Source organism: Neorhizobium sp. NCHU2750 (genome assembly GCF_003597675.1).
Classification (GTDB): domain Bacteria; phylum Pseudomonadota; class Alphaproteobacteria; order Rhizobiales; family Rhizobiaceae; genus Neorhizobium.
This window is the reverse complement of the sequence record NZ_CP030828.1, coordinates 375,344-606,029: the sequence shown is the minus strand read 5'-3', so window position 1 is coordinate 606,029 and position 230,686 is coordinate 375,344. Positions and strand designations below refer to the sequence as shown.

199 protein-coding genes and 1 pseudogene (2 of these 200 cut by a window edge) are annotated in these 230,686 nt (G+C 60.0%); 90 read left to right on the top strand and 110 right to left on the bottom strand.

Annotated features, from left to right (window positions below; all coding sequences use genetic code 11):
- The 3 genes from NCHU2750_RS23455 to NCHU2750_RS23445 all read right to left on the bottom strand — a co-directional run.
- Positions 1-869, bottom strand: the 5' portion of a protein-coding gene (locus NCHU2750_RS23455) for a branched-chain amino acid ABC transporter permease (RefSeq protein ID WP_119944159.1). Its footprint begins 94 nt before the window's first position; only the first 869 of its 963 coding nucleotides appear in the window; it begins with the start codon at positions 867-869; its stop codon lies off the left edge, out of view.
- Complete coding sequence (locus NCHU2750_RS23450; protein WP_119944158.1) at positions 866-1,747, bottom strand: branched-chain amino acid ABC transporter permease; 882 nt, start codon at positions 1,745-1,747, stop codon at positions 866-868. Before NCHU2750_RS23450 ends, NCHU2750_RS23455 begins: the two co-directional genes overlap by 4 nt.
- 113 nt (positions 1,748-1,860) lie before the next feature.
- Positions 1,861-3,168: an ABC transporter substrate-binding protein gene (locus NCHU2750_RS23445; protein WP_119944157.1), complete on the bottom strand. Its 1,308-nt coding sequence runs from the start codon at positions 3,166-3,168 to the stop codon at positions 1,861-1,863.
- A 423-nt stretch (positions 3,169-3,591) separates the two neighbouring features.
- On the opposite strand from NCHU2750_RS23445, the gene NCHU2750_RS23440 reads away from it, so the two are divergent.
- Both NCHU2750_RS23440 and NCHU2750_RS23435 read left to right on the top strand, forming a co-directional pair.
- Entirely contained in the window at positions 3,592-4,941 is a 1,350-nt protein-coding gene (locus NCHU2750_RS23440; protein WP_162939763.1) for a hypothetical protein, read from the top strand.
- Between the two features lie 69 nt (positions 4,942-5,010).
- Positions 5,011-5,847, top strand: a complete 837-nt coding sequence (locus NCHU2750_RS23435) for a ferredoxin--NADP reductase (RefSeq protein WP_119944353.1) — start codon at positions 5,011-5,013, stop codon at positions 5,845-5,847.
- Between the two features lie 60 nt (positions 5,848-5,907).
- On the opposite strand, the gene NCHU2750_RS23430 is transcribed toward NCHU2750_RS23435, so the two are convergent.
- The 5 genes from NCHU2750_RS23430 to NCHU2750_RS23410 all read right to left on the bottom strand — a co-directional run bounded on the left by NCHU2750_RS23430 (position 5,908) and on the right by NCHU2750_RS23410 (position 13,120).
- On the bottom strand, positions 5,908-9,465 hold the full coding sequence (locus tag NCHU2750_RS23430) for a molybdopterin cofactor-binding domain-containing protein (RefSeq protein ID WP_119944155.1): 3,558 nt from the start codon (positions 9,463-9,465) through the stop codon (positions 5,908-5,910).
- Positions 9,462-9,959, bottom strand: a complete 498-nt coding sequence (locus tag NCHU2750_RS23425) for a (2Fe-2S)-binding protein (protein WP_119944154.1) — start codon at positions 9,957-9,959, stop codon at positions 9,462-9,464. The genes NCHU2750_RS23430 and NCHU2750_RS23425 overlap by 4 nt, the downstream gene beginning before the upstream one ends.
- Before the next feature lie 612 nt (positions 9,960-10,571).
- A complete protein-coding gene (locus tag NCHU2750_RS23420) occupies positions 10,572-11,102 on the bottom strand; it encodes a flavin reductase (protein WP_162939762.1) in 531 nt (176 codons plus the stop codon).
- 55 nt (positions 11,103-11,157) lie between these two features.
- Positions 11,158-12,456 (bottom strand): NAD(P)/FAD-dependent oxidoreductase, encoded by a 1,299-nt coding sequence (locus tag NCHU2750_RS23415; RefSeq protein ID WP_162939761.1) that lies wholly within the window; start codon positions 12,454-12,456, stop codon positions 11,158-11,160.
- 1 nt (position 12,457) lies between these two features.
- Positions 12,458-13,120 carry a GntR family transcriptional regulator gene (locus tag NCHU2750_RS23410; protein WP_162939760.1) on the bottom strand — a complete coding sequence of 221 codons (663 nt, stop codon included), beginning with the start codon at positions 13,118-13,120 and terminating at the stop codon, positions 12,458-12,460.
- Between the two features lie 319 nt (positions 13,121-13,439).
- Between NCHU2750_RS23410 and NCHU2750_RS23405 the strand changes: the two genes are divergently transcribed.
- The 6 genes from NCHU2750_RS23405 to NCHU2750_RS23380 are packed head-to-tail and all read left to right on the top strand — an operon-like array spanning position 13,440 to position 20,767.
- Complete coding sequence (locus NCHU2750_RS23405) at positions 13,440-14,735, top strand: LLM class flavin-dependent oxidoreductase (protein WP_119944150.1); 1,296 nt, start codon at positions 13,440-13,442, stop codon at positions 14,733-14,735.
- Between the two features lie 60 nt (positions 14,736-14,795).
- Positions 14,796-16,358: an ABC transporter substrate-binding protein gene (locus NCHU2750_RS23400; RefSeq protein ID WP_119944149.1), complete on the top strand. Its 1,563-nt coding sequence runs from the start codon at positions 14,796-14,798 to the stop codon at positions 16,356-16,358.
- 4 nt (positions 16,359-16,362) lie between these two features.
- Complete coding sequence (locus NCHU2750_RS23395) at positions 16,363-17,379, top strand: ABC transporter permease (RefSeq protein WP_119944148.1); 1,017 nt, start codon at positions 16,363-16,365, stop codon at positions 17,377-17,379.
- The gene (locus NCHU2750_RS23390) at positions 17,379-18,224 is read left to right on the top strand and encodes an ABC transporter permease (protein ID WP_119944147.1); all 846 of its coding nucleotides are present in this window, start codon (positions 17,379-17,381) and stop codon (positions 18,222-18,224) included. Before NCHU2750_RS23395 ends, NCHU2750_RS23390 begins: the two co-directional genes overlap by 1 nt.
- A 3-nt stretch (positions 18,225-18,227) precedes the next feature.
- Positions 18,228-19,868, top strand: a complete 1,641-nt coding sequence (locus NCHU2750_RS23385) for a dipeptide ABC transporter ATP-binding protein (RefSeq protein ID WP_119944146.1) — start codon at positions 18,228-18,230, stop codon at positions 19,866-19,868.
- Positions 19,865-20,767 (top strand): NAD(P)-dependent oxidoreductase, encoded by a 903-nt coding sequence (locus NCHU2750_RS23380; protein WP_119944145.1) that lies wholly within the window; start codon positions 19,865-19,867, stop codon positions 20,765-20,767. The genes NCHU2750_RS23385 and NCHU2750_RS23380 overlap by 4 nt, the downstream gene beginning before the upstream one ends.
- Here the strand turns inward: NCHU2750_RS23380 and NCHU2750_RS23375 are convergent.
- Complete coding sequence (locus NCHU2750_RS23375; RefSeq protein WP_119944144.1) at positions 20,764-21,480, bottom strand: GntR family transcriptional regulator; 717 nt, start codon at positions 21,478-21,480, stop codon at positions 20,764-20,766. The genes NCHU2750_RS23380 and NCHU2750_RS23375 overlap by 4 nt on opposite strands.
- A 342-nt stretch (positions 21,481-21,822) precedes the next feature.
- Here NCHU2750_RS23375 and NCHU2750_RS23370 point away from each other — a divergent pair, with 342 nt between their 5' ends.
- The 8 genes and pseudogenes from NCHU2750_RS23370 to atzF all read left to right on the top strand — a co-directional run bounded on the left by NCHU2750_RS23370 (position 21,823) and on the right by atzF (position 30,173).
- A complete protein-coding gene (locus NCHU2750_RS23370) occupies positions 21,823-22,950 on the top strand; it encodes a BMP family ABC transporter substrate-binding protein (protein WP_119944143.1) in 1,128 nt (375 codons plus the stop codon).
- Positions 22,951-22,973: 23 nt separating this feature from the next.
- Positions 22,974-24,104, top strand: a complete 1,131-nt coding sequence (locus NCHU2750_RS23365) for an ABC transporter permease (protein WP_119944142.1) — start codon at positions 22,974-22,976, stop codon at positions 24,102-24,104.
- The gene (locus NCHU2750_RS23360; protein ID WP_119944141.1) at positions 24,104-25,030 is read left to right on the top strand and encodes an ABC transporter permease; all 927 of its coding nucleotides are present in this window, start codon (positions 24,104-24,106) and stop codon (positions 25,028-25,030) included. Before NCHU2750_RS23365 ends, NCHU2750_RS23360 begins: the two co-directional genes overlap by 1 nt.
- A 13-nt stretch (positions 25,031-25,043) precedes the next feature.
- Positions 25,044-25,771, top strand: a pseudogene (gene biuH, locus NCHU2750_RS23355) (biuret amidohydrolase).
- Positions 25,768-27,333 carry an ABC transporter ATP-binding protein gene (locus NCHU2750_RS23350; protein ID WP_119944140.1) on the top strand — a complete coding sequence of 522 codons (1,566 nt, stop codon included), beginning with the start codon at positions 25,768-25,770 and terminating at the stop codon, positions 27,331-27,333. The pseudogene biuH and the gene NCHU2750_RS23350 overlap by 4 nt, the downstream one beginning before the upstream one ends.
- Positions 27,333-28,001 carry a cysteine hydrolase family protein gene (locus tag NCHU2750_RS23345; protein WP_119944139.1) on the top strand — a complete coding sequence of 223 codons (669 nt, stop codon included), beginning with the start codon at positions 27,333-27,335 and terminating at the stop codon, positions 27,999-28,001. Before NCHU2750_RS23350 ends, NCHU2750_RS23345 begins: the two co-directional genes overlap by 1 nt.
- The gene (locus NCHU2750_RS23340) at positions 27,994-28,347 is read left to right on the top strand and encodes a cupin domain-containing protein (RefSeq protein ID WP_119944138.1); all 354 of its coding nucleotides are present in this window, start codon (positions 27,994-27,996) and stop codon (positions 28,345-28,347) included. Before NCHU2750_RS23345 ends, NCHU2750_RS23340 begins: the two co-directional genes overlap by 8 nt.
- Positions 28,344-30,173 carry an allophanate hydrolase gene (gene atzF, locus NCHU2750_RS23335; RefSeq protein WP_119944137.1) on the top strand — a complete coding sequence of 610 codons (1,830 nt, stop codon included), beginning with the start codon at positions 28,344-28,346 and terminating at the stop codon, positions 30,171-30,173. Before NCHU2750_RS23340 ends, atzF begins: the two co-directional genes overlap by 4 nt.
- Positions 30,174-30,331: 158 nt before the next feature.
- Here atzF and NCHU2750_RS23330 read toward each other — a convergent pair whose 3' ends face one another.
- The 4 genes from NCHU2750_RS23330 to NCHU2750_RS23315 form a co-directional block, all read right to left on the bottom strand.
- Positions 30,332-30,532 (bottom strand): hypothetical protein, encoded by a 201-nt coding sequence (locus tag NCHU2750_RS23330; protein ID WP_119944136.1) that lies wholly within the window; start codon positions 30,530-30,532, stop codon positions 30,332-30,334.
- A gap of 142 nt (positions 30,533-30,674) precedes the next feature.
- Positions 30,675-31,547, bottom strand: coding sequence for an efflux RND transporter periplasmic adaptor subunit (locus NCHU2750_RS23325; protein WP_119944135.1), 873 nt, complete (start codon positions 31,545-31,547; stop codon positions 30,675-30,677).
- The gene (locus tag NCHU2750_RS23320; protein WP_119944134.1) at positions 31,544-31,753 is read right to left on the bottom strand and encodes a DUF1656 domain-containing protein; all 210 of its coding nucleotides are present in this window, start codon (positions 31,751-31,753) and stop codon (positions 31,544-31,546) included. The genes NCHU2750_RS23325 and NCHU2750_RS23320 overlap by 4 nt, the downstream gene beginning before the upstream one ends.
- Positions 31,750-33,825 (bottom strand): FUSC family protein, encoded by a 2,076-nt coding sequence (locus NCHU2750_RS23315; RefSeq protein ID WP_162939759.1) that lies wholly within the window; start codon positions 33,823-33,825, stop codon positions 31,750-31,752. The genes NCHU2750_RS23320 and NCHU2750_RS23315 overlap by 4 nt, the downstream gene beginning before the upstream one ends.
- 285 nt (positions 33,826-34,110) lie before the next feature.
- Here NCHU2750_RS23315 and NCHU2750_RS23310 point away from each other — a divergent pair, with 285 nt between their 5' ends.
- A complete protein-coding gene (locus tag NCHU2750_RS23310; RefSeq protein ID WP_119944132.1) occupies positions 34,111-34,560 on the top strand; it encodes a MarR family winged helix-turn-helix transcriptional regulator in 450 nt (149 codons plus the stop codon).
- A gap of 288 nt (positions 34,561-34,848) precedes the next feature.
- The gene (locus NCHU2750_RS23305) at positions 34,849-36,084 is read left to right on the top strand and encodes a PAS domain-containing protein (protein ID WP_119944131.1); all 1,236 of its coding nucleotides are present in this window, start codon (positions 34,849-34,851) and stop codon (positions 36,082-36,084) included.
- Positions 36,085-36,201: 117 nt separating this feature from the next.
- On the opposite strand, the gene NCHU2750_RS23300 is transcribed toward NCHU2750_RS23305, so the two are convergent.
- The gene (locus NCHU2750_RS23300; RefSeq protein ID WP_119944130.1) at positions 36,202-37,575 is read right to left on the bottom strand and encodes an aspartate aminotransferase family protein; all 1,374 of its coding nucleotides are present in this window, start codon (positions 37,573-37,575) and stop codon (positions 36,202-36,204) included.
- A gap of 387 nt (positions 37,576-37,962) precedes the next feature.
- On the opposite strand from NCHU2750_RS23300, the gene NCHU2750_RS23295 reads away from it, so the two are divergent.
- Together NCHU2750_RS23295 and NCHU2750_RS23290 are read left to right on the top strand one after the other, a co-directional pair.
- Positions 37,963-39,207 (top strand): amidohydrolase family protein, encoded by a 1,245-nt coding sequence (locus NCHU2750_RS23295; protein WP_119944129.1) that lies wholly within the window; start codon positions 37,963-37,965, stop codon positions 39,205-39,207.
- A 1-nt stretch (position 39,208) separates the two neighbouring features.
- Positions 39,209-40,705 carry a gamma-glutamyltransferase family protein gene (locus NCHU2750_RS23290; RefSeq protein ID WP_119944128.1) on the top strand — a complete coding sequence of 499 codons (1,497 nt, stop codon included), beginning with the start codon at positions 39,209-39,211 and terminating at the stop codon, positions 40,703-40,705.
- 29 nt (positions 40,706-40,734) lie between these two features.
- On the opposite strand, the gene NCHU2750_RS23285 is transcribed toward NCHU2750_RS23290, so the two are convergent.
- The 18 genes from NCHU2750_RS23285 to NCHU2750_RS23200 all read right to left on the bottom strand — a co-directional run bounded on the left by NCHU2750_RS23285 (position 40,735) and on the right by NCHU2750_RS23200 (position 58,534).
- Positions 40,735-41,058, bottom strand: a complete 324-nt coding sequence (locus tag NCHU2750_RS23285; RefSeq protein WP_119944127.1) for a hypothetical protein — start codon at positions 41,056-41,058, stop codon at positions 40,735-40,737.
- A gap of 11 nt (positions 41,059-41,069) precedes the next feature.
- The gene (locus NCHU2750_RS23280; protein ID WP_119944126.1) at positions 41,070-42,005 is read right to left on the bottom strand and encodes a 2-hydroxyacid dehydrogenase; all 936 of its coding nucleotides are present in this window, start codon (positions 42,003-42,005) and stop codon (positions 41,070-41,072) included.
- A 24-nt stretch (positions 42,006-42,029) separates the two neighbouring features.
- A complete protein-coding gene (locus NCHU2750_RS23275) occupies positions 42,030-42,773 on the bottom strand; it encodes an amino acid ABC transporter ATP-binding protein (RefSeq protein WP_162939775.1) in 744 nt (247 codons plus the stop codon).
- Positions 42,774-42,838: 65 nt separating this feature from the next.
- The gene (locus NCHU2750_RS23270) at positions 42,839-43,642 is read right to left on the bottom strand and encodes a transporter substrate-binding domain-containing protein (protein ID WP_162939758.1); all 804 of its coding nucleotides are present in this window, start codon (positions 43,640-43,642) and stop codon (positions 42,839-42,841) included.
- 49 nt (positions 43,643-43,691) lie between these two features.
- On the bottom strand, positions 43,692-44,348 hold the full coding sequence (locus NCHU2750_RS23265; RefSeq protein WP_119944352.1) for an amino acid ABC transporter permease: 657 nt from the start codon (positions 44,346-44,348) through the stop codon (positions 43,692-43,694).
- Between the two features lie 13 nt (positions 44,349-44,361).
- Positions 44,362-45,030, bottom strand: coding sequence for an amino acid ABC transporter permease (locus tag NCHU2750_RS23260; RefSeq protein WP_119944123.1), 669 nt, complete (start codon positions 45,028-45,030; stop codon positions 44,362-44,364).
- A gap of 104 nt (positions 45,031-45,134) precedes the next feature.
- A complete protein-coding gene (locus NCHU2750_RS23255; protein WP_119944122.1) occupies positions 45,135-46,157 on the bottom strand; it encodes a LacI family DNA-binding transcriptional regulator in 1,023 nt (340 codons plus the stop codon).
- A gap of 99 nt (positions 46,158-46,256) precedes the next feature.
- Complete coding sequence (gene modC, locus NCHU2750_RS23250; RefSeq protein ID WP_119944121.1) at positions 46,257-47,318, bottom strand: molybdenum ABC transporter ATP-binding protein; 1,062 nt, start codon at positions 47,316-47,318, stop codon at positions 46,257-46,259.
- A complete protein-coding gene (gene modB, locus NCHU2750_RS23245; RefSeq protein WP_119944120.1) occupies positions 47,315-48,016 on the bottom strand; it encodes a molybdate ABC transporter permease subunit in 702 nt (233 codons plus the stop codon). Before modB ends, modC begins: the two co-directional genes overlap by 4 nt.
- Positions 48,017-48,156: 140 nt before the next feature.
- Positions 48,157-48,948: a molybdate ABC transporter substrate-binding protein gene (modA, locus tag NCHU2750_RS23240; protein WP_119944119.1), complete on the bottom strand. Its 792-nt coding sequence runs from the start codon at positions 48,946-48,948 to the stop codon at positions 48,157-48,159.
- A gap of 293 nt (positions 48,949-49,241) precedes the next feature.
- On the bottom strand, positions 49,242-49,829 hold the full coding sequence (locus NCHU2750_RS23235) for a peroxidase-related enzyme (protein ID WP_119944118.1): 588 nt from the start codon (positions 49,827-49,829) through the stop codon (positions 49,242-49,244).
- On the bottom strand, positions 49,826-50,314 hold the full coding sequence (locus NCHU2750_RS23230) for a CMD domain-containing protein (protein WP_119944117.1): 489 nt from the start codon (positions 50,312-50,314) through the stop codon (positions 49,826-49,828). The genes NCHU2750_RS23235 and NCHU2750_RS23230 overlap by 4 nt, the downstream gene beginning before the upstream one ends.
- Positions 50,315-50,368: 54 nt before the next feature.
- Entirely contained in the window at positions 50,369-51,166 is a 798-nt protein-coding gene (locus tag NCHU2750_RS23225; RefSeq protein WP_119944116.1) for an ABC transporter permease, read from the bottom strand.
- Between the two features lie 3 nt (positions 51,167-51,169).
- On the bottom strand, positions 51,170-52,033 hold the full coding sequence (locus NCHU2750_RS23220; protein ID WP_119944115.1) for an ABC transporter permease: 864 nt from the start codon (positions 52,031-52,033) through the stop codon (positions 51,170-51,172).
- Between the two features lie 247 nt (positions 52,034-52,280).
- Complete coding sequence (locus NCHU2750_RS23215) at positions 52,281-53,330, bottom strand: substrate-binding domain-containing protein (RefSeq protein WP_119944114.1); 1,050 nt, start codon at positions 53,328-53,330, stop codon at positions 52,281-52,283.
- Positions 53,331-53,385: 55 nt separating this feature from the next.
- Positions 53,386-55,365: a hydantoinase B/oxoprolinase family protein gene (locus NCHU2750_RS23210; RefSeq protein ID WP_119944113.1), complete on the bottom strand. Its 1,980-nt coding sequence runs from the start codon at positions 55,363-55,365 to the stop codon at positions 53,386-53,388.
- Positions 55,362-57,419, bottom strand: a complete 2,058-nt coding sequence (locus NCHU2750_RS23205) for a hydantoinase/oxoprolinase family protein (protein WP_119944351.1) — start codon at positions 57,417-57,419, stop codon at positions 55,362-55,364. Before NCHU2750_RS23205 ends, NCHU2750_RS23210 begins: the two co-directional genes overlap by 4 nt.
- 17 nt (positions 57,420-57,436) lie before the next feature.
- On the bottom strand, positions 57,437-58,534 hold the full coding sequence (locus NCHU2750_RS23200) for an ABC transporter ATP-binding protein (protein ID WP_119944112.1): 1,098 nt from the start codon (positions 58,532-58,534) through the stop codon (positions 57,437-57,439).
- A 219-nt stretch (positions 58,535-58,753) separates the two neighbouring features.
- Here NCHU2750_RS23200 and NCHU2750_RS23195 point away from each other — a divergent pair, with 219 nt between their 5' ends.
- Positions 58,754-59,731 (top strand): LacI family DNA-binding transcriptional regulator, encoded by a 978-nt coding sequence (locus NCHU2750_RS23195; RefSeq protein ID WP_119944350.1) that lies wholly within the window; start codon positions 58,754-58,756, stop codon positions 59,729-59,731.
- Here the strand turns inward: NCHU2750_RS23195 and NCHU2750_RS23190 are convergent.
- Positions 59,728-59,988 (bottom strand): hypothetical protein, encoded by a 261-nt coding sequence (locus NCHU2750_RS23190; protein WP_162939757.1) that lies wholly within the window; start codon positions 59,986-59,988, stop codon positions 59,728-59,730. The genes NCHU2750_RS23195 and NCHU2750_RS23190 overlap by 4 nt on opposite strands.
- Positions 59,989-60,164: 176 nt before the next feature.
- Here NCHU2750_RS23190 and NCHU2750_RS23185 point away from each other — a divergent pair, with 176 nt between their 5' ends.
- Positions 60,165-60,668: an SRPBCC family protein gene (locus tag NCHU2750_RS23185; RefSeq protein ID WP_119944349.1), complete on the top strand. Its 504-nt coding sequence runs from the start codon at positions 60,165-60,167 to the stop codon at positions 60,666-60,668.
- On the opposite strand, the gene NCHU2750_RS23180 is transcribed toward NCHU2750_RS23185, so the two are convergent.
- Positions 60,669-61,565, bottom strand: a complete 897-nt coding sequence (locus tag NCHU2750_RS23180) for a LysR family transcriptional regulator (RefSeq protein ID WP_119944110.1) — start codon at positions 61,563-61,565, stop codon at positions 60,669-60,671. It lies immediately after the preceding gene.
- 101 nt (positions 61,566-61,666) lie between these two features.
- Here NCHU2750_RS23180 and NCHU2750_RS23175 point away from each other — a divergent pair, with 101 nt between their 5' ends.
- The 5 genes from NCHU2750_RS23175 to NCHU2750_RS23155 all read left to right on the top strand — a co-directional run bounded on the left by NCHU2750_RS23175 (position 61,667) and on the right by NCHU2750_RS23155 (position 66,343).
- Entirely contained in the window at positions 61,667-62,167 is a 501-nt protein-coding gene (locus NCHU2750_RS23175; RefSeq protein ID WP_119944109.1) for a lactoylglutathione lyase family protein, read from the top strand.
- 27 nt (positions 62,168-62,194) lie between these two features.
- Positions 62,195-62,890, top strand: a complete 696-nt coding sequence (locus tag NCHU2750_RS23170) for a type 1 glutamine amidotransferase domain-containing protein (RefSeq protein WP_119944108.1) — start codon at positions 62,195-62,197, stop codon at positions 62,888-62,890.
- Positions 62,891-63,027: 137 nt separating this feature from the next.
- Positions 63,028-63,903: an alcohol dehydrogenase catalytic domain-containing protein gene (locus tag NCHU2750_RS23165; RefSeq protein WP_349509034.1), complete on the top strand. Its 876-nt coding sequence runs from the start codon at positions 63,028-63,030 to the stop codon at positions 63,901-63,903.
- 22 nt (positions 63,904-63,925) lie between these two features.
- Entirely contained in the window at positions 63,926-65,041 is a 1,116-nt protein-coding gene (locus NCHU2750_RS23160; protein WP_119944106.1) for an NADH:flavin oxidoreductase/NADH oxidase, read from the top strand.
- A 252-nt stretch (positions 65,042-65,293) separates the two neighbouring features.
- Positions 65,294-66,343, top strand: a complete 1,050-nt coding sequence (locus NCHU2750_RS23155) for an L-dopachrome tautomerase-related protein (protein WP_245480454.1) — start codon at positions 65,294-65,296, stop codon at positions 66,341-66,343.
- A gap of 59 nt (positions 66,344-66,402) precedes the next feature.
- On the opposite strand, the gene NCHU2750_RS23150 is transcribed toward NCHU2750_RS23155, so the two are convergent.
- Positions 66,403-67,284 (bottom strand): LysR family transcriptional regulator, encoded by an 882-nt coding sequence (locus NCHU2750_RS23150; protein WP_119944104.1) that lies wholly within the window; start codon positions 67,282-67,284, stop codon positions 66,403-66,405.
- 110 nt (positions 67,285-67,394) lie between these two features.
- Here NCHU2750_RS23150 and NCHU2750_RS23145 point away from each other — a divergent pair, with 110 nt between their 5' ends.
- From NCHU2750_RS23145 to NCHU2750_RS23130, 4 genes are all read left to right on the top strand, one after another.
- Positions 67,395-68,039, top strand: a complete 645-nt coding sequence (locus NCHU2750_RS23145) for a glutathione S-transferase family protein (protein ID WP_119944103.1) — start codon at positions 67,395-67,397, stop codon at positions 68,037-68,039.
- Positions 68,040-68,122: 83 nt separating this feature from the next.
- The gene (locus NCHU2750_RS23140; protein ID WP_119944102.1) at positions 68,123-68,893 is read left to right on the top strand and encodes an enoyl-CoA hydratase/isomerase family protein; all 771 of its coding nucleotides are present in this window, start codon (positions 68,123-68,125) and stop codon (positions 68,891-68,893) included.
- A 105-nt stretch (positions 68,894-68,998) separates the two neighbouring features.
- Positions 68,999-69,673, top strand: a complete 675-nt coding sequence (locus NCHU2750_RS23135) for a peroxiredoxin-like family protein (RefSeq protein ID WP_119944101.1) — start codon at positions 68,999-69,001, stop codon at positions 69,671-69,673.
- Between the two features lie 58 nt (positions 69,674-69,731).
- Positions 69,732-70,445 (top strand): SDR family oxidoreductase, encoded by a 714-nt coding sequence (locus NCHU2750_RS23130; RefSeq protein WP_119944100.1) that lies wholly within the window; start codon positions 69,732-69,734, stop codon positions 70,443-70,445.
- A 62-nt stretch (positions 70,446-70,507) separates the two neighbouring features.
- On the opposite strand, the gene NCHU2750_RS23125 is transcribed toward NCHU2750_RS23130, so the two are convergent.
- A complete protein-coding gene (locus NCHU2750_RS23125) occupies positions 70,508-71,191 on the bottom strand; it encodes a FadR/GntR family transcriptional regulator (protein ID WP_162939756.1) in 684 nt (227 codons plus the stop codon).
- A gap of 238 nt (positions 71,192-71,429) precedes the next feature.
- On the opposite strand from NCHU2750_RS23125, the gene NCHU2750_RS23120 reads away from it, so the two are divergent.
- The 8 genes from NCHU2750_RS23120 to NCHU2750_RS23080 all read left to right on the top strand — a co-directional run bounded on the left by NCHU2750_RS23120 (position 71,430) and on the right by NCHU2750_RS23080 (position 81,787).
- Positions 71,430-72,491 (top strand): ABC transporter substrate-binding protein, encoded by a 1,062-nt coding sequence (locus NCHU2750_RS23120; protein WP_119944098.1) that lies wholly within the window; start codon positions 71,430-71,432, stop codon positions 72,489-72,491.
- Between the two features lie 52 nt (positions 72,492-72,543).
- A complete protein-coding gene (locus NCHU2750_RS23115) occupies positions 72,544-73,962 on the top strand; it encodes a BPL-N domain-containing protein (protein ID WP_119944097.1) in 1,419 nt (472 codons plus the stop codon).
- Positions 73,959-75,059 (top strand): ABC transporter ATP-binding protein, encoded by a 1,101-nt coding sequence (locus NCHU2750_RS23110; protein WP_119944096.1) that lies wholly within the window; start codon positions 73,959-73,961, stop codon positions 75,057-75,059. The genes NCHU2750_RS23115 and NCHU2750_RS23110 overlap by 4 nt, the downstream gene beginning before the upstream one ends.
- Positions 75,056-75,919, top strand: a complete 864-nt coding sequence (locus NCHU2750_RS23105) for an ABC transporter permease (protein WP_119944095.1) — start codon at positions 75,056-75,058, stop codon at positions 75,917-75,919. The genes NCHU2750_RS23110 and NCHU2750_RS23105 overlap by 4 nt, the downstream gene beginning before the upstream one ends.
- 3 nt (positions 75,920-75,922) lie before the next feature.
- The gene (locus NCHU2750_RS23100; RefSeq protein ID WP_119944094.1) at positions 75,923-76,705 is read left to right on the top strand and encodes an ABC transporter permease; all 783 of its coding nucleotides are present in this window, start codon (positions 75,923-75,925) and stop codon (positions 76,703-76,705) included.
- 10 nt (positions 76,706-76,715) lie between these two features.
- A complete protein-coding gene (locus NCHU2750_RS23095; RefSeq protein WP_119944093.1) occupies positions 76,716-78,503 on the top strand; it encodes a gamma-glutamyltransferase family protein in 1,788 nt (595 codons plus the stop codon).
- Between the two features lie 440 nt (positions 78,504-78,943).
- Entirely contained in the window at positions 78,944-80,077 is a 1,134-nt protein-coding gene (locus NCHU2750_RS23085) for a helix-turn-helix transcriptional regulator (RefSeq protein ID WP_119944091.1), read from the top strand.
- 252 nt (positions 80,078-80,329) lie between these two features.
- Positions 80,330-81,787 (top strand): MFS transporter, encoded by a 1,458-nt coding sequence (locus tag NCHU2750_RS23080; protein WP_119944090.1) that lies wholly within the window; start codon positions 80,330-80,332, stop codon positions 81,785-81,787.
- Positions 81,788-81,928: 141 nt separating this feature from the next.
- Here the strand turns inward: NCHU2750_RS23080 and NCHU2750_RS23075 are convergent, their stop codons facing one another.
- Positions 81,929-82,849, bottom strand: coding sequence for a LysR family transcriptional regulator (locus NCHU2750_RS23075; RefSeq protein WP_119944089.1), 921 nt, complete (start codon positions 82,847-82,849; stop codon positions 81,929-81,931).
- 405 nt (positions 82,850-83,254) lie between these two features.
- Between NCHU2750_RS23075 and NCHU2750_RS23070 the strand changes: the two genes are divergently transcribed.
- Positions 83,255-83,929: a 4-carboxy-4-hydroxy-2-oxoadipate aldolase/oxaloacetate decarboxylase gene (locus tag NCHU2750_RS23070; RefSeq protein ID WP_119944088.1), complete on the top strand. Its 675-nt coding sequence runs from the start codon at positions 83,255-83,257 to the stop codon at positions 83,927-83,929.
- A 251-nt stretch (positions 83,930-84,180) separates the two neighbouring features.
- Positions 84,181-85,173, top strand: coding sequence for a LysR substrate-binding domain-containing protein (locus NCHU2750_RS23065; RefSeq protein ID WP_119944087.1), 993 nt, complete (start codon positions 84,181-84,183; stop codon positions 85,171-85,173).
- Positions 85,174-85,228: 55 nt separating this feature from the next.
- On the opposite strand, the gene NCHU2750_RS23060 is transcribed toward NCHU2750_RS23065, so the two are convergent.
- The 11 genes from NCHU2750_RS23060 to NCHU2750_RS23010 all read right to left on the bottom strand — a co-directional run bounded on the left by NCHU2750_RS23060 (position 85,229) and on the right by NCHU2750_RS23010 (position 98,331).
- Positions 85,229-85,930: an SDR family NAD(P)-dependent oxidoreductase gene (locus NCHU2750_RS23060; protein ID WP_119944086.1), complete on the bottom strand. Its 702-nt coding sequence runs from the start codon at positions 85,928-85,930 to the stop codon at positions 85,229-85,231.
- On the bottom strand, positions 85,927-86,895 hold the full coding sequence (locus NCHU2750_RS23055) for an NAD-dependent epimerase/dehydratase family protein (protein ID WP_119944085.1): 969 nt from the start codon (positions 86,893-86,895) through the stop codon (positions 85,927-85,929). Before NCHU2750_RS23055 ends, NCHU2750_RS23060 begins: the two co-directional genes overlap by 4 nt.
- A gap of 10 nt (positions 86,896-86,905) precedes the next feature.
- Positions 86,906-87,337, bottom strand: coding sequence for a cupin domain-containing protein (locus tag NCHU2750_RS23050; protein WP_119944084.1), 432 nt, complete (start codon positions 87,335-87,337; stop codon positions 86,906-86,908).
- A 32-nt stretch (positions 87,338-87,369) separates the two neighbouring features.
- Positions 87,370-88,287, bottom strand: coding sequence for an NAD-dependent epimerase/dehydratase family protein (locus NCHU2750_RS23045; protein ID WP_119944083.1), 918 nt, complete (start codon positions 88,285-88,287; stop codon positions 87,370-87,372).
- Between the two features lie 22 nt (positions 88,288-88,309).
- Positions 88,310-89,152 carry a sugar phosphate isomerase/epimerase family protein gene (locus NCHU2750_RS23040; RefSeq protein ID WP_119944082.1) on the bottom strand — a complete coding sequence of 281 codons (843 nt, stop codon included), beginning with the start codon at positions 89,150-89,152 and terminating at the stop codon, positions 88,310-88,312.
- Between the two features lie 5 nt (positions 89,153-89,157).
- Entirely contained in the window at positions 89,158-91,683 is a 2,526-nt protein-coding gene (locus NCHU2750_RS23035; protein WP_119944081.1) for a branched-chain amino acid ABC transporter ATP-binding protein/permease, read from the bottom strand.
- Positions 91,680-92,546, bottom strand: a complete 867-nt coding sequence (locus NCHU2750_RS23030) for a branched-chain amino acid ABC transporter permease (protein WP_119944348.1) — start codon at positions 92,544-92,546, stop codon at positions 91,680-91,682. The genes NCHU2750_RS23035 and NCHU2750_RS23030 overlap by 4 nt, the downstream gene beginning before the upstream one ends.
- Positions 92,547-92,637: 91 nt before the next feature.
- Positions 92,638-93,873 carry an ABC transporter substrate-binding protein gene (locus NCHU2750_RS23025; RefSeq protein WP_245480453.1) on the bottom strand — a complete coding sequence of 412 codons (1,236 nt, stop codon included), beginning with the start codon at positions 93,871-93,873 and terminating at the stop codon, positions 92,638-92,640.
- 68 nt (positions 93,874-93,941) lie between these two features.
- Positions 93,942-95,720, bottom strand: a complete 1,779-nt coding sequence (locus NCHU2750_RS23020; protein WP_119944080.1) for a thiamine pyrophosphate-binding protein — start codon at positions 95,718-95,720, stop codon at positions 93,942-93,944.
- A gap of 39 nt (positions 95,721-95,759) precedes the next feature.
- Positions 95,760-97,217 (bottom strand): aldehyde dehydrogenase family protein, encoded by a 1,458-nt coding sequence (locus tag NCHU2750_RS23015; protein ID WP_245480452.1) that lies wholly within the window; start codon positions 97,215-97,217, stop codon positions 95,760-95,762.
- A gap of 241 nt (positions 97,218-97,458) precedes the next feature.
- Positions 97,459-98,331 (bottom strand): LysR family transcriptional regulator, encoded by an 873-nt coding sequence (locus NCHU2750_RS23010; protein ID WP_205583915.1) that lies wholly within the window; start codon positions 98,329-98,331, stop codon positions 97,459-97,461.
- A 184-nt stretch (positions 98,332-98,515) separates the two neighbouring features.
- Between NCHU2750_RS23010 and argH the strand changes: the two genes are divergently transcribed.
- From argH to speB, 7 genes are all read left to right on the top strand, one after another.
- Positions 98,516-99,976, top strand: a complete 1,461-nt coding sequence (gene argH / locus NCHU2750_RS23005; RefSeq protein WP_119944078.1) for an argininosuccinate lyase — start codon at positions 98,516-98,518, stop codon at positions 99,974-99,976.
- Entirely contained in the window at positions 99,973-100,845 is an 873-nt protein-coding gene (locus tag NCHU2750_RS23000; protein ID WP_119944077.1) for an amino acid ABC transporter permease, read from the top strand. The genes argH and NCHU2750_RS23000 overlap by 4 nt, the downstream gene beginning before the upstream one ends.
- Before the next feature lie 8 nt (positions 100,846-100,853).
- Entirely contained in the window at positions 100,854-101,624 is a 771-nt protein-coding gene (locus NCHU2750_RS22995; protein ID WP_119944076.1) for an amino acid ABC transporter ATP-binding protein, read from the top strand.
- A gap of 80 nt (positions 101,625-101,704) precedes the next feature.
- On the top strand, positions 101,705-102,532 hold the full coding sequence (locus NCHU2750_RS22990) for an ABC transporter substrate-binding protein (protein ID WP_119944075.1): 828 nt from the start codon (positions 101,705-101,707) through the stop codon (positions 102,530-102,532).
- A 108-nt stretch (positions 102,533-102,640) separates the two neighbouring features.
- Positions 102,641-104,032: an MmgE/PrpD family protein gene (locus NCHU2750_RS22985; protein ID WP_119944074.1), complete on the top strand. Its 1,392-nt coding sequence runs from the start codon at positions 102,641-102,643 to the stop codon at positions 104,030-104,032.
- Between the two features lie 11 nt (positions 104,033-104,043).
- A complete protein-coding gene (locus tag NCHU2750_RS22980; protein ID WP_119944073.1) occupies positions 104,044-104,916 on the top strand; it encodes a polysaccharide deacetylase family protein in 873 nt (290 codons plus the stop codon).
- A 32-nt stretch (positions 104,917-104,948) separates the two neighbouring features.
- Positions 104,949-106,007 (top strand): agmatinase, encoded by a 1,059-nt coding sequence (gene speB, locus NCHU2750_RS22975; protein WP_119944072.1) that lies wholly within the window; start codon positions 104,949-104,951, stop codon positions 106,005-106,007.
- 132 nt (positions 106,008-106,139) lie between these two features.
- Here the strand turns inward: speB and fhuB are convergent, their stop codons facing one another.
- The 5 genes from fhuB to NCHU2750_RS22950 all read right to left on the bottom strand — a co-directional run bounded on the left by fhuB (position 106,140) and on the right by NCHU2750_RS22950 (position 113,188).
- Positions 106,140-108,107: a Fe(3+)-hydroxamate ABC transporter permease FhuB gene (gene fhuB / locus NCHU2750_RS22970; RefSeq protein WP_119944071.1), complete on the bottom strand. Its 1,968-nt coding sequence runs from the start codon at positions 108,105-108,107 to the stop codon at positions 106,140-106,142.
- Positions 108,104-108,994, bottom strand: a complete 891-nt coding sequence (locus tag NCHU2750_RS22965; protein ID WP_119944070.1) for an iron-siderophore ABC transporter substrate-binding protein — start codon at positions 108,992-108,994, stop codon at positions 108,104-108,106. Before NCHU2750_RS22965 ends, fhuB begins: the two co-directional genes overlap by 4 nt.
- 4 nt (positions 108,995-108,998) lie before the next feature.
- Positions 108,999-109,742, bottom strand: coding sequence for an ABC transporter ATP-binding protein (locus NCHU2750_RS22960; RefSeq protein ID WP_502703872.1), 744 nt, complete (start codon positions 109,740-109,742; stop codon positions 108,999-109,001).
- Between the two features lie 236 nt (positions 109,743-109,978).
- A complete protein-coding gene (locus NCHU2750_RS22955) occupies positions 109,979-112,120 on the bottom strand; it encodes a TonB-dependent siderophore receptor (RefSeq protein WP_119944069.1) in 2,142 nt (713 codons plus the stop codon).
- Positions 112,121-112,321: 201 nt separating this feature from the next.
- Complete coding sequence (locus NCHU2750_RS22950) at positions 112,322-113,188, bottom strand: alpha/beta hydrolase (RefSeq protein ID WP_119944068.1); 867 nt, start codon at positions 113,186-113,188, stop codon at positions 112,322-112,324.
- A gap of 261 nt (positions 113,189-113,449) precedes the next feature.
- On the opposite strand from NCHU2750_RS22950, the gene NCHU2750_RS22945 reads away from it, so the two are divergent.
- Complete coding sequence (locus NCHU2750_RS22945; protein WP_119944067.1) at positions 113,450-113,842, top strand: RidA family protein; 393 nt, start codon at positions 113,450-113,452, stop codon at positions 113,840-113,842.
- Positions 113,843-113,928: 86 nt separating this feature from the next.
- On the opposite strand, the gene NCHU2750_RS22940 is transcribed toward NCHU2750_RS22945, so the two are convergent.
- The 4 genes from NCHU2750_RS22940 to NCHU2750_RS22925 form a co-directional block, all read right to left on the bottom strand.
- Positions 113,929-114,576, bottom strand: coding sequence for an amino acid ABC transporter permease (locus tag NCHU2750_RS22940; RefSeq protein WP_119944066.1), 648 nt, complete (start codon positions 114,574-114,576; stop codon positions 113,929-113,931).
- A complete protein-coding gene (locus NCHU2750_RS22935; protein WP_119944065.1) occupies positions 114,573-115,241 on the bottom strand; it encodes an amino acid ABC transporter permease in 669 nt (222 codons plus the stop codon). The genes NCHU2750_RS22940 and NCHU2750_RS22935 overlap by 4 nt, the downstream gene beginning before the upstream one ends.
- Before the next feature lie 29 nt (positions 115,242-115,270).
- On the bottom strand, positions 115,271-116,074 hold the full coding sequence (locus tag NCHU2750_RS22930) for a transporter substrate-binding domain-containing protein (protein WP_119944064.1): 804 nt from the start codon (positions 116,072-116,074) through the stop codon (positions 115,271-115,273).
- 122 nt (positions 116,075-116,196) lie between these two features.
- The gene (locus NCHU2750_RS22925; protein ID WP_245480451.1) at positions 116,197-116,856 is read right to left on the bottom strand and encodes an RraA family protein; all 660 of its coding nucleotides are present in this window, start codon (positions 116,854-116,856) and stop codon (positions 116,197-116,199) included.
- A gap of 175 nt (positions 116,857-117,031) precedes the next feature.
- Here NCHU2750_RS22925 and NCHU2750_RS22920 point away from each other — a divergent pair, with 175 nt between their 5' ends.
- The gene (locus NCHU2750_RS22920) at positions 117,032-117,967 is read left to right on the top strand and encodes a LysR family transcriptional regulator (protein ID WP_119944063.1); all 936 of its coding nucleotides are present in this window, start codon (positions 117,032-117,034) and stop codon (positions 117,965-117,967) included.
- A 53-nt stretch (positions 117,968-118,020) separates the two neighbouring features.
- Here the strand turns inward: NCHU2750_RS22920 and NCHU2750_RS22915 are convergent, their stop codons facing one another.
- From NCHU2750_RS22915 to NCHU2750_RS22895, 5 genes are all read right to left on the bottom strand, one after another.
- Entirely contained in the window at positions 118,021-119,262 is a 1,242-nt protein-coding gene (locus NCHU2750_RS22915; RefSeq protein WP_119944062.1) for a Zn-dependent hydrolase, read from the bottom strand.
- Between the two features lie 200 nt (positions 119,263-119,462).
- Positions 119,463-121,184 carry an FAD-dependent oxidoreductase gene (locus NCHU2750_RS22910; protein ID WP_119944061.1) on the bottom strand — a complete coding sequence of 574 codons (1,722 nt, stop codon included), beginning with the start codon at positions 121,182-121,184 and terminating at the stop codon, positions 119,463-119,465.
- 1 nt (position 121,185) lies between these two features.
- On the bottom strand, positions 121,186-122,346 hold the full coding sequence (gene tcuB, locus NCHU2750_RS22905) for a tricarballylate utilization 4Fe-4S protein TcuB (protein WP_119944060.1): 1,161 nt from the start codon (positions 122,344-122,346) through the stop codon (positions 121,186-121,188).
- A 22-nt stretch (positions 122,347-122,368) separates the two neighbouring features.
- Positions 122,369-123,757 (bottom strand): FAD-dependent tricarballylate dehydrogenase TcuA, encoded by a 1,389-nt coding sequence (gene tcuA, locus NCHU2750_RS22900; protein ID WP_119944343.1) that lies wholly within the window; start codon positions 123,755-123,757, stop codon positions 122,369-122,371.
- A gap of 81 nt (positions 123,758-123,838) precedes the next feature.
- Positions 123,839-124,780 (bottom strand): LysR family transcriptional regulator, encoded by a 942-nt coding sequence (locus NCHU2750_RS22895; protein WP_119944059.1) that lies wholly within the window; start codon positions 124,778-124,780, stop codon positions 123,839-123,841.
- Positions 124,781-124,990: 210 nt separating this feature from the next.
- Between NCHU2750_RS22895 and pepT the strand changes: the two genes are divergently transcribed.
- Positions 124,991-126,217, top strand: coding sequence for a peptidase T (pepT, locus tag NCHU2750_RS22890; protein WP_119944058.1), 1,227 nt, complete (start codon positions 124,991-124,993; stop codon positions 126,215-126,217).
- A 28-nt stretch (positions 126,218-126,245) separates the two neighbouring features.
- Here the strand turns inward: pepT and NCHU2750_RS22885 are convergent, their stop codons facing one another.
- The 4 genes from NCHU2750_RS22885 to NCHU2750_RS22870 are packed head-to-tail and all read right to left on the bottom strand — an operon-like array spanning position 126,246 to position 134,121.
- On the bottom strand, positions 126,246-128,699 hold the full coding sequence (locus tag NCHU2750_RS22885; protein WP_119944057.1) for a hypothetical protein: 2,454 nt from the start codon (positions 128,697-128,699) through the stop codon (positions 126,246-126,248).
- A gap of 25 nt (positions 128,700-128,724) precedes the next feature.
- Positions 128,725-131,703 (bottom strand): hypothetical protein, encoded by a 2,979-nt coding sequence (locus NCHU2750_RS22880; RefSeq protein ID WP_162939755.1) that lies wholly within the window; start codon positions 131,701-131,703, stop codon positions 128,725-128,727.
- Entirely contained in the window at positions 131,700-132,959 is a 1,260-nt protein-coding gene (locus tag NCHU2750_RS22875; protein ID WP_162939754.1) for a S1 family peptidase, read from the bottom strand. Before NCHU2750_RS22875 ends, NCHU2750_RS22880 begins: the two co-directional genes overlap by 4 nt.
- A 25-nt stretch (positions 132,960-132,984) precedes the next feature.
- Positions 132,985-134,121 carry a hypothetical protein gene (locus tag NCHU2750_RS22870; RefSeq protein ID WP_119944054.1) on the bottom strand — a complete coding sequence of 379 codons (1,137 nt, stop codon included), beginning with the start codon at positions 134,119-134,121 and terminating at the stop codon, positions 132,985-132,987.
- Between the two features lie 121 nt (positions 134,122-134,242).
- Here NCHU2750_RS22870 and NCHU2750_RS22865 point away from each other — a divergent pair, with 121 nt between their 5' ends.
- Genes NCHU2750_RS22865 through NCHU2750_RS22845 form a run of 5 tightly spaced genes read left to right on the top strand, consistent with a single transcriptional unit; the run spans position 134,243 to position 140,192 of the window.
- Positions 134,243-135,796 carry a hypothetical protein gene (locus NCHU2750_RS22865; RefSeq protein ID WP_119944053.1) on the top strand — a complete coding sequence of 518 codons (1,554 nt, stop codon included), beginning with the start codon at positions 134,243-134,245 and terminating at the stop codon, positions 135,794-135,796.
- The gene (locus NCHU2750_RS22860) at positions 135,783-136,703 is read left to right on the top strand and encodes a hypothetical protein (protein WP_119944052.1); all 921 of its coding nucleotides are present in this window, start codon (positions 135,783-135,785) and stop codon (positions 136,701-136,703) included. The genes NCHU2750_RS22865 and NCHU2750_RS22860 overlap by 14 nt, the downstream gene beginning before the upstream one ends.
- A gap of 16 nt (positions 136,704-136,719) precedes the next feature.
- A complete protein-coding gene (locus NCHU2750_RS22855; protein WP_119944051.1) occupies positions 136,720-137,424 on the top strand; it encodes a hypothetical protein in 705 nt (234 codons plus the stop codon).
- Complete coding sequence (locus NCHU2750_RS22850; RefSeq protein ID WP_119944050.1) at positions 137,421-137,951, top strand: hypothetical protein; 531 nt, start codon at positions 137,421-137,423, stop codon at positions 137,949-137,951. Before NCHU2750_RS22855 ends, NCHU2750_RS22850 begins: the two co-directional genes overlap by 4 nt.
- Positions 137,952-137,969: 18 nt before the next feature.
- Positions 137,970-140,192: a phosphotransferase gene (locus tag NCHU2750_RS22845; protein ID WP_119944049.1), complete on the top strand. Its 2,223-nt coding sequence runs from the start codon at positions 137,970-137,972 to the stop codon at positions 140,190-140,192.
- A 114-nt stretch (positions 140,193-140,306) separates the two neighbouring features.
- Here NCHU2750_RS22845 and NCHU2750_RS22840 read toward each other — a convergent pair whose 3' ends face one another.
- From NCHU2750_RS22840 to NCHU2750_RS22825, 4 genes are all read right to left on the bottom strand, one after another.
- Positions 140,307-142,391 carry a carboxy terminal-processing peptidase gene (locus NCHU2750_RS22840; protein ID WP_119944048.1) on the bottom strand — a complete coding sequence of 695 codons (2,085 nt, stop codon included), beginning with the start codon at positions 142,389-142,391 and terminating at the stop codon, positions 140,307-140,309.
- A 393-nt stretch (positions 142,392-142,784) separates the two neighbouring features.
- Positions 142,785-143,597 carry an ATP-binding cassette domain-containing protein gene (locus NCHU2750_RS22835; protein WP_205583914.1) on the bottom strand — a complete coding sequence of 271 codons (813 nt, stop codon included), beginning with the start codon at positions 143,595-143,597 and terminating at the stop codon, positions 142,785-142,787.
- Positions 143,573-144,652: an ABC transporter permease gene (locus tag NCHU2750_RS22830; RefSeq protein ID WP_119944047.1), complete on the bottom strand. Its 1,080-nt coding sequence runs from the start codon at positions 144,650-144,652 to the stop codon at positions 143,573-143,575. Before NCHU2750_RS22830 ends, NCHU2750_RS22835 begins: the two co-directional genes overlap by 25 nt.
- 105 nt (positions 144,653-144,757) lie before the next feature.
- A complete protein-coding gene (locus tag NCHU2750_RS22825) occupies positions 144,758-145,783 on the bottom strand; it encodes a sugar ABC transporter substrate-binding protein (protein ID WP_119944046.1) in 1,026 nt (341 codons plus the stop codon).
- A gap of 215 nt (positions 145,784-145,998) precedes the next feature.
- Here NCHU2750_RS22825 and NCHU2750_RS22820 point away from each other — a divergent pair, with 215 nt between their 5' ends.
- The 5 genes from NCHU2750_RS22820 (at position 145,999) to NCHU2750_RS22800 (ending at position 153,916) form a co-directional block, all read left to right on the top strand.
- The gene (locus NCHU2750_RS22820) at positions 145,999-147,225 is read left to right on the top strand and encodes an ROK family transcriptional regulator (protein ID WP_119944045.1); all 1,227 of its coding nucleotides are present in this window, start codon (positions 145,999-146,001) and stop codon (positions 147,223-147,225) included.
- A gap of 302 nt (positions 147,226-147,527) precedes the next feature.
- On the top strand, positions 147,528-149,189 hold the full coding sequence (locus tag NCHU2750_RS22815) for a c-type cytochrome (RefSeq protein ID WP_119944044.1): 1,662 nt from the start codon (positions 147,528-147,530) through the stop codon (positions 149,187-149,189).
- A 74-nt stretch (positions 149,190-149,263) separates the two neighbouring features.
- A complete protein-coding gene (locus NCHU2750_RS22810) occupies positions 149,264-149,851 on the top strand; it encodes a TorD/DmsD family molecular chaperone (protein ID WP_205583913.1) in 588 nt (195 codons plus the stop codon).
- Between the two features lie 11 nt (positions 149,852-149,862).
- Positions 149,863-152,331 carry a trimethylamine-N-oxide reductase TorA gene (gene torA, locus NCHU2750_RS22805; RefSeq protein ID WP_119944042.1) on the top strand — a complete coding sequence of 823 codons (2,469 nt, stop codon included), beginning with the start codon at positions 149,863-149,865 and terminating at the stop codon, positions 152,329-152,331.
- Positions 152,332-152,656: 325 nt separating this feature from the next.
- Positions 152,657-153,916 (top strand): glycerate kinase type-2 family protein, encoded by a 1,260-nt coding sequence (locus NCHU2750_RS22800; protein WP_119944041.1) that lies wholly within the window; start codon positions 152,657-152,659, stop codon positions 153,914-153,916.
- Positions 153,917-153,919: 3 nt separating this feature from the next.
- On the opposite strand, the gene NCHU2750_RS22795 is transcribed toward NCHU2750_RS22800, so the two are convergent.
- From NCHU2750_RS22795 to NCHU2750_RS22775, 5 genes are all read right to left on the bottom strand, one after another.
- Positions 153,920-154,825, bottom strand: coding sequence for a S1C family serine protease (locus tag NCHU2750_RS22795; protein WP_119944040.1), 906 nt, complete (start codon positions 154,823-154,825; stop codon positions 153,920-153,922).
- A gap of 152 nt (positions 154,826-154,977) precedes the next feature.
- Positions 154,978-155,514: a DUF992 domain-containing protein gene (locus NCHU2750_RS22790; RefSeq protein WP_119944039.1), complete on the bottom strand. Its 537-nt coding sequence runs from the start codon at positions 155,512-155,514 to the stop codon at positions 154,978-154,980.
- A gap of 371 nt (positions 155,515-155,885) precedes the next feature.
- Positions 155,886-156,662 (bottom strand): DUF1194 domain-containing protein, encoded by a 777-nt coding sequence (locus NCHU2750_RS22785; protein WP_119944038.1) that lies wholly within the window; start codon positions 156,660-156,662, stop codon positions 155,886-155,888.
- Positions 156,663-156,773: 111 nt separating this feature from the next.
- Positions 156,774-157,016: a hypothetical protein gene (locus tag NCHU2750_RS22780; RefSeq protein WP_119944037.1), complete on the bottom strand. Its 243-nt coding sequence runs from the start codon at positions 157,014-157,016 to the stop codon at positions 156,774-156,776.
- Between the two features lie 180 nt (positions 157,017-157,196).
- Entirely contained in the window at positions 157,197-158,048 is an 852-nt protein-coding gene (locus tag NCHU2750_RS22775) for a LysR family transcriptional regulator (protein WP_119944036.1), read from the bottom strand.
- A 127-nt stretch (positions 158,049-158,175) separates the two neighbouring features.
- Between NCHU2750_RS22775 and NCHU2750_RS22770 the strand changes: the two genes are divergently transcribed.
- The 3 genes from NCHU2750_RS22770 (at position 158,176) to NCHU2750_RS22760 (ending at position 164,367) form a co-directional block, all read left to right on the top strand.
- Positions 158,176-160,626, top strand: a complete 2,451-nt coding sequence (locus NCHU2750_RS22770; RefSeq protein WP_119944035.1) for a GcvT family protein — start codon at positions 158,176-158,178, stop codon at positions 160,624-160,626.
- Positions 160,623-163,076, top strand: a complete 2,454-nt coding sequence (locus tag NCHU2750_RS22765; RefSeq protein ID WP_119944034.1) for a GcvT family protein — start codon at positions 160,623-160,625, stop codon at positions 163,074-163,076. Before NCHU2750_RS22770 ends, NCHU2750_RS22765 begins: the two co-directional genes overlap by 4 nt.
- Positions 163,077-163,137: 61 nt before the next feature.
- Positions 163,138-164,367, top strand: a complete 1,230-nt coding sequence (locus tag NCHU2750_RS22760) for an aromatic ring-hydroxylating oxygenase subunit alpha (protein ID WP_119944033.1) — start codon at positions 163,138-163,140, stop codon at positions 164,365-164,367.
- Here the strand turns inward: NCHU2750_RS22760 and NCHU2750_RS22755 are convergent.
- From NCHU2750_RS22755 to bcoG, 6 genes are all read right to left on the bottom strand, one after another.
- Positions 164,354-164,836: a GNAT family N-acetyltransferase gene (locus NCHU2750_RS22755; protein ID WP_245480450.1), complete on the bottom strand. Its 483-nt coding sequence runs from the start codon at positions 164,834-164,836 to the stop codon at positions 164,354-164,356. The genes NCHU2750_RS22760 and NCHU2750_RS22755 overlap by 14 nt on opposite strands.
- Before the next feature lie 418 nt (positions 164,837-165,254).
- On the bottom strand, positions 165,255-166,040 hold the full coding sequence (locus NCHU2750_RS22745) for a carnitinyl-CoA dehydratase (RefSeq protein WP_119944031.1): 786 nt from the start codon (positions 166,038-166,040) through the stop codon (positions 165,255-165,257).
- A complete protein-coding gene (locus NCHU2750_RS22740) occupies positions 166,037-168,094 on the bottom strand; it encodes an acetate--CoA ligase family protein (RefSeq protein WP_119944030.1) in 2,058 nt (685 codons plus the stop codon). Before NCHU2750_RS22740 ends, NCHU2750_RS22745 begins: the two co-directional genes overlap by 4 nt.
- 4 nt (positions 168,095-168,098) lie before the next feature.
- Positions 168,099-169,259, bottom strand: a complete 1,161-nt coding sequence (locus NCHU2750_RS22735; RefSeq protein WP_119944340.1) for an acyl-CoA dehydrogenase family protein — start codon at positions 169,257-169,259, stop codon at positions 168,099-168,101.
- 165 nt (positions 169,260-169,424) lie between these two features.
- On the bottom strand, positions 169,425-170,915 hold the full coding sequence (locus NCHU2750_RS22730) for a carnitine 3-dehydrogenase (RefSeq protein ID WP_119944339.1): 1,491 nt from the start codon (positions 170,913-170,915) through the stop codon (positions 169,425-169,427).
- 5 nt (positions 170,916-170,920) lie between these two features.
- Positions 170,921-171,823: a 3-dehydrocarnitine:acetyl-CoA trimethylamine transferase BcoG gene (gene bcoG, locus NCHU2750_RS22725; RefSeq protein ID WP_119944029.1), complete on the bottom strand. Its 903-nt coding sequence runs from the start codon at positions 171,821-171,823 to the stop codon at positions 170,921-170,923.
- 106 nt (positions 171,824-171,929) lie between these two features.
- Between bcoG and NCHU2750_RS22720 the strand changes: the two genes are divergently transcribed.
- The 3 genes from NCHU2750_RS22720 (at position 171,930) to NCHU2750_RS22710 (ending at position 175,358) form a co-directional block, all read left to right on the top strand.
- Entirely contained in the window at positions 171,930-172,898 is a 969-nt protein-coding gene (locus NCHU2750_RS22720) for a GlxA family transcriptional regulator (protein WP_119944338.1), read from the top strand.
- 379 nt (positions 172,899-173,277) lie between these two features.
- A complete protein-coding gene (locus NCHU2750_RS22715; protein WP_119944028.1) occupies positions 173,278-173,835 on the top strand; it encodes a DsbA family protein in 558 nt (185 codons plus the stop codon).
- Positions 173,836-173,891: 56 nt separating this feature from the next.
- Entirely contained in the window at positions 173,892-175,358 is a 1,467-nt protein-coding gene (locus tag NCHU2750_RS22710) for an MFS transporter (protein ID WP_502703865.1), read from the top strand.
- Positions 175,359-175,428: 70 nt separating this feature from the next.
- Here NCHU2750_RS22710 and NCHU2750_RS22705 read toward each other — a convergent pair whose 3' ends face one another.
- On the bottom strand, positions 175,429-176,352 hold the full coding sequence (locus tag NCHU2750_RS22705; RefSeq protein WP_119944027.1) for a LysR family transcriptional regulator: 924 nt from the start codon (positions 176,350-176,352) through the stop codon (positions 175,429-175,431).
- Between the two features lie 174 nt (positions 176,353-176,526).
- On the opposite strand from NCHU2750_RS22705, the gene NCHU2750_RS22700 reads away from it, so the two are divergent.
- Genes NCHU2750_RS22700 through mmsB form a run of 7 tightly spaced genes read left to right on the top strand, consistent with a single transcriptional unit; the run spans position 176,527 to position 183,664 of the window.
- On the top strand, positions 176,527-177,741 hold the full coding sequence (locus tag NCHU2750_RS22700) for an ABC transporter substrate-binding protein (protein ID WP_119944026.1): 1,215 nt from the start codon (positions 176,527-176,529) through the stop codon (positions 177,739-177,741).
- On the top strand, positions 177,738-178,526 hold the full coding sequence (locus tag NCHU2750_RS22695; protein WP_502703864.1) for an ABC transporter ATP-binding protein: 789 nt from the start codon (positions 177,738-177,740) through the stop codon (positions 178,524-178,526). The genes NCHU2750_RS22700 and NCHU2750_RS22695 overlap by 4 nt, the downstream gene beginning before the upstream one ends.
- Before the next feature lies 1 nt (position 178,527).
- The gene (locus NCHU2750_RS22690) at positions 178,528-179,229 is read left to right on the top strand and encodes an ABC transporter ATP-binding protein (RefSeq protein WP_119944024.1); all 702 of its coding nucleotides are present in this window, start codon (positions 178,528-178,530) and stop codon (positions 179,227-179,229) included.
- A gap of 4 nt (positions 179,230-179,233) precedes the next feature.
- On the top strand, positions 179,234-180,121 hold the full coding sequence (locus tag NCHU2750_RS22685) for a branched-chain amino acid ABC transporter permease (RefSeq protein ID WP_119944023.1): 888 nt from the start codon (positions 179,234-179,236) through the stop codon (positions 180,119-180,121).
- A gap of 13 nt (positions 180,122-180,134) precedes the next feature.
- Positions 180,135-181,139, top strand: a complete 1,005-nt coding sequence (locus tag NCHU2750_RS22680; protein ID WP_119944022.1) for a branched-chain amino acid ABC transporter permease — start codon at positions 180,135-180,137, stop codon at positions 181,137-181,139.
- A gap of 12 nt (positions 181,140-181,151) precedes the next feature.
- Positions 181,152-182,747 (top strand): GMC family oxidoreductase, encoded by a 1,596-nt coding sequence (locus NCHU2750_RS22675; RefSeq protein WP_119944021.1) that lies wholly within the window; start codon positions 181,152-181,154, stop codon positions 182,745-182,747.
- Between the two features lie 38 nt (positions 182,748-182,785).
- The gene (gene mmsB / locus NCHU2750_RS22670; RefSeq protein WP_119944020.1) at positions 182,786-183,664 is read left to right on the top strand and encodes a 3-hydroxyisobutyrate dehydrogenase; all 879 of its coding nucleotides are present in this window, start codon (positions 182,786-182,788) and stop codon (positions 183,662-183,664) included.
- A gap of 170 nt (positions 183,665-183,834) precedes the next feature.
- Here the strand turns inward: mmsB and NCHU2750_RS22665 are convergent, their stop codons facing one another.
- The 12 genes from NCHU2750_RS22665 to NCHU2750_RS22610 form a co-directional block, all read right to left on the bottom strand.
- Entirely contained in the window at positions 183,835-184,665 is an 831-nt protein-coding gene (locus NCHU2750_RS22665) for an aldo/keto reductase (protein ID WP_119944019.1), read from the bottom strand.
- Positions 184,666-184,848: 183 nt separating this feature from the next.
- Positions 184,849-186,456: a GMC family oxidoreductase gene (locus tag NCHU2750_RS22660; RefSeq protein ID WP_119944018.1), complete on the bottom strand. Its 1,608-nt coding sequence runs from the start codon at positions 186,454-186,456 to the stop codon at positions 184,849-184,851.
- Positions 186,453-187,862 carry an FAD-binding oxidoreductase gene (locus tag NCHU2750_RS22655; RefSeq protein WP_119944017.1) on the bottom strand — a complete coding sequence of 470 codons (1,410 nt, stop codon included), beginning with the start codon at positions 187,860-187,862 and terminating at the stop codon, positions 186,453-186,455. The genes NCHU2750_RS22660 and NCHU2750_RS22655 overlap by 4 nt, the downstream gene beginning before the upstream one ends.
- On the bottom strand, positions 187,859-188,704 hold the full coding sequence (locus NCHU2750_RS22650) for a shikimate dehydrogenase family protein (protein WP_119944016.1): 846 nt from the start codon (positions 188,702-188,704) through the stop codon (positions 187,859-187,861). The genes NCHU2750_RS22655 and NCHU2750_RS22650 overlap by 4 nt, the downstream gene beginning before the upstream one ends.
- A 46-nt stretch (positions 188,705-188,750) precedes the next feature.
- Positions 188,751-189,560: a 3-oxoacyl-ACP reductase FabG gene (gene fabG / locus NCHU2750_RS22645; RefSeq protein ID WP_119944015.1), complete on the bottom strand. Its 810-nt coding sequence runs from the start codon at positions 189,558-189,560 to the stop codon at positions 188,751-188,753.
- Between the two features lie 2 nt (positions 189,561-189,562).
- Positions 189,563-190,267, bottom strand: a complete 705-nt coding sequence (locus tag NCHU2750_RS22640) for an ABC transporter ATP-binding protein (RefSeq protein ID WP_119944014.1) — start codon at positions 190,265-190,267, stop codon at positions 189,563-189,565.
- Positions 190,254-192,062 carry a branched-chain amino acid ABC transporter ATP-binding protein/permease gene (locus NCHU2750_RS22635; RefSeq protein ID WP_119944013.1) on the bottom strand — a complete coding sequence of 603 codons (1,809 nt, stop codon included), beginning with the start codon at positions 192,060-192,062 and terminating at the stop codon, positions 190,254-190,256. The genes NCHU2750_RS22640 and NCHU2750_RS22635 overlap by 14 nt, the downstream gene beginning before the upstream one ends.
- Positions 192,063-192,070: 8 nt before the next feature.
- Positions 192,071-192,958: a branched-chain amino acid ABC transporter permease gene (locus NCHU2750_RS22630; protein WP_119944012.1), complete on the bottom strand. Its 888-nt coding sequence runs from the start codon at positions 192,956-192,958 to the stop codon at positions 192,071-192,073.
- Between the two features lie 106 nt (positions 192,959-193,064).
- Complete coding sequence (locus tag NCHU2750_RS22625) at positions 193,065-194,267, bottom strand: ABC transporter substrate-binding protein (protein ID WP_119944011.1); 1,203 nt, start codon at positions 194,265-194,267, stop codon at positions 193,065-193,067.
- 46 nt (positions 194,268-194,313) lie between these two features.
- Positions 194,314-196,059: an acetolactate synthase catalytic subunit gene (locus NCHU2750_RS22620; protein WP_205583922.1), complete on the bottom strand. Its 1,746-nt coding sequence runs from the start codon at positions 196,057-196,059 to the stop codon at positions 194,314-194,316.
- A 32-nt stretch (positions 196,060-196,091) separates the two neighbouring features.
- Entirely contained in the window at positions 196,092-197,093 is a 1,002-nt protein-coding gene (locus NCHU2750_RS22615; protein ID WP_119944010.1) for an NAD(P)H-quinone oxidoreductase, read from the bottom strand.
- Positions 197,090-198,154 carry a zinc-dependent alcohol dehydrogenase gene (locus tag NCHU2750_RS22610; protein WP_119944009.1) on the bottom strand — a complete coding sequence of 355 codons (1,065 nt, stop codon included), beginning with the start codon at positions 198,152-198,154 and terminating at the stop codon, positions 197,090-197,092. Before NCHU2750_RS22610 ends, NCHU2750_RS22615 begins: the two co-directional genes overlap by 4 nt.
- 131 nt (positions 198,155-198,285) lie before the next feature.
- Here NCHU2750_RS22610 and NCHU2750_RS22605 point away from each other — a divergent pair, with 131 nt between their 5' ends.
- The gene (locus tag NCHU2750_RS22605; RefSeq protein WP_119944008.1) at positions 198,286-199,002 is read left to right on the top strand and encodes a GntR family transcriptional regulator; all 717 of its coding nucleotides are present in this window, start codon (positions 198,286-198,288) and stop codon (positions 199,000-199,002) included.
- A 108-nt stretch (positions 199,003-199,110) separates the two neighbouring features.
- On the opposite strand, the gene NCHU2750_RS22600 is transcribed toward NCHU2750_RS22605, so the two are convergent.
- The 4 genes from NCHU2750_RS22600 to NCHU2750_RS22585 are packed head-to-tail and all read right to left on the bottom strand — an operon-like array spanning position 199,111 to position 202,401.
- A complete protein-coding gene (locus tag NCHU2750_RS22600) occupies positions 199,111-199,539 on the bottom strand; it encodes a pyridoxamine 5'-phosphate oxidase family protein (RefSeq protein ID WP_119944007.1) in 429 nt (142 codons plus the stop codon).
- Positions 199,540-199,574: 35 nt separating this feature from the next.
- A complete protein-coding gene (locus NCHU2750_RS22595; protein WP_119944006.1) occupies positions 199,575-200,294 on the bottom strand; it encodes a DUF554 domain-containing protein in 720 nt (239 codons plus the stop codon).
- A gap of 5 nt (positions 200,295-200,299) precedes the next feature.
- Entirely contained in the window at positions 200,300-200,890 is a 591-nt protein-coding gene (locus tag NCHU2750_RS22590) for a UbiX family flavin prenyltransferase (RefSeq protein WP_119944005.1), read from the bottom strand.
- Positions 200,891-200,904: 14 nt separating this feature from the next.
- A complete protein-coding gene (locus NCHU2750_RS22585) occupies positions 200,905-202,401 on the bottom strand; it encodes a UbiD family decarboxylase (RefSeq protein WP_119944004.1) in 1,497 nt (498 codons plus the stop codon).
- A 198-nt stretch (positions 202,402-202,599) separates the two neighbouring features.
- Between NCHU2750_RS22585 and NCHU2750_RS22580 the strand changes: the two genes are divergently transcribed.
- Both NCHU2750_RS22580 and idi read left to right on the top strand, forming a co-directional pair.
- The gene (locus NCHU2750_RS22580; RefSeq protein WP_245480448.1) at positions 202,600-203,445 is read left to right on the top strand and encodes a LysR substrate-binding domain-containing protein; all 846 of its coding nucleotides are present in this window, start codon (positions 202,600-202,602) and stop codon (positions 203,443-203,445) included.
- Positions 203,446-203,625: 180 nt separating this feature from the next.
- Positions 203,626-204,180, top strand: coding sequence for an isopentenyl-diphosphate Delta-isomerase (gene idi / locus NCHU2750_RS22570; RefSeq protein ID WP_119944002.1), 555 nt, complete (start codon positions 203,626-203,628; stop codon positions 204,178-204,180).
- A 115-nt stretch (positions 204,181-204,295) separates the two neighbouring features.
- Here idi and NCHU2750_RS22565 read toward each other — a convergent pair whose 3' ends face one another.
- Together NCHU2750_RS22565 and NCHU2750_RS22560 are read right to left on the bottom strand one after the other, a co-directional pair.
- The gene (locus NCHU2750_RS22565) at positions 204,296-205,858 is read right to left on the bottom strand and encodes a hydantoinase/oxoprolinase N-terminal domain-containing protein (protein WP_119944001.1); all 1,563 of its coding nucleotides are present in this window, start codon (positions 205,856-205,858) and stop codon (positions 204,296-204,298) included.
- Positions 205,855-206,934: an S-methyl thiohydantoin desulfurase family protein gene (locus NCHU2750_RS22560; RefSeq protein WP_119944000.1), complete on the bottom strand. Its 1,080-nt coding sequence runs from the start codon at positions 206,932-206,934 to the stop codon at positions 205,855-205,857. Before NCHU2750_RS22560 ends, NCHU2750_RS22565 begins: the two co-directional genes overlap by 4 nt.
- Before the next feature lie 131 nt (positions 206,935-207,065).
- On the opposite strand from NCHU2750_RS22560, the gene NCHU2750_RS22555 reads away from it, so the two are divergent.
- The 6 genes from NCHU2750_RS22555 to NCHU2750_RS22530 all read left to right on the top strand — a co-directional run bounded on the left by NCHU2750_RS22555 (position 207,066) and on the right by NCHU2750_RS22530 (position 214,216).
- Positions 207,066-208,037: an AroM family protein gene (locus NCHU2750_RS22555; protein WP_245480447.1), complete on the top strand. Its 972-nt coding sequence runs from the start codon at positions 207,066-207,068 to the stop codon at positions 208,035-208,037.
- Between the two features lie 173 nt (positions 208,038-208,210).
- Positions 208,211-208,891 carry an AroM family protein gene (locus NCHU2750_RS22550; RefSeq protein ID WP_119943998.1) on the top strand — a complete coding sequence of 227 codons (681 nt, stop codon included), beginning with the start codon at positions 208,211-208,213 and terminating at the stop codon, positions 208,889-208,891.
- Between the two features lie 49 nt (positions 208,892-208,940).
- Positions 208,941-210,533, top strand: coding sequence for an ABC transporter substrate-binding protein (locus NCHU2750_RS22545; protein ID WP_119943997.1), 1,593 nt, complete (start codon positions 208,941-208,943; stop codon positions 210,531-210,533).
- Positions 210,534-210,630: 97 nt separating this feature from the next.
- Positions 210,631-211,638, top strand: coding sequence for an ABC transporter permease (locus NCHU2750_RS22540; protein ID WP_119943996.1), 1,008 nt, complete (start codon positions 210,631-210,633; stop codon positions 211,636-211,638).
- Positions 211,638-212,576, top strand: a complete 939-nt coding sequence (locus NCHU2750_RS22535) for an ABC transporter permease (protein ID WP_245480446.1) — start codon at positions 211,638-211,640, stop codon at positions 212,574-212,576. The genes NCHU2750_RS22540 and NCHU2750_RS22535 overlap by 1 nt, the downstream gene beginning before the upstream one ends.
- A complete protein-coding gene (locus NCHU2750_RS22530; protein ID WP_119943995.1) occupies positions 212,573-214,216 on the top strand; it encodes an ABC transporter ATP-binding protein in 1,644 nt (547 codons plus the stop codon). Before NCHU2750_RS22535 ends, NCHU2750_RS22530 begins: the two co-directional genes overlap by 4 nt.
- A 400-nt stretch (positions 214,217-214,616) precedes the next feature.
- On the opposite strand, the gene NCHU2750_RS22525 is transcribed toward NCHU2750_RS22530, so the two are convergent.
- Positions 214,617-215,516 carry a LysR family transcriptional regulator gene (locus tag NCHU2750_RS22525; RefSeq protein ID WP_119943994.1) on the bottom strand — a complete coding sequence of 300 codons (900 nt, stop codon included), beginning with the start codon at positions 215,514-215,516 and terminating at the stop codon, positions 214,617-214,619.
- A gap of 129 nt (positions 215,517-215,645) precedes the next feature.
- Here NCHU2750_RS22525 and NCHU2750_RS22520 point away from each other — a divergent pair, with 129 nt between their 5' ends.
- Positions 215,646-216,128, top strand: a complete 483-nt coding sequence (locus NCHU2750_RS22520; protein ID WP_119943993.1) for a carboxymuconolactone decarboxylase family protein — start codon at positions 215,646-215,648, stop codon at positions 216,126-216,128.
- Between the two features lie 56 nt (positions 216,129-216,184).
- On the opposite strand, the gene NCHU2750_RS22515 is transcribed toward NCHU2750_RS22520, so the two are convergent.
- The 7 genes from NCHU2750_RS22515 to NCHU2750_RS22485 form a co-directional block, all read right to left on the bottom strand.
- Positions 216,185-217,195, bottom strand: coding sequence for a LacI family DNA-binding transcriptional regulator (locus NCHU2750_RS22515; protein ID WP_245480445.1), 1,011 nt, complete (start codon positions 217,193-217,195; stop codon positions 216,185-216,187).
- A gap of 17 nt (positions 217,196-217,212) precedes the next feature.
- Entirely contained in the window at positions 217,213-218,115 is a 903-nt protein-coding gene (locus NCHU2750_RS22510) for an SMP-30/gluconolactonase/LRE family protein (RefSeq protein ID WP_119943991.1), read from the bottom strand.
- Between the two features lie 89 nt (positions 218,116-218,204).
- Positions 218,205-219,305 (bottom strand): ABC transporter substrate-binding protein, encoded by a 1,101-nt coding sequence (locus NCHU2750_RS22505; protein WP_119943990.1) that lies wholly within the window; start codon positions 219,303-219,305, stop codon positions 218,205-218,207.
- A gap of 43 nt (positions 219,306-219,348) precedes the next feature.
- Positions 219,349-220,416, bottom strand: a complete 1,068-nt coding sequence (locus NCHU2750_RS22500) for an ABC transporter permease (protein ID WP_119943989.1) — start codon at positions 220,414-220,416, stop codon at positions 219,349-219,351.
- Between the two features lie 18 nt (positions 220,417-220,434).
- The gene (locus NCHU2750_RS22495; protein WP_502703863.1) at positions 220,435-221,976 is read right to left on the bottom strand and encodes a sugar ABC transporter ATP-binding protein; all 1,542 of its coding nucleotides are present in this window, start codon (positions 221,974-221,976) and stop codon (positions 220,435-220,437) included.
- 105 nt (positions 221,977-222,081) lie between these two features.
- Positions 222,082-222,405 (bottom strand): hypothetical protein, encoded by a 324-nt coding sequence (locus NCHU2750_RS22490; protein WP_349509033.1) that lies wholly within the window; start codon positions 222,403-222,405, stop codon positions 222,082-222,084.
- Positions 222,406-222,568: 163 nt separating this feature from the next.
- Positions 222,569-223,870 carry an MFS transporter gene (locus NCHU2750_RS22485; protein WP_119943987.1) on the bottom strand — a complete coding sequence of 434 codons (1,302 nt, stop codon included), beginning with the start codon at positions 223,868-223,870 and terminating at the stop codon, positions 222,569-222,571.
- Between the two features lie 945 nt (positions 223,871-224,815).
- Between NCHU2750_RS22485 and NCHU2750_RS22480 the strand changes: the two genes are divergently transcribed.
- From NCHU2750_RS22480 to NCHU2750_RS22455, 6 genes are read left to right on the top strand one after another with little or no spacing between them, the layout of a single operon-like run.
- Positions 224,816-225,763, top strand: a complete 948-nt coding sequence (locus tag NCHU2750_RS22480; RefSeq protein WP_119943986.1) for a 2-hydroxyacid dehydrogenase — start codon at positions 224,816-224,818, stop codon at positions 225,761-225,763.
- Positions 225,764-225,773: 10 nt separating this feature from the next.
- Complete coding sequence (locus NCHU2750_RS22475) at positions 225,774-226,805, top strand: L-idonate 5-dehydrogenase (RefSeq protein ID WP_119943985.1); 1,032 nt, start codon at positions 225,774-225,776, stop codon at positions 226,803-226,805.
- A gap of 32 nt (positions 226,806-226,837) precedes the next feature.
- Positions 226,838-227,593 carry an SDR family oxidoreductase gene (locus NCHU2750_RS22470; RefSeq protein ID WP_119943984.1) on the top strand — a complete coding sequence of 252 codons (756 nt, stop codon included), beginning with the start codon at positions 226,838-226,840 and terminating at the stop codon, positions 227,591-227,593.
- Between the two features lies 1 nt (position 227,594).
- Positions 227,595-228,131 (top strand): gluconokinase, encoded by a 537-nt coding sequence (locus NCHU2750_RS22465; protein ID WP_119943983.1) that lies wholly within the window; start codon positions 227,595-227,597, stop codon positions 228,129-228,131.
- On the top strand, positions 228,110-228,997 hold the full coding sequence (locus NCHU2750_RS22460; protein ID WP_119943982.1) for an NAD(P)-dependent oxidoreductase: 888 nt from the start codon (positions 228,110-228,112) through the stop codon (positions 228,995-228,997). Before NCHU2750_RS22465 ends, NCHU2750_RS22460 begins: the two co-directional genes overlap by 22 nt.
- Entirely contained in the window at positions 228,994-229,326 is a 333-nt protein-coding gene (locus NCHU2750_RS22455; RefSeq protein WP_119943981.1) for a hypothetical protein, read from the top strand. Before NCHU2750_RS22460 ends, NCHU2750_RS22455 begins: the two co-directional genes overlap by 4 nt.
- 109 nt (positions 229,327-229,435) lie before the next feature.
- Here NCHU2750_RS22455 and NCHU2750_RS22450 read toward each other — a convergent pair whose 3' ends face one another.
- On the bottom strand, positions 229,436-230,212 hold the full coding sequence (locus NCHU2750_RS22450) for an SDR family oxidoreductase (protein ID WP_119943980.1): 777 nt from the start codon (positions 230,210-230,212) through the stop codon (positions 229,436-229,438).
- Positions 230,213-230,360: 148 nt separating this feature from the next.
- Positions 230,361-230,686 carry the end of an amino acid ABC transporter ATP-binding protein gene (locus tag NCHU2750_RS22445; protein WP_119943979.1) on the bottom strand. It continues 406 nt past the right edge of the window, so the window shows 326 of its 732 coding nt (coding positions 407-732); the start codon falls outside the window, past its right edge — the gene reads right to left on this strand; its stop codon occupies positions 230,361-230,363.

Sequence of the window (230,686 nt, the reverse complement as noted above, 5' to 3'; positions counted from 1 at the left end):
AGCAGATAGGCTTCCGTATACTCGCTGGCGATATCGATCATGTAGAACATCACGATCGTGCCGAGAAGCGGGCCGAGCACTGTCCCCGCACCGCCGAGAAGGGTGAAAAGCAGCGCTTCGATCGAATATTGAATGGAGGCAAAGCCCGCGCCGATATAGGCAAACAGCAGGCCATAGGCGGCCCCTGCCATCGCCGAGATTGTGCCGGAGACGACGAGTGCACCGAGCTTGGCGCGGAACGTATCGAAGCCCAGCATCAGAGTACGCGGTTCGTTTTCACGGATGGCGATCAGCACTCGGCCCATCGGACCTCTTGCGATGAAAAGGATCACCACGAGCGCGATGGCAAGCATTCCGAGCGCGAGATTATAGCGCAGCGTGGCATTGGTAAGATCGGCATGCAGCCCCAGAAGATCGAAACTGCGGGCTGTCGTCGGCATCGTCAGCCCCTCTTCACCGCGGGTGTAATCGGTAAAATAGGTCGTCGTCAGGAAAGCCACCTGAGCAAACATCATGGTGACGATCATGAAGGCCACGCCGGTAGTGCGCAGTGCGATGAGCCCGATCACCAGCGACAGGAGCGCACCGCAGCCGATACCGATCAGGAAGGCGAGCGGTACGCCGAGATCCGTATAATAGGCTATCATGCCCGCGCCATAGAGACCGGCGGCGAAGAACATGGCGTGGCCGAGGCTGAGCAACCCGGTATAGCCGAACAGCATGTTATAGCCCATGGCATAGACAGCCAGAACCATGACCCGGGTCATCGCCAGATAATGATAATCCGGCAGGATGAACTGGACGAAAAACAGTGCCGCCAGCACCGCAGCATGCAGCGCGATGACGCGTATCGTATTGGCTGCGGTCATCGTGCCTTGGCTCCGAACAGGCCTTCCGGCTTGAAGACGAGCACAAGCGCGACAAGCAGGGTCGAAATCATCTTCGCCAGCGTCGGCGAAAAGAAGACAGAGATGATGCCGTCGCTGAGGCCGATGAGCAGAGCTGCGACGACCGTGCCCCTCAGGCTCCCGAGCCCGCCGAGGATGACGACGATAAAGGACAGGAGCAGCGGATCGAGCCCCATCAGGTAATAGGCCTGGCGGATCGGCACGATCAGCACGGCGGCAATAGCGGCAAGCATCGCGCCCGCTGCAAAGACGAAGGCATAAACGCGCTCGATCGGTATGCCGAAGGCCTGCGCCGTCTCCCGATCGAACTGGGTAGCCCGCATGATCAGGCCAAGCCGGGTACGGGCCAGCACGAACCAGACGGCAACAAGCAGCACGATCGCCGCGGCAACGACAAAGAGATTGTAACCAGAATAGCCGAACCAGGGCAGCTGGATGCGATAATAGAAGGGCGCCGGCACCGGTCTTGCATCCGGCCCGTAGGTCAGGAGCACCGTCTGCTGGATGATGTAGAGCATGCCGATCGTCGCAACAATGGTCGATTCCGGATCATAGTTCAGCCGCTTGAGGATCAACCTCTCGCTGGCGAAGGCGATGACGCCGACGATGAGCGGACTGACAAACAGCGCGACGAAAAAGCCGATCGCCGGATGCATGCCGAACATCGACGCCACCCACCAAGCGATGACGGCACCGAGCATGTAGAATTCGCCATGCGCGACGTTGACGACGCGCATGACGCCGAAGACGAGCGACAATCCCAGAGCGGTCAGCGTGAGAACGGCGGCCTGGAGCAGTCCTTCGAATGTCGCAAGCAGCAGGAACGGGCCGAAAGCCAAGACTCTCTCCTTGGTTCAAGGGCACACGCGTCCCCTGCCGGATAATTCGGACGGCAAAGGATCACGGAAGACACCGAGGGCGCCGCACGAGGCCCCCTCGGCTCAAGGCTCTGTCAGAGAGACATTTTCGTATAGTCGGTCTTTGACTCGTACATCCCGTCCTCGATCGAGGTGCGATGGACGACGTCCAGGCGCGTACCATTGACCTTTGAGATGTTCTGGTGGCCATAGGCCTGGTGGTTCTTGCCGTTGAAGATCTTGTCGCCCTGCGGGTGATCGCGACCTTCATCGAACTTTTGTATCGCCTCAAGCGCTTCTATGAACTTCGCCTTGTCCTGCGGACCGGAATAACCGGCGGCCTGCATGGCCTGTTTGATGACGAAAAGCGTCTCCCAGACACCGAACATATGGGAATAGGTGGAGATGTCCTTCGGATCCTTGACGCTGGCACCGTTCTCATTGACGCCAACGGCCGCGCGATAAAGCTTGTCCCACTGGCTCTGGTCCTTCTGGGCGTAACGCGGCATGCCTTCCCAGAAATAGGTGCCATCGAGAAAGCCGAGCTGCGGTGTGGCAAGGTCGACGGCTTCGATACTGTCCATGAAACCGAAGATCGCCGGTCGCTGCGAGCCGTAGAACTGCCCGAGTTCGGTGACGAATGTCAGCACCGAGGGGCCTACCATGATGTGGTAAAGCACATCCGTGTCGCTCGGAATACGCGGCAGATAACGGGTAAAGGACGTTTCCGTCGGCGGAACGGCAATCAGTTCCAGCACTTCGCCGCCCTGCGCCTTGATCGCCGGCGGAAGGTTGTCGCGGTGATCGTAGCCGAAAGCATAGTCCGGATAGATCATCGTGACCTTCTTGCCGAGATTCTTGGTGATCCACGGCGCCATTGAAATGACCTGGCTGCGGACGTCGGTAATGCCGGGCTGGAAGCAATAGCGATTAAGGCTCCCCGACGACACATGGGTGCCTTCGGACACGACGAGATACGGCATCTTGAGTTCGCCGGCGCGCGGCGCAGCGCCCACGACGACATTCGAGAAAAGCGTGCCGAAAACGGCATCGACCTTGTGCTGGGTGGCGAATTTCTCGACGACTTCGGCACCGCGCTTGGGATCGGTGCCGTCATCCTCGACGATCAGCTGGATCGGTCGCCCATTGATGCCGCCTTCGTCGTTGATGATCTTCACTGCGGCATTGGCGACGCGCTCGTACCAGCGTCCATAGGAGGCACCGATGCCGGTGCGGTGACATTCGAAACCGAGCTTGATCGGTTCGGACGATTGTGCCTGAGCATAGCGAACGAAGCCGGGCGACACGGAAGAGATAACGCCGGCGCCGGCGGCGGCTCCCATTCCCAGAAGCGTCGAGCGGCGCGTCAATGAGGATTTCGGGTCTGCGGTCTTGTCGGTCATTTTAGATTTCCCCTCTTAGTGGAAAGAACGTCCGTCATTCTTGTGCGATAGATCATTCGCCTACCAACAAATCACGATGTTTGATGATTGACAAGCGCCGCATCGGGAGCGTTGAAAATTAGGTGATCGACCATGGACAACGGGGCCACCTCCTGTTTGTATGCCAACGAATAATTTCTTCATGCTCCCGAGCACCACGGACGGCAGGATTCGCCGCAGTCTGGCGGAAGTTCAAAGGCCATGGAAGGCCTTAATTTTCAGATGAACGTGATGTAGAAATCCGGCTTGGCCGCTGAATTCGAGGGTCGCATGAAACTTCAGGTCAACGGCCTAAATCCCGGTATTTTTTTAACATTTTTCGTCGCAGCCACAGCCGGCCTTTTTGCGCCTGATTGTGCGTATGCACACGGCACCGAGCGCGGCATGGTGATGCTGCTGCCGACCGACTATTACATGACCGGCGGGGCAATCGTCGTCGCGGTTACTTTCGTCGCCCTTCTTCTTGTTCCCGCCGCATGGTTCTCCCGAGCCAGCAAAGCGGTTTTCATCTTGACCAACAGGCCGGTTGTGCCAACCGTTATCGTCAGCAGCGCCAGCTTCCTGGTGCTTGCCGCTTTGGTGGCAACGGGCTTGTATTCCACGGCCGATCCACTGGAAAACCCTCTGCCGCTGGTCGTCTGGACCCTGTTCTGGGTAGGGTTCACGCTGGTGCAGGCCATTTTCGGAAACCTCTGGCCGTGGTTCAATCCCTGGACCGGACCGCTCGCCATGCTGCGAAAGGTGACGGGGCGACCGCTGGGACGGGAGCCGATGGCGCAGCTTCCCGCGGCTCTGGGCTATCTGCCGGCCATCCTGCTTTTCTTTGGCTTTGCATGGTTCGAATTGATCTCGCTTGCCCCGGAAGACCCGCCCGGTCTGGCCATGGTCGTTACGCTCTACTGGCTCGGCAATCTCGCGGCGGTGGTGATCTTCGGCGAAGAAGAATGGACACGGCGCGGCGAGCCCTTCTCCGTCTATTTCCGCATGATCGGCATGATCGCTCCAATTCAGATCGAACCGCCCAGATCGGGAGGTATATGGGCGACCGTCCACTTCGCCTGGCCGGGCCAGAGATGCGTGACGGAAGAACCGCCCTCCCCGAGTGCCGCCATATTCCTGCTACTGACGCTCGGGACGGCCTCTTTTGATGGCTTCGCAGAAACTTTCACATGGCTCGCGACCATTGAGGTCAATCCGCTCGAGTTTCTCGGTCGCAGCGGCGTGATGCTGCCGAATACGCTTGGCCTCATCGCGGCACCCATCATCCTCGCCTCGATCTATTTCTTCGCAGTCCTGATCGGCGCATGGCTCGTCGGCGAGCGCGGCTGGCGGGTTATGGTGCAACTTGCAACACATCTGGTCTATTCGATCGTGCCGATCTCGGTCGCCTTTCACGCAGCGCACTATCTCGGCCTACTTTTGATGAACGGTCAGTATCTCTATGCGGTCATATCCGACCCATTCCACCGGGGATGGGATCTGTTCGGTACGGCGCATTGGCATGTCACAGGATCGGTGCTGACCGATATCCATAATGTTCAGACGGTCTGGACCACCCAGACGGCAGTCATCGCCATCGGTCATTGCATCGGCATCCTGCTTGCCCACATGATTGCGTTGCAACGCCTGAAAAGCCCTGCACGCGCGACCGTCAGCCAGATTTCTCTGGCGCTGGTCATGGTCGGATATACGGTGTTCGGCCTTTGGCTTCTCTCGACGCCCACGGTTGGCTGAACAATTCTTGACTGAATGGCCTTTTGACGGCAATATCATTTGCATGCAAACGATTTTGACGAGGTCATCATGACGGAAGGCGGCTTGGCCACGAATATGCACGCGGTCGCGGAAGTTGCAGCCACCTTTGCCGTTCCGGACAATGTGTTCGCGGAAAAGGTCGTGGCTGTCGAACATTTCACCGATCGTCTGTTCCGCTTTCGCATCACGCGTCCGGCGAGCTTTCGCTTCCGCTCCGGTGAATTCGTGATGATCGGGCTGCCAAACGCCCAGAAGCCGGTTTTCCGTGCCTATTCGATCGCCAGCCCCTCCTGGGACGACGAGATCGAATTCTTCTCGATCAAGGTTGCCAATGGGCCGCTGACGGAACATCTGCAGAAGATAAAGCCGGGCGATACGGTGCTGATGCGCAAGAAGCCGACCGGTACATTGGTGCTTGATGCGCTTCTGCCGGGCAAGCGGCTCTATCTGCTTTCGACCGGCACTGGCGTTGCCCCCTTTGCCAGCCTCGTGCGTGATCCCGAGACCTATGAGAAATTCGAGGAAGTCGTGCTGGTCCAGACCTGCCGCCAGGTGGATGAGCTGACCTATATCACCCGCCTTGTCGAAGACCTGCGGGACGACCCTCTGGTTGGCGATCTGGTGGAGGGTCGCCTCAAATTGTTCACCAGCACGACACGCCAGACGTTTCCGCGCATGGGCAGGATTACGGACCTGATGACCGACGGCCGATTTTTCGAGATGACCGGCCTGCCGCGAATTGATCCGGAGATCGACCGGGGGATGATCTGCGGCTCGATGGCGATGATCAAGGATACGTCCGCCATGCTGGAAGGTTTCGGGCTTGTCGAAGGCGCCAACAACAAGCCTGCCACCTTCGTCGTCGAACGGGCGTTTGTGGGGTGAGAGGCGACGGCCTTCGGCCGGGCAGACCCGTGTGTTTCGACCTGTTAGGTTTGCGTCAAATCACCCTCCGGCACGCCCCCTCGCCCTCGCCACCGCCTCTTTCACGCCCTCCCACGCAGGCTTGCCGGGTGCAAACCGTGCCCTCAGATAGGCTGCAAGATCGCTGATCTGGCGATCACTGAGGCTCTGGGAGAAGCCGGGCATCTGCATGATCTCCAGATCTTCGGCACTCGCCTTTTCGGTCAGCACGGCCGGCGCATGCATCCCCTTTAGAATGGCATTGACGACATTATCCGGCCTCGAAGCCGAAAGCCCGGAACGCAGTGCAAGGCTGGCCAGTGGCGTGCCATTTTCGTGGCAGGAAGCGCAGGCACCTTCGAATATGCGCGCGCCGGCAGGTGCGATCTCCAGCGCAGAGGGCTTTGCCGCCTCGGAGGCCGCCAGTCTCAAGCCCTTCTGGCGACTGGCCTCATCACTCGAAACGGCCTCGCCGCGGCCGGCAAGGTATTCGGATATTGCGGCGATATCCTCATCCGGGAGGGCTGCAAGCGAACCGACCACCTCGGCCATCGGACCGCCTGCACTGCCGTGCTCGGCGGAATGGCCGGTACGAAGATAATCGTAGAGTGCTGCGCGGGTCCAACCGATGGGACCACCCCCTGCTCCATTGATGGAGGGTGCCGACCAGCCATCGGCATAACCACCGGCAAGATGCGCCTCGCCCTGCCTTTCGGCACCAAGCATATTGCGTTCTGTATGACAGGCGGAACAATGGCCAAGCGTCTCCACCAGATAGGCGCCACGGTTCCAGCTCGCGCTTCGGGTCTGATCGGGCTTGAAGGGCTGAGGGTCGAGATAAAGCGCATTCCAGCCCGCCAGCAGACCGCGGATATTGAAAGGCGGCTTCAGCTCGTTCGTCGGCGACTTGGCGTCCGACGGTGCCGCCGTCATCAGGTAAGCGTAGAGCGCCTGCAGATCGGCCTCATCCACACCGGCAAAAGACGTGTAGGGATGAACGGGGTAGAGATGCCGGCCATCACGGGCCACCCCTTCACGCATAGCCCGTGCGAAAGCGGGGTAAGACCAGTTTCCGATCCCATGAACAGGATCGGGCGAGATATTGGTGGAGTAGACCGTTCCGAAGGGCGTTTCGAATGCGTGGCCACCGGCGAAGGGCGTGCCGTCCGTACCCTCGTGACAGACGTTGCAGCCCGCAGCCGCGGCGACCAGCCTGCCTTTTTCGATTGTCGCCGAACTGAAGACGCCGGGATCCGGTCGCGGAATGGGCGCAAAACTCCCCCGAATAGGAGATGCGAGCGTAATGCCTCCGGCAATTGCACCGGCAATGCCGGCCAGCGCCAGTGGCAGTGTCCACCAGCCGCGCCTCTTCGCCTGCGCGACTGCCGGTGCAGGAAGGTGCTCGCCACGCTGTTCGCGCAACGCGGCCAGAACTCGGTCAGGCGTCAAAGGCAGTTCGCGGAACCTCAGACCGGTCGCATCATAGACCGCGTTGACGATCGCCGCAGCACTCGGAACCGAGGCGGACTCGCCGACGCCAAGCGGCTCGTCATCCGGGCGCCGCACCATCAGCACATCGATATCCGGCACTTCCGGGAAAGTCATGATCGGATAACCGCCCCATTCGAGGCTTTCGACCCTGGCACCGTCGAAACTGACCTTTTCCTTCAACACCCGGCTCAGCGACTGGATGACATTACCATGGATCTGATGCTTCACCCCGTCTGGGTTGATCATCATCCCGGAATCCTGGCCGACGGTAATCTTGGTGACCGCGATCTCGCCGGTCTTCCTGTTGACCGCAACATCTGCGACCCAGGCCGACCAGGCTGCGGCGATGCCCGGAAATTTGCCATGGACATAAACGGCATAGGCGAAACCGCGGCCATAGAGCAGATCACCCTCGCCGCCCTCGGTTCCCGGCCGCGTGCGTGGTTTCCAGCCGGCTCTCTCGGTCACGGCACGCACGAGATCGATGGAGCGTGGCTCGGTCAGATATCGAAGCCGGTATTCGACGGGATCGACGCCCGCAGCAGCTGCCAATTCGTCGATAAAGCTTTCATGCGCAAACGAATTCGGCATGGCTGAGACGCCGCGAAACCAAGAGGCACGGGCGATCGGCGGCATGTCGTGGACGGTGACCCGCATATTGCCGAAGGCATAAGGCGGGATCGCCGTACGGTCGCCCATATCGGAGACATCCGCGATGTTCGACACACGCCCGGTCAGGACCAGCGCAAGCGTTGGCGATAGATTGGACGGATAGCGGGTATCGAATTCATAGCCGGCCGGCCCACCTTCGAGGTCGAGACCGCCGCGAACATCGATCACCTGCGCTGCCCCTTTCGGCTCCCAGGCATGTTCCTGTTCCCTCGTCAGCTGTACGCGGACCGGCTTGCCCACCGCCCGCGAAAGGAGTGCGGCATCCGCCGTCACGTCGTCTGCGCAATTGCGGCCATAACAGCCTGCCGCCTCCAGCCGTTCGACAACAATCTCGCCCTCCGGCATACCAAGCAGAAGTGCCAGGTCACGCCGCATCGGAAAGGGGTTCTGCGTGCCCGACCAGACCACCAGGCTGCCGGGCCTCCAGTCCGCCACGGCACAGGATGGGCCGATCGAGGCATGCATCTGGTAAGGCCACACATAGGTGCGCTCCATCAGCGGCGCCGCTCCCGCCAGCGCCCGCTCGACGTCGCCCTGGTCGCGCAACAGGCGTGGCTTGCCGCTGTTCCTTCGGATCGGCTCTTCCGGATCGTTAAGGTCCTGGAACTCCGGCAATTCCCTCCATGTCACCTTGAGTTCACGGGCGGCCTGGGCGGCGAATTCCTCACGTGTCGCAACGATACCGATGAAATCGCCGTCCACGACGATGGAGACGATACCCGGGAGATGCGCAATCGAGGCTTCGTCGACCGCAAGCAGACTGCGGCCAACGAAATCGCCGCTGTCGAAGCCGGTATAGGGCGGGCGCACGACGCGCCCATGCAGCATGCCGGGTACGCGAACGTCATGAACATAGGACCAGGTTCCCGCGGCCTTCGCGGCGATGTCGCTGCGCGGCTGTCCTCGGCCGACAAGCCGATAATCTCCTGCGGCCTTGACGGGCGCCATAGGGTCGATTTCGATCTGCTCGTTGCGATCCGAAATGAGATCGTCGAAACTCAGCTCCCAGTTGGATTCCGCCCTTGGCCGGATCACGCCATTCTCGATCATCAGGGCGGCGGGCGCCAGTGCGTGCAATGCCGCGGCGCGCTCCAGCAGGTGCCTGCGCGCCGTTGCTGCGGCCTGGCGCAGCGGCTTTGCGGCAAACTGGATCGTTTCGCTGGCGATCGTCGGCCCCTGGTTCGGAACGGCGGTGGTGGTGCCGAGCACCATGGTCACGCGGTCGAAGCCTATATCCAGTTCCTCGGCGACGATCTGCGCGAGGGCGGTACGAATACCGGTACCAAGGTCGACATGCCCATTGAATGCGGTAACCCGACAGCCCGGCTCGATGGCAAGAAACAGTTCCGGCTCACCGGTCGCATTCTGCCGCACGACAAGAAGAGCCCCGGCAGCATCGAAATAGGCGGAGACAATCGTTTCGCGCTGTTGGGTCATGACCGTATCTCCACCAACTGCGCCTCCCGCATCAACTGGCTGGCCCGCCTTGCTGCCGCGAGGATTTCCATATGGGTGCCGCAGCGACAGAGATGCCCCTTGAGGGCCGCGCGGATATCGTCTTCTGCCGGGTCCGGATTGCGGTTGAGGAGGCCGGCAACCGCCATGATCATGCCATTGAGGCAGTAACCGCATTGGGCGGCCTGTTGCTCGACAAAGGCCCGTTGCACGGGATGCGGCGCATCGACGGTGCCAAGTCCCTCCAGTGTGACGATCTCCCTGCCCTCCGCAGCAGCCACCGAGATCGAGCACGAGCGCACCGTCCTGCCATTCACAAGCACGGAACAGGCGCCGCATTCGCCCAGCCCGCAGCCGAATTTCGGGCCGTTCAGACAGAGATCGTTGCGAAGCACGTAGAGCAAAGGCGTGTCGGGAGAGAGATCGAATTCATGGTCCCGGCCATTGACCTTGAGATGAATGCGCCCGGTCTTCATCGGCAGCAATTCCCGCCAAGGCAGCGGAGCTGACTGCGCCTGCCGTCCGCCCTCCGACGACAGCATTTTCGATGAAGAAAAATACGACCAGGCGCCGGCCGCCGGGCCGGTAGCCGGCCACGACCAGCTGCAATCATCATGTCGTTCCCCGGGTCTTGGCGCCCATTGTTCGTACACAAATGATTGCCGCAGGCCATGCGCCTGTCAATCCACTTTCGGCACAACCGAAACATTGGCGTAATCGAGTGGGTGTCGATACCGCCGCTTCTCGCCGGCACGAGCCGGACAATAACAGCTTGATCGCAGACGAAGCGCAGAATGAAGCAAAGTGATCAATAGCATTTGGCGGCTCAAATCGCAGGAATAATGAACATTAGATATTTCTAACTATTCCTGTGGATGAGGCCTTTCACGCCTTCAATCGAACATGAGGGTGAATTACAAAATATTCATTTGACGCTAGGCGGCCAACGCTACACCGATTGTTCCCAGCCGCCATGATGGCGGTTAGAGGCCCGCACGACAGCTTGACCGTTGTGCGGGCTTCGCCTTGATAGGCAGCTCTCAAACTACTTCCGGCAATAATGTGGACCCGCAACTCAAGGCAAGTGGTCAGGCTTGGCTCGCAAGCGTCGTAAACCGCCGGTCGAAATACAGGAGTGGCTCCGGCTGCTCCGCGACGCGCAGGCCCACGACATCGCAGAGCAGGATATCGTGCGTCTCCTGCCGCGACACTTCGGTGATCCTGCAATCGAAGACTGAGATGGCACTGGCCAAGACCGGCGCGCCGGTCTCGAGCACATCCCAGCGGCCATGGCTGAAACGTACGTCCATGTCCTTTATACCCCCCGCCCCGGCAAAGACCGCGGCAACCTCCTGGTCGACGGCGTGGACTGTGTTGACAGCCAGAACTTTTGAGGTGAGGAAATGCTCGTAGGACTGCGCGGTACGGTTGATGCAGACCAGCAGACGCGGCGGCGTGTCGGTGACACTGCAGACCGCCGTGGCCGTCATCCCATAATTCTGCTCACCGCATCGCGTGGTGATGATGTGGACGGGCGCCGCCACCTGGGCCATGGCGGCCCGATAGGCAGATAGGGAGACCGGCTCGTTCGGCACCAAAGTCGGAGCATTCTTGGTCATATCATATCCCTTGGCAGATCCTGCGCAATGGCCAGCGCAGCGAATATCGGAAATGTCAGAAACGGACGTCCAATGCGCGATAGAGCTGCGTTGCTGCAACCACACTGACATTGCGCATCAAAAGCGGCGGCATGCGAGGCGCGGGCGTGTTCGGAATGGGCAATTCACCTAACGACCCATTGCCCAGCACCGTCTGGCCAAGCAGCGTTCCATAGGCGCTCGCCATAGCGACGCCACGCCCGCAATAGCCATGAGCGGTCCACAGGCCCGGCTGGGGTTGGTCGATATGGGGCATGAAATCACGCGTCAGCCCGACCTTGCCCGCCCAACGATACTCGATCGGCTGGCCGGCGAGCTGTGGGTAAACGTTCAGCATGGCCTTCTCGACATGGGAAAAATCCTGCGCCCGGCGCGGGCCATTCAATGTCCCCCTGGTGCCGAAGAGAACCCTGCGATCGGGCGTCTTATGCCAATAGTTGAGAATACGGCGGCTATCCGAGGCTGCATGTTCACCGGGCAGGACCGTATCGGCGACAGCATCGGGCAATTGCGCGGTCGCAACGATGAAGGTGTGAATGGAAACGTAACTGTCATCCACTGCCGCACTCAGGCCACGCGAATAGGCGTCGGTCGCCAGAATGACGGCCTTGGCTGTGACGGTGCCGCGCGGCGTGGATACCGACCAGCCCCCGGCCGTCTCCTTGATGGCCGTTGCCGGCGTCTGGCAATGGATATGTGCGCCCAGACCGATTGCAGCACGGGCCAGACCGCGCGCATAGCTGAGTGGATTGATGGAGGCGCCTTCGCGATCGATCATCCCGCCGATATAGGCCTGCGAGCCGAGCATGGCGGCCAGTTCATCGCGCCCGACGACATCGAGGCCGTCAAATCCGTCCGCGGTCCATGTGCGAACGCGCTCCTCGACACGGCGAATGCCTGCCGCATTGTGAGCCGGAAGCAGCCATCCGGTACGCTTTAGATCGCATTCGATCCCGTATTCAGAAATGAAGTCCATCACCACATCTGTCGTACGGGCGCCGAAATCGGCCATCGCCCGGCCACGGTCCTCGCCATAGGTACGGATGAGATCGCTGCGGCTGTTCTTGAAGCCACGGATGACCGAACCGCTATTGCGGCCCGAGCCACCCCAACCGGGAAAGCTGCCTTCGAGAAGGCGAACACTCACGCCGCGGCGTGCCAAGGTGATAGCCGCGGCAAGGCCGGTATATCCGCCGCCGATGATGGCGACGTCGCATCGTGCGTCCCCATCCAGAGGCGTCGAAAGGTCGGCCTCCTGCGCGGTATCCATCCACAATGTCGGAAACTGATTGAGGCAATCGGTGGCGTAAGTCATATCAAGGACTGTCCTGCTGCGCTGATGCGATAGCCGCGCCGGTATGCCAGCGTAGCGTCGTGGAATAGTGGTATTCGAGCTCCGCCTTGGCGGTTCGCGCGTCGTTGCGCTCCATCGCTGCGAAGATGCGGCAGTGATCGTCATAGGCGGCACGAGGGCCGGAATCGCGGCCGATCTCGTTGCTGCGGATCAGACGCGCCCGATTGAGAACAAGTTCCAGCTCCTGCGACAGCATGGGCAGGCCGCTGACTTCCGCGATGGCAAGATGAAACTCGGTATCGAGCGCACTGAATTCGCCGCGGCTGGCGCGTTGCACCGCCTCTCTCTGACGATCGAGCACGGAGGCGATCTTGTCGAAACCGCGAGCACGGTTGGCAACGGCTTGCTCCACCGCCAGATGCTCCAGCGCGGCGCGAAGCCGGTAGACGATGACGATTTCATCGTAGCTGTAGCTGCGAATGGTGTAGCGGCGTCCTACCCGCTCCACCAGACCTTCCTGCGCCAGCCTGCGCAACGCATCGCGGGCAGGAACCCGGCTCGTGCCGAACCAGCCGGCAACATCCTCCTCACGCAGCGGCGCCCCCATCAGGAACTCATGACTGAGAATACGCTCCTTCAGTCCGACATATACAGCACCGCCATCCGGCGTAGAGGGTGCTTCCATTTGACCGCTCCGGGAATTTCGGGAGACACGTTCCCCGCAATTTTCCATTTCAGTATACCCAAACGCAGATCCGTTTCAATCGACGAAATCCCCGACAACGCAATATTCAACTTTCCTGACGATTCAATCCTTCATAATCATTGTTTATATTACGTTTTTTATGCTAATATGCACATTTTTCAGGCCAGATCAAAAATTGATCGAAGTCAATGACAAAATCCAGTTGCGCAAAAACTCAACTCATGCATTGATTGGGTATACCGAAATAAGAAGCGGCCGATGCACGTTCGCCAACATCTGCCACAAGGGAACGACGAGAATGACCGACATCAAGCTTGGACTGTCCATGCGTTACCTGGGCTACCACATAGCTGCGTGGCGGCATCCGGATTTCGATCCATCCTGGCTGACGTCGTTTGCCGCTTATCGCGATGTCGCGTTGCAGGCGGAGGCCGAGAAGCTTGACATGATCTTCTTCGCAGATGGCTTGGCCGTGCGCGGCGAAGACAAACCTGCAGGCGCCCTGTCTCACGACGTGCGCAACGCGGAACTGGAGCCGCTGACACTGCTTTCCGCAATTGCCGCAGTGACAAAGAACATCGGCCTCGTCGCCACCGCATCGACGACCTACAACGAGCCCTATCACGTCGCCCGTAAATACGCCTCGCTCGATCATATCAGCGGCGGACGCGCAGGCTGGAACGTCGTCACCTCCTGGTCTGACCAGGAAGCGCTGAACTTCAACCGCGTCGCGCCGCTGCCGAAGGACGAGCGCTACGATCGCGCCGCCGAATTCGTCGAAGTCGTCAAGGGTCTATGGAACAGCTTCGAGGGCGATGCCTTCACGCACGACAAGGCGAGCGGCCAGTTCTACGATCCTGAAAAGCTCCATGTTCTCAATCACTCCGGACGCTTCTTTCAGGTTCGCGGGCCGCTGACAGCCGCGCGCACTCCGCAGGGGCGTCCGTTGATCGTTCAGGCCGGCGCGTCCGACAAGGGACGCGATATTGCAGCTCAGCATGCGGATGTGGTCTACACCGTGGCCCTCGATATCGAGGAAGCCCGCACCTTCTATGCCGATCTGAAACGCCGCGCTGCCGAATATGGCCGCACCGCCAACGCACCGCTCATCATGCCGGGCCTCACGCTCTATGTCGGAGAAACGAAGGCCGAGGCGGAGGCCAAGTTCCATGAGATGCAGTCGTTGATCGACCCCACGGCCGGGCTCGCCATGCTGTATAATTACTGCGGCGATCTGTCCGCCTACGATCTCGATAAGCCGATCCCGGAGGATTTCACCAGCGACAGGATCAGCATTTCCGCGTCGATGATCCAGAAAGCAAGGCGGGAAAACCTGACGATCCGGCAGATGTACGAGAATGCGGCAGCCGGCTTTACCGGCCGTTACATGGTCGGCACCGCCAAGGAAATCGTCGATGACATGCAGCATTGGGTCGAGGCTGGGGCCGCCGATGGCTTCAACATCTGCCCACCGATGCTGCCGCAGGGCATGGAAGACCTCTCGCGCTTCATTCTGCCGGAAATGCGCCATCGCGGCCTTTTCCGCACCGAATATTCAGGCCGAACACTGCGCGAGAATCTCGGCCTCGACTGATCCAGAGGGACAAGACCAACAAACGTTGCGGAAAAAGCCGCACAAGGCAGGAGTGAAGGAATGATTTCGGATATGAAGATCGGTCGACGCACCCTGTTGAAGGGCGCTACAGCCATGGCAACGGTTACCGGGTTCGGCATCCCGATGACGCCCGCCTTTGCCGCGGCCACAAATTTGCGCGCCGCCATCACCGGCTACAATACGATCAACACACTTGATCCCGGAAAGGCGACGCTCATTCCGGAATTCTATGTGATTTGGTCGCTTTACAACGGTCTTCTGAAGTTCGACGAGAACATGAAGATCGTCCCGGACCTCGCAGAATCCTATACGACGCTGCCGGACGGCGCACTCGAATTCAAGTTGCGCTCGGGCGTCAAGTTCCATGACGGATCGCCGATGACGGCCGATGACGTGAAGTTCTCGATCGAACGCGTTCTCGACAAGTCCTTCGCTTCCCCCAACCAGGGCAAGGTGGCGGCCGTCGAAAAGGTGGAGGTCGTCGACGACCTGACTGTTCGCATCCACACAAGCAAGCCCTTCGCACCGCTTTTGACCTTCCTCACCAATGCGCGCACGGGAACGCAGATCGTCTCGCGCAAGGCCGTTGAAAAGGCTGGCGCAGACGGGTTCGGCAAGGCGCCGGTCGGCACCGGGCCCTACAAGCTTGCGGAATGGAATGCCGGCTCCGGCCTGAAGCTCGCAGCGCATGAAGATTATTTCGGCGGCGCGCCGGCGATCAAGACCGTCGATATCCCGCTGATCACCGAAGAAGCCTCCGGCGTCACCGCCCTGCTCGGCAACCAGATCGACCTGACCTCGACGGCCCCAGCCGCCGATGTTCCGCAGCTGATGAAGAACCCGGCCATCACGGTTCTGCGCCAGCCGGGCCTCAATACCCGCTTCATCTCCGTCAACCTCGCGAAGCCGCCGTTCGACGACGTGCATTTCCGTCGCGCCGTCTCGATGGCGTTCCAGCGCGAGGCCATGGTTGCCGCCGTTATCTTCGGCGAGGGCGTACCCTTGAACGGTGCCTTCCCGCCGCTGCTTGGTGACTACTTCACCCCCGGCCCGCGCGACTTCACCAAATTCGACGCCGCCGGAGCCAAGGCGGAGCTCGCCAAGTCGAAATACAAGGCCGATGAACACGCGGTTGCGGTCGTCACCTGGGGCGGCAGCTGGTGGAAGCGTTTCGCCGAAATCTTCGTCGCCCAGGTGAACCAGGTACTCGGCACCAAATTCACGGTCGAGGTCACCGATGCCAACGCGGCCTATGCACGCCAGAAGTCGGGTGATTTCCAGGCTGGTGTCTGGGGCTGGCTCGGCATGGTCGACCCGGACGAATATGTCGGCGACATGTTCCATTCCACCGGCTGGCGCAACTTCGGCAAATATTCCAACCCGGATGTCGATGCCAAACTCGAAGCCGGTCGTGCGGCTCTCGATCCGGCCGCCCGCGTGAAGATCTACAAGGATGTCGAGGCCATGATCATGGAGGATGTTCCCGTCATCCCGTGCTTCTGCTCGAACATCCAGAATCTGATGCGCAAGGGTGTCGAAGGCTTTTCGCAGAGGCCCTATTCGAACTTCGGTGATCAGTTCGCCAACATGAAGGTCAGCTGATCAGATGGCGCCGGTAAGCGAAACGGTCGGCCAGACCACCGCGCGTCGAGCGGCACGAAAGGGTCTTGGAAGCATTGCGGCCGGTTTCGCTGCAAAGCTCCTCGGCGCTCTCGCCGTCTTGCTTGTCGGCACAATCGTCATCTTCTTCACCATGAAGGCAGCGCCGGGCGATCCGGCGCTTGCCGCACTCGGCGAACAGGCAACGCCTGACGCCGTTGCCGCTTTCCGGGCCCATTACGGCCTCGACCAACCGGTCTGGATGCAATATCTGAACTGGCTGTTCGGCATGCTGCATGGTGACTTCGGCACGTCGCTCGCCGTTGCCTCCGGCCGTTCGGTTGCGTTGCTTCTTGCGGTAAAACTACCGGCAACGCTGTTCATCGGGCTTTATGCGCTCACCCTGGCGGTGGTGATCTCGCTGATCCTCGGAAGCCTTGCCGCCTTGAATCGGGGACGCCTCATCGATACGGCGGCGACCTCGCTCGCGGTTTTCGGCATTTCAATGCCGGATTTCTGGCTGAGCTATGTTCTGATCTTCGGGTTAGGCCTCAGCCTCGGCCTTTTCCCCACCTATGGCTATGTTTCGCCTGCCGACAGCGTCGCCGGCGCGCTCTATTCCGGCTTCTTGCCGGCTCTGGCCATCGCCGCTCCCATGGCGGCAGTCTTCTCACGCACCCTGCGCGCCGTGCTGATCGAGACGATGAACCGTTCCTATGTGACGGCAGCCCGTTCCTTCGGCCTCAATGAATGGTTCATCTTCATCCATTTCGTGCTGCGCAACGCGATGGTGCCCTATTTGACCGTCGTCGGACTACAGATCCGCTACATTCTGGGTGGTGTTGTCGTCGTCGAACGCATTTTCGGCATTCCGGGCGTCGGGTCCTTCATGGTCGACGGCGCATTTTCCCGCGATTTCCCGGTCCTGCAGACCTGCACGGTGGTGTTCCTGTCGATCGTTCTTGCCGTCAACATGCTGACCGACTTCATCTGCATGCTTCTCGATCCGAAAAGGACACGCTGATGCGCGCCCTGACCTCCCCCCTCTTCAGCCTGTTGCGCCACCGAACCGGAGCAGTCGGTCTGTTCATCACCCTGTTCGTGCTGCTTGCGGTTTTCATCGGCCCTCACATCCAGAGCTTTGGCCCGGAAGACATGGACTTCATGGCCATTCTTGCGCCTCCCTCCTTCGCCCATCCCTTCGGCACGGACAGTTTCGGGCGCGACGTACTGGCCCGGGTTCTGGCCGGTGGTCAGGTATCGATCGCCATCAGCGTCGGCTCCATCCTGATCGCGACCGTGTTCGGCTGCGCCATGGGCATGGCGTCCGGCTATTTCGGTGGCTGGATCGATGAGGTCGTGATGCGTGTCTCGGACCTGCTCTTCGCATTCCCGAGCTTCATCCTGGCGATGCTGCTGATGGTCGTGTTCGGCTTTTCAACGGCCAATATCATCGGTGCAATCGCACTCGTCTACCTGCCGATCTTCGCCCGCATTTCGCGCAACACCACGATGCTGATCCGCGAAGAACCTTTCGTCCAGGCTTCACGCCTCATGGGCCGGCGGCCGAGCGCAATCATGCTGACCCAGATCCTGCCGAATATTGCAGCCCCGATCATGGTCCAGGCAAGCGTCGCTCTTGCATTTGCGATCATCCTCGAGGCGGGGCTGAGCTTCATCGGACTTGGCGTGCAGCCACCGACCCCCTCTCTGGGCGGCATCATGGCCGATGGCCGGGAATATTTCAGCCGCGCGCCTTGGGTTCTGACGATGAGCGGCATGGCAATCTCGATTGCGCTTCTCGGCATCAACCTGCTCGGCGACGGCATTCGCGACATGACCGATCCCCGTCTCAAGGAAAGGGCGTGACCGATGACGACGCATCCGATCGTTCAAATCCGCAATCTTCGCGTCGCCTTCCGCACCGGCCGTGGGGAGAACGAAGTCCTTCACGGCATCGACATGGTGGTCAACAAGGGCGAGATCCTCGGCGTCATCGGCGAATCCGGTTCCGGCAAGACGATGACGGGCATGTCGTTGCTACGGCTCCTGCCCGATAATGCCAAGGTCACAGCCGACGAGATGCGCTTCGATGGCGTCGACCTGCCTCCCATGTCCGAGGGGCAGTTTGCCGGCTTGCGCGGCGTGCAACTGGCGATGATCTTCCAGGACCCGGTCGGCTCCTTCAATCCAGCCAAGACGATCGGCTGGCATTTCGACCAGATCCTGAAACAGGCCGGCGTTGCCAATGACGGACGACAGCGCGGTATCACGCTGCTGGAAGAAGTCGGCGTCAAGCGTGCGACCGAGGTGATCGATCTCTATCCGCATCAACTGAGCGGCGGCATGCTGCAGCGCGCGTTGATTGCGCTGGTGATTGCACTCAGGCCTGCATTGATCGTCGCCGACGAACCGACCACCAATCTCGACAAGGTGGTCGAGGCGCAGATTCTCGAACTCTTCCTCGACATGCGCAACCGGCTGAAGGCAGCGATGATCTTCGTCACCCATGACATGGCCGTCGCGGCATCGCTTTGTGACCGGATTGCCGTGATGAATGCCGGCGAAATCGTCGAGACCGGTGAAGCCAAGGCGGTATTCACCGATCCTCAGCATCCCTACACCAAGAAGCTGATCGATACGGCCCTGGAGCTTTCCAACAGCCGCGCCAAGACCGTCGTCTCCGGGACAGAAAGTGCGGCGGCATCCAAGGGTGAAGCGGAACCATTGTTCAAGGTCCGGGACCTGTCGGTCACCTTCCCGGGCTCCCGCACCAGAGCCGCATTCAAGGCGCTGGATGACATCAGTTTCGATATCCAGCCCGGCGAAATCCTCGGCCTTGTCGGTGAATCCGGCTCTGGGAAAACCACCCTCGGCCGCACGTTGCTTAGGCTCTACACGCCGTCCGGCGGCGAGATCGTCTATCGCGGGCGCGATATCACCCATCTGCCCGAACGGGCATTGCGCGGCATGCGCCGGCAGTTGCAGATGGTCTTCCAGGATCCGGGTGGCTCCTTCAACCCTCGCACGACCATGGGCGCCTCTTTGGCGGAGGCGCTCGTGATGGTCGGTTGCCCTCGCGTCGACATACCGAAGCGATCGATCGCACTGCTGGAACGCGTCGGACTGACTGCGGCCCATGCGGACCGCTACGTCCACCAACTCTCCGGCGGGCAGTTGCAGCGTGTCGCGGTTGCAAGAGCCATCGCGCTAGAACCCAGCATGATCGTGGCCGACGAAGCAGTCTCCAAACTCGACGTTTCGGTTCGCGCCGGGGTCCTTGACCTGTTCAAGGACATTCAGGCCGAGACGGGAATGGCCATGGTATTCATCACTCATGATCTCGATGCGGCGCGCTTCATGTGCGACCGGATGGCCGTCCTGCTGCATGGCAAGCTGCTGGAGATCGGGCCCACCGAGCAGATCTTCGCCGCACCATCGCATGAGTACACACGCACGCTGCTCGCCTCACAAGGTGCGTTGTCGCGTGCGGTGGGGGCACGCCTGCAATGACAAAGACAGTCTATATCGATTGCTCGCCCTTCATGCTCGGCCTGCTCCAAGAGGTCATGCCCGACTGTGCGCAGAAGATGGTGGTGAATGTCGGCGACCCGGACGCCGAAGGCATCGTATCGCTCGCTGCAGAGGCGACCACAGTTCTCAATGGTCATACGATGATGGACGAGCCTCTGCTTGCCCGCCTGCCTCATCTGCGCGAGATCATCTTTCTCGGCAGTGGCGCCACAAGCTATATCGACGTTGCCGCCGCCGAACGACAGGGCATCCGTGTCCGCACCATCTCCGGCTATGGTGATCGCTCGGTGGCAGAGCACGCGACGGCCCTGATGTTTGCCGCCACGCGAAAGATCGCCACGATGGACCGGGAGTTGCGCGCTGGACATTGGGAGCCGCTGGAAGGCATGGAACTGGCCGGTCGCCGGCTCGGGATTATCGGCTTCGGCGGCATCGGCCAGACATTTGCCGAGATCGGCGAGGCACTCGGCATGGCGGTATCGATCTGGAACCGCAGCCCCTTGCCGCCCCGGTGGAGCGATCACGCGCTGCCGCTCGATGAGCTTCTGTCGCAGAGCGATGTCATCTCGCTGCATCTTGCACTCAACGACACCACACGCGGGATGATCGGCGCAGCAAGGCTTGCGCTGATGAAGCCGACGTCGATCCTCATCAACACCGCCCGCGCCGGCCTTATCGACAGCGCCGCACTTCGCAACGCTCTCGAGAAGGGGCGCATTGCCCATGCGGCGCTGGACGTGTTCGACGAGGAGCCGCTTCCGGCAACATCGCCGTGGTTCAGCCTGTCCAATGTGACATTGACCGCCCATGCCGGGTTCAAGACGGCCGACGCATCGAGGCGTCTGCTCAGGACTGCGGTGGAAATGCTGGTCGGCTAGGAGCGCCGCTTCAGCCCGGTGGCGTCGCCGTCTGTCGCCGAACTCGATGGCGCGGCGAAAACCGCACTCGCATCGCTGACGATCGACACATGCATATAGGCGGCCTGCCCCGCAGCCGCAGGGTCTGCCCGCAGGATGGCGGTGACGATCCGGTCATGCTCCTCGTAGGACTTCGAAAGACGGCCTGACAGCCGGAACTGCGCACGGCGAAACGGTGCCAGACGCGCCCGCGTCTGCACTACCAGTTCGAGAAGGTGATTGTTATGCGCCCCGCGATAGAGCCGGTTATGGAATTCCGTATTGTAGGCTGAATAGTCTTCGGGCGATCCGGAATGGACGAGCTTCATCGAGGCGCGGTGTTCCATGTCGAGAGCGCGCCGCTCCTCGACTGTCATCCGTTCTGCAGAAAGCCGTGCACATATGCCCTCCAGCTCTGCCATTGCCTCGAACATGGAATGCAGGTGGGCCTCCGTCACGTTCATGACGACGGCACTTCGGTTCGGTTCGCGATCGACCAGCCCCATGGCGCCAAGCTCTCGAAGTGCCTCGCGAACCGGCGTGCGCGACACCTCGAAACGGCTTGCGAGCGCAATCTCTTCAAGCTTCTCGCCCGGAAGCATCGCCCCGGTCACAATCATGTCGGCTATGGCCCGAACCATTTGCTCGACCGTCGTTCCCGTTCTTACAACCTTCTTTCGTCTCGCCTGCGTCACGATGATCCTAACTTCCAGCTCGCGCCCTGCATACACATGGGCAGGTCACAGCAATAAGTCAACTGCGTGATCAAATTATTGAAATATATAATATTTTTCTGACAATTGGCCACACTATCGGCTGCGATGCTGCCCTATTCGATGATAAAATAATCAATGATATTTTAATAATCACACACCTTCCAAATCTGCATACACTTTGATCACGGCGCCATAAAGCGCCTACAAAATATCATTATTATTCATATACTTAATATTCTGGCACGCACATTGCATGCACTTTACTATGTAATCACTATCGGCCCAATCACAACCGGCCAAGCGCCGCGAGGGAGCATTACGATGACCAAACTCCTTTCCATGAATCGCCGAAATTTTCTTCATGCCTCCGCCACCGGACTTCTCGCCAGCGCCGCACCGGGCCTTGTGGCCAGCCGGGCGCAGGCGCAGACGGCACTGACCGTCGGCTTCATTTACGTCGGCCCGAAGGACGACTACGGGTATAATCAGGCACATGCCGAAGGCGCGGCCGTGATCAAGGCCATGCCCGGCATCACCATCGTCGAAGAGGAAAACGTACCCGAGACGGTCGATGTCCAGAAGACGATGGAATCGATGATCAATCTCGATGGCGCGTCGCTGATCTTCCCGACATCCTTCGGCTATTTCGATCCCCACATGCTGGCGATGGCGGCAAAATATCCGAACGTCCAGTTCCGCCATTGCGGCGGCCTGTGGCAGGAAGGCAAGCACCCTGCCAATACGGGCTCCTATTTCGGCTATATCCACCAAGGCCAATATCTGAACGGCATCACCGCCGGTTACGCGACCAAGAGCAAGAAGATCGGCTTCATCGCCGCCAAACCCATTCCGCAGGTCTTGCAAAACGTCAACGCCTTCCTGCTCGGTGCCCGGTCTGTCGATCCGGCCATCACCTGCCAGGTGATTTTCACCGGCGAATGGTCGCTGGCGGTCAAGGAGGCCGAAGCCACCAACGCACTGGTCGACCAGGGCGCAGATGTCATCACCTGCCATGTCGATAGCCCGAAGGTCGTGGTCGAGACTGCCGCCGGTCGTGGCGCTTTCGTCTGTGGTTACCACGCCAATCAGAGCCCGCTTGCGCCCGAAAAGTACCTCACAGGCGCCGAATGGGCCTGGGGCAATGTCTATACCGATTTCGCCAAGAGGGCACAGGCCGGCGAAAAGCTCCCCAATTTCGTCCGCGGCGGCCTGAAAGACGGTTTCGTCAAGATGAGCCCACTCGGTCCCGGCGTATCGGCAGACGCCCGCAAGAAGTTCGAGGCGACGCTGGCCGAGGCAATGGCCGGCAAGCTTTCGGTCTTCAAGGGGCCGCTCAAGGACAACAAGGGCAATGTCGTGATCACCGCTGACAAGGCTTATGCCGAGGATGCGATCGATCTCGAAAGCATGGCCTATCTCGTCGAGGGTGTCGTCGGTTCCACCTCCTGATTTGACCTGAAGGGAGAAGCGTGATGACGGTCGAAATAAACGATCCCGCATTATCCATGGCAGCCGGCGGCAGGACCTCTCTCCGCCCGATCCTCGAATGGCTGGCACGACGGGCAGAACCCGTCGTGATTGGGCTCGCCGCGATCCTGGCCGGCCTGGCGCTATTCTCCATCTTCATCCTGGTGATCGGCAAATCGCCGATCACCCTCTTTCAGATCATGTATGCCGGCGGCTTCGGCAGCTGGTTCTCGATCCAGAACAGCCTGTCGCGAGCAGCCCCCCTACTCCTGACGGCGCTCTGTGTTGCCTTGCCGGCGAGGCTCGGCCTCGTCATTATCGGAGGCGAGGGCGCGCTGGTACTCGGTGGCGTCGCGGCCGCAGCAACCGCCGTGCCGCTGGCCGGCATCCTTCCGCCTCTTCCACTCCTCGTTCTAATGGCCGTGGCCGCCATGATCGTCGGAGGTTTGTGGATCGGCCTCGCCGGGTTCCTGAGGCACTATAGGGGCGTCAACGAGACGATCTCTTCGCTTCTTCTTGCCTATATCGCCATCGCCCTGATGAACCAGCTCGTCGAGGGCGTGCTCCGTGATCCAGCGAGCTTGAACAAGCCTTCCACCAAGCCGTTGCCGACGGCCTACATGATCGGCGACATGCCCGGCATGGATGTACATTGGGGTCTTGCAATCGGCATCGTCGCTTGCATCGTCTCATGGACCCTGATCGAGGCGACGAGTTTCGGCTTTGCCGCGCGCATGGCCGGCGGCAATGTCCGGGCAGCACAGATTCAAGGCTTGCCCGTCGGCCGGTTGATCGTCGGCTTCACGGCCATCGCGGGCTCGTTTGCCGGGCTTGCCGGAATGCTCGAAGTCGCTGCCGTCCAGGGAAGCGCCAATGCCTCGCTTGCCGCCGGCTACGGCTATACCGGCATTCTCGTCGCGTTCCTGGCGCGGCAGAATCCGCTGGCCATCATCCCTATCGCCTTCCTGCTTGGCGGGCTCGAAGCATCCGGCGGCCTCATCCAGCGGCGCATGGGCCTGCCTGATGCCACGGTGCTGGCACTGCAAGGCACGCTCTTCATCGTCATTCTCTTCTGCGAGACCTTTTACGGTCGCTTCAAGATCTTCAATCCCGACCTATGGAAAAGGAGCCTGTGATGGACGAGACGGGTATCGGTCTATGGGGCGTGCCTTTGGCGATTCTTGCCGGCGCCATCCGGGTTTCGACCCCTTTCATCTTCGTATCGCTGGGCGAGGCGATCACCGAGCGCTCCGGCCGCATCAATCTCGGCCTTGAAGGCACGCTCGTCTTCGGTGCCATGACCGCCTATGCGATCGCGGTCATCACGGGCTCTCCATGGCTCGGCGTACTTGCGGCGATGGCTGCGGGCTGCGTCTTCGGGCTGATCCACGGCTTCATCTGCAAGTTCCCGCGGGTCAACGACATCGCGATCGGCATTGCCATGATGCAGTTCGGCCTCGGCTTCGCCTTTTTCCTCGGAAAGCCGTTCATCCAGCCGGCGGCTCCCAAGCTGCCGTCGATCCCTCTCGGCAGTTGGTCCTCTCTGCCGCAGGTCCAGGCCGCGCTGAATATCAATGTCCTGTTCTTCATCGGCCTGGCGCTGGCGCTCTTCCTGTTCTGGGCTTTCAAGAATACTCGCCTCGGCCTCGTCCTGCGTGTCGTTGGCGACAGCACCGACGCGGCGCGAGCGATGGGGATCAGTCCAGATCGTGTCCGGCTGCTTGCAACGGCAATCGGAGGATCGCTGACCGCGATCGGCGGTGCCTATCTGTCGCTGTTCTATCCCGGCTCATGGAACGAGGGGATTTCTTCAGGCCAGGGGCTGATGGCAGTCGCGCTGGTGATCTTTGCGCGCTGGAACCCGATCAACTGCTTTCTGGCAGCACTGCTTTTCGGCGGTGCCGGTGCTCTCGGCCCTGCCCTGCAATCGGTCGGCGTCACCCAGGGTTACTACCTGTTCTACGCCGCCCCCTATGTGCTGACGCTCGCCATCCTGATTGCCACATCATCGCCCAACCGTGCGCTGGCCGGCGCACCGGGCGAGCTGTCCCTGACGAAGTGAGAGGAGAGACCCGATGAACAGCCTTTCAAGCCCCCTTTCCGCCGTTCCACTGACCGACAACACCTTGAGCTATATCGAGGCCGATCCCTATCCGTGGCCTTATAACGGCAAGCTTCGGCCCGACAACACCGCCCTCATCATCATCGACATGCAGACGGATTTCTGTGGGCCAGGCGGCTATGTCGACCATATGGGCTACGATCTGTCGCTGGTTCAGGCGCCGATAGAGCCGATCAAGTCCGTACTCTCGGCCATGCGTGCCATGGTTACCACATCATCCACACGCGCGAGGGCCACCGCCCCGACCTCGCCGACCTTCCGGCCAACAAGCGCTGGCGTTCCCAGCGCATCGGCGCCGGCATCGGCGATCCGGGGCCTTGCGGCCGCATTCTTACCCGTGGCGAACCCGGCTGGGACATTATCCCCGATCTCTATCCGGTCGACGGCGAGACGATCATCGACAAGCCCGGCAAAGGCTCTTTCTGCGCAACTGACCTGGAGCTGATACTCAACCAGAAGCGCATCGAGAATATCATCCTCACCGGCATCACCACCGATGTCTGCGTCTCCACCACGATGCGGGAAGCCAATGACCGCGGCTATGAATGCCTGCTTCTGGAGGATTGCTGCGGCGCCACCGACTACGGCAATCATCTGGCAGCCATCAAGATGGTCAAGATGCAGGGCGGCGTGTTCGGCGCAGTCTCCAATTCCAATACATTCGTGAGCCAATTGCCATGAGCCCATCATCCGTCAACATCATCCGCGATACACCCCTCCCCCAGGCCGGCAAGGCGGTGGGCATCGAGACACTCGGTATGACGATGCGCTTCGGCTCCTTCACGGCGCTGGACGACGTGTCGATCAGCGTGCCGGCGGGCTCCTTCCATGCGCTTCTCGGCGAAAATGGCGCCGGCAAGTCGACGCTTGTCAAATGCATCATGGGTTTCTACCACGCCACGTCGGGTTCACTGTCGGTGGATGGGCGCGAGGTTGCCGTCGCCTCGCCAAAGGATGCGGCCACCTACGGCCTCGGCATGGTCTACCAGCATTTTACGCTCGTACCGTCCTTGACGGGCGCAGAGAACCTAGTGATCAGCCGGGCCAAGGTCCCCTCCGTGATCAACTGGGTGAAGGAGCGCCGCGAACTCGCCGCCTTCATGCAGGGCATGCCCTTCAAGATCCCGCTCGACCGGCCCGTCCGTGAACTGGCGGCAGGCGAAAAGCAGAAGCTCGAAATCGTAAAGCAGCTCTATCTCGGCCGCTCTTTTCTGGTCCTCGACGAACCAACATCGGTACTGACGCCGGCGGAAGCCGACGAGATGCTGGGCCTCGTGCGGGCCATGACCGATTGCGGCGAACTGACCGTACTGATGATATCCCACAAGTTCCACGAGATCACAAAGTTCGCCGATGCAGTCTCCGTGCTGCGCCGAGGCAAACTGGTTGGAACCGGTAAGGTCAGCGACCTTTCGACCGCAGACATGGCGGCAATGATGATCGGCGACGTCAAGCTGGCCGAGCTCGACAGCCGCGCTCCGGTGCGGGACCTCGCAGAAACCGTGCTGAAAGTCAGCAAGGTCAAGGCGCCGGATCGCTCCGGCCTGAAGACCATCGAGATCGAAGACCTTTCAGTCCGATCGGGCGAGATCGTCGGCATTGCCGGCATTTCCGGGAATGGCCAGAAGGAGCTTACGGAGATCCTCGCCGGCCAGCGGCAGACCGATGCCGGCAGCGTTCTGGTCAATGGCGCGGCCTATGGAGCGACACGGGCGGAAACCCGCAGAAACAATGTCCGCTTCATTCCCGAAGAGCCCCTGCAGAATGCCTGCGCGCCGAAGATGACGGTAATCGAAAATCTCTCTTTCCGCACTTTCGACCTGAAGGGCGATGGCCGCGACGCAATCTGGCTGAACAAGGGCGGCATGAAGAAACGGGCAACGGCACTGATTTCCGACTTCAAGGTCAAGACGGCCTCCTCGTCCTCTCCGATTGCGGCTCTTTCCGGCGGAAACGTGCAGCGAGCGGTGCTTGCCCGAGAACTCACCGGTGCAGTCGATCTGCTAATCGTGTCGAACCCATGCTTCGGGCTGGACTTTTCCGCTGTCGCCGAAATTCGTGCCCGCATCATGAGGGCCCGTAATGCCGGCACGGCTGTCCTGCTGCTGTCGGAGGATCTGGACGAGCTTCTGGAGATGTCCGACCGCATCATGGTCATATCGGAGGGTCGGCTGGTCTATGAAACGCCGGCACGCGGCGCCGATATCGGGGTCATCGGCGCCCACATGGCAGGGCATCACTGATGGTGGAGATTTCAGCAGAGCCATTCGCCTTTCAGGCAAGGCTGAACGAACTTGCACTCGTCGTCATCGACATGCAACGTGACTTCGCCGAACCGGGCGGCTTCGGTGCGAGCCTCGGCAACGACGTGTCCCGCGTGACGAAGATCGTGCCGGATGTGAAGCGGCTGATCGAAGGGTTTCGCGCTGCCGGCCTCCCCGTCATCCACACGATGGAATGCCACCGCCCGGACCTTTCCGATCTGCCGCCGGCCAAACGCGACCGTGGCAATCCCGAGCTTCGGATCGGCGATCCGGGGCCGATGGGGCGCATCCTCATCGCAGGCGAGGCCGGAACCGCAATCCTCCCCGAGCTCGCCCCGCTCGATGGCGAGGTGGTTATCGAAAAGCCTGGCAAGGGGGCTTTCTATGCCACCGAGCTCGGCGAGGTACTGAAAGAAAAAGGCATAACCCAGCTCGTCTTTGCCGGGGTTACCACCGAGGTCTGCGTCCAGACGACAATGCGCGAGGCAAACGACCGCGGTTACGAATGCCTGCTCTGCGAAGAGGCAACCGAAAGCTATTTCCCCGAATTCAAGGCTGCGGCAATCGCCATGATCCGGGCGCAAGGCGCGATCGTCGGGTGGACGGCGCATATCGACGACATTCTGAAAGGACTGGGCAATGCCTGAAACGACGCGTGAAATGCTGACATCCGGAGGATGGAAGGCTCTCGAATTCGGTCCCTTTCGCAAGGACGTGACTATTCACTGGATCAAGCCTTTCGAGGCTGACCAGCCGGGCGTAGCGCTGCTGAAGTATCAGGCAGGCGCGTCCGTCCCACGCCATCGTCACGAGGGGCTTGAGACGATCCTCGTGCTGGAGGGCACGCAATCCGACGAGGCCGGCGATTACGGCCTCGGGAGCTATGTGGTCAATGCGGCCGGCACCGAACATTCGGTGTGGAGCGATACGGGCTGCGTCGTGCTGATCCAATGGGACCGGCCGGTGAAGATACTGGAAGAGGACAAGGTATGACTGGCATTGGGTCGGCTTCACTACCGGCTTTCGACATAGGTTCGCTGCTGGATTTCTATCGCAATGGCGGCAGCGTCGCCGATATCGTGGAGAGGGTCTTCGACCGGATCGCCGAGGTCGATGATCCCGGTATATTCATCCACATCGCAGACAAGCAAAGCGTGCTTGCCGAGGCCGGCAAGCTCGGCTCTTTCGATCCGCAAAAGCCATTGTTCGGCATCCCCTTCGCGGTGAAGGACAATATCGATGTCGCCGGCATGCCGACCACCGCGGCCTGCCCCGACTATGCCTATCCGGCCACGGTCGACGCCACTGTTGTCCGGTTGTTGAAGCGGGCCGGCGCCCTCGTAATCGGCAAGACCAACCTCGACCAGTTCGCCACCGGCCTGGTGGGCGTCCGTTCTCCTTACCCTATCCCCAGGAATGCCATCGACCCCGCACTTGTACCGGGAGGCTCGTCGTCCGGCTCGGCTATCGCCACGGCGCAGGGCATCGTTTGCTTCGCTCTCGGTACCGATACCGCAGGCTCCGGCCGCATTCCGGCCGGACTCAACAATATCGTCGGACTGAAGCCGAGCGTCGGGGCTCTCTCCGCCGCAGGTGTCATTCCGGCCTGCCGCACGCTCGATTGCGTGTCGATTTTTGCGCTGACGGTGGAGGACGCCTGGGCGGTGTTTTCCGTCGCCGCACGGCCTGATGCAAGTGATGCCTATTCGAAGACAGTGCCGGCGATCGGCTTCGGATCTGCGCCGGCAACACTGACGATCGGCGTACCTGCGAAGGAGGACCTGAAATTCTTCGGCGACACCGCCATGGAGGCGGCCTATGCGGAGGCCCTGTCCACACTCACCGAACTGGGCCACCGGCTGGTGGAAATCTCCTTTTCCGATTTCTACAAGCTCGCCGATCTTCTCTACGAAGGCGCCTGGGTCGCCGAGCGTTACGCTGCTGTGAAGGAGTTTTTCGACGTTCACGAAGAAAGCTTCCATCCGGTAACGCGCAAGATCTATGGCGCAGCCAAGGCGCTTTCCGCAGCAGATGCCTTCGACGGCTTTTATGCGCTTCAGGCGCTGAAGAAAAAACTGGAACCCGTCATCGACGCGCTGGATCTGTTTTGCGTTCCAACTGCACCGCGGCACTATACGGTCGCCGAACTCGAGGCAGAACCGATCCGTGAGAACTCACGTCTCGGCACCTACACCAATTTCGTCAACCTGCTCGACATGTGCGGCATCGCAGTTCCCACCGGCACGCGCAAGGATGGCCTTCCGGCGAGCGTCACCTTGCTTGCCGCTTCGGGCAAGGACGGGCTGACGGCGACAATCGCCCGCGATCTGCACGTCGCAAGTGGACTTCCCCTTGGCGCGACCGGCTGGGCGCAGCCGGTTCCGGCCATCATCGAGCCGGAAAATTCGGCGGATGACATGATCGATATCGTCGTCGTCGGCGCGCATCTTTCCGGAATGCAGCTCAATCATCAGCTCATCGAACTGGGCGGTGAATTCTCCCGTGTCGCCAGCACGTCCTCGGACTACCGACTATACGCGCTTGCCGGCACGGTTCCGCCCAAGCCCGGCATGGTCCGGGCGAAAGTCGGGCAAGGCAAAGAGATTGATGTAGAAGTCTGGCGATTGCCGCCGGCTGCCTTTGGCCGGTTCGTTGCCGCAATTCCCGCGCCATTGGGGATAGGGACGATATCGCTGGCGGATGGAACCTCTGCCAAAGGTTTTCTGTGCGAACAGGTCGCCGTGGAAAGCGGAGCAATCGATATCAGTCATCACGGTGGCTGGCGGGCCTTTTGTGCCGTGGCGGCAAAGGCTGGCTGAATGGGGACCCGGTGCACGAAAACTGGATTGCCTCATGGCGCGAGCACCCGCCAAGCGGGCCGACCTTATGATCAATCACTCGATTGCCGGGAGGCACAAGGCGTGATCCGATCAGGTCAAACATAGAGCGCACTGATTGTTGGCCCGGCCTGAGAGCGTCACTCCGCAAGGCTTGAGGCAAACCAGTCGTCCAGCTTCCACTTGAGTACGTCAACCCCGCTTTCGCCACGAAGGACCATCTTGATGAGTTGATCCGCGGCCTCAAGCGCAAGCTCATCCACCAACGAAATGTTGTGGAGTTCGCAGAACGCATTCAGCGTCTGGCGCACAATCATAAGGGACGCGCCGTCCAATGCCATTTCTTCTCATATTCCATTGGTTGAAAGGTGTAGCGACAGGCGCTGCACATTCTCCGCCCCGTTGGGCCGAATATCTCTCCAACAGGATCCAGTGGTTCGCTGCCAGCCATCAGCCGACAGCGAAGTCCCGGATTTGTCGTCGTCAGGGTGTTTCAGCAATGCTGACGCTCGCAGTTCGGCCAGCGACCAGAACTGTTCCTTGAGGCACATCGTCCAGCGCTATACGCACCGGCACGCGTTGTGCCAATCGAACCCAGGTGAATGTCGGGGTCACGTTGGCCAGCGCATCCGTCGTATCGGTACGTTCACGGTCCTCGATACCAGCGGCGATGCCAACAACATGGCCTTTGAGCACTCCGGTTGTTCCCATCAAGCCAATATGTGCCTTGTCGCCGAGCTTGATCCGGTCGAGCTTGTTCTCTTCGAAATAGCCATCGACATAATATGAATCGCTATCAACCAGGGCCGAAACCGTTGCTCCCGCTGTCACGTAGTCACCCGGCCGTAGCGAGAAGTTGGTGATCACTCCATTGACCGGTGCTTTGACAGTGGACCGTTCAAGATTGAGCTCTGCCGTATCGAGCGTAACCAGTGCAGTCTGATAGGTTGCTTCGGCCTGATCGGCGGTCGTCTGGGCCTGGTCAATCTTCTGTCGCGTAACCGAGCCATCACCCAGACGCTGATAGAGGGCAAGATCGGCCTTCGCCTGACGCAAAGCCGCCTGTGAACTGGTCACCTGGGCTTCCGCATCCCGCTTGGCCAGCACGAAGCGGGCGCTGTCGATCTTGAAGATGACATCTCCCATCTTGATCTTCTGGTTGTCATGCACGTCAACCTCGCTGACGATGCCAGACACGTCCGTGGTCAAGCGAACGACGTCTGCCTGAAGTTTGCCGTCACGAGTCCACGGCAGGTTCATATAATAGTCCCAGATATGGTATCCCAGCACACCTGCGATACACACGAACACGCATGTCAGGAGTACACGGCCCGACGCCGCGAGAAGAGTTTTCATAATGTCACCTTGTCGGCAGCCTCGACGAGGCCGGCCAGAATGCAAACGAGCATGGCAAGGTCGAACAACGGCCTGTGCCAAACGAGATTGTAGAAACCAACCCTATCAAGCAGCCTGCGCAAAACGGTGCTGAGAAGGTAGGCAATTAGCCCCCAAAGCGCGAGGGTTGGAATGAATACGCCGTAGAGATCGATTTCCGGCTTCATGCGGCCTGCTCCTGGAGTTGACGCGCCGGCACCGGCTTGAAGTCGTCGGCAGATGGAAAGAGGGTGTAACGCAGCGCAGCACAGGCACGCGAAGCGTCGACGGCAACATCCGATCGCGCGGTGATGAGCGCATCGAGGCAGCGATCCAGGCACTGCAGAAGATGCTCGTCCGGAGCGACGTGGCCTGTGCTACGGATCTTGCGGTCGTAATAGCCGGCCATGGCCTGAACCACGTCCCGAACAAAAGCGCCATCGCCCCCCGGCAAACCCTGAATGGCGCGCTGCAGCTCGATAAGGTTGAAGCCCGCGCGCATGTCCTTCAGGATATCTTCGCCATGGATGTGAGACGTCTTTGGCAAAGCGTTGATGCGCGGTGCCAAAAGTGCAAGCCGGTCGAGCATTTTATGAAGCAGCCGGGTAAAATCGCGTCCCGATTCCGCCGCGGCAATGGAGCGAATATCGATCCATCCCGCGCGAAGCAAACGTTTGGCACTCCACTCCGTCCCAACGGTCTTGACGAGGACCGTCACCACCAACGCCAGCATCATGCCCGCAATCATTGCAGTGTTGGAATTCAGAAAAGTTGCCGCATCGAAAGTCGGGCGCGCCGGAAGACCAAGCATGTTGGGGAGGCTGGTGCCGACAGACATCCCGATGAGGAACGTCTGAGGCCTGGCTGCCAGCAGGCCCACCGGGATACAAACGACTGCCAGCACTGCCATCATGGCCGAAAAGCTGGTAATCATCGGCGTGAACGCGAATTGAATGATGAACGCGGCAACACCGGTAAAAATGCTCGCCATCATAAAGTTTCGGATAACTGGCTGGGCGTTGTCCATCGCCGCGAAAAAGCACATCATGATGGCGCCCATCAGAACCATTGCGGAGCCGGACGACCAGCCGGTCGATATCCAGATGAGGCAGCCGACGCTCGTCGTAAGCGCGGCCGTGAGACCGGAAAACGCTGCCATGGTGTAGTCGCGATGCATCGGGCGCTGTGAACCAGTCAGGCCAAGACGTACGAGTAGGCGTGACCGGGTACGGTTGGGTTCGACGCCATTCTTCAGATCCAGGCAGTCGCTCCAGGTCTGAACCAGATCCTGGAGGCGGAACGCCAGGTTTCGCGACAGGATCCCTGACCAGCTGCCATCATCCGCTCCACGCTCGGCAAGCGCCTTCAAGCGGTTCCAAAGCGTATTTCTATCCTCGCCGGAAAGAGGCGTTTCTTCCTTCATCCAGAGAGACACGTCGTCGACGAGTTGCTTGATTTCCGGCGGAATTCCGGCCTTGCTGCTCTTGAAGGCGGCCAGAACGTCTTCGATCCCAGAGATCACCGGCAGCATGGCCACCATCATGCGCTGCAGCTCGCGTGACAGTTGCGCTTTTCTACGAAGGCTCGGACTGTCGAAGAACGCATGCGTGGTGAACAGGCGGATGTCGATCGCTTCGGCTGCAAGCTTTCGCGAGAGCGGCGTCACCACTCTTTGCTCTCCGGCGCCCTGTAGCACCTGGCCGGCCAGCCCGCGCATATCGGCAAGCCAGCCATCGACGCGTCTTGCGAGGACGCTGCTGGCCGATTTGGGGAAAAACACGACATTAAAGAAGAGAGTGCAGATGATGGCGACGCCGATCTCCATCGTCCGCGCCGTCGTATAGGTGAAAGCCGTGTCCGGCGCATCAACGACGGGAAAACTCGTCAGCGCCGCGGTATAGCCTGCCAGCATGAAGGCATAACCGCGCGGCGAACGATCCATCAGGCTTATATAGAGGCAGGTTGCTACCCATAACGAAATGGCAATCGTCAGGATCTCGGGCGAATTGACGAGGTTGGGAACGAAGACGACGGTGGCAGCGCCACCGACGGCAGTCCCGATCAGCCGGTAAAGCGCTTTGGATCCGCTGGCGCCCGCCAAAGGATTTGCAATAATATAGACGCTTGTGAAGGCCCATTGCGGCCCCTGCAAGTCGAAAGTGTAGCAGATCAAGAGGGCAAGAACGGCAGCGGCGAAGGTCTTCACCGAGAAGACGACATCGTCAGAAGTCGGATTCAGTAATTGTGATAGCACTGCCATTCTTTTGCTCATTACCAACGATTCCCGGCGGGCTCCATCGGACGTTCACGAAACCGCAGACCTGCAGCCGAGCGCGCATAACCAACGCGCGAATGCTGCATCAGGCCGAGGCGAGAACGGTAGGATTGCCGGCTGACCGGCCTCCGCGATTTCCTGTCGGGATTTGCTTTACGTCATGTAAATAGTTCACATGCGTACTATTCTCAAGTCATCAAATTGTGTAGAGCCCATTTTGTGATCCGAAAGGTTCAGACAGATTGCCTCGAAACACTGAAGAGCAGCCCGATGGACAGCCGGCAGATACTCAAGCGCAAAGCTACCGCAGCCATATTGCGCGGCGCCAACCTTTGGCGGCGGTTGGCGGAGCGCGCCTTGGCGGACGAAGGCATATCGGCCGCCCGTGCGGATGTGCTGATCTGGCTTTACAGGTTGGGCGGCGGCCTTCGACAGGTTCAGCTTGCTGACGCTATAGGACAATCAAGCAATGCGCTTGTCCGCCTGCTCGATGAATTAAGCGCGGCAAATCTTATCGAACGCAAGCCGGACGAAAAGGATCGCCGTGCCAATGCCATATGGCTCACGGTTGAAGGCGAGATCATGGCAGCTCGCGCAGAAGAGATTCTCGTCGGCCTGCGTGACAAGGTTCTGGTCGACGCCGCCGATTCCGATCTTGAAGCGATCGTTCGGCTTCATGAGACAATTTCCGCCTCAATAACCGATCGCGTCGACGAATAGCGACGGATCCTGTCATCCGCGCGTATCGGCCTGGCTGTTCCGCCCGTCCGAGCCGAGTCTACGGCGCTGCTGTAGGCAATTGAACATTCAAAGAGCGCTTGCCCTGATGGTCTGCGCCGCGCTCCATCATTCTTTCCAGGAACAATTTCGCTAAAATTTGAAATTCTCGTCGCATGCTTGACGATCGTCAAAAGCAGCTGAAATCAGTAATGACAACGTGAAAATCCGATGCAACAAATCCATGTCACGAATACGGGAGGGTATTCTCGCGATTTGACGGATTAATACATGAAACTCAAAAAGCATATCAGCGAGACAGATGTTTCAATCGAAATAGAGTCTCCATTCTATTTTAACGAGTTGTTCTTCTCCCGGACGGACGGGCGGGGAAAGATCCAATCCGGCAATGAAGTATTTCAGCGGATCAGCCAATATTCATGGAGCGAACTGGCTGGGAGGCCACATAATATCATTCGCCATCCAGCGATGCCACGTGCCGTTTTCTGGTTGCTCTGGGACAGGTTGAAAAAGGGGCTACCGACTGGCGCCTATGTTAAAAATCGCGCCAAGGACGGGCGATTCTACTGGGTATATGCCATTATTACACCCTGCGAAGGCGGCTTTCTCTCGGTGCGATTGAAACCTGGCAGCGCCCTGTTCGATGTCGTTCAGGCGGAATATGCAAAGCTGCTGCGCGCAGAAGGCGAGGAGGAACTGTCCCCCGCTGAAAGTGCAAGGCTATTGTTGGCGCGCCTTTCTGAGCTCGGGTTTGACAGTTACGACGCCTTCATGGCGGAAAGCCTCGTGGCGGAGTTCGCATCCAGAGAGGAGCAACTCGAACGGCGCGGCAAGCAGACCCTACCGCTCTATGCTCGTCTGATACCATCGACCGGCCGACTTCTGCGCGCCGCACGCGTAATCACCGAGGGGTACCAGGCTTATCGTTTCGTACCGCTCAACCTGCTCGTGCACGCGGGCCAGATGGGCGATGCCGGCGCTGCCATCGCGACAATCTCCAACAACTACAATCTTCTCTCCGACCAGATTCAGCAGGGCCTGCGGGATTTTCTGGATGCGGCCGTCAGGGTGGCGCACACGATCCATATCGGTGCGTTTCTGCTGGCAACCTCCTACCTCCAGCAGGAAGTCGTTAACGGTTTTCAGAACGAAGAGCCGATCGTCGGCGTCGATCACCCGCGGGAGCAAGCTCTTCTACGAGACCAGTTATCGACCTTCCAAGCTCACGCCTTGAAGAGCCTTGGCGATATGGAACGAGAGCTGAAGAGCTTTTTCGACCGCGCATCAGAGATGAAGAGGCTGGCGCTTGGACTTGCCGCAATCCGGGTAATGGGCAAGGTGGAGACGGGCCGCCTCAATGCCACCGGGTTGAAGGATCTCATAACGGACCTCGAGGCGTTTCAGGAAATCCTACAAAGCGGGCTTTCAGACATATTGCACGTCAACAATGGCCTGAGGTCCGACGCCGCCCAACTGATGGAAGCCTATTCGCTGGAACAAGCCTGAGCCTGCCGCAGCAGCATTGCTCGCGATACCCGCCGGTGCGTCATCGGCGCCGGGAGGGAAGCAGTCGGTTGCGTTGCCTGGCCCTGGGAAACACTCTGGGCCAGGCAATAGCTTTGTTCAGGCCATGGCCCCGCGGACGTCCGGATCCTGCAGGGTCTGATCGAGGGTCAATCTGGTCCGTTCAACGATGGCATCGATTTCCGCATCCGTGCAGCAGAGCGGCGGAGCATAGCCGAGTACACCATTGCCGAAGGCCCGCAGCACGACGCCGTTTTCCCATGCGCGATCGAAGACCCTGCGCGCAGGAGCCGCCGCCGCCGGGAGCGGTGTCTTCTTCGCCTTGTCGGTGACCAGTTCAACGGCCGCAAGCATGCCCCGGCCGCGAACATCGCCGACCAGCGGGTGATCCTTGAGGCTCTCAAGGCCGGCCATCAGCCGCGCACCGGCGCGCACCCCGTTTTCCAGCAAGCCGCCCTCATAGAGCTTCAGCACTTCAAGGCCGACGGCGGCACTGACCGGATGAGCGGAATAGGTCTGGCCGTGACCGATCGCGGCCTCACCGGCAGCGTCGGCAAGAACCTCATAGACGTGGTCGGACATGAATACGGCGCCCATCGGCACATATCCGGATGTCAGGCCCTTGGCGGTCGTCATGAAGTCCGGCACGATATCTTCGTCGGAGCAGGCGAAGAGCGGGCCTGTGCGGCCAAAGCCGGTAATGACCTCGTCGGCGACGAACAGGATGCCGTAGGAACGGCAAAGTTCGTGCATGGCCTTCATCCAGCCCGGCGGCGGGACAAGGACACCGCCCGAACCCTGGATCGGCTCGACATAGAACGCGGCCACGCGCTCCGGCCCAATCGCTTCGATCTTGCTTTTCAGCGCATCCAGCGAGGAGGCTATGATGGCCGCCGGATCGCTACCGGCCGGATTGCGATAGGCATAGTGCGAGGGGATCTTGTGCTGCCATTCGTAGGGAACGCCGAAGCCGGCATGGAAGGCGGGCAGCGCGGTCAAACCGGCGCCCGCGGTCGAAGATCCGTGATAGCCCTGTTCGACCGATATGAACTGGTCGCGCTGCGGCGTACCCTTGGCATGCCAGTAATAGCGAATGAAGCGGATCGTGCTGTCGACGGCATCCGAGCCACCAAGGGTGAAATAGACATGGTTCAGGTCGCCGGGAGCCCTGTCCGCCAGTTCCGAGGCAAGCCGGATGGCCGGTTCGCTGCCGAGATCGAAATAGGCAGTGGCATAAGCCAGTTCACGCATCTGCTTGGCCGCAGCTTCGACAATGCTTTCGTGGCCATAGCCCGCATTGACACACCAAAGGCCGGCGAAACCATCGATGAGCTGGTGACCGCTTGCATCGGTCACCGTTGCCCCCTTGGCGGAGCGCAGAACGCGTACGCCGAGTTTCTCGTGACCACGAAACGACGATACGGGATGGACAAGATGGGCGCGATCCAACTCGATCAGCGAGTTGCTGAGCATGACTTTTCTCCTGCTTGCCCTGATCCGGAAGGTCCGCCTCAGGCCGGATGTCCGAGGACGAAACGACGAGGATCGACTGGCCGGTGAACGGTGTGTCGGGCAGTTGCTGACTGGCACGACAGAGATTAAGGCGCAGTCGAAAGAACATTCTCCCGTCGATTACGATGGTTCGGAATGTTCAACCGTTGCATTGCGGCATCGCCACATCTTGTGCCGTCGAGCGCAGTGTGAGCAGGCCGATTGTGTGGTTCGTTTGGCGGATGATGCGCCTCAAAGGATCGGCCTTCGGTCTCATCGGCGACGTAACCCACAGGTCACTCGCGCATCGTCGCGAATGCTGATCTATTCTCACGGTGATTCCGGACGGGAACGGGCAAGTGGCGACAGATGCAACATAATGACGACGGCAATTTCATTATCGATAACATCCGCCTGGCCGCCGGGCACGGACCAAAGTCCATCCATGTGAGCAATGGACGGATCGCGGCAATCGGAACGGTCACAGCGACCGATACGGTTAAGCGCCTGGACGGTGCCGGCGCGCTCCTGATGTCCGGTTTCACCGATGCGCACGTTCATCTCGACAAGGCGATGATTCTCGGGCGTTGCCCGCTCTGCGAGGGCACTCTTGCCGAAGCCGTTCGACTGACGGCTGATGCGAAGCGCGGTTTCACCGCAGAAGATGTGGAAACGCGCGGACGCAAGGTGCTGGAGATGGCCGTGAGGGCCGGCACGCAGCGCATGCGGAGTTTCGTCGAGGTCGATCCCCGCGCGGGCCTGCGCAGTCTCGAAGGCCTCCTCCGCCTTAGGCAGGAATGGGCGGCGCTGATCGATCTGCAGCTTTGTGCCTTCGCCCAGGAGGGACTGACGAACGAGCCGGAAACACTCACGCTGCTCGACGAAGCCCTGCGCATGGGCGCCGATCTCGTCGGCGGCTGCCCCTATACCGACCCCGATCCGGCGGCGCATGTCGGCTTGATATTCGACATGGCCGGCAAGCATGATGTCGACGTCGATTTCCATGCGGATTTCAACCTGGATCCGGAGAATTCGATCTTACCCGAGATCATCCGACAGACCGTCGAGCGTGGCTGGCAGGGCCGCGTGACCGTCGGCCATGCGACGAAATTTGCTGCCTTTGATCCGGAACGCCGGACAACCATCGCCAAGGCCATGGCGGATGCAGGTGTTGCCCTTGTTGTACTGCCCGCCACCGATGCATTCCTGAACGGCTCTCGGGACAATCCTCTGCGCCCGCGCGGCATCGCGCCCGCCAAAGAAATCAGGGATCTCGGCGTCACCGTTGCCCTGGCCACCAACAATATCCAGAACCCCTTCACACCCTTTGGCGATGCATCCTTGCTGCGCATGGCCGGCCTCTATGCCAATCTCGACCAGTTGGCGACCGATGCCGATATGCGGACCATCCACACCATGATCACCAGCGACGCAGAAAAGATCACCGGGATGACGGCGCCGGCGCTATCTGTCGGAGAGATCGCCAATTTCATCCTTCTTGCGGCAGAGACGGCCGAGGAGGCGGTGCGCAGCAATGCCGCCGTGGTCGGCGTGGTCAAGAGCGGCGTTGTAAGACTGTGGGCTCCCGTGCAACCGCTTAGAATGACGAACTGACATGACGGATCACCTGGCCATATCCCCCCACCCTATGGCAACTGCCGTCGGCAACGAACTGCTCGCGGCCGGCGCTGCCGCAGCGGAGGCAGCCGTCGCGATCGGCGCGTTGCTGAGCGTGGTCATGCCGCATTTCTGCGGCATCGGCGGCGATGCGGTCTGGCTCGCGGCGGATGCGGAAGGCACGGTGACCGCCATCAATGGCATCGGCCAGGCTTTCTCCTTTACCGAAAACGTCGCGCAGATCGAAATGCGCGGACCGCGGTCCATCCTCACCACTGCGGCGGCGATACGGACATGGGAAACGGCCATCGCGCTCCAGGCACCAGGCTGCGATATTGCACCGCTGCTCGAGCCGGCCATCAAGGCTGCCCGCGACGGTTTTCCGGTTGGCGCGTCGCAGGAGTTCTGGACGCAGTTCCGCGCCGACGAAATCGGCAACTGGCTCGGCTTCGAGACCTATGCCGAAGCACGGCAGGGACAGAAGATGATCCAGCCGGCTCTGGCCGGCACCCTATCTGCGTTGTCCGAGAATGGCCTCGACAGTTTCTACCAGGGGGACCTTGCCGCCCGCATTCTGGCCGACCTTCGAAATATCGGCATTAATGCCAGACCGGAAGATCTTGCGGCGACGAGGGCAGAGCATGGCGCGCCTATGCAGGTTGCCTATCGCGACGTCCTGCTTCATGCACCACCGCCGCCGACACAGGGCGTGACGACGCTGGAAATCATGGGCATTCTCGACCGGCTCGGCCCTGCGCCGGAAATGGGCAGCGCAGACGATTACCACCTGATGGTCGAAGCGGTGAAAGCCGCATTTCTCGACCGTGGCAGAATCGATGATGCCGACGATGCACGTGCCTATGCCGAGAAATTGCTGTCGCCCGCGCATCTGGACGAACGGGCCGCTTCAGTTGACCGGCAAAGCGCCAGGGCTTGGCCGCATGTCTTCGAGACCGCGGACACTGTCTATTTTGCAGCGCGCGACCGTAAAGGCCGATGCATTTCAGCGCTGCAGAGCACTTATTACGACTGGGGCAGCGGCTGCTGCCTGCCGCAAACCGGGATCATCTGGCATAATCGCGGAGCAAGCTTTCGCCTGACCGACGGACCGAACCGCCTGAGGCCGGGGCGCCGACCTTTCCATACCCTGACACCCGGCATCGCCACCAGGGGCGGAAAGCCCTACCTGCTCTATGGAACGCAGGGGGCCGATGGCCAGCCGCAGACCAGTTGCGTGATCCTGCGCCACATGATCGACCATGGCCTTGCACCTAATGAGGCGCTGCACGCACCACGGTTTCTGCTCGGGCGGACATTTTCAGACAGCAGGGATAGCCTGAAGCTCGAACCGATGCGTGGCAGCAACGCCCTGCAGGCGATGGGACATGAGGTCAGCCCGATCCCGGCACTCAGCCCGCTCGCCGGTCTGGCGGGCGCCATCAGGATCGAGGGGAACGAGGTGATCGGCGCAAGCGACCCGCGCGGGGCGGGTTGAAGTCCAACAATCGAGATTGCGGCTCGTTGTTATCCGTGTGCGAGGTCGAACACGTGGTGATGGATACGCCCGTCGAACATCTCCATCAGGCCCTTGGTCATCTCGCGGCTCTCGTAGCGCACCGGCGATTCCAGTGCGGCGGCAAGCGCCTCACGGCTGTCATAGGCCGTCCAGAGGGCCATCGGATAGGAGGGCGCTCCCTCGTCGCGCTCGACATTATAGAGAACCTTGACCTCGCGGATACCGGGAAAGGCGAGCCACATTGGCATCAGCTTCTCCGCGACATAGGCCTTGAAGGCTTCGTCCTTGCCGGCATGAATTACGCCTTCGAAGAAGGCCTGTCGAATAATCATGGCTTTGCGCCTCAGTTGACTGTGGTCGGGGGCTTTTCGCCGGCAAAATAAGCGGCGAGGTTCTTCAGCACCATCTCACCCATGCCGAGGCGCGTCTCGATCGTGGCGCTGCCCTGATGCGGCATGAGCACCGTGTTGGGCGCTGTGAAGAAGTCCGGCCTGATACTCGGCTCGTTGACGAAGACGTCAAGACCGGCGCCCGCGATCGTGCCATCATTCAAGGCGGCAAGAAGGGCATCCTCGTCGACGACGGTGCCGCGAGCGATATTGATGAGATATCCCTTCGGGCCGAGCGCCTTCAGTATGTCTGCGTTGATGATGTTGCGGGTTTCGGCATTGGCCGAGATCACCACGCAGAGCACATCGCTGTCCTCGGCAAGTTCGATCGGCGTTGCACAGGCCTTCCAGTCGGTGTCGCTCACCGGCGAGCGGTTCCAGTAGCGGACGGACATGCCGAAGGCTTCGGCTTTGCGGCCGAAAGCCTTGCCAATCTGGCCGAGGCCGAGAATGCCGACCCGCTTGCCCTTGGGGCTGACGCCGAGCGGAAACTCGCCCTTCGTCCACTTTCCGTTGCGCAGATAGGCGTCGCCATAGGCGATATGTCTCAAAACGGCGAGCATCAGGGCTATGCCGATATCGGCCACATCGTCCGTCAATACGCCAAGCGTCGTTGCCACGTCGATATTGCGCTCGCGGGCAAATTTCAGGTCGATCCTGTCGGTGCCGACCCCGTTGACGGCAATGACGCCAAGGCTCGGCAGCTTCTCGATCCATTCGTTCGAAATGCCGCCGCCGCCGCCGGTTGCCACCCCGCGAATACGCGGCAGCGCCTCTTCCACGCCGGCCTTCTGGCTCCCATCATAGGCACGATGGACGGTGTAGAGCGCATCGAGTTGTTCCTCGATCGGTTTCATCATCGGCTCGAGGAGCAGGATATCTGGCTTCATGTCTGTCTTCCTATGCGACGGCAATCAGGAAATCTGGCCGAGGAAATTCTTCAGGCGCTCGTTTTGCGGATTGTCGAAGAACGTGTCCGGCGGCCCCATTTCGAGGATCTCGCCGCGATCCATGAAAATCACCCTGTCGGCCACCTGGCGCGCAAAGCCCATTTCATGGGTCACGCAAAGCATGGTCATGCCTTCCTTGGCCAGATCGATCATCGTATCGAGAACTTCCTTGACCATTTCCGGGTCGAGCGCCGAGGTCGGTTCGTCGAACAGCATGATCTTCGGGTTCATGCAGAGCGCGCGGGCGATCGCCACGCGCTGCTGCTGGCCGCCGGAAAGCTGGGCGGGATATTTGGCCGCTTGTTCGGGAATGCGCACACGCTCGAGGAAACGGCTAGCAGTGGCCTCAGCCTCAGATTTGGAAATGCCTCTGACCTTCATCGGCGCAAGCGTGCAATTCTCCAGAACCGTCATATGCGGGAAGAGATTGAAGCTCTGGAACACCATGCCGGTTTCCTGGCGCACCAGATCGACATTCCTGCCGCCGGCCGTCAGGTCATGTCCGTCGACGACGATGCGCCCCTTCTGGATGACTTCCAGCTGGTTGATGCAGCGGATGAGCGTCGACTTGCCGGAGCCCGATGGCCCGCAGATGACGATCCGCTCGCCGCGATTGACGGAGAGATTTATCTCCTTCAGCGCATGGTAGGCGCCATACCACTTGTTGACGCCTGCCATGCTGACGGCCGCATCGGAGTTTCCGTGCATGGCCGCCGCAGCCGCGTTTGCTTTTGCCTCGGTCATGCGAGGAACTCCTTCAGGCCTGATTTCGGTTACTTCTTCGCAGCGGAGACAAAGTCCGGCAGCGGAGCACCAAGCCACTTTTCGTGGATCTTGTTGAGTTCGCCGTCGGCCTTGACCTTCTGTACGAAGGCGTTCACGGCTGCCAGCAGTTCGGTCGATCCCTTGCGGACAGCGATGCCCTGGACCTGGCTGGTAAGCTGGATCTTCTGGTTGAATCGGCCGGGAGCAGCCTGGTCGATCTGTGCTGCGACGACGTTCGATACGCCGATCAGATCCACCTGACCGGACAGCAGTGCCTGCACCGCGCTGGCATCGTCATCGAAACGCTGGATCTTGGCATCCTTCGGTGCGATCTTGGTGACGGCCGTGTCCTGCGTCGAAGCGCGAGCGACGCCAATCGTCTTGCCGGACAGATCCTCGGGCTTGGAAACCTGCGTGGATGTCGGGCCGAAGACGCCGACCGAGATGCCGGCATAGGGATCGGAGAAATCGACGCTCTTGGCGCGTTCCTCGGTGATGCCGAGCGAGGCGACCAGCAGATCGACCTGATTGCTCTGCAGATAGGGAATGCGGTTCGGGCCGGTCACCGGAACGATCTGGACCTTCACACCCCATTCCTTGCCGAGCAGTTTTGCGACATCGGCGTCATAGCCGTCCGGTTCGTTCGACGTATTCATGATGCCGAACGGAGGGAAGTCCACCAGCATGCCGACCTTGAGAGTGCCGGCCTGCTTGATGGTGTCTACCGTCTGCGCGGATGCGAACGACGCGGTCGCACCGATCAGCAATGCGGCACCGATGCCGGCCATCGCCATGCGTCTGGAAATATTCATGCTCCTACCCTTTCTTCTCATCCGGCATCCTCCCGCCGGCTGGGACCGGTCAACGTGTTGTCGACCGGGAAAACCTGACTTCCATCCGGCGTGCCAGAAGCGACAAAGGCCAGCAGAGGACGAAGTAGATGGCTGCCACCGAACCGAACACCATGAACGGGCTGAACGTCGCGTTGTTGATGATCTGGCCCTGGCGGGTCAGTTCGGTAAAGCCGATGATGGCTGCGAGCGACGTGCCCTTGATCAACTGCACGAGAAAACCGACCGTCGGCGCCACCGCGATGCGCGACGCCTGAGGCAGGATCACATAGCGCATCCGGTTGAAATACCGCAGCCCGAGCGCGGTTGCAGCCTCACGCTGGCCCGGCGGGATGGCTTCGATGCAGCCGCGCCAGATCTCACCCAGAAAGGCGCTGGCATGCAGCGTCAGCGCCACGGCCGCCGCGATCCATGGGTTGATGGCAAAGCCGATGATGTTCATGCCGAAGAACACCAGGAAAAGCTGCATCAGCAGCGGCGTACCCTGGAAGACACGGATGAAGCCGGTCGCGATCAGCCGCGGCCATCTTGCATCCGAAACACGCACCAATGCGATGAACAGGCCACCGATACCGCCACCGGCAAAGGCGATCGCCGACAGCGCGATCGTCCATTGCGCCGCCATGACGATGATCCAGAATTCGTTCCAGCCAAAAGGTCTGATCAACATGGCCAGTCTCCTATCGGCTCAGCGGATAACGGAATGTGGCTTTCTCGATCAGCGAGAAGGCTGCAGAGAAGATGATCGACATGACCAGATACATGACGGTGATGACGATATAGACTTCGAAGCTGGCAAATGTTGCCGACTGTAGGTCGTTTCCGGCAGCGGCGAGATCGTCGGCGGAAATGGCCGAAACCACGCTCGACGTCAGCATCAGGTAGATGAACTGGCTGGTGAGCGCAGGATAGACGGTCCTCAGTGCCGGCTTCATGATGATGTAGCGGAAGATCTGCAGCTTCGACAGGCCAAGCGCCGTACCAGCCTCCACCTGCCCCTTCTGGATCGATTCGATGCCGGCGCGAATGATTTCAGTGCCATAGGCGCCGAAATTGACGACAAGGGCGAGCAGTGCTGCGCTATTTGGCGTCAGCCGCAGGCCGAGCGTCGGCAGACCGAAGAAGATGAAGAAGATCTGCACCAGGAAGGGCGTATTGCGGATGATCTCGACATAGGCATCGATGACCCAGCGCAATGGCGCGATACGCGATGTCTTGCCGGCGGCACAGAGGACCGAGACAATGAGGCCAAGCACCATCGCACCGCATGACAACTGGACGGTGACCCACGCGCCATAGAGCAGGTTGTTAAAGCCAGCCAGAACCGGTTCAAAATTGAACTTGTACATGAGCCCCTCCACGCTCTGCCTCGCGCTCCACCGCGATGCAATTAGATCGATCTAAATCGGTTGTCAGACAAGGTCAAGCTGTCCGATTGTTAAAATATGCCGGTTTACACATATGCCGTACAGGACTGACGGATATGAAGCTGCGCTGCCTTCACAAGTCTGCGAGGTTCCAGGTCGGGATTGGTCAGGCGATCAAGCAGAAGACCTGCCGCCCCCTCGCCGATCGCCTCCGGAAACGTCGCAACAGATGTCAGGCGCGGCCGCATGGCCTCGGCGTCGGCCACATCATCGAACCCGACCAACGAGAAGTCCTGACCGATGCGAAGGCCGAGGTCGTAAAGCCCGGCCGACAGGCCAAGCGCCACCACATCGTTGAAGCACACGACGGCGCTGGGCTTGGCAAGACCAGACGAAAAAAGCTCGGCGGAACGGGCGATCGCGGATATCTGATGCGGTACGCGCGTGATCCTGTCCGAGGCGAATCCGTGCGCCTCCATCGCCTGCCGAAAACCATCCACCCGTTCCTGATAGGCGGAATGGACAGGCCCGTGCACGGCAAATGCAATATCCCGGTGGCCAAGTTCGGCGAGATGGTCAACCGCCTGACGCATGCCGAGAGCATAATCGACACCGGCGTAATCGCATTCGTCCGAAACATGCCTCAGCACCTGGACGACCGGCATGTTCCATTCTGCCATTCGGGTGACGAGATCCGGATCCGTGCCCGCGGCTGGGCAAAGGATGATACCGTCGACCCCCTGTTCACGCATTCGGGTCAGTAATGCTTCCTGCCGCGGCAGGACGTCATTGCTATTGACGAGAAGGACCACCATGCCGGCAGAATCGATCACCGTCTCGATGCCGGCCAGTAACTGGATGAAAAAAGGATTGGTCAGATTGGGAATGACGACGCCGATGGTGAGGCTTCGATCTGCCCTGAGACGCGCGGCGCCCAGGTTATAGACATAGCCGAGTTCGTGCATCGATGCTTCGACCCGTGCGCGCGTCTCGGCACCCACAAGCGGGCTTTTGCGGATCACCAGCGACGCGGTCGCGCGGGAAATGCCCGCGTGCCGGGCCACATCCAGCAACGTGACACGGCTTCTTCTCTTGCCTTCCATTCCCATGAATACGCGCCGACCTCCCCAACCGAAGCGATATTTCAGCTATAGATTGACCGCCATCCTTTGTCGGTCAATCCTTTAGGCCGAAGATCTCCAGCTTTTCTACCGCTCGAGCGCAACCGTCTTGATGACAGCGAAGGCCGGCTTGCCGATTTCGAGCCCAAGGCGTTCCTGTGACAACACCGTGATGCGCGCAAGCACAACGTCCGCGCCGGACCTGATGCGAACCCGCACCATGCCATCGACATCCGGTTCGATGGCTGAAACTACACCTTCGAGGATATTGAGGGCACTCAGCCCTTCCGGCCGGATAATCGCCACCATGACGTCCCGCTCTGGGATATGGATACGAACAGCAGCCCCTTCCCTCACCCTGGCATTGGGAAGGATAATCTCTGCCGCAGACAGGCCGATGGTCACAAGATTATGAACAGGGTCGACGTCGCGCACCACGCCGGAAAGAACAGCACCAGCCTCACGCCGATCAGCGGAAGGCAGGGTCAGTATTTCGGAAGTCGTGCCGGTCGCCTCCACCCGACCGTCTTTCATCATCACCACCCTGTCGGCAAGCTGGGCAACTTCCGCCACCGAGTGGCTGACATAGACGATCGGGGTGGCGGTTTCGTCCCTCAACCGCTGCAGATAGGGCAATATCTCCGCCTTGCGGGCTTCATCGAGCGCCGCAAGCGGCTCATCCATCAACAGCAGGCGCGGCGCAGACAGAAGTGCGCGGCCGATGGCGACCCTCTGCTTCTCACCGCCGGACAGACCGGCCGGGCGTCTGTCCAGCAAGGCGCCGATGCCAAGCATGTCGATGACCCGATCGAAGTCCGCCGAGGCTTCACTCCTCGGTGCAAACCAGCGTCCATAGCCTAGGTTCTGGCGCACCGAGAGATGCGGAAAAAGACGCCCCTCCTGGAAAACATAGCCAAAGCGACGGCGGTGCCGCGGCACGAAGATGCGCTTTTCGGTATCGACCAATACAGTGTCATCGATGACGAGGCGCCCGTGATCGGGTCTTGCTAGGCCCGCGATGATGCGGATCATCGAGGTCTTGCCGGAGCCGGACCTGCCGAAAATCGCTGTCACCCCTCCTTGTGAACTGAAAGCTGCATCGAGAGAAAACGCGCCAAGCTTCTGTTTTACTTCGACAAAAATCGTCATTCAGCACTCACTCTCTTGCCGACCAGATGTGCCAGCAATTCAGAGGCGAGTAGGGCTGCGAAGGAGATCACGATCGCCACCAGCGTCAGGCGCATGGCACCGAGATCACCGCCCGGCACCTGCGTGAAGGTGTAGATGGCGGCGGAAAGCGTCTGCGTCTCGCCGGGAATGTTGGAAACGAAGGTGATGGTTGCGCCGAACTCACCCATTGCCTTGGCGAAGCAGAGGATCATTCCGGCGATTATCCCCGGCAGGATCAATGGCAAGGTAACGGTCAGAAATACCCAGGCGGCGCTGGCCCCCAGTGTCCCGGCGGCCTCTTCCAACTTTCGGTCAACTGATTCGATCGAGAGCCGAATGGATCTGACCATCAGAGGAAAGCCCATCACGCCACAGGCGAGCGCCGCCCCGGTCCAGCGGAAGGAAAACACGATGCCGAGATATTCGTTGAGAAAGGAGCCGACGACGCCACGTCGACCGAAAACGATGAGCAGAATGAAGCCAGTGACCACTGGCGGCAGGATCAGCGGCAGGTGAACGATACCGTTGAGGATGGACTTGCCCCAAAACCGGCCGCGCGCAAGCAGATAGGCCGTCAGGATGCCAAAGGGCAGGCTGACGATCATGGCGACGCCCGAAACCCAGAGGCTGAGCCGGATCGCAGTCCACTCCTCGTCACTTAACACCAGCCAGTCCAAAACTCACCCCACCCTAATGCTGCCTAATAATGCTTTTCTCGCGCGTTGCAATCACGATACGCCGCTGAAACAAAACAGCACGCAGACCGAACATGGCATGCGTGCTGCCGGATAAGAGCAGAAGCGTAGTCCGAAAAACCTTACTTCAGGACCGTAAAGCCTTCCTTCTCGAAGAAGGGAGCAGCCTTGGCGGACTTCAGGTAGTCGAGATAGGCGTTGGCATCAGCCGACTTGGAGTCCGACAGGATGGCGATCGGATAGATGATCGGCGGATGGCTGCTTTCGGGGAAGGTCCCGACAACGACGACACCCGGATCGGCAACGGCATCAGTGGCATAGACGATGCCGTAAGGTGCTTCTCCGCGAGACACGAGCGCGAGTGCTGCACGAACGCTTTCGGCGAATGCAACATTCTTCTCGACGCCTGCCCAGCTCCCGAGCTTCTCGAGCGCTGCCTGACCATATTTACCGGCCGGCACCGACTTGGGCTCGCCCATGGCAAGCTTGCCGCCCTTGAGCAGGGCCGCCAGATCGAAACCGTCCTTGATCTCGACAGGCTTTGCATTGTCCTTCGGAGCGACGAGAACGATGCTGTTGCCCAGCCAGTTGGACTTGTTGTCTTCCTTGACCAGCTTCTTGTCGGAAAGATATTTCATCCAGTCGAGATCGGCAGAGATGAACACATCGGCCGGTGCACCGCTTTCGATCTGCTTGGCGAGAGCCCCGCTCGCGGCATAGGACACGGTCACGTCCTTCGATGCCTCCGTCGTCCAGGCCTTGTTGGCTGCATCGAGTGCATTCTTCATGCTCGCAGCGGCAAAGACGGTGACCTTGTCCTGTGCGACAGCGGGCGCCATAGACGCTGCAACCGCGAGAAGCGCGCCGGCGGCAATGGCAGCGGCTCTATTCCGCCAACGACGATCAACCTGCATTTTGTATACCCCCTGATGTTCAAGATATCGCACGGGATATATCGATATTGCACGCTTGGCTAGCAATATATTCACCGGAACATATTGATCGAGCGCGACTAAACAGCTGTCATCCACCTGAAATTGCGGGATGCCAAGAAAGGCATGCCTCCCCGCACCGAACGAGCGGACTGCACGACAACGAGCCGCCATTCCCGGCTCGCCGGACCATTTCAATAATTGGCCATCTCGATAGGCGGGCGCTTGGGCTCTTTATCAAAATCCCGATCGCCGCGTTTAGATTGTGCCGGATATCAAGCCTGTGCGTCTGGCCGGAAAGGCTCGCCAAGCGTGTGCATCAGCCGGTTCGCCCAGCCGAAGATCGCCGTCGACAGGATGAGATCGAGGATCTCCGTATCATCGAGGCCAACAGCTTTCAGGCGCTGCATGTCCTCATCCGTTGCGGCCGGTGGAAACGCAGACAGCTTGACCGAGAAATCGAAGATTGCCTGTTCGCGTGGCGGCAATGTCGCAGCCGTTTCATGGGCAAAAATTTCTTTAACGATCTCGGTCGTCCTGGTCGCCTGATTGAAATGTCGCGCGTGGACGGCGATGCAATAAATGCAGCGATTGACGATCGATGAGCCGATCGCACCGAGTTCCCGCCCGCCACGATCCAAGCCATCCTTGCCATACATGATGCCGTTGAACAGCGGCGATCGATGCAACAGGGATTCCGGATCGTGCGCCAATGTCAGGACGTAGTCGGAGACCTTCTTGTTGGCCGGCGTGATCTTCAGCGCCTCCAGTTGCTCAGGCGTTGCCGTATCGAGATCGATCGGCTTGACGAAGGGACGCCAGTCCAGCACCTCGGTCGTATAGTCGTGAACGGCTTCGCTCATCGGGCAATCTCCATCAGCCGCAGGCCGGCAACGAGGCGAGCCTGATATCCAAGAAAGGCGGCAAGCTCCGCCAGGCGGACGATGTCGGCATCGCTGACGCCGGCCGCGTAAAGCCTCTCGATATCGCCACGAGTCGCTGTCCGGGGGCGGCATGTCAGCATGTCGGCGTGGTCAAGAATGGCCTGCAGCCATGGGTCATCGGAGCGCGTGTCCGGTTCGACGAGACCAACCAGATCGTAGAAATCCTCAGCCTGGGTGAAGTGCTCGTAGTAATGATCCTTCATCCGCATATCGCCGAGGCGCTCGGATGCGCGAACGGCAATCAAAGCGCGCAGCGCATGGGACAGTCCTCCCGGCTCGGCCGGCGTCAATACCGCCTTGCGGCTCGCCTCGGTCAGCGCCATCAGATCGGCACGCCGTGCCAGCAGCTTTGCAAGACGGTCATCCGCGCCGTCGCCAACGAGGGTCTCAATCAAATCTGTCATGTTCAACTTTCACAGGGCAAGAAGGGGCGTGGCGCTGACAGGCAACGGCATCTGTCATCCGGCTACCGTCATCTTTTCGATCCCGTAGACGCGATCGACGATAATCAGGGCGACAACGGCCAGCAGCAACTGAAGCGTGCTGAGTGCCGCGATCGTCGGATCGAACTGGTTTTCCATATAGCTCAGCATGACGACCGGCAGCGTGTTGGTATCGGCACTGCCGAAGAAATAGCTGATCGGCAGGTTGTCGAAGGAGGTGAGGAAGGAGAACAGCGACCCCGCCATAATGCCCGGCCGGATCAGCGGCAGCGTCACATGCCAGAAGGTCAAGAGCGGATTGGCGCCGAGAATAGCGGCCGCCTCCTCATAGGCACGCGGCAGGCCGGCATAAACACCTGCAACGGTGCGCACGATGTAGGGCAGGCATACGACCGTGTGAGTGATCAGCAGCGCCGAAAACGAAATGCCGACACCGAGCCAGGACAGGAAGAACAGCGAAGCGAAACCGATAACGATCATCGGCATGGACAGCGATGAGAGAAGGAAGGTCATCACCGCGCCTGCCCAGGCGCTGCGCGAGCGCGCCAGATAGATCGCCGCGGGAACGCCGATCACGCAGGAAAGAAGCGTTGCGCCGATGGCGATTTCGAAACTGACGATCAGCGCATCGATGAACGGCTGATATTCGAAGATATGGGCGAACCACTTCATCGACCAGCCGGGAATGGGGAAAGATACATAGCCGGCCGAGGTGAACGACACGACGACGACGATCAGGATCGGCGCCAGCATGAAGACGAAGAAGAGGACGACGAAGGCGGCGAGGCCGATATTGATCCAGTCGCGCTTCATCGCTCAGGCCCCCTTGCGGCGCACGAGGCGCAGTTGCAGGAACAGGCAGGCGACGGCGATGACCAGAAGGATGGTGCTCATCGCGCTGGCCATGCCGAAATCGCGCGTCGTGTTGAATTGCTGATAGATCATCAGGGGCAGCGTCTGCAGCCCGCCGCCGAGCAGGACCAACGTGACGAAGCTGCCATTGGCGATCATGAAGACGAGAATGGCACCGGTACCAATACCATCCAGTGACAGCGGCAGGGTCACCTCGAAGAAGGTCCGCAGCCGGTTGGCGCCGAGGATCTTAGCCGATTCCTCCAGCCGCGTGTCGATGCCTTGAAGCACTGTTGCAATCGACAGCACCATGAACGGCACCAACACGTGGACGAGCGCTGCAATCGAAATTTCCGGTGAATTGGTGAGCCTCAGCGGCGACGAGATGATACCGAGCTGATCGACCAGCAGGTTGTTGACGAGGCCGCGGCGGGCGAAAAGCACCTGCCAGCCGAATGTGCGCATAATGATCGATGTCAGAAGCGGTGCGATCAGCAGGAAGATGATCAGGCCAGCCCATCGTCCGGCCTTGCGGACGAGAAAATAGGCGACCGGATAGCCGATCAGGATCGAGATCAGCGTGACGCCGGCGGACAGCAACACGGTCTGGGCGATGATGCCGAGATAGAAGCCGTCGGTGAGCAGCGAGACGTAGCGCGACAGGGTGAAACCGCCGTCATCGGCGATCACGCTGCGCATGCCGTTGTCGAAAAGCGGCAGGACAAAGAAGACGACGAGAAACAGCACGGCAGGCAGCGCCATGAGATGCGGCGTCAGCCGCCGCATCCGTCGGGTTGGCAATGTCTGTTGCAGGTTCGTATCGCTCATCGAATGCTTCCGTCGCGGGAAAGGTCCATCGCCCCACGGAGCAGGGCGATCATGTGTGTCTTAAAAGTCCCCCTCTGGCCTGCCGGCCATCTCCCCCACAAGGGGGGAGAAAACCTGGGGCAACCGCCTGCCCAAATTGAGCCTCGGCGAACCGACCGGGTTAAGCCCTCCCCCTTGTGGGGAGGGTTGGGAGGGGTCTTGTCTCCACTACGATCGAGCTGCCCGAAAGAGGCAGCCCATCTTCATCTTAGCGACCGATATCCCGGTTCCAGCGATCGACCCATTCATTGCGCACCTGAGCGATCTGCTCATAGGGCGGGAATGCGGTCTTTTGCCAGGGCGTGATGCGCGGCTTTAGCTTTTCGCTGTAGACGACGTCGGTATTGGTGACGCCGTAGTTCATGATGTCGGCGAACTTGGTCTGGTTCTGCGCGTCGAGGATTTCGTTGATGTAATCCCAGGCGAGCGGATCGGCATTCTTCGGCTTCTGCACGGCAACGCCGTTGAGCGAGCCGCCTTCTTCGGGGTTGATGAAGTCGATCCAGGTGGCGCCGCTGTCATAGTGGTTCCAGGTGCGGCCATCGAAATAGATACCGCAATCGGCTTCGCCGGAAGACAGGTGGTTGAAGAAGTCGTTCGGGCCGGCCCAGAACACGAGGTTCTTCTTCATCTTGTCCATTGCCTTGAAGAAGGGATCGATATTCTCCACACCGCCGCCAAGTGCCTTGGCCATGGCCCAGATCAGCATGATCGGGGTAACGGCATAGGAGATGGACGGCACGGAAGCGATAAGATCGCCGGACGAGACGCGGTCGACGAATTCGGCAAACGATTTCGGCGGGTTCTTGACGCGTTCCTTGTGGAAAGTGATACCGCCGACGCCATAATCGAACAGCGTGCCCTTGCCCATGACGCTGTCGGTCAACTGCTGCGGGATCTTGGCAAGGTTCGGGACCTTGTCGACGGAAATGGTATCGACGAGGTCGGCCTTGGCAGCGGTCAGGGCAAGGTCAGGCGTCATGATCAGCACGTCGACGGGAGGCTTGGCCTGATTGGCTTCGACCTGCGCCAGCCATTGCGGCGGGCCGCCAAGCGAGACATTGGCCTTGGCCTTGGTCTTGGCCTCGAAGGGCGCGACGAAGCAGCTGCGGATCGCCTCTTCCCAGACGCCGCCAAAGGCGGTCACGGTGATTTCCTTCGACTGGGCATTGGCGAGGCGCGGCAGGCCTCCCGCCATCAGGCCGGCGCCGACTGCGGCGCTGCCACCGAGGAAGTGTCTTCTCTTGATTGTCGTCATCGCAGTTCTCCAAAGCTGGAACGAGGTGGCATCAGGAATTCAGGTTCATGCGGGATCAGAAGCTGCCGGCGGCAGCCTCAAGTTTTTGACGGGCAGCGTCCACGGCCGTTTTATCGGCTGCGACCCGCGGGAAGCCCTCCGGCAATTCAGAAAGCACGGCATCGAATATCTCGCGGCGACGGCGCTGACGAACGGCACCCGGAAGCGCCACCAGCCCGCGGTTCAGCCTGTCCATGACGCTTGCCGGGAAGGCCTCGTCCCAACGCTCGCGTTCGGCACCCTGCGCGTTGGCTGACGTGCTGGAGGTAACGCTCTTGCGCAAATTTTCGGTCGCGGCGGCATCCACGGCACCTTCGACGATCGCCACGCCGTATTCGGTGGCTGCAGCATCGGCGGTCACGAAGCCATTGACGACATCGCTCAGTACCGCTTGAGGATCACGTTTGGCGGGATCGCCCCAGCCGCCGGCGCCGGGCGTCAGGAAGGTCACGGTATCGCCGGCGTTCACGGTCAGCACATCGATCTTACCGAGATGCCGCTCGCCCGTTGTTCCACGATTGACGATAAGCTGGCCCGGCATGCCGGGCTTGCCGCCATTGGAGCCCCAGGGGCGGAACAGAAGGCGTTCGAGACCTCGGCCAAGCACGTTCGAGTCATCCGTCAGCACGCGGAACGTCAACTCCATGCCACAGCCGCCACGCCATTGACCGGCGCCGCCGGAATTCGGGCGAAGCGCGTAGGAGGTGATTTCGATGCCGAGTTCGGCCTCGACCGTCTCGACCGGATTGTTGGCAAGATTGGAGATGCCGCTGTCGCGACCATCGATGCCATCACGGCGCTTGCGGGCACCGGTGCCGCCGATCATCGGCTCGATGACCTGCACGCGCCGGCCGCCGTGGCCATCCGGTTCCGCCATGACGACGGGAATGACGGTGCCGGAGGAAGCTGCCGGCATGACATCCGGCAAAGCCTTGCCGAAGGCGCCGTTCAAGACGTCGTTGACGCGGATCGCGGCCGCATGACGCACGCCGACGGCTGCCGGTTCCTGCGGGTTGACGAGGCTGCCTTCGGGCGCCGTGATCTTCACCGGCGCCAGCATGCCGACATTGAGCGGAGTCGTCGGGTCAAGCGTGTTGACAAGCGCCAGAACGCGCAGCGTCAGCCAGGCATGCGGACGGCCGCGCGAGGGAATGTTCATCGCGGTCGCGACCTGCGGGTCGGTGCCGGTGAAATCGAGATGCACCTCACCATTCTCGAAGGTGGCCGAAAGCGCGATGCGCACCGGCAGACGGGTCGCCGCATCGTCGTCGAGATAATCGGAGAAGCTATAGGTGCCCGACGGCACCCTCTTCAGGACCGTACGGGCCTTTTCGGCCGAATAGGCCACGAGATCGACGGCCGCGGTAGCGACAGTTTCGGCACCGTGCTGGCCGATCGTCTGCTCCAGTCGGCGGCGGCCAGCGGCAAGTGCCGCCAGCATGGCGCGGATATCACCCATATTCGCATCTGGCGTGCGGCTGTTGGCATTGAGAAACAGCGCCACATCGGGGTTCATCTCCCCCTTCTTCATCAGCTTGACCGGCGGGATGCGCAGGCCTTCCTGGAAGATCTCAGTATTGACAGGCGAGATGCTGGACGGCACGCGTCCGCCGACATCCGAGCAATGCACGAAGCACCAGCCATAGGCGATGATCTTGCCCTCATGGAAATAGGGCTCGATCATGTGCAGGTCGGGCAAGTGGGTGGCGAGACCTTCCGAGCGATAAGGATCGTTGGTGAGGATCACGTCGCCGGGCTCCAGCGGACCGACGGCTGCGATCGAGGGCGCACATTCCAGACCGACGAAGCCTGAAACGCCAATCGAGCGCGGATAGGCGAAGAACCGGCCATCGAGGCCTGCCAGCGCGCAAGCGAAATCGGCCGTTTCCTTGACATAGAGTGTGCGGCCGGTGCGCTGCAGCGTCAGGCACATTTCCTCGCTGACGGCGGCGAGCTTGTTGCCGAGAATGGCGAGCGTGACGGGATCAAGCTTCATTGCGCATGTCTTTCGAGATGGAGGTTTCCAAGGGCGTCAGCGCGCGCCGACCAGCCGGGAAGAAGAACCGTCGTCGTATCGTCCTGTTCGATGATCGCCGGGCCGGTGATCCGGTCGCCGGCACCGAGCGCGCTGCGATCGTAGACGCCGGCGGAGAGCCATTTGCCTTTACGGAAAAGCGGCCGTTCACCTTTGGGCGACGGCTTGCCGCTGCCGGGGGCGATTTCGGGCTGGGTGATATTTTCGGTGACACCGACGACGGCGAGACGCACGGTGCCGAGTTCGACCTCGGTCTGCGTATCGCGAAAACCGTAGATGCGCTCGTGTTCGAGGTGAAATGCTTCGCAGATCGAGGCTGAGTCTCGTGCGTTCTCATCGAGCTTGACGCGCAACTCGTAGGCCTGACCAGCGTAGCGCATGTCTGCCCCACGCTCGAAGCGACGGGTCTGGCCGGCATTGCCTTCGCGGTCGAGCCAGGCGGATCCCTCGTCTTCCAACTCCTTCATCACGTCGAGCATCAGGGCAGCACTCTCGTCATCGACGGCCCGGCGCAAGCTGCGAACGAAATCGCGGCGCAGGTCGGCGGCAGCAGCCCCGAGCGCACAGAAGGTGCCGGCAGCCGGCGGGATGACGACGCGGCCGATGCCGGCTTCCTCAGCCAGCAGATTGGCGTGGGTCGGGCCTGCGCCGCCAAAGGGCACGAGCGCGAAGGAGGCCGGGTCGAGGCCACGCGAGGCGAGCGTCTTGTAGAGTTCGGTCGCCATGCCCGCCGTGGTGACGGCCAGCGCGCCTTCGGCAGCAAGGGCAGCACCGTCCTCGCCAGCGAGGCCGATCCGCTCGCCGACGTCGGCAAGAGCCTTTTTCGCCGCGTCGATATCGAGTTTCATCCGACCACCGAGGAAACCGGTCGGATCGATATAGCCGAGCGCCAGATAGCAGTCGGTAACGGCCGGCTGGGTTCCACCGCGACCATAGGATACTGGACCCGGCATGGCGCCAGCGCTTTGCGGGCCGACCTTCAACAGACCGTGAGCATCGACCCAGACGATCGAGCCGCCACCGGCACCGATGGCCGAAACATCGACGACCGGGAGCACAAGCGGCAGGCCGCCGATATCGGTGCGAGTCGCGAGCTCGGCGGAACCGGCCTGGGCAACAGCGATATCTGACGAGGTGCCGCCCATGTCGAAGGTGATGATCGATTTGACATCGGCTGCTTCCGCCAGACGGGCGGCAGCCATGACACCGGAAGCCGGGCCGGAGAGAATGGTTTCGACCGGACGTTCATCAGCCGAGACAAGGCTGAGCGAACCGCCATTGGAGGCCGTGACGAGGATCGGGGCAACGACGCCATCGCGCTCCAGACCCTTTTTCAGGCCGGCGAAATAGCGCTGCATCAGCGGCTGGATATATGCGTTGAGGCAGGCAACCAGGGTGCGCTCATATTCGCGGATTTCCGGCCAGATAGCGGCGGCAGAGGTGATCGACAGGCCGTCAGCTTTTTCCGAGAGCTTTTTCGCCATGCCGATTTCAACCGAAGGCGTCGTGTAGCCATTGATGAGGACGAGGGCTGCGGCATCGACGCCGAGTGCCTTCAATTCCGCGGCAACGCGATCGAGTTCGGCATCATCGGCAACCTTCGTCACTTCGCCATGTGCCGAAAGGCGGGCATCGATCTCGACGATGCGCAGGCGCGGCACCAGCGGCTCTTCCTTGCTGGCATGGAAATCGAAGGAGGACGGCATGCGGCTGCGGGCGATTTCGAGAATATCGCGATAGCCCTTGCTGACGACGAGCGCGATCGTGGCACCCTTGCGCTGGATGATCGCGTTGAGGCCGATCGTGGTGCCATGCATCAGCGTTCCGACATCGGCAGACGTCATGCCAGCCTTCTTCAGCAGGCTCTGCAGGCCTTCGATCAGTGCCCGCGACGGCTCGTCCGGGGTCGACGGCTCCTTGTAATAGGTCAGGCTGCCGTCATTCGGGTTGGACAGCACGAAGTCGGTAAAAGTACCGCCGACGTCGATCCCGATGCGCGCACCACTTTTTGGCATGTTGGTCACTTTCAAAATTACTCCGCGCTGACGACGACGCCGTCCTGCGGCGCCCAGTCGACTGTCACGGCCTGGCCGAGATGGTAGGTGGTCGCACCGAGCGGGCCATCGGCCTGCCGGTAGACGAAAATCTCACGGCCGAGAGATGGGACCTCGACCTGATAGGCGGCATAATTGCCGCGGAAAACGGCGCCGACGATGCGGCCGCCGAAGCCGGCAGCCGCGTCGCTAGCAATGAGCGAGATGCGTTCGGGGCGAACCGAGAGGAGCTTTGTTTCGCCGCCGACCGACTTTTCCGGCAGAGGAAGCGTCACTCCGCCTTGAGGTCCCGCAATCGTCAGGCTCGAACAGTCCACATCGACGGTTCCCTCGAAGATATTCGACGTACCGAGAAACTCGGCCACGAACCGGCTTTTCGGCCGGTCGTAAATGTCGGCCGGGGCGCCGATCTGCAGAATGCGGCCGCCATTCATGACCGCCACCCTATCGGCCATGGACATCGCCTCTTCCTGATCGTGGGTCACGAGCAGGGCGGTGATGCCGAGGCGCTGCTGCATTCCGCGGATTTCGAACTGCATGCTTTCACGCAGCGACTTGTCGAGCGCGCCGAGCGGCTCGTCCAGCAACAGGACCTTGGGGTTGACGACCAGCGAACGTGCCAGTGCCACCCGTTGCTGCTGACCGCCGGACAGCTTGGAAGGATAGACTTCACCCCTGCCCTGCAACTGGACGAGATCCAGCATCTCGCTGATCTTTGCATCGCGCGCAGCTTTCGCCATGCCGGCCATCCGAAGGCCGAAGCCGATATTTTCGGCTACCGTGCGATGGGGAAAGAGACTGTAATTCTGAAACACCATGCCGAGGTGGCGCTTGTGAGGTGGAAGTTGCGAGACTTCCTCGCCGCCGATCCTGACCGAGCCGCTGTCCGGCGTCTCGAAACCCGCCACCATTCTAAGCGTCGTCGTCTTTCCGCAGCCGGAAGGCCCCAGCAGTGCCACCAGTTCACCGGCATCAACGTTGAGATCCAGATTGCGCACAGCAGCAACCTTGCCGTAGGATTTATGGATCCCCGTCAGCAACAGCCCATTACCAACCTGACCTTCTACAACCGCCATGAATAGTTCCCAAACTCTCGCCCACAAATGAAGATTAGCACAAGCTGGTTCCCATTCGCGTTTTGTAGCGCTACAATATTCTGCGCTTGCGCTCTGTCAAGGATGGCTTTTCTCAATTTGCCGCCGCTTGAGGCAGTGCATATTTCCTGAGCACCAGATCTTAGAATGGAGCCGCATCCCACCAAGATGACAAAAATCCGGCCTGACGAAACGGTAACGATGCAGTCGGTCGCAGTCGCGGCAGGCGTATCGCCGATGACAGTGTCGAATGCGTTTCGCTATCCGGAGCGCGTTCAGGATGAGACGCGACTGCGCGTACTCAAGGTTGCGGCGGAACTCGGCTATGTGCCCAACCATGCCGCGGGCAATCTTGCTTCAGGCCAAAGCCGTGTCATCGGCGCCGTCATTCCTTCGATCAAGAATTCGAGCTTCTATAATTATGTCCGCGGCATGCAGGATCAGGTGGCTGCAGACGGATACCAGCTCATCCTAAAACTGGCCGACAGCCTCAGCCAGGAGGCATCTGCAATCCGCACCTTTGTCGGGCTGCGTGTCGCCGGCATCGTCCTTGTGGGCGACGAACACGAAACCGATGCACGCACCCTATTGCGCAAGACTGGGGTGCCGGTCGTCGAATCCTGGGTTCATGAAAATCCGTTCGACATGGCAGTTGGCTATTCGACCACCGATGCGACCCGTGCGATGGTCGCGTTGCTTATCGAACAGGGCTATCGGCGCATCGGCTTCGTTGGCTATGAGGGCGACGTCTCGCATCGCTTCACCGAACGCGTTCCGGTTTTCCGGGAAATGCTCGAAAAGGCTGGCCTGGACAGTCACAGGATCTTCCTGGTCGACCAGGCAGACGGTTTTGGTGCCGGCCCCAAGGCGCTCGACGGCCTGTGTCGGATCGATGCCGGTCTCGATGCAATCGTCTGCCCCACGGATATCGTTGCTGCCGGCGTGTTGTTCGAATGTGGACGCCGGGGCTGGAAGGTGCCGGAGCGGCTGGCCGTGGCCGGCTGGGGCGACTATGAAATCGCCTCCGAGATCACCCCGGGCCTCACCACCATCCAGCCTCACACCTATGAGATGGGCCAACGCGCAATGTCGCTCATCATCGAGCGCGCGGCGGGCCGTGGCGAGCAGGGCACCACAATCGATACCGGATTTCACATCGTCAAACGAGCGAGTACCTAAGACCACGGCGCGATAGCATAAGCGGCAGCTGTGATCGAGACATGAAATCCGGCCGTGGCGGCATCAAAGACTGCCGGCAGCAGAATGCCTTCCGCATCCGACAGGATCTGGCGGATGGGCGCGGCAAGTCCTGCAACCCCTGTCGTCGAAACCTCCCTGAGCTTGGTGCAAACGAACAAAAGAGCATCAAACCCATCGCGAAGCCGGCTCAGCATGCCGCTCACAACCGGCTGGGCAAGACCAGGTCTGTCGGGCACGCGTCACGCTACCTTCGTCCGGCAGGGCGTCAAACGCCTTCAGCAGGCTTAGATCGACGCGCCAAATATCACGCAGACTTATGACCATAATCAGAAATGCCGATTTTTCTTATCTTTGTACATCTGGCATCGGTGGCAAGCAGAACCAAGCAACGAGGAAAATCAAGATGATCACGATGAATGCAATTGAATGGCCGGAAGACTACACGCCCGGCTTCACCGAGAACTTCTGCTCCAACGAAGTTATCGTGGCCGGTCTGACAACCGCCAAGGTATGGCCACTTCTCAGCAATGCGCCCGCATGGCCAAGCTACTACGCCAACTCCGCCAATATAAAATTTTACGACGACAAGGGCCCTGAATTGGAAAATGGCCGACGCTTCTATTTCGAGACCTTTGGCTTCCCGGTCGAGGCTCAGGTCGTCGAGTATGTGGCTCCGGTAGACGGCAAGCCGGGACGCGTCGCATGGCATGGCTGGGCAGGCGAAGGCGATACCCGCCTCGACGTCCATCATGCCTGGCTCGTGGAGGATCTGCCGGGTGGCCGGGTCAGAATTCTCACGCAGGAAACCCAAAAGGGCAAGCCTGCCGCAGACCTCGCCAAGGCAAAGCCAAATCCGATGATCAATGGTCACCAGGATTGGCTGGACGGACTGGTCGAGGCCGCCCGGAAGGCATGATCAGGAAAGCCCGGTTAGGTTCCTGACCGTATCGATCACCTCCGTCACGACCCTCTTCGTGCGCGCGGCAAAGACTTTGCCGCGCCGCCGCACCATCCAGAGATCGTGGCGGACCGGATTGGCAAGTGCCATACAGGCAAGATCTGCCCGGCGAGGATAGGCGTCCACACCGCTACGTGGCAGGATCGTATACCCGACCCCCTTGGCCACCGGTTCGGGGATCTGGCCAATCTGATTAATGAAGCTGCGAATTCGGAGACTGTCGACGCCTTGGTATTCGCTCGGAAAATTCGCCGATAACAACTCGTCGGCATAGGCGATGCCGTCAGGATGAGCAATGAAGCCAAGTCGCTCGAGATCCGCGAAACTGGGTTCCGTCGATTGTCCGCGCGGCAAAAGCAAGCAGAGCTCGTCAGAACCGAGGAGATCACCATCAAGCCGCGGATTGGTGGGCTTGTGATCCGCCACACCGATATCATAGACGCCAGAGAGCACGCCCTCAACCACCCGCGCCTGTGGTGCCGCTTCGAGCCGCACCATCAACCCGGGAGAGTTCTGCATCAGAGTGATGATCCGAGGATAGATGAGCAAGGCAAGACTACCTGAACAGGCGAGCGAGACTTGCCCCTTCCCGGCATCATCGCCGTCGAGCGCATCCCGCAACTGACGTTCCTCACTTCGCCTTTGCCTGCCGAGATCACGAACCGCCTCGCCTGCCGGCGTCAGCGTAAACCCTTTTCCATCGCGCGTGACGAGCGCCTGGCCAACCTGGTCTTCGAGCTTCTTCAAGTGCTGGGAGACGCCCGGCTGGGTCATATTGAGCCGCGCAGCCGCCCTGGTGAAATGGCCGGCCTCGCAGAGCACGACGAAAGTTTCGAGCCATTGGGCGTTCAGCATGAGTCAATTCCAAAATGTAATCATTTTCCGTTCATATCATAATTTTACATACAGGATCTGGGCCATTACCTAAAGCGCAATAAAATAGCCGGAGATTTCCCATGACACCGACCACACCCCGCACATTTTCCCATATCGGCCTGTCTGTGCCCGATCTGGACAAGGCGGTTGAATTTTACCGCGATGTGCTGGGCTTCTACGTCATCATGCCGCCAACGACGATTACGCAGGACGAGACCGATATTGGCATCATGTGCAATGACGTCTTCGGCCCTGGCTGGGGCAAGTTCCGCATCGCCCATCTTGCGACGGCCGACCGGATTGGATTTGAGCTTTTCGAATTCCCTGCCAATCACGCGCCGGACAATAACCTGCCCTTCAGGCAGACCGGCATGTTCCACTTCGCAATCCAGGACCCCGATGTCGAAGGCCTGTTGGCCAAGATCGTCGCCGCAGGCGGCAAGCAACGCATGCCGGTTCGCGAATACTTCCCGGGAGAGAAGCCCTACCGCATGGTCTATGTCGAAGACCCGTTCGGTATCGTCTTCGAACTCTACTCCCATTCCTATGAACTCACCTATTCCGCCGGCGCTTACAACTGAGCCAGCAATCCGACAAGGAACAAACCTATGGCTGAAACACGACGCATTCTCCTTGCCCTGACATCCCAGGCCACCAAGGGCAAGACCGGCAAACCGACCGGTGTCTGGCTCGAGGAGCTGGCAGCCCCCTACTACCTTTTCCTCTCTGAGGGCTTTCAGGCAGACATTGCTTCGGTTTCCGGCGGCAAGGCACCTCTGGACCCTGCATCCGTCGAAGGTGAACAGCCGGAATGCGTCGCGCGCTTTCTCGCCGACACAAAGGCCATGGACGCCGTCAACAACTCGAAAGCTCTCGCCACGCTTTCGTCCACCGACTACGACGCGATCTTTCTGCCTGGTGGCCACGGAACCATGTGGGACCTTCCCGAAAGCCAGGCACTGGCATCTCTGCTGGGCGATGCCTGGACTGCAGGCAAGGTCGTGGCAGCCGTCTGCCATGGCCCGTCCGGCCTCGTGTCGGCCAAGGACGCCGATGGGCGCCCGATTGTTGCCGGCCGTATGGTCACCGGCTTCTCCAACTCCGAAGAAGAGGCCGTTGGCCTGACCGATGTCGTACCCTTCCTTTTGGAAAGCCGGCTGATCTCGCTTGGTGGTCATTATCGTAGCGGACCTGACTTCCAGCCCTTCGCGTTGCGTGACGGCAAGCTGGTGACGGGCCAAAACCCGGCCTCTTCGGAGAGGACCGCCGAATTGACCATCGAAGCGCTCCGCAGCGAACGCTAATCGGAGAAGATATGCCTGAAGCACCGACATCCCTGCCAAGCATGCAGCGTGCCTGGACATGGCATGGCAGTGACAGCCCCAGCGCCCTGAGGCTGTCCCGTATTGCCGTGGCAACCCCGGGAAGAGATGAAGTGCTTGTGCGCAACGAAATCATCGGGCTCAATCCAGTGGATTGGAAGGTGCTGCATGGCCTCCCATCCTGGACCGATGGACACGTGACCGGCGTTGATGGCGCCGGTATCGTGGCCGCCGTGGGCAGCGCAAGCCTGAAACACCTCATCGGCAAACGCGTCTGTTACCACCAGAACCTCCATAAGCAGGGCAGTTTTGCCGAATATACGCCGGTTGATGCACGGGCGCTGATGCGGCTGCCGGATGGGTTCGGCTTGCCTATGGCGGCGAGCCTGCCGTGCCCCGCGCTGACTGCCTGGCTGTCGATCGAAAAGATCCCGGTTCGACCGGGCGCCTATCTGCTGGTCAGCGGCGCCGGTGGCGCCGTTGGCAATTATCTGGTTCAGTTCGCGCTGCAACGCGGGTTTTCGGTCATGGCCATGTGCAACGAGCGCCATTGGAACCGCCTGCGTGGTTATGGGGTACGGCACCTGATTGCCGGCCCAATCGAACCGAACGCCGACCTGCCTGGTGACATGCTTGGTCGATTTTTTGCGGTTATAGACACGGTCAGCGGCGCCCATGCCGCACAGCTTGCTCCGGCGCTGGAAGCGAACGGGCATATCGTTTGCGTCCAGGACCGGCTGGCCACATGGCCCTGCAATCCGTTCAGCCAATGCCTGTCCGTCCACGAAGTGGCGCTCGGCGCGCTGCACACCTTCGGAAACAATGAGGCCTGGACCCGCTTGATGGCCGCCGGCGAGACCATCATGAAGCAGATCGCAGATCGACGCATTCAGCCGGAGCCGTTGATCATGCGCGACTTCTCCGACCTGCCGGAACTTCTGGCGGGCCTGCAAAACCGATCGTTCAGTGGCAAGCCGCTGATCAAAGTGAACTGACGATAGAAATCGAGGATAAGCAATGTCTGCAGCTTTTCAGACTTTCAAGCTCAAGGACGTAACACTCCGCAACCGCATCGCCGTTCCGCCGATGTGTCAATACAGCGCCAAGGACGGCTTCACCAACGAATGGCATTGGGCTCACTATGCGGGCCTTGCCCGCGGTGGCGCCGGTTTGGTCGTGGTCGAGGCCACGGGTGTTTCGGCCGATGGCCGCATCACGCCTGGCTGCACCGGCCTATGGAAAGACGAACAGATCGAAGGCATGGCCCGCATCACCGCCGCTATCAAGGCAGCCGGGTCGGTTCCCGGCATCCAGATCGGCCATGCCGGTCGCAAGGCCAGCGCCAACCTTCCGTGGGAAGGTGACGACCACATTGCCGATGGCGATCCGCGCGGCTGGGAAACCATCTCTCCATCCGCCATCCCCTTCGGCGGTGGCCTGTCCAAGACGCCGCGGGAAATGACGATCGCCGACATCGAACGCGTGAAGACAGATTTCGTCGCAGCAGCCAAGCGTGCACTGCAGGCCGGCTTCGAATGGCTCGAACTGCATTTCGCCCACGGCTATCTGGCACAAAGCTTCTTCTCGGTGCATGCCAACAAGCGCACGGATGCCTATGGCGGTGACGCCGCAGGTCGCAGCCGCTTCATCATCGAAACCTTCGAAGCAGTGCGCAAGGTTTGGCCGGAAAACCTTCCGTTGACGGCACGTTTCGGCGTCATCGAATTCGATGGTCGCGATGAGGAGACTTTGTCAGAAGCCATCACACTGACCAAGACACTGCGCGATGGTGGCCTTGACCTCATGAATGTCAGCATGGGCTTCTCCACCATGGACGCCAAGGTTCCGTGGGGGCCGTCCTTCCTTGTGCCGACTACCGGTCGCGTGCGCAAGGAAGCCGGTATGCCGGTCGCGTCCGCCTGGTGCGTTGACGCGCCCCAGGACATCGAGAAGGCTGTGGCGACTGGGCAGATGGATATCGTCATGGTCGGCCGCGCAATGCTTGCAGATCCGCACTATCCCTATCAGGTAGCGATCGCTCTGGGCGAAGAGCGACCTGCCTGGACGCTGCCTGCACCTTATGCACATTGGCTCTCGCGCTATCGTGGAGCTGGCAAGGGCGCCGCACAATAACAGGCAACCCGAACGAAATCGGCGTTTGGAAAACGACCGCCATTCGAGCCGATTTCGTTCCTGTGATTTTACAGGGCATGCTCTTTATGGGCAGATGACGCCCCGAACGAGAGCCGGGACTTATCATCCCGGCTTTCCCTTTGACTGACAAGGAGTTTGCTCGTGGATCTAACTCGGCGGACATTGATCGCAGGTGCCGGTGCTCTCGGTGTTTCGGGAGCGTTCCCCGCCATTTCAAGGGCGGAGGCACCGTTGAAACTCTCAGTAGCTGTCAGGTCGCCCTGGATGGCAAATCAGGTGGCACTTACCAGCAAGAACATGCTGTTTCTTGGCTGCCCTCGATATACCCCGAAAGAGGACACGCCTGCCCTCGCCCGACGTGATCAGAACGGCAAGATGCTCCCTTTCCCCGGGAATGGCTGGAACGCATGGAAGCCAGGCGCCGATGGTCGCAACGCTTTCGTTTACCTGAATTCGGTCCATGTCTTTGCGGATGATACCGTGTGGGTCGTGGATCAGGGGTCGCTCAGCGCCGATGCATTTCCCGAGCAGTTTTCCACCCCGCAGCCGGGCGCGCAAAAGATCGTCCAGCTTTCGTCGGATACCGGCGAAATCCTGAAGGTGCTGCGTTTTGACGATAGCATCCTGCCCGCCGGCGCCAAGATGAACGACCTGCGTTTTCACGGATCGAAAATGTACGTTACCGATTCCGGGCTTGGCGCGATCATCGTACATGACTTTGATATAGGGAAGACGACGCGTCGCCTATCGGGCCGCAAGCCGATGCTGGCCAAGGAGGTCAAGATGACCCTTGCGCTCCAGCCGGACGCCAAGGAAAAGCCGTTTACGCCCCCGAACAGCGACATGATCGAAATCAGCCAGGATGGCGAATGGCTTTTCTGGGCGGCGCCGACGGGCCCACTCTTCAAGGTGGAGACACGGTATCTGAACGATGCCGAAATGGCCGACGACGAGCTTGAGAAAAAAGTCCAGCACGTGGCCGATATCGAATTTTCGAGCGGTTGCGCCATGGATACGCTTGGGAATTTCTATTTCTGCGAGACCAAGACCGGCAAGATCACGCTGCTTTCTCCATCCGGAAAGACAGCCACCTTCACCTCCGACCCTGATTTCGTCCGGCCCGACGGCGCCTTCATCTCGGCCGACCGTCACCTTTATGTGCCGCGCAAACCGCGGGAACCGGGCGGTCTGGCCGAAACACCTTTTGCAATTTATTCGGTATCTTTGCCGCAAAGCTTCGATGGCATCGATATTGGCAGCGCGGTTACCGGCGCTGTTTGAAACTGCAGATTTATCGTTCGTCGAATCCCGAAGACAGCGCGGTCAGGTTAGTTGCAGCGCTATGAACCGGCCATTACCTCTCCCACGAAATCGGCGAAGGCGCGGGCTTTCGCCGTCGCCAATCTTCCCGTCGGGAATACCACCCAGAGATCGAGAGCAGGAAGCGACCAATCCGGCAGTAACCTCTGGACCGCACCACTGGCGAGTTCCGGCGCAAACATCCAGTCGGAGGCGACAGCAAGTCCCATATCGGCGAGAACTGCCGTTCGGATGCCTTCCGCAGCGCTGAAGCGAACCCGGCCGGACACCGCAACCGATGCCTCCGTACCCTGACGGGTAAAGGTCCAGCTATTGCCGAGCTGGGTATAGACAACCGCCTGATGGGTCGCGAGATCGGCGGGCACCTGGGGACTACCATGCCGCTCGATATAGGCGGGTGTCGCAATCACCGAACGACGACCGACAGCAATCCGCCTAGCCACCGCCGACGAGTCTGACAATTCCCCCATGCGAAGTGCGAGGTCGATCCCCTCGGCAACGAGGTCAATGACCCGGTCGTCCAGGATGATATCCACGTCCAGATCGGGATGCGCATCCATGAATTTCGGTAGATGCGGCAGTATCATTATCCGGGCAAAAGTCGTCGCAGCGCAGACCCGCAGGCGGCCCGAAAGTCCGGCACCTGCGCCCTTCGCCACCATATCCGCCTCGTCCGCTTCATGGATGGCAGCCTTGGCCCTCTCGAAATAGCGCAATCCGGCATCCGTAGGGGTCAATCCATGGGTAGAGCGGACCAGCAGGCGAACCTGCAGCCTATCTTCCAACTGCGCGATCGTCTTCGAGATCGCCGGCTGACCAATCCCGATGTGCCGCGCTGCAGCCGAAAACGATCCGGTTTCCACCACCCGCACGAAGGCCGTCATCGCCTGAAATCTGTCCATGCCTATTCTCCAATGGAATAAGCATTATCGCCTCAGGCTCGCTGCCGCAATATTTCAGGAATGGTCATAACTCTCTCCAACGACAACGCAGACAGTCGATGGAGACAGAAATGATCGAAGTTCATGCATTCGCCACGCCCAACAGCGTCAAGGTTCCGATCGCGCTGGAAGAGATGGGCCTCGCCTACGAACTGAAGCCGATCAACGTGCGCAAGGGCGAGCAGAAGGCCGAAGCTTTCCTGACGCTTAACCCGAACGGCAAGGTGCCGGTCCTGGTGAATGACCTTGCCGGCGAGCCGCTCGTCCTGACGGAAAGCGCTGCCATCCTCGTCCACCTTGCGGAAGAGACCGGCAAGCTCCTGCCGTCCGATGCCATCGGCAGGGCACGGGTGTTCGAGCAACTCTTCTTCCACGCTTCCGCGCTCAGCCCAGCCTTCGGAAATGCCGGCTTCTTCCGTCGCTCTTCCCCGGAACCGCAGCCGATCGCAGAAGCCCGTTTCGTCACCGAAGCTGAACGGATCCTCGGGCTGCTCGATAACAAGCTCGCCGGCCAGGCGTTCGTCGCTGGCAATGAATTCACCATCGCCGACATCGCCCATTTCGGCTGGCTATGGCGCCGCCAGTTCCCCGGCCTGTCGCTCGACGACCGCCCCAACCTGTCCCGCTGGTACGAGGTAATCGCCTCTCGCCCCGCCGTACAGCGGGCGATCGCCCGGGTCGAGGCGCTGGTCGAAATGCCAGCCTCTGCAGCCTGACAACCCGCCTCTGACAAATGCGCTTCCTTTCCCGCTTTTCCTTCAACCCCTACCGCAAAACCCGGGCACCAAGGAGTACCACCATGTCCAAATTCGATACCTACAAGAATTCCTTCGCCAACGCTCGCCTGACCCGTTCGCCGAGCGGCGTCCTCGAAGTCGCCCTGCATACCGATGGCGGCAAACTGCTCTTCAACGGCCACACCCATGAGCAGTTCGTCGATCTCTTCCATCAGATCGGCGCCGATACCGAAAACCGCGTCGTCATCCTCACCGGCTCGGGCGATGCCTTCATGGATGCAATCAGCCCGGAAGGCTTCGATTTCTTCTCGCCGCGCGGCTATGACAAGATCTTCCGCGAGGGCCGCAAGGTTCTGATGAACATCCTCGACATCGAGGTGCCGATGATTACCGCGCTGAACGGCCCGGTCCTGCTTCACTCGGAATATGCCCTCCTGACCGACATCATCCTCGCCACGCCGGAGACCGTCTTCCAAGACAAGCCACATTTCGATTTCGGCATCGTCCCCGGTGATGGCGTCAACCTGCTCTGGCCGGAAGTGATCGGCAGCATTCGCGGCCGCTATTTCATCCTCTCCCGCCAGGTGCTCGATGCGGCAACCGCCAAGGACTGGGGCGTCGTCAACGAGATCGTACCGGCTGACAGGCTACTTGCCCGCGCTCACGAGATTGCCGAAGGCATCGCCGCGCTGCCGCCGCTCACCTCGAGCTACACCCGCATCGCTCTGACCCAGAAGCTGCGCCGGATCATCGACCAGGAAGGTGGTTACGGCCTCGCACTCGAAGGGATCAGTGCCGCAGAAGTCGCCCGCTCGATGGCCGCCAACGGCTGACCACGTCCTCATCCATGGCCGGACGTCGGGGCAGATCCCGAGGTTCGGCATGCCCGCAGCTCCCAATCCAATTCCAGTTCCCAGTCCAGTTCAAGGAGAATGACCATGACACTTCAATCCAAGCTCGATGCCTTCAAGGCCGATTTCGAAGCCGGCAAGCCGCCGTATAACGTCCCTTACTCGGTGATCGAGACGATGCACCGCGCGACCGCGGAACTGATCGCCTCGGGTGCCGCCCAGAAGGCGCTCAAGGCCGGCGACAAGCTGCCGGACTTCACGCTATCGGATCCTGACGGCAATCCGGTCTCCTCCGCCGATCTTCTGGCGTATGGTCCGCTGGTGATCAGCTTCTATCGCGGTGTCTGGTGCCCCTATTGCAACATGGAGCTTCAGGCCCTGCAGGAAGTGCTGCCGCAGTTCGAGGCGCTCGGCGCAAAGCTCGTCGCCATCTCGCCGCAGAACCCGGTCAATAGCCGCAAGTCGGTACGTCAGAACAACCTGACCTTCCCGATCTTGTCGGACCCGCATAACGATGTCGCAGCAGCCTTCGGCCTGCGCTTCGAGATGCAGGATTATCTGATCGAGCTCTACAAGTCGCTGAAGAATGACCTTCCGGCCTTCAATGGCGATCCGAGCTGGACCCTGCCGATGCCGGCCCGCTACGTCGTCGGCCAGGATGGCGTGATCCTCTATGCCGAGGTGAACCCGGATTATACCCGCCGCCCCGAGCCGGAAGACATGCTGCCAGCGCTGCGCCGCACAGCCAGCCTCGCCGCCTGATCCACCCCCAAGATTTAAGGCCCTGTTCCGAACCGGCGCAGAGCCGAAAGGATTTGCGATGAAGAAAACATTCCTGATCACTGGCGCCAGCAAAGGCATCGGTCTCGCTCTTGCGAACCGGCTATCCAGGCAGGGCGACAACGTCATCGGTATTGCACGCAACGCGGTCGACGCCTTTCCGGGTCACCTGCATCGGCTTGATCTCGGTACTCACGATGCATCCGGCCGATTGACGGACATTGTCCGTGACGGCGCGATCGACGGCATCGTGAACAATGTCGGCCTCGTCGGAGCGGCACCGCTGGGCGACATCGCGCTCGATACGCTCGATGAAGTGCTAAGGGTCAACCTGCATCCGGCGCTGATTGCGGCACAGGCTGCGCTGCCGGGCATGAAGGCACGCGGCTGGGGCAGGATCGTCAACATTTCCAGCCTGACGGTTCTGGGCAGCATCGAGCGCACCAGCTATGCCGCGGCCAAGGCCGCGCTCGAAAGCTTCACCCGAAGCTGGGCGCTGGAACTTGCAACAGATGGCATTACGGTCAACGCCGTTGCCCCGGGGCCGACCGAAACAGAGCTGTTCCGGGCCAACAATGCGCCCGGCAGCACCGGAGAAGCGCGCTATCTCGCAGGTGTACCAATGCGCCGCTTCGGCACGCCGGAGGAAATTGCCGCCGCGATTGCCTTCCTTCTGTCGGACGATGCGGCCTTCATGACTGGCCAGACACTGCATGTCGACGGCGGCGCCTCGATCGGCAAGGCGCAATTCTAAATCCCCGAAAGACTGGCCGCCATCAGAACCATCCCGGTCGACAGATCGGGATGCTCCCTCGACTAATTTCGTTCGGCTTCGTGAATACGCACGCCTGCAGTCATGATGTGGTGACGCATTGCTTCCTCGGCCGCGCGCACATTGCGCGCCTGGATCGCATCGACGATCGCCTCGTGCTGCTGCACCATTTCCTTGCTGACGCCGGCGATGAAGACACGCGAGCGGGAACTGACCCAATGATGTTCCTTGCGAACCGAATTGATCAGCCGGAATATGCTCCAATACATGCTGTTGCGCACGCTTTCGGCGATTTTCGAATGGAAGGCGCTATCCCATTGTTCGTATTCGTCCGGGCTGTCGGCCAGCGCCGCCCGGCGAACGAAATGCTTCATCTGCTCTATCTCGATCTGTGTCGCGCGCATGGCCGAAAGGCCGGCCAGGATCGGCTCGATATCCTGCCGGACCTCTATGATATCATGCGGACTGGTGCGGTTGGTCAGCGACCTCAGGCTCGTCGTCTTGGCATTGACTTCACGGATGAACGTGCCCTGCCCCTGCTTGCGAAACAGCAACCCTTCACCCTCCAATGTGTTCAGGGCCTCACGCAGAAGCCGCCTCCCGACACCGAGAGCCGCACTGAGTTCCCTTTCCGGCAGCAGACGGTCGTCATTGACGAACCGCGTATCCGCTTCGCCGATAGCCGCCCGCAGTATGTCTAGAATCTTTTCCTTCGCCACCGGTGACATAGCCGTCCTTCCAATTGCCCTGCAAACCATTTGAACCAATAAGAACCAATTTGCAACTTAGGCATTCCGCCCAATAATTAAGCACGCATCTCGAAAACAAGAGAATCTGATGAAAAATTGGCATATATTGCTTGACTAAAGCAAGTTCTGTCGCGAGGAATGCCACGAGAGGCTGACAAGCAGCCCGCTTAGACCGAACCAATGTGCATTGGTTTGCAACAAGGACCGGGGAACCGATATGAAAAGACGTGATTTTCTGACGCTGGCCGCATCGGCCGCAACACTGCCCGCACTCGGACCGGTCCGGTCCGCCTTTGCGCAGTCCAAACCTGAGTCCATGGCGATGATGACCTGGGGCGGTCTGTGGGGCGATGGAATGGCGCAGTATGTGGATACGCCATTCACCCAGAAGACCGGAGTGAAGATTGTCCAGGACCGCGGATCGAGCCCTGTCGAGCGCGTCACAAAGCTGAAGATCAGCCTCGACAACCAGGTCTTCGACCTTGTCCAGCTTCATGACGGTATTGTGCCGCTGGCGGAAGCGCAGGGCGTATTGGAAGATCTCGACCCGACCTCCCCCAACCTGTCCTTCCTTTCCGCCATCCCGGATCGCTTCAAGCGCAAGGGCTGGGTCGCAATGATCTATTCGGCGCTTGGCATCGTCTATAACCCGTCCCTGGTGAAGACACCGCCGAAGAGCTACGCCGACCTGTGGAGCGAGGATTATCGCGGCCAGATCGTCCTGCCGGAAATCACCCACTCGATCGGCCCATACATGATCCCGATCGGCGCAATGGCGGCCGGCAAGGACCCCAAGGACGCCGAGGCCGGTTTCGACATGCTCGCCAAGATGAATGCCCTGGAGCCGATCTGGGCGAAGGATACCGACACGATCATGAGCTCGCTGGTCAGCGGCGAGGCCGCGGTCGGCCTTCTCTACAAGTCGCAGACCTATACCGTGCTGCAGCAGGGCGGCAAGGTGGAGTGGGTATTCCCCAAGGAAGGCGCCATCTCCTATCTGTCCGGCACCGGCATCGCCAAGGGCACCAAGAACAAGGCGTTTGCGGAACAATATGTCAACGCCACGATCGATCCCGCCACTCAGGGCTGGGTCGCCAAGGTGTTCAACTACGGCGGCACCCATCCCGACACACTGAAGACCTTGCCGGTCGACCTGCAGCAGCGGGTGCAGTTCTCCGACGAGGAAGTTGCCCGCATCGTCGATCTCGACCAGGAGTTCATGTCCGCTCATCGCGGTGAGTGGACGGACCGCTGGAACCGCGTGATCGCTGGCGGCTGATGGATACAGGGCGGCACCGACTGCCGCCCTCCCCTTACAGGACATCAATACCATGACGACTTTCGGCCTTGCCGACAGCGGAGCGTATGCCGGCGGCACGCTCGCATTCATCAACCGTTGCAGGGTCAACGGTATCGGCGTGGACGAGAGCGACGATGGTTTTTCGATCGCTGCCGCAGCGGTGGACGCGGCAGTCCGGTTCGGCCTTTCCCCTCTGACCGAACCATCAACGGAGGCCCGCTCGATCCCCAACCTGCGGGCCTCCGCTCCCAGAATAGCAATCTATGCCGGCGAGGCGATCGGCTATCCCTATTGGGGATATTATGCCCATGCTCTCCTGAGCATCGGCTTCGGCTTCGTCACGGTTACCGGGGCGGATGTGGCTGGCGGCTGTCTGAAAGACTGTGACCTGCTGGTCATGCCCGGTGGCTTTGCCACCTGGGGCCTTGATCGCGCCGAAGGCATAGGCGGCATAGACACCGCCATTTCGGCCTTCATTCGCGGCGGCGGCTCCTACATGGGCTCATGCGGAGGCGCCTTTTACATGTCGGAAGGCCGGCCGGGCTGGCATGGCGCGATCGACGCCATGCCGAAATTCACCCAGGAATATCTGCTAACCGGCGCAGCCATGCTCAGCATCTCGGTCGATGGACCGGTCATCGGGCGCGGCCTGCCGGAAACGATCGAGCTTCCCTACTATCACGGCCCGATCTACAGCGATGCCGAGCGTTCGGCAGCGATGCTCGGCCATTTCAAGAATTACATTTCGGACAGTCGCCTGTTCATCGAAAACCCTCTTTCTCCGGTCTTGTTCGAAAGGGAAATGAAGGGAACGCCCGCGATCTTCACCGCGCCATTCGGCGCCGGCAAGGTTCTCACCTTCTCTCCACACCCTGAGATGGGAGAATTCGTGCGCAAGGGTATCACGTTCGAAGGCTATGTCCGTCACTACCTGCCGATCCGCGGCTTCAAGGTGATGGACCAGACGCTACGCTTCTTCATGAAGGAAGACTGTGCCGGCTTCAGACTGATCCACAACGCCCTGGCATGTCTTGGCCTTTTTGATGCTGAGCACACAGAGAAGAGCGAGAGCGCGGTGCCAAGGGGTGACCTGCCCGGCGCTCTAAGCCGGATCGAGGTCACCATGGCCCGGCAGTTTGCGGCGCTTTCTCAGATGGCAGGCAAGGAACCGGAAAACCTGCAGGAGATCGTTGCGGCGGAGACCGCGCGATTGAAGGCTGAGTGGCTGGAGGTTTCAACCGGCCTCCGTCAGGCCGCAAACCTCGGACCGATCGACGCCCGCGTCTTGAGCGGCCTCTGCTCTGCGCTCGATACCGCGGCCAAGGCCACGCAGCAGACACGTCTTGCCGAACTCATCGTCATGACCGAACTACCTATCCGCCTCGTGGCAGCAGCCCTTCGCATCATCGAATGCGATCGCGCCCTCGGCGCCCTGGAGATACAGAAATGAACAGCTCAAACCCGCCCGTGACCAATGCCGACGTTCGCTTTGTACAGGTTCAGAAGAAATTCGATACTGCGACCGCACTTCATTCGCTCGACCTGGAAATAGAGCGCGGCAGTCTCTTCGCGCTGCTCGGCCCCAGCGGATGCGGCAAGACGACGACGCTGCGCCTGATCGCCGGCTTCGAACAGCCGACCGACGGCCATGTCTATATTCGCGGCAAAGATGTTACTGGCGTCCCTGCCTACAAGCGCAGCTTCGGCATGGTGTTTCAGAGCTTTGCGCTCTTCCCGCATCTGACGGTCGCCGAAAACGTCGCCTTCGGCCTGAAGATGCGCAACGTCGCCAAGCCGGAGATTGCCAGCAAGGTGGCCACCGCCCTTGATCTAGTCGAACTCGGCAAATTCGGCGATCGCTATCCGCGCCAGCTTTCCGGCGGCCAACAGCAGCGCGTCGCACTTGCTCGTGCTGTCGTCTTCGAACCGGACGTGCTGCTGCTCGATGAACCATTGAGCGCACTCGATAAGATGCTGCGCGAGCAGATGCAGGTCGAAATCCGTCATCTGCAGCAGCGGCTGAAAATGACCACCGTCTTCGTCACCCATGACCAGGAAGAGGCGCTCACCATGTCCGACCGGGTGGCGGTGATGAAGGACGGGCGCATCCAGCAGGCGGGTTCGCCAAGAGAGATCTACGATCGGCCTCGCACGGAATTCGTGGCAACCTTCCTCGGTGCGAGCAATATTCTCGAAGCGACCGTGAAGGGTAAGGACGCCAGCGGCACCGTCATCGATATCGCCGGCAATACATTGAAGATCGGCAGCGTCTCTGCCGATGCGGGCGCCAAGCTGCGCTTCGCACTTCGCCCCGAGAAGATCTCGGTCAGCGCCAAGGCCGATGGCATCACCAATGGCGTAGCGGCGACCGTCAGGGAGGCAATCTATCGCGGTGCCCAGACCTTCCTTTATCTCGACATCAACGGCATGCCGGTGAACGCACTGGTGCAGAATGCCGGCGTGGAACCGATGAGCCTCGAACCCGGTGCTGCCATTGCCCTCCACTGGGACAATGCGAACCTGGTGGAACTGGAGCGGGCTCCATGAGAACGACGCTCTCGCCGAAATCGCTCGCCTGGGCGGTGGCGCTGCCGCCGCTCGTCATCCTGTGCCTGTTCTTCGTCGTGCCGCTCGGCTATCTGCTGTTCATCAGCTTCATGTCGAATTCGGCGACATCGCTCTATGACCTCCAGCCGACGCTCGCCAATTACACCGACATTTTTTCCGACAGCTTCTACTGGCTGATCATCCAGCGCACGCTCCTGTCCACGGCAACCGTGCTGGTCCTATGCCTGCTGCTCGGTTATCCGGTCGCGTTCTACGCGGCCCATCTGTCGCCGCGGGGCCGGCTGATCATGCTGATGATCATGATGGTGCCTCTGATGGTGAGCAATGTCGTGCGCGCCTATGGCTGGGTCGCCATTCTCGGCCGCAGCGGCGTCTTGTCGAGCACGTTGAAGGGGGCAGGCCTCATCGCCCGGCCAGTGCAATATCTCTATTCTTTCGAAGCCGTGACGCTCGGCCTCCTCACCATCCTGCTGCCCTTTATGGTGATCTCGCTGACCAATTCACTGGCAACGATCGACAAGCGTTACACGGAGGCAGCCCATTCCCTCGGTGCCGGTCCCTGGCGGACCTTCCTGCGCGTGACGCTGCCGCTTTCAAGCCCCGGCGTCGCTTCCGGCCTGATGCTGGTGACCTTTCTCGCGCTCAGCGCCTATGTCTCGATCGCACTCCTCGGCGGCCCCCGCTACAAGCTTCTGGTCAGCATGGTATTCGACAGCGTGTCGACCTTCCGCTGGCCGCGCGCGGCAGCACTCTCCTTCGTGCTGCTTCTCATCGCACTCATCATCGCCGTGGTGATCCAGGTCGTCATCCGACCGCAACGCGTCCAGGGAAAGGGCTGAACCATGGGTGGCTTTATTCTGCGTCTCATCGTCGGCATCGTGCTGGCACTCGTCATCGGGCCGATCCTGGTCGTGATCATCGCGTCTTTCAGCTCCGCGGAAGCCTTGAGCTTCCCGCCACCTGGCCTTTCGTTCCGCTGGTTCATCGAGTTTTTCCGCATCGAGGAGATGCGCAACGCCTTCGTGCTATCGATCGTCCTTGCCGTCGCAGCGGCCTGCGGCTCAGCGATCATCGGCCTGCTCGGCGCAGTCTACGTGTCGCGCCATCGAAACGCCTTTTCGACGCTGCTACAGGTGCTGATCATGGCGCCGCTGGTCTTTCCGGCGCTGATCCTCGGACTGGCTCTGCTGCTCCTCTACAAGACGGTCAACATGGGCGTCCTTCCCGGACTGTTCATTGCCCATATCGTCGTCTGCCTGCCCTATTCCTTCCGCTCCATCCTGACGTCGCTGCAAAGCTTCGACACGACGCTTGAGGAGGCAGGCCAAAGTCTTGGCGCCGGCCCTGTTCGTTCATTCCGGCTGATCACCCTGCCGATCATCTGGCCGGGCGTCCTGTCCGGCTGGCTGTTCGCCTTCGTGGTCTCCTTCGGCGAGCTCAATACGGCTCTGTTCCTGACCGGCCCCGGCGTCGTGACGCTGCCGATCGAGATCTTCAGCTACCTGCAATTCCAGGGCAACCAGCTCGTCGTGGCGGCGGCTTCTTCGTTGCAGGTTCTCGTCATCCTTTTCGTGCTGGTCGCGGCAGAACGTCTCGTCGGCGCAAAGCAGCTCGTGCAGAGGTAGGCATAATTTCATGGTTTCCTTCACCACCAGACCCGAAGTCAGCGGCACGTTCGGCGCCGTCAGCTCGACCCACTGGCTCGGCACCGCCGTCGGCATGGCCGTACTCGAACGTGGTGGCAACGCCTTCGATGCGGCTGTTGCCTGCGGCTTCACTCTGCAGATCGTCGAGCCGCATCTGAATGGGCCTGGCGGCGAAGTGCCGATCATCCTGAAAAGCGTGGCCGAGGACGAACCGGTGGTCATCTGCGGCCAGGGCGTCGCACCGCAACTGGCGACGATCGAGAGGTTTCGGGCACTTGGCCTCGACATGGTGCCGGGCACCGGCCTGTTGCCGGCCGTGGTGCCCGGCGCCTTCGACGCCTGGATGCTGATGCTACGCGACTATGGTACGATGTCGCTCGCCGATGTGCTGTCCTATGCGATCGGATACGCAGAGCACGGCTATCCGATCCTGCCGCGCGCCGTTGCCTCCATCATTCCCGTGGCGGATTTCTTCAAGCGAGAATGGCCGACATCCGCGGACGTCTGGCTGCCCGGCGGTGAGGCGCCGAAGCCCGGTCAACCGATGCGCAATCCGGCAATCGCCGAAACCTACAAGCGTATCATCGCCGAAGCCGAAGCTGTCGGCAGCGATCGTGTCGCCCAGATAGAAGCCGCTCGCAACACCTTCTATCGCGGCTTCGTCGCCGAGGCGATCGACCGTTTCTACAGCACGGCAGAACTGTTCGACACCTCCGGTCGCTGCAATGGCGGGCTGCTGCGCGGCGATGACATGGCGCGCTGGCAAGCCACCAAGGAGAAGACGCTGTCGGTCGAATTTCGCGGCATGCGCGTCCACAAGACGGGGCCGTGGGGCCAGGGGCCTGTCTTCCTGCAGCAACTGCAGCTCCTCTCGCAATTCGACCTCGACCGGCTCGACACGCTCGGGGCCGACTATGTCCACACCGTGGTAGAGAGCGCAAAGCTCTGCTTCGCCGACCGCGAGGCCTTTTACGGCGACCCGGATGCCAGCGACATCCCGATGGATATACTCCTGTCTTCCGACTACGCCCGCGAGCGGGCGAAACTGATCGGCGACCGCGCCTCCATGGAACTGGTCGCCAGTCACCTGGAAGGTGCTGCCGAGCGGCTTGCGAAGATCGCCGCCCGCGGCGGCAGCGAGATCCCTCAGGGGCCGGGCGGTGGCGAAGTCACCTTTGCGGCGGTCCCGGAGATTGAAGGCGATACCGTGCATCTGGACGTCGTCGACCGGTTCGGCAACATGGTATCGGCAACGCCAAGCGGCGGCTGGCTACAGAGTTCACCGGTCGTGCCCGGCCTGGGTTTTCCGATTTCCACCCGCGCGCAGATGTTCTGGCTTGATGAAGGCCTGCCTTCGACACTGCGTCCAGGCACCCGACCACGCACGACGCTGACACCAACGCTGGTCACCCGTGACGGAGCAGGCATCATGGCGATCGGTACCCCTGGTGGGGACCAGCAGGACCAGTGGCCATTGACCGTGTTTCTTCGCCACGTTCTGCACCGACAGGGACTGCAGCAGGCAATCGACGCCCCGATGTTCCATAGCCGCCATTGGCCAGGCTCCTTCTATCCGCGCGAATACGAACTTGGCCGCCTGCAGATCGAAGACCGCTTCGGTAGCGTGGTCATCGATGACCTCAAGGCCCGCGGGCACAAGGTCTCCGTCATGGATAGCTGGTCGCTCGGCCGCGTATGCGCCGTCGAGCGCCGAGGAGGTTTGCTTTACGCAGGGGCAACACCGCGCCATATGCAAAGCTACGCCGTAGCACGGTAAAACAGGCAACCGATCACCGGCGCCCCAAAAGGCCGAGCCCGATATTCATCGCGCTCGGCCACAATTAGCTGCACAAGCGCAATTGACATGACCCGCGCTATGCTGCCGCTTATAGACTGCATATCCACCTGTACACCGGACGGGACGTCGACCGCCGAAGACATTATCCACATACGCAAACCGCCTAGGTTTAAACGCCAAGTTTAAACAGTGGTTTACTATATCTACGGCACAAAATCGGTCCATTTCCCGCATCCAGAGACTTCCAGCAAAACAGTAACGTTCACAAGCGATTGATGGGCAGCAAAACGCCTTTACCTCACTTTTATAATCATCTTTAATTTTTCCACCCTAGGGCGCATGATGCGCCGATTATTTATATGAATGAGTCCAGTTGAATTTATGGTGGAGCCCGTGCGGGAAGCGCGAGGTTTGGTACGTTGGCGGATATCGACAAGATAATCGACGATATCTACGATGGCGGCACCAGCGATTGGCGATCGGTGAGCAGGTCTCTGTTTCACCATCTCGGTGCAACCAGTGGCTCCTTACGATTCCGCCAGCTGGATGGCAGCACGTCGAACGTCTTCGAGACCGCGGGGTCAGCTGAATCTCGCTATACAGACTATTACGGCAGTATAGACCCGGTGCGTTCGGCACTCGTCAAGCTCTCGTCTGCTCAAGATCAACGCACCAATGCCCTGCTCGTCGATGATCTTCTGGACGGCGAGCAATATCGCCAGTCCGAATTCTATCAGCACTTCGCGCGCCCGAACGGCCAGGAACACATGCTGCTCGGCGTGATCGGCGACGATGAAAAGACTGTCATCGGGTTGTTTCGTGATGGGCGAGGCTTTGGCGAGCGGGAGGTTTCTGACTTATCGAGACTGATCCCGCATATCAGGCGCGCCATACAATTGCGGAGACGCCTGCAACAGGCAGAGCGAACAGCCTCACTTACGCACGCTGCCTTCGAAGCCCTTCCAGGGTGCGCCATCGTGGTGGATAGCAATGGCTACGTCCTCTATGCAAACTCGTTTGCCTCACGATGCCTGTCACGCCGAGATCTGCCTTTCTATCTCGCGCCCGAGATAAACAGCGGGAAAACACGGCTGATCGTCGACAATCGCGGCAAGTCAGCCCAATTAAGTAGCTTGATTTCCGAAGCTGCCTACAGTGGAAATGGTGGTGCGGTGCGCTTCGAATTTGAGGCGGCATCCAGCGCACGGCTACGCCAGCTTGCGGTATTGGTGTTGCCGCAACCCACGGCGTTTTCAGCCAGTACGGTTCTTTCAGGAGCCGGCGTCCCCGTGCTCATCATGGTGCATGAGTTGTCACGTCCCACACTGATCAATCCGTCACTGATGCAGGATCTGTTTGGCCTCAGCGCGGCCGAAAGTGCCGTGGCCATGGCGCTGCTGGGAGGCCAGACATCCGAAGCCGTTGCCCGCGAACGTAAAGTGTCGCTGGAGACCGTACGCACCCAGATACGCATGGTACTGCGCAAGACGAATGCCGCCAATCTTCGTGAGTTCGAACGTATCGGTGCGATGCTTGATATGCTCTCGCGATGAGAGCAGGCCGGGAACGCTTCCACTGGCCCATATATGGGAATGCGCAGCAGACAAATGAGAGATTTCGGCCACGGCATATCCATGCCGCCCGTCGGACAACATCTCCTCCATCTGAGGCCACCAAATCGACACGGCCGATTAGAAACATCACCTGACGTCGCCACGCTGGACGGCTACCGTACAAAAGCCGGCACCAAGGCCCGGTAAGCTTGGCTTGATGAGGGTGGATCAAGCCTTACAGCGCAAGCATGGATGGCGCTTTCCTCATACATTATTTTTATAGAAGCTGTCGACAAACGGTATTTGCCGACATCGCTCGCTTGCGTGATGCTGGCTATCGCACGCCTCTCGTGGGGCGTCGCGATGAATGCGCTTGGAGGAGCGATTATGAAAAAGTTGGAGGTCTCCAAACCGCTGCGCGCTGCGCAATGGGGGATAATTTCTCAGCTCGCCGTTATCGGCATGATCAACTACATGGATCGCGCCACAATCGCGATTGCCAATCCCTTGATGCGGCAGGATATGGGGATAACGCTACCGCAAATGGGCCTTTTGCTGTCGGTCTTCCCCATGACCTACGCACTTTCGCAGTTACCACTTGGCATTTTGATCGACAGGCTCGGCCCCCGCAAGCTGCTGGGCATGGGTGTCGCCCTGTGGTCCCTTGCGCAGGCGCTTTCGGGGCTGGCGACGGGCGTGAACCAACTCTGGGTGTTCCGTTTCTTGCTCGGGATCGGAGAAGGCCCAAGCATGCCGGCAGGTACCAAGGTTATCAAACGCTGGTTCGCTGCCGACCAGCGCGGGGGCGCGATGGGTATATTCACTGGCGCCAACCATTTCGGCCAGGCTATCGCAGCACCGGTCCTGACGGGCCTGATGGTGCTTTTTGGTTGGCGCTGGATGTTCATCCTTATGGGGCTGATAGGCTTTGTCAGCGCAGCGATATGGCTGCTGACATACAAGGAGCCCAAGGATGCGCAGCTGAGCGCGGCGGATCGCGCTGCACTGGTCCGCGGCGACTCCGCTCCTCCGACCGGAGAGCCGATGACTTTCTCCGCTTGGAAAAGATTGTTTCGCTTCAGAACCAGTTGGGGCCTTTTCATCGGCGTTTTCGGTGCCTCCTACATGGCCGGCATCTATGCAACCTGGTTGCCTGCCTATCTTGAAATGACCTACCACCTGAGTGTCGGAAAAACCGGGCTGGCGGTTGCCATCCCGTTCACATGCGCGACAATCGGAAGCGTTTTTGCGGGCTGGCTGGCGGATGCCATTACAAGACGCAATCATTCGGCTTTCGACGCAGGACGGATCGTCTTCATTATCGGCTTGATCGGTCTTGCGGGCTTCACGGTCCTGACTGCTCGCAGCGGTGATGTCGTGATGGCAACAACCTGGATCAGTTGCGCGATGTTCTTCAGTCAGCTTTCAGGCACATGCTCCTGGCTGGTCGCAGCGAACGCCGTGCCGGAATCAAGCGTCGCATCCTTCGGCGGAATCCAGAATTGCTTTGGTTACATTGGCGGGGCACTGGCTCCTGCAATTACCGGATTTGCCGTGGCAGAGTCCGGCTCCTTCACCGTTCCCTTGTTTATCGGTGCAGGAATTTCGGTTGTCTCTGCCGTGATCTACTGGTTCGTAGCGAACGGTCCCATCGAGTCACGAAAACTTACGAACCTGAATACGCTGTCAGCCAGCGTATCCAATGGCTGAAGATCAGCCTCACCCTATGCACCGGCCCGAAAACCGGAATGGATTTTCGGGCCGGTGCATAGCGTCAAACAGATAGAACCTCCGTAACGTGAGCGTTCCTGGTCGGTACCGCGCCGGCAGTGCCGGTCCGCCAAGACCATGCTACACCATTGCGGTCCAATGCCCTCTCCTACCCAGAGCGACCACGGTTTCCACCACGATCTTGCGAACTTCCATCACGGCTCGGGTCGGGGGATGGTTTGTCGGCATATCGAGTACCAGGAAACGAGATGCATCCGCGGCAGCTATTTTGACCGATGACAACTGCCCGGCAACCGTGTCCGCATGAATTGCGCCACGCCCCAGAATGGACAGCCCAAATCCACTACGTATAGCAGCCTTGCTGCTCTCTACGCCTTCGATCACCCATGCAATATTCAAGGAGAGCCCCAACATCGCCGCGCTGCGCTCCAGAATGATACGGATTCCGTGCCGTTGAGACGGTAGGATCAGCGGAAGGGCCAGCGCTTCGGAAAGTGACATCGTCTCGAGGCTCTTGTCAAAATATCCCGGCGGCCCCACCACATAAAGTGCCTCTTCGAACAATGGCGTGGCAGACGGCTTGGCGACGTCGCCCAAGGTGACGGCCAAGTCGAACGATCGGTTCTCCAGTGCCGATTTCAGCGTCTGACTATCGCCCTCGCTGACCATCAATTGAATGCGTGGAAATCGCCTTCGGCATTCTTCGAGGATGGGAATTCCCAATGCCGGCGAGAGGGACCCGAGAATACCGAGCACCACTTCGCCCGTCGGGAACTCTGCCTGCTCGCGTGTTGCATGCTCGGCCTGCGCAATTGCCCGCAAGATCGGCTCTGTGTGAGACAGCAAGGTCTCTCCGGCCTCCGTAAGTGTCACTCCACGTGACGTACGGTTGAGTAATTGCGTTCCCAATTGCTCCTCGAGGGTACGCATGTGAAGGCTCAGCGCGGGCTGTGCAACTCCAAGCTCGCCGGATGCCCGCGTCAGCGATCCCAGCTGGGCAATCCTCGTAAAGTAGCGCATTCGCATCGTGTCGAGGATCATCACAGCTTCTCCCAAACCTCTCACTCCGGCATATCTTTATTTTATATAGACTCCTCCGGAAATAGTTTTTTATGATCGCCGTCCATTAGTCTTTTTTTTTGACTGGCGCCTGCCGATATTCACGTTAAGGCCAACATGGGCAGTCTCCTTCGCAATGAAGACATCGAGAAATCTCGACCTGGTTCGGTCCGGCGAGTTAAAGCGCGTAGGGCGCTTAGGATCTGCACCGCCAAGTGATGAGGTCGAAGCGCCCGGCAACCAAATAACTTTGGCCGCCGCTACGGCGGCATACAGAGCGGTTATGTCTGGCATCAATAACATATATTTGTGAGATGCCGGTGCTGAGAATACGACATACATGCTGCGACTGATAACGCGGCGTTCTCGGTGCCTATGGAGGAAAAAATGATCCGACTGAATCAGAAGATTGACCGTCCGACCAAGGACGAAGTCGCCGCGCTTTCCCAATTTTCGCCAGCGACTATCCATGAAGCGCAGGGGAGGAAAGGCGCTCTTTCGTCAAGGATCAAGCCTGTCGATCATCGAATGACACTCTGTGGCCCGGCATTCACGGTCAAGTGCGCACCGCGCGACAATATCATGCTGCAGGTCGCAATCAACTACGCGCAGCCGGGAGACATCATCGTGGTGTCGGCGGGTGAATACGAAGAGGCCGGCTCATTTGGCGACGTGCTAGCTAATGCCTGCCTCGCGAAGGGCATCGGCGGCCTGGTCACCGACACCGGCGTGCGCGATACGGTACAATTGCGTGAACTCGGCTTCCCTGTCTTTTCTCTGAGCGTCTGCATCAAGGGCACCGTGAAAGAGACGCTCGGCGCCACCAACGAGCCGATTACCTTTGGCGATGAAATTATCTACCCGGGCGACATCGTCGTCGGTGATGCAGACGGGCTCGTCGTCGTGAGGAAGGCCGAGGCCGCAAACGTTGCCCGGCTGTCGAAGGCACGCGATGACGCTGAGGCTGGCTACATAGCAGCTTACAAGGCCGGAAAGTCCGTCGTGGAAGTCTCCAACCTCGAAACGGTACTGAAGGCGAAAGGTCTGGTCGTCGAAGCGTGAGTGAAGGCGAATGCCTGAACGGGGCGCCGCTGCGTCATCCGTCTCTCCCATCGTTATGATATGGCCGCGTGAAAGCGCGGCCATGCTTTTTTGTGGTTTCTCTCAAGACGGCACGGCCGGGCATCGTCGCTGACGTCAACTGCCATGAGATGCCGAGGTGAAACACACATAAATGATTGTTAAAACTCGCAATCATGCATAAGAGTCGAAGCTGCTCGAGGCGGGGAGGTCACGGGTGGGAGGAGACAGACGTGGATACAAGACAACTCAAATATTTCGTTGCAATCGTGGAGTGCGGCAGCTTTGCCGAGGCTTCGCGACAGCTGTATATCGCCCAGCCGGCGCTCAGCCAGCAGATCGCCCGACTGGAGGACGAGATCGGTGCCCCGCTGCTCATCCGCTCGGCAAAAGGCGTTTCTCCGACCAGCAACGGTTTTGCCCTTTTTCGTCATGCGAAATTCGTTCTCCGGCAGCTCGATCATGCATTGACGCTGGCCCGACAGCCCACGGCAGAGATCACCGGCCGCGTCTGTCTCGGGATAGCACCGACCACCGCCTGTCAAATAGGCATGCCGTTCCTTGAGCGAATGCAGGAACGTTATCCCGGCATTCTGGTCAACATCGTCGAAGGGCTTTCGGGCCATCTCCAGCATATGGCGAGCAATGGTGAGCTCGACATGGCCATCCTCTTCACCAACAACGCGGTGGTCGACTGGCAGTGTACGCCGCTTCTGGATGAGGAACTGTTCGTCATCCTGCCCGCCGGCAGTTCGCTGTTCCAGCGTAACAGGGACACGATCACGCTCGCCGAGATACAGGAACTGCCGCTGTTTCTGCCAAGTAAAGGCCACGGACTGCGGCGGCGGATAGACATCGAGTTCGAACGGCTCGATATCTCGCTGATGCCTGTGTCGGAAATCGACTCGCTGCCCATGCTGATGGGTTGTCTGGCACAGGGGCTCGGCGCAACGATCAAGCCCATGTCGGCGATCAATGTCCACGGCACGGCGCTTGCGAAGAACTGGCGCTGTCTGAAAATTTCAGACGCGGCAATCTCCAGGACGAATTACGTCTTCGCGCTTCCACCGCAAAGAGCCTCGGATGCGCTGATGCTGGCCCACCGGGAGTTGTTGAGCCTCGCACATGAACATGTTTCGAACGGCAACTGGCATGGCGTGGAACTGATCTCGCAATCCCGGGCTCGTGGTTTGAGCGCCGTGGCCGAAGTCAGAAAGCACGCATGAAAAGGCCGGCCCTGGAGGCCGGCCCATAATATGGTATCGTTTCGATATGGCGTCCTCAGACCAGCCCGCCGTTCGGCTGTATGATCTGGCCATTGATCCAGGACGATTTCTCCGAGATCAGGAAGGAAACCACTGCCGCAATCTCCTCCGGTCGGCCGACGCGATTGAGGGGAGCCATGGCTGCGGATTTCGCTACAGCCTCCTCACTCTTTCCTGCCCGGAAAAGGTCCGTATCGACAGGGCCTGGAGCCACCCCATTGACGCGGATCTTGCGCGAAGCAAGCTCCATCGTCATCGACCGCAAGAGTGACTCGACGGCTGCTTTCGTTGCCGCATACGGCCCGACGCCAGGTACAGCCTTGCGCACCAGAGACGTCGTCAAGCCGACAATGGCGCCGCCATCCTCGACCACACGGGCAGCGGCCGAAAGCACATTGAAGGCTCCGATCAAGTTGACCGAAACGAGGCTTTCGAAATCTGCAGGCGGAAACGACGCAAGCGGTGCCGGAGGCACGTTGATCCCGGCATTGGCAACGACCGCATGAACCGGCCTGCCGAAATCCTGCTTTACCTTGTCCAGAACGGCTGCGACCGAGCCCGCATCGCGGATGTCGCAGGCGTAGGCGCGACCTGCCTCTCCCTCCTGCACACCGGATGTGGAGGTAAAGGCAACGTCATAACCATCCTTAGAAAGCGTTTCCACGCAGGCGCGGCCAATACCCCGCGACCCGCCGAACAGAACGACAAGCGGTTTCATTTATCAATACTCCTATTTGAAAGCTCGGCACGGCTGAGTTCGATCATCTTCTCCATCCCCTTGAGGATGCTGAATTGTGGTGCATAGCCGAGTTCTACCCGTGCCCGCGAAATGTCGAGCGCACCCTTTTTGGCACTGACGATGCCTTCACTCGGATAATAGGGGCCGGGATCGACACGAATGTCGGCGCCGGGAATGGCAGCATTGACGATCTGAGCTACCTCGCTCACCGTCGGCGCTTCGCCGGTTGCGACATTATAGGCGTCGAACCGATGATGTTCCTTTTCCAGGGCCAGAACGACACCCTGGACAGTATCGTCGATATAGACCTGATCGACAGCCAGATCGCCGCCGGTGGAAATGTGCAAGGGCTCTCCCTTGAGCGCCGCATCGATATAGGTCTTCGGCATGCGCGGCCTTGGCAGATCCGGCCCATAGACCCAGCAGGTCCTGACATTGATGCATTCCATCCCGTATTGCCGGGCATAGACGCGGCCGATCTGCTCGCTCGCCAGCTTTGTGGCACCGTAGATGCTGGTCGGGTTCTGCGGATGATCCTCGCCGATCACGGCAGATTGGAAGTCCCCATATGTCTCCTCGGTGCTGACATTCACCACCCTCTTGATCCCGGCAAGGCATGCAGCCTCGAACAGGTTCACGGTGCCTTCGACATTGACGCGGTATGCCTTGGCCGGGTTGACGGCACAATTGGCAACGCCGACGATGGCCGCGCAGTGAACGATTGCATCCGGCTTGACACTCATGAGCAATGCCGAGATGCCCGCAGCATCCGCCAGATCGACGGAAACGGCCGTCAGTGCCGGCTCGGCATTGGCGAGAGCGGCGAAGGCCGGGTTGACGGCAACATCGGCTGCAACGACGGTGTGCCCACGGGCAAGCAGTGCTTTCACGACGGCACCGCCGAGCCAACCGGTCCCGCCGGTTACGACGACTTTCTGAGCCATGTCTGCCACCTCACGACCGCGTCCGGGGAGCAGGCTCCTCGTCGGTCGGCGGGCTGGTGATGACCAGGAAGACGAGGTTGTCATTGCCGGTACAATGGAATTCGTGCACCACGCCCGGCGGGATGTAGGTCACGTCATTTGCGCTAACCAGCCGCTGTTCGCCATCGACAACGAGCAATCCCTCGCCACTCAGCACATGATAGATCTGTTCCTGAACCACATGCGAATGGCTTTCCACCCAGGCTCCTGGTTCATAGGAGGAAATGCGATGATCGAAAAAACGGCTGCCGACCAGCGCCGGCGTGACGATTGCCTTGGATAGCGCCTGTTCGTAATGGCCGGGATACTGGTTCCACTTGAGTTCGGCCAGGTTGCGGGTCACCGCCTGCTTGTCCGCCGTGGCGTTCTTGGTCGCTTCGACCGGGGGAACGATGGTGGTCATGATATACTCCTTGGCTTTTGAATGAATGTCGATCAGATCTGATCGAGGAGATGCCGCTTGCTGTGCTCGGCGCGGAAGCCGAGGACGTCACGGGCATGCTGCAGATCGTAGAGCGGGGCGAAGGGTTGCTTTTCGTAGTGCCCTCGGTCGCGCACCTCGACGGCACCGCCATGCAGACGTTGAAGCCTGTCGAGCGTCGGTTCGGGCGACAGCGTTTCCTCGGATGCCAGATAGAAGGCGTCGTAGTCGCCATTCTTCATCTTGAGGTTCAGCGCCAGATAGAAAGCACTCGCAACGTCGCGGGGATCGATGTGGTGGTAAAGCGGGCCGCCGCCGGCTGAAGACGGTCCGCCGACCGCTGGTCCCTTATAATTTTCAGGATCCCGGGCGCGCGCAAGGATTTCCTTCTCCATCTCCGGATAGGCGACGAAAACCGTCCGCAGCGCGATGGCCTGCATGCCCGCATAGGCAAAAGACCGTGCGATATCCTCTCCGATGACCTTGCTGAGCGCATAGGGGTCGGTCGCCAGCCGAGGATGCTCGTTGTCGAGCGGTGCATAACGGGGATGAAGCATCTTGCCTTCGCGGACGGTGTAGCCCGCAACAGAATCCGATGAACAGAAAACGACTCTGGCGACACGATGGCGCTGCGCAGCATCGAATACCAGCCAGGTTCCCATCACGTTGGTGTGCATGATCTGCTCACCCGTACCATTCCAGATATTGGCGATCGCGGCGATATGCAGCACGGCATCCACGCCTGAGACGGCCGCATCGACCGCCTTCGGATCGGTGATGTCTCCTACCATCCACTCAACATCGGCCGCTCCCTCGATGCGGTCGAATGCACGCACTTCGATCCCCTCTGAGAGCAACTTATCGACGACGTAACGGCCGAGCAGTCCGCCCGCCCCCGTCACCAGCACTTTGCCGAAAGGCTGTTCTTTCATTTTTCATCCTCCAGAATATTTTTCAGTGCTGTCCGCTTGGAGCGGGAAACCCATGCCGCGTCAGCGCCCGGTGGCTCCGCTCGATCGCGGGGCCAGGTTCATTCGATATGATTTCCATCATCACCGGCCCGGACCAGGAAATCTGGTCCAGCGCAGCGCATGCGGCTGAAAAATCGAGATCCCCCTCCCCGATCGGATCATGCCGCCAGGCAGACCTTGTCGTGTCGGAAAAATGCACCACCGCCAGATAGTCCTGAACCGCCTCGATCCCGCTTGCCGGGTCCTCGCCGATGAAGTGAGCATTGGCCACGTCATAGACGATGGCGAGGTGAGGACTGGCCATCGCCGTGACGAACTCCACCACGCTCTGCGCTTCCGGGAACGATGCAAAGGGCACGTTCTCAATCGCCAGCTTGACGCCAAGGCGTTCCGCGTCCGGCAGGAGAGCCTCGATACTGCGCTGCATGAGGTCGCGGGTGACGGCTCGATCAGGTGGGAATAGCGGACTTACGCGTCCGGGCACCGTGACCAGATAAGGAACCTCAAGGCTGGAGCACAGTTCCAGCGCCTTTCTGAACATACCCTGCGAGAAAGCCCGCATGTCGGTGAACACGCTGGCGAGGTTGGTATCGAGGCTCGGCAGGTTCAGAGAATGAACTTTCGCCTCCCCGCCGAGCATGACCCGCCGCAGCGCCTGGTATTCGGCCGTTGCCCGATCGAAGGAAAGGTGCGGCGGGTGGATCATCAGTTCGAATTCCCGGTATCCCCTTTCCATCAGCGCCGTGAGGCACTGATCTGCCGGAAGGCTCCAGATGTAGGAATATGTATTGATGCCCGGCGGCCTTTGGGTTGCGAGATCCTTCATCGGGTTCAAGCCTCCACCGCAGCAATGCCGAGCAGACGGTCCTGCAATGCATCATCGCTTGCAAGTTTTGCCGATTCACCGGCGAAGGCCACCTTGCCGTTGACCAACACATAGGCTCGCTCGGCAAGCGCCAGAACCTCATCGGCGTGATGCTCGACGATGACCAGGCTCGCCTTGGTGGAAAGCCGCGTCACGGCACTGCGCACCTCCTGCACGACCGCAGGAGCAAGGCCTTCATAGGGCTCGTCCAGAAGGATGAGCTGGCTCGGCACCATCAGAGCCCTGGCGATGGCGACCATCTGGCGCTCACCGCCGGAGAGATTTTCGGCCTTGTTGCGGATCAGCACCCGCAGCTTGGGGAAAAGATCATAGACCTCTTCCATCGTCGCTCCACCGCTCCTCGCAGCCAGGACAAGATTCTCGTTGACCGTCAGGTTCGGGAAAAGACGGCGCCCCTCCGGCACGATCGAGATGCCCCGATGGTTGATCCGGTCCGCCCTCATCTTGGTGATGTCTTCACCACGGAACAACACCTTGCCCTCGCTCGGAGTGAGCGTGCCCATCATCGTTCGCAGAGCTGTGGTCTTGCCGACACCGTTGCGGCCAAGCAATGCGACGACTTCCGATTGGCGGATGACCATGTCGACACCGTCGAGAACCACCCCGCCGCCATAACCCGCGCGGACGTTGCTGAGTTCCAGCAGGACCGGACGGTCAGGCTGGGCAGTGACCTTTTTCGGCGTGGCGTGAACGACACCAGCGTCGGTAGCCTCGGTCTTCGCCTTGCCCAGATAGGCCTCCACGACCTGCGGATTGGCGACGACATCGTGCGGATTGCCATCGGCAATGAGCTTGCCGAGGTGCAGCACGGTGATCCGATCCGACAGCGAAATGACGCGGTCGATATCATGCTCGATCAAGAGCACGGCATGGCTCTTGGCCAACCGGACAATCAATTCGGAAACGGTCTTGCGGTCGCTTTCGGCAAGGCCTGCCAATGGTTCGTCGAGCAGGATGACGGATGCATCGCCGGCGAGCGTGATGGCAATCTCCAGAAGACGGTTTTCACCATGCGACAGCTCGCTGCAGGGCACGCCTGCGCGCTCTACAAGTCCGACAGCTGCAAGGATCGACCATGTCTTGGCATTCATTTCCTCGTCGTCGTAGGCGTCCCGCCAAAAGCCCAGATTGCGGTTCAGCGAGGCCTGCACGGCTATGCGTACATTCTCGAATGCCGTGACATTGCGAAACACGCTGAGGATCTGGAACGACCGCGCTATGCCAAGCCGGGCACGCTTGTCTGCCGGAAGGCTGGTAATGTCCTTGCCCTTGAAGACGATCGAGCCTTCGTCCGGCCGCATCAGGCCGGTCAGCATGTTGAAGAACGTCGTCTTGCCGGCACCGTTCGGACCGATGATCGAATGCAGCCTGTTCGGGTAGACATCGACCGTCACGTCGTTCTGCGTGACAATCGATCCGAAGCGCTTGCTCAGCCCTCGGATGGAAAGGACCGGCTCGCCTTCGACCATGCCTCCCTTCCCCGCAGGCGCGTAGGGCGCAATCGTAGCCGGCTTAGGCGGGATTTCGTTTCTCGTCAGGGTCCAGCGGTTGCGGCCAAGTATCCGGTCATAGATGCCCTGCATGCCCTCCGGAGAAAGAATAGCAAACACGATGATCAGCGGCGCGAAATAGAGCCACCAGTTATCGGTGACGACGGAAAGCTGTTCTTCGAGGACCAGGAAGGTGATCGCCCCCCAGAGTGGGCCAAGGAAGTGATGGACGCCGCCGAGTGCGGCCATCAGCACGGGGTCGCCGGCGCGCTGCCAACCCATGCTGTCGGCATAGGCACCCTGCAGCATCATGGCCAGAAGGCCGCCAGAAATGCCGACAACGGCACCAGCGAGACAGAAGCCGATGAAACGAACCCGGAATGCGTTGAACCCGAGCGTCACGGCGCGCTGTTCATTGTCGCGGATGGCCTGCATAAGGCGGCCGAACGGCGAATGGACCAGCCGCCAGACGGCAAACAGCGTCAGCGTCACCACCGCAAGCGTGAACCAGTGGAATGCCCAGGCACTTGTGAAGAGTGGGCGCGGCACGTTCTGGATGCCGTTCTCGCCGCCGGTCAGATCGGTCCACTTGAAGGCGATCTCGGACGCGACCTGCGAGCAGGCAAGTGTGATCAGGGAGAAATACAGCCCCTTGCGCCGCAGGATGACAGCGCCGACGATGGCGGCCAGAAGAACCGAGAAGACGATGCACGCGACGAGCGCGAGGATCTCGTTTGGCATCGATTTGCCGAGCGTCAGCGCCACGGCATAGCTGGCACAGCCGAAAAACAAGGAGGCACCGAAAGGCACCAGCCCGAGATAGCCGATGAGGATGTTCACCCCGAGTGCGTAGAGCACGTAGATGGCGATCTGCGTCACGTGGTTGATGGCGCCGCCCTCCAGCCAGACAAAACCGGTGATCAGCAGCAATACGGCCAGTGCAATCAGGACCGGCGATTTGAAGAGGTTATAAAGCTTCATTCGAAACGCTCCCATCGCGCACCAAGGAGACCTCTCGGGCGAACAAGCAGCACCAGCAACATCAGCGCATACATCGATGCGGTGGAGGCAGCCGGCCAGAATTGGATGGTAAGTGACGTGACGATGCCCACCGCCAATCCGGCGATCAGTGCGCCGACGAAGGAGCCGAGGCCACCGATCGCCACGATGACAAAAGCCGGCATGACTGCATTCGCCGCCATCGAGGGGGACACTGTCCAGAGCGGCCCGGCAAGGACACCGGCGATCCCGGCAAGCCCACAGCCGAGGCCGAAGACACCGGTGAGAACCCGGGGCAAATTGATGCCGAGCATATCGACCATTTCCGGATCGCGGCTGCCGGCACGCAGGATGCGGCCATAAGGCGTCAGTGCGATGAAGGCCCAGAGCATGCAAAGCACGAATATGGTCATGCCCAGAACCGCAATACGGTATTTGGTCATGAAGATCGGGCCGAGGATGATGAAGCCGTTGAGGAATTCGGGTGGTGCGAGCGGCTTTCCGTCGGCACCCCACACGAAACGGATCAGGGCCTCGATCAGCAGGCCGAGCGCAAAAGTCACGACCAGGCTGATCAGCGGATCTTTGCCATATAAGCGTCTGATAAGCAGAACTTCGACAACGATACCGACAAGCGCCGTCAGCAGCGGCGCGAAAATGACCGCGCCCCAGCCGAACCGCCGCTGCAGTTCAAAGGCGAAGTAGGCGCCGATCGCAAAGAACGCACCATGTGCAAAATTGACGATGCCGAGCATGCCGAACGTGATCGACAGTCCGACCGCGATCAGCACATAGATGAAGCCGAGCACCAGCCCGTTGGCGGCCTGTGAAAGGATGATCTCCATGGCAAACCCATCTTGGATGAAGCCCATGCGCGGCACGCAGGCATGCATACCGCGACAAGGCTAAGGTTGAGCTATCGGATGGACGGGAGCGCTAGAACGAACCCATGTTGCAGCCGATTTCCTCCTTCGTGCCGAAGGCCTTCTCGGTGTCGGCTTCGTTGTCGTTCGACCAGCGGACGACATCCATGTAGTCCCATTTGTCGGTGATCTTGTCCTTCACCTTGACGACCACCATCGGCCGGACAAGCTGGTGGTCCCAGGACCGGAACCCGTAGGGAACAGCCGATTGCGTTTCCTTCCACTTCTCCAGATTGGTCACGACATCTTCCGGCTTGGTCGACTTGCCGGCTTCGATGGACGCGATCAGCGCGCGCGTTGCCGTCCAGCCGGACCAAGCCTTGTCCGACGGCGGCTGGTTGAACTTCGCAATATACGCCTTGGTGAATTCCTTCTCCGGCTCGGAATTCTTGGGATCGTTGTAATACCAGGGCTTTACATGCGTGCCGGTGGCAGCGGCCGGGCCGATATCCCAGAAGTCGGTATCGCTGACCGCTACCTCGAAGATCGGGATCGTGCCCTTCATGCCAAGCTCGTTCCACTGTTTCATGAAATTCGACAGGTCGAGGCCAACGAGCGCACCGACGATGACATCAGGCTGGGCCTGACGGATCTTCAGGATGAATGAGGAGTAATCGGCAGTACCGACCGGCACCTCATCATTGCCCACTTCCTTTGCCTTGACCGATGCGAGCATCTCGCGGCCGGAGCGCAATACGTCCTGACCGAATGCGTAGGAAGGCGTGAGGAAATAGACCTTCTTGCCCGCGATATCATTGGCGATCGCCTTCAGCTGGACCGGCGCGGAAGCCTGAGTGCGGAAGGTATAGCGGTTACAGCTCGATCCGGTGATTTCACGCGCAGCGGAGCCGGCGGAAATAAGGGGCGTCTTGGTGCGCTGGGCCACGCTCATCATGGCCAGCACGGCAGCACTCGAATTGCCGCCGACGACGCCAACGGCCTTATATTCGTCCGCCATGCGCTGCATGTTCTGCTGTGAGACCTGCGGGCTTGCCTCGTCGAGCCAGACCGTTTCCGCCGCCTTGCCCATGACTTTGCCACCGTCGTGCATTGACAGCGCAAGCTCGGCGCCGCGTGCCATGTTGAGGCCGATCGATGCGCTCGGACCCTGTTTCGGTGAAATGATACCGATGCGGATCGGACCATCCTGCGCGTGGCCGGTCACCGTGCCGGCCAGCAGCATTCCCGCGGCCAGCGCCATCACGCCACGCCGGCGAATTGTCCATTCCGTCCCTATGCTATTCTTCATGACACTCCTCCATCTGGTTGTTTGAATGTCGGCGCCACCGCTCCCAAGTGACGCCGAATGGACCTTGATCAGACTCTGTGTGGTTTGCCGAAAATCGGCTCCTTGATCGGAATGGGCGGCAGCTGCCAGGTACCCGTCGATGGCGGGCGCACGTCCGCATCGACATGCACGTCGATCAGGCAGGGACGCTTGTTGGCAAGCGCCTGCTGCACCGCTTCTGCCAGCTGCTCCGGCCGCTTGACGGTGTAGCCATCGGCGCCGCAAGCGCGGGCCCAGGCTGCAAAATCCGGGTTGTAAGGCGCGCCGTTATCGCCCTTGTAGAAGGCGGTACCGATTTCTCGGCCATTGAACATTCCATACTGGATGTCGCGGATCGCACCCCAGGCAAAATTGTTCCAGACGATCCAGATGCATGGCAGCTCGTATTCGACCGCCGTGCAAAGCACGTATGGCGTCATGGTGAACCCGCCGTCGCCGCAGACGGAAACGCAAGGCCGTTCCGGCTCGGCAAGCTGAGCGCCGAGGACGGAGCAGACGCCGAAGCCCATCGACGAGTAACCCCAGCTGTTGAGCATGCTCTGCGGGTTGCGAGCCTTCCAGAACTGCATGAACCAATTGTGGTGCACGCCGGAATCAAGCGTCAGTATGGTCTCTTCCGGCAGCATTTTCTGCAGCGTCGACACGACGAATTCCGGGCGCAGCGGCGCCGTCTCCTCGCTGAAACGGGGCTGCACGAAGGCTTCCCATTCCCGCACCCAGCCCATCACGTCTTCCCGCCAGGGCGCATAGGTGGCATCGGTCACCTCGGGATAATCCACAAGCGCGTCGAGCAACTGCCGGACGAAGGTCTTTCCGTCGGCGATGATACCGAGATCCGGCTGGTAATTGCGTCCGAGTTCCTGCGGATCGATATCCACATGGATGAGCTTGGTATGCGGGAAATTCCAGGAATAGCCGGGGATCCACGACGACGAGGAACGATCGTCGAACCGCGTGCCGACGGTGAGGATAAGGTCGGCAAAACGACCGGCCTGATTGGCGGGATAGGCACCGTTACGGCCAATGAAGCCAAGTGCCAGCGGATTTGTCGCTGGAATGCAACCCATGCCGTTCGGCGATGTGATGACCGGGATCTGCAGCCGCTCGACGAGTTCGAGCAGTTCCGGCCCGGCTTCGGAGAGCGTCGCGCCATGGCCTATGAACAGCGCAGGCTTTCTGGCGGCTGCCAGCATACCTGCGGCGGCCTTGACGTCTGCCGGGCTCGCTGCCGGGCGATGCGGCCTGTCCATGCCCGATGGCGGCGGCAATTCGACATCGGCCTCCTCCTGGAAGACGTTATAGGGAATGTCGATATTGACCGGGCCGGGACGGCCGACGGTCATCGTATTCATCGCCTGCCTCAAGGCCAGCGGCAGCATGTCGACACGGCTCGGCTGGAAGGCGCGCTTGACAACCGGCCGGAGCACGGAAGAAAAATCAGCCTGATTGTGGTGGTAGAGTTCCTGGAAGGGGCCGCGATTGTGCTGTGATGTCGGCACGTTCGCCGTGATCGCCAGGAAGGCGGACGAGTCTGACAGCGCGGTGACCAGCGGCATCACCATGTTGGCCGTTCCGGGACCTGTAGAGGTCAAGGTGGCGACCGGCTTGTGCTTTACGCGAAAATAGCCGTCGGCCATATGGCCGGCACATTGCTCATGCCGCGGCGAGATCAGCTTGACCTTGTCCTTGACCTCATAAAGCGCATCGAGAAACCCAACATTGCCATGGCCGCAAATGCCAAAAACATAGGGGATCTTCTCGTTTGCCAGCGTTTCGGCGATCACCGTGGCGCCTTTCATGACAGGCATATTTTCCTCCGATTCCTTGCTATTAGGGCCGTATCCGGCTCAATCCGTGGTGAAGCTGACCATTCGCTCTTCGGTCATTTCGGCAATCGCCGAGCGTGGTCCCTCGCGGCCGAACCCGCTGTCCTTCGAGCCGCCATAGGGCATCACGTCGACGCGGGCACTGGAGGCCTCGTTGATGAAGATATTGCCGACCTCGGCCTGCCGGACCGCACGCATCGCATCGCCCAGCCGGTTGGTGAAAATGCCGGCGGCAAGGCCATAAGGCGTTCCGTTGATCCGTTTCAGAGCCTCGTCGAGCGACGCGACAGGAACCAGCGACATGACCGGTCCGAACACTTCCTTGCATCCGACCGGGCTGTCCTCAGGAACGTCGGCAAGCAGGGTCGCCGGAACGAGCGGTCCCTGGCGTTTTCCTCCCACCAGCTTGCGGGCGCCCCCGCGCACCGCCTGCTCGACCCAGGCTTCGATACGTTCTGCCGCCTCGGGGCTGATCACCGGCCCCACCCGGGTCTTCGGGTCAGCCGGGTCGCCATGAGCCATGGCGGACACGAGCGGCGTAAGCTTCTTCTCAACTTCGGTCATACGCGACCGATGGACGAGAAGCATCTGGACCGAGGTGCAGACCTGTCCCGCCTTGCGATACGCCGCATTGACGATCTTGGGCAGGGCCTTGTCGATGTCGGCATCGTCGGCCACATAGGTGAAGGCGATCGACCCGAGTTCCATCTGCGTGCGGCGCAACCCGGCATATTGCTGGATGATCGCGCCGACTTCGGTTGAGCCGGTGAAGGCGAAGAAGCGGATGCGCTGGTCTTCGGCAATCAGCTTGACGAGATCGCCACCCCCATGCAGCACCGCAATACGGCGGCCCGGAAGCCCGGCTTTTACCAGCACCTCGGCCAGCAGATTCGACGGCGTCGGCGTATGCAGCGATGGCTTGAGCAGGACGGCGTTTCCGGCCGCGATTGCCGGACCGACCTTGTGAGCGACCGTATTGAGCGGCGCGTTGAAGGGTGTGATCGCGGCAACGATGCCAAGTGGGACGCGCAGCGTGAAACCGAAACGTCCCTTTTGTCCGGGTGCGCCCATGACCGGCACGATATCACCCGCAAGCCGCCTGGCCTCCTCGGCGGAAAGCCGAAGCGTCTCCACGGTGCGGCTGATCTCGCCGCGGGCATCGGAGACAGGAAAACCCGCCTCGACCCGAAGCGCCTCGACAAATTCCTCTGCCCTTTCCTCGATCAAGCCAGCAGCCTTGAACAGGATTTCCCCTCGCTCGAAAGGCGTCAGGAGATCGTCTTCATAAGACTCCTGCAGGGCATCTATGGCATCTCGCACCTGCGCCGGAGAGGGCAGATGAACCTGTCGGACGACATGGCGGCTGAACTTGTCGTAAACTGGAAGGGTCGATGTTCCAACGACGCTCTTTCCACCGAACACGAGCTTCGTATCGGAACCGGAAGACATGGCGCCATTTTGAAAATCGTCGGTTTTCAACGAATATTTCCTCCCGTCGTATGCAACGTAATTCTGCATAACGAACCGAGGACAGGAGGAAAAATATGAAATAGCGAAAGGGGTATATGTGAAAGATATAGGTCTGAAAATTGTCAATTAACTCACGCGAATTCAATAAGTTAATCTTACTCGCCACCCAATCCCAGTCAAATTATCGCTCGATTTTTTAATGCTGGGCCTCGGGGACTTCAGGCACCCATTCCAGGCAACCATCGGCGTTTCAATCCCGAACGGCTCTGGACTCGGCATCGATCCATTGCTGAAACAACTGCATGGACTGGCTGGTCGGCAGGTTGCGGGGCCGGGTGAACCAATAGCCGTAATCGCTTCGATAGCCGAGCCCGCCCGGATTGACGAGGCGCCCTGCCGCCAGATCCTCGACGATCAATCCATGCGGGATCAGGGCCATGCCCTGGCCTGCGAGTGCTGCGCGGATGACCATCGTATAATAGCCAAAGCGCATCGTGTGACGCACTTCGAGCCCTTGCCTGCCATTTGCGCTTGCCAGGAACGGCCAATGAAAGGGGGTCTGCGGATGTTCCAGCATTACCCCTCTTGATGCCGCTTCGATCGAAGGAGACTCGCCCAGCTTCTCCCAGTAGGACGGAGCGCTGACGAGGCGAATATCATGCCCGAACAGATATTCCCCCTCTTCGTCGGCCACCGGCTCCACGACGAAGCGAACCATGCCATCGGGGACTTCCGTCTGGGTCTTGGACACGAATGTCGTAAACTGCACCTCGATCTCCGGATGCGCCTCGGTGAATTGGACGAAGCGGGGCAGCAGCCAGCGGTCGCCGAAGATCGGCGGTACCTGCAGGCGAAGCACGCGCGGTCCGGGCTTGAGGCGCGCAACCTTCAGCGCTGCGTCTTCCATCGCCTTGATCGCGGTGCGCGCGTGTTCGATGTAGATTGATCCGAGCTCTGTCGGCACCATGCCGTTCGGCGTTCTATAGAATGCCGGGCCACCGATCAGTTCCTCAAGCCCGATCAATTGCTTGCTGACGGCGCTCTGCGATAGCGCCACCGGCTCGGCCGCCGCACTCGTCGACCCTCGCTCCGCCACGGCCAGAAGAACCTGCAGCGCTGTCATCGATGGAAATTGCTTGCGACCCGACACTTAAGCCTCGCTCTCCAAAGTAGTCGCTTCCAGACTAAGCGCCTTGCGTCTAGCTGGCTAGTCGTTTTCGTCATAGGCAGAAGGAATTAACTTCGCTTGCCCCGATTGGAGGCACGTGGGAATTTTGCCTAAATTTTTGACAGACAGGGGAAGAATAATGTCTGAGCCGACCCAGCTCTGGGGTGGACGTTTCAAGTCCGGCCCTTCCGAAGCGCTTGCTAACCTTTCTCGCGCCCACCCTTCCTATTTCCGCCTCTTCCGCGAAGACCTTGCAGGTTCGCGAGCCCATGCGTCCGAACTCAAGCGCGCCGGCGTGCTGGATGACACGGAATTTGCAACGATCCGTGGCGCACTCGACCAGATTGAAGTCGACATCGCCGAGAAGCGCGAAGAGCCGATTGCGTCTGACGAAGACATTCATACCTTCATCGAGCGCCTGCTGATGCAGCGGCTCGGCGCGCTTGGCGGCAAGCTGCGAGCCGGCCGTTCGCGCAACGACCAGACTGCCAACAATACCCGCCTCTATCTGCGCCGCATGGCAAGGGAACTCTCTCGCGGCGTCATCGATGTCGAGAAGGCGCTGGTTTCCCAGGCGACCAAGCATGTGGAGACGGTGATGCCGGGCTTCACCCATCTTCAGCCTGCTCAGCCCATCGTCCTCGGCCATCATCTGATGGCACACGCACAGAGCCTGCTGCGCGATCTGGAGCGTTTCGAGGATTTCGACCGTCGCTTCGACCGCTCGCCGCTCGGCGCCGCCGCTCTCGCCGGTTCCGGCATCGCATGTCGTCCGGATCTTTCCGCACTGGAGCTGGGCTATTCCGCCGCGTGCGAAAACTCCATCGATGCCGTCTCGGCGCGCGATCATGTCGCCGAATTCCTGTTCATCTGCTCGCTGGTGACGGTCAGCCTGTCGCGTCTGGCGGAAGAGATCTGCATATGGGCATCCAAGCAGTTCAGCTGGGCCAAACTGCATGACAGCTACTCGACCGGCTCCTCAATCATGCCGCAGAAGAAGAACCCGGACATTGCCGAATTGACACGCGGCATGAGCGGCACCCTGATCGGCAACGTCGCCGGGTTCTTGGCGACGATGAAAGCCATGCCGCTTGCCTATAACCGCGACCTCGCCGAGGACAAACGCGCGCTGTTTGAAAGCATCGACGTACTGGAGCTCATCCTCCCAGCGTTTGCCGGAATGGTCGACACACTGGAATTCGACGTTGCCAAACTGCGTGATGAGGCCCCCAAGGGCTTCACGCTCGCAACGGAAGTCGCCGACTGGCTGGTTTCGGAAGGCGTCCCCTTCGCCCAGGCGCATGAGATTACCGGCGCCGTAGTGCGCTATTGCGAAGAACGTGGGCATGATCTGGCTGGCCTGACCGAGAGCGACCTGCCCAATATCGACGCCCGCCTGAAGCCCGGCGTTCTGAAGGCGATCACGATTGACGGCGCGCTCGCCAGCCGCACCGGCTACGGCTCGACCTCACCTCTACGGGTGCGCGAGCAGATCGAACGGTTTACAACAGCACTCGACGCCAAGGCTGTCTTTGCAGCCGACGATCTGCTTGCCGCAGCTTCGACGGCAGCATCGCCACAGACGCGGAGTGCCCGATGAGCAAAGCCGAAACGCCAGCGACCGCAGTGGACCAGAAATACGAGATCGCTCATCTGAAACTCGTGCCCAAACGGCATGTCGGACGGATGATCGCCGCGGCGATCGTGCTTGTCATCCTTGCCGCGATCATCCGAGCCTTCAGCGTCGGCCAGATCGAGTGGAACTACGTCGGCACATTTATTTTCGCCCCGGCCATTCTCGACGGACTGGAAAGCACGTTGATCATGACGGTCGCGGCAATGGTGCTCGGCATCGTACTCGGCGTCGTCATTGCCATCATGCGGGTCTCCGGCAATCCGGTCCTGTCCTATATTGCGGTGGGTTACGTGTGGATCTTCCGTGGTGCACCGGCGCTTCTGCAATTGATGATCTGGTTCAACCTCGCCCTGATCTTCCCGAAAATGGGCATTCCTGGCCTGTTCGAGTTCCGCACCGTCGACATCATGACGCCGTTCGTTGCGGCGATGCTCGGTCTCGGCATTTCGCAGGGCGCCTATACATCGGAAGTCGTGCGCAGCGGCCTCCTGTCCGTCGATAGCGGCCAGTACGAGGCAGCCCGCGCGATCGGCATGAAGCAGTTGCAGATGTTGCGCCGGATCGTGCTGCCGCAGGCCATGCGCGTCATGGTGCCGCCGATCGGCAACGAAGTGATCGGCATGGTCAAGCTCACCTCGCTTGCCAGCGTCATCCAGTATTCGGAAATACTCCATAACGCCCAGATCATCTACTTCGCCAATACCCGCGTGCTCGAACTGCTTCTGGTCGCCTGCTTCTGGTACCTCGTCGTCGTGACGCTCCTGTCGATCGGCCAATACTATATCGAGCGCTATTTCGGACGTGGCAGCAAGTCCGTCAGCGCGTCGATGTGAGGTGAGAGATGACCAAGAATATCGTTGTAAAAGCAGTCGACGTCACCAAGCTCTACGGCCCCTTCACCGCCCTCGACAAGGTCAACCTGGAAATTTCCAAGGGCGAAGTCTGCTGCATCATCGGACCGTCGGGTTCCGGCAAGAGCACCTTCCTGCGCTGCATCAACCAGCTCGAGAAGATGAATTCAGGTGCCATCTGGGTCAATGACGAACTGGTCGGCTATCGCCGCGAAGGCAACAATCTCTATGAGATCAGCGATGCGGATATGGCCCGCCAGCGCCGCCGTGTCGGCATGGTGTTCCAGCGCTTCAATCTTTTTCCGCACAAGACGGCGCTGGAAAACGTCATGGAAGGCCCCGTGCAGGTTCTCCGCGAACCCGTGGCGGAGGTGCGCAAGCGTGCCGAAGAGCTTCTCGCGCGCGTCGGGTTGGGCGACAAGACCGGCCATTATCCCTCGCAGCTTTCCGGCGGTCAGCAGCAGCGTGTGGCGATCGCCCGCGCCATGTGCATGCGGCCGGAACTGATCCTGTTCGACGAGCCGACCTCGGCACTGGACCCGGAACTCGTTTCCGAAGTGCTCGACGTGATGAAGGATCTCGCCGCGAGCGGCATGACCATGATCGTCGTCACCCACGAACTCGGTTTTGCCCGCAACGTCGCCAACACCGTGGCTTTCATGGAGGCTGGGAAGATGGTCGAGATCGGCCCGGCATCCGAGGTGCTGACCACGCCGAAAAGCCCGCGCACGGCTGAGTTCATCAAGGCGGTTCACAGCTAGGCAATCGGCCCGATGGGATAGCGGGCCGGCAAGAACGAACAGACTTCAAACCAGATAGGTTCTTAACAAGGGGAATACACATGAAGACAGTTTTCATCGCTCTCGCCGCAGTGCTTGCGTCGACAGCCGCGCATGCGGACGGCCTGCCGGACCGCATCAAGTCCGCCGGCAAGGTTGTCGTCGCCAACCAGCCCAACTATCCGCCGATGGAATACAAGGACCCGGCCACCAACACTCTGATGGGCGTCGATATCGATCTCGGCCTGGCGCTCGCCAAGCAGCTCGGCACGACGGTGGAATGGGCCGACATCGGCTTCGAACAGATGGTTTCGTCGCTTGAAACCGGCCGCGTCGATCTCATCCACAGCGGCATGAGCGATCTGCCGAAGCGCCGCGAAACGCTCGACTTCCTCGACTACATGAAGTCCGGTGCGCAGTTCTACACGCTGGCTTCGAACAGTGACAAGATCAAGGTTCCGACCGATTTCTGCGGCAAGACTGTCGGCATGAGCCGCCGCACCTCCTTCCCGGACGAAACGGCGAAGTGGAGCGCGGCCAACTGCGAAGCCAAGGGCCTTCCAGCCGTCAAGGTTGTCGGCACCGAAGGTTCGGCCGATGCCCGTGCGCAGTTGAAGCAGGGCCGAGTTGACGGCGCCGTGCAGGGTTCGGAAACCCTTCCCTACATGACCAACCTGGAAAAGGGCACCTATGCCATCATCGGCGAGCCCTTCACCGCCGTCTACCAGGGCATTGCCTTCTCCAAGAAGGATCCGGCACTGCGTGACGCTTATGTCGGCGCACTCAAGGCCCTGATGGCATCGGGTGAATACAAGGCGATCTATACCAAGAACGGCCTCGAAGGCGCCATGCTCGACGGCATCTACATCAACGGCGAAGCCGTAAAGTAAGACTCGTAAAAAGTTCGGCCGCGGCAGTCGCGGCCGAACATCCATTGCGCATTCCGATAGCGAATGCGCCGCTGTCGCCGAGCATTCCCAGGCATCCCCGAGTATTCCATGAACCGTCCCCTCGCCGACACGCCGGTCGACCGGCTGGCCCGCTTCGTCTCCACTCTCGAATACGATGCCCTTCCCGCAAGCGTCGTCGCCAAGACCAAGACCCACATTGCCGATACGCTTGGTGCTGCAGTAGCCGGAGCCCGATCGAACGAATTTGCAATCTCGGTAAAGGCTCTGCGCCCGCAGGGCCTGGTGCCGCTCTGGGGAACCGGTCTTTCCGCTTCGACCCGCGACGCCGCACTCCTCAACGGCTGCGCAGCCCATGCATTCGAACTCGACGATTCCGGTGGTTGCGACCATTCCGGCGCGGTCGTGATGCCGGCGCTGTTTTCCGCCCTGCATGAAATCGGCGAACCGGTTGACGGCAAGCGCATGATCACCGCCGTGGTTGCCGGCTATGATGTCGGTCGGCGCATTCTGGAAGCGACCGGCGGCTACGATGCCCATAACAGTCTCGGCTGGCACTCTACCGGCACATGCGGGACCATGGCGGCAGCGGCGGCCTGTGCCCGATTGTTCGGACTGGATGCATCGGCCACGCGCGACGCCATCACGCTTGCCACAAGTTTTTCCTCGGGTCTCTGGGCCTTCATTCATGACGGATCGCAGGCCAAGAAGCTGCATGCGGGCCGCGCTGCCGAGGGCGGCCTGCTTGCGGCCCTGCTTGCCGCAAAAGGTTTTGCCGGACCTTCCCGGGTCTTCGAAGATGTCTGGGGCGGATTTTTCAAATCCTATAACAAGTCGGCCTGCCAGCCGGAACTGCTCGCCGAAGGGCTGGGCGAGATCTGGAAGGTCAACCGCGCCGTGCTCAAGCCCTATGCGTCCTGCCGCGGCGCCCATTCGGCGGTCGATGCGCTTGAAGATCTGCTGGCCGAGACCGGCCGCACGGCTTCCGAGATAGAGCATATCGATCTGCGCATGAGCGCGATGCTGAAGGACATGTGTGGCGCCAAGGTCGGCGCAGCCATGGCGCCGACGCAGATGAGCCTGCCCTATGCGCTTGCCGCCCGCTGTGCGTTCGGGACGGCAGGCCTTCAGGCCTATACCGAGGACCGCCGAAGCAGCCCGGATGTCCATGCAATGATGGACAGGATCGGCGTGGCCGTTGACGAGACGATGGATGCCATGGCCGAGCCGGTGGTGACGCTGACCTTCAGCGACGGCATGACATTCGAGCGCATGGTGCCCCGTGCCACAGGCTCGGCGGAGCGTCCGATGCCGGCAGTAGCCGTCGAAGCAAAGTTCCGCGAACTTGTTGCAATGAGCCTGCCGGCGGATAAGGTCGATGGCTTGTGGCAGGCGCTTGGCAATCTGGAAGAGATTACCGACTGCGCCGAGATAGAAGCTCTGATGACCGGCAATGCCGACAGCATTCCCACATTCCGATGAGAGTTCCAGACATGACGTTCGACCTTTCTCCCCGCCCGCTGAACCCTGCCCCCGAAACGCCGAAGATGATCTGGCCGAACGGCGCCAGGAGCGCGTTGTTCATCGGCTTCGACGTCGATGCGGAAACCGCATGGATCGGCAACAACCCGTCCAATGTCGACCGCATGGTAACGACATCCCACGGTGGGTACGACGCGCGCGTCGGCATTGCCAAGATCCTCGAATTGATGGACGAACTCGGGTTGAAGGGCACATTCTTCACCCCCGGCTGGACAGCGCTTGCCCATCCTGCCCAGTGTGAGGCGATGCTCAAGGCAGGCCACGAAATCGGCCACCACGGATATCTCCACAAGCTTCCCGACCGCACCAAGCTCGATGAAGCCTTCGAGGAAATTGACCGCGGCTTCGAAGCGCTGCAATCGGCCCTCGGTGTCCGCCCTGTCGGCTATCGCGCGCCCTCGGGCGAGAATTTCCCTGAACTTCTCGCCTATCTGAAGAAGTCCGGAATCCGTTATTCGAGCTCGTTCCGCGATGACATCCTGCCCTACCGGCATGCGGGTCCGGAAGGACTGACCGGCCCGGTCGAAATTCCCGTCAACTTTGCTTTCGACGACTGGAATTTCGGCATGTCCAGCCGCACCAGCTCGCGCCCGCTATTTGGCCGCGAGAGCATTCTGCCGCTCTGGATCGACGAGTTCGAGGCCACCCACGCATGGGGCGGCGTCACCACGCTTGTCCTGCATCCCCAGGTTTCGGGCAGGCCGATGCGGTGGCATATTCTGCGCGACTTCCTTAAGCATGTGATCGACAAGGGCGACGTCTGGATCGCGACCGGTGCCGAGATCACCGATCACTACGAAGCCCTCGAAGCGGCATCGAAATAACAACCAAGACAACAACAGCGGAGGAATCCGGCATGGCTATCGACGAAGAAACGCTCAAGCGCCTGCGCGAACGATATGGCGAGGGGCATGGCGGCAGCATTCATGACCCGGAATTCCGGGCCGTGGCAGACCGCATCTTTTCATCCGGCGGCACTCGCGCTGCCCCCTATAGCGGGATCCCTACCCTTCTCGACGCCACCTATCGCCAGGTCGATCCGGCGGCCCCCGATCTCAGCGATCTCGACGTGGCGCTGATCGGCGTGCCGATGGATCTCGGCGTGACGAACCGTCCGGGCTCGCGTTTCGGGCCGAGGGCGCTAAGATCCATCGAACGCGTCGGCCCCTATAACCACGTGCTGAAGACGGCGCCCCTTTTCGAAATCAAGGTGGCGGATATCGGCGACGTGCCGTTTCGCAGCCGCTACCGCCTCGAAATGAGCCACGAGGATATCGAGGCACATTTGCAGAAGGTGGTGGATGCCAATGTCATTCCGCTTTCGGTCGGCGGCGACCATTCGATCACGCATCCGATCCTCAGGGCTGTCGGTCGCGATCGCCCCGTCGGAATGATCCATATCGATGCCCATTGCGATACCGGTGGTGCCTACGACCTGACCAAGTTCCACCATGGCGGCCCCTTCCGCAATGCAGTGCTCGACGGCGTGCTCGATCCGACCCGCGTGATCCAGATCGGTATCCGCGGCGCGGCCGAATATCTCTGGGAATTTTCCTATGAGAGCGGCATGACCGTCATCCATGCCGAGGAGATCGGCAAGATGGGCATCGAGGCGGTAATCGCCAAGGCCCGCGAGGTCGTCGGCGACGGACCGACCTATCTTTCCTTCGATGTCGACAGCCTCGATCCTGCCTTCGCACCCGGAACAGGGACACCGGAGATCGGCGGCCTGACGAGCCGGCAGGCACTCGACATCCTGCATGGATTGAAGGGCATCAATTTCGTCGGCGGCGACGTGGTGGAAGTGGCGCCTCAATACGATGCAACGACCAATACCGCACATGCCGGTGCGCAGATGTTGTTCGAAATCCTGAGCCTCATCCGTTTCAGCCCGGCTCTCGCAGCAAGTGCCTGAGACCCGTTGAAGCTCGAGGTGGTTTTCAGCCATCCTTCGCCAAACGGAAACGGGATTGCAGCGAACGCCATCCCGTTTCCAAAGCCGATCACAAGGATCGGAAAGATATTCGGCCTTAGCCCAAGCGCAGTATTAGGCTTTTCTTCTCATCATCAGCATCAGAAACGGTGCCCCGATCAGGGCGGAAACGAGCCCGGCCGGTATCTGGTAGGGCGAGACGAGCGTGCGTCCGATGAAATCCGCAGCCACCATCAGGCTGCCACCGATCAAGGCTGCGCCGATCGTCTGCGGCAAAGCCCGGGTGAGGCCCGCTTCGCGCGCCAGGTGCGGTCCCATCAGTCCGACGAATGAAAGTGGCCCGACAGTCAGGGTTGCAGCCGCCGTCATCAGACCGGCCAAGCCGAAAAGTGCCAGCCTCGATCTGGCAAGCGACAAACCGACAGCCGCAGCCGGCGCCGGCCCGAGCGGCAGAATGTCCAGCCAGCGCCTCGCCGTCAGCGCCGCGGCAATCAGGATGCAGGCGATGATCATCTCGGCCGCGGCCATCGAACCGTCGACAAGATAGGTCGAGCCGCTCATCCATCGCATCAGCAAGGCAGCCCGAGGGTCTCCGGTCGAACTCAGTACGCCGACGACCGCATCGACCATCGCGCTCAGCGCGATGCCGGCCAGCAATACCCGTTCAGGCGCAAAGCCGGAGCGACGGGAGGTCAGGAGGATGACGGCCAAGACGCTGACAGCGCCAATCACTGCAAAGGCAAACTGGCCCGAAAAGCCGGGAGCGACGGCAAAGAGCGCAATCGCCACGCCAAACGTTGAGCCGGCGCTGATGCCCAGCACCTCCGGGCTTGCCATTTCGTTACCCGTTAATCTCTGGAGAATGGAGCCGGCAACGGCGAGCATCGCGCCCGATGCCAGAGCCGCGAATATTTTCGGCGCCCGGATGGCGAGAATATCACGCCACAGATCTCCGGAGAGCAAAGTCCAGCTGCCGTCCGCTCCGCGCCCGAGAAGGACGGCAATCGCCAGCAACAGGACAAAGGCGCAGGTGACAGCAAGGAGCACCGCAGTGCCGTTCCAGCGGCGAAGTCGCCTTCCTACCGGCATCTGCTGGATACGGTGACGGACCTTCAGCCTAGGCAGGAGCGCCAGAAGCAGCGGCGAACCGAAAATCGCGGTGACGGCCCCAGTTGGCAGAAAGTCGCCAAGACCGCCTGCGACGAGTTGCAGGACGGAATCGGCAAGAAAGAGCAGTCCGGCGCCGATCAGTGGCGACCAGAAGATCAGTTGTACCGGGCGTCGTGCCCCTGCAAGCCGGGCGAGCGTGGGCGCAACGAGCCCTATGAAGCCGATGACCCCGACGGCACTGGTGACGAAGGCCGCCAGCATGACGGCGCAGGCGATAACGACGACACGCAATCGCGCGATGCGCACGCCGAGCGCCGAAGAACTGCTGTCTCCGAGATCGAGCAGTGAAAGGGGGCGGATCACCAGAGAGCAGATGATTGCGACGGCAGCCAACTTCCATGAAAGCGACAGCGGGATGACCCAGCTCTGCTGTGCCAGGGAGCCTGCGCCCCAGATGAACAGGCTCGCGAGATACCGTTCGTTCAGATAGGTGAGGATGGCGGACAGACCGCCGCACCACAGGCTGAGGACAAGGCCCGAAAGGACCAGCGAATAGGGCGAGAAGCCACGGCGAGCGCCCAGGCCGACGACGATTGCAGCCGCAATCGCGCTGCCGAACAGGGCAACGATATCCCGCCCCGCCCCCAACAGGTCGGGCAGGAACAGGGACGCCACCACGAGAGCGAGGTTTGCCCCGGCCGATACACCAAGCGTCGTCGGATCGGCCAGCGGGTTGCGGAGGACCTGCTGGAACAGCGCTCCCGAGAGCGCCAGCGCCGCTCCGGCGATCAGCGCTGTCGCAAGGCGCGGCAAGGTTGAATAGTAGAGCAGCATGCGCTCGACGCCGTAGTGGGGCTCGTGCGACGAAAAAATTGCGGGTGTGGCAAGCAGCCAGGAGGCCACGCATCCGGCACCAAGCAGCATAAGGACAACGAGTGCCGGTCCCATGTTATCGCGGGGATGAAGCGTCATGCCTGTTGTTCCAGAAGGTCTGTCACGAGGCCTGCAAAGCGCATCGCCTCGTTCACCATGCCGAACATCAGGGCCGGCGGCAGAATGGAAAGATGTCCAGGCTTGGCGAAGGGAAGTTCGCGCCAGAGCGGACTGTCGGCGAGTTTTGGCATGACATCGGGTGGCACCGGCTCGAAGGCGATCAGGCGTGCGTCGGGATCGGCGATCCTTGACAATTCCTCGATGCCGATCGTCTCGAAACCCCAGTAATTCGATTGCTGCGTCCAGGCATTCCTGACGCCGATACGTTGCAGAGCATTGTCAAACAGGCCCGGCGCCGAATAGATCCGTGCGTGTCGGGCATCCATGAAGCTCACAAGGGCAACCGGTGGCACCTGCCTGCCGACAAGCCGGCGGTGGCAATCATCGAAGAAGGCATCCGATCGGGCAAGGAACTCTTCGCCTTCCGTCTCCCGCCCGAGTTCGGCCGCAAGCTTGCGCGTGGCGGCAATGGCGGACGAGAGGACCGGCCCTGAGTCAGGCGTGAAGATCTCCAGGCGCAGCACCTTGGCAACGGATTGAAGCTTCGGCAGCATGTCGTCGAGATAAGGTGTCGTCAGGATGATATCCGGCTTGAGCTCCAGAAGAATCTCGAAATTGACCTCGTAGGAACTGCCTATGTCGACGACAGATTTCGGCATGGCCGGCTCGACCACCCATTTGTCCCAATCAGCGCCGTCGGAAATGCCGACGGGGGTAATGCCGAGCGAAAGCAGCGTCGAGGCAAGCCCATAGTCGAGGCTGACGATCCGGAGCGGCCCCTGCTGGGCAAAGGACGGCGCGGGCGCGAGCATGGCGGCCATGCCAGCCTGGAGAAGGGTACGACGAGATACTATTGTCAAGGGCATGGCTTTAGTAGGCATAGGCGAGCGGGTGCGCCGTATTCGGCGCTGAAATCACATTCATTTCAATCCCGTATATGGCCTGCAGAGTATCAGGCACAAGAATGTCTTCTGGTGTGCCGCTGGCAACGACGCGACCGCCTTTGAGCGCATGGATCCGGTCGCAGAACCGGGCCGCCATGTTGATATCGTGCAGAACGATGATGACACTCCTGCTGCCATCATGCGCCAGCCTGCGCACCAGCGACAGGACCTCGATCTGATGGGCGATGTCGAGAGCCGCCGTGGGTTCGTCGAGCAGCAGGCAGCGTGCATCCTGCGCAATCAGCATCGCGATCCAGGCGCGTTGCCGCTCGCCGCCGGATAAAGTTCCCAGCACCCGGTCGGCAAAGGCCGACATATGGGTGGCGTCGATCGCATCCTCGACCTTCTTGCGGTCGGTCTCCGAGAAGCGGCCGAGCGCGCCATGCCAAGGATAACGTCCGCAACTGACGAGTTCGCGGATGGTCATCTCCGATCCGGTGGTCAGGTCCTGCGGCAGATAAGCAACCGAGCGTGCGAAAGACCTGTCATCGAAGCGCATCAGATCCGTTTCGCCATAGGCAATCGTTCCCTGGCTCGGCACGATCTGCCGTGCCAGCATCTTGATCAGGCTCGACTTGCCCGAGCCATTGTGGCCAACCAGCGCCACCACTTCTCCCGCCGGGAAGTCAAGGCTGACGTCCGAGAGGATCTTGCTACCATCTATCGACAGGCTGACACGATCGACAGCGAAGGCTTCCGTCTGCTTCGACGCATCCTGCGGAATCTGAAACCTGGCCACATCATATTCCTAGTACTAGATAACCAAATCGGCACCGATGACGGAAATTCACCATCGATGCCCCATTCGTCATTTGCGCCAACGGCTCATGCTGACGGCCAACGCCACCGGCTGAACGCCTTCGCTGAATGCGTGATCCTAGACGCTATAGGCGCGCCCACTCAAGCTCACCACGAATATTTGAGTGTTCCGACGACTTTGCGCCGATCGCCATAATATTCCGTCCCATAGTAGGACGTCGCGACGTATTTGCGATCGAACAGATTGGTCGCATTGAGCGCCAGGCTCACGTCCTTCGTCACCTTGTATTTGATCGCAGCATCGAAAGTGGCGTAGCCCCCGTTCGAAACGGTATTTTCGTCGTCGCCATATGTCTGGCCGATATAGCGTACGCCACCCCCAAAGTTCAGATCGCCACGCCACCCGTCGCCGGGAATGGTATAGTCGAGCCATGCAGAGGCAAGATGGCGCGGCACGCGCGATGGCCTGTTGCCGACATTGTCCGTCCCGTCTTCCTTGATTTCAGCATCCCAATAGGAATAGGCGAGCGTCAGATTTAGATTGTCCGCAATCGCCGCTTTCCCCTCGAACTCCACGCCACGGACACCGACCTTGCCAATCTGCCGTTGCTCCAGGTCACTGATCCAGCTCGGCACATTTGTCTGTGTCAGGTCAAAGAAGGCCAGAGTGAAAAGCCCGTCGAAACCATCAGGCCGATATTTGAGCCCGATTTCATATTGCTCACCTTCCTGCGGCTTCAAGGTTCCGGTGAGCGCATATCCGTTTCCGGTCGGTGTGACGATCGGCTGAAAGCTCTCAGAGTAATTTGCATAGGCCGCCAGGTTCGGGGTGAACTTGTATGTAACACCGACGCGTTTTGTGAAAGCCGACGCCGTGTTGTCATCCTGCGTCCCGTCCAGGTAATAGTCCGCCTTGGTATTCACGTGATCCCAACGCCCGCCAAGCGTAAAAATCCAGCGATCGTCAAGCGTCAGCTCTTCCTGCGCGTAAATGCCCAGTGCCTGCTGTCTCACTCGCCAATTTTGATAGGGCACCAGATTTATGCAGGATGCACCGCAGTATACGGGATCATGAATGTCGATCCCGCCGGCAGCCGGATCCCAGAATATCCGCTCACGCGTATTATCGTTGGCATAGTCGATACCAAACAGCGTCTTGCTCGCTCCGCCGTGCCAATCGGTATCGTATTGGAGCTGGTTGTCGATCGCATAGCGGTTAGATCTCCCATCGACGGTAAACGCGGTGCGCGGATCATCCGGGTCGAGCGACGCCCCATAAACCTCAGCGTAATCAAGGCTGACATGGGAGTAACGCGCATTTTGGCGAAAGGTCAGGTTGTCATTCAACTCGTGCTCGAACTGATAACCGATATCCGTCTGCTTGGTATTGAAGCGGTTGAAATCCGGTTCGCCGATGAAGGTGTTGATATCGACGTCCGCACCGGTTGGAAAGCCGCGGGCACCCGTTCCGTCACGCTTGTAGAAGTCGGTCAGGATGGTCAACGACGTGCCTTCATCTGGCTTGATGGTCAGCGCTGGAGCGATATAGATGCGATCGTCATTGGAATAGTCCCAGCCGAGATCTCCGTTTTTGCCGAGACCCGTAAACCGGTAGGTCCAGACACCATCGGGGTCGATAGGACCGCCGAAATCCACACCGACCTCCTTGGTGCCGTCACCATAGGACGTGTAGACTTCGCCGAACTTCTCATCTTGCGGCCGTTTTGTAATGGCATTCACCAGACCACCGGGACCGTTGAGACCGAACAATGTCGACGTCGATCCCTTTAATACTTCCACGCGCTGTAACCCGTAGGGCTCCAGCCGGCTCGCCGTAAAGAAAGCTGGAATACGGGCAGCAAGACCATCGCGATAGGTCCCGAGCGTCGTCTGGTCGAACCCGCGGATTCGGATATAGTCATATCGATCATCATTGCCGAATTCGTCGGTGAACACGCTGGATGTGTAGGCAACCGCCTGTTGCAGGTTGTCAACCTTACGCTCCTCCAGCTCTTTCTCGGTTACGACGGAAACCGATGCGGAGATATCGACGATCGGGCTATCGGTCTTGGTGCCGGTGGCCGTGTCTTTGGCGACGATTGTCTTGTCCGGCCCTACAGGCCCCGCTGAACCACCCTCCAAAATGATTGGCTGCAATTGCGCAGCGCTGCTGTTACCCGTTGCCTGTTGGGCCTGGCCCGAACTCACCACTGTCGCCGTTGCCAAGGCAGTTCCGGCAATCAACAATTTCACCCTGAAATTCAGGACACCTCGCCCGCCAAACGCCATCTCTTATCCCTTTTTTTGCAGCCCGGGTTCAACCCAACGGCGTTTCCCCGAAGGGAGTCGCTCAGAGCCATTAGCAAAACAGGAGAAAAAAAGTCAACTTATTAATCACGCGTCCGTGAACACTTCCAAGCTGAAGAGGCAGCTCACTTGTGCCGGCGGGAACCAAGCACGGGACCCGTATTCCGAGGGATGCAACACCAATCAGGCGTTGAGAGCGAAGGCAATACCGATGGCGCGGTTGGTTGCCGGGCCAAGTACAGACATGTGGGTTTCTCCGGCAAACACTTCGAATTCGGTGCGAATCCCATCCGCCGTCCCGTTCAACCGTTCTGCCATCTCTCTTGCCAGTGCGACGGTGCGCTCGGCCTTCTTCTTTTCGAGACGCTCCATGGCATCGTCATTTTTGTACTGGAACGGCGCCAGTTCGTCGCCTTCGTATTCGCCTGCGGACAGATGCAGGAATGGCGAATTGCCCGGCGCCGCCGGACGGCGCGCCTCATTGTTGAGAATTTCGCTCCCCTCCCAGTAGATGGTCGGGCTGGCTGCAATCCAGTTCTTGAACAGGCCGGGCCGCTCGAAAAGCGCATAGAGGGTGAAAAGCCCACCGAAGGAATGGCCGAAAAGCGAGCGCCGCGCCGGATCAAGCCGCACCATATCCGCAAGTCGCGGCAGCAACTCGTTCTCGATGAACGAAAGCAATTGCCCGGTTCCTCCGATCAGCACCGGGGGGCCTCCCTCGACATAGGGAGGATAGGATTTTATCGGCGGAGGGCCGAGATCCCAGGCACGACGCATGGCGTTATAGGGCTCATCGTTTGGATAGCCGATAGCCGCAACGACACCCCAGCCGGTATTGGTGGCGGTCGGATAGGGTGCCTGGGTGACGAGGCTTGCGACAGCAAATGGAAAGGTCGCGTTACCGTCGGTCAGGACGAGAAGAGGCCACCCTTCAGCCGGTGGCTCGCCTGCAGGAATGGACAGAAATATGCGGTACGGCTCACCGCCGGACGCAGGCGTGAGGTCGAAATAGCCCGTTCCAGGCATCGCGTAGGCTGTAACCCCGTCCATTATGCGCCTCTTCTATCCCTTTTCGGCAAGACAGTTACGGCTAAGGGATCAACCGTGGCAGAAGCAAGCCGGCACACATCAATCTGGAGGGAAAATCACAAGTTTGATGCTGCCGGGAAGGCCATCGAGGCCAGGCGTGACGGCGCGAACGGTGCAATAGGCCCTGCCTATGTCTGTGATCGTGGACCGCTAGACTTGCGCCGGTTTCGCCCAGCCGAGGTGACGCTATAGTGATGACCGTCCCATCACAGGAATGCTTTCATGAAAAGAACCATCATCGAGGTCCCGGTCATCTCGGAGACACTGGCCCGGATAGGCGCACCGGTTTCAGTCCTCGTGCGCAGCGGCGACATGCTCTACACCTGCGGCATGCCTCCTATCGATCATCGTACAGGCGAAATCGTTCGTGGCGATATAGCGACACAGACACGTGTCGCCCTGGACGCATTGGCATTCACCCTGGAATTCGGCGGATCCTCGCTCGCCCAGGTCGTCAAGGCGACGGTCTACATCGCCGATAACAATCTCGCCGGCGACATGAACACGGTCTATCGCACCTATTTTCCCGAAGGCTTCCCGGCCCGCACCTGCGTTGCCATCAACACATGGCCTGCCTTCGATATCGAAATCGAATGCATTGCGTCGATCTTGTAATTTTCGCCCGAGGCCAACCGCAGTAAAGAAACCCCGGCTGAGAAACCTCACAGCCGGGGCACGACAAAAATCGGCTGATCACGCCGTCAGTATTTTGCCTGCCGCTTTTCCAGCCAGAGCGCATAGCGCGTCAGCGGGAAACACATGACGAAATAGATGATCGCGACAAGGCCGTAGACGCGAAACGGCTGGAACGTTGCGTTATTCAGAGCATCCGCCGTACGCACCAGTTCCTCGAAACCGAGAATGGAGGCCAGCGCCGTAGACTTGATCAGCTGCACGAGAAAGCCGACGGTCGGTCCGGTCGTGATCCGAAACGCCTGCGGCAGGATCACCAGACGCAGTTCCTGCCATCGCTTCAGGCCGAGGCTCGTGCCTGCATCCCACTGTCCCTGCGGAAGCGCTTCGACACCAGATCGCCAGATTTCACCGAGATAGGCCGATGCGTAAAGCGTCAGGCCAAGGACTGCAGCAGTCCAGGGCTCGATTCTCAACCCGAACTGCGGCAGACCGAAGAAAATCAGGAAGAGCTGTAGCAGCAGCGGAGTGCCCTGAAACACTTCGATGTACCAGTGTGCCGCCTTCCACACCCATTTTCTTTCGCTGATCCGCGCAAACAATACGCCGAGCCCGACGATCGTGCCGCCGATAAAGGCAGCGATCGACAGCAGCACGGTCCAGCGTGCGGCAAACAGCAGATTGCGCAGGATGTCCCAGAGAGTGAATTCGATCATGACAGTCCCGGCCCCACATATCGGCGGGCGCAAAAACCCAACAGGCGGCGCACTGCGATGGCCAGCAGCAGATAGATGGCTGCCACGATCGCAAAGGTTTCGAATGGGCGGAAGGTCTGGCTCTGAATCAGGTTGGCATGCATCGTCAGTTCGCGCACAGAGATCTGCGAGATGACCGCGGAATCGAGCATGGTCATCACCACCTGGCTGGCCAGAGCCGGGAAGATCACCGCCATTGCCTGCGGCAGGATGACCTTGAAAAACACCACGCGCGGCTTGAGCCCAAGAGCCTGTGCGGCCTCCCGCTGGCCATCACCGATTGCACCAAGTCCGGCGGCAACGATTTCGGTCGCATAGGCACCGACATTGAGCGTCATCGCGATGATGCCGGCCCATACCGGATTGAGGTTCACACCGAGGCTCGGCAGACCGAAATAGATGAAGAACAGCTGGACGATGAAAGGCGTATTACGAATGGCTTCGACATAGACGCCGACCAGCGCCTGCAGCCAGCGAATGTGCCCACGGCGAGCGGCTGCGCCGAATACGCTGATTATCATTCCCAGAATTGTTGAGGTGACGGTCAGCATGACGGTCATTCCCGCGCCTTCAAGAAGGGCGCGGGAACCGGTTGCCAGCCAACCGAAGTCGAAAGCGCCGTTCATGCGCCTGCCACCGGCCGATCAGCCATCAATCACTCCGGACGCTTGAGGTTTTCAAGCTTCAGCGGCGTCTTCAGCCACTTTTCGGATGCAGCGTTAAGCGTGCCGTCGCTGATCATGGTCTTCAGCGCATCGCCGATCACGCCAGAGAGAGCATCCTCACCCTTGCGAACTGCGATATTCGACGGCGAAGACATCAGCTGGAACTTCTCTTCCGGCTTCAGACCCGTCTGCTTTTCCAATACCTGGGCGCCAACGTTGTTGCCGGCAGCCATCAAGTCGGTCTGGCCGGAGATGAAAGCCTGGATTACGGCACTGTAGTTGGGGAAGCGGCGGATCGTGGCGCTTTCCGGGGCAGCCTTGGTCAGCGACGTGTCTTCCAGCGTACCTTGATTGACGGCGATCGTCTTGCCGGCGAGATCGGCCGGGCCGGACAGCTTCGTTGCCTGAGGGCCGATCACGGCGATGTAATAAGGAGCGTAGGGAGCGACAAAGCCGATCGCCTTTGCACGCTCGTCGGAATAACCGACGCTCATCAGCATGTCGACGCGCTTGTCGTTGAGGAATGCGATGCGGTTCTGGCCGTTGATCGGAACGAGGTTGACCTTGACGCCAAGAACCTTGGCAATGTCGTTTGCCACGTCAACATCATAGCCGACCGTGCTCATATCAGTGGTGACGGAGGAGAACGGCGGGAAGTCGGGGAAAATCCCGACATTAATGACGCCGGCAGCCTTGATGTCAGCAAGGTCATCGGCCTGCGCCATGCCGGCAGACACGCTTACGGTCGCCACGGCAGCAATCGCCAAGCAACGGATACGATTGAGGAAGGTCATGCAAGTCCCCTTTTTGTCAGTGTTGTCGTTGAGTTGTAATCTAGAAGTTCCCGAGCACCGCGTCTCGCACCATGAAGATGGCCTACCTATGGCTATCATAGCGTCTGCCTGACAATACCGCTTTACGACGTTTTCCCCGATATCGACCGGTTTTCGCCGGATCCTGATCGAGCTTTGGCTATCTCCATCAGCGTTTTTCCCGCATTGAGAGCATGCAACACCTCGATCTGCTCCTGCTGCAGGCGCAACGCCGTCGCCGCATGTTCACCCGCCATCGCCGGATCGAGCACGACGACACCATTTTCGTCCGCCAGAATGATATCGCCCGGTCCGACCATGGTTCCCCCGCAATTGATGACGGCACCAACATGCCCGGCAATACCGCGGCTGCGTGTGGTGATCGGCGAGCGGCCGCGACACCAGACAGGAAGGCCGATATCGAGCAAGGCAGCGAGATCCGTCACGAAACCGTCGATCACGACGCCTGCCACTCCACGCTTGAGCGCCGCCGTCGCGGCGATCGCACCGAAACAGGCATGCCGAAGATCGCCACAGCGATCAATGACGATCACCTCGCCGGCTGCAGCAATGGAAAGAGCCTCGACCAGCGCCGCACCATCCGTACCCGGCAAACGCACCGTCAGCGCCGGTCCCCATATCCGCGTGGCCGGAATGATCGATTGGATCGACGGCACCATGAAACCTTCAAAGAGAAAGGAGCCGAGGGTCGTGGTCTGCACTTGCGACAGGTTGGGTATCATCTGCTTACTCGCGGTCGACATAGATTTCCGCCCGCAGAAGCGCGGCGTCGTGTCTACTTGAGAGCAAACTAACGCCTGGCGTGATCGGGATATAGCCGGCAATGGCCGTTCGGCCTGATCCGAACGATAGGTGTTGCCTATACTTCCGGACCTGCGAAATTATGCTAAAGCGCTGCAGCCCAGACGAGATGTTCCAATGCCCCAACGTCCCGAACTTTCCGACCTGAACTGGAACCTGCTGCGCAGCTTCTGCATCATCGCGGAGGAGAAGAGCCTGACGCGCGCGGCAAAGCGGCTGAACATTAGCCAGCCATCCGTGAGCCTCGCGCTTCAGAAGCTCGAGGAACAGCTGGACTGCCAGCTCATCTTTCGCGGAAGCCGACATTTTGCCCTCACCCTGCGTGGCGAGAAGATCTATCAGGAATGCGCCGACATGTTCCGCGCCGTCGACCGGATCGGCGTCCTGACCGAGGACCGAAACGACGAGGAATTCGGTGAACTGCGCCTTAGCATCATCAGCCAGCTCCGCTCCCCACTGATTGACGAGGCAATCCGCCTTTACCACCAGCGCCACCCGTCCATCACGTGGCGGATCGAGGTGCAGAATTCGGCCGAGACCGTGCGTCGCATCACCAGCGAGAAGAAGGGGCTTGGCATCTGCCTGTTGACGAAACCGCTGATCAACCTCACCTGCCGCCACCTGTTTCGCGAGGAATTCTCGATTTTCTGCGGGATAGAACATTCCCTCTACGGCCGGACGGAAGTGACCGCCCGCGATCTGCAGCAGGAGCCTTTTGTCGCCTTCAACTGCGCCACGGAAGGCATGGGATTGGAGCCGATGATCATGCTGCGCGAGGGAATGGGCCTCGGCAGCCGCATCAGCGGCTCGAGCCATGATCTCGAAGAGGTCCAGCGGATGATCGTTTCCGGGCTTGGTATCGGCATACTACCGGTGATGACCGTATCGGAAGCCTCACCGGCGGGTAAACTCTGGCCACTCCGGCTTGTCGACCAGCCGCTCGGCGCGGACGTATTCCTGATCAACAGCCCGCTGTCGCAGCCGACCCCGCCCGAGCAGAAGTTCATCGATCTGATCGACGAATTGCTGAAACTCTATCCGGACATGATCTGATCCCGGCACGAGGGGCGTGCCGGGATATTCGATGACGGCAGCGCCTGCCCGTCTCAGCGATCGGCGCGCTGCACGGCGACGTGAAGGAGCATGTTCAGGCCGGCGACGAGATCGTCCGGACTGCAATCCTCCTTGTTGTTGTGGGTGATGCCGCCCTTGCAGGGCGTGAAGATCATGGCGGTCGGGTAGCGCATCGCCATGTGATAGGCATCGTGCCCCGCCTGGGCTTCGATGTCTCTCCAGTTCCAGCCCTGACGCTTGGCCTCCGTACGTATGGAAGTCACCAGTTCATCATCGAAGATGTCGCCACCCCAAGCCCATTCGTCCTCGACAGTGACGCTGCATCCAGCCTTTGCGCCGGCTTCGTGGGCCGCACGGCGCATCTTTTCAGCCATCACCCTGGCGGTGATCGGATCCGGATGCCGGACATCCGCCACACATTGCGCGGTCTCCGACAGGATGCCGGGCTTGTTCGGCCATGCTGCAAGGCGCGAACCGGTGGCCTTGCCGTCGTGAACCGCAAAATCCCAGCCGATGTCATCGACTGCCGTGAGGAACCGTGCGCCGGCGATCAATGCATTGTGGCGCAGATCCATTGGCGTCGGCCCCGTATGGGCCGTCTCGCCGTCGAAACGCACACGCATGCCATAGCTCGGATACCCGCCCGTGACGACGCCGACCTGTCGGCTTTCCGCATCGAGGATCGGCCCCTGCTCGATGTGAAGTTCTAGATACGCATCGACATCGTTCAAGGGCGCTGCATCACCCCGGTATCCGATCCGCGCCAGTTCGTCGCCGAACCGCGCCCCATCGTCGGCAATAAGATCATGCGCCCAATCGACCGTGTATTGTCCAACGAAAACGCCGGACGCCACCATGGGCGGAGAGAACCGCGCGCCTTCCTCATTGGTCCAGTTGACAACGATGATCGGGCGCTTTGTCACATGTCCGAGATCGTTCAGCGTGCGAACCACTTCCAGTCCGGCCAGCACCCCGGCAATTCCGTCGAAACGTCCGCCATTGATCTGCGTGTCGAGATGGCTGCCGATGATGACCGGCGCAAGGCTGTCGTCGAGCCCTGCACGGCGGGCGAAAATCGAGCCCATCGCGTCGATCTCGACCGAGAGGCCCGCAGCTTTGCACCACGCCACGAATTCATCTCTCATCTCGCGATCGCTGTCGGTCAACGCAAGGCGCGCAAGCCCGCCCTCGCGCCCCTTGCCGATCTCGGCGGAACGCTGAATGGTCAACCAGAACCGATCGAGGTCGGTTCGACTGTCGGGTGTAAAGCTCATGAAAGCCTCTCGATATTGCCTGAATTACGTCGCCGAGGCGGCGGACGGAATATAGCAACCCCGCCGGAGGCAATAAGAGGCAACCACCCGGGTAAACTCAAATAGGTCAGGGCTATACCTGTGATCGACGGCCCAACTGCAGCCCCCGAGCCGCGTTCCGGCTGATCTGCATCAGGCTGCACCCACATCTCACATCGACATCACCGGGCTGCACAATGCCGGCCAACAATGTAACCGAAGACCACCGCCGGGCCGATGGTAATGCCCGGGCCGGGATAGGCTCCGTTCATGATCGATGCCATGTCGTTGCCGCAGGCATAAAGCCCCGCGATCGGCTTTCCATCCTCACCAAGGACCTCACCGTCCTTGCTTGTCGTCAGGCCAGCGGCCGTTCCAAGATCGGCCGGATAGACCGGCACGGCAAAGAACGGCGCCTTCAGGATCGGCGCGATACAGGGATTGGGCTTCACATCCGCATCGCCCAGATGCCGCTGATAGGCATCACCACCACGACCAAATTCGGGGTCGACGCCGTTCTTTGCATCCTTGTTGAAGGCAGCGACGGTGCGCGAGAGGCTGCCAGTCGGCAAACCGATCTGCTGCGCGAGTTCATCAAGCGAAGCAGCCTTGAAAAGATAACCTTCCCGGACGTAGCGCGACGGGTTGAGCGAGAACGGCTTCACCCGGCCAAGGCCATATTTCCAGAGGAAGGCCGCATCGCAGACCAGCCATGCGGGACAGGCGTCGGCGCCCTCCTCGATCTGAGCTTTGACGAACTCGTGGTAGGAGCGTGCTTCGTTAGTGAACCGCACACCATGGCGGTTTACCGCAATCAATCCCGGCTTGCCGCGATCGGTCACCGTATGCGGGAAATAGCGTTTGTTGCCGTCAGCATCCGTATAGGGTGACGCGGGCACCCAAAAGCCGCCGCCCTGCGATGGTGCAATCGTTCCACCCGCAGCAAGGCCCAGACGCAGCCCGCCAGTGCCACTATTGCTGCCGATCGTCGCCGTGCCCTCGCCCAATGCCTGCGGCAGATATTTCCGGCGAAGCTCCGGGTCATGCGAAAAGCCGCCGGTTGCCAGTATCACGCCCTTGCGCGCGCCGATTTCGACAACAGTCCCGTCCTGCTTCGCACGGATGCCGATGACTGCTGCGCCGTCCTGAAGCAACGAGAGAACCTCCGTTTCGGTTTCGATCACCACCCCCGCCTTGATGGCCGACAGCAGAAGCCGACCGACAAGCGCATTGCCGAGATAAAGGGTCGTGCCGCGAGAGTGGCGCGTCCGCTGCCAGAGATATTGCGCGACCAGTCTGATGACCTTCATCGCAGACCGAGGCGATTTGGCGAACCGCCGCCAATGGGGAATGTCTGCCCGGCTAACCATCATACCGCCGAGCAGCATGAAATCCGGCAACGGGGAACGCAGCCTGGAAAACCATGGACCGAGAGCGCCCGCGTCAAAGGGAACGGACTCCAGCACCCTTGCGCCGAGAACCGCGCCGGGCTGATCCGGATAATAGTCCGGATAGGTGACGACGGGCTGCAGCTTCACCTCGCTGTGACTTTCCAGATAGTCGATCGCCTCGTTGCCGCGTTTCAGGAAAGCCTCTCGCAGGGCCGGGTCCAGCCCTTTCGGGACGGTGGCATCGAGATACGTCCGCGCCTGATCAAGGCTGTCGCTACGGCCAGCGGCAGCCATCTTGCTGTTTGCCGGAACCCAGACCATCCCGCCGGAGATCGCGGTCGTTCCACCGACCCTGTCGGTCTTTTCGACGACCAGAACCCGCTGGCCTTCGCACGCTGCCACAACGGCGGCAGAGAGCCCGGCCGCACCCGACCCGATGACGATGACATCATAGTTGACTGGATCGTTTTGTGGCTTGGCCGTTCGGCCGACATTTTCAGGTCTTGCATCCATATCAATCACTCCCCGCCTGAATGGGATTCGGGCGCCGCTTTTCGATCGCATGTTTGAGGAGAGCAGCACAACGGAAGATGCCGTGGGCGAACTTGCCGTAGGGAAGCGTCAGGAACAGTCCCATGACGAAGCCGAGATGGATCGCCAGCAAGAGCGGCATCGCCGCGCTCTCTCTCCATATCAGAAGCGCAAGGCCGGTCAGGCTGATGAAGAACAACAAGGCTATGAAGCCTCGATCCATCACCTTCTGCCGCTCGTCGGTCTGCATCTGGTTGCGCTTCATGTTGAGCCAGAAAAGACCGGCGGGGCCGATCAGGAGGCCAACTCCCCCCAGTGTGCCAAGGATCACCGGCAGGCTGAAAACCGGATAGGGCGCTTCGATTGCAAACAGGTAGTGATAAAGCGTGGCGACGCTGGTGGAGGCGAAACAGAGCATGAAACCGTAGAAGGTAAAGTGGTGGAACCGCCGGCGCCACAAGGTAAAGCCATCGTCCTCGTTATTGCAGCCGTCTCCGTGTCCGCCGCCCAGATATTGCAGCGTGAGAGCGGACTTGGCCGCTTCCCCTACGGCATCGGAGAGGGGTACGGGCCTGCCCGGCTCGGACACCTGTCGCCAGAACCGAGTGACACCGACGGCGAGTGCCGCGATCGAGAACAGGAAGGACGCACCGAACAGGACCGCAAGAAGATTATGCGGGAAAATGGCGTAGAACTCGCCCTCAAGCCCGTGGACCAGCAGGCTACCCCTGATGGCTATCGTGGCGATGAGGAACGCGGCAACACCAAGACTGACGGCCATCGCCACCGTGAGACCATTGCGCCGATACAATTCGCCGAAGGCCTTGGGGAAAGCATATTCGATATAGGTATCCCGCCGCACCCGCGCGAGCGTCTTCGGCAGATTGACGCCGAACTCATGCGGGGGCGCATATTGGCAGGCGTAAAGACAGGCCGAACAGTTGTGGCAGAGATTGGCGAGATAGTGGGCGTCCGCCACGTTGAAATCCAGCCTTCGCGTCATCGCCGGAAACACCGCGCAAAAGCTTTCGCAATAGCGGCACGCGTTGCAGATATGCAGTATCCGGTCAACCTCGGCTGCGTTGTTGTCCAGTTCGCTCTCGGCTTGACGGGCAAGACCCATCAGATCTTCGACGGCGGCCATTCTTGTTGCTCCTGAAAAAATGTCACGCGGCAAGTGCGGCGGCGGCAGCGCGCGATCCGGCGATGCGGCCAAAGGCCGTTCCGATGCTCATCCCGACACCCGCCGTGTAGCCCTTGCCGAGTACGTTGCCGGCCATCATCTCGCCTGCGACGAAGAGGTTGGGGCTCGGCCGATCGGCAAAGCGCACTGCGGCCGTATCGTCCACTTTTAGCGACAGGTAGGTGAAGGTGATGCCCGGACGCAGAGCGTAACCATAAAAAGGCGGCGTATCGATTTTCTGTGCCCAGTGGGTCTTGGCCGGTGTCACGCCTTCCGTTCGACAGTCGTCGAGAACGGTATGGTTGAACGTACCCGGCTGGCAGGCATCGTTATAGTCCGCGAGCGTATTCACGAACGCATCCACCGGCAGGCCGAGCTTTTCGGCCAGTTGCGGAAGGCTGTCGGCGACGACACCGAGAAAAACCGGCGGCATGAAACGGCCAAGGACCTTGCGGTCGATGATCGAATAGCCGATCTGTCCCGCCTGCTGTGCCACGAGACGGCCCCAGATCGCATAGCGCTTCGGCCAGAAATCCTCGCCCTCGTCGTAGAACCGCTCGCCCTGCCCGTTGACAACGACACCGAGCGAGACGCAGTCGATGCGCGTGCAGATGCCGCCGTCATAGAGCGGTGCACGCGCGTCGATGGCAACGCAATGCCCCTGCGAAGGATCTCCGATCATGTCGGCGCCCGCGTCCATCATGTATTTCAGCAGAACACCCTGATTGAAGCGCGTTCCGCGAATGAGGAAATTGTCAGCCGGCCACTCGCCGCGATCATTGCGACCCCAGGCGGAGCGCAGCCATTCGCGGTTCGACTCGAACCCTCCTGCCGCAAGGACACAGGATTTCGCGGTGATCCTCTCGCCTTTCTCCGTCACGACGCCAATGAATTTGCCGCCTTCGAGGATGATCTCGCTCACCGGCGTTTCGTAGCGGACCTTGACGCCAAGCGCCTCGGCGCTGCGGTAATAGGCATTGACGAGCGCCTTGCCGCCACCCATGAAAAAGGCGTTGGTGCGCGCCACATGCAGCGCGCCGGAAAGCGGTGGCTGGAAGCGGACGCCATGGCGTCGCATCCAGTCACGACAGTTCGACGATGCCCGGATGACCAGACGCGCCAGATGCTCGTTGGTCTCGCCGCCCGTTACCTTCAAAAGGTCCTGCCAGAATTCCTCTTCAGGATAGGCTTCGACCAGTACATCCTGCGGCGCATCATGCATGCATCTGAGATTGCGGGTATGCTGCGAATTTCCGCCGCGCCACGCCTTTGGCGCTGCTTCCAGCATCAGCACCGAGGCGCCGGCCTCGCTTGCCATCAGGGCCGCACACAAGGCCGCATTACCGCCGCCTATGATCAGGACATCGATCACGATCCAAAGCTCCATTAGGGTTCGGACTCAGACCTATGGTAACGGTGGGCATGCGACCATCATCGTTCGATGAAGGTGTATTTACAGATCATGAAGGGTAGCGCCGCTCCATCGCCCATCGCGAACCAGACCGGCCACGACCTTGCGCGCCTGCGCTCTCAGAGCCAGCGCCGCGGGTGACAACTCCTGCTCGGGAAGGCTGGCAAGCAGATTTTGCCGATGGGCATCGGGGTCCGAAATTGGGCGAACGTCGAGCTGGCTCGAGGCAACGCGTGCCAAGGCGGCACCCGGCTGGATCGTGTAGCCGACACCGGCGGACACGGCATCCATGATAACTGCCAGCGAGTCGATTTCCATCACGATCGTCGGGGCGGTCGCCGCGATGGCGAACGAACGATCGAGACTCGCGCGCAGTCCATGTCCGCGGCTTGGCAAGATAAGCGGAAATCCGCCGAGTTCTGCCATCGCGACAGTGTCGCCGATAATGCGATCCGCAATCTCCGAACGGGCCGGAGAGCCGATCAGGAACAGGCTTTCGTCCAGAAGAGGGATGGCCTCCGAGCCGGCGAATGCAACGGATTCGGCGTTGAACAGCACGGCGATGTCGATCTGGCGGTTCTTCAACATTCCAGCCAGATGACCCGACATGCCCTCGACCAGCTGCAGTCGAATATTCGGGTAACGGCGTGCCATCGCCTCGATCAGCGGCAGGGCCAGAACAGACGCCGTGGTGGGAGCGAGCCCCAGGGACACCACGCCGGATAAACGAGCGCCCTGAGCCGCAGCCGTCGCTGCATCAAGGTGGCGGAGCGCCAGCCTCGCCTGCTGACAGAATGCATAACCGGCCTCTGTCGGCGTGACGCCGGAGGCGCCACGCACCAGCAGCCTTGTCGACAATTCGCTTTCCAACCGGCTTATCTGCTGGCTGAGCGCGGATGTTCCAAGCCCGAGTTCGGAAGCGGCCTTGCCGAGACTGCCACAATCGACTGCCGTCAGCAGATATTTCAGTTGCCTGAGTTCCAACCCATCCTCCCGACAGCACTCCATCAGCAAGGTGTACACGGATAAATGATCGTGAAAACTCAAAATATTCGAATGAATTGATAAAGGTAATACGTAGCCGCGTGAGCCATTGGCATGATCAGGACAGCCACCGATGGCGCAAGGAACACAAGCCAATTATGCTGGTGGCAGTCGTATCTCTCATTCATCTCCCCACAGACAGGACATGCCATGGAACTTCGCAATGAACTGATCGAACGGTTCTTCCGTTATCTTGCGGTCGAAAGCCAGAGCGATGCGAAGTCCACCACTCTCCCTTCCACCCTCGGTCAGGCAAGGCTCGCCGCGCTTCTCCGTGACGAGTTGCGGGGCATGGGTCTCGACGCGGTGACGATCGACGGGCATGCGACAGTAACGGCCATAAGACGCGGCTCCCTGCCGAAGGCGCCAAAGATCGGCTTCATCGCTCATCTCGACACGGTGAATGTCGGCCTATCGCCCAACATCAAGCCCCAGATCCTTCGTTTCAACGGGGAGGATCTCTGCCTCAATACGGAAAGCGACATCTGGCTTCGGGTTGCGGAACACCCGGAAATCCGCGGATGGGAAGGCCAGGATATCATCTTCAGCGACGGCACCAGCGTGCTCGGCGCCGACAACAAGGCGGCGATCGCGGTTATTATGACCCTGCTCAACCGCCTTGGAAGCTCGGGCCAGTATGGCGATATATGCATCGCTTTCGTCCCGGACGAGGAAATCGGGTTGCGCGGATCAAAAGCTCTCGATCTCGACCGTTTTCCCTGCGATTTCGCCTATACGATCGACTGTTGCGAGCTTGGCGAGATCGTGTTCGAGAATTTCAACGCCGCAAGCGGCGAGATCACCTTTACCGGCGTCAGCGCGCATCCCATGTCCGCCAAGGGCGTGCTCGTCAATCCACTGCTCATGGCCATGGATTTCGTTGCCGAGTTCGATCGGGCCGAGACACCGGAGCAAACCGAGGGGCGAGAAGGATATTTCTGGTTCAAGGACCTAAGCGCCAACGACACGGAGGCGCGCCTGTCGGTGATGATCCGCGACTTCGACAAGGCCGGATTTGAGAAGCGCAAGGACAGGATCAACAAGGCTGCGGCCGCGATAGGGAATCGTTATCCGAGCGGCCATGTGGCCTGCAGGATCAGCGATCAGTATCACAATATCAGCGATCATCTCGGTGGGGAAACAAGGCCCGTGGACATGATTTTCTCGGCGATGGAAGCACTCGGCATAACACCCAAGCCGCTGCCCATGCGCGGCGGAACGGATGGCGCAGCGCTTTCGTCACGTGGCCTACCCACACCGAATTTCTTCACCGGCGCCTATAATTTCCACTCGCGCTTCGAATTCCTGCCGCTCCCCGCCTTCGAGAAGTCGTTCGAAGTTGCGCGGATGCTCTGCCGTCTCGCCGCCAAAATCTGAAAGCCTCCATCATCGGGTGCCGGGCAGCTCAGAACCCCTCGTCCGTCGGCTCGCCGCCCGATCCGCCCTTGTCATCCGGCAAGCTGCGATGGCCGTCAGGCCCGACGACGGAAGACGGCAAGGCCAACGGTACCGCCTGCGCAAGATAGTAATGGCTTGCCTCGATGACGACGTCAGCCGGATCCCGAAGCTTTCCACCCGAGGCCCGTTCCCGGAGCGACTGTATCGCGGCCCGCGTCTTTTCGATCTCGCCGGTCAGGTCGCTCCGCCTCTTGTTGTCCTCCACAGAGGTCCCGATGATCGCCTGCCGCTGTTCCAGGAGATTATTGAACTGTCGTTCCAGCGAAAGATACTCGTCCTTCAATGTGCCAAGTGACACGCGCATCGCGCTATTGGAAAATTCCCGCAGGTTCTCCTCACCCGCGGAAAGTTCAGCAGTAAACTCGATATCTCCAACGATCAGGCCGAAGCCGGTCTCAAGCACAGCCCTTAGGTGCTCTTTCAGGAGCCGTGAGACCGGGTTAATGAAAGCGCCCCCTTCTGCAGTCATCGAATTCATCAGCGACTCGAGCTCCGACTTGGTGGCGTGGCTCAGGCGGTTTTCCACCGCGACCCGAAGGCGTTGGATGAGGTCCGCCTTGAACCTGTCGGGTGCGATGAGGTGGAGATCATTGTTCAGCATCATGACGATGCGTTCTGCCGAGCCTCCTTCGATGATCACATAGCCCTTGATATTGCGGTCGCGCCCACCATCGCCGAAAAGGCGATCCTTGATCACGCATTCGAACTGCACCGTCCGCACTGCCGCCACCAGCCGCCGCAGGTCCTCCACACAACGATCGATCCGATGAAAATGCAGCGCCACCAGCGTGACGCCGGGATAGCGGTTCTCCAGAATGGAGACCAGCTTGGCAGAGATCAGATTGTTGTCGACGCCACCAAATCCGGGATCGGGCGATTCGGACATGGAGGCATTCCATCGGGCAGCACCGATAAAATTGCTGAAATAGATCTCGGCGGGCGTCGACTGCATCACCAGCTCGGCCGCTTCGCGTGCCGCAGCAGCCAGTTTTTCACGGATGAAGTCATCGTCGGGCACCCGGCTGTTCTGGCCGCCGTTTTGCCTTGCATATTCGATGAAGAACGGCTCCAAGGCGGCCCGGGTTTCGAACCTGAGCTCCATATCCATCGCGAATGTACCGGGAATTCTTGGATGCGCCGTGCGGTAATCCTGCTCCGGCACGGTTACCCGCCGGGTCTTCAGCCAGCCGTGCAGCGGCAGGAAGACCGATGCGAAGAAGACGTCGAGCTTGAGGCCTATGCCATCGGCACGATCCGAAATACGCTGCCTGACTTCGTCATTATAGGCTGCAATCTGCGTCTCGCCGAGGTCATTGATGGCGACCCCTGCCAGAACCTGGCTGAGGCAATCGGCAATCGTTGCCCTGAACCAGGCGGCACGCTCGGGCTGTTCGGAACGATCGTAAAGGCCGGCTCCGTCCTCGGCGATCCTGGCGACGGCGTCGGCCCTGAACTCCAGTTCATATCCCCGCGTGTCCTGCCAGCGCACGCTCGCTTCGAGCTTCACGCTCTGCGGCGGCGGATTCCTGCTGGCTTCGTCCCGGACGACGACGAGATTGGCCACGCCATAGGAATATTCGTCGAGATAGGCGGCAAGTCTCGTCGCGATCGCCTGCCGCATCTGCGCCGGTCGATACCAGTAGTCAAAAAGCGTCAACTCTTCGGCGCAGGCTTTCCGGATCACCTCGAGCAAGACGTTGCGCAACTTCGTTTCTCCGCGCGGCAAGGCCAGATTACTCTTGCTGACGGGATGACGACGAATACGAAGATCGACGCGCAGGGGCATGTCCTTGTCAATGCGATCGACAAAGGCGACATGAAGAGGTGCAGCTCCCTCGGTCGCAATCTGCTTGTCCTGCTCGACGGTCTTGTCGATCAGGAAATTGATCTCGAAGCCGAGGCCGAAGCGCGCTTCCAGTTTCTCCGCGAGAAGCGGCTCCCACTTCTCCTTGTTTTCATCGATCCGCCTGTCGATATCGCCGGTCTGCTGTCGTGCGGACTGTTCGAGAAGCGCGCGAAATTCGTTGCCGAAGAAAGCATAGAAAAGCTGTTCGGGGCCCTTGCTCTCGTGAAAATGGCGCCTGGCGATTTCGGCTGAATGACGGCCCTCAGTGCGCACGCGCAGATCCAGATTGAAGTTCACCGTTTCCCGGGTCGTAAACAGGATAGGTTCCAATTGTTCCCGCAGCTTCCTGGTCGCATCCGATATCGAGCGGTAGAAATCGCGGCTGACTGCGATGCGGTATCGTTTGCCCGGCAGCAGCGCCCTCGGACCTCTGAGCGTTTCTCCGCGGGCATTCAGCGTGACGACATCGAAGCCATCCGGCGCCTCTTCATCCAGCTCGAGCCGAACGATCGCCTGTCGATAGGTGCAGGGCGCAAGCGAACCGTATTCCTTCATGTCACTCTCCCTCATGCCCATTGGCTCAAGCCCCCTGTCTTCCGAGATGTCGCTTCAACTTGCCGATGGCGTCGGCCTTGGCGGCGTAAAACCGTGCGGCACTCTGATCTCCCAAGGCCAGCGCGTGATGTTCCAAGGCATCGCGAGTGACGGTCTGCAAAATGCCCAGCCCATCGATCAGGCCGGCAAGAGCCCCCCGCGGAACGCCACGGGTCAACTGCGCCAACGCGCCCGCCAGACATTCCGCATCCTCAGAACCGGCGGCCAGCGGGCTCACGTCGAACAACTGAAAACGCCAATGAAGAAGAACCGCAGACCAGAACAGCCCATAGAGCCGAACCATCGCCTCCTCCGATGGCAAGAGCTCGGAAAAATCGTGAATGTCCGCCAGAGAGACGGACAATTCCTCACAACCCGCGAGTGGCCGCGCACCACTATTGATGCACAGGGCGCGCAGCACCCGCGCTTCATGTTCGGATTTGTCGGTCAGCCGCCAGGTTTTTGCCCCTTGTGGAACGCCATCGAGCAGAACGTAGATGCAATCGCGCAGCCGATGCCCGGCATCCTCGATCGCCTGCCGGTTCAGGCTTCTGTCGAGCCAGAGCGCGGGCGAGCATGCAAAAAAGCGCGTGGCAAGCCTCTCCAGGACATAGCTCCCTTCGACATTCAATCCTTCATGGCCATCCCGTGTCCGACGATCGCCGCAGATGAGGACGGGCGCAGTGTAACGCCGCCCGCGCCGCATCTCTTCGTAAGCCAGTAACTCCCCATCCGACGGAGGCCAGCGAATATCGAAATTCAGTAGAAGCTCGGTGATGGTGACGGACATGGCGCCCCAGAATTCCGGCAGGTCACCATCTCCTCCGGCCAGCACCCGAAGCACCCGATGGGCCTGATCCAGCGGTCCGAAGGCGCCGCCGAGGACGTTTGCACGCGTGTCCAGATATTGCGAGATGATGGATCTGATCGCACGCAAGGCAGGGTCGTCGCGACGAACAAATCTACGGACGAGAGCATAAAGCTCACGTCGATCGACCTTGCCGGGCGGCTGCATATCCATCAGCAGCATCCCGAGGGAGAGCCCCGCCACGAAATTCCCAACCCAGTCCTCGTACCCGATTATAGCCGCTAGCAGCTTCGCCTCTTCATCCCCCGAATTGCGCCGGATGTGGTTTGTATCGGCGATCTGGCGGCAGGCATTGGAGAACAGGGTTATCGTCTTGGCCATCTGCCAGCCGGCGTCGCGCGCATAGCGGGCCATTCTCTCGGAATTGTCTGCCTGCATGATGTTGGCAATCACGCCGGCACTGTCGGCGTTGCTCATCCTGATATCCTGCGCCAGGACATCGATATTGGCAGCCTGCTGAAGCTTCGGAAGAAGCGGCCGGAACGTGTGCTCCGTCAGCCATTTGACCAGCAATTCGTCGTCGAAGCTCGCGGGCAGATGGATCTTTGCCAGCGCCAATATGTCGATAAGTGCCGCATGTTCCACGAGGCTCTGCAGATCGAGCACATGCATATTGGCCATCAGTCGGTGAGCAAGGCTTGCGGCCTGGATTGGTGCATTTTGCCCGATAAAGCTCGCCAACGGGAAATCGGCCCATTTTCCGGAGAGCCGTAAGTATCCGTCATTCACGACGATATCATACTCGCGGCACAGGCGGTCGAAATAGCGCTCGAAACAATCTGCCAATATCGGCATTGCCGGGGCCGGCTTGACCTTTGCATCCTCGGTGGCGGGCAGCTCCGGCAAGTCGGCCCTGTCTTGCGGCAGTATTTCGGAAGGCTTGAGCTGCGTCTGCATATCGACGCTTGCACGCACGATCTTCATGAAGTGATGACCGGGCAATGCCTTGCAGAAGGCAACGGTAAACAGAATGGCCTGGCGCAGCACGGCGGGACCGCAAGGGAAAAATTCTGTGGTCTCATTCTGCGCCAGGGGCAGCAGACCGAACGCTTCGGATACCAACCTGCCCCGCATCTGCCATATCGCCTCGATGTCATAGCTGTCATCAGCCAGCAGGCTTTCCAGGCGTGACTGGAACTCCATCGCCCCGGCTGTATCTTCGAGGCCAGTCGTCAGCTGTTGAAATCGGCCACGTTCTCTCCGGTCATCTTCGGAACCATGCCAGGCTGTTGCCGCTGACATCGTCAGCAAGAGCCGACCATCGATACGGCGAGGGCTGAATTCATGTCGATCGGTATGCAGCAGGACGGCAGGCAGCGCCCAAGGCAATGGCATAATGCGTGTATCAGCGTTGACCAACCGGCTGAGGGGATGAGCGCCGCCCGCCTCGAACCCGATGATCAGGCGCTTGGCGAGCCGACGCAACAGATGGGAGAGCGGATCGTCACCGCAGAGCGTCGCGCGTTCCCAGGCAAGCGTCCGCATGGCATCCGGCAATATGAACAGGATCGTTTCGCTCGTCGGATGACCCGCGTCGTGGTGGCGCAAAAGCGCCTCTGCCAGAAGACCTGGCGAATTACCTGCGGCAAGATCGCCCCGATAATTGATCACGGTAAGCTTGTCTTCGTCATATCCGCTCAACAGCTGGGTGAGCGCCAGAAGCGGCGCCATATCCAAGGAGCGAAGTGCAATGCCCACGATCGGTTGCGGTCTTTCATCCAGCCCCTCGCCGAGCACGCTGCCCGCGATATGCAGAAGATGGCGCATGAAGGTAAGCCCCTGCTCGGCGAGCGATGAGGCAATCTCCAACAGATCCAATCCCCGCCCGGCATCGACCCATTGAAAATCGTAGGCAGGCCTTCCTCCGTCTGGTGGCAACAGTCCAGCACGCCCGGATTTGAAGTTGTTGCCTGCGTCCTCCCCTTCCCTTGCTTCCGGCCTTTCTTCCCCACCAACCCTCGTAAAGGCACCCTCCGCCGATCTGGCCGGCCCCGCAGCGTTCCCCCGTTTCCCCCCTTCATCTGGATCGGACAGGCCAATGACAGCATTTGAAATGCTGCGTTCTCCCGCAGAGATGTGATCCTGATCATCGCTCATCCGATCGTCACTCCATCCCATAATCGAACGGACAGAGCGGGGCGCAACAACGCTCGCCTGCGACGGGACGTTGCTCTTAGAACGATGCTCTCACGCCGTGGCTTCAAATTCGAACCATCGAAGAAAGCCTTAGACAGCCCGCCGTCGTCGATCCACTCCAGGGCTGCTTCCGGCGCCATGGCAAAATTACCGACACGACGTAATTGCCAGGTCGCCAAAGGCATATTGGTGATGCGATCGTCGTTCTCGCTCTCCAGTTCTGGAGGGTTGCCCATTTCCCGGGTGACCGCAGCAAACCCGACCAGGTCGGGCGGCGAGATCGCAAGGCCTGTCCTCGTCGAGAGCAGCGCGCAGACCTTGCCAGTCTCATCTGCGCTGAAGTCCGCAAGACACGATCGACGGGCCTCCGTCAGCAACGCGGTTCGCCTCACGTCGAGCAATGCATCGACATTTCCCAGAGTCAGTGGCTGGGAGGCGATATAGCGAACCGCACGCAACCGGGATTCTCGCTCCGATCGATCCGTGTCACCGTCCGCCCCGGCACAGCGGACCCATCGTATTGTGTCATCCGCTGATCCTACCGGCGTGATGAAGTCGTGAGGAAGGCCGCAACTGCCCCCTTCCCAGTTCGACAAGGTCTGAACATCCCGCAGGAAGGCCGCGATTTCACAATCCCGAATGCCTCGAGCAAAATCGATAGTCTTGCCGCCGAGCGTCAGCATGCCGACAAGCCGATAGCCCTCGGCAGCCCTAAGGAATATCGGCCCGCCACTCATGCCGGGATCGGCGTCACCAGAGAAAGACGATACCCGGCTCCCGACGCTTTCGTTGGCGCTCGGAGAAAGCGGCTTTGAAATTATCCGAAAGGAGCCATCGTTTGCCCGACCAACACCAAGCCCCGTCAGCCCCGTCGCGCTATCAAGGATGACATCCGCCTCCGGCATCCTGATGTGAACGGCAACGGGCACCGGCAGGTCAAGACGCAGCAGTACCATGTCGAGAACGGCATGGACTTGCTCGACGGTCGCCTGACGCTCCATTCCGTCATAGAGCCGTACCGTGGCAGTCACGCCTCGGCTTTCGGCCTTCTGCTTCAGTGCAATATTCGCACCGCATTGCTGTTCATGCGTCGTCTCGCGATCGTAGGCGAACCTGAAGAAATCCATGTCGACGACATGGGCACACGTAAGGACATGACGATCCCCCAGCAGAATGCCGCTTCCATGCCCCAACTCCTTGCCGGCAGGGATGATCATGACAAGGCATTCATGGGGGCTGTGATCACAGATCATTCAGGCGCCTCGATACCTTTCGCAGCAGTTCCTCTGCCCGCGGCGGTGAAAACAATGTCTGGCCGTTAGCCAGCGCGTCGCGGATCGCGGTCAGCATCGCCTGCTGGCCATCCGCATTGGCAATGCCATCCAGCAAGAGGAGGAGCTCACGTCGGGACCGGCTGTCCTCCGGCGATACGCCAAAGCCGATCATCTCGTCGAAAGCGCGAAAACGCGCCCAGGCCGCGATCGCCTGGCTGAGATAGAGCCGGGCAAGTGCAGATACGGTTGCACCCGCGCCGAGACCGCGCGCGTCATCAGACCCCGCCAAGGCCTGCCAGGCAGCAATATCCGCCTGCCTCGCGGCAATCGCCTCAGTCAGATAGGCATCACCGGTGGGACGACCATGTTCGAGCCAGCGCTCGCAATCCGGTCGGAGCGCATCGGAAATCTCTCGGTGCCACCCGATCAATTCGTCATGGTTTGCGGCAGCAACAGCAAATCGCTGACGGCTTGCCGGCCGCGACTGACGATGAAGTTGCCAGAGCGGTTTTGGTGGGGTCTGGGTATCTGGCCAGAACGACATTTCTACCAATGGTAGAGGAAATGACGCGCAAGCGCCTGAACTCTCCTCGCGATAGGGATCGACAGCAGCCATACAGCTTGCGAGGAGATGCCTGCCCTCATCGCCACCGAGCGATACCGCCCCGACCGTCGGATTGAACCGGGCGAAATCTCCATTCCCATCCGGCTCAGCTTCAATTCGGGCGACGCCGGCGCGCTGAAAGGGCACGGTGAAAACCTGCTCATTTTCCAGCGGCATTTCCGCCGTGATCAGCATCAGGGGCCGATCTACGCCCGCCCGCGCATCCAGGCCCGCCATGGAAGCCGGGTCGAGCGTGATCTCCATGCGATGAAAGCTGCCCTGAAGGGGCGCGACATATCTATGGACGGCGAACCTGAGCCGCGCCTCGACTTCGCGCCCCATGATCAGCTCGCCACCCCCGTCGGCACGGCGGATTGCCGTCAGTGTCACCGCTGCGGTGGTCGAGACATCGCCGATCGGTCGTGCCGTCCGCCCAAGGGCAGGCGGCGGGTTGGATTGCTGCCTTAGAAACTGGCCGATCAGCCCGGAACCTTCCATCATGCACCATCCCCGAAAACAATTTTTGGTTGCATATCAATAAATATAAAAGCGCGTATTGATCAAGATGATTTTACATCTTATGGGTGCATTAATTCCAAATTTAGCAACCCTGGAATGCAGAATGAGAAAATTCTATCCAGTCACGGTCATGGCCGCGCTCGCCCTTGTCGCTCTCGGCGCTAGCCTCTTCGACTGGCATCGGCTGGGTGTGCTGTCTCCGCTTTTTTCCTCCGCCTTGGCCCTGTGGTCCACGCTCGGTGTTTTTGTCGGTTCGCTCCTGCTAGCCGGGCTGCTTGCCATTGCCGGGCACCGTAAGGAACGTCAGGAACAGGAGGTGGTCGCCTTCGTCGGCAAACGTATCCGCAATCACTTTCACAGCAGCGAAGTCCATTTCCGCACCATGTCGCCAGATCTCGCGGCATCGGGTCTTCTGGGCGACAACGATGTCGACGCCGCCCGACGCTTGGCGACGTCCACCGGGCGGATCATCGCCATACTGCACAACGACGCCCGCTTCTTCCGCTACGAGCCGGTGCATCTGGCGATACGGGCCGAAGAGATGGGCATTCGCGCCTTTTCCTACCGCATATCGGCGGTACAGACCCTGGCCATCCGTACCGGCATCCTCGGCACATTTGTCGGCCTCATCATGTCGCTCCAGCAGGTTCAGGAGGTCTTCGTGCTACGCAGCGCGCAGATGAGCGCAGGCGCCAATCCTCAGCATGCCATCGAATTCGAAGGCCTGATGGAGCGCATCAGCGGTCTGATGGGCGATGTCATCGAAGGGCTGGCCATCGCCTTCGGCACGTCCATCGCAGGGATTGTCGCAGCGATCCTGATCTCCCTCATCGCCTCCGTGGCGCGATGGCGCGAAGCAAAGCTGATTGGCCAGATCCAGCGTCTTGCGATCAGCGCCCAAAGGTTCTTCAGGGATACATCCGTCGTCAATGAGGAACTGGTCCGGACCGCCGAAGATCTGCGGGAAGCCCTGAAAGACAATCTGCGCGTCCTGTCGGAGACCCGCACTGACATACATGGGCATGTAGGGAGGCTGGAGACGACCGCCCGCACAATGGCAGAGGGCCTCTCGAAGCCCGCCCTGCTCTTTGCGCAACAGGCTTCGGATATCAAGGCCATGCTAGAACAAGGGCGAGAGGCAACGCTTCATGTTCGCACCGTTGCCGAAAGAATGCAGTTGATCGAGAGCATGACGTCCGAGCGACTGGAACGGCTGGTCGCGGACATGGATCGACATGCAACGGGCGGCATGCTGGCTCTGGAAAACACGCTCAAGATCAGCCGTGACAGCACGGCCGCGTCTCTGGCCGGCATGACGGCATCCCTTTCCGACGGGCTTTCCAGGGCGAGTGAAGCGCTGTCCGCCGGACTGAACGATACGCTACGAGACAGCCTCAGGCGCGGCATTGCAGAGGGCGTTTCAAACCACCTCTCCGGTTCCAGCGCCTTGGTCGCCCAGATGATCGCGCGAACGCAACGCGACAGCGAGAGGCAAGTTCGGCGCGCCTTTATCGTCTACGTCGTCGCTATTCTGGCGATCTCGGTCGGCCAGATCGCCCTGCAGCAATGGGGCAGTATTCAGAGGATCTCGGCGTCAGCCATCTCGCCAGCCGCGCCTGCCTCGGCCAGGGAGGCGCTGACAGATGGAAGACGTTAGCCTCTATGAGCCCATCGAGGATGCTTACGGGCCGGGATCGGACCTGATGATCTCGCTATTTGCGATCGCCATGCTGCTATTGGGTATCGTCGGCGTGGGCCAACAGATCGGACAGGCAGCGCCCAGTTCGACGTTGCCGACACCGGCTCAGAAGACAGGCCAGACGAAACTTCAAGACCTGGTTTCGCGGCAGGCATTCGACAAACAGGCAAGACTATTGGCAGCCGCCGCGGAAGAGACGGACCGTCTCAAGCGACAAAATAGCCTCCAGGCCGACGAGCTTAAGGAGAAGGAGCGGTTACTGACGGCAGCCGGCGAGGCTTTGTCCCTGGCCCAATCCAGACTTGAAATACTCAGTAGCCAAGCTTCGCCAGGATATCAGGATATTGGCCAATTTTTCATATCCGCGAAATCGCTGGCGCCTTTCTTTACCGACGCCAGCAAGCTGCGCCTGTCCCTTGATCGAGACATGCTCGCGCGGATGATTGCGAAGGCGAGACCTCTGCCGCCGGGTGCCAATGAAATTCTGATCGAGACATTCATGCCGCCGCAGATTCTTGCGCTGATACCCGCCGGCCTTGCGGATGAGGGAGCCATGAATGCGATCTACCTGCTGAGCGGCAGGCTCGCAGCAGCCTATCGGGAAGCCTTCGCCGCCGCCGGATTTCCGCTCGCCTGCATAAGGGTCAATCCCGGAAGCTTCGAAAACGCACCGGAACTGCGCCGCAGCATCATGATCGAAAGCGAGGATGCGATCCACGCCTTCTCGGAGATGGCGACCTATTATCGCGGCCTCTCGTCGGAAGAAATCAGCAAGGCCAAGGCGAGCATCGACATCCGCCTCGGCACGACAAGGGACGGGCTCTGCGACCCAGGCCGTCTGATGAAACGATTGCAAGACCTTTAGGAGCAAGGGGGCTTTCATGCATCTACACAGAATTTCCAAGGCAGCCATGGCGCTGCTGTTGAGCTTTGCCCTCGCCTCCTGCGAGACATCATCAGGCGCAATGGCAGACGGCAATCCATCGACGCGACCCAACGGCGCTGCATCAGAACGGTTGGCACATCAGACCGCCGATTACAGGCGGACCGTCACCGATGGCGCGACGGCGGGTGCCATGATCGGCGCGTTGGGGGCCGCCGCAGTGACGGCACTGAGCGGCGGCGATGGCAGGCAGGTCGCTCGCAACGCCCTGATCGGCGGGTTGGTCGGAACCTTGATCGGTGCCGGGGTCGGCCAGGGCGTGGCGGAAAAGAAGAAGAGCTACGTGCGCAAGGAAGATGATCTCAACCAGGTCATCCGCCAGGCGCGCGCCAACAATGCCAAGCTCTCAGGAATGGTTTCCACCGCGAACGCGCTTGTTGCTCGTAGACGCCAGCAAGCCTCCTCACTGAACAGGGCCAATGCGCGGGAAAAGGTTGCCCTGAAAGCTGCAATCTCTGACGACAGGCATACGATATCCGATGCGATCGGCGCCGCCGAAAAAGAGATTTCGCAGCTCAAGTCGCTCAACAGCCGGGTGTCCGGTGGCTCCGCGCTGAACCAGCAGATCAACGCGGCCGAGCACGGCAAGGCGCAACTTGTCGACAGCCGGGCGACCCTGATCGAGGTCGAGGAAAAACTATGATGCAGCGATGGTCATCATGGTGGAAAAACCCGTCGCTGCTTGGCTTGGGCCTGCTCGCCGGATGCTGCACCGGCGTCACCACCGATCCCCGCGAAGGCGGCCTGGCAGGCGGGATATGCGGGACCACGACGGGAGCTTATGACCAACGCGTTGCTTCGCTGACGGCCCGCGCCAACACGCTTGATACGGCCAATGCGCGACTGAGCGCGTCGCTGCGCGACAGTGATCGCCAGCTATCGAGGCTCGACCGCGAAATCGCGGCAAAACGCACGGAACTCGCTAAGGTTCGTGCCGATTTGCAGAGGCTGGCCGAACTTGCCGGGCAACGCCAACGCCTTCGTGCGGAGATCGCGGCATCGCTCGCCAAGGCATCCGACCGCGAGCGGCTCGTCATGGCAATCGAGAATGGCATCCGCACCGCCGAAAACGAGACAAGGCGCCAGGAGGCTGCCCGCGAACTGCAGGAAATTCCAGTCGGGGACCTCATCCAACAGGTGAAGAACATTCGGGCGTCGATCGAACAATAGCGACAGGAGGGCGGCGGAATGGCCGATCAGGACACTTATTTGAAAGATGTGCTTACCGAGGCGATTGCTGCCCTTCTGCAGGACACGGACGAGGATGGAAACACACCGCCGCTGGACCGGGACGAAGCACGGCGAGAGGCCGATCGGATCGCCAGGGACCTCATCCATTCGGTCGTTGGAAAAGGACTACCGGTCATAAAGCTCGATATCGAAGGCAAGCATTTATCCGGCGGCAACACTGCCGAGATGGTGGCGTTCTACAAGTTCCAGGCGCCCTTCGCCTTCAAGCTCGACCAGAAGACAAAGAAGCTCGCCGAAGAGGCGAAGGTCATGCAGGCCATAGGCAATAATCACAGGCTGGATGAGGATTACAGGAAAGCCTGGCCTGCCATCTATGCCGTCCATGACACGCCACCCTATGCCTATCTCATGGAATTTTTCCCGCCGGGCGATGGTTGGTCGTCGCTCGAGGACCGGTTGTTCCCCAAGCCTGGAAGGCCGGTGGGCGGTTTTCCCGACGAGATGATGCTGCATACGCTCGACATCATGTTCCGCGGTTTTTCGTCCAGCCAGGACAGGCGGACCATCCCGAGCATCCGCGCCGACTATCTCGGTCGCATAGTCGAGCGGTTGACAGAGACAGCCGAACAGGATGCACGCTTCATATCCCAGCCGCTGGAGATCAACGGCGAACATTACGCACCGTGGCAGCACTATATCGACCTCATCCAGCGGAAGGCCGATTATCTGGATCGGATCTCTGCCCCCTTTTCCACGATTGTCCACGGCGACCCCAATCCAGGCAACATCCTTCTTCGCAAGAACGAGGGCAAGCTGGAACTGAAATTCATCGATCCGAAGGAATGGCTGACCGGCGACTATCTTTTCGACATCGCCAAACTCACGCATTTCATCGAGAATACCGGGCCAATGGAAAAGCCCCATGATGGGCAGCCATTCAAGGCCCAATACCGCTCGATCGATGGCGAAGGCGCCACCCTCACCTACCGCATCGACAGCGCTACCTGGACCCCTGGCGTTGTGGCTCTGTGCCTCGACAGGGCCGCAGAATTTGCCGGGGCGCATGGCGACCATCTCTGGCAGGCGCGATATGAACTCGGCATGGCGGCCAATCTGCTTGGTCTGCCGCGCGACCGGCTGAAGAAATCGCCCCCGCGCGAAGATGTGGCGCTCGGCCTTTATGGAGAGGGTTTGAAATGGCTCGCACGTTTCTGTGCGCGGCTCGAAGAAGGCTTCGCAATCAGCAGCCCACCCGTAGCGGCCGCGGGACCGAACGAGGTCGAGCCGGAAACGCTGCGCCGTTTCAGAGATATGGTGCGGGCAAAACTCCCCGATGTGGCCGAAACGCTGGATCGACGCGGCTTCCAGTTGCTACATTGGCCACCAGATCGGCCAAACGCTCAAAACAAGCCCGTCGAACTCTCTCTCGAGCATGAAGGGCGGCTGCGTCCTTTGGCGGAAAAATCGGTCCAGCAACTGCGTGATGCACTCCATCGCTCCAGCGGCGGCACGGCGGCGGATGGACTGCTTGCATCCGACAGCCGTTTTGCGGGCCTTGGCGTCTCACGCTTCGATCGCGCTCCCGGCCCGCAAAGTGTGGATCTTTACTATGATGACACCACGGCCGCATTGGGCAATGGACTGATCGCGGCAGGGTTCACGCTTCGCCAAAGGCTGATGTCGAGCAAATTCATGACTTGGGGCACGTGTTCCGATTCTTCGATGCGCCCCCTCAATCTCGAATTGCCTTCAGTTCGGTACGGTGCAAGCGCCGTGATTGCTAGGCTTGAATTCAACTGGATCGACAATCTGGAGACCGGGATCGATGAATTCCTGAATTCAGCAGAGATTGCCGGTGAGGATGCAGGAAACCCGCTCTTACTGGCGTCGATGACCGGCCTGTTTCCCAAGACGAGATTTGAGCCAGTCATCTCGCACACCGTGCTGCGCGAGAAATTCGCACTGAGCGACCTATCTTCGACGCAGGGCGAACAGGAGCAATTCTATATCAATATCGATAGTATAACGGCTCAGTCCCTCAGGACCGGCCAAGTCGCACACCACACCGAGATCGATATCGCCCCCTGTCGGGTGGTCGACGAGGCGAGGCTGTCATCGCTTATCAGACTGACCGAAGAGCTTTCTCGGCTTTACGGCTTGGTTCCGGCAAGATCGACCAAGGCCTGGGCTGACGCTGCACAGCTTTCCCGGCCCGTATAATCGTTGATGCGCGGACGCCGGTTACACAGATGGTCGCGCCTCGCGTAAAGTCATCAACAGCCAATGAGAGACGGGGGCGTACCTGATCGGCACGCCCCCGCTCCTGATGCCAACTTATTGCTTGGTTTGCAGCAGGTCCGCTTGGTCAGCAACAATGGCGGCAGCCTCGTTACGCAGCACATCCGTCTCGTTCTTGCGCGCCCTTTCGATCGCAAGATCGGCGGTCAGGCTGCGTTCGTTGGCCTGCAGGCCGTCGTCGGCATTCTGTTCAAGACCGTCGTTGAGCTGATCGCGCGCCTTCAAACGCTTCTGCTGCGCCTCCATCTCGGCGCGGCGGTCGGCCTCATTGAGAGAAATGACCTTCTTGTCGCGCTGGGCTTTCAAATTGGCAACATCGTCTGCAAAGCGCTTGAAATCACTATCCTTTGCCACACGCGCGTCATGAAGGCTTTGCAATTGCGGCAGCAATGCCTTGACGTTACCGGCAGCCTTGTAGGTGGCGGGCTTTATCTCGGTCCACGGCAAAGCATTGTCATAGCTGGATTCGCCGAGCGTCTTCGGGTCGGAGATGCCGGGTAGACTGATGTCCGGTGTTACGCCGCGCAACTGGGTTGTTCCACCGTTTACGCGGAAGAACTGGGCAATCGTCAGTTTCAGAGTGCCATATTGCGCCTGACTGTTGTGAACAGCCTTGTCGAGATCGACCACGGTTTGAACCGTGCCCTTGCCGAAGCTCGGTTCGCCAATGATCACACCCCGTCCATAATCCTGGATCGCCGCAGCGAAAATTTCGGACGCGGAGGCCGAGCCGCGATTGATCAGCACGCCGACCGGTCCCTTCCACGCAGGTGTGGAAAGATCGTCACTCTCGACCTCGATCTTGCCCTGGCTGTCACGTTGCTGAACGACAGGGCCCTTGCCGACGAACAGGCCGGTCAGATCGATCGCTTCGGAAAGCGAGCCGCCGCCATTGTCGCGCAGATCCATCAGCACGCCATCGACGCCCTCGCTCTTCATTTCGTCGAGAAGCTTGGCGACGTCGCGGCTTGCGCTCTTGTAATTGCGATCGCCCTTGCGCCTTGCCTCGAAGTCCTCATAGAAGGCCGGCAGCGTGATGACACCGATCTTGCGCGTTGCGTCGCCGTCCTTCACCGTCAGAATGGTCTTGCGCGCCGCCTGCTTCTCGAGGCTGATCTTGTCGCGCACCAGGTTGACGATGTGATGGCTGCCATTCGCCACCGCATCGGCAGGGAGAATATCCAGCCGCACAACCGTGTTCTTGGCACCACGGATCATCTGCACCACTTCGTCCAGGCGGGTGCCGACGACTTCCTTGATCGGACCATCCTCGCCCTGACCGACGCCGATGATGCGATCACCCACGACGAGCTTATTGGACAATTGTGCCGGTCCGCCCGGCACGAGTTCGCGGATAGTCGTATAGTCGTCGCGCTCCTGCAGCACGGCGCCGATGCCAACCAGTGACAGCGACATCGAGATATCGAATTCGGCGGAAGCAGCCGCACCGAAATAATCCGTGTGCGGATCGACCGACGTCGTATAGGCCTCCATAAAGGACTGGAAAACGTCGTCGCTCTTGTACTTGTAGGCGCGGTCGAGCGAATTTTCATAACGCTTGCCAAGCGTGGTACGAATGGCATCGTCGGATTGGCCGGCAAGCTTCAGGCGCAGCCAATCGTCCTTGACCCGCTTGCGCCAAAGATCGTCGCTCGCAGCCTGCGACTGTGGCCATGGCGCATTGTCACGCTGCAGGGCGAAATCTTCCTTGACGCTGAAATCGAAGCCCTTCTGCAGCAGGCTTTTGGCGTAATTCATCCGGTCAACGACACGCTGTTCGTAGACATTGAAGACATGAAACGGGATCTTCAGGTCCTCGCCGCGAATGGCGTCGTCGATTTTCTTGCTGTCAGCCGTGAACGAGTCGATGTCCGACTGCAGGAACAGCATGCGATCGGGATCCAGCGACTTGATAAACTGGTTGAAGACCGTGACGGACAGGCTGTCGTCGAGCGGCACAGGCCTGTAGGCATAGCGATCGAGAAATTCGGAGCTCAGGTGGGCAGCCTTGCCCTGTTGCTCCAATGGCGCCAAAACCGGCGGATCGCCGCTCTCCAAGGCATAGGCCGAAGGAGCGATGGCGAGAAATATCCAGAGGGCGGCACCATGTCTTATGCGCATTCAGCTCAGATCCAGTTTTCGATATCGAACGTTACACTGAGTGCTGTTGGTGGAGCAATTATGTCAGTTTGGCAACTAATGAATGCCCACCGTCTATCACTTGCCGCATGGCCGGCAAAAACGCCAACATCATACGACCATCAAAGGCATGGCCTGAAAGACGGGCTGAAAGCCCTTTGCACCAAGTTTCTTGCCGTTTTCCGCCCGGACCCTAAGACTACCGCTTGAAAATCGCCCTTTGGGGCGAACGGCCATCACTTCACAATTTTTTGTGTTTGAAACCCGCTCCCTGTTGAACGCGACATGCCCTGGAGACCTGCCCCAGAAATAGATGGCCGCGAGAGGCAGGACTGCGCTGCCCACTCCACATCTCGACACCTTGATTATCATCTATCAGGCAGCAAGTGCCTCCGGCACCTTGGCGCCGGTCATGAATGCCACCGCATCCGACATCGTATAGTCCTTTGGGTTTATGACCGTCAGGCGCTTGCCGAGCCGGTGAATGTGGATCCGGTCGGCGATCTCGAAGACATGCGGCATGTTGTGCGAGATCAGCACGATCGGAATACCCCGCGAGCGGACATCAAGGATCAGTTCCAGCACGCGGCGGCTTTCCTTGACACCGAGAGCGGCTGTCGGTTCATCGAGAATGATGACCTTGGAGCCGAAGGCTGCCGCCCGTGCCACCGCCACGCCCTGACGCTGGCCGCCGGACAGCGTTTCGACCGCCTGGTTGATGTTCTGGATCGTCATCAAGCCGAGTTCGGAGAGCTTTTCACGCGCAATCCTTTCCATCGCGGCGTGATCGAGCTTGCGCAACACCTTGCCCATGAAACCCGGCTTGCGGATCTCGCGCCCCAGGAACATGTTGTCGGCGATGGAAAGCGCCGGCGACAGGGCAAGGTTCTGGTAGACGGTCTCGATGCCCGCCTTGCGGGCTTCGATCGGCGAGGCGAACTGCACGAGTTCGCCATCCATGCGGATCTCCCCTTCGTCGGGACGGATAGCGCCGGAAATCGCCTTGATCAGCGAGGACTTTCCAGCGCCGTTATCACCGATAACAGCCAGGATCTCACCCGGATAGAGGTCGAAATCGGCATTGTCGATGGCGGTGACGCGACCATAGCGCTTGATCAGGCCGCGGCCGGTCAGGATGGGAGTTCTGGTCTGAAGCTCGGTCATCAGCGTGAAGCCTTTCTGATCCATTGGTCGGCTGCGACGGCGACGATGATGAGTACGCCGATCAGGAGATAGGTCCATTGCACATCGGTGCCGAGCAGGCGCAGGCCGAGCGAGAAGACGCCGACGATCAAGGCGCCGAACATCATGCCGAGGATCGAGCCGCGGCCGCCGAAGAGCGAGATGCCCCCGATAACCACCGCGGTGATCGACTCGATGTTGGCAAACTGCCCCGCGGTCGGAGAAACAGAGCCTATGCGGCCGATGAGTGCCCATCCGGCGAGCGCGCAGATGATGCCGGAAAGAACATAGACGGAGATCAGCATGCGCTGGACGTTGACGCCGGAGAGGTCGGCCGCCTCAGGATCGTCGCCCACGGCATAGAGATGGCGACCCCAGGCCGTGTGATTGAGGACATACCAGAGAACTGCGACGAGCAGGATCATGGCGATGACACCATAGGTGAATACCGCGCCGCCCAACCGGAACGTCTCGCCGAAGAATTGCAGGATCGGCGCAGTGGTCTCGATCTCCTGGGAACGGATCGTTTCGTTCGCCGAGTAGAGAAAGTTGCTGGCCAGCACGATCTGCCACATGCCGAGCGTGACGATGAATGGCGGCAGCTTGACCCTGGCGATCAGCACGCCATTGATGAAGCCGCAAAGCGCGCCGGTGGCAAAACCGCAGAGAATGGAAAGTTCTGGCGGCAAGCCGTAGCGGAAGGTGAACTGGCCCATGACCACCGAGGACAGGACCATGATGGCGCCGACAGACAGATCGATGCCGGCCGTCATGATGACCAGCGATTGGGCCGCGCCAACAATGCCGGTGATCGCCACCTGCTGCAGGATCAGCGTCAGGGAGAAGGCGGAGAAGAACTTGCCGCCGAGTGTCAGCCCGAACACGACGAGCGAGACGAGCAGCACGATCAGCGACACCGCTGACGGATTGGAATGCAGGAAGTGGCGGAACTTGTGCAGCACCGAAGGCTTTTCCGTCTCAAAGGATGCAACGTCCTTCGAACTGTCCTTCAGTACTTTCTCGTAGTCATGATGCGGTGCGGTTGCCACTGGCTCGCTCATGGTATCCTCCTCCCGCGTTTTCTTGTGTTCCCCGGCAACAGGCGAGGCGCTGTCCTGACAGCCGGCGGATTCTCTCCGCCGGCCATCGGCTAAGAAATCAGCTGGTCAGCCCCAGCACTTCTTCAGGCCTTCCTTTGTGTCGATCGACTTGATCGAGGGGACGGGCTTGTCGGTCACCAGCGTCACACCGGTATCGAAGAAATTCTTGCCTTCAGTCGGCTTCGGCTTTTCGCCGGTATCGGCGAATTTCTTGATCGCCTCGATACCGAGCGACGCCATCTGCAGAGGATATTGCTGGGACGTGGCACCGATCGCGCCTTCCGCAACGTTCTTGACACCGGGGCAACCGCCGTCGACCGATACGATCAGGACATCCTTTTCGCGTCCGACCGACTTCAGGGCCTCGTAGGCGCCAGCTGCCGCCGGTTCGTTGATCGTGTGAACGACATTGATGGTGGGATCCTTCTGCAGAAGGTTCTCCATCGCCGTGCGGCCACCCTCTTCGTTGCCGTTGGTCACGTCATGGCCGACGATGCGCGGATCGTTTTCGTCACCGATCCGGTTCGGATCCTTCGGATCGATGCCGAAGCCCATCATGAAACCCTGGTCACGAAGGATATCGACGGAAGGCTGCGATGGTGTGAGATCGAGGAAGGCGACCTTTGCATCCTTGGCCTTGTCGCCGAGCGTATCCTTCGCCCATTGGCCGATAAGCTTGCCGGCGAGAAGATTGTCGGTAGCAAAGGTCATGTCGGCGGCATCGATCGGCTCAAGCGGCGTATCGAGCGCGATAACCAGCATGCCGGCGTCGCGAGCCTTCTTCAGGTTCGGCACGATGCCCTTGGTGTCGGAGGCGGTGATCAGGATGCCCTTGGCGCCATCGGCGATACAGGTCTCGATCGCAGCCACTTGGCTTTCGGAATCGCCATCGATCTTGCCGGCATAGGATTTCAGAGTAACGCCGAGTTCCTTTGCCTTGGCGGTGGCGCCTTCCTTCATCTTGACGAAAAAGGGATTGGTATCGGTCTTGGTGATCAGGCATGCCGATACGTCGGCAGCCTGGGCCGGAGCCGAAAATACGACGCCAAGCGCCAACGCCCCGAATGACAGGGACAATACAAATTTCCTCATGATCTCCTCCCAGAGACGAAGTCCGCGACCTGCGGACGGATCAAGCGATACAAACCGGATTGAGCCAGGCGCCTCCTCCAGGCAGTCCTGCATCCTCGCAAGTTGCATAATCGCAAAACAAAACCGCCTGTCAATAATTAATTCCTATTGAATTATTTATTCTCTCTTGTCATGCTGTCTCCGGCGTGAGAGAGCGAAGGCAAGGGAGGTGCTGGATGTCGATCACCGATGGCCCGCTTTCCGGGCCCGTTTCTTCCACAAGTTTTTCCGGCGGCTCCAATCAGACCAGGGTGCGCGCCTATAATGAGCGGCTTGTCCTGTCACTGGTACGGCTGCATGGCGCCCTGTCGAAGGCCGACATCACCCGGCTCAGCGGCTTGTCGGCACAGACGGCATCGGTCATCATGCGGGCGCTTGAAAAGGACGGACTGCTCCTGAGAGGCGAACCCCTGCGCGGCAGGGTCGGACAGCCGTCCATTCCCATGCGGCTCAATCCCGACGCCGTCCTCTCCTTCGGCGTCAAGATCGGCCGACGCAGCGCCGACCTTGTACTGATGGATTTCATCGGCGGGGTCCGCCAGCAATATCACGAGACCTACGCCTATCCACAGCCGCGGGAAATCCTGCGCATCATCACCTCGGGCGTGGAAAAGATCGAAGCCAGGCTCAATGATGACCAGCGCAGCCGGATTGCGGGCATCGGCATAGCGGCGCCATTCGAATTGTGGAACTGGGCCGATGAAATCGGGGCCCCGACCGGCGCGATGGAAGCCTGGCGTGGCTTCGACCTGCAAGCCGAAATCACCGCCAGAATGTCTTACGCAGTCTACCTGCAGAACGACGCGACGAGCGCCTGCGGGGCGGAACTGGTGTTCGGCGTAGGCCCAACCTATCCGGATTTCATCTATCTCTTCATCGGCTCGTTCATCGGCGGCGGCATCGTTCTGAATTCCAGCATCTTTTCCGGCCGAACCGGCACCGCAGGTGCCGTCGGCCCCCTGCCCGTGCGGGGGAAAAACGGCGAGAACCGCCAATTGCTCGATATCGCTTCGATCTTCGTGCTGGAAAACATGCTGCGCGAGCGCGGCATCGATCCGCAGCCTTTGTGGTATTCCGCCGACGACTGGATCGATTTCGGCGAACCACTGGAGCAGTGGATACAGATGACGGCCGCCGCCCTTGCCCAGGCAATCATCGCCGCAGCATCCATCATCGATTTCGGTGCTGCCGTCATCGACGGCGGCTTTCCAGGCTGGGTGAGAAGGCGGATCGTCGTCGCGACGCGGGAAGCGGTTGCTCGGCTCGATCTGCGCGGTGTGATCATCCCTGACATCATCGAGGGAATGGTCGGCTCACAGGCCAGGGCGATCGGCGGCGCCAGCCTGCCGATCTTCGCCCGCTATCTCACCGACCATTCCGTGCTGTTCAAGGAACTCGGCTAGAGCCAGTTTGAGACGCAGCGCATCGCTACAGCAGGACGGCTTACGCCGTAGTGCTGTAGCATCTGCGTCGAGCAGCGCGACCATGTCTTCCACGTCAAGCCTGCTCAGTTGCGCCCTTCAACAAATCGTGCGCAACCACCCCTCGTTTTGAGGGGTAATCGCCCGCCAGCGTTGATGCAGATCAAGACAACGGCGGCCACAGCGGCTGTAATTATCCCGTCGCTTCGCTTTATCTTCCGGCCGATTGCGACCGCCTTGCTGTTCCAGATCATACTGAATTTGCGATAAAAGTGAGAATTTCCATGCCTTTTATTTCGTCGCGGACACGCAGCAAATTGCTCGCAGGCATTGGTGGACTTGCGATCCTGGGTGTGGCGGGTTTTCTCGTCGTAACATCGCCCTGGACCTGGTCATTGATCCATCCAAGCCGCGACGTCGCCGATGCCGGGCCCGCCAATCTTGAGAATGGCCGAGAGATCTTCCTGGCAGGAGACTGTTCCACCTGCCATGCGACGCCGGGCAAGGGAGATCCCCTCAACCTTGGCGGTGGGCGGGTTCTAGACACGGCATTCGGCAAATTTCACATGCCGAACATCTCGCCTGATCCGGTCGATGGCATAGGCAACTGGTCTCTTGCCGAATTCACCCGCGCCGTGCGCGAGGGTGTAGGTCCGGCAGGACTTCTTCCCGATGGAGAGAACCTCTATCCGGCCTTCCCCTATACGTCCTACCAGCGACTGTCTGCCAACGATGTGCGCGACATGTTCGCCTATATCAAGTCGCTCCAGCCGGTCTCGTCCAAGGTCCCTGCCCACGAGCTCAAGTTCCCCTATAATCTGCGGCGCGGTATCGGCGTCTGGCGTCTGGCATTCCTGGACGGGGAGCCGGTGGCCGACAGCTCACCGAAAATCAATCTGGCCTCAGCCTCCGCCGATACGGATGCAAGTGTCGCCGTGTTGCAGCGTGGACAGTATCTGGTGGAAGGCCCTGGGCACTGCGCGGAATGCCATTCGGCGAGAACGTTCATGGGCAACGTGCCCGAAAAGGCACGCTATGGCGGCGGCGCTACGCCCGATGGCAAGGGGCATTTCCCCAACATATCGCCAGATGAAACAGGCATCGGTTTCTGGTCTGCCAACTCGATCGCAGACTATCTGAAGAGCGGCGTCAGCCCGATCGGAAAGATCGCGGGTGGAGACATGGCCGAGGTCATCGAAAATACCTCAAAGCTCAGCAATGAGGACAGGCATGCGATGGCGGCTTACCTGAAGTCGCTGCCTCCCGTCCATAATCTCGCCCCTGGAATGCCGGAACCCAACTATACCGACAAGGTGGTCATGCTCGCCAAGGCTACCGCCACTGTCGTGTCCCTGCCGACATCCCAGACGTCGGCCCTCGCTTCCACCGACGACGCATTCGTCGTCACAACCAAACCGTTTTATCTCAACGAGCAGGATGTCGGCAGCAAGGCCGATCCGGCCGGAAAATTTCTGGGTGCAGCAAAGCTGCAGATTCTCAAGCGTGACGGCGACAAACTGCAGGTCCGCCTCGCAGGATGGCAATTGCAAGGCGCTGAATCGGTATTCTATCAGGCTCAGGGCCAACGCATCATGCAGGCCGTATTGGGCGATAATGCCATCGCCACCGTAAAAAGCACCGCCACGCAGAAGGACGCCGATACCGGCCAGGTCTGGCATGCCGTCAACATCGACGGCTGGATCGACGCCCAGAACCTGAACACCCAGTTGCCGGAATTGTGGCAATACAGCTCCACGCTGTTCGGAAACACGTGTTCTGTCTGCCATGTGCTGCCGGAATCCAACCACTTCCTGGCCAACCAGTGGGTGGGCACTTTGAAGGCGATGAAGCGGTTCACCTCATTGTCCGACGATCAGTACCGGCTGTTGCTTGCCTATCTCCAGAACCACTCGAAGGATGTTCACATGGAGCAGGCCCAGAAATGAAGCCCCTAGCCACTCAAACAACATCGGCCCCGAGCCATGAGGGAACCAGTGCTTGGGGTTCCGTCGCCGACTGGTTGGCAAAGATCTTCCTGGCGCCGCCGGATCAGACCTTTGTCGAAAACCTCCGCAGGGAGGAGACGGTGATCCTTTTCACGGAACTCGGTGAGATATTCGAGTGCAACGATGCAACCGGTGCAATGCTCGGTCTCGTCAACGCAGGCGGACCATCCGAAATAAAGCGTATTCTGGAACGCTGCTATACCGACCTTTTCGAAGGAATAACCGGCCCGAGAACAGTGCTGCTATATGAGAGCGCCTATTACGGTGATGGCCATCGGCTTTTCCAGGAGCCGCTGTCTGAGATGAATGCCACATTGCAGAGGCTTGACATTGCGGTCGATGCCGCCTGCGCCGAGCCCGCTGACCACCTGGCCATAGAACTGGCCGCATTGGCCTATGCTTTGAAGTGTGGGGACATGCAAGAGGCCGCCGGTCTTGTTGGCAGGCTGCGGACATGGACGCTTGTGCTGTCAAGTCGACTCCAGGCCAGTGACCAAGTCGGCTTTTACGCGGCAGCAACAAAGCTGCTGGTCGCATATCTCTCCGCCATCTCCGAGACGATCGCCATGGCGACGCGTGCTCAAACTACGGTCACCCACTAGGAACGATATTCATGACTCATCTGATCGATAAAACCATTTCGCGACGTCAGTTCCTTTTGAGTGCAGCGGCCATTGGGGCCATGGGCGTTGCGGGCAGCCCCTTACTGACCAAGGGAGCACGAGCCGCCGCCTTGGACAACGACATCATTTCCGCCTGTCACTGGGGTGTCTTCCGTGCGCAGGTCAAGGACGGCCGCGCCACCAGCTTCAACCCTTGGGAACACGACCAGTATCCTTCGCCGCAATTGTCGGGCGTTGCCGATTCGATCTATTCGCCGACGCGCATCAAATATCCCATGGTCCGCAGGGCATGGTTGGAGAATGGCCCCGGAGCCGATCCGGATGGACGAGGCGAAGGAGACTTCGTTCGCGTCAGCTGGGACAAGGCCCTCGACCTGGTAACCAAGGAGCTTATCCGCGTCCGGGAAGCGCATGGAGCCGAAGCAATCTTCGGCGGCTCCTACGGCTGGCGCAGTTCCGGCAATCTGCATAACTGCCAGACCCTGCTGCGCCGCATGTTGAAGATGAATGGCGGCTTCACCAATGGCGCCGGTGACTACTCAACCGGGGCCGCTCAGGTCATTCTGCCTTATGTGATCGGCTCGATCGAAGTCTACGAACAGTGCACGACATGGCCGGTTGTCGCCAAGAATACAGAACTGATGGTGTTCTGGGGTTGCAACCCGCTCCGCAACTCAGAGATCGGTAATACTGTCGGCGATCATGGTGGCTATGCAGGTGTCGACATGATCCGCGACGCGGGTGTCCGGACAATCTGCATCGACCCGATCTATACCGAGACGGCACAACGGCTGAAATCGGAATGGATCGCTCCGAAGCCGCAGACCGATGTGGCGATGATGCTCGGCATTGCCCATACGCTCTATATGGAGAAGCTGCATAATCAGGCCTTCATGGACAAGTATTCGGTGGGCTTCGACAAGTTCATTCCGTATCTGACCGGCGAGACCGACGGGCAGCCCAAATCGGCGGAATGGGCATCGGCTCTCTGTGGAGTGCCGGCGGACAAGCTCAAGGATCTGGCCAGACAGTTCGCCTCCCATCGCACGATGCTCGGTCTCGGCTATTCGACACAGCGCCAACACCACGGGGAACAGGTCCACTGGATGCTGATCACGCTTGCCACCATGCTCGGACAGATCGGTCTGCCCGGCGGCGGCTACGGCCTCAGTTATCACTATGCTTCAGGCGGCGCACCGACCCGCAATTCACCGACCTTGCCCAGAATTACCGACACGCCCGGACAGAGCGCCTCCAGCAGCGGGGCAACCTGGCTCCAGCCGACAGGCAACATTTCCATCCCCGTATCACGTCTCGTCGAGACCCTTCTCAATCCCGGCAAGAAGTTGGACTATAATGGGCACCAGATCACCCTGCCCTCCATCAAGCTCGCCTATTGGGCCGGTGGGAATCCATTTTCCCATCAGCAGGATCGCAACCAGATGGTTGAGGCGTGGAAGCGCTTGGAGACCTTCATCGTGCATGACTTCCAGTGGACAGCATCGGCACGCCATGCCGATATCGTGCTGCCCGCGACCACGTCCTACGAACGCAACGATATCTCCATGGTCGGCGATTATGCGCTCAGCCATATCGTTCCGATGCACAAGATCGTCGATCCACTCTTCGAGGCGCGCAGCGACTACGACATCTTTGCCGAGATCGCCAACCGCATGGGTCACGGCTATGCCTTCACCGAAGGCAAGACCGAGATGGACTGGATTAGGGACTTCTACGAGACGGCCAAGATCGAGGCCCGCGCCAAGGGCATGGAAATGCCCGTCTTCGACGTGTTCTGGAAGAGCAATCAGGCATTGGAATTCCCATTGACCGATGAACAGCGGGACTATGTCCGCTATGCGGATTTCCGCGCCGATCCGCTATTGAACGCGCTGGGCACTCCATCGGGCAAGATCGAGATATACTCGCATAACATCGAGAAATTTGCCTATGACGATTGCCCTCCGCATCCCACATGGATGGAGCCCATCGAGCGTCTGGACGGACCAACAACCAAGTATCCGCTCGGGATTGCCGCCAATCACCCACGGATGCGGCTACATTCGCAACTTTGCGGTACCTCGCTGCGGGAAAAATATGCGGTTAGCGGACGCGAGCCCTGCTGGATGAACCCTGCGGATGCCAGCCAGCGCGGTCTGGTCAGCGGCGATGTCGTTCGGGTATTCAACGATCGCGGCCAAATCCTTGCCGGCATTCGGGTGACTGACGAGATCCGCCCCGGCGTCATCCGCATCGACGAAGGTGGCTGGTATGATCCCATCGCCCCGCGCGAGCCGAAGAGCCTCTGCCGCTATGGCGACGTGAATAACCTGACCACAGGCATCGGAACCTCGAAACTGGCGCAAGGCAATTGCGGTCAGACCGCGGTTGTCGAAGTCGAGAAGTTCAAAGGAGACCTGCCTAAGGTCATGGTCTTCTCGGAGCCTGCCTATTCCTGAGGCCGAGCCATGGCCACGGTGCGGAGGATATCCGCACCGTTCATGATCAGGCGCACAAGTCCCACATGCCGCCAAGCCGCTTCATCCACCGGGATGGGCGAGACGCTTGTCCAAAATCTCCAAGAGTTGCAGCTACGGCGTCCTTACCGGCTTCGCAGACCTGAATTGTTCGGCGCACATACAGAGCGGCCATCCGGCCTCGGCTGAGGAACGACGCTGCTAGCCAGCCGTTGCGCCGAACGGCGAGCCGATTACCCTTCCGAACACCGTTGACGCACCTGCCGTCGCATGATCAGAACGTGCTGATAGCGAATGGAGGCATGCCGTGGACGATCGCCAACTGTTAGCAAGGCTCTTCGATGAGGCTGTGAAGGCCGCCGATCCGATCTACGGCATCCGAAAATATCTGCCGACGCCACCGGCGAAAGGACGCACGGTAGTGATCGGAGCCGGCAAGGGCGCAGCACAGATGGCTGCCGCCCTCGAAACGGTATGGAACGGCCCTCCACTCACCGGCATCGTCGTCACTCGCTATGGATATGGCTGCCACACGGAAGCAATCGAGATTGTCGAGGCCGCCCATCCGGTGCCTGATGAGGCCGGTCTCGTAGCCAGTCGTCGATTGATCGAGACAGTCCAGAACCTTTCGGAAGAGGATCTGGTCATCGCGCTGATCTGCGGTGGCGGATCGGCGCTTTTGCCTTCGCCTCCCGAAGGCCTCTCGCTAAATGATGAAATTGCTCTCAACGAGGCGCTGCTTGCCTCCGGCGCACCGATTTCGGCGATGAATGTCGTGCGCAAGCACGTCTCCACCATCAAGGGGGGAAGGCTCGCTGCGGCTACAAGGTCACGCGTGGTCAGCCTGATCGTGTCGGATATCCCCGGGGACAATCCCGCCTTTGTCGCATCGGGCCCGACGGTGCCGGACGCCAGCACCCGCGATGAAGCACTCGCCATTGTCGAGCGATACCGAATGTCGCTTCCGGCCGCCATTATCGCCCATCTCAACTCTCCTGAAGCGGAAGCGCCAAGACCGGACGATGCACGCTTTTCGCGTAACGAGCATTACGTCATCGCATCGTCCTCCGTCTCGCTGGAAGCTGCCGCGGCTCTGGCTCAAAACTTCGGCATCAAGGCACATATTCTGTCCGACTCAGTCGAGGGTGAGGCACGCGATGTTGCCATGGTCCATGCGGCACTCGCCCGCGAGATCGCCACACGAAACCGACCATTCGCCAAACCTGCCTTGCTGCTCTCTGGTGGAGAAACAACGGTGACACTGCGCTCCAAGGTCGGCAAAGGCGGACGAAACGGAGAATTCGCCCTTGCCCTCGCGCTGAGCATCAGCGGTCTCGACGTCAAAGCCTTGGCGGCCGACACCGACGGCATTGATGGTTCGGAGAACAATGCTGGAGCTTTTGTCGACGGCTCGACCGTCGAACGCCTGCTCGCCACCAGCCTGGACCCGCGCTCGCTGCTCGAACGCAACGACAGCTATAGCGGATTTGCAGCCACAGGCGACTTGTTCGAGACCGGCCCGACCGGAACCAACGTCAATGATTTCCGGGCTATCCTGATCCGATAGCGGCTATTGCAGCGACGGTTTGATCAGAAAATCGTTCCGGTCAGCAGACTTGACCCTCAGCCACGCCTCGCGGCCGTCCCGCAGGATGCGCATCGGGATCTCCGCGCCGGGAGACCCGCTCTGCCATACCTTGCGATAGAAGTCCGCCAGCCCATCGACTTCACCGTCGCGGACTTCGGAAATGACGTCACCCCGACGCAGACCGGCCTTGGCTGCTGGGCCGTCTTCGGTAACGCTCATCACCACGACTTCCCCGTTGGTTTCCGCGGAATAGGCGCCGAGCCATGGTCGCGGCGGCTTGTTGATCGCACCCTGATTGAGCACGTCGTCCAGGATGGGCTTGAGCAGGTTGATCGGAACCGCCATGTTGATATCGGCAATTTCGCCGCCCTTGCTCATCTGCAGGCGCAGCGATCCGAGCCCGACGAGCTTCCCTTCGGCATCAATAAGGGCCGCTCCACCCCAGGATGGATGCGCCGGCGCGATGAAAATCGCCTCGTCGAGCAAATATTCCCAATAGCCCGCGAATTCCTGCTTGGCGACGATATGGCCACGCACATACTGGCCCTCACCATCGGCAAAGACGATCGAATCCTCGACCGAAGCATTGTCGGAATCACCGATCGGAAGCGCAGGAAGGTCGAGTGGCGCAAGCGCCTGCACAAGTCCGAAACCGCTTTCCTGGTCATATGCCATGACATAGGCCTGCACGACACGACCATCATGACGCGTCAGCCATACCTCGTCAGCCTCTGTAATCAGATAACCGATCGTAAGAACAAGCCCGTTCTCGCGAATAACGACGCCGCTTCCTTCTCGGCTGGTCCCGAGCGTGCCGGCGGTAAATGCTTTGTCCGGAATGGACGAACGGACGGCGACAACCGAGCGCAAGACTTTTTCGAGATCCATGGCGAAATCCTGAAACGAACCAAGTGATCAAAGCGGATGCGCCTCAAAAACGGAAGCATCTATTCCGCTAAGTTATGGACCGCCGCCACGCTTCGCAAGGGCGAAGCCAGGAACAACCTGCCCCGACGATTGTCGGGGCAGGTTGAAACGCATTAGCGGTCAGCTGGCGTCAACGTCAGCGAGGTGCCCGTGGCGGCTACGTTGAGACCCAGTTGGCCCGTCACGCTGATCGTCTGCAGGTGGATCGAACCGGAGGTGCCGCCAACCAGAATGTTGGCTCCGATACCCGCACCCAGGGTCGCCTCAGCAGTTGCACCCTGATAAAGACCAGAGAGCGAGCCATGGTGATAACCAGCAGTCGGGGCAAAGACCGCCCAGATCAGCCGGCTCCTGGTGGTGAAGCCAAGGTCCACGCCCATCTTGCGGACCACACCCGTGTAATGGTCGAGCGGCTCACTGCCCATGGTCGACTTGAATACGCAATCGGCTTCCTTTGCCGAGCCGATGACATAGCCTACGCCGCCACCGATCGAGCAATCCAGATAACCGATGCGCACGCCATCGCGCTGATCCGTATCCTGAACTGCCGGTACGCTGTCACGGCGGCTGATAATGTCGGCAGCTGAAGCTGCGGTGGCAACGAATGCGATCGGAAATGCGGCAAGCGCTACGGCAAGTGTCTTTTTCATCCCTGTACTCCTTATAGTCTTCTTACCATCCGTTCGGGTTCGGATGGGAACACAGCGTTGGCTAACGCATGTGGCGGAAGAATGATCCAAAATAATTGGAACACGAATTGTCACGGCCTATGCACGAATGTGACAGGAGAGCATTTGGGCGCCCTACACCCCATCAAACACATTTGGCCGCAAACTGGCATCCAAGAGCCGCCGCCGTCTTGACGTTATTTCCTCTGCCGTAATCTGCCGGGGAGATACAAGCGCGGTGCCGACCATTCGATATCCGGGGTTATATTCGTCCCCTTGGGCGCAGCTCGCAAATCATATTATCCGGAGTGGATAACAATCGTTTCATTCACGGATCAAGGCTTGATGGGTTCTCACCGGTCGAACATATCCTGCCACTGCTTTTCTCCCACAAGGCAATCCGACATGGCTGGCTTGTCTGCAATGCGGCGAACAGCAGGCGGCGCGCCGATGCCGCTGACTTCCATCACCAGCTTCCGGCGGACCGCGACGGCAAAGTCGTCGATGTTGTGGACGGGCAGTACGAAGGATCCCGGGCCTCCGACGACGCAATCTCCATAATACTGATCGAGCCCGCCCGGCGTGCCTGATGGCCGAAGCATGATCGCCAGGCCATTGATGATGATCCCGGCCTCGACAGCCTTATCGCGTGCGGGTGCTACCGGATTGCCGGAATTGTTCGGACCATCTCCCGAGATGTCGATCACTTTGCGGATGCCGTGATAAGGCCCTGAAACCAGCATCGCCGCGCCCTGGGCGATTGCAGCCGAAATCGACGTTCGCCGCTGCATCTCGAGCGGACGCGCTTCAAGCTTGTCGGCAAAGGCGATGGCATCCTGCTCGTTTTCGATGACCTGCCAATCGATCACCGACCCGGGAACGACATCTCCGGCCCATTCGAAATAGCTGATGGCGATCTTTCCGGTCAGCCCGTCCTTCACCGCGTCGATGAATTCCTTGTGCTTCAGCGCCGACACATAGCCTTCACGCTGAATTTGGGCCTCTTCGCTATCCATCGAGCGGGATGTATCGACCGCCAGCACCAGTTGGACGTCGACCTCGTTGTCCGCTTGCGCCATAACAGTATTGACCGCGGACAGGCTCATTAACATTGCAAGTGTTGTAAGCATGGCAATCCATTCACTGCAGTGTCGATTGCCGGACTGTAACACAGGATGCAGCAGGGGCGATGCCTCGCCTTGGACCACCCGAGTCCCAAGGGTAAACTTTCGGTGACTATTTTATTCTGCCGCCATGGGATGTGGACCTTCGCGCATCGCCTCGATCAGGCACTCCATGATCGCGGCGCGAAGGGCATATGTATTGGCGCTTGTCTGCTTTCTGTCCAGGCTTTGAGCCGCCTCGACAAGGCGCATGCCTTGATGGACGACGATCTGGTGTGCGCGATTCATGGCCCAGTGTTCGATTGAACCGCCATGATCCTGAGCATGACTAAATGTGTTCAATGTAACCTCGCTAATCATCAGCGTTATTGCGAATCATCTCGCAACACCGATGGTAATACAGCTTCAGACTGTCGTGAATCCTGTAACACACAAAGTATTAACGATAATCCAACAAAAAACGCCAACGATTTCAATGAATGCGAATTGTTACTGGTAAAAACAAAGCATAAAAAATGCCAGATAATCACATTTGTTTACCTATATGCGCTGCGCCAGTTCCGAGAGGATCTGGAGCACGCGGCGATGTGGCGAACGATGCCTCGAACGGACTGTGGTTGCGACATATACCGTCTGCATGAGATCGACCGCATCAGAGACCGCGCTGGCTTTTCGGGTAGAAATCATCTCCTGCGCGGTCGCCTTCAGCACATAGCCCGTACCGCCGAGCGTCAGTAACAGATCGCGCACCATCATATTGCGACCCGTCGTGAGCGGAGCAGCGGTCAAATGTGCCATCGCCATCCGATGAGCACGGTCGAAGGCCGGCGAATAATTGGCGTAGATATAATCATCGGGAAGGATCTCCTCCAGCGAGTGGGTTTTCGTGCTGACCAGCATATAGGAGAGATCGGCGATACGCTCATAGTGCAGATCAGGCAGATGGTGAGGCGTGTAAAGTACAGCCAGATCCAGATCGCCCGCCCCGAGATCGCGGTTCATCTGGTTGGAATAATCCGCTTCGAGATAAAAGGACGTGCCGGGCATTTCCCTGCGCAAAGCCTTGAGAAACTCCGCACCGATGACTTCTGCCACATCATGCTGCATGCCGATCCGCATCGACTGTTCGTAGCTGCCGGCCGCTTCCACGGCCCTCAGCGCTTCATGCCAGTTCTGCTGCAAGGCCTTGGCGTGGTCAAAAAACCGTAACGCCGCAGCCGTCGGTACCGTGCCACCCTTGCCCCTGACAAACAGCTTGCAGTCCAGATCGGCTTCCAGAGCGTTGACCCGGTGAGAAATGCTCGACTGGCTGAGGTTCATGCGTTCGGCAGTGCGGTTGAAGCTGCGCGTCTCCATCAAATCCAGAAAGGTTTCGATCAACTCGATCTGCATACTCAACTCCGCAGAAGACAACCAGTGCCACGCTAATCGAAATTCTCGATCAATAAAGCAGTTTCTGCCTGCTTGATGAACGTCAATTCGCCTGCGAACCTCCCTTCAAAACAAGGGGATCTGAAGCATGTCGGAATTGCCGGGACGGGCGCGCGTGGTGATTATCGGTGGCGGTGCGGTGGGCGCGTCGTCGCTCTATCATCTCGCAAAAGCAGGCTGGACGGACTGCGTTCTACTGGAGAAAAACGAGCTGACCGCCGGTTCCACATGGCATGCGGCCGGCAATGTGCCGACCTTTTCGTCTTCCTGGTCGATCATGAACATGCAGCGCTATTCCGCCACGCTCTACCGCGACCTCGGCAAGCTCGTCGATTATCCGATGAACTACCACGTAACCGGCTCGCTTCGCCTTGGACACACCGGCGAGCGTCTGCGCGAATTCAAGTGTGTCGTCGGGATGGGACGTTACCAAGGCATGGACCTGGATATTCTCTCGCCGGACGAAATGCGCTCGAAATATCCTTTCCTTGAAACGCACGAACTGACCGGCGCACTGTACGATCCCTATGATGGCGATATAGACCCGGCTCAGCTTACCCAGGCGCTGGCAAAGGGTGCGCGTGACATGGGCGCGAAAGTCATCCGCTTCTGTCCTGTCACGGCCGCCCGCCGCGAGAAGGACGAGTGGATATTGACGACGCCGAAAGGCGAAATCGCGTGCGAATACGTGGTCAATGCCGCCGGCTATTACGCCCGCGAAGTGGGCAAATTGTTCGGCCGTGATGTGCCGATGATGGTGATGAGCCATCAATACATTCTCTTCGACGAGATCCCGGAACTTGCCGCATGGTCGAAGGAGGCCGGCCACAAGTTGCCGCTGATGCGCGATGTGGATTCCTCCTATTATCTGCGCCAGGAAAAATACGGCATGAATCTCGGCCCTTACGAGAAGAACTGCCGCGCCCATTGGGCAACGTCTGACGATCCGATGCCGGATGATTTTTCCTTCCAGCTATTCCCCGACGATCTCGATCGGCTTGAATGGTATCTGAGCGACGCGATCGAGCGAGTGCCGATCCTCGGCACGGCCGGCCTGTCGAAGATGATCAACGGTCCGATCCCCTATGCGCCCGATGGCAATCCGCTGATCGGGCCGATGCCCGGCGTGCCGAACGCCTTCGAAGCCTGCGTCTTCACCTTCGGCATCTGTCAGGCAGGCGGCGCCGGCAAGGTTCTGGCCGAGTGGGTCACCGAGGGCGAGACGGAATGGGACATGTGGAGCTGCGATCCGCGGCGCTACACGGCGTTCGCCTCCGACAAGCAATATTGCGTCGACAAGGGCATGGAGATCTATGGCCACGAATACGCGATGCATTTTCCCAAGCATTACTGGCCGGCTGGACGCGGAAAGAAACATTCGCCGATCCATGACCGGATCGCCGCGCTCGGAGCCCAGTTCAAACCGTTCAACGGCTGGGAACGGGCCATGTGGTACGCAAAGCCCGGCGACGACATATCGGAAGAGGCGACCCAGACCTGGAGCCGCAACGGCCCCTGGAGCGCGCGGATCGAGGAGGAATGTCTTGCCGTAAAGGACGCCGCCGGCATTCTCGACCTTCCCGGCTTCTCGCGCTACCGAGTGAAGGGTGAAGGCGCCACCGAATGGCTGTCATCGCTGATCACCGGCAAGGTACCAAAGCCCGGCCGTATAGGTCTTGCCTATTTTGCCGATGACAAGGGCCGTATCATCACGGAAATGTCGGTGATGATGCTTGCCGATGACTTTTTCTTCCTGATCACTGCGGCGACGGCCCAGTGGCACGATCTGGACTGGCTGAAGAAGCATCGTCCCACCGATGCAGCCTTTACGATCGACGATGTCACTGACGACTTTTCCTGCCAGATCCTGTCCGGGCCGAAGAGCCGCGAGATCCTGGCCGAGGTGAGCGATGGCGACCTGTCCAAGGGATGGCTCACCCATCAGTCGGCACAGATTGCCGGGCGCTGGTGCCAGTTGGTACGGGTCTCCTTTGCCGGCGAACTCGGCTGGGAGATCCACACCAAGCTCGATGATACCGCGCCGATCTTCGACGCCGTCTGGGCGGCGGGCCAGAAGCACGGGCTGAAGCCCTTCGGTATGGAAGCGCTGGATAGCCTGCGCATCGAAAAGGGATACCGTGCCTGGAAGGGCGACCTGTCGACCGATTACACGGTTCTGCAGGGCGGGCTGGAGCGCTTTGTCGACTGGAGCAAGCCCGACTTCAAGGGCAAAGCGGCGCTGGCTGCGGAAAAACAGGCGGGCGTCTCCAAGCGCTTCGTCACGCTGACGGTCGAGGCCGGCGATTGCGATGCCCCCTATATGTCGACGCTCTGGCATGCCGGCAGCGTGGTCGGCGAAACGACCTCGGGCAACTGGGGTTATCGGTTAGGACGCTCGCTCGCGCTCGGCATGCTTCGCGCAGATCTCGCCGAGCCCGGAACCGAACTCGAGGTCGAAATATTCGGCGACCGCTTCAAGGCGGTGGTGCAACCCGACGGGCCGCTCTGGGATCCGACCAACGAGAGGATCCGCACATGAGCAAGCCTATTCCGCAGAAGGCCCGTGCAGTCATCATCGGCGGCGGTGTGTCCGGTTGTTCCGTCGCCTATCATCTTGCCAAGCTTGGCTGGACCGATGTCGTGCTCCTCGAGCGCAAGCAACTGACCTCCGGCACCACCTGGCATGCGGCAGGCCTGATCGGCCAGTTGCGCGCCAGCCAGAACATGACACGGCTCGCCAAATACTCCGCCGACCTCTATGTCAGGCTCGAGGCCGAGACAGGCATCGGCACCGGCATGAGGCAGAACGGTTCAATGACCGTGGCTTTGACGGAAGAGCGCAAGGAAGAGATCTATCGTCAGGCCTCACTCGCACGCGCCTTCAATGTCGATGTGCGCGAAATCTCTCCCGAAGAGACGAAGGCACTTTATCCGCATCTCAATATCGGTGACATCAAGGCCGCAGTGCATCTGCCCCTCGACGGCCAGTGCGATCCGGCCAATATCGCCATGGCGCTTGCCAAGGGCGCCCGTCAGAACGGCGCCACGATCATCGAAGGCGTCAAGGTCATCGAGGTCATGACCAGGAACGGCCGTGTTACTGGCGTCGCCTGCGAGCAGAATGGCGAGCGCTATGTCATCGAGACCGAAAATGTCGTCAACTGCGCCGGCATGTGGGGGCGTGATCTTGCCGCCCGGTCGGGGGTAACGGTTCCGCTGCATGCCTGCGAGCACTTCTATGTGGTGACCGAACCGATCACCGGGCTGACACAATTGCCGGTACTGCGCGTGCCGGACGAACAGGCCTATTACAAGGAGGATGCCGGCAAGATGCTGCTCGGCGCCTTCGAACTGAAGGCCAAGCCCTGGCCAGCGAAAGGCGAGGTTATCCGCGAGGACTTCTGCTTCGACCAGCTACCGGACGATTTCGATCATTTCCAACCAATCCTGGAAATGGCGATCAACCGCATGCCGATGCTGGAAACGGCCGGCATCCATACCTTCTTCTGCGGACCGGAAAGCTTTACCCCGGATGATCGCTACTATCTTGGCGAAACGCCCGAGATCAAAGGCTACTGGGTGGCTGCCGGATACAACTCGATCGGCATTGTTTCGTCGGGCGGCGCGGGCATGGCGCTCGCCCAATGGATGAATGACGGAGAGCCGCCCTTCGATCTGTGGGAAGTGGACATCCGCCGCGCCCAGCCCTTCCAGAAGAACCGAACCTACCTGCGCGAGCGCGTGAGGGAAACGCTCGGTCTGCTTTACGACGACCATTTTCCCTATCGCCAGATGGCAACGGCCCGCGGCCTGCGCCGCTCGCCGATCCACGAGCATCTAAAGGCCCGCGGTGCGGTGTTCGGCGAAGTGGCGGGCTGGGAGCGCGCCAACTGGTTTGCGACGGAAGGCCAGGAACGCGAATATCGCTACAGCTGGCAGCGCCAGAACTGGTTTGAAAACCAGCGTGACGAACATATGGCGGTTAGGACCGGTGTCGGCCTGTTCGACATGACCTCGTTCGGCAAGATCCGCGTGGAAGGCCGTGATGCCTGCGCATTTCTCAACCGGATCTGCGCCAACCAGATCGACGTGCATGTCGGCCGCATCGTCTATACGCAGATGCTAAACCGCAAGGGCGGCATCGAATGTGATCTCACCGTAACCCGCCTTTCGGAGACGGCCTTCTTCCTCGTCGTACCGGGTGCCACGCTTCAGCGCGACCTTGCCTGGCTGAAGAAGAATCTGGAGAGCGAATTCGTCGTCATCACCGATGTCACCTCTGCGGAAAGCGTGCTCTGCCTGATGGGACCGAAGTCGCGGGAGCTGATCGAAAAAGTCAGCCCCAATGATTTTTCCAATGCGGCCAACCCCTTCGGCACCATGCAGGAACTCGAGATCGGCATGGGTCTCGCCCGCGCCCACCGCGTCACCTATGTGGGCGAACTCGGCTGGGAACTCTATATTCCGGCCGACCAGACGGCGCATGTCTTCGAGGCGATCGAGCACGCGGGCTTGGACACCGGCCTCAAACTCTGTGGCCTGCATACGCTGGACAGCTGCCGCATCGAAAAGGCTTTCCGCCATTTCGGCCACGATATTACCGACGAAGACCATGTTCTGGAGGCAGGCCTGGGCTTTGCCGTGCGGACGGAGAAAACTGACTTCATCGGCCGCGACGCAGTGTTACGCAAGAAAGAGGCAGGGCTGGAGCGCCGCCTTGTGCAGTTCAAGCTCACAGATCCGGAGCCGCTGCTCTTCCATAACGAGGCAGTGGTTCGCGACGGCAAGATCGTCTCGACCATCACGTCGGGAAATTACGGCCATTTCCTCGGCGGAGCGATCGGGCTGGGCTACGTGCCGTGCAAGGGCGAAAGCGCCGCGGATGTTCTGGCATCGACCTACGAAATCGAAATCGCCGGCCGGAGGGTGAAGGCGGAAGCATCGATTCAGCCGATGTATGACCCGAAGGCCGAGCGGGTGCGGATGTAAGACTAGAAGCTGCCCCTCACCAAAATAGAGGCCGGTACCACGGCCATAAGGAGACCACCTCATGCTTGCATCCGAAAAAACCGAGGACGGCATTTCTGGCGACCGCATCGACCAGTTGGTGGCCGCACACAGGCCTGGCTATGGCCTCACCCGTCCCTTCTATTTCGACCCCGAAATCTTCGAACGGGATATGCAACGGGTCTTCTTCCGCCATTGGCACTGCCTGGCGCATGAAAGCGTCATTCCGAATGTCAACGATTTCGAACTGTTCAGGCTCGGGCCAGAGCAAGTGATCCTCACCCGCGCGGGCGACGGCACGGTGCATGCGATGCTCAATGTCTGTCGCCATCGCGGTGCGGAAGTCTGCACCAAGGATAGAGGCAATGCGAAATCCTTCGTTTGTCCCTATCACGCCTGGACTTTTGCCAATGACGGTCGGCTCAAGGCCGCCCGCCTGATGCCAAAGGATTTTCGCCGTGAAGATCACGGCCTGCGGAAATTGCATGTGAAAGTGATTGAGGGGCTCGTGTTCATCTCCTTCGCCGAAGAGCCGCTCGACTTTTCAGAGGTCGAGAACCTGCTGCACGCTACTTGCGGACAGTATGGCTGGGCTTCGGCCAAGGTTGCCTACCGCCAGAGCTATCCGCTGAATGCCAACTGGAAGCTTGCGGTGGAAAACTATGTCGAATGCTACCACTGCGGTCCGGCGCATCCCGAATATTCCGAGACCCATGCACTGGAGCAACCGCTGCACATGATCGAGGAGCTCAACGCGAAGATGGAAGAGCGCACCTGTGCGCTCGGTATCCAGGTCGGCTCCGGAAATCACTGGCAGAATTCTGCCGAAAACCGCGAGGCGATCCATGCATTCCGCTACGCGCTTTACGACGGGGTGAAAACCGGCAGTGAGGATGGCCAGCCGCTTAGCACCCTGATGGGCCGCTTCTCCGGTTTCGACGGCGGCGTCACATCCATCCATCTCGGCGGCACCACCTTTCTCGTCTGCTATGCCGACCATGGCATGATCTACCGCTTCATTCCAAAGACGGTCGACACATGCGCGATGGAACTGATCTGGCTGGTGGACGAAAAGGCAGAAGAGGGCCGCGACTACGACCTCGAAAAGCTGACCTGGCTTTGGAAGGTGACGACGGATGAGGACAAGGCCATCATCGAGCATACCGCCCGCGGTGTCGTTTCCCGCTTCTTCGCCCCCGGTCCGATCGCACCAATGGAGCAAAACGAATTACGCTACATAGACTGGTATCTGGACGAGATCAGCCGAGCGTAGGCGCCCCCTCTTTGGCAAGCGCCCTAAGCCCCGCGCCATCCAGCCGGAAGAACACGCGATCTTCCTTCCGGCTGCCGCCCAGCCTGTCGTAGAAGCGGAGCAGCTTTTCGTCGTCCTTCGAGGCAGTCCAGTCGATACGGGTATGACCGCGCTCGACAGCGATGGCGGCAATCTTCGCCATCAGAGTCTTGCCGATGTTGCGACCACGTACTGACGCCGTGACATAGAGATCCTTGAGGAAAAAGCCCGGCTTCAGCCCCGGACCAGCATAGTTTGCGCCGAAACCTGCAAATGCCACGATGCGATCGTCCAGCCTGGCAACCAGAATTTCGACACCCGCCGGAAGCGCTCGAAGCGTGGCAACGATGCTGTCTCTTTGTGGACAGAAGACGCTGTAATAGGACTGCATCTCTTCAAGAAGCGGCGCCAGCGCTTCGGCATCATCAGGCTGGAAGAAATCAACGATCATGAAAAGAACTCGATTGAATATCGAGCCGATAATCCAGCCCTCTGGCCCAAAGTCAACGCTCTATGGAATCGTATCCCGCCAACCAGAGAGACCGCCGCTTATCATCGCAACCATAAGGGCAGCATCCCCTGTCTCGATGGACCATGGCAGCCCTCAGGCCTTCCTTGACGATGATACGCCGCTCGGATCCCGTCAGGTCTTCGGGGCAGCCTGCTTCGCTTTCGATCGTCACGGTTACCTGTATGCCCCTGCCGCGAAGTCTGTCGATATTTTCGACTGCGTCCTCGGCGGTCGCGAGCCTCCGGCGTGTTGTCCCGTGTCTATCGGACGTGATCAGTGAATAGGTCATGGCCAATCCTCTCTCTCACCAGAGGCAACCGAAGACCTATGCCTTTTGTTCCGTGTTTCCGACCCTTGCCTATTTCCCTTTCCAGACCGGATCGCGCTTTTCGGCAAAGGCACGAGCACCCTCCAGCTGGTCTTCACTGGAATAGAGAATGTCCACGGTCTTGAACTGCCGCCTTGTTATCCTGTTCATCGTGGTCTGGAACGCCTCGCCTTCCGCTGAACGTACCACTTCCTTGATCGCGGCATAGACCAGCGGAGGGCCGCTCTCGAGCAGGCGTGCGAGTTCCCAGGCACGATCCATCAATTTGTCGGCCGGCAACACCTCGTTGACGAAGCCCCAGCGATGCGCCTCGTGAACGTCGAGCCACCGACCGGTCAACAGCATGTCCATGGCGATATGATAGGGAATACGCTTGGGCAGCTTGATCGAGGCCGCATCCGCCACCGTGCCGGAACGGATCTCCGGCAAGGCGAACGTGGCATGTTCGACAGCAAGAATGAGATCCGTCGACAGCGCGATCTCAAGTCCGCCACCGCAGCAAATACCATTCACGGCCGCGATGATCGGCTTGTTGAGATCACGCAACTCCTGCATGCCGCCAAAGCCACCAATGCCGTAATCACCATCGACGGCATCCCCTGCGGCAGCCGCCTTCAGATCCCAGCCGGGACAGAAAAACTTTGGACCAGCACCCGTCACGATCGCCACGCGCAACGTCTCGTCGTCGCGGAAATCCGCAAAGATCCGACCCATGATCCGCGAGGTGACGAGGTCGATCGCATTCGCCTTCGGCCGGTCGATGGTGATTTCCAGAATGCCCCCTTCGCGGCGGGTCCTGATCGGTTCGTCGCTCATGCAATCCTCCGTCTGATCAATGCATCCACCGCCACGACACCCTCGCCCTCCGGCAAGACCATCACCGGATTGATGTCGAGCTCCTCGATATCGGTGGCGTTGGCCATGAGATAGGCGGCGACCGAAGCTATCGCTTTCTCCAAGGCAGCGATATCGCCTCTCGGGCCGCCACGATAGCCCTCCAGCAATTTCATGATCTTCAACCCGCCGACGGCCTCGGAAATGGCGGCATCGGAAGCAGGAAGAGTAATCAGCGCCGTATCGTCCAGCAATTCAACGAATATGCCACCGGCACCAACGGTCATGACGAGACCGGCCACGGGATCGCGCATCGCGCCGATGATGATTTCCGCCACTGGTTTTGCCGCCATTTTCTCCACGAGATAGCCCTGGGCCACACCCGCCATGGCCTTTGCCGCAGAAATCACCTCATCGCTGCTTTTCAGGTTCAGCCTGACAGCGCCCGCCTCCGTCTTGTGAGCAACGCCGCGCCCTTTCAGGGCGATGGGAAAGCCCAGCCTTTCGGCCGCAGTGCCCGCCGCCTCCGGCGATGTCTCGACGAGGCCTTCCGGCACCGGCAGGCCATAGGCTGAAAGCTCGCGCTTGGCCTCGTCCTCGCTGAGAGTGATCACATCGGCCGAAGCGGCTGCCGGTTTCAACAACGGTTCGGGCATCGGCGCGGCCCAGGCTGCGCCGATAAAGGCTGCGGCATCCGCGGCGGCCAGCGCTTCCTCGATACCGTAGAAGGGAACCACGCCATCCTGCATCAAGCCTATCGCGACACTCTCCGGCAGGTTCTCTGCCATGGTCGTCACAATCCCCGCATTGGCACCCGTCGTCCGATGCGCCGCGACGACGGCGTTGACAGTCGTCAGCCAGTCCGAGGCGTCGCAGCGATCGAGCCGAGGGAAATCGAGCACGACGAGATTGAGCGCATAGCCGCCCTGCATCATCGCCGAAAAAGCCGCCGTCTGCTTCTCACCGTTGCCCCAGACGAAGGTGTGATAGTCGAGCGGGTTAGCGAGTGTCACCATCTGCCCAAGCGTCTCGCGAAGCGGCGCGCTCTGTTCATCGCGCAGCGCACGATAGGAAATTCGTCTTCGAACGCCCGCATCGGCCATCAGCGACGCTTCGCCGCCCGAACAGCTCATCGAGGAGATCTCATTGCCCGGCAGCGGCCCATAGAGGTGCAGCAGCTTCAGCGTTTCCAGAAGTTCGGGCAGCGTATCGACCCGGGCTATACCAAGCCTCGCCAGGATGGCGGAGGAGATCCTGTCATTGCCGGCAAGCGATGCCGTGTGGGAGACGGTGGCCAATTGCGCCGCTTCGGATTTTCCGACCTTCAGCATCACAACCGGCTTGCCGAGCGTCCTTGAAAGCGTCGCCAGCCCCTCCAGCGAGGCAAGGCTGTCGAACCCTTCGACATGCAGACCGACCGCCGTCACCCTCGGGTCCTTGATGACGGTGCAGGCAAGGTCCGCCAGTCCTGTTTGAGCCTGGTTTCCGGCGGTCATCAGATAGGCGAGCGGCAGGCCACGTTGCTGCATCGAGATATTGCAGGCGATGTTGGAGGATTGCGTCAGGACTGCGACGCCGCGATCAATCCGCAGCATGCCATGTTGGTCGGGCCACATCAGCGCACCGTCCAGCATATTGATGAAGCCGTAGCAGTTTGGGCCAAGGATCGGCATGTCGCCTGCTGCCGCCACCAGTTGCGTCTGCAACGCATCGCCATCGGCAAGCTCGTTTACCGCCTCGCGAAAACCTGACGCGTAACATACCGCGCCGCCGGCGCCCAAGGCTGAAAGCTCGCGGATGATCTCTATGGTCAGTTGCCGGTTGACACCAACGAACGAAGCGTCCGGCACACCGGGAAGATCAGCAACTGAGCGAAAGCATTTGTAGCCATGGACCTCGTCCTTGGTTGGGTGCACCGGCCAGATCTGACCTTCGTACCCCATCTTGCGACATTGTTCGACGACGCGGCCAGCCTCCTTGCCGCCAAACACGGCGATAGTTTCGGGACGCGTCAGTCGGTCGAGCGGCCGGGGCATCGGATCATGCTCCCAAGGGCCGGAGGAGGTCGCGGCTGATGATGTGCCGTTGGATCTCCGATGTTCCATCCCAGATGCGCTCGACGCGGGCATCCCGCCAAAACCTTGCCAATGGCAGATCGTCCATCAGCCCCATGCCGCCATAGATCTGGATCGCCTCATCCGTCACTCTGGCCAGCATCTCGGAAGCATAAAGCTTGGCGGAAGCGATCTCACGGTTCGACGGCTTATTCTGGTCGAGCAGCCAGGCGCCGTGCAGGGTGAGAAAATCGGCCGCGTCGATTTCGGTGATCATATCGGCCAGCTTGAAGGAAACGCCCTGATTGGCGCCGATCGGCTTGCCGAACTGCTTGCGCTCGGCGGCATAGTTGAGCGCATAGTCGAACACGCGACGGGCCCGGCCAACGCAGTTTGCGGCAACCGTCAGGCGCGTGCCGTAGAGCCAGTCATTGGCAAGATCGAACCCCTTATGCGGCTCTCCGAGGATCTGCGACGAAGGCAGGCGGCAGTCGTCGAAGGTGAGGATCGTGTTCTTGTAGCCGCGATGCGAGACGGAATTGTAGCCCTCGCGGATTTCGAAGCCGGGCGTGCCGCGATCGACAAGGAAACAGGTGATAAGCTTCTTCGGCCCCCGCGGCGTCTGCTCCTCGCCGGTTGCGATGAAGACGATGACGAAGTCGGCAATATTGGCATGAGAGATGAAGTGTTTCGTGCCGTTGACGATCCAGTCGTCCCCATCCTGCCTGGCAAACGTCTTCATTCCACGCACATCCGACCCGGCGCCCGGCTCGGTCATCGCAAGCGCATCGAATTTTTCACCCGTCGTAGCGGGTATCAGATATTTTTCGCGCTGTTCGGCATTGCAGCCCATCAGGATGCCGGAGGGGCGGCCGAAGAATACGGTGAGCGCCATCGATCCGCGACCGAGTTCACGTTCGACCAGTGCGAAGGTCAGGTGGTCGAGACCCGCGCCGCCGACGTCTTCGGGCATGTTGCAGCCGAAAAAGCCAAGTTCCCTGGTCTTCCGCGCGATCTCCTGCCCGATTTCTTTCGGCACGTAGCCAAGGCGCTCGACCTCGTCCTCCAGCGGATAGATTTCCGTCTCGACGAAGCTGCGCACGGTGGAGACGATCATTTCCTGTTCGTCGGTCAGTCCGAAATTCATGGTCATCCCCTCTTCTGGGCGTAACCGCCCCTCATCCGGCTGCCGCCACCTTCTCCCCGCAGGCGGGGAGAAGGTATATGCCACCCTGTTTTCCTCTCCATTTACCATGCGCGGGGCACGTCCCCTCTCCCCGCTTGCGGGCAGAGGGTTAGGGTAAGAGGCAACTTACTTCTTCTGCCCGACCGACCGACCAACGCCATCCGGCGCCGGCAGCTTGGCATGGGCGTCGGCAATCGGCTTCAGCTTGGCCAGCACCTCGGCCGGGGCGCTCGCTGCCTTGCCGGCCTTGCTGTCCACATGCAGCATCAGCTGCTCGGCGGTTGCCAGGGCCTCGTTGGTGTCTGCATTGAAGATGGTGGTGAAATACTGGATGCGCTTCTCGTCGGTCGAAAGCACTTGCAGCGTGGCGTAAAGCTTCGTGCCAAGCTTGGCCTCTCCGAGATGGCGGATATGGGTCTCGACGGTGTAGTAGCTGTGGCCGGCCTCGACATAGGCGAAATCGACCCCGATCAGCCGCAGCAGCGCGTCAGACGTGTCACCGAAAACCTGCAGGTAGCGATGCTCGGTCATGTGACCGTTATAGTCGACCCAGGCGGGGCTCACCTTGGTATCGATCAGCCGGAGCGGTGCGGAAAGATCCGGCGCCTCGCTCTTTCCGCCAGCCTGTGCCCATAGATGTTTTTCGAAATCGGCGAGGATCTTGCCCGAGCCCCAGCCCTTGCCGCCGTTCGATCCCTTGAGCGTCTGCATGATGCCGACGAGGTTTTCGTCGCGGATGCGCTCAAGTTCGCGGAAACCATAGGCACCTGACTGGGCATCGGACTGGCTGGCGATCTTGTCGACCAGATCATCGGTCAGATCGACAACGTCCATCAGCTTTGTCCAGGGCCAGGAGAGGCATGGGCCGAACTGGGCGATGAAATGGCGCATGCCCGCCTCGCCACCTGCAATGCGGTAGGTCTCGAACATACCCATCTGCGCCCAGCGCATGCCGAAGGAATAGCGGATCACGTCATCCAGCGTTTCGGTGTCGCAAATATCGTCCTGGATCAGCCACAAGCCTTCACGCCAGACCGCTTCGAGCAAGCGGTCGCCGACGAAGGCTTCGATCTCCTTCTTGAGGATAACCCCCTTCATGCCGATCGGCGCGAGCTTGGCCTTGGCAAGCTCCAGCGTCTCGGCAGAGGTCTTCTGCCCGCCAACCAGTTCCGCAAGCGGCAGCAAGTAGACCGGATTATACGGATGGGCAACGAACATGCGCTCCGGATGCTTCATGTCGCGCTGCAGGTCGGTCGGCATGATGCCGGATGTGGAAGAGCCGATCAGCGCCTTCGGATCCGCCGCCGCATCGATCTGGGTGATCACATTGCGTTTCAGATCGACGCGTTCCGGCACGCTTTCCTGTATCCAGTCGGCGCCGGCAACGGCTTCCTCGATTGTCTTGAAGAAGGTGAGTCTGCCCCTTGGCGGAAGCGGCGCCATGGTCAGCATGGCATAGGCGCGCTCGGCATTGGCAAGCACTTCGCCGACGATGCGCTCCGCCTCCGGATGTGGATCGTACATGGAAACGTTGATCCCGCCGAGGAGGAAGCGGGCAGCCCATGCCCCGCCGATCACGCCACCGCCGATGCAGGCTGCCTGTCTGATACTCGTCATGTCGATCACCGCTTTGTCAGCTTGAGTTTTTCGCGAACCTGTTGCGGCCCGATGATCCTCGCGCCCATGCCCTCGATCACGCCCACGGCCTTCTCGACGAGTTGTGCGTTGGTGGCGAGCTGGCCCTTGCCGACATAGAGATTGTCCTCCAGCCCCACCCGGACATTGCCACCCGCAAGGACTGCAGCGGCCGGATAGGCAAGCGCGTTGCGGCCGATCGAGAAGGCGGAGAACGTCCAGCTCTTCGGCACATTGTTGACCATCGCCATAAAGGTGTTGAGGTCGTCGGGCGCGCCCCACGGGATGCCCATGCAGAGCTGGATCAGCACCGGATCCTCGATCAGCCCCTCCTCAACCAATTGCTTGGCAAACCAGAGATGGCCGGTGTCGAAAGCCTCGATCTCGGGACGCACGCCGAGTGCCGTCATCTGCCGCGCCATTTCACGCAACATGGATGGCGTGTTGGTCATTACATAATCGCCGAGCGAAAAGTTCATCGTGCCGCAATCGAGCGTGCAGATTTCCGGCAGGCATTCGGCCACATGCGCGACACGCTCGGTGGCGCCCGCCATGTCGGTGCCCGCCGGATTATAAGGAAACGGTGCCTCGACATTGCCGAATACGAGATCACCGCCCATCCCGGCCGTCAGGTTCAGCACGACGTCTATGTCCGCCGAACGGATGCGGTCGGTGACCTCTTTATAAAGCTCCTTGCCGCGGGCGGCTGCCCCCGTTTCGGGATTGCGAACGTGACAGTGAACGACTGCGGCGCCCGCCTTTGCCGCATCGATCGCGGATTCCGCGATCTGCTTCGGCGTGATTGGCACGTGACTGGACTTGCCCACAGTGTCCCCGGCACCGGTGATGGCACAGGTGATGAAGACCTCGCGATTCATCTCGAGCGGCATGGTTCCCTCCTTTTCGTTGCCGCCATTACGAGGCAGCGACAAAGGAAATGCTTTCCATTTTCGGCATCATTTCATACATTTTCAGCACCACATCGGGCGCAATTTCATGAGCATCGCGGAGCACATCGATATCCTTGTTTTGCCGGAGACCAATCTCATCCTGGTCGCCTCGGTGATCGAACCGCTACGCGCCGCCAACCGAATTGCCGGCAAGGATCTCTATCGCTGGACGCTTCATTCACCGGATGGGCACAGCATCGAGACCCGATCGGGAATCCCGATACCGGTCGCCGGCATCTTCAGCCCTGCCCGCGAAACGGACCCGCTTTTCGTGTTGTCCAGCTACAATTGGAAGAACGGAGCTACCCGCGAACTGAAATTCCTGCTGTCGAAAACCGCTAGGCATCGCAATCTGATGGCAGGCATCGAAGCAGGTTCATTCATCCTTGCCGATACAAGCCTGCTTAATGGCTTTTCCGCCACCACCCATTGGGAGGATTTCGACGATTTTTCCCGTGCCTATCCGCAGGTAACGATGATCCGCGAGCGCTTCGTCATCGACGGAAAGAGGATCACCACCGGCGGATCGCTGCCGACGCTCGATCTGATGCTGGAACTGATCCGCCGGCGGCATGGCTATTCGCTCGCCCTCGAAGTGTCGCGGCTCTTCATCTACGAGCAGGACCGGACCCGAGGCGATCTCCTGCAGATGCCGGCGATCGGCAACATGCGCATCGTCGACGCACGCGTACAGACTGCGGTGAAGCTGATGGAGGAAAGCGTCGAGGCGCCGTTGTCGCTGGCAAGGCTGGCAAGACGCTGCGGCATCAGCGCTCGCCATCTGCAGGATCTGTTTCGCGAGACGATGGGGATTACCCCGCACGCCCATTACCTTGCTCTTCGCCTCAACGCCGCGCGACGCAAGGTGATCGAGACGAAAGGAAGCTTCGCCGATATCGCCGCCGAAACCGGCTTCAACTCGGCCTCGGCGTTTTCCCGAGGCTATCGAACAAGCTATGGCGAAAGCCCGAGCGATACCCGCCGGCGGCTGAAACGGACAACGATCGCCGAATGAGCTATTGCGGCTCATTCGGGGATCGTCGTCCTGGCCCATAAGAACAGAACGAGCACTTGGCGACTGATATTTCGGCGGCCAGCGCGGACGACGTTAACACTTAGCTTCCGAGACCGCGCAAATTCGCTACTCAAGCGGCTTCAATACCGTGGTCGCGACAGAGGGCGAGATGCCGCACGCCGGCACAACCACTGAAAGGTTGCGTTGCCCGGCAATCGGGACGAAAAAGGCGAAGCACGGAGGCCGGTCCATTATTCTCTGAATAAAGACGCTGAGTCTCAATTTCGCAGGATTATCCCGCATCGAAAACGGATTAAGCAGTAACAATGCCTCAATCCCCGAAGCTCCTGCTCCGACGCACGAAACCGTGAGGAACTGCATGTCCAGCCCAGAACACCGCGCCGATCCGTTGACCTGGGGCCACGGCCCTCACCTGTTCGAGATGTTCCTTGAGCCGACCTGCCCGTTTTCCGTGCGCGCCTTCAACAAGATGGATGCTCTGCTGGAACAGGCCGGCGAAGACAAAATCACGGTGAAGCTGCGCATGCAGCCGCAGCCCTGGCACATGTTCACCGGTGTCGTCACGCGTTGCGTGCTTGCTGCGTCCATGCTGGATGGCGGCAAGGAAAATGCGAAGCGGGTGCTGGCCGAAGTCGGAGCAAGACGCGAAGAGTTCGAATTCGAGAAGCACTGCAAGGGGGCCAACATGGACGCGACCCCGAGACAGATCATCCAGCGCATCGAAGCCTATACCGGACTGGCGCTGCAGGAGGCCTTCGAGTTCCCAGAACTGGAAGCGGAAATCAAGCGGCACGCGAAATATGCAAGGCAAAACGGCATCCATGTGTCGCCGACCTTCATGGTCGACGGACTGGTTCAGGCGGATCTCGGCAGTGGCGACCCGGTTGATGTCTGGATCAAGCGCCTGCTCGGCTGAGCTCGGGCGAGTTATACGCATTGCTCACGATTAGCGATCGAAGAGAGATCACATAATTGACCAGCCCGTCGCAAGATGCGCCCAGGCCAGACGCGTCATCGGCCGGCGCAAAGGAAGCCTACAGAAGACCCGGCGTCGCTCTATCGCTGCTGGTCGCTGGTACTTTCTTCATGGAAAACCTCGATGCCACCGTGATCACACCCGCGATCCCGGCCATGGCGCGAAGTTTCGATGTAAAGCCGGTCGATCTTTCCAGTGGCATCTCCGCCTATATGCTGACGCTTGGCGTTTTCATTCCGGTCAGTGGCTGGATGGTCGAGCGTTTCGGCGCAAGGCGCGTGTTCACCTCGGCGATCCTGATCTTCACGCTGGCGTCGCTACTCTGCGGCCTTTCCTCCAACCTGCCCTTTTTCATCGCGGCCAGAGTGGCCCAGGGCATAGGCGGGGCAATGATGGTGCCGGTCGGTCGCCTTGTTGTCCTGAGGCAGACACCGAAGAACATGCTGGTGCGGGCCATCGCGGTATTGACCTGGCCGGCGCTCGTCGCCCCCGTTCTCGGCCCCCCGCTTGGCGGCCTGCTCGTCGATTACGGCGACTGGCGATGGATCTTCTGGCTGAACCTCCCGCTCGGGATTATCGCCATCATAACCGCCTTGCGGCTTGTGCCGCAGGACAATGAAGCGAGAGCCCGCGACTTCGACTGGATAGGATTTCTTCTGAGCGGAGCCGGCGTATTCTGCCTCATGTTTGTCGCGGACGTCCTGAGTAGACCGGAGGCAAGCATGATCGTGGCAATCGGGCCGCTGCTTGCTGGCCTCATGCTCGTGTTTTTTGCCGTGCGTCACCTCAACCATACCCCGAACGCAATGCTGGAACTCTCGGCGCTGCGGCTACCCACGTTTTCGACCGCCATATATGGCGGCTCTCTCTTCAGGATGGGCGTCAGCGCGGTACCCTTTCTCCTGCCGGCCATGTTTCAGATCGGTTTCGGCTATGGTTCGTTCGAGGCGGGCTCGATGCTGATGGCGGTTTTCGCCGGAAATTTTCTGGCAAAGCCGATGACCACCCCTATCATGCGGAATTTCGGTTTCAGGAGGGTCCTGCTCGTCAACGGCGCGCTGAACGCACTTCTCATCGCCGCTTGTGCATTGTTCGGTCCAACAATGCCGCTTTGGCTTATTCTGCTCCTGCTTTTCCTCGGGGGAATGACGCGTTCCATGCAGTTCACCGCGTTGAACACAATCGCGTTTGCGGATGTCCCAGCCAAAGGCATGTCCAGCGCCAACACGCTGTTTTCCACGGTGTTTCAACTTGCCATCGGTCTCGGGATCGCACTCGGAGCCGTCGGATGGCGTATCGGGGATCAATTTCCCAGTGCGGCCGACCCCGCCATGCCATTCCGCATCGCGTTCCTTATCGTCGCTGCCATATCGAGCCTCGGCCTGATCGACAGTTTCCGGCTGGCTGCCAACGCAGGAGATGCCGTTTCCCGCGCCAGAAAGACCAAGCCAAGGGCGAGCTAAAGTTTCGAGATCGGCAGTCCTGCGTCATCGCGGAGACGGGCAGGACGCCATCCACATTCACAGGGACATGTCAGCCGCCCATGAACACCTTGCGATTTTCGTCCACGACGGTGCTGATGTAGTCCGCCACGGCGCGCACGCGCGGGATACGGCTCATGTCGCGGTGACGCACCAGATAGTAATGGCGTGTCAGCTGCACTTCGCCTGGCAACACCACCCGCAATTCCGGCTGGCGGGAGGCAATGAAATGCGGAAGGATGCAAAGCCCCTGCCGCTGCAGCGTCGCCGTCAGTTGCGCGGAAATGCTGGAGCTTTGAAAGCGCGGCTTGATGCCTGGATGGACATCGCCGAGATAGTCCAGCCCCGGCGCAAAGATCATGTCCTGTATGTATCCAATGAAGGGATGAAGGAGCAGTTCCTCTCTCTTCCTGATTTCGGGCTTGCCGGCCAGATAGCCCGCGGCTCCATAGATATTGAGACGATAGTCGGTGATCTTTTCGATTTCGTAGGGGCCACCCTTCGGTGGATCGAGCGAGATCGCGATATCGGCCTCTTTGCGCGACAGGGACATGATCTGCTGGATGGTGACGAGTTCCAGCGAGAGGTTCGGATGCTGCGCGGTAAAATCACCGATCTGATGGGCGAGGAAGAAATTCGCAATCCCCTCCGGCGCACTCAACCGCACCACACCCTGGTGTGCGGCATAGCCGGACATCATCTCGGTCTGTAGGCGGTCTGCCTCGGCTTCCATTCGCTCGGCAGCTTCGACAAACCGCTGACCGATCGCCGTCAGCACGTAACCGCGCGGATTGCGCTCGAAGAGCTTGGTCTTCAGGGCAAATTCAAGCCTGTCGATGCGCCTGGAAACGGTGGCATGGCTGGTGCGCAAGTGGCGGGCGGCCGTCGACAACTGCCCCGTACGGGCCACGGCGAGGAAATATTGCAGATCGTCCCAGGTAAAATTGGGCCAGGTGGAATTGGGATTACCGCTCATCACACCTCTCTATCTGTTCAAAAACGCACAGATACTGTCCGCATTTAATAGTCGCTGGCTTCTTGCGTCAACGACCGTTTTCCTGAACCATACGGCCTCGGCGCATCGCTTTGAGGAGGGTGATACGCCAGTTTTGAACAGATTCGCGCTCTGTAATCTCTGGGAGGAGACCTCATGCGAAAGACGTTTCTGACGTCGCTGGCCCTGTTGCTGGCGAGCGGCACCGCATTTGCACAAACCGCATCCGGTGCGATCTCCGACGGCAAGGTCAAGATCGGCATCCTGAACGATCAGTCCGGTGTCTATGCCGACTTCGGCGGCAAGTCGTCGGTGGAAGCAGCCAAGATGGCCGTCGAGGATTTTGGCGGCAAGGTGCTGGGTGCGCCAATCGAAATCGTCGATGCCGACCACCAGAACAAGCCCGACATCGCCTCCAACATTGCGCGCCAATGGTATGACACGCAGCAGGTCGATGCGATCATGGACCTGACGACATCGTCGGTCGGCCTCGCCGTGCAGGCGCTCTCGAACGAGAAGAAGAAGATCACCATCAATACCGGTGCGGCGACGACCGACCTTACCGGCAAGGCTTGCACGCCCTATGGTTTCCATTGGGCCTATGACACGCATGCCCTCGCCGTCGGCACTGGTGGCGCGATGGTCAAGCAGGGCGGCGACAGCTGGTTCTTTCTCACCGCCGACTATGCCTTCGGCTACTCGCTGGAGCAGCAGACCAGCGACTACGTGAAGGCCAACGGCGGCAAGGTTCTGGGCTCGGTGCGCCATCCGCTTTCCAGCCAGGATTTCTCCTCCTTCCTGCTACAGGCGCAGTCTTCGGGCGCCAAGGTGATCGGCCTCGCCAATGCCGGTCTCGATACTGCCAACTCGATCAAGCAGGCCGCCGAATTCGGCATCGTTCAGAACGGCCAGAAACTGGCGGCCCTGCTGTTCACGCTTGCAGAGGTCAACGGTCTTGGGCTGGAGGCGGCACAAGGCCTGACGCTCACCGAAGGCTATTACTGGAACCTCGACGACAAGAGCCGCGCGTTCGGCAAGAAGTTCTTTGCCCGCACCAACAAGATGCCGAACATGATCCATGCCGGCACCTATTCAGCGGTAACGCAATATCTGAAGGCCATTCAGAAAGCCGGCACCGACGACAGCGACGCAGTGGCGAAGGCGTTGCACGAAATGCCGGTCGACGACTTCTTCGGGCGCGGCGGCACGGTCGGGGCCAACGGCCGGATGATCCACGACATGTACCTGCTGCAGGTGAAGAAGCCATCGGAAAGCAAGGAACCCTGGGACTATTACAACGTCCTTGCAACCATTCCCGGCAAGGAGGCCTATCTCGATCCGGCGAAATCCGGTTGCCCTCTGGTGAAATGATGGCAGCTGTCGCAACAGCACAGCAGGAACAGATGCCGCAGGTGGTCCTCTCCGCCCGCGGCCTCTCGAAGAACTTCGGAGCCTTCTCTGCCGTTCGAAATGTCGACCTGGACATCCACCATGCCCGCGTCCATGCGCTGATCGGCCCGAACGGTGCCGGCAAGACCACGGTGTTCAACCTGCTCACCAAGTTCCTGCAGCCGTCGGCGGGATCGATCACGCTGATGGGTACCGATATCACAAAGACACCGCCCGACAGGGTGGCGCGCATGGGCCTTGTGCGATCGTTCCAGATCTCGGCGGTGTTTCCGCATCTGTCGGTTCTCGACAATGTGCGCGTCGCACTTCAACGCCCGAACGGGCTTTCCACGCAGTTCTGGCTACCCATGTCATCCCTGGACCGGCTGAACGACCGCGCCGACGAACTGATCGAGACGGTGGGCCTGAAGCGTGAACGCAATGCCATTGCTGCCGATCTCTCCTATGGCCGCAAACGCGTCCTGGAGATTGCCACAACGCTGGCGCTCGATCCAAGAGTGCTGCTGCTGGACGAACCCATGGCAGGCATGGGCCAGGAGGATATCGGCACCGTATCGAACATCATTCGCGAAGTGGCCCGTAGCCGCGCCGTGCTGATGGTCGAGCACAATCTCTCGGTCGTCTCCGACATCTGTCATCAGGTCACCGTGCTGCAGCGGGGCGAGATCCTGGCGGAGGGCAATTACGCGGCGGTCAGCCAGGACGAACGCGTGCGACTTGCCTATATGGGCACGGAGGAGAGCTGACATGACGCCATTGCTTCAGGTCTCCAATCTCAACGCATGGTATGGCGAAAGCCATGTCCTGCACGGCGTCGACATGACGGTTCGAGAAGGCGAGACGATCACCATTCTCGGCCGCAACGGCGTCGGCAAGACCACCACGCTGCGGACGATCATGGGCATCATCCGCGAACGCCGGGGCGATATCCGCTTTGCTGGAAAGGACATGCTGTCCGTACCATTGCATCGCACGGCGCATGCCGGCCTCGGCTTCGTGCCGGAGGAGCGCGGCATTTTCTCGACCCTTACAGTCGAGGAAAATCTGATGTTGCCACCCGTCGTGGCCGAGGGAGGGATGCCCCTCGACGAGATCTACACGCTTTTCCCCAATCTTCACGAGAGACGCGCCAGCCCCGGTACGAAACTCTCCGGCGGAGAGCAGCAGATGCTGGCAATCGCCCGTATCCTGCGCACCGGCGTCAAGCTTCTCATTCTCGATGAGCCGACCGAGGGACTGGCACCTGTCATCGTCCAGCGCATCGGCGAGGTACTGAAGACGCTGAAAGCGCGCGGCATGACTGTGCTGATGGTGGAACAGAACTTTCGTTTCGCCAGCCGCGTCGCCGATCGCTTCTACCTGATGGATCACGGCAGGATGGTCGCCGATTTCCCCGTCGGGGAACTGCCGCAAAAAATGCAGACGCTGCACAAGGTTCTGGGAGTCTGATGCCATGACGACGATCTTCGGCATACCGTTGCAGGCCTTCATGGGGCAGCTTCTGATCGGCCTGATCAACGGCTCGTTCTATGCGCTGCTGAGCCTCGGGCTTGCGGTCATCTTCGGCCTGCTTCGCGTCATCAACTTCGCCCATGGCGCGCAATATATGCTCGGTGCCTTCGTGGCCATGCTGATGCTCCACTATTTCGGCATCAACTACTGGTTCGCGCTGTTTCTCGCGCCGATCGTCGTCGGGCTTTTCGGCGCGGTCGTCGAACGTTTCATGCTCTCTCGCCTCTACAAGCTCGATCCCCTCTATGGCCTGCTCTTCACCTTCGGTCTGGCGCTGACGATCGAAGGCACATTCCGCTATCTCTATGGTTCTTCCGGCCAGCCCTATGCACCGCCGCCGCAACTGACGGGCGCCACCAATCTGGGCTTCATGTTCCTGCCGAATTATCGCGGCTGGGTGGTGATCGTGTCGCTCATTGCCTGTATCGGCACCTGGCTCCTGATCGAGAAAACGAAGCTCGGCGCCTATCTGCGGGCCGCCACCGAAAACCCGACGCTGGTGCAGGCCTTCGGCGTCAATGTGCCGATGCTGCTGACCCTCACCTACGCACTCGGAGCCGGCCTCGCCGCCTTCGCCGGCGTGCTCGCGGCACCGGTCTATCAGGTCTCTCCGCTGATGGGTTCCAACATCATCATCGTCGTTTTCGCCGTTGTCGTGGTTGGCGGCATGGGGTCGATCATGGGAGCGATCGTCACGGGATACATGCTCGGAATTGCAGAGGGCCTCACCAAGGTCTTCTACCCGGAGGCGTCGAACATCGTGATCTTCGTGATCATGGCCATCGTCCTGCTGATCCGGCCGGCCGGCCTGTTTGGCCGCGACGTATAGGAGGAAGCCGGATATGAGCCACGTCACCCAGTCGAGTGCGGTTTCACCCGCCCGCATCGAGCGCTCCACCACTGCGTCCAGAGCCTATGCTGCCTTCCTTGTCATCGGCCTGATCCTGCTGGTCGTCGCGCCGCTGGCCCTCTACCCGATCTTCCTGATGAAGCTTCTGTGTTTTGCTCTTTTCGCCTGCGCCTTCAACCTTCTGCTCGGCTATACCGGGCTCCTGTCCTTCGGGCATGCAGCGTTCTTCGGCGGAGCCGCCTATTTCACTGCGCATGCGGTGAAGGAATGGGGCTTTTCCCCTGAACTTGGCATCCTCACAGGCGCGCTCGGTGCTGCCTTGCTGGGGCTCGTCATGGGCTTTTTCGCCATTCGCCGCCAGGGCATCTATTTTGCGATGATCACGCTGGCGCTGTCGCAGATGTTCTTCTTCTTCTGCCTGCAGGCCTCATTCACCCATGGTGAGGATGGCATCCAATCGGTGCCGCGCGGTCACCTGTTCGGCGTCATCGATCTCGCAGACACCACCAACATGTATTACTTCGTACTGGCGGTGTTCCTGATCGGCATGCTCATCATGTGGCGGTTCATCAATTCGCCCTTCGGCATGATCCTGAAGTCGATCCGCGAAAATGAGCAGCGCGCCATTTCGCTCGGTTATTCGGTAGCGCGCTACAAGCTCGGCGCCTTCGTCATGTCTGCCGCCCTGGCAGGCGCGGCAGGTGCGACCAAGGCGCTTGTCTTCCAGTTTGCCACCCTGACCGATGTCAGCTGGCAGACATCCGGCGAAGTGATCCTGATGACACTGCTCGGCGGGATCGGCACGCTGATCGGCCCGATCTTCGGTGCCGGCCTCGTTGTTGCCCTGCAGAACTACCTGGCAACGTCGCAATTCCCGGTCACCATCATCACCGGGATCGTCTTCATGGTCTGCGTGCTCCTCTTCCGGCGCGGCATCATCGGAGAATTCTACGCATCGCGGCTCGGTCGCAGGCTCGGCTTCGAGCACCGGCGTTAACTGGCGAAGATCATGGAAATCTACGATTACATTATCATCGGTGCGGGAAGCGCTGGCTGTGTGCTTGCCAACAGGCTGTCAGCCGACAGCCGAAATCGTGTCCTGCTGCTTGAAGCCGGAGGCAATGACAACTACCACTGGGTCCATATCCCGGTCGGCTATCTCTATTGCATCAACAACCCGCGCACGGATTGGTGTTTCACCACCGAAAAGGAAGAGAGGTTGAACGGCCGTTCGCTTTCCTATCCCCGCGGCAAGCTGCTGGGTGGCTGCTCGTCGATCAACGGCATGATCTATATGCGCGGTCAGGCACGCGATTACGATCTCTGGCGTCAGACCGGCTGCGCAGGGTGGGGCTGGGACGATGTGCTGCCTTTTTTCAGAAAAAGCGAGGATTTTTACAAAGGCGAGGATGGCCTGCACGGCACCGGTGGCGAGTGGCGGGTGGAAAAGGCACGCGTCCGTTGGGCGGTGCTCGATGCCTTTCAGCAAGCGGCGGAAGAGGCCGGCATCCCGCCCATCGACGATTTCAATCGCGGCGACAATGAAGGCTCCAGCTATTTCGACGTCAACCAGCGGTCCGGCATCCGCTGGAACACATCGAAAGCCTTTCTGCGGCCGGCACTGAAGAGGCAGAACCTTCGCGTGCTGACAAAGGCGCATGTCCGCAGATTGATCGTCGAGAACGGAGAGGTGAAGGGCGTCGAGTTCCAGCATGAGGGCATCACCAAAACGGCTCATGCCCGGTGCGAGACGATTCTATCGGCCGGCGCAATCGGCACACCGCATATCCTTGAACTCTCCGGCATAGGGCGCGCAGATGCGCTCACGGCTGCCGGCATCAAGATTGAAAAGGAGGTCAAGGCGGTCGGCGAGAACCTGCAGGACCATCTCCAGCTTCGTCTCGTCTACAAGGTCACAGGCGTACCGACACTCAACGAGCAGGCTTCCCGCCTTCTCGGCAAGATGGCGATCGGGCTGGAATATGCGTTGAAGCGCTCCGGGCCGATGTCCATGGCGCCGAGCCAGCTCGGCATGTTCACCAGATCCGGCCCGGACAAGGAGACCGCCGACCTCGAATATCATGTCCAGCCGGTCTCGCTCGACCGGTTCGGCGAGCCTGTGCACACCTTCCCGGCCATGACCGCAAGCGTATGCAATCTCCGGCCCGAAAGCCGGGGCTCGGTGCATCTGAAGGGGCCTGATTTCGCTCTCGCCCCCGCAATCCGGCCGAACTACCTGTCAACGACGGCCGACCGCGAGACAGCCGTGCGCTCGATCCGCCTGACGCGGGACATCGTCAGTCGACCGGCCTTCGCGCGCTATCGGCCCGAGGAATACAAGCCCGGCCCGAGCTACGAGAGCGATGCCGATCTGGAAAGGGCCGCCGGAGAGATCGGCACGACGATCTTTCACCCGGTCGGAACCGCGCGGATGGGGGCAGATCCGGACAGCGTTGTCGATCCACGGTTGAAGTTACGCGCGCTCGGGCGGTTGCGCATCGCCGATGCATCGATCATGCCGTCCATCACCTCCGGCAACACCAATTCACCGACAATCATGATCGCCGAAAAGGCGGCGGACATGATCCTTGCGGACAATCGCTGACCAATCGGTTGCTTGCGGATGATAGAGGAGGGAAAAACATGACCAGGATCGCATTCATCGGGCTCGGAAACATGGGCGGTCCTATGGCCGCCAATCTGGTAAAGGCAGGACATTCGGTCCTCGGCTTTGACCTTTCGGAACCCTCGATGAAGGCGGCCGAAGAGCTCGGTGTGGTCCCCGCAGCCTCGCTGGCAAAGGCCGTCAGGGAAGCGCAATGCGTCATCACCATGCTACCCAAGGGCCAGCACGTCGTCTCAGTCTGGACCGACCTCGCGACACTTGTGGCTGAAGGAACGCTGATCATCGACTGCTCGACCGTCGATGTCGAAAGTGCACGGCATGCGCACAAGCTGGCGGGTGTCATGAACTGCCTTTCGCTCGATGCGCCCGTGTCGGGCGGGACGAGTGGAGCCACCGCCGGCACGCTGACCTTTATGGTAGGAGGCACCAGTGAAGCCTTTGCCGCCGGCAAGTCAATCCTCGAGGCTATGGGGCGCAAGATTGTTCACTGCGGCCGCGACGGCGCTGGCCAGGCGGCCAAGATCTGCAACAACATGATCCTCGGGATCTCGATGATCGGCGTCAGCGAGGCCTTCGTTCTGGCGGAAAAACTCGGCCTCTCGCATCAAGCCCTTTTCGATGTCGCATCCACCTCGTCCGGTCAGTGCTGGTCGCTCACGACCTATTGCCCCGTACCCGGCCCGGTGCCGACATCACCGGCCAACAACGACTACAAGCCCGGATTTGCTGCCGCATTGATGCTGAAGGACCTGCTTCTGTCGCAGGAGGCATCGCGGCAATCGGGAGCCGCCACACCGCTCGGCGCACATGCCGCCGAGGTTTATGCAGCCTTCGAGAAGGGGGGACATGGCGCGGAAGATTTTTCCGCCATCATCCGGATGCTGCGGGAAAGCTGATCGGCCTAATTTTTATCAGGTCTATGGTCCTACGGCACGGTGTGTCATCGACCTCAGAGATGCCTGTAAGCTCTGCCTCAGTTTACCCGTCAGTGCTCATCTGCTGACGATCACCCCATCAGCGCCGGCCAGCGTCCGCTCAGTCAGCGAGCAGACGCTGACGACTGTGCTTAATGACCGAAAACATCGGCATCGGTAATTTCATCTTGAGGTCGATCAAGAGAGTTCAAGCTCGCCAGTTCATCCGCCGAAAGATGAAAATCGAAAATGTCCAGGTTTTCCGCCTGACGCTTCGGATCGGATGACTTCGGCGTAGCGACATGACCAAGCTGGGTATGCCATCTCAGCACGACCTGGGCCGGCGTGCGACCATGAGCCTTGGCGATCGCCACGATTGCCGGGTCACTCAGCATCTCGTTTCCGCGTCCCAAAGGGCTCCATGCTTCGGTGATAATCCCCTTGGACGCGCTTACCGCCACGATATCGGCGCGCGCATGGTATGGGTCCATCTGGATCTGGTTCACATGCGGCGTATAGCCAGCATCGAAAAGCTTCTGCAGATGGGCTGGCTTGAAATTCGACACACCGATCGAACGGACGAGGCCGGCTTCAAGAACTTTCGTCAGTCCTTCGAAGGCTTCGACATAACGACCCTGATCAGGATTGGGCCAGTGGATCAGCAGCAGATCGATGTAGTCGAGCCTCAGCCGTCCGAGACTGGCCTCGCAAGCGGCACGAACGCCGCTGACGCTGTGCCATTCCCTGTTGAACTTGGTGGTCAGAAAAATCTCGGAACGAGCGACGCCACTGGCTCGAATGCCTGCCCCGACACCGGTTTCGTTCTGATAGTTCTCGGCGGTATCTATAAGGCGATAACCGCCACGGATCGCCCCGGCCACAGCATGGGTCGCTTCGGCATCATCCATCGGCCAGGTTCCCAGACCAAGCTGGGGCATTTCTATGCCGTTGAGGAGTTTGACACTGGGGGCTGTGTTCGGCATGGGCCGGTCCTTTCTCATGCGTGATCGGCCACTGGCAACGCATGTCACCGGCCGGCAAATTGTCCACCCTACCACGTCAACATTATTTCGCGTGGGGTTGAGACATAGATGTCGCATACCGAACGGTATTTCAATTCCGATCACAGAATTGGGAACGGCATATCCGGGAGGCTACATCAAAAATCAGCGAGCCTCGGCGAGGATCATATCGGCAGCCTTTTCGGCGATCATGAACACAGCCGCCTGTGTATTGCCAGACACGATGGTGGGCATGATCGATGCATCGGCGATCCGCAGCCCGGCGATGCCGTTGACCTTGAGGCTTGGATCGACAATGGCATCCGGATCGCCACCCATCCGGCAGGTACCGCAGATATGGTAGATGGTCTGGCCGTTTTCGCGCGCGAATGCTAGCCAATCGCCGTCGCTTTCACATTCATGGCCTGGACTTGTCTCCGTCTCCCTGAAAGCGTCCATGGCCGGCTGCTCGACGATATGCCGGGCAAGTTTCATGCCCTCGACCATGGCAATACGGTCTTCCTCGACTGCGAGAAAATTCGGCCGAATTATAGGACCGGCATATGGATCAGACGATGCCGCATGGATCGAACCTCGCGACTGCGGTCTCAGTTGCGTGACGCCGATCGTCATGCCGGGATGCTTGTCCAGAATGCGCTCGGCGGCGTTGGCATAGCTTGCATGCATGAAAAAATACTGGACATCAGGCCCGGCCAGACCGTCTCGGGTGCGCACGAAGCCATGCACAAGGCCGGTCCCGAGCGTGAGGATGCCCCGTCGGGTCGCTGCATATTGGCCCACCGCACGTGCCAGATGCAGCCCGCGTGTCTGCTCGTTCAATGTGACGGGCAGCTTTACCCTCCAGTTCATCCGGGTGCAGAAATGGTCGATATAGTTCTCGCCGACACCGGGGCGCGCATACCTGACCGCGATCCCGATACGATGGAGGATATCTGGATTGCCGATCCCGGACAATTCCAGCAATTGCGGGGTCTGCGCAGCACCAGCGGTCAGGATCACCTCGCCACGGGCGCGAAAGCTTCGCTCCATCCCGCTTACGCGCGCGGTAACACCGATCGCCCGCTGGCCTTCAAAGTCGATACGCAGGACATGGGCATTGGTCAGCACCCGCAGGTTGCTCCGATTCATCGCCGGCTTCAGATAGGCGTCTGCAGCAGTTACACGTCGACCGTTTTTCTGGTTGACCTGATAATAGCCGAAACCGTCCTGGCTCTCGGCATTGTAGTCGGGATTTCGGTTATAGCCTGCCTCTTCTGCCGCCTTGATGAAGGCCTCGCCGATCGAGGGCCTGAGGCCAACCGTCGTCAATGACAGGGGCCCGCCTTGGGCACGCAGAGCGCTGGCCGCCCCGTCATAATCCTCGAGCTTGCGGAAGAAAGGGAGAACATCATCGAAACTCCAGCCGCGGCAGCCGGCTTGCGCCCAGCCGTCATAGTCCTGCGGCTGGCCACGTACATAGATCATCCCGTTGATCAACGTCGACCCGCCGAGCCCCCTGCCCCGTGGCACCGAAATGACCCGATTGTTGGTCGCCTCCTCAGGCTCGGACTTGAACCGCCAGTTATAGACCGGATCGACGAGCAGCTTGGAAAAGCCGGCAGGAATGCCGATCCAGATGCTTCGTCCCGGCCCACCCGCTTCGAGCAGCAGCACCCTGTGGCGTCCGGACGCCGTCAGTCGATTGGCCAGCACGCAACCGGCATTACCTCCACCGACGATGATATAGTCATAGGTTTCCGGCTCAGCGCTCATGCGGCGTCCCCCTTCAGCGTCGCCGGAAAGAGCTTGCCGGGATTGAACATGCCGCCCGGATCGATTGCCTGTTTGACCGCCCTTGCCAACAGCTGTTCGCTTTCTGGCTTGGTACGCAGCCACTCGCCAAGGCGATACTGGCCGATGCCATGTTCGGCGGAGATCGAACCTCTATGACGGACCACCGCGTCATGAACGGCACGGTTCACTGCGGCCTGCTCTTTGGCGCCATTCATAAGCACATTGTAATGCAGGTTACCGTCTCCGAGGTGCCCGAATACATTGAAGGCAGCACTCGGGCAAATTGCGGTTACCGCCTTACCGGCTTCGACAAGGAAGTCCGCCATGGTGCGGAGCGGCACCGAGATATCGTGTTTCAAGCCACCGCCTTCCCGCGCTTCCGCCTCGGTAACATGTTCACGCAGGGCCCAGAGCGCCTGCGTCTGTTGTCGGCTCGATGCGACGACGCCATCAAGCGCCAGGCCTTGCTCGAAAGCCGCTTCCAGTAACTTCTCCATGGCTGGCTGTAGTCCGGAAAGGCTGGAAGATGCTTCGACCAGCAGATACCAGTCGCCGCTGGCGATCGGGCTCTTGAGACCTGCGTGCTTCTCCACGAGGCCAAGCGATGTGGCCGAAATCAACTCGAAAGCCGAGAGGGCTTCGCCAACATGGTCTTGAGCCAGGGCAAAGAGCTTCAGCGCCGTTTCGACATCGGCGATGGATAGCAGTGCCGTAACGCTCTCTCTCGGAATTGGAGCCAGACGCAGAACGGCAGCCGTTATGATGCCGAGCGTGCCTTCGGCCCCGATGAACAACTGCTTCCAGTCATATCCGGCATTGTCCTTGCGCAGATGCCGGAGCCCATCGACCACCGTGCCGTCTGCGAGCACGACCTCAAGGCCGAGGACCAGAGCGCGCGTCATGCCGTAGCGAAGGACGTTGATGCCGCCGGCATTGGTCGAGACGATACCGCCGACCATCGCCGACCCCTCGGCGGCAAGGCTGACGGGCAGCAGTCGTCCGCGCCTTTCCGCCTCTTCCTTGACCGTCTGTACGATGGCGCCGGCTTCCACCTCCACCGTCATGCCGACCGGATCGAGATCCCGGATCGCCTTCATGCGCAGCAATGACAATACCACCTCTTCACCATCCGGCCCCGGCGTGGCACCGGCGGCGAGGCCGGTATTGCCCCCTTGCGGCACGATCGGCACGCGATGGCGATTGCATGCCTTCACGACGGCCGAGACCTCAGCCGTATTGGCGGGACGCACGACACAGAGCGGTTGCCCGCGGACGCTATTTTTCCAGTCGGTTGAATAGGCTTCGACATCGAGATCCGCCGTCAGCACTTGGGCGTCGCCGCAAATGTCGCGGAGTTCATCGAGCAGCAGGGCATGAGCCGTCATGCGATAGCTCCCATATGCCGCGCCATCAATTCGATCTGGCATTGAAGCATCGGCAATCCGCGCTGGATGCGGCAGCCATTTTGCTGCGCCGCGACGAGAAGCGGCGTCATCACCGGATCCATGATCGCATCCGCGACGACCTGACGGGGAGACAGGAGCGAAAAATCGAGGGGCTGGGCATCGCTGGCCTTCATCCCGAGCGAGGTGCCATTGACGACGAGATCGTGTTCGGCAACCGAACCGGCATCGGTGGAGAGCGTCAGAGACGGATAGACCGCCCGCAGCCGTTTCGCCAGCGCCTCCGCCTTGTCGACGGTGCGGTTTGCGATCGTCAGCCGTCGAATGCCGGCGCCAGCAAGTGCGAAGGCGATGGCACAGGCAGCACCACCTGCTCCGGCAACATAGGCAGCCTTTCCCGCAGGGTCGAAGCCGGTGACGTCTTTGAGCGCCACAACGAAGCCGATCCCGTCCAGCATCGTGCCGATCATGCGACCATCCGTCTCCCGGCGCACGCAATTGACGGCGCCGATATGGCTCGCCTCATCGGTGATCTCGTCGCAGAGGTCTAGCATTGCCGGCTTGTGGGGAACGGTTGCGATGAAGCCACCGAAATTTTCCATTGCCGTCAGACCCTTCACCATGGTGGCGAGCCCTTCCGGCCTCACATGAAACGGGATGAGCACTGCATCGAGGCCGTGACGGCGAAATACTTCGGCCATTACCTGCGGTGTCTTCACATGGTAGATCGGGTCGGCAAGGATGCCGTAGATCCGCGTGCGGCCTGTAATCTCATGGCCACTGATTTCATGTCTGGTGATCTCGTGGTCCGTTCTCGCACTCATGGCCACATCTTGAATCCGTTTATCTGCTTGAGGGAATTGCCGGGGCTCAGGTCATATAGAGCCCACCGGCGACATCGATCGTCTGGCCGGTGACAAAGCTGGATTCAGCCGAGGTCAGGTAGATTGCGAGGTCGGCAACCTCTTCCGGTTGCCCAAGCCTTGCCATCGGTGTCAGCTTGACCTGTTCGTCATTGATTTCTCGCGCAACACCGCGCACCATCGGTGTCTCGATCCGGCCGGGTGCCAAGGCATTGACGCGTATGCCGAATGGTCCGAGCTCGGCGGCCAGATGCTTGGTAAAGCCGATCAATGCGGATTTGGTCGCCGCATAGTGGCAGGCGACGATCGGCGAATAGGTCTTGCCGGCGACCGAGGACAGATTGACGATCCAGCCGCGCTCGGCCTCGCACATGGCCGGCGTCAGCGCACGGATGGTGTTGAACGCACCGCTCAGGTTGACCGCCACGACCCGGTTCCATTCGCCGGGGTCCATCTCCCAGACCTTGTGCGCCACGCCGTCATGCTTGGGCGAAATGCCGGCATTGTTGACGACCGTATCGAAGGCGCCGTTCATTTTGACCGCAGCTTTTTCGAGCGTTGACGAAACGGCATCATAGTCGGCGACATCCAGCATCAGAGGAAGTCCGGAGCCATAGCCTTCCGCCTCGATCAGACCAACCGTCTCGGCGATATCCGCCTCGTTCATATCGGCGACCCCAACTATCGCCCCGCGGGCGGCAAAACCGAGCGCAATCGCCCGGCCTATGCCGCGGCCTGCACCGGTCACCAGGACACGTCGCCCGGCATGGCTCGGGCGATAAGCGATGGACTGCGGATTTTCTTCTTTCTTCGGCATGATCAGATTCCCAGATAGGCTTGGCGGACATGGTCGTTGGTCAGAAGTGCCTCCGACGTATCGGACAGCACGATTTCGCCGTTCTCCAGCACGTAACCACGGTCGGCGGCCTTCAGCGTGTGAAAGACGTTCTGCTCGACGATCAGAACCGTAGTGCCGGTCGAGGTGATCGCATCGATCACCTCGAAGACCTGCTGGACGATGATTGGTGCAAGCCCCAATGACGGCTCGTCGAACATCAGTATCTTCGGCATGGCCATCATGCCGCGGGCGATCGCCACCATCTGCTGCTCGCCACCCGACAGCGAACCGGCGCTTTGTGCAAGCCGCTCGCGCACCCGCGGAAACAGCGACAATACATGTTTCAGCGTCTCGGCCTGCCGGCTGCGCGCCTCCTTGCGATAGGCGCCCATCAGCAGATTTTCCTCGACCGTCATGTCGGCAAATAGCTGCCTGCCTTCGGGTATCAACGTGATGCCGAGATCGACCACTTCATGAGCCGGCATCCTCGTGATGTCGCGATCCTCGAAGAATATCCGTCCTTCCGTTGGCTGGATAAGCCCGGCAATGGTGCGTAATGTCGTCGTCTTGCCGGCACCATTCGCGCCAACGATCGTCACCACTTCACCGCGCTGAACTTCCAGGGAAATATCGTGGAGGATTGTTGTCGGGCCATAGCCCGCATGAACGCCCTCAAGCCTCAGCATGGAGAAATTCCTTTCCGAGATAGGCTTCGATGACCTGTTTGTCGCGAACCACGTCCTGAGGCTTGCCTTCGGCGATGATCTGGCCGGAACTCAGGACGATGACCCGGTCGGAAAGGGACATCACCGCCTGCATGACATGCTCGATTGCGATGATCGAAACGCCGCTGTCGCGGATCGACAGCATGAGGTCGATGGCACGGCGAACGTCGGTCTGGTTGATACCCGCCATGACCTCGTCGAGCAGCAGTATCCGCGGCTTCATCGCCATGACCCGTGCGACCTCAAGGCGCTTCAGGCCGCCGATGGTTAATCCGCGTGCCTCAGCGTTGAGGTGAGGACCGAGCCCCATGCGATAGGCGGTCTCCTGCGCCACCTCGCGCGCCTCCCGAACATCGGAGTGGCGGTGGAAGGCGCCGACCATGATGTTTTCCTCGACCGTCATCGCTGCGAAGGGCTGGACGATCTGGAACGTCCGCCCAACGCCGATCGCGGCAAAATCAGCGGGCGTTACCGGTGCCATCATCGTGCCGTCGGCCGAGCGCACCTTCACCGATCCGCTGGAAGGCTTGAGGAAGCCGGACAGCATGTTGAACACCGTCGTCTTGCCGGCACCGTTGGGCCCTATCAAGCCGAGGATCTCCCCCTCCCTCAAGGTAAGGCTGACATCGCGGGTCACATGAAGGCCGCCAAAATGCTTGTCGAGATGGTCGGCAACAAGCAGATCCTTGCCGATCGGCGGGCGGCTCGCAGATCGCGGGATTGCGGCGACAGGTGCCGATTGCGCCCCGCGCGACACGCTTGAACTGCGCATGTATCGGCTGACAAGCCCGACAATACCATTCGGCATGAACAGAACGACGAGGACGAGCACGGCGCCATAGACGAAGCCGTGCAGGCCAAGCGCCGAAGCACCAAGCCAGCCGCGCGCCAGTTCGGACAACGGCACCAGGAATACCGCGCCGACCAGCGGTCCGATGATCGTGCCGAGGCCACCGATCAGCGCGAACATGGCGATCTGGATCGATGTGGTCAGCGAAAAGACGGAACTCGGATCGATGAAGGTCAGATACATGGCATGGAAGGTGCCGATCATGGCCGTCAGCGCCGCGGAAGCGGAGACGGCCACGAGGCGCACCTTCACCGTATTGACGCCGGCAGCCTGCGCTGCACTTTCCCGCTCGCGGGTGGCAACGAGATAGAAGCCCAGGCGGTGCGAACGTATCCACCATGCGACGGCCAAAGTAACCAGAAGCATGCCGAAGGCGATCAGAAGCCCCGGAGTGCGATCTCGGAACACCATCCACTCCCAACCGAATTTCAGCGGGATCATCAGCCCGGTCGCACCGCCGGTGAACTCGCGGAAATGCAGGGCGAGAACACGGAAGACTTCCAGGAAAGCGATTGTGGCGAGCGAGAAGAATGGACCGCGCAGCCTGAAGCATGGATAGCTGATGGCGATCGCCACCACGACCGAAACGGCGGCGCCGACGAACATGCCAAGCCAGGGCGTAATGCCGACATTCATCAGCATGATGCCCGCATAGGCGCCGATACCGTAGAAGATCGCATGCCCGAGCGACAATTGGCCGGCATATCCGCCGACAATGTTCCAGGCGGTCGAGAGCCCCGCAAAGATGAAGATGGTGATGAAGATATGCGAGACGAACTGGTCGCCGATCAGGATCGGCACGACCAGCATGGCGAGCATGACCGCCGCAAAGATCGCAAACTTTTTCCAGGGAAGCGCATTCGCACGGCTGGTGGTCATGGCGGTGTCGAGTGTTGTGTCTGTCATGGCCTTCCTCATGGCGAAACGTGCGAAAGGTTCAGGCGGTCGCTGAACAGGCCGGAGGGCTTCAGGATCAGGATCAGCAGGAATACGCCGAAAACGACGACTTCCCGCACATCCGAACCGATGTAGAAGCCGGCGAAGCTGTCGATCAGCCCGATGATCATCGCGCCGGCAAAGGCGCCACCCACGGACCCGAGACCGCCGAGCACGACGACAACGAATGCGGTGAGCACGAAATAGGTGCCGATATTCGGCGAGGTCGGATAAAGCGGCGCCACCATCGAGGCGGCGAAGCCGACACAGGCGGCTCCAATACCGAAAGTCAGCATGTACATGCGGTTGACATTGATCCCCATGAGCTGAGCGGCGGCCCGATTCTGCGCGACAGCGCGGATGGCGCGGCCCGTCTGCGTTCGTTTCAGAAAGGCTTGAAGACCGACGACGAGGACAATCGACGCACCCAGAATGACGAGTTGGCCGAGCAGAACACGCACCGGCCCGATGGCGATCGGCATACGCAGACCGGACGGTGGTGTGTTTGCGATATCGGCGCCGAAGACCAGCAGCGCTAGATTGATCAGGGCCGTGGAGAGGCCGACGGTTGCGAAGATCTGCACGTGATCGTCCTTGGCCGACATCAGCGGCTGGATGACGAACCGCTGGGTCGCAACCCCCACCAGAAACAGCAGCGGCGCCACGATAACGGAGGTCAACAACGGATGGATGCCAAGCTTGGTGGTAATCAGATAGACCAGATACATGCCCAGCATCAGGAATTCGCCATGGGCGAAATTCACAACCTTGACGATCCCGAAGATCATCGTCAGGCCAACGCTGACGATGGCAAACAGGGCGCCAAGCATCAGGCCGCTGACAAGCACTTGCAAAAAGGTTTCCATAAGACCTCTCCTCCGGCGGAACGGACGGGCAGGCATTGGCCGGGAAGCAACACGGCCAATGCCCTCCTCAAAGCGGCAGAGGGCCGCTCTCGATTGGCCTCTCGCCCTATTTCGCCACGTTCAGCTTGGTGACGGCGGCAGCATCGGGATAGACGGCGATCAGCTTGCCGCCCTGCCATTGCATGCCCATCATCGCGGCGCGCTCGTTCTGGCCGTCCGCGCCGAACTTGATGCCGTAGCCGGCAGCCGTCTTGCCGTCGGGTATGTCTATCGACTTCACGGCATCGACGATCGAATCCGGATCAAGTCCCTTACCTTTGTCTATTGCCTCAAGAATGGCCTTGGCGCCGACATAGTTGTTCAGCGAGTGGCCGGAGCGAGGTGCCGATCCGTATTTCTTCTTGTAGGCCTCGACAAAGGCCTCAAGACCGGGCGTCGCCTTGGTGTTGACGAGGAACTGGGTGAAGTCGACATCCAGCACGTTCTCGATCACGTCATGGCCCACGGCATCGGCCGTCGGCTGCATGGAATAACCGCCGCCACCGCCGATGACGGCTGCCGGCTTGTATCCGGCCTCGTTCGCCTGCTGGAGAAACAGTACCGAGTCGTTCTGATAGGATGTCTGCAGTACTACGTCGGCGCCCGCCTGTTTCAGCTGCAAGACCAGCGACGACATGTCGACTGTCGAGGCCGGATAGCTGGAAGAGGCGACGATATTCAGCCCCTTCTCCTTCGCATAGTCGGTCTCATGCTTGGAGACGGAGGTGCCGTAGCTCGAATCCTCGTAGATGATGCCAATCTTGAGATCGCCGGGCTTCTTGCCGAGGCCGGGCGCGATCTTGTCGACGACCATATCGATGATCATCTTGCCCATATCCTTGGCGTATGGGTTGGTGCGGAACATGTATTTGAGCCCGCGGCTCGTCACTTCATCCGCCACCGCACCGAGTTCGAAATAGGGAATGCCCGAGAGCTCGGCCACCTGGCTTGCCGCAATGGATCGCGCCGATGAATAGGTACCGAAGATCGCGGCCACCTTTTCCAGCGAGATCAATCGACGGGCCTCGCCGATCGCCTGGTTGTTATCCACCGCATCGCCCTTGACCAGCACGACCTTCTCGCCGTGTATGCCACCCTCGGCGTTGATTTCATCGACTGCGATTTCGAGGCCGCGCGCGCTTTCCTCCCCAAGAAGCGCGAGCTGGCCGCTGAACGGATAAAGAGCGCCGAACTTCACATCGGCATGCGCTGCAGTGGCGGACAGCACGATGGCTGCGGCGGTCATTTTCAACATATTCGGCAATTTCATCTTATCCTCCCGTGAAAAGCCGTGATCTGCTGCAATAGGAATGCGATCAGTAATCCAGCGCCTCCTTGCCCTGGAAACTGGTGATCGGTGGATGAGCGCGCTCATCGGTGACGACGTCGATGACGGTCAGCGTATCGGTTGCCAGAGCTTCCTTCAGCGCCGGCAGGAAATCCTCGGGTCTCTCGATACGCACGCCGCGGCAGCCGACAGCCCTGGCAATCGCCGCGTGGTCGACAGCCTCGAAATCGCAAACATCGGTAAAGCCGCCGAACAGGCTGAGCTCTGCATGTTTCTGGTAGCCGAGGATCTGGTTGTTGAGCACGATCAGGACCACGGGAAGTTTCATGCGGCGCGCGGTCTCCATCTCGGACCAAACGTGCCCGAAACCACCATCACCCGACAGGCAGACGACCGGCGCTTCAGGTCTCGCCGTCTTGGCACCGAGCGCATATGGCAGCCCCCAACCAAGACCGGCAATGCCGCGTGGCGTGATGAAGCGCTGGCCAGCCTTGCGGGCCGTCAGGAAGTTGGCGATCCAGATCGAGGAATAGCTCGCGTCTGCAACCACAATGCTCTCCGGTGTCAACACCGTATCGAGATCGGCCATAAGCCGTTCCGGGCGAACCGGCGCGGCATCCATGTTGACGAGTTTCCTCATATCGTCGGCATGTGCCGCACGGCCAGCCGCGATCTTGTCTTCGACGCCCTTGCGGCGAGCCGAAATCGCGGAAAGGTCCTCCTTCTTCAGCGCTTCCGTCAATGCGGCGATCGTCAGCTTGGCGTCGCCGGCAAGGCGCAATGCCTCATAGTTTCGGCCGATCTCGCCGCCGTCTATGTCTAGATGGATATAGGTGGCATTCTTCGGATAAAGCGACCAGCTGTCGGTGCCGTTCTGGTTGGTCCGGTTGCCGATCAGAAGCACGACGTCGGCGTCGGTCACGAGATCGCGCAGATGCGACGAGCGACCGCGTGGCGCCATGAAATAGCCGACGACGCCGAGCGAAAGCGGATTTGTCTCATCGACGGCGCCTTTCCCCATCACGGTTGTCGCTATCGGAAGCCCGAGTGCCTGCAAGGCTGCAAGTTCGCTTGTCGCCTGAGACGCATGGACACCACCGCCGGCAACCACGATCGGCCTGCTGGCCTTGGCGATGACGCTGGCGGCTTCCGCCATCCGCGCCGGATCGGCGACCGTGCGATCAAGCGGAAACATGCCCAGATGCGCATCGCGCTGCGGCGCGCTGGGGTCGATGTCCGGCCGTTCGTCCAGAACGTCGAGCGGCACAAGCAGCACCACCGGCCCGGGGCGCCCGGTCGCAGCCGTGGCAAAAGCCATGTCGACATAGTCATCGATGCGCGCCGGGTCAGCGACGCGCCGCACCCATTTGGCCACGCCGCCGAATAGCGCGAAATGATCAAGTTCCTGGAATGCATTCTTGTCAGTGAAGCGCCGCGCCACATCCTGCACGATCGCGACGATCGGGATCGACGCCTTCAGCGCTTCGGCAAGGCCTGGAACAAGCAGCGTTGCCGCCGGGCCGTTCTGCGCCGTCACCACGCCGATCTTGCCGGAAACCCGGGCAAAGGCATCGGCCATCGCGGCACCGGCATTTTCCGTGCGGTAGCCAATCTGGCGGATACCGTAGCTCGGGGCTGCAAGAAAGAGCGCAGAGGGAATGCTCTGTCCGAAGACTTCCTTCACTCCGTGGCGCGCAAGTGCCGCAGCCAGAACATGCGCTCCGGTCATGTTGTTTGCGGATGCCTGCGTGTCGGGCTTGCTCATGACGTTCATGCTCATTTCCTCTCCTTAAGCGAGACTTCGGTTCAGCCCCGCTCCTCCATGACGAGAACGATCTTGCCTGTATGACTGCCGCCATCCATGCGCGCATGGGCATCGGCAACCCTGTCGAATGCGAAAGTGGAATCGATCAGCGGCCGAGCTTCCGGCTTTGCCAGAAGCGGTAGAACGTTTGCCTCGAGTGCGGCTGCGAGCTTCGCCTTCATCTCGATCGGACGAGCCCTGAGCGTCGAGCCGGTCAACGTGATGCGCTTCATCAACAGCGGCAGAAGATCAAGCTCGGCCTTGGATCCCTGCTGGAAAGCGATCTGGGCTATACGGCCATCAACGGCGATGGCGTCGATGTTGCGCTGCATGTAATCGCCGCCGACCATGTCGAGGATGACGTCCGGACCTCGGCCGCCGGTCAGCTCCCTGGAGCGGACGACGAAATCCTCGGATCGATAGTTGATCGCCGCATCGGCACCAAGCTCGACGCATGCCCGGCATTTTTCATCGGAACCGGCGGTAACGATGACCTTGGCGCCAATAGCCTTCGCGAGCTTGAGCGCAGTGGTGCCGATCCCGGATGTGCCGCCGTGAATGAGCAATGTCTCGCCGGCCTTCAGGCCCGCGCGCTCGAAGACATTGCTCCAGACGGTGAAATAGGTTTCCGGAAACGCGCCAGCCTCGACAAACGACATGCCCGCAGGGATCGGCAGGGCCGCCCCTTCCTGAACGATAGCGCGTTCGGCATAGGCGCCGCTATGGACGAGCGCCATGACCCGATCGCCGGGAGAAAAACGTGTGACACCGGGTCCGACAGATTCTACAATACCGGCAAGTTCCAGCCCCAGGACATCCGAAGCGCCGGGCGGCGGCGGATAATTGCCCTGTCGTTGCATGACATCCGGCCGGTTGATCCCAGCAGCATGCACCCGCACGATCATTTCGCCCAGACCAGGTGCCGCCAGCTGGCGCTCGATGATCGACAACACGTCAGGGCCACCGGCGCCCTTTGCTATGACGGCACGCGTCGTCCCACTCATGCGTAGTCTCCTTCAATATCCACGTGGTTTTCGTTGGGAAAAAGCAACACTTTCACGGCCTGACGGCTGCGCGCCAACTCGAAGGCCTCGATACCGCCCGATAAGGGTCGGCGGTGGGTGACAAGCATCGACAGCACATCGGCATTGTCTGCCAGAAGCTGGATCGCCTCCCTCAGCGCTCTGTCTGTCGTGTCATGCGCACCGCGTAACTGTTTCTTTTCGCGGACAAACCGCGTCAGATCGAGTTCGAGCGGTCGGGAATGAATACCGGCCACCACAAAGATGCCGCCGGGCTTCAGAACCGCGAGCCCGTCGGATACCGAACGGGCAACACCCGTCGCCTCGATGACCCGGTCGACCGATCGCCCGAATGCGTCGTTTACCGCTTGCTCCAAGCTCTTGTCGGCGAGGTCGACCGCGTGATCGATGCCCATATTCAGTGCGAGCGCGAGACGCAGAGAGTCTCTCATGCCAGCAATCAAAACTTCCGCACCGCGGTGCTTTGCGACCCAGGCGATGGCAAGACCAATCGGTCCCGGACCAAGCACTGCCACCCTGTCGCCGCGTTTTACGTCGGCAACATCCACGGCATTGACAGCCACGGCCAATGGCTCGCTGAGGGCGGCAAGGGAAAGATCCAATCCGTCCGGAATATGACGGCAATTGACAGCAGGCACGGCTACCACGTCGGCAAAGCCACCGTCGCAATGGAGCCCGATAATGCTGCGGCGGCTGCAGTTCTGCGGTTCGCCGGCAAGGCAGGAGGAGCATTGGCCGCAAGTTTTCGTCGGCCAGCAGACAACGCGATCGCCTGCCTCGAAATCTGCCACACCCTGCCCGGCGGACCGTACGATGCCAGCAAACTCATGGCCTACCGTCACCGGCAGATTGGCTGCCATGAACTCATAGCCTGGGGTCCATTCGTAGGCGTGAAGATCACTGCCGCAAATCCCGGCAGCAGCCACTTCGATCAACAAATGGCCATGCGGCGGCGCCGTGGGCTGATCGAGCGAAACGAGCTCAAGCCCGAAAGCGGCCGCAGTTTTGCGGAGCGCAATCATGAACTTCCTCCAAGTTCATTCCCGACTACGGCTGGCCTCCTCGCCTGCCGTTGGTGTACGATTCCTCTTCGCACAAGCCGGAGTTTGCTATATGTTATTTGTTATAACACTATCTGCATGATGGGTGACGAGTGTCAAGAAGCGCCGTGGAAAATAGTGAAACCTTCAGCCCGGAAACCGACTGGGCTCAACCAATCGTGAAAGAAAACCTGAGCGACCGGGCCTATCTCGGACTGCGCCAGGCGCTGATGCGCGGGCAGTTGAAGCCGGGAGAAATGCTGCGGCTGCGGCCAATGTCCGTCCGCTTCGGCATCAGCGCCACGCCGATGCGTGAAGCACTGTTGCGGCTGGTCAGCGAGAAGGCCCTGACGCTCGATTCACGCGGTACTGTGATGGTTCCAACCCTCACCTTGGATCAACTGCTGGAAATCAGGGCGATCCGCATGGATCTGGAGGGACGGGCTGCAGCGGCGGCGGCCAATGCTGCAACGTCGGACGAGATCGAACTGCTGGCCGACATCCACCTGCGCATCTCGCAATGTCATGTCTCTAAGGCATTCGAAAAGGCGATCGACCTCAATACCGAATTTCACCTGACGCTGTGCCGGATGGGGCGCCTGCCGATCGTCTACGACATCGTCGAGACGCTCTGGATCCGTTGCGGCCCGATCCTGTCTCACCTTTATGACGCTGGCCTGCCCGACTGGGAACCACACCCGCATCTGCGGATCGTCACGGCCCTGAGAAACAACGATGCCAATGCAGCGCAGGCCGCCATTCGCGATGACATCGAGCACGGTGGCAAGGGTTTGCTGATGCATGCGACAGGCAGCGAGAAGGCTTCCTGACGCCGCCTGGCCTGATCCTGGAACCCCGGACGCGCAACAAGCCGGAGACCTTACCGGTCGCCGGCTTGTTGCGTTCCTTTCTGATCAAGATTCGGGCACCCGGCCCGGTTATGCTTCCCATTCGATCTTCGTGCCAAAACCCAGTCGATTATCGGTCAGCTTCAGGCGCTTCACCGCAATCGCCCAGACACCGGCCTGCATCCCACGAGCCTGGGGATGCCTGTCATAATAGAGAGCCAGGGCACGATCCCTCTCCGCCGGCTCATCCAGCAACTGGCAGGTCCCGCTATATTGCAATCCGCGGATTTGGCTGATGTCGGTGAACTGGCCGGCTATCGTGCCGGCCACTCTGGGATTAGCTGCGAGTATGCGACCGTGCAGGGTCTCGGGAGAGCTGAGAATGATCAGCACGTTTCTTTCGCCATCCCAAGCGAAGAAGGCATTGGCGCTCCACGGTGTATCATCCTGGCTGATCGCCAGAGAGAGTGCCTGATGCTGCGCGAAGAACTCGACAATGGATTCTGGCAGAGTGCTCATGGCGGATTATCCTTGTCCCCGTTTTGATAGTGCCCCTAGCCTATGTATGTCGTCCACAAAGCAGAAAGCGGCATGGCGATCACGAGTGCCGGGATCAGGTTTGCGACCGGGAAAGGCTTGATGCCGCAAATCCGGAAGCCGGTTGCCAGCATCAGCAGCCCGCCGACTGCCGAAAAGTCAGCCTGCATTGCCGGTGTCGTCAAAGGCACGATCAGAACCGCGCTGAAGGCCAAAGCCAACTGGATCAGAACCTGTGGAATGCAAATCACGGCAACCGAATAACCAAGCGCAGTGGCGAAGATCATCGAGGTAAAGAAGTCGAGGATCGACTTGGTGACAAGGATCGACGAATCGCCGCTCATGCCTTCGTGCATCGCCCCGAATATGCCTGTACCGCTGGCGCAGAACAGCACCGTGATGGCGACGAACTTTTCGAGGAACTGTTCCTGCGTCAGTTCGCCCTTTGGCGCGGGAAGGAGGCGATCGACAATACCACGGGTACTGCTCGCGAGTTTGCCAATACCCTTCTCAAGATAGATCAACTCGCCAATGATCAGGCCGACGATACCGGAAAGCACCACGACCTGAAGATGCGAGAGCTTCATGATCATGACGACGGCCATCACCATGGACGGTATGCCGAAGAACGGGGTCAGGGATGTGCGCAAACGCTCTGGAAGCTGGTTGGCGAGCATGGCACCAGCGACAGCGCCAATCAGTGTGGCGCCGCCATTAACATATGGTCCGACTAACATGATGTTTAACTTTCTGCATTGATTGCGGACAGGGTTTCTCCCCACCGCGGCAAAGCGCTGGTCTCGAAACCAAGGAGGCCGATAGCCCGCGCGGCGCTGTGAGTAACGATTTGATCGATCGAACCGGGGCCGGCATAGAGTGCCGGCACCGGCGGAAACACGGTTGCGCCATATTCGGTGACGCTGGCCATGTTTCGGATATGGCCCAGATGCAAGGGAGTTTCCCTGGTCATCAGGACCAGCGGCCGGCGCTCCTTCAAGGTAACGTCTGCGGCCCGCGTAAGCAGGTTGTCGGTGACCCCCGTGGCGATGGCCGCCAGGGTATGCATCGAGCAGGGGGCGACAATCATGCCTGCGGTCCTGAACGAGCCGCTGGAAATAGATGCGCCCAGAGCGCCCGTGGGATAGAAAACGTCGGCCAGCGCGATCACGTCGTCCCGTTTAAAATCGGTTTCATGCTCGCGGGTCAGTTCGGCCGCCTTCGACATGACCAGGTGGGTCTCGACACCCAGCTCCTTGAGGAGCTGGAGTGCCTTGACGCCATACTGGAAGCCGGTCGCGCCGCTAATGCCAACGACCACTCTTGGCTTTTGCATGGCTTTATCCCTTGTTACTTGGCGTTAAATCCGGGGACGAAGCGTTCTACGTCGACTTCCATGAAGTTCGAACGCTCGAAGTGCTTCTTCAGCTTGAACGGCACCGTGCAATCGAAAATGGTCTTGCATGAGCTGCCGACTTCCCGAAGGAACGGGCTGTATTCCGGGGTCTGCGAGGGATCCAGAGGGTGGCAACGAACGCCGGGTATCGTCAGTGTGTCGATATCCCCCTGAAAGCGTGTCTGCATCGCCCACAACACATCATCCGTATCGAAGATGTCCACGTCCTCGTCGACAAGGATTGCATGCTTCAGTTCAGGGAAGGCAGAGAATGCCAACAGCGCAGCCTGGCGCTGACGTCCCTCGTCCACCGGAGCGGACTTCTTGAACTGCATCACGGCCAGCAGCTTGCCGCCACCGGACGTATGAGCGAAGACGTTGAGCAGCTTGCCCGGCATGGCGCGATCGACCATGTCGAGAATGCTGGCTTCCGTCGGGATGCCCGCCATGTTGACATGTTCCTGGCCAGGTCCAACGGTCGTCTGCAGGATCGGGTTCGGGCGATAGCGGACAGCCTTCACCTTGATCACCGGAAGTTCCGGCTTTGCATCGCCGGTATAACCGGGGAACTCGGGCATTGCCCTGCCGGTATCCGTGTTCTGATCTTCGCGAACGCGATAGTTCGGCAGTAACTCGCCTTCGATGACAACCTCGGCATTGGCGATAGCCCGACCGTCGATGGTCAAGCAAGGAGCCAATTCGACGGCACGGCCGCGCAATGCACCGGCAATCGCCAGCTCGTCATAACCAAGCGGCGTGGTCGGCGGCTCAAAGCATGCGGCAACGTAGATGGCGGGATCGACACCGATACTGATCGAGATCGGCAGCGGCTTGCCTGCGGCCTCGGCCTTCTGGCGGAAGGCATCGATGTGCCGGCCAGGCGTCAGCCACATGGAAAGCTCATCCTTGCTCTGCACGCAAAGGCGGTGGATCGTCACGTCGTGTTCGCCGGTTTCCGGATCGGCAGCGTAGCAAAGCCCCATCGTGATATACGGGCCAGCATCCTCGGGCGTGTTGGTCGGCGCAGGCAGGAGCGTGCGAAGATCGAAACCGGGTTCGTCGGCCTTATGGACAATTTCCTGCAGAGCCTTATCGGCGCTGACAACGACCGGCGGGATTGCGTTCTTGACGGAATCCTTGAGCAGGTAACCAAGCGTTTCCGGCTCATGACCGAGCAAGAGACCGGTGCGCTCACGCGAGCCAAGCATACCGATCACAACCTTGAACTCGGGGTATCCTTTGACATGGTTGAACATGGCAACCGGGCCACCGGTACGGGTCGGACGACGGCACGTGCCGCCGGCGCCGATGTAACGATAAACACCGGACAGCTCCGCAGTCGGATCGACAGGCTCATCGATCTCGATGAAGTGACCCTCGTGCTGCTGAAGTAGCGCGATCGCCGAACGCAAGTCGGTAACCGGTGCTACCGGGACTTTCTTAGAACTCATTTCATGTACTCCGCGATAGGAATTTCGCTAGGCAATGTGCCCGTGAGAGAAACTCTGCTTGTGAAGCGCCTGTCGCATTGATTAGAATCAAATTATCAAAAGCTTTATCGTGATAAGTTTTAACTTATGGATCATTCACTTTCAGCCGTCTCCCTTCGCCGCCTTCAGGTCTTTCTCACAGTGTGCGAAACCCTGCATATGGCGCGTGCCGCCGAACGATTGGGCGTGGCGCAGCCTGCGCTAAGCCAACAGATTGCAGCTCTTGAGGATGCGCTCGGGGCCAAGCTCTTCCACCGCTACGGGCGGGGGATAGAACTCACCGCGGCTGGCCACGCCTGCCGCGCCGAAGCCGAGAAACTTCTCGCCTTTCATCAAAGCGCCATCGATTCGGTGAGAAGAACGGCGCGAGGCGACACAGGACGAATCGCTCTCGGCTACGTGGGTTCATCGATGTTCACTCATGAATTTCCGGCCCAATTGAAAGCGATGCGCGAAAGCGCCCCTGGCGTTGAGTTCGTTTTGCGCGAGGGGGGCATCGCGATACAGCTCGTCGGCCTTCAGGCGGGGGATCTCGATGCGGCCCTGGTCCGAGGACCGGTGGTGGTCCAGCCGCCGCTGCGTTATCGGCTCCATTCTCGCCAGGAGCTTGTCGTCATCCTGCCGGGGGATCACCCCTTGGCCGAATGGCCTGAAATTCCGATCGAAAAGCTTGCATCGGAATCAATGATAGGATTTCGAGACACCGACAATGTCGGCATTGGCAGTGTCGTCTCAAAGCTCGCCGAGGCCAAGGGCTGCAAGCTGGAGGTGAAATGGCGGGTGACCGAGATCGGCAGTATTCTCGGACTTGTAGCAGCCGGCCTCGGTTACGGCATAGTACCCAAGGAAGTCGCATCATATACGAGCCATCGGATCGTCATGCGCCCACTCGCAGAACCTGGCGCCAACACGGAACTGTGGCTGGTATGGAACGAACAGAAGGAGACCCCCGCCTTGAGCCGCTTTCTCGATATCGCCGTCCCTCCCGCAGGCTCGGACGAGTGAGGTCCAAATGAACCGCAGCTTCAGGCGGGCTTGAAAGGGATTGGCCAGAATGTTTCCCGACCGCAGACATTTTCAGATCCCGGTTTCCATAATTTGCGGAGAGGCTATGAATTGCCTACATAAACATTTGCTACGTTCGGTCGCATCGGCAGCTCTCCAATCGACTGTTAGCGTTGCTGCATGAATACGTCCCCAGCGAACACACAGTCCACATGGCTGATCAGTGTCACTCCGAATGACAAAGCGATCGCTCCGATAGAAAAGCTCTCTGCCCATGAGGGAAACGGAGTGCTTCACCGGGCTTTTTCGATATTCCTGTTCGATCCGGCCGGACGACTGCTGCTGCAGCAACGCAGCGCGCAAAAGCCGCTCTGGCCAGGCTGGTGGGCCAATAGCTGCTGCTCACATCCCCGTTGGGGTCAAGAACTGCAGGAGGCGGTCATGCGCCGCGTGCCCGAGGAATTGGGCGCACCGCTGGTGGAAGCGCCGCGCTGGCACTTCCACTTCACCTATCAGGCGCGCTGGAGCGATATCGGCAGCGAAAACGAGCTTTGCCATGTGTTCACCGGTCGTCTCGCATCACCGCCACAGCCAAATCCCGACGAGGTGGCCGACGTGAAATGGGTGACGCCGGTGGAACTCGAAAAAGCGCTGGCAGACCCGACAGCGCCATTCACGCCATGGCTGCGCATCGAATGGCCAAAGCTGGCCCCCATGCTGGCGCAGACCGCATAGGTTTTGGTGCTGAACAAGCGGTAGCAACCCTGTCCACCTCACACTCGCAACTAGAAGCCCCCGGCCAGATAAGCCGGAGACCTCGATTCTTGCAAATGAGTGCCGTCGACAGCCCTCACGAGGCCTGCTTTTGCGAGGCCTTCATGAATGCGATGTCGCCCACCACGCGAACGCGGACACGACGGGCATCACCCGGCAGATAAGCGATCGGAATGTCTTCGGTATCCAGCGTAACGACCGATTTGGGATCGGCGCCGGCATCCACAGCGCGCTGACGCGCCAGACGATCCGCCTCGGCAATCGCATTGTCTCGCGACATGCCCGAGAAGACCTGATCGATTTCGCCGGAGACTTGCGCCATCGCAGCACCGAGCGCGTTGGCAACGCCGGCATGTTCGACGCGCAGCACTTCGCTCGCACCCTTGAGCCTTTCCGGAATAAGGAAGGCACCGCCGCCGACGGCTATCAGGCTGACGCCCTCGGCCGAAGTCTTCATCCGGTCGACGCCGTCTTCCACCATGGCCTCGATGCGCTTCAGGAGGTCGGCGACCATTGCCTTGTCGAGATGTTTTACGCGGTCACGGTCGCCGATTTCGACGAGGCCGGCAGCGACGGCAACGTCGGTCGTAGTCAGCGTATCACCACCGAAGACGAGCGCCTTTTCGGTGATGCGATATCCGACCGAACGCGGCCCGATCTTGCGAGTTTCCGGATCGATGATCGTGCCGCCGCCAAGCGCCATGGGCAGAAGGTCGGGCATGCGGAACAGGGTGCGGACACCACCGACCTCGACCACGTTATTGGCCTCGCGCGGAAAACCGCCGACGAGGCAGCCGACATCCGACGTGGTGCCGCCGACGTCGATGACCATGGCTTCCTTCAGGCCGGTCAGGAAGGCCGCACCGCGCATGGAATTGGTCGGACCGGAGGCGAAGCTGTAGACCGGATTGGCTGCAGCCACGTCTGCCAGAACGACGGTGCCATCATTCTGCGTCAGATAGAAGGGAGCATTGACACCGGCCTGGTTGAGGGCGTCCTTGAAAGCATCGATCGTCTTGCGGCCGAGCCCCTGAAGCGCCGCATTCAGCAGCGTGACATTTTCGCGCTCCAACAGGCCGATGCGCCCGAGCGTATGCGACAGCGTAATGCGTGCATCCGGGATGATCGAACGGACGATCTCGGCGGCTTCCAGTTCGCATTCGGCAGTCAACGGCGAAAAGAGCGCGGTGATACCGACCGAAGTAATGCCGGCATCGCGGATCTTCATTGCTGCGTCGCGGATCTCGTCGCGAGCGAGCGGAACCAGCGGACGGCCGTCATATTCGTGGCCGCCATGGACCATGAAGGACAAGGGATCGACGCTTTCGCGCAGGTCATCCGGCCAGTCGATCATTGGCGGCAGCGAGGCGCCGGCGGGCATGGCGATGCGGATCGCAGCGATGCGCTCGAGGCGGGCCCGTTCGACGACAGCATTGGTGAAATGCGTCGTGCCGATCATCACTGCGTCGATCGGGGAAGCACCCGGCGCCTGCGATGCGACAACGTGGCCGATGGCGTTGACGACGCCCTGCATCACATCCGCGGTGGTGGGAAACTTGATGGCCGAGACGACTTTCTCGCCATCGATGAGTACGGCATCCGTATTGGTGCCGCCGACGTCAATTCCGATCCGCTTCATGCTGCAAACACCGATTTGAAATCCAGGTCATAACCGAAGGCGCGCGGGCCGACATGCTCCAGGCCCTTCGGACTGGTCAGCACCGCCGGCGCCGGCAGAGCAACGACGGTCACGCGCTGACCATAGCGCACGGTCTCCGTACCGATTGCTTCCCCCGACACCGTGTCGAGCAGGCAGATCAGGTCCGGGGTCATGGCAATTGGCTGGCCGTCGCGGAAAGCAACCGCCCATTCGTTCTGGAAAGCGAGTTCGACCTTGGAGCCGCGATCATCGTCTAGGCCCTCAATCTGGGCCGCGCCACGCAGGAAGCCACCGGTCGTGGTGCGATCGACATCGGCAACCTTGCCCTTGAACAGAACCTTGCCACCCTCATGGGCCAACACGGCTTCGATCGGGTCGGTATGGGCAGCGCGTGCATCGAGTACCGCACGACCGAGGCTGACCGCCTTGGTCACGGTGTGGAGCACGCCCCATTCCTTGACTTCCTTGCCGGTGCGCGGCGCCTTGCAGGTAGCCGAGGTTGATCCGACCTCGGTGCAGATCTTGCGCGAGATGCGCTCCATCCACTTCCAGGAAGCCGCCTTGGCGACGATTGCCTCGTTGTCGCGGCAATCGACCAGGGTGAGCGGATACATCGGCAGGTCGCCGATAGCAAAGCTAGTCATCTGCGCTTCCGGATAGGCGCGGCCCATCGCATCGGCGTCGACGACCGGAATATCGAGCATGGCCGCAGCAAGGAATGGCGACAGCGCGTTGCCGCCGCCGATCTCGACACTCATCACCGCACGGAACTTGCGGCCGGTATATTCTTCCATCAACTGCATGGCGCGAGCGAGATGGGCCGGATCGACCAGACGCTCCTGCCCGACGAGCGGAGCCCCCATCTTGGAAACGACGGCAACCGCGTCGCCATCATCAAGTGCCAGCGGGTCGAGCAGTTTTACGCGCTTGCCCTCTTTGTAGAGTTTTCTCAGGTTCAACTGCGCCAGATAAGGGCTTCCGCCGCCGCCGGTCCCGAGAATCCAGGCACCAACGGCAAGCGGATCGATCTCGCTTGCTTCGAAATCACGGATCATGTTTGCCTCCGAATATTGTGCTAGAACCTAGCCATGTGAGACGAAGGATGCCTATAGGGGACTGCCCCTAGAATGAACTTGCCTTTAAAATGAGCATGCCTAGAACGGACATGCCGAGACGATCAGAAGGATTGAATCCCCTGCCCGCGCCGAAGAGCCCCCATCGCCCGTCTTCGCCAGTCGATGAAGCAGCCGAACCACCCCATCGCGTGATGTTCCTGAGCGTCGGCCAGTCGCCCCGCGCTGACATTATCGACGACATGCTGACAAACCTCGACCTGCCGATCGAAGCGTTGGAAATCGGCGCACTCGATGGCCTTTCTGAAGCGCAGATCAACGACCTCAAGGTTCGCCCAGGTGAGACCAGCATCGTCACCCGGCTTGTCGATGGCAGCGACATCGTCGTCTCCAAGCCTCGCATCGCAGAGCGTATGGCAGCCATAGCCGCAGCGTTTCAGCCGAACGAATTCGATCTGGTCGTCATACTGTCGACCGGCCTCTTTCGTGATTTCGAGAGCACCTGCCCCACCGTCAACGCCCAGCGCGCAATGGAATCGACGGTCATCTCACTTGCCTCCCACGGCTCGTCCGTCGGACTCATACAGCCTTTGCAACAGCAGATCGAAGAGCTCGATATTCCGGCGCTGGCGCCCTACAATGTCACTGCCAGCTACGCTTCGGATGGTGACAAGAGGCTGCTTGCAAGCGCCCTCGTGGATCTGGCCGATTCAGAGATCATAGTGCTGAATTCGGTGAGCTTCACCGAGGCAGACCGGCAGACCGTTGCCAAGGCGAGCGGCAAGCCCGTGGTACTGGCACGCCGCATCGTGGCCAGCGCCATTCGTCTGCTGCTGCATGGTACGCACCCGGTCGCTCTGCCAGGGGTTCCGGTCGAATTCTCTGAAAAGCTCCAGCGCCTGACGCCGCGAGAGCGCCAGGTGCTCTCGCTGGTTGCTGAAGGCTTGTCCAATAAGGCCATCGCCCGCCAACTCGGCATCAGTCCTAAAACCGTCGAAATCCATCGCTCCAACGTCATGGCAAAGATGGAAGTTACCTCATCCAATGCCCTGATCAGAATGGTTGTCGCAGCGGGGCATCCATAATCAAAATCGCCGCCACTGCGTAATAAAGTTGCGTGAAAAATCTGATACGCCTAAAATTTGGTCTCTAAAACCTCTCGAAATTATGGCGCCCTAGGGGCATTACCCTATAGTGAAGGCGCGCATCCGAGCGTTAGGCTCCCTGCCGATAACAGCTATGCAGGGGACGAGCGAGCATGCCTTCCAAATCCAAGATCGCCTTCGTAACCATCGGTCAGACGCCCCGCGTCGACTTGGTTCCCGAAATGATGGCCGAGATCATGGTCGGCCAGCCCGAAGGCCGCATCGTATTTCAGGAATTTGGCGTTCTCGACGGTATGGATGATGCCGATCTCGATGCGATGCGTGCCCGGGACGGCGAGCATTCCTTTGCGACCCGGCTTAAAAACGGCAACGAGATCGTCACCTCCAAGGCTCGCACGGAAGAAAAGCTCAACGTCCTCTTACAGGCGATTGATGGCGAAGGCTTCGACATCGTGGTTCTGCTCTGCACCGGCACCCGGATCGAGCCATTGAAGAACACATTGGTCGTCGAAGCGCAACGGATCGTCGATTCGACCGTCGAGGCGCTGGCCGCATCTGCCCGCCGGCTCGGCGTCATTCTGCCGCTCGAACGGCAGGTCAAGGATTTCGAAGAGCGTCACGTTCTGCCTGGAAAGCCGAGCCTTGTCTCGGCATCACCCTATGCGGGCGACGATATGGGCGCGCGGGCAAAGCAACTGGAAGGCTGCGACCTGATCGTCATGCATTGCATGGGCTATTCGGCGGAGATGCTGGATGCGGTGCGTGCTTCGGTCGATGCGCCTGTGCTTCTGTCGCGCCGAATGGTCGCCGGGGTCGTTCGCCAGATGCTGTGATTTTTTCCGTCTGGTCGACAAGCCGTTTATAAAAGAGAGAGGGAACTTAATGTTCGGCAAAATCATCAGGAATATTGCAATTGCGGGGCTGCTCGCATCGTCGATTCTTGCTTCCCCTGCCAGCGCTTTCGAGCGCACAGACAAGGGCAATGTCATCGTCTTCGGCGGCCGGCAGGCTATCCCGGTTCTCGATCCGCATATCCGCTACGACTGGTCCACACGCATGATGCAGCAGGCCGTCTATGACGGTCTCGTCAAGTACGAGGGCGATCCGGCCGAGATCAAGCCGTGGCTCGCCGAAAAGTGGGAGACCAGCGAGGACGGCAAGACCTGGACCTTCCATCTGGTCAATAATGCCAAGTTCCACAATGGCGACCCGGTGACGGCCGAGGCTGTCCGTTACTCCTTCGAGCGCGGCCTTAAGCTCAACAAGGGCGTCGCCTGGATGCTCAAGGATTTTCTGGCGCCGGAGGGTATCACCGTCGTCGATGATTACACCGTGCAGTTCAACCTGAAGGCTCCCTACACGCCCTTCCTATCTTTCCTGCCGTGGTGGTATATCGTCAACCCGGCCGAGGTGAAGGCACATGAAGCGGACGGAGACTACGGCCAGAAGTGGCTGACCGACCATGAAGCAGGTTCGGGCCCGTTCAAGCTCGGCCGCTGGGAGCCGAATGTTCTTTATGAAGCCGATGCCGTGCCGGACTACTGGAAGGGCTGGCCTCAGGGCGATGCCAACCGTCCCGCAGGCGTCATCTACAAGATCATTCGCGAACCCGCAGCCCAGAAGGCTGCCCTGCAGCGCGGGGAAGCGGATATCGTCGAAGGATTGACGCCGGACGATTATGTCCAGATCAAGCGCGCGCCCGGCATTGCTATCGAAGATCACAAGGGCATGACCACTTTCGGCATCAAGTTCAACACGCAGAAGGGCCCGACCGCCGACATCAACCTGCGCAAGGCGATCGCCTATGCGATGGATTACGATGCGCTGATCCAGGTCTATAACGGCGCCGCCACGCTTGAGACGAGCCCGATCCCGGATGCCATGAAGGGTCATATCGACGTACCTGGCATTCCCCGCAAGGATCTGGCCAAGGCGAAGGAATATCTGGCGAAATCCGCCTATCCCAATGGCGGCATCACCCTGCCGTATGTTCACGTCGCCGGCCTCGAAGAAGCCCGCCGTATCGGTCTCGTGCTGCTGGACAGCCTGAAGCCGCTCAACATCAATGTCGAGATCAAGCCGGAACAGTGGCCGAACATGGTGGCCAACGGCTCCAAAGTCGATACTTCTCCGGCCATGACCTCGGTCTACACCACACCGGTTTCGACCGACCCGGATGCCGTTGCCTACCAGTATCACAAGAACAGCTGGGGTCAGTACTTCGCGATGATGTTCTACGACAACCCGCAGGTCTCGGAGATGATCGACAAGGCACGCTCCTCGTCCAACTGGGATGAACGCGCCAAGCTCTATGCCGATATCCAGACGCAGATCGTCGCGGACCAACCGGAAGTGTTCGGCATGCTGCAGAAGCGCCGCTGGGCCCGTCGTGACTATTTGCAGGGTTTCCAGTTCAGCCCCGTGCGCTTCACCGGCGAAGTCGATCTCTATCCGCTGTGGGTAAAGACTGAATAACGTCTGGCTGACCTCCCCTCTGTAAGCCAGAATGGTGCGCATGGCCCGCCCCCAGTTCCGGGCCATGCGCCTTTTTTTATAACAAACGGAGAAGACGATGCTGACATTCGCCTTCCGCAAATTGGTGACGCTGATCGGCACGATGATCGGTATCGCAGCGCTGACGTTCCTCATTACCAACGTCGCACCGGGCGATCCGGCACGGCTTGTTGCCGGCCCCAATGCCACCGAGGATATGGTCGCCACGATCCGGACAGAATACGGCCTCGACAAGTCTCTGCCAGAACAATTCGTCTACTACATGGGCGATCTCTTTCGCGGGGATCTCGGCACGTCGATCGTCTCGACGCAGCCAGTCCTGGAGGAGGTGATGCGTTATGCGCCGGCGACGCTGGAACTCGTCTTCGTCGCCATGGCGCTTGGCATCATCGTCGGCGTGCCTCTCGGAATGTTGTCAGCCGTCTACAAAGACGGCCCGCTCGACCAGATGACACGTATCTTTTCGATCTCTGGTGTGGCGCTGCCGGCCTTCTGGTTCGGCATCGTCCTGCAATTGCTGTTTTCCGTCGATCTCGGCTGGCTGCCGGTGTCGGGCCGTCTTCCGCTCGTGACCCGGCCGCCGGATACCGTCACTGGCATGCTGCTGATCGACAGCCTGATTTCCGGCCGGTTCTCTACCTTCTGGGTCTCGCTGCAGCATATCATTCTACCGGCAATCGTCCTATCCTTCCCGTGCCTCGCCTCGATCTTGCGCGTCAACCGTGCGGAAATGATCGAGGTCCTGCAGTCGGACTATATCGTCGCCGCACGCGCCCATGGCATTTCCTCTTTCCGCATCGTCGCGCTTTATGCACTGAAGAACGCCATGTTGCCGACACTGGCAATGATCGGCCTGCGCTTCGGCTGGATGCTCGGTTCGACCGTGCTGGTCGAGACCGTGTTCGACTGGCCGGGCGTCGGGCTCTACGCCGTCTCCTCAGCGCTATCGTCCGATTTCAAGCCCGTTGTTGGCGTGACACTGATGATCGGTTTCTTCTTCATCGTCGCCAACACCCTCGTCGATCTTGCCTATGCCTGGATCGACCCGCGTCTCAGGAAAGCGTGATGACGGCTTCGCCCATGACCCCACAGATCGATACCCCGGCGGAAGTTTCGCGGCCGCTCACGTTCCGCGAACGGCATGAAAGCCAGATCCGGCAGTGGCGACTTTACGCCCACATGTTCCGCAAGAGCTTCTCCTCCATGCTCGGCCTGACACTGGTCGTGCTGTTCCTGCTGCTTGCCGCCTTCGGACCGCTAATCGCGCCGTATCCCGATGCGGCAAGCGGTGCGATCAACATGTCGGCCAAGCTTCTGCCTCCCGACGCTACCTATTGGTTCGGAACCGACGAGATGGGGGCCGACATCTTTTCGCGGGTGATTATCGGGGCACGCACTTCACTCTGGATCGGCGTCGTCATCACCGGGCTTGCAGCACTGATCGGTGTACCGCTCGGCATCATTGCCGGCTATCGTGGTGGCTGGGTACGTGCCGCAATCATGCGCTTCACCGAACTTTTCCTTGCCGTGCCGGGCCTTGCGCTGGCGCTGGCGATCGTCGCCGCACTCGGTCCCGGCATTACCAACTGCGTTCTGGCGCTCGCCATCGTCTGGTGGCCGGGCTATGTTCGTCTGGTGGAAGCCAAGACGCTATCGATCAAGGAAGAGCTGTTCATCGAATCGGCGCGCTCGATCGGAGCCAGGACACCGTGGATCCTGTGGCATCACATCCTGCCCAACTGCCTGTCCCCGATCATCGTCAAGATGAGCATGGACATGGGCATGGCGATCCTGTCGGCCGCCAGCCTGGGCTTCATCGGCCTCGGCGCGCAGCCGCCGGCACCGGAATGGGGCGCGATGATCTCGGTCGCCCGAACCTATATGCCGGACTGGTGGTGGTATTCGCTTTTCCCCGGCGCCGCGATCTTTCTTACCGTGCTCGGCTTCAACCTTTTGGGTGATGGCCTGCGCGACATTCTCGATCCAAGGAGCCGTGACCGATGACCCTGCTTGAGATCAAGGACTATCGGCTCGACATCGGTACGTTCGACGGGCCGGTGCATGTGCTCAAGGGCATAAACCTCACCGTCAATCGCGGCGATACGCTCGGCATCGTCGGCGAAAGCGGTTCAGGCAAGACCGTGCTGGTACGGTCTATACTAGGCATCGGACCAAGAAATTCCAAAGTCATCGACGGCTCGATCATTTTCGACGGACAGGATATCACCGCCCTGTCAGAGAAGGACTGGAGGAAGATCCGCGGCATCCGCATTTCGATGATCTTCCAGGATCCGATGACCTATCTGAATCCGTTGTTTTCGATCGGGCGACAGATTTCGGACGTCATCGCGGCACATGAGAGGGCTGCAGGTCAGGGCGTTTCCTCCAAGGCCGCGCGGCGTGCCCACACCGAGGAATTGCTGGATCAGGTGGGCTTGCCGAACCCGATCATGCTGTTTTCACAATATCCGCACCAGCTTTCCGGCGGCATGCGCCAGCGCGTGCTGATCGCCATGGCGCTTGCGGGCAAGCCGGATATCCTGATCGCCGACGAACCGACAACCGCTCTTGACGTCACAGTGCAGGCCCAGGTTCTCGACCTGATCAATTCGCTGGTCGACAGGCTCAACCTCACCGTCATCATGATCAGTCACGACATCGGCGCAATCGCCACTGTCGCGAAGCGTTGTGCCGTCATGTACAAGGGGGAAATTGTCGAGCAAGGCCTGACGCAGGACATTTTGAGCCAACCGCAGCACGACTATACGCAGCGCCTGCTCTCGGCAGTGCCAGATATCGATGCCGTGCCGGCGAAAGTTGCCGCAGAAGCAGCAACGACACAACCAGCCAAGCCCGCCCATCTGCTGGAAGCAATCGACCTCAAGAAAGTCTATCGCAGCCAATCCGGCGGCGCCTTCACGGCTGTGAACGGCGTCAGCCTGTCGGTCAAGACCGGCGAGATCTTTGGCGTTGTCGGCGAGAGTGGATCGGGCAAGTCGACCCTTGCGCGCATGCTGCTGCGCCTGATCGAGCCTACGTCCGGCGACGTGATCTTCGATGGCCAGAATATTTCGGGCCTGAGCGGTGAACCACTGCGACAGATGCGTCGTCACATGCAGTTCGTTTTCCAGAACCCGCATTCGGCATTGAACGGCCGCCATACGATTGGCGATGCCATCGGTGAACCGATGCGCATCCAGACGAATATGAGCGGAAGAGATATCGCGGCGCGTACGGAAGCCCTGCTCGACATCGTAAAATTGCCCAAGGCATTCAAATACCGCTACCCGCACGAACTCTCCGGCGGGCAAAAGCAGCGCGTCTGCATTGCCCGTGCGATCGCACTCAATCCGCGGCTACTTGTACTCGACGAGCCGACTTCTGCGCTGGATATATCCGTACAGGCACAGGTACTCGAATTCCTGCAGCAACTGCGATCCGAGCTCAATCTCACCTATGTCTTCATCTCGCACAACCTGGCCGTCATACGCCAAATTTGCGACCGCACGATCGTCATGAAGCGCGGCGAGATCGTCGAACAGGGAGAGACCGAACAGATCTTCCTCAATCCCGGTGAGGATTACACGAGGGCGTTGATCGAAAGCGGGCGCAAGACCTCCCAAGCGGCAAACATCTTGAGTTGAAACGGGGATGCTCCCGTCGCGCGGACGCCGGGAGTTCTTCCGCTTTATCTCGTCCGGAATACAAAAAGCAGGCCGCGGAGCCGTTCCAGGTGATCTTGTAGCCGAATGAGCGGGAGTTGGCCGCCAGCTTTAGCTGCTCGATTGCGATAGCCCATATGGGCGAACGGAAGACCTGCGCGAACGAAATCGCTGCAGATATGCCGAAAGCAACCTCGACAGGTTGCCCAGTGTAGAGACGTCGGGAACACGAAGCGAGCCGCGGCGCTTATCCGGCAGACATAAGAAGCACCCTTGCGGCAAACTCGTCATTCGCATCACGACAAACAGCCTCGACAGCCGCTTTATCGAACTCGCACTGCCCTATCTCTCATCCAGTCAGCGGGAGGGGCTGAACGACAGATCACGCCCTCATCAGATCATCCTGTCCCACGAGCTGCACCAGGAAATCCAGCACGGTTCGAACACGCAACGAGAGATTACGCCGCGAGGCATAAACCAGGGTGATCGGCAGGCGCGTCGGAGGGCGGGATTGCATGACCTGAACAAGTCGCCCCCCCGCGATATCGTCATTGACTAGAATATGAGACAGGATCGCCAGCCCGCCGCCTGCAAGGACGGCACGGTGTACAGCGACGGCATTGTCGAACGTCATGCGTGGCGTGATCTTTATCTTTTGCTCGCGGTCGTCATCGACAAAACTCCAGACGCGCTCTTCGCCTCCGCGATTGTAGCAAATGCACTCGTGATCGACGATTTCTACGGGAGTTATAGGAGCCGTTCTGCCGTTCAGATAGTCCGGCGCCGCAACAAGAGATGCCGTGGTCCAGCCGATACGCCGACAGATGAGATTACTGTCTGCGACGTCGCCGAGACGCACCTCCAGGTCTATGCCTTCAGCTACGAGATCCGATGGCTCTTCCCGGAACATCACATCGACCGTCAGCCGCGGATGCATGTTGACCAATTGTGGTAGCCGATCACTCACATGAAGGCCTAGGGGCGCCGGTAGGCTCACCCTGACCTTGCCCGCGACGAGAAGCCCGTCGGCAGAGCCCACCTCTTCGATTGCCTCCACCGCTTCGACGGCTTTCTGCGCCATTGGGATCATCCGCTCACCTTCGGCGGTCAGTGAGAGCGCATTGGTGGAGCGATGAAACAGGCGGGTATGGTAGTGCTCTTCCAGCGCGGCCACCTGTCGTGAAACCGCGGGCTGGGTCAGACCAAGATCATTCGCTGCAGCCGAAAACGAGCCTGCTTCCACGACCCGCAAGAAAGTCCGCAAGGCTGAGACAATATCCATCCTACTCCCCCATACTCTGCCGCATAAGCGTTATACGGGAAAGTTAGGCGGGTTTCTCTTGTCTGTCCAGGAATTACGGATATTTTATATCCATAAGGATGATAAATGTCCGCAATAAAGGAGATGCAAATGACACAGCGCCTGAACTACGCCGCCCAGTCCCCGGAATTCCTCAGGAAAATGTCCGAACTGAGCATGTCCCTGAAAGATAGCGTGATCGAGCAATCGATCCGCGATCTCGTCAATATTCGCGCCTCGCAGATCAACGGGTGCGCCTTCTGCCTCGACATGCATGTGAAGGAAGCCAAGATCCATGGCGCAACCGAACTGCGCCTCTACCATGTAGCGATATGGCGGGAATCCAATCTCTTCAACTCCCGTGAACGCGCCGCACTGGCTTGGACGGAAGCACTGACCACGCTGCCCCAAGGCGGCGTTCCGGACGAACTCTACGAACGTGTCCGCGGACAACTCTCGGAGAAGGAAATCTCCGACCTCACCTTCTCCATCATGACGATCAACGCCTGGAACCGCGCCAGCATCGCGTTCAAGGTCGTGCCCGGTTCGGCAGACAAGCTCTACGGGTTGGACAAAGCCGGCCTTGCGGCCTGACCCCGACAGGAAGTTCAGGCAGAATTTTGGCGGCGGTTTTGTCCGCCGGGGCCATCTTAACGGCTGCTCTCGCGCACAATCAACTCGGGCAGAATATTCACCTGACGGGAGTGTTCCTTGCCGTCCAGAAGATCGAGGATCAGCGCTCCGGTACGGGCGCCGATCTGGCGGGAATGAGCATTGATGGTGGTCAGCGAGGGAACCGAGATCGCACCGATCTCGTAATCGCCGAAGCCGCCGATCGCCATGTCGGCGGGAACATTCACGCCGCGCCGCTGACATTCGGTCAAGGCACCGAATGCGGAAAGGTCGGAAACACAGATCACCGCCTCGGTGTCAGGGAATTCGACGAGCAGGCGGGCCATGGCATTAGCGCCTTCCCGCATCGAAATCGGCGGAGTGCCGGCATCGATCAGGCGCGACGCCTCAAGCCCGTGATCATGCAGGGCCGCGATGAAGCCGAGCCGGCGATCGCTGCCGCGCGTATCGCGGCTCGCATCGCCACCGATGAAGGCGATACGGCGGTAGCCGACCGCGACGAAATGGTCGACCATGCTGCGCACGGCCTCCGCATTGGAAAAGCCGACGGAATGATCAATCGGTTCAGATGGCATGTCCCAGGTTTCGATCACCGGCACATTGGCGTTTTCCAGGAGCTTGCGGGCGCGCCGGGTATGCTTGCCACCAGTCACGGCGATTGCCTGTGGCTTACGCCGCAGAAACTGCTCGATCAACCGCTCCTCCTCCTGCACATCGTAATTCGTGTAACCGAGCAGGATCTGGAAACCGCGGGCATTCAGCACCTCCGATAACCCACCGACAGTGTCGGCAAAATTGGCATTGTTGATCGAGGGTATGGTGACGGCAATGAAATCAGTCTTCTTGGAGCGCAGGTTCGACGCTGTGGAATCGAAGACGTAACCGAGTTCTTCCGCCGCCTGGAGAATGGCGTCGCGGGTATCCTTGTTGATCAGGCTGCCCGACTTGAATGCGCGAGACACGGTCATCGGCGAGACGCCTGTCTTTCGCGCGATATCCGCCATAGTCGGCATTCTGTCGTTACCCATCCTGAAGTGTCTTCCCTTCAATTCCAACCGATATGGCCGCGAATGGCGAGCGATACCGAATAGATCGAAGTGCTGGCCGTAATGAACAACCTATGCCCTTTTCGTCCACCGAAGCAGATATTCGATACGGTTTCCGGAACAAGTATCTTTCCGAGGCGATGGCCATCGGGCGCGATACAATGAACGCCGTCTCCGGCAGAGGACCAAAGGTTCCCGGTCGCATCGACACGCATGCCATCGGCACAGCCTGGTGCGATAGAGTGAAAAATGTCGCCGCCACTGAGCTTCCACTCTGCGCCAACATCAAAGACGCGGATATGCTGTGGATCGCTGGAAAACATGCGTCCTGTGTCGGCGACATAAAGCCGCGTTTCGTCCGGGCTGAAAGCAAGACCGTTCGGACATTGAAAATCGGTGAGTACGGCACGGATTTCGCCTGAAACCGCATCGACGCGGTAGACGTTGCAGGGCAGCTCCTGTTCGGCGCGCGTGCCTTCATAATCGGTCGAGATGCCGTAATGCGGATCGGTAAACCAGATTGCCCCATCCGAGGCGACGATCACGTCATTAGGCGAGTTCAGCCGCTTGCCTTCATAGGCAGCGGCAATGACCGTGATCGAGCCGTCATGCTCAGTACGCGAGACGCGCCGAGCACCATGTTCGCAACTGACCAGCCGGCCCTCTCGGTCGCGGGTGTGGCCGTTTGAGAAGTTCGACGGCTCTCGGAAAGTGCTGATACCCGAAACGGGGCTCCAGCGCAGGATGCGATTGTTGGGAATGTCGGAAAACAGCAGACAGTCGTGATCGCCGAACCAGACAGGCCCTTCGACCCAATCAAACCCTCCGGCGAGTTTCTTCAGCGGCGCATTGCCGAGAACGAAGGTGGCAAACACCGGATCTTCAGCTTCGAAAAACGACATTCGGTCCACCTCATTCTCGGGACAATGGCTGCGGAACATACCGATCGCGCGGCGTGCGGCAAGACCACACGCCGTCGCTGGCTTAAATCTTATTTGCCCCAGATCTTCCTGTATTCGCTGCGATAGCCGTTATCGGGGTCGAACGTGTTTTTAGGCCCGCCATCGAACTCGACATTGTCTGCCGTCACGACATGCAGCGGGGAAACGTAACCGGACCACTTCTCACCTGCAAAGGCCCGGTTGAGTTCGTCCACAAGCTGCCAGCCCTGTAGATTGAGCGGCTCGGCAACCGTCACAGACTGATATTGCTTGGCGCGGATGCGCTGGTAAGCGCTTTCAGACCCGTCGCCTGCGGCAACACTCTTCGGCGCACCGTCTCCGGCAATGCCTGCAGCCGAAAGCGACGGCCCCATGAAGTCGAAGTATATGTCATTGATCGCCAGCGAATGCGTCCATTTGGCTCCGTATTTCTGCAGCAGCGTGGTAGTCAGTTGCGGCATGCGCTGGGAGGTCTCGGCAATCGGCGTATCGACATATTCGAGCACGGTACCGCCCAGCGCCTCGATCTCGGCCTTCATCTTGTCGGCCTTGGCAATCGCAATCGCGTAGGTGGAGTCGGTGAAGATGATGACGCCCGGCTTGCCGCCGGCATCGACAAAGGCGTAGTCGGCAGCGGCCTTCGACACCTGCATCGCGTCAGTCGTGACATTGGCGAAAACGCCCACCTCATCGACAGGACCGACGGCGGGCGCCGCATGCCAGGCAACCATCGGAATGCCCGCCTTCTTGGCTTCCGCCATTGCCGGTTTCTGCTCGATGGCATCGAAACCGGTAATGATGATGCCGTTCGGCTTCAATGTCAGCGCCTGACCGAAGGCGGCAGTGCGTCCTTCAACCGATCCGGCGCTATCAAGTACGTTCACCTTCCAGCCGATTGCCTTGGCAGCCTCCTCGATACCGTTGACGACGCCGAGAATGCCGCCGTTCTTCATATCGGCGGCAACGATCACCACCGACTTGCCCGCGGCGGCCTTGGGACCGCTTGTCGGACCGTCCCACTTGTCGACCTTGCTTGCATACTTGGCCACCACGGCCTTGGCATCGGCAATGGCGTCGGCAAATGCGGGTCCTGCTATCATCACGGCGATTGCGGCCGGTGCGACGGTTGCCAGAAATTGTCTGCGTTTCACGATATATCCTCCCTATGGACGTGAGACTTTGACGATGAAAAACTCAGGATGACTTCTCGGCAGTCTTTTCCGCCAGCTCCTTCGGTTTGACGACACTCGCGCCGCCGCGCCGGCGCTGGGCATAGCCGGCAATACCGATCGCAACGAGAAGAGTGACGCCGTTGAAGAGCGGTTCGACGAAGAATGAGCCGCCGATCTGCTGGATGCCCGCGATGCCGACCGCGAGAATGATGACGCCGATCATGGTGCCCCAGACGTTGACCCTGCCGGGCTTGATCGTCGTCGAGCCCAGGAATGCGCCGACGAGCGCCGGCAGCAGGTATTCGAGGCCGACGCTCGCCTGGCCGATGCGAAGGCGCGACGCCAGCAATACCCCGGCAACGGCCGAGAGCGTACCGGATACGATGAAGGCGCCGACCACGAACCGGCGAACCGGAATCCCGTTCAGCGCGGCCGCCTTCGGGCTGGCGCCGATCGCGTAGACATAACGGCCGATCGGCGAGTATTCGAATACGATCCACATGACGAGCGCCAGCGCCAGAACGTAGTAGCCAGTGATCGGCAGGCCGAACAGGAACGTTCCGTTGAGCGCCAGAAACCCGTCAGGCAGGACGCCGACAACCTGACGGCCGCCGGTGTGCCAGAGCGCGATGGCGTAAATAACCGTACCGGTGCCGAGCGTCGCAATGAAACTGTCGATCTTGGCGACTTCGACCAGCACACCATTGAGCAGGCCGGTCAGGGCGCCAAGCAGCAGCACGATGACGACGGCCACCGGCCATGGAAGGCCGAACATGGTCTGCAGACTGATCGCAAGGATATGCCACAGCACGATGCCATAGCCGATCGTAAGGTCGATACGGCCACAGGCCATGGGGATCATCGCAGCCAATGACAGAATGGCGATGATCGTCTTGTTGGCAATGATCGAGCGCAGGTTCAGGGCAGTCGGGAACGTATCCGGGAGCATGATCGAAAAGAGGACGATCAACAGCACGGTCAGGATGACCAGTCCGTAGACGGGCAATAGGCGTTTCAGCTTGTCGGCCAGAGATAGGCCTCTCAGTTCCGATTTGGTCGGCTCGAGCGCATTGGATTGGATGGATTGCATCGTCGTTACTCCAGATGATCAGGCCGCTTCGGAGGCGGACGCGGCGGCGATGACTGCGGATGTCGTCAGATCCTCGCCGACGAGTTCACGCACGATAACCCCGCGCGAAAACACCAGCGCCCGATGGCAGATATGGGCGATCTCTTCGAAGTCGGTGGAAATGACCAGAACGGCGAGCCCCTCCTCGACCGCAGCAGCAATCAGGCGATAGATCTCAGCCTTGGCGCCCACATCGACGCCGGCCGTCGGATCTTCGGCGATCAGGAGCTTTCGGCCTGTCGCCAGCCAGCGGCCAACCACAACCTTCTGCTGGTTGCCACCGGACAGGGCTTCGATCGCCAAGGATTGGTCGTTCGGCCTCAAGCCGACCTTTTCGCCGATCGAACGCGCCATCTCGGCTTCTTTCGCCGGAGACAGGAAGGAGGAAAGCCCTCGGCCGGAAGCACCGGGATTGAGGTAGGTGTTCTCGCGCAGGGAAAGCGACATGGCGACCGATTCTTCGGTACGGTCGCGGGCAATCAGCCCGATCCCCGATCCGATGGCCGTTTCCGGTGACCGCAGATCCGGCTTGGCGCCGCGGATCTTGACTTCTCCGGAAGCCGGCTCCGCGCCAAAGAGCGCGCGGCCGATCAATTCCTGCCCTGCACCGCGCAGCCCAACGAGGCCGAGAAGCTCGCCTTTCTTCAGATCGAAGGAAACGGGACCAGCGCCACGGCAGGCAAGATCCTTCACCGACACCAATGTTTCGCCCAGTGCCGAATGAGCCTTTGAAAACAGCTGATTTGCCTTGCGGCCAACGATCATGCGGATCAATTCATCGGGGTTGGTGTCCGCGACGGGCGTTTCACCGACAAGCCTGCCATCGCGCAATACCGCGACACGATCCGCGATACGGAAGATTTCGTCCAGGCGATGGGAGACATAGATCATGCCCACACCGCGGTCCCTCAAGGGCCTTATGGCCGTGAAGAGCCGCTCTACTTCGTCGGCGGGAAGGCTCGCCGTCGGCTCATCAAGCACCAGAACATCTGCCTCGACCGCCAGCGCACGAGCAATAGCCACCAATGATTTTTCCGTCCGCGTCAGGCTCTGCACGCGTGTGGATGGATCGAAATCACAGCCGACGAGCTTTAGCGCTTCGGCGGTACGGCGCGCCGTGGCATTCCAGTCGATCAGTTTGCGGCGCATGGAGAACCCCTGCGCCAGACCAACATTCTCCGCGACCGTCATCCATTCGATGAGACCGAGATCCTGATGGATGAAGGCGACAGGTTGCCGTTCATTGGGCTTGGGCGGCCGATGGTGATAGGGCTCACCGCGAAACAGGATTTCGCCGCCATCTGGCTTGTAAATACCAGCAAGGGTTTTGATGAGCGTCGACTTGCCGGCACCGTTTTCCCCCAGCAATGCCAGGATTTCCCCGCGCCGAAGTTCCAGCGAGACATCCGTTAGCGCTTTCGTGCCCCCAAACTCCTTGGAGACGGCACGAAATTCCAGAAATCTATCCTCTCCCACATGCTCCTCCCAAAGCTGCTTCCGCGAGTATGATATCGATAACATGCAAGTCAAGCGGCAAATTTGACGCGGGCGATAATCGCTATGGCGAAAGGGGAACGCACGGCGCCGGGCGGCCGTTGGGCGACACCTTCGAGTTCTAGCGATCGCCTACAGCACCCGCTGATAAACAACGTGATGAAGTTGTCCGTCGAACAATGTCATCAGCTTTGCCACGACGGGAGCACCTTCGGCACGGACCGGAGAACGTTCGGCCTCAGCAACTGCCTCTGCCGAAGCGTAATCGATTTCCTGCACGAGTACGAGATCCGGCAACCCTTCTTCGATGCGCTGCGGCTTGAACAGTCGCACCGTCAAGGCACCCGGCATCTTGCGCCAGACCGGAAGCAATTCCGCTTCAACGATGGACCAGAATTCGTTCTCGCGGCCTTCATGGATATGACCAACGAACATCGCACTACGTGTAAACATCATGGACCTCATTATCCGGAAAATCGTGTTTTCTTGCATTGCCAGGACTGCCGGAAACGTAAATTTCCGATTTTCCGACAGTCCCGCTGGAATTGCCGACCGGCTCAACCGGATAGGCTGATCCGGCTGAGCCTTTGTCGTTATCTCAAAAAGTTGAGAATGCTGATCAGGCCTTGGCGCGCGATGTCGGCAGCGTCAGGGTTATGATCGAGGACAGGACCAGAAGCGCAACGAGAGTCAGAACGCCGTAATCGGTACTTCCGAAGACATCGGTAAGCCAGCCGAGCAGGAAGGGCCCGATGAAACCGCCGAGATTGCCGAGTGCATTGATGACGCCTCTGGCTCCACCTGCAACCGACGCGGTAAACAGAGCCGGTGGGATCGTCCAGAATACCGATGCGGCTGCCTGCAGGAAAGTTCCTGCAAAAATGAGGCATATGAACGATATCCAGGGCTGTTCCTTGAAGACCACCGACAGCAGCAGGCTGACAGCCAGCAGCATCAGCGGCAGAATGACGTACTTCTTGCGTTTGCCCGACGTGTCGGAAAGCCTTCCGATCACATACATGCCGATCATGGTGCCGACATAGGGAAGCATGGAGAGCATGCCGACGAAGGCTATGTCACCGTGCGTCAAGTTCTTGATGACCGTGGGCAACCAGATGACGAAGGCATAGATTGCAGTCTGATAGAAGAAGTTGATTGCAATGAGTTGCCACATGGCCTTGTCAGCCATGATCTGTGACAGCGTCGCTTTTTCGACCGCCGGCGTGCGTGCCAGGGTTTCCTGCTCTTCCTTGAGGCGACCAACGATATAGTCGCGCTCGGCCGACGATAGCCACTTGGCCTTGGCCGGATCCTCCTCGACCATCAGCACCCACGGAATGATCAGGATGAAGGAAACCAGGCCTTCGATCATAAACAAATCACGCCATCCGAAATTCTGAACGACAAAACCTGCGATCGGTCCGGATATAATGTTGGCAATCGGCACGAACATGATCGTGATTGCGGTTGCGCGACCACGTTCCTCATCGGGAAACCACTTGCTGATCATCGTCAGTACGACGGGAAGCATGCCGCCTTCCGCCACGCCAAGAGCGAAGCGAAGGCCTAGGAGTTGCATCTCGTTCGTGACGTAGGATGTCAGGATGCAGATGACGCCCCAGGATACCATGGACCAGGTGAGGAACTTCTTGGCATTGCCACGCGCAGCAAGCTGCCCGCCCGGCACCTGGAGGAAAAGATAACCGATAAAAAATATGCCCGCAGCCAGGCCTGCAAAGGAGGCGGACATTGCCAGCTCCTTCGACATGCCTCCCGGGATCGCAAACCCGATATTGGTGCGGTCCATATAGGAAACGATGCAGAGGATCATGATCGGGACGATGACATTGAACCAACGCCGCTTTGGAATTGCCTCCACTCCTCCCGCGGCATAGGTAGGCGCTATTCTTGTATTGGACATGCTTGAACTCCCATCTTCCAAAAAGCATCCAGCGGATGCGTTTCGGCACACACGGCCGCGCTTCGCGCGGTCCTCCCGTGCGGCCTTGTTGAACTCTGTTTCCGGGCCTCACATGCTGCTGCGTTACGCGACAGCCGGCGGCCGACAATAGGTGGGGACTAAGGAGGGAGCGGCTTGGTTGGCTAAGTGCCTGCGGTCAAACTAAAACTGCTCAGCGAGCAGCTAGTGCTCCATCGAGGAGCCGGTTTCTGATCAACCGCCGGCGAATGTTCCAACCACCGCGCTGAAACGGCGCAGCAGCCAGCCCGCACCTCTATCAGCTTCTGCAAATGTGCAAATAAATGGATTGCATGTTTCACTCTCTCCCAACGTCAATGAACCAGATGTTATCGATATCACAAACGAGGGTCAACGTTGTTGGTTGTGCTAAATCGCCACGGAGGGGCATAGGCAGAAATCCGCCTGCATGTGCGAGAAAGGTGTGGCCCACTTCAAGTTAGACGGCGAAGCGTAGCGTTTTCTGCTAGCTCTTGCGCTGACAGCCATGGTTTCCCAGATCCTTGAAGCGCCCAGATATCCGGGCCCAATCATGCTTCTGGGCTTAGGGAGGACGCACCTTACGATCACGGCACTTGGATCAAGAACCTCTTGGGGCTCTCCGAGCGGGGCCATCGACGTTTCATCGAATGTCACCTGATGTCTCACGCTAACGTGTTCCTACGACCGTCCAGACCTAACTCCACAATTTGCCGATGCGGCGCATTGCGACCTGCGCATTTTTTTCACTGTGTCTGCGGGATTCATCCATTCGTCTCCCGGTCGGGATTGTCGTGCGGCTACCCTGCAGCCTCACCATCCGCCTCATCACTGCGTCAAACAGGGCACTGGACAAAACGACTGGAGCCATTATTGTTATCGATAACAATAGAAGAGGAGGAGACACCTTTGAGTAAGATAGAAATCCTTCAGGTCGGCCCTTATCCTGTCTGGGATGAGGAGCGGCTGAACGCAAATTTCACCATGCACCGCTATTTCGAAGCGACCGAGAAAGCTGACTTTCTGAGAAAGAAAGGCAGCGAAATCAGAGGGATTGCCACACGCGGAGAGCTTGGTGCAAACCGCGCCATGATCGAGGCGCTTCCCAAGCTCGAAGTCATCAGCGTCTATGGCGTCGGTTACGACGCGGTCGATCTGGCAGCGGCGCGGGAGCGCGGTATCCGGGTTACCAACACGCCAGACGTTCTGACCAAGGACGTGGCGGATCTGGGCGTTGCAATGATGCTGGCGCAGGCGCGCGGCATGATCGGTGGCGAAAGCTGGGTGCGGAGCGGCGACTGGGCCAAGAAGGGCCTTTATCCGCTGAAGTCGCGCGTGCATGGAAAGCGTGCCGGCGTACTCGGTCTCGGTCGTATCGGCTTCGAGGTCGCCAAACGCCTCGCCGGTTTCGATATGGACATCGCCTATAGCGACGTGAGCGCGAAAGATTATGCCCCCGATTGGGCATTCGTCGCTGATCCGGTCGATCTGGCTGCACGCTCCGATTTCCTGTTCGTCACTCTCGCCGCATCCGCCGAAACCCGCCATATCGTTGGCCAGAAGGTGATCGAGGCGCTTGGGCCGGAAGGTATGCTGATCAACATTTCAAGGGCCTCCAACATCGATGAAGCGGCTCTTCTCGATGCACTGGAAAGCAAGGCGCTCGGAGCCGCGGCACTCGACGTGTTCGATGGCGAACCAAATCTCAATGCGCGTTTCCTGGCGCTCGATAATGTGCTCCTGCAGCCCCATATGGCATCGGGAACATTTGAGACCCGCAAGGCAATGGGCGCGCTGGTGTTCGACAATCTTTCGGCCCATTTTGAAGGCCGGCCGCTGTTGACCCCGGTTCTGTGAGGGAAATCCGATGAAAGCAATCGTCATCCACGCACCAAAAGACCTCAGAATTGAGGAAAGCTCCGTCGAGGCGCCAGGCCCCGGCGAAGTCGAAGTCCGCCTTGCCGCCGGCGGCATCTGCGGCTCCGATCTTCACTATTATCTGCATGGCGGCTTCGGCACCGTGCGCATCAAGGAACCGATGATCCTCGGCCATGAGGTGTCCGGTCATATCGCGGCACTTGGCGAAGGCGTTTCCGGCCTCGCGATCGGCGATCTCGTCGCCGTCTCCCCGTCACGTCCCTGTGGCCATTGCGAATACTGCCTCAAAGGCCTCCCGAACCACTGCTTCAATATGCGGTTCTACGGCTCGGCCATGCCTTTCCCGCATATTCAGGGCGCCTTCCGGGAACGGCTGGTCGCCAACGCCAGCCAATGCGTCAAGGCGGACGGGCTGAGTGCCGGTGAGGCGGCAATGGCGGAGCCGCTGTCGGTAACACTGCATGCGACACGCCGCGCTGGTGAAATACTGGGCAAGCGGGTATTGGTCACCGGTTGCGGGCCGATCGGTACATTGTCCATCCTCGCTGCACGACGCGCCGGTGCCGGAGAAATCGTCGCGGCCGACCTGTCCGAACGGGCGCTGGGCTTTGCCCGCACTGTCGGCGCCGACCGCACCATCAACCTCTCGGAAAACCCCGACGGCCTGGCGCCCTTCAGCCAGAACAAGGGCTATTTCGATGTGCTCTACGAGTGCTCGGGCGCTGCACCGGCACTCGTCAGCGGCATACAGGCGATGCGTCCGCGTGGCGTTATCGTCCAGCTCGGCCTTGGCGGCGAAATGAGCCTGCCGATGATGCTGATCACGTCGAAGGAACTGGACCTGCGCGGTTCGTTCCGTTTCCACGAGGAGTTCGAGACTGCCGTTCGCCTCATGCAGGGCGGCCTGATCGACGTGAAGCCGCTGATCACCCACACCCTGCCGTTGTCGGAGGCACTCAAGGCCTTCGAGATTGCCACCGACAAGGGGCAATCGATGAAGACGCAGATCCAATTCAGCTGACAGACGAAGCGGGAAGCGCTTCGGGAGGACTTATGAGCATTCAGATTTTCGACCTGACGGGCAAGCGCGCCCTCGTCACCGGCTCCTCGCAGGGCATAGGCTATGCCCTCGCGGAAGGGCTGGCGGCCGCTGGCGCCGACGTCATCCTCAACGGTCGCGACGAGGCGAAACTGCAAGCCGCGGCTGCAAAGCTCGGCGTCAAGCATACGCTTGCCTTCGACGCCACCGACCATGACGCGGTGCGTGCCACCGTCGATGCTTTCGAGGCAGAGCACGGCGCCATCGACATTCTCGTCAACAATGCCGGCATGCAGCACCGTACGCCGCTGGAAGATTTTCCGGCAGATGCCTTCGAACGGCTGCTGAAAACCAATATTTCCAGCGTCTTCAATGTCGGGCAAGCGGTCGCCCGCCACATGATCAAACGCGGCGCCGGCAAGATCATCAATATCGCCAGCGTCCAGACATCGCTGGCCCGGCCGGGCATTGCGCCTTATACGGCCACCAAGGGCGCCGTCGGCAACCTGACCAAGGGCATGGCCACCGACTGGGCGAAATACGGATTGCAATGCAATGCTATCGCGCCTGGCTATTTCGAGACACCGTTGAACGCTGCTCTGGTCGCTGATCCGACCTTTACCGCGTGGCTGGAAAAGCGCACACCGGCAGGACGCTGGGGCAAGGTCGAGGAACTCGTCGGCGCCTGCATCTTCCTGTCTTCGAACGCCTCGTCCTTCGTCAATGGCCATGTGCTTTATGTCGACGGCGGCATCACGGCGTCGCTCTGAGATGAGTGGCGCATCCCGCAAAGGGCGAATGGTGCTGATGGGCGTTGCGGGCTGCGGCAAGTCTTCGGTGGGGGCTGCCCTCGCCGACCGGCTTGGCGTCGCCTACCGCGATGGTGATGACCTCCACCCGGCCGCCAATATCGAAAAGATGAGCCGTGGCGAAGCGCTGACGGATGACGACCGCTGGCCCTGGCTGACAATGGTCGGGCAAGAACTGGCATCGCCGGATGGTCCGGGAATCATTGGCTGCTCGTCGCTGAAGCGGCGCTATCGTGATCTCATCCGCAAGGAGGCCGGAGGCCCGGTTGCCTTCGTTCACCTGTCGGGCAGCAAGGCATTGATTGGTGCCCGTATGGGCGCCCGCGCCGGCCACTTCATGCCGACGAGCCTGCTGGATAGCCAATTTTCCGCCCTTGAGCCGCCCGGTCCGGATGAAGGTGCAATTACCGTCGATATCGATCAGCCGCTGGAGGCGTTGGCTGATCTTATCGTCAAGAAACTGGAGGAGAATTCATCATGGACAACAGGATCGCACTGATCGGTGCCGGCGCCATGGGTGGTGCCATCGGGGCACGCCTGGCCGAGACCGGCAACCGCCTGACGGTTTTCGATCTCGACACCGAAAGAGTGCAGGCGCTTGTCGACAAGGGAGCCTTCGCCGCAACGACGGCCGCCGAGGCGGCAGCGGCGAGCGACACCGTCATTCTCAGCCTCAACTCGCCTTCTATCGTCCGCCGCGCAGTCTTCGGAGAAGCCGGCGTCGCGGCCGGCGCAAAGCCTGGAACGCTGATCATCGACATGTCTTCGATCGATCCGGACGCGACGAAACAGCTTGCAGCCGACGCGGCGGAAAAGGGCCTGCGGTGGGTCGACAGCCCGCTTTCCGGCGGCGCACCGAAGGCGTTGATCGGACAATTGACCCTGATGGCCGGCGGCTCGGAAAAGGACGTGGCCGACGCTCATGCGGTACTCAAGGACGTCGCCACCAACTATACCCATATGGGACCGGTCGGCGCAGGCCAGACGACCAAGCTCATCAATCAGGTGCTCTGCGGCCTAGGCTTCCTCGCTGTCGCGGAAGCAACGCAACTGGCACTCGATGCCGGCGTTGACGCCGCGAAAATCCCGCTCGCACTGAAGGGCGGGCGCGCCGACAGCGCCATCCTGCAGGAATATATGCCGCGCTACGTAGCGAAGGATTACCGCCGCACCGGCCGCATAGACAACATGGTCAAGGATCTGAACGGTGCGCAGGACCTTGCCCGACGAACCCACACGACCATGCCGCTGACGGCGGTGTGTGCCGAGGTACATCGCATGCTGACCGCCGCCGGCCTTGGCGGAGAAGATCAGGCAGCGCTGATGGAATTTTTCAGAGGACCAAATAGGGAGAATTTGGAATGATTACCCGCTATGCATTGTTCGAAGGCAAAGTGAAGGAAGGCCAGACCGAGGCTTTCCGCAAGGCCGTTCTCGAACAGATCCTGCCGCAATGGAAGCGGTTTCCACATGCGACCGATGTGCGTGTGTCGTTTGCCGAGGCGAGAGATGAGGGCGCGCCGGAATTCCCCATGATCCTGGCGGTCAATTATCCGAGCCTTAAGGCCGTCGAGGAAGCGCTGGCAAGCCCGGTGCGCACCGAGGCCCGCGCCGCAACAGAGGCCGTGCTGAGCCAGTTCTTCGAAGGCCGCATCCATCATCACGTGACACTCGCCAATGAGTACAAGCTCTGAAAGCCGATGGCAGGCCGTACAGGCCTGCCATCAATTTCGTCGGAGCGATCAGTTTTGAGAATGTGCGCTGTGGCACGGCGGCGGCTTCGGTAGTGCTGGCGACCGTGAATTATCCGCGCCCGACAAATGGCATCTTGGTTGCCATGACCGTCATCGACAGAACATTGGCGCTGAGCGGCAAGCTTGCCATGTAGACGACAGCATCGGCAACGTCGGCAGCGTCCATTGTATCTTCCGTCGCGATCGTACCGTTTGCCTGCATCACGCCGGCCGACATCTTTTTCGTCATGTCTGTTGCCGCATTACCGATATCGATTTGCCCGCAGGCAATGTCGAAAGGCCGCCCGTCGAGTGCGGATGACTTGGTAAGACCGGTAATCGCGTGTTTCGTTGCGGTATAGGGCGCTGTATTCGGCCGGGGGGCCATGGCCGAGATGGAGCCGTTATTGATGATGCGCCCGCCTCGCGGGATTTGACCCTTCATAAGCCGGAAGGCTTGTTGGGTGCACAGAAAGGCACCGGTCAGATTGGCGGCCACGATGGCATTCCAGTGGTCGATGGAAAGCTCGTCGATCGGCACATTCGGCACGTTCATGCCGGCATTGTTGACCAAAAGGTCCAGCTGGCCATAGCGGCTCTCGATGGTGTCGAAAAGCGCACGGACGGATTGAGGATCGCCGACATCAGCGGCAACCGCGAGATAGGTCGCGCCGGTCTCAGTGCCAAGTTCCGCGACGGCCTTTTCCAACACATCCATGCGCCGGCCGGAAATCACCACCGTATAGCCGGCGGCGCCGAGCGCTTTCGACATCGCGCGGCCGAGGCCCGTGCCGCCGCCAGTCACCAGTGCGATCTTATCCCGCGTTGCCGCGTCCGAACTTGCCATGCATTCCTCCTGCAAATTGTCTGTGACGAGACGCCATCATGACCGGATGGGAAGGCAGCGGCCAGTGCTTGGCGATTGCAAATGGGGCAAACGGCGCATTTGATCACCGGCTTACCATAGGCGTAAAATCGCTACCCCAACGACAGTCCTACTTCACATCAGCCTTGACGAACTGGCGCAATTCAGGGGTTTTCGGGTCGGCGAAAAGTTCCCTGGAAGGTCCAGCCTCCCAGATCTTGCCCTGATGCATGAACACCGTGTTGGTTGCAACACGGCGGGCAAAGCCCATTTCGTGGGTGACAAGGATCATCGTCATCCCGTCCTTCGCCAGACGCTCCATGACCAGAAGCACCTCCTCCGTCAGTTCCGGATCGAGCGCCGAGGTAACTTCGTCGAAAAGCATCACCTTGGGCCGCATGGCAAGCGACCGGGCAATCGCAACGCGCTGCTGCTGGCCACCGGACAGCTGATCAG

Bases quoted from the DNA above. Each gene is read 5' to 3' on its own strand.
- NCHU2750_RS22535 (WP_245480446.1), top strand. From the start codon at position 211,638: ATGACGGCTTCGCCCATGACCCCACAGATCGATACCCCGGCGGAAGTT.
- NCHU2750_RS23175 (WP_119944109.1), top strand. From the start codon at position 61,667: ATGACACCGACCACACCCCGCACATTTTCCCATATCGGCCTGTCTGTG.
- NCHU2750_RS23305 (WP_119944131.1), top strand. From the start codon at position 34,849: ATGAAACTCAAAAAGCATATCAGCGAGACAGATGTTTCAATCGAAATA.
- NCHU2750_RS22875 (WP_162939754.1), bottom strand. From the start codon at position 132,959: ATGATCATCCCTGCCGGCAAGGAGTTGGGGCATGGAAGCGGCATTCTG.
- NCHU2750_RS22640 (WP_119944014.1), bottom strand. From the start codon at position 190,267: ATGCTGAGGCTTGAGGGCGTTCATGCGGGCTATGGCCCGACAACAATC.
- NCHU2750_RS22985 (WP_119944074.1), top strand. From the start codon at position 102,641: ATGAACCGTCCCCTCGCCGACACGCCGGTCGACCGGCTGGCCCGCTTC.
- NCHU2750_RS23045 (WP_119944083.1), bottom strand. From the start codon at position 88,287: ATGAAAGAACAGCCTTTCGGCAAAGTGCTGGTGACGGGGGCGGGCGGA.
- NCHU2750_RS22680 (WP_119944022.1), top strand. From the start codon at position 180,135: ATGAGCCACGTCACCCAGTCGAGTGCGGTTTCACCCGCCCGCATCGAG.
- NCHU2750_RS22625 (WP_119944011.1), bottom strand. From the start codon at position 194,267: ATGAAATTGCCGAATATGTTGAAAATGACCGCCGCAGCCATCGTGCTG.
- NCHU2750_RS23080 (WP_119944090.1), top strand. From the start codon at position 80,330: ATGGCGCTTTCCTCATACATTATTTTTATAGAAGCTGTCGACAAACGG.
- NCHU2750_RS23340 (WP_119944138.1), top strand. From the start codon at position 27,994: ATGCCTGAAACGACGCGTGAAATGCTGACATCCGGAGGATGGAAGGCT.
- NCHU2750_RS23425 (WP_119944154.1), bottom strand. From the start codon at position 9,959: ATGAAGACCGGGCGCATTCATCTCAAGGTCAATGGCCGGGACCATGAA.
- NCHU2750_RS22740 (WP_119944030.1), bottom strand. From the start codon at position 168,094: ATGCCCCGGCCGCTCGACCGACTGACGCGTCCCGAAACTATCGCCGTG.
- NCHU2750_RS22650 (WP_119944016.1), bottom strand. From the start codon at position 188,704: ATGAGTGCGAGAACGGACCACGAGATCACCAGACATGAAATCAGTGGC.
- NCHU2750_RS22655 (WP_119944017.1), bottom strand. From the start codon at position 187,862: ATGACGGCTCATGCCCTGCTGCTCGATGAACTCCGCGACATTTGCGGC.
- NCHU2750_RS23150 (WP_119944104.1), bottom strand. From the start codon at position 67,284: ATGGACAGATTTCAGGCGATGACGGCCTTCGTGCGGGTGGTGGAAACC.
- idi (WP_119944002.1), top strand. From the start codon at position 203,626: ATGAATACGTCCCCAGCGAACACACAGTCCACATGGCTGATCAGTGTC.
- NCHU2750_RS22455 (WP_119943981.1), top strand. From the start codon at position 228,994: ATGATTACCCGCTATGCATTGTTCGAAGGCAAAGTGAAGGAAGGCCAG.
- NCHU2750_RS22695 (WP_502703864.1), top strand. From the start codon at position 177,738: ATGATGGCAGCTGTCGCAACAGCACAGCAGGAACAGATGCCGCAGGTG.
- NCHU2750_RS23120 (WP_119944098.1), top strand. From the start codon at position 71,430: ATGAAAAGACGTGATTTTCTGACGCTGGCCGCATCGGCCGCAACACTG.
- NCHU2750_RS22955 (WP_119944069.1), bottom strand. From the start codon at position 112,120: ATGGCGTTTGGCGGGCGAGGTGTCCTGAATTTCAGGGTGAAATTGTTG.
- NCHU2750_RS22525 (WP_119943994.1), bottom strand. From the start codon at position 215,516: ATGGATATTGTCTCAGCCTTGCGGACTTTCTTGCGGGTCGTGGAAGCA.
- NCHU2750_RS23420 (WP_162939762.1), bottom strand. From the start codon at position 11,102: ATGACCAAGAATGCTCCGACTTTGGTGCCGAACGAGCCGGTCTCCCTA.
- modA (WP_119944119.1), bottom strand. From the start codon at position 48,948: ATGCAGGTTGATCGTCGTTGGCGGAATAGAGCCGCTGCCATTGCCGCC.
- NCHU2750_RS23135 (WP_119944101.1), top strand. From the start codon at position 68,999: ATGACACTTCAATCCAAGCTCGATGCCTTCAAGGCCGATTTCGAAGCC.
- NCHU2750_RS22580 (WP_245480448.1), top strand. From the start codon at position 202,600: ATGGCGCGTGCCGCCGAACGATTGGGCGTGGCGCAGCCTGCGCTAAGC.
- NCHU2750_RS22540 (WP_119943996.1), top strand. From the start codon at position 210,631: ATGCTGACATTCGCCTTCCGCAAATTGGTGACGCTGATCGGCACGATG.
- NCHU2750_RS23075 (WP_119944089.1), bottom strand. From the start codon at position 82,849: ATGATCCTCGACACGATGCGAATGCGCTACTTTACGAGGATTGCCCAG.
- NCHU2750_RS22615 (WP_119944010.1), bottom strand. From the start codon at position 197,093: ATGAGTGGGACGACGCGTGCCGTCATAGCAAAGGGCGCCGGTGGCCCT.
- NCHU2750_RS22610 (WP_119944009.1), bottom strand. From the start codon at position 198,154: ATGATTGCGCTCCGCAAAACTGCGGCCGCTTTCGGGCTTGAGCTCGTT.
- NCHU2750_RS22590 (WP_119944005.1), bottom strand. From the start codon at position 200,890: ATGCAAAAGCCAAGAGTGGTCGTTGGCATTAGCGGCGCGACCGGCTTC.
- NCHU2750_RS23360 (WP_119944141.1), top strand. From the start codon at position 24,104: ATGGACGAGACGGGTATCGGTCTATGGGGCGTGCCTTTGGCGATTCTT.
- NCHU2750_RS22745 (WP_119944031.1), bottom strand. From the start codon at position 166,040: ATGAGCGACGAACCGATCAGGACCCGCCGCGAAGGGGGCATTCTGGAA.
- NCHU2750_RS23050 (WP_119944084.1), bottom strand. From the start codon at position 87,337: ATGACCACCATCGTTCCCCCGGTCGAAGCGACCAAGAACGCCACGGCG.
- NCHU2750_RS23385 (WP_119944146.1), top strand. From the start codon at position 18,228: ATGACGACGCATCCGATCGTTCAAATCCGCAATCTTCGCGTCGCCTTC.
- NCHU2750_RS22635 (WP_119944013.1), bottom strand. From the start codon at position 192,062: ATGACAGACACAACACTCGACACCGCCATGACCACCAGCCGTGCGAAT.
- NCHU2750_RS22515 (WP_245480445.1), bottom strand. From the start codon at position 217,195: ATGGGTAACGACAGAATGCCGACTATGGCGGATATCGCGCGAAAGACA.
- NCHU2750_RS23225 (WP_119944116.1), bottom strand. From the start codon at position 51,166: ATGAAGCGCGACTGGATCAATATCGGCCTCGCCGCCTTCGTCGTCCTC.
- NCHU2750_RS22915 (WP_119944062.1), bottom strand. From the start codon at position 119,262: ATGAGCTTTACACCCGACAGTCGAACCGACCTCGATCGGTTCTGGTTG.
- NCHU2750_RS22885 (WP_119944057.1), bottom strand. From the start codon at position 128,699: ATGAAGGAATACGGTTCGCTTGCGCCCTGCACCTATCGACAGGCGATC.
- NCHU2750_RS22825 (WP_119944046.1), bottom strand. From the start codon at position 145,783: ATGAGGAAATTTGTATTGTCCCTGTCATTCGGGGCGTTGGCGCTTGGC.
- pepT (WP_119944058.1), top strand. From the start codon at position 124,991: ATGGAACTTCGCAATGAACTGATCGAACGGTTCTTCCGTTATCTTGCG.
- NCHU2750_RS22840 (WP_119944048.1), bottom strand. From the start codon at position 142,391: ATGCGCATAAGACATGGTGCCGCCCTCTGGATATTTCTCGCCATCGCT.
- NCHU2750_RS22550 (WP_119943998.1), top strand. From the start codon at position 208,211: ATGCCTTCCAAATCCAAGATCGCCTTCGTAACCATCGGTCAGACGCCC.
- NCHU2750_RS22995 (WP_119944076.1), top strand. From the start codon at position 100,854: ATGACCAAGAATATCGTTGTAAAAGCAGTCGACGTCACCAAGCTCTAC.
- NCHU2750_RS23410 (WP_162939760.1), bottom strand. From the start codon at position 13,120: ATGGAAGCACCCTCTACGCCGGATGGCGGTGCTGTATATGTCGGACTG.
- NCHU2750_RS22830 (WP_119944047.1), bottom strand. From the start codon at position 144,652: ATGAGCGAGCCAGTGGCAACCGCACCGCATCATGACTACGAGAAAGTA.
- NCHU2750_RS22950 (WP_119944068.1), bottom strand. From the start codon at position 113,188: ATGGACGGGGTTACAGCCTACGCGATGCCTGGAACGGGCTATTTCGAC.
- NCHU2750_RS22665 (WP_119944019.1), bottom strand. From the start codon at position 184,665: ATGCCGAACACAGCCCCCAGTGTCAAACTCCTCAACGGCATAGAAATG.
- NCHU2750_RS23415 (WP_162939761.1), bottom strand. From the start codon at position 12,456: ATGACTTACGCCACCGATTGCCTCAATCAGTTTCCGACATTGTGGATG.
- NCHU2750_RS22770 (WP_119944035.1), top strand. From the start codon at position 158,176: ATGTCGGAATTGCCGGGACGGGCGCGCGTGGTGATTATCGGTGGCGGT.
- NCHU2750_RS23440 (WP_162939763.1), top strand. From the start codon at position 3,592: ATGGTGATGCTGCTGCCGACCGACTATTACATGACCGGCGGGGCAATC.
- NCHU2750_RS22850 (WP_119944050.1), top strand. From the start codon at position 137,421: ATGATGCAGCGATGGTCATCATGGTGGAAAAACCCGTCGCTGCTTGGC.
- NCHU2750_RS23380 (WP_119944145.1), top strand. From the start codon at position 19,865: ATGACAAAGACAGTCTATATCGATTGCTCGCCCTTCATGCTCGGCCTG.
- NCHU2750_RS22630 (WP_119944012.1), bottom strand. From the start codon at position 192,958: ATGGAAACCTTTTTGCAAGTGCTTGTCAGCGGCCTGATGCTTGGCGCC.
- NCHU2750_RS22925 (WP_245480451.1), bottom strand. From the start codon at position 116,856: ATGTCGACCGCGAGTAAGCAGATGATACCCAACCTGTCGCAAGTGCAG.
- NCHU2750_RS22705 (WP_119944027.1), bottom strand. From the start codon at position 176,352: ATGAGCGGTAATCCCAATTCCACCTGGCCCAATTTTACCTGGGACGAT.
- NCHU2750_RS22775 (WP_119944036.1), bottom strand. From the start codon at position 158,048: ATGCAGATCGAGTTGATCGAAACCTTTCTGGATTTGATGGAGACGCGC.
- NCHU2750_RS23445 (WP_119944157.1), bottom strand. From the start codon at position 3,168: ATGACCGACAAGACCGCAGACCCGAAATCCTCATTGACGCGCCGCTCG.
- NCHU2750_RS22660 (WP_119944018.1), bottom strand. From the start codon at position 186,456: ATGAGCGCTGAGCCGGAAACCTATGACTATATCATCGTCGGTGGAGGT.
- NCHU2750_RS23330 (WP_119944136.1), bottom strand. From the start codon at position 30,532: ATGGCATTGGACGGCGCGTCCCTTATGATTGTGCGCCAGACGCTGAAT.
- NCHU2750_RS23040 (WP_119944082.1), bottom strand. From the start codon at position 89,152: ATGAAGGATCTCGCAACCCAAAGGCCGCCGGGCATCAATACATATTCC.
- NCHU2750_RS22940 (WP_119944066.1), bottom strand. From the start codon at position 114,576: ATGATCGAATTCACTCTCTGGGACATCCTGCGCAATCTGCTGTTTGCC.
- NCHU2750_RS23350 (WP_119944140.1), top strand. From the start codon at position 25,768: ATGAGCCCATCATCCGTCAACATCATCCGCGATACACCCCTCCCCCAG.
- fabG (WP_119944015.1), bottom strand. From the start codon at position 189,560: ATGCCGAAGAAAGAAGAAAATCCGCAGTCCATCGCTTATCGCCCGAGC.
- NCHU2750_RS23285 (WP_119944127.1), bottom strand. From the start codon at position 41,058: ATGATTATTCGACAGGCCTTCTTCGAAGGCGTAATTCATGCCGGCAAG.
- NCHU2750_RS23260 (WP_119944123.1), bottom strand. From the start codon at position 45,030: ATGTACAAGTTCAATTTTGAACCGGTTCTGGCTGGCTTTAACAACCTG.
- NCHU2750_RS23055 (WP_119944085.1), bottom strand. From the start codon at position 86,895: ATGGCTCAGAAAGTCGTCGTAACCGGCGGGACCGGTTGGCTCGGCGGT.
- NCHU2750_RS23220 (WP_119944115.1), bottom strand. From the start codon at position 52,033: ATGAGCGATACGAACCTGCAACAGACATTGCCAACCCGACGGATGCGG.
- NCHU2750_RS22785 (WP_119944038.1), bottom strand. From the start codon at position 156,662: ATGCTTACAACACTTGCAATGTTAATGAGCCTGTCCGCGGTCAATACT.
- NCHU2750_RS22910 (WP_119944061.1), bottom strand. From the start codon at position 121,184: ATGGATGCAAGACCTGAAAATGTCGGCCGAACGGCCAAGCCACAAAAC.
- NCHU2750_RS23035 (WP_119944081.1), bottom strand. From the start codon at position 91,683: ATGAAGCTTTATAACCTCTTCAAATCGCCGGTCCTGATTGCACTGGCC.
- NCHU2750_RS22860 (WP_119944052.1), top strand. From the start codon at position 135,783: ATGGAAGACGTTAGCCTCTATGAGCCCATCGAGGATGCTTACGGGCCG.
- NCHU2750_RS22870 (WP_119944054.1), bottom strand. From the start codon at position 134,121: ATGATGGAAGGTTCCGGGCTGATCGGCCAGTTTCTAAGGCAGCAATCC.
- NCHU2750_RS22790 (WP_119944039.1), bottom strand. From the start codon at position 155,514: ATGAAAAAGACACTTGCCGTAGCGCTTGCCGCATTTCCGATCGCATTC.
- NCHU2750_RS23125 (WP_162939756.1), bottom strand. From the start codon at position 71,191: ATGTCACCGGTGGCGAAGGAAAAGATTCTAGACATACTGCGGGCGGCT.
- NCHU2750_RS22675 (WP_119944021.1), top strand. From the start codon at position 181,152: ATGGAAATCTACGATTACATTATCATCGGTGCGGGAAGCGCTGGCTGT.
- NCHU2750_RS22595 (WP_119944006.1), bottom strand. From the start codon at position 200,294: ATGTTAGTCGGACCATATGTTAATGGCGGCGCCACACTGATTGGCGCT.
- NCHU2750_RS23115 (WP_119944097.1), top strand. From the start codon at position 72,544: ATGACGACTTTCGGCCTTGCCGACAGCGGAGCGTATGCCGGCGGCACG.
- NCHU2750_RS22620 (WP_205583922.1), bottom strand. From the start codon at position 196,059: ATGAACGTCATGAGCAAGCCCGACACGCAGGCATCCGCAAACAACATG.
- NCHU2750_RS23405 (WP_119944150.1), top strand. From the start codon at position 13,440: ATGACCGACATCAAGCTTGGACTGTCCATGCGTTACCTGGGCTACCAC.
- NCHU2750_RS22600 (WP_119944007.1), bottom strand. From the start codon at position 199,539: ATGAGCACTCTGCCAGAATCCATTGTCGAGTTCTTCGCGCAGCATCAG.
- NCHU2750_RS22945 (WP_119944067.1), top strand. From the start codon at position 113,450: ATGAAAAGAACCATCATCGAGGTCCCGGTCATCTCGGAGACACTGGCC.
- mmsB (WP_119944020.1), top strand. From the start codon at position 182,786: ATGACCAGGATCGCATTCATCGGGCTCGGAAACATGGGCGGTCCTATG.
- NCHU2750_RS23110 (WP_119944096.1), top strand. From the start codon at position 73,959: ATGAACAGCTCAAACCCGCCCGTGACCAATGCCGACGTTCGCTTTGTA.
- modC (WP_119944121.1), bottom strand. From the start codon at position 47,318: ATGACGATTTTTGTCGAAGTAAAACAGAAGCTTGGCGCGTTTTCTCTC.
- NCHU2750_RS23400 (WP_119944149.1), top strand. From the start codon at position 14,796: ATGATTTCGGATATGAAGATCGGTCGACGCACCCTGTTGAAGGGCGCT.
- argH (WP_119944078.1), top strand. From the start codon at position 98,516: ATGTCTGAGCCGACCCAGCTCTGGGGTGGACGTTTCAAGTCCGGCCCT.
- NCHU2750_RS23170 (WP_119944108.1), top strand. From the start codon at position 62,195: ATGGCTGAAACACGACGCATTCTCCTTGCCCTGACATCCCAGGCCACC.
- NCHU2750_RS22935 (WP_119944065.1), bottom strand. From the start codon at position 115,241: ATGAACGGCGCTTTCGACTTCGGTTGGCTGGCAACCGGTTCCCGCGCC.
- NCHU2750_RS22990 (WP_119944075.1), top strand. From the start codon at position 101,705: ATGAAGACAGTTTTCATCGCTCTCGCCGCAGTGCTTGCGTCGACAGCC.
- NCHU2750_RS23315 (WP_162939759.1), bottom strand. From the start codon at position 33,825: ATGGCAGTGCTATCACAATTACTGAATCCGACTTCTGACGATGTCGTC.
- NCHU2750_RS22735 (WP_119944340.1), bottom strand. From the start codon at position 169,259: ATGAATTTCGGACTGACCGACGAACAGGAAATGATCGTCTCCACCGTG.
- NCHU2750_RS22730 (WP_119944339.1), bottom strand. From the start codon at position 170,915: ATGACGAGTATCAGACAGGCAGCCTGCATCGGCGGTGGCGTGATCGGC.
- NCHU2750_RS22690 (WP_119944024.1), top strand. From the start codon at position 178,528: ATGACGCCATTGCTTCAGGTCTCCAATCTCAACGCATGGTATGGCGAA.
- NCHU2750_RS23205 (WP_119944351.1), bottom strand. From the start codon at position 57,419: ATGCCAAAAAGTGGTGCGCGCATCGGGATCGACGTCGGCGGTACTTTT.
- NCHU2750_RS22755 (WP_245480450.1), bottom strand. From the start codon at position 164,836: ATGATCGTTGATTTCTTCCAGCCTGATGATGCCGAAGCGCTGGCGCCG.
- NCHU2750_RS22530 (WP_119943995.1), top strand. From the start codon at position 212,573: ATGACCCTGCTTGAGATCAAGGACTATCGGCTCGACATCGGTACGTTC.
- NCHU2750_RS23270 (WP_162939758.1), bottom strand. From the start codon at position 43,642: ATGAATATTTCCAGACGCATGGCGATGGCCGGCATCGGTGCCGCATTG.
- NCHU2750_RS23010 (WP_205583915.1), bottom strand. From the start codon at position 98,331: ATGACAGCGCTGCAGGTTCTTCTGGCCGTGGCGGAGCGAGGGTCGACG.
- NCHU2750_RS22485 (WP_119943987.1), bottom strand. From the start codon at position 223,870: ATGTCCAATACAAGAATAGCGCCTACCTATGCCGCGGGAGGAGTGGAG.
- bcoG (WP_119944029.1), bottom strand. From the start codon at position 171,823: ATGCCGCTCGAGATGAATCGCGAGGTCTTCATCACCTGTGCCATCACC.
- NCHU2750_RS23180 (WP_119944110.1), bottom strand. From the start codon at position 61,565: ATGCTGAACGCCCAATGGCTCGAAACTTTCGTCGTGCTCTGCGAGGCC.
- NCHU2750_RS23310 (WP_119944132.1), top strand. From the start codon at position 34,111: ATGGACAGCCGGCAGATACTCAAGCGCAAAGCTACCGCAGCCATATTG.
- NCHU2750_RS23430 (WP_119944155.1), bottom strand. From the start codon at position 9,465: ATGACCCAACAGCGCGAAACGATTGTCTCCGCCTATTTCGATGCTGCC.
- NCHU2750_RS22510 (WP_119943991.1), bottom strand. From the start codon at position 218,115: ATGTCGTTTTTCGAAGCTGAAGATCCGGTGTTTGCCACCTTCGTTCTC.
- NCHU2750_RS23320 (WP_119944134.1), bottom strand. From the start codon at position 31,753: ATGAAGCCGGAAATCGATCTCTACGGCGTATTCATTCCAACCCTCGCG.
- NCHU2750_RS22465 (WP_119943983.1), top strand. From the start codon at position 227,595: ATGAGTGGCGCATCCCGCAAAGGGCGAATGGTGCTGATGGGCGTTGCG.
- atzF (WP_119944137.1), top strand. From the start codon at position 28,344: ATGACTGGCATTGGGTCGGCTTCACTACCGGCTTTCGACATAGGTTCG.
- NCHU2750_RS22880 (WP_162939755.1), bottom strand. From the start codon at position 131,703: ATGAGCGATGATCAGGATCACATCTCTGCGGGAGAACGCAGCATTTCA.
- NCHU2750_RS22980 (WP_119944073.1), top strand. From the start codon at position 104,044: ATGACGTTCGACCTTTCTCCCCGCCCGCTGAACCCTGCCCCCGAAACG.
- NCHU2750_RS22930 (WP_119944064.1), bottom strand. From the start codon at position 116,074: ATGACCTTCCTCAATCGTATCCGTTGCTTGGCGATTGCTGCCGTGGCG.
- NCHU2750_RS23020 (WP_119944080.1), bottom strand. From the start codon at position 95,720: ATGCCTGTCATGAAAGGCGCCACGGTGATCGCCGAAACGCTGGCAAAC.
- NCHU2750_RS23140 (WP_119944102.1), top strand. From the start codon at position 68,123: ATGTCCAAATTCGATACCTACAAGAATTCCTTCGCCAACGCTCGCCTG.
- NCHU2750_RS23025 (WP_245480453.1), bottom strand. From the start codon at position 93,873: ATGAAGAATAGCATAGGGACGGAATGGACAATTCGCCGGCGTGGCGTG.
- NCHU2750_RS23215 (WP_119944114.1), bottom strand. From the start codon at position 53,330: ATGACGACAATCAAGAGAAGACACTTCCTCGGTGGCAGCGCCGCAGTC.
- NCHU2750_RS22820 (WP_119944045.1), top strand. From the start codon at position 145,999: ATGTCGATCACCGATGGCCCGCTTTCCGGGCCCGTTTCTTCCACAAGT.
- NCHU2750_RS22760 (WP_119944033.1), top strand. From the start codon at position 163,138: ATGCTTGCATCCGAAAAAACCGAGGACGGCATTTCTGGCGACCGCATC.
- NCHU2750_RS22460 (WP_119943982.1), top strand. From the start codon at position 228,110: ATGGACAACAGGATCGCACTGATCGGTGCCGGCGCCATGGGTGGTGCC.
- NCHU2750_RS23200 (WP_119944112.1), bottom strand. From the start codon at position 58,534: ATGGCGGTTGTAGAAGGTCAGGTTGGTAATGGGCTGTTGCTGACGGGG.
- NCHU2750_RS22490 (WP_349509033.1), bottom strand. From the start codon at position 222,405: ATGATGTTTACACGTAGTGCGATGTTCGTTGGTCATATCCATGAAGGC.
- NCHU2750_RS22845 (WP_119944049.1), top strand. From the start codon at position 137,970: ATGGCCGATCAGGACACTTATTTGAAAGATGTGCTTACCGAGGCGATT.
- NCHU2750_RS22720 (WP_119944338.1), top strand. From the start codon at position 171,930: ATGAGCATCGCGGAGCACATCGATATCCTTGTTTTGCCGGAGACCAAT.
- NCHU2750_RS23290 (WP_119944128.1), top strand. From the start codon at position 39,209: ATGACGGATCACCTGGCCATATCCCCCCACCCTATGGCAACTGCCGTC.
- NCHU2750_RS22795 (WP_119944040.1), bottom strand. From the start codon at position 154,825: ATGGATCTCGAAAAAGTCTTGCGCTCGGTTGTCGCCGTCCGTTCGTCC.
- NCHU2750_RS23345 (WP_119944139.1), top strand. From the start codon at position 27,333: ATGGTGGAGATTTCAGCAGAGCCATTCGCCTTTCAGGCAAGGCTGAAC.
- NCHU2750_RS22855 (WP_119944051.1), top strand. From the start codon at position 136,720: ATGCATCTACACAGAATTTCCAAGGCAGCCATGGCGCTGCTGTTGAGC.
- NCHU2750_RS23210 (WP_119944113.1), bottom strand. From the start codon at position 55,365: ATGAAGCTTGATCCCGTCACGCTCGCCATTCTCGGCAACAAGCTCGCC.
- NCHU2750_RS23000 (WP_119944077.1), top strand. From the start codon at position 99,973: ATGAGCAAAGCCGAAACGCCAGCGACCGCAGTGGACCAGAAATACGAG.
- NCHU2750_RS22685 (WP_119944023.1), top strand. From the start codon at position 179,234: ATGACGACGATCTTCGGCATACCGTTGCAGGCCTTCATGGGGCAGCTT.
- NCHU2750_RS22495 (WP_502703863.1), bottom strand. From the start codon at position 221,976: ATGTTATCGATATCATACTCGCGGAAGCAGCTTTGGGAGGAGCATGTG.
- NCHU2750_RS22965 (WP_119944070.1), bottom strand. From the start codon at position 108,994: ATGCCCTTGACAATAGTATCTCGTCGTACCCTTCTCCAGGCTGGCATG.
- NCHU2750_RS23365 (WP_119944142.1), top strand. From the start codon at position 22,974: ATGACGGTCGAAATAAACGATCCCGCATTATCCATGGCAGCCGGCGGC.
- NCHU2750_RS22520 (WP_119943993.1), top strand. From the start codon at position 215,646: ATGACACAGCGCCTGAACTACGCCGCCCAGTCCCCGGAATTCCTCAGG.
- NCHU2750_RS22585 (WP_119944004.1), bottom strand. From the start codon at position 202,401: ATGAGTTCTAAGAAAGTCCCGGTAGCACCGGTTACCGACTTGCGTTCG.
- NCHU2750_RS23030 (WP_119944348.1), bottom strand. From the start codon at position 92,546: ATGGAGATCATCCTTTCACAGGCCGCCAACGGGCTGGTGCTCGGCTTC.
- fhuB (WP_119944071.1), bottom strand. From the start codon at position 108,107: ATGACGCTTCATCCCCGCGATAACATGGGACCGGCACTCGTTGTCCTT.
- NCHU2750_RS22780 (WP_119944037.1), bottom strand. From the start codon at position 157,016: ATGATTAGCGAGGTTACATTGAACACATTTAGTCATGCTCAGGATCAT.
- NCHU2750_RS22475 (WP_119943985.1), top strand. From the start codon at position 225,774: ATGAAAGCAATCGTCATCCACGCACCAAAAGACCTCAGAATTGAGGAA.
- NCHU2750_RS22560 (WP_119944000.1), bottom strand. From the start codon at position 206,934: ATGATCCGTGATTTCGAAGCAAGCGAGATCGATCCGCTTGCCGTTGGT.
- NCHU2750_RS22700 (WP_119944026.1), top strand. From the start codon at position 176,527: ATGCGAAAGACGTTTCTGACGTCGCTGGCCCTGTTGCTGGCGAGCGGC.
- NCHU2750_RS22450 (WP_119943980.1), bottom strand. From the start codon at position 230,212: ATGGCAAGTTCGGACGCGGCAACGCGGGATAAGATCGCACTGGTGACT.
- speB (WP_119944072.1), top strand. From the start codon at position 104,949: ATGGCTATCGACGAAGAAACGCTCAAGCGCCTGCGCGAACGATATGGC.
- NCHU2750_RS23105 (WP_119944095.1), top strand. From the start codon at position 75,056: ATGAGAACGACGCTCTCGCCGAAATCGCTCGCCTGGGCGGTGGCGCTG.
- NCHU2750_RS22715 (WP_119944028.1), top strand. From the start codon at position 173,278: ATGTCCAGCCCAGAACACCGCGCCGATCCGTTGACCTGGGGCCACGGC.
- torA (WP_119944042.1), top strand. From the start codon at position 149,863: ATGACTCATCTGATCGATAAAACCATTTCGCGACGTCAGTTCCTTTTG.
- NCHU2750_RS23435 (WP_119944353.1), top strand. From the start codon at position 5,011: ATGACGGAAGGCGGCTTGGCCACGAATATGCACGCGGTCGCGGAAGTT.
- NCHU2750_RS23235 (WP_119944118.1), bottom strand. From the start codon at position 49,829: ATGAGCGAAGCCGTTCACGACTATACGACCGAGGTGCTGGACTGGCGT.
- NCHU2750_RS23160 (WP_119944106.1), top strand. From the start codon at position 63,926: ATGTCTGCAGCTTTTCAGACTTTCAAGCTCAAGGACGTAACACTCCGC.
- NCHU2750_RS23300 (WP_119944130.1), bottom strand. From the start codon at position 37,575: ATGCTCAGCAACTCGCTGATCGAGTTGGATCGCGCCCATCTTGTCCAT.
- NCHU2750_RS23070 (WP_119944088.1), top strand. From the start codon at position 83,255: ATGATCCGACTGAATCAGAAGATTGACCGTCCGACCAAGGACGAAGTC.
- NCHU2750_RS23195 (WP_119944350.1), top strand. From the start codon at position 58,754: ATGCAGTCGGTCGCAGTCGCGGCAGGCGTATCGCCGATGACAGTGTCG.
- NCHU2750_RS22545 (WP_119943997.1), top strand. From the start codon at position 208,941: ATGTTCGGCAAAATCATCAGGAATATTGCAATTGCGGGGCTGCTCGCA.
- NCHU2750_RS23145 (WP_119944103.1), top strand. From the start codon at position 67,395: ATGATCGAAGTTCATGCATTCGCCACGCCCAACAGCGTCAAGGTTCCG.
- NCHU2750_RS23230 (WP_119944117.1), bottom strand. From the start codon at position 50,314: ATGACAGATTTGATTGAGACCCTCGTTGGCGACGGCGCGGATGACCGT.
- NCHU2750_RS22565 (WP_119944001.1), bottom strand. From the start codon at position 205,858: ATGAAGCGGATCGGAATTGACGTCGGCGGCACCAATACGGATGCCGTA.
- NCHU2750_RS23325 (WP_119944135.1), bottom strand. From the start codon at position 31,547: ATGAAAACTCTTCTCGCGGCGTCGGGCCGTGTACTCCTGACATGCGTG.
- NCHU2750_RS23255 (WP_119944122.1), bottom strand. From the start codon at position 46,157: ATGGGAATGGAAGGCAAGAGAAGAAGCCGTGTCACGTTGCTGGATGTG.
- tcuB (WP_119944060.1), bottom strand. From the start codon at position 122,346: ATGGCCGCCGTCGAAGATCTGATGGGTCTTGCCCGTCAAGCCGAGAGC.
- NCHU2750_RS23095 (WP_119944093.1), top strand. From the start codon at position 76,716: ATGGTTTCCTTCACCACCAGACCCGAAGTCAGCGGCACGTTCGGCGCC.
- NCHU2750_RS23395 (WP_119944148.1), top strand. From the start codon at position 16,363: ATGGCGCCGGTAAGCGAAACGGTCGGCCAGACCACCGCGCGTCGAGCG.
- NCHU2750_RS23060 (WP_119944086.1), bottom strand. From the start codon at position 85,930: ATGAAACCGCTTGTCGTTCTGTTCGGCGGGTCGCGGGGTATTGGCCGC.
- NCHU2750_RS23370 (WP_119944143.1), top strand. From the start codon at position 21,823: ATGACCAAACTCCTTTCCATGAATCGCCGAAATTTTCTTCATGCCTCC.
- NCHU2750_RS22765 (WP_119944034.1), top strand. From the start codon at position 160,623: ATGAGCAAGCCTATTCCGCAGAAGGCCCGTGCAGTCATCATCGGCGGC.
- NCHU2750_RS23100 (WP_119944094.1), top strand. From the start codon at position 75,923: ATGGGTGGCTTTATTCTGCGTCTCATCGTCGGCATCGTGCTGGCACTC.
- NCHU2750_RS22470 (WP_119943984.1), top strand. From the start codon at position 226,838: ATGAGCATTCAGATTTTCGACCTGACGGGCAAGCGCGCCCTCGTCACC.
- NCHU2750_RS22865 (WP_119944053.1), top strand. From the start codon at position 134,243: ATGAGAAAATTCTATCCAGTCACGGTCATGGCCGCGCTCGCCCTTGTC.
- NCHU2750_RS23130 (WP_119944100.1), top strand. From the start codon at position 69,732: ATGAAGAAAACATTCCTGATCACTGGCGCCAGCAAAGGCATCGGTCTC.
- NCHU2750_RS22920 (WP_119944063.1), top strand. From the start codon at position 117,032: ATGCCCCAACGTCCCGAACTTTCCGACCTGAACTGGAACCTGCTGCGC.
- NCHU2750_RS22835 (WP_205583914.1), bottom strand. From the start codon at position 143,597: ATGGATCAGAAAGGCTTCACGCTGATGACCGAGCTTCAGACCAGAACT.
- NCHU2750_RS22500 (WP_119943989.1), bottom strand. From the start codon at position 220,416: ATGCAATCCATCCAATCCAATGCGCTCGAGCCGACCAAATCGGAACTG.
- NCHU2750_RS23295 (WP_119944129.1), top strand. From the start codon at position 37,963: ATGCAACATAATGACGACGGCAATTTCATTATCGATAACATCCGCCTG.
- NCHU2750_RS22815 (WP_119944044.1), top strand. From the start codon at position 147,528: ATGCCTTTTATTTCGTCGCGGACACGCAGCAAATTGCTCGCAGGCATT.
- NCHU2750_RS23390 (WP_119944147.1), top strand. From the start codon at position 17,379: ATGCGCGCCCTGACCTCCCCCCTCTTCAGCCTGTTGCGCCACCGAACC.
- NCHU2750_RS23280 (WP_119944126.1), bottom strand. From the start codon at position 42,005: ATGAAGCCAGATATCCTGCTCCTCGAGCCGATGATGAAACCGATCGAG.
- NCHU2750_RS23275 (WP_162939775.1), bottom strand. From the start codon at position 42,773: ATGCACGGAAACTCCGATGCGGCCGTCAGCATGGCAGGCGTCAACAAG.
- NCHU2750_RS23185 (WP_119944349.1), top strand. From the start codon at position 60,165: ATGAATGCAATTGAATGGCCGGAAGACTACACGCCCGGCTTCACCGAG.